Raw genomic sequence first — 230,686 nt, forward strand, 5'->3', positions numbered from 1 at the left:
AACGCGATAAGGCAGGAACCGGACAGCGTGAGAGAACTGGATATTGAAGAGGCGCGGGCCGGGCTGGCCGGGAATTACAGGAATATCGTGTATGTGTATTAACAATATTCCTGGGGATCCCTCAGCCCTACGGGTTGATGTTTTTGGTTGGCATGAATGCCAACCATTAAACAAAAAAGGGAGCCGAGGCTCCCTTTTTCACGTCTGCGGATGATTACGCTGCTTTTACCAGCTCTTCTTCCGGACGTTTCAGAATCGCGTAGCCAAGACCCGCCACCGCAGTACCAATCACAATCGCCAGCAGGTAACCCAGCACTGGGGTAATCGCGCCTGGAATCAGCAGCACGAACAGACCACCGTGTGGTGCCATCAGTTTGGCGCCAATCGCCATCGAAATCGCACCGGTCACCGCACCGCCAATGATGCAGCATGGCAGCACACGCATGGGATCACGCGCGGCAAACGGAATCGCCCCTTCTGAGATGAAGCACAGACCCAATACCAGCGCCGCTTTGCCGCCCTCTTGCTGACCTTTGTTGAACTTACAACGCGCAACCAGCGTCGCCAAGCCCATCGCCAGCGGTGGCACCATGCCGGCGGCCATAATCGCTGCCATCGGCGCGTAGGTTTGCGAACTCAGCAGACCCACACCAAAGGCATAGGCAACTTTGTTCACCGGGCCACCCATATCGGTACACATCATGCCACCGAGGATTGCGCCCAGCAGAACCGCGTTCGCCGTGCCCATGTTGGCCAGCCAGGTTGTCAGGCCCGTCATGATGCCCGCCACCGGCTTACCGACCACGTAAATCATCAGCAGACCGGTGATTAAGCTCGCCACCAGCGGGATGATCAGAATCGGCTTCAACGCTTCCATACTTTGCGGCAGTTTGACTTTACTGCTGAGCATCTTCGCGGCGTAACCGGCAATGAAACCGGCGATGATGCCACCGAGGAAACCGGCGTTAATGCTGGTGGCGATCATGCCGCCAATCAGACCTGGCGTCAGGCCCGGACGGTCCGCAATTGAGAAGGCAATGAAGCCCGCCAGTACCGGAACCATCAGAGCGAAGGCGCTACCGCCGCCAATCTGCATCAACGCAGCGGCCAATGTACCCGGCTCTTTAAATGCGGTAATACCGAAAGCAAACGAGAGCGCGATGCTCAAACCACCAGCAACGACCATCGGCAGCATGTACGACACGCCGGTTAGCAGGTGACGATATGCACCGGCTTTCTCTTTGTTGTCGCCCTGGGCGCTGGCGGACTGATTGCCGCTCGGCTGATAGGTTTTCGCTTCTGCCTGGGCTTTGTCCAACTCCTGCGCGGTTTTCTTCAGCGCCAGACTGGTTGAGGTGCGATACATCGGCTTACCGGCAAACTTCGCCAGATCCACATCAATATCCGCCGCGACGATCACCAGATCGGCCGCCGCCACCTCTTCCGGTGTGATGGCGTTGCCCGCACCGACTGAACCGCGGGTTTCCACTTTCACCCACCAGCCACGCTTAGTGGCTTCGGCCTGAATAGCTTCTGCCGCCATAAAGGTGTGGGCAACGCCGGTTGGGCAGGCGGTGACTGCCACAATACGTTTCTGGCCACCGCTCTGCGCGGTAACCGGTACGGCGCCCGTTGTCGCCGCAGGTTGCCAGGTTTTGGCACTTGCTTTGGCCTGGTTGATCGCCGCCAGCGGATCGCGCAGCACTTGCTGCACATCCACCAGCGCCACAGACTTACCGGCCAACTGCGCATCATTCGGCGCATTATGACCAGCAACCAGCACCAGCTCAGCATCGGCAGCATTGTCGGTCAGCGTCAGTCCGGCCTGTGCGGCCGTGGCGCGTAAACGTTCCAGCGCCAGATGTCCTGATGCCAGCCCCAGTGAAGAATCTTTTATCAGCAGCGTTTTCATTATCGCTCTCCTGCTGTTAGTTAACGGGTTGTAAGTCGACGCGCGCCATCATCGCGGCCAACTGAGTACGATCTTTAACGCCAACATTGCTTTGACTGACGGCCATCGCCGCCACAGCCGTTGCCAGACGCAGCGTATGCTCGCTGGATTCACGCATCAGCAAACCGTAAATCAGGCCGCCGACCATGGAATCTCCGGCACCCACGGTGCTGACCACTTCGCAGGCAGGTGGTTTGGCGAGCCATTCACCGGAAGCATTCACCCACAGCGCACCTTCCGCACCGAGAGAAATCACCACGTGCGCAATGCCCTGCTCGCGCAGTTCATGGGCGGCACCAATGACGTCCTGCAACTCAGGCAGTTTGCGACCGGCCCAAATTTCCAGCTCGCGGCGATTCGGTTTTACCAACCAAGGCGCGGCTTTCAGACCGGCGACCAGCGCTTCGCGGCTGCTGTCGAAGATGATGCAAGGGCACAGCGTACGCAGATCGCTCATCCACTTGGTGAACGCTTCAGGCGCCACGCCGGCAGGCAAGCTGCCGCTGACGCACACCATGTCGAACTGGCCGAGCCAGGTGAGAGAATCCGCCGTGAAGCGATCCCAATCCTGGGCCGTCACTTCAAAGCCGGAGAAGTTCAGATCGGTCACATCGCCGTCTTTTTCTGTCAGCTTAACGTTGATACGTGTGCGGCCCTGCACCACCTGGAAACGGTTGGCAATGCCCAGCTCGCTGAACAGCTGCTGGAAGCCATCCTGGTTCTCTTTACCGAGGAAACCGCCGACCGTGACATCGATCCCCAAATCTTTCAGCACTTTAGCAACGTTGATGCCTTTGCCCGCGGCGTGCAGACCGGTAGTTTTCACCAGATTAACTTCACCATGCTCAATCTCTGGCGTGTAACCCACCAGATCGTAAGCCGGATTTAACGTAATAGTGGCGACACGACGGCTCATGCTACCCCCTCGCCGAGACCGGCATTGATCGCTTCTTCAATGGCGGTAAGCGCTTGCTGGGCATCTTCACCACTGGCAGTAAAGCGCAGGCGATGGCCTTTCTTCACGCCGAGCGCGACCACTTTCATCAGGCTACGGCCGTTGGCGGGCTTGCCGCTGCCGTCGAGGTTGGTCACGGTGATGTCACTGTTGAACTGTTTGATCACGGTAACCAGTGCGGTACCTGGACGCGCATGCAGACCATGCTCATTGCGGATGGTGAATTCAGCGGTCAGCTGTTCGGCAGCTTCATCCACTTCACTGGTCAGCAGCGCCAGAATCCCGGCGGCATCGGTCTTCAGCAGACGTTCAGCTTTGTTGGTCAGCAGCAGATTGCTTAAGTAGCCCAGCACTTCCAGCGGACGCTGATCGTTCGCTGCAACGGTCAGCAGCAGCGCGACGCTTTCGCCCTGATGCTGGAATGGCGCAGCGGCACGGCTTACCGCCACTGCGCTACCGAGGTTGCCGTTAGCGCTGTCGCTCAGCCAGATGCCTTGCCCAAGGCTTAACGGTGCATGGGAAACCACATCAGCAATAAATGCCGCATCGACCGCGCCTGCGGCTTGCAGGCGACCGGCGTTGAGCGCTTGTAAGGTGATTAAGTCGCTGGCTGCTACATCAACGGCAATCAGCGAGGTATCGAATTTGAATTCTGCCGCCTGATTCTCACCCATCAGCAGCGCACGCAGTTCTTCAGCCGATGCGGTTTTCAGCTGTTCAGCAATGCTGTCATCACTTAATACATGAGTGAGCTGACGCAGCAACGCGAGGTGTTCATCCGATTTGGCAGCAATACCGATAGCCACATACGCCGTTTGACCATCGCCCCACTCCACGCCCTGCGGGAACTGATAAACCTGCACGCCGGTTTTCAGTACCAGGTCGCGCGTCTCGGTGGTGCCGTGTGGAATGGCAATGCCGTTACCCAGAAAGGTGGTGGTTTGCTGTTCGCGCGCCAGCATGCCGTTAACGTAGCCTTCGCCGACATTACCCGCAGCGGTTAACGCAGCAGCAACCTGACGAATGGCCTCTTCTTTATTCTGTGCCTGAGCACCCGTATGAATGGCCTGAACTTCGAGCTGGAACATATCTCTCCTCGCTTGCTGTATTGAATCGTTTCAGCTATATGACAAAAAATTACGCTATGCAGCGCGGACTTAGCCGGAAGCACAACGCTGAAACGTTTCAGGGAATATGGTACAGCCGCGTACAGCAGGCAAGAAAATGCGCGATCTGAGTAGCAGATTTTTGATGTTCCGCACACTGCAAGTGGGATTTAGGATTTTTTCCGCCAGGCAGGCTGATGCTTTTGCTGTAACCCAATACCGCGTTAAGCCAAATTCTTCAGCATGGCGTCAGCTAACCGCTTAAGGCGCAGTCTCTGCTTCCAGTTTTAACAGAAAGGTCATGGCGCTTTCACGGCTGTTGCCGCACATTTCCGCGCTGGGCTGTAACCCCGCGCAGACTGCTGGACGCAGCGGAGAACCGAAGATTTTACAGCGCTGCTGCTCATCAAGCTGAACGCAACGCGTATTGGCCGGTTTGCCGTGCGGCATACCAGGAATGGGAGAAGATATTGAGGGGGCTGTGCAACAGGCACCGCACTGGTCACGACAAAACATCATGCGCTCCTGGAGAGAATTCGCGGCGACAATAACAGTCTGACGCCGCGAATGCCATGCATTGGCAACAATTTTACACCGCCTCACTTGCCAGTTTTTCACCGCGCGAGTAACGTGACGCGCATTAACCTTCCGTGAGCGAGAAAACCACTATGCCAAAGGCAAATGAGATAAAAAAAGGGATGGCTGTCACCTGGAACGGCAAACTGTTGCTGGTGAAAGACATTGATGTGCAAAGTCCAAGCGCACGCGGTGCCGCTACGCTCTACAAGATGCGTTTTACCGATGTCCGCACCGGCCTGAAAGTGGAAGAACGCTTCAAGGGCGACGACATTATTGACGCCATTTCGCTCAGCCGCCGTGCCGTTACCTTCTCTTATATAGATGGTGATGAGTATGTGTTTATGGATGACGAAGATTACACGCCGTATAACTTCAAAAAAGATCAAATCGAAGAAGAGCTGCTGTTTATTCCTGAAGGCGGCATTCCCGGTATTCAGGTGCTGACCATGGACGGCCAGGTGCTGGCACTGGAGCTGCCACAAACCGTCGACATGGAGATTGTTGATACTTCGCCCGGCATCAAAGGCGCATCCGCCAGCGCACGCTCTAAACCTGCCGGCATGAGCACCGGTTTGTCGATTCAGGTGCCTGAGTATCTCAGCAATGGCGATCGCATCCGCATTCATATTGCTGAACGTCGCTATATGGGCCGCGCTGACTAAGAAGAGTCTTCCGTCCGGCCGCTGGGGGTTGTTATAGTATAACAACGCCATACGCGCCGGATGTCACCTCCGCGCGTGATTTATCCTCTTTGTAAGGGAGCCCTTTGTGACGCGCGTAAACCTGATTACCGGATTTCTCGGCAGCGGGAAAACCACCACCCTACTGCATCTGTTAGCCAATAAGCCTGCCAACGAAAACTGGGCGATTCTGGTCAATGAATTTGGCGAAATTGGCATCGATGGCGCGCTGCTCGCCGATCGCGGTGCCACGCTCAAAGAGATTCCCGGTGGCTGCATGTGCTGCGTCAACGGCTTGCCGCTGCAAGTGGGCTTAAATATGCTGCTGAAGCAGGCGAAACCCGATCGCCTGATCATTGAACCTACCGGCCTTGGTCATCCCAAACAGCTGCTTAACATGTTGCGTGCCGCGGTTTATCAACCCTGGATTCAGGTGGATGCGACCTTAACGCTGCTCGATCCGCGCCAGTTAGCTGATGAGCGCGTGGTGGCGAATGAGAATTTCCGCGATCAGCTGGTAGCGGCAGATATCATCGTTGCCAATAAAAGCGATCGCTGGAGTGACGAAGATCGTCAGCGCTTACAGGCATGGCAGCAACAATTCCTCGGCGAACGCCAACTGGTGGAAGCGGCGTGGGGACAGATCGATCCCGCTCTGCTGACACAGCCGGCATTGGCGGATCGTGCGGTTCCCGATGCGGCACATCATCATCACTCTCCGCGTCCGCAAGGGTTGGCTGCGCTCAAATTAGAGGGTCAGGCACGCTGGCGCCGTGCGTTAAATGAAGGTCAGGGCTATGCTTCCTGTGGATGGATTTTTGATGGTGATACGGTGTTTGATACCATTGCCGCGCTAGAGTGGGCAAGGCTTGCGCCCGTTGATCGGGTGAAGGGCGTATTGCGCACTGCAGACGGGTTAGTCAACATCAATCGCCAGGGCGAAGATCTGTTTATTGAAACGCGCCCCACTACGCCGCCAGATAGCCGTATCGAATTGATCCATCATCAGCCGGCAGACTGGAATCTTTTGCAGGCGAGCTTGTTGAAGATTCGTTTAAATTAGATGCGTTAGGTTGCCACCGTTGTTTTCACTTTGAGCCTATTTTTTATGCGCGCTTCTCGATTAATCACCATCCTGCTGCTAAATGTGCTGGGAGTGATGCTGTTCCTTTCATGGTACCTGCCGCCGGATCACGGGTTCTGGTTTGGTATCGATAAAGCCATCTTTTATGGCTTTAATGATCAGATGGTTGATCATCACGGCTTCGCACTGTTGGTGGCCATTACTAACTTCCGCGGCTTCGATCTTGTTTCGCTGCTGGCAATGGGATTGCTGTATCTGTGGTTCTGGCGTCGCCAGACACCGCAGGGCCGCCGCCGCATGCTCGCCATTGGCATCACCATGCTGCTGAGCGCCGTAGTGCTGAATCAGCTTGGCCACTTGCTGCCGGTGCAACACTCCAGCCCAACGCTATTCTTTGAAAATGTGCATCGCGTGAGTGAACTGACCGGGATTCCGGCTAAAGATGCCTCCAAAGATAGCTTCCCTGGCGACCACGGCATGATGCTGATTATCTTCACCTGCTTTATGTGGCGCTATTTCGGCTTCCGTGCGTTTCTGGTGGGTTTGGTGATTACCGTGGTGTTCGCTCTGCCGCGCGTGATGGCTGGTGCGCACTGGTTTACTGATATCGCCGTGGGCTCGTTATCGGTGGTGCTGGTTGGCATGAGCTGGTGCCTGTTAACGCCGTTCAGCGACAAACTGGTTAATTGGCTCAATCGTTCGCTGCCGGGTAAATATAAGCCGCGCACGTAATTGTTAAGCGCGAGTGATCATAGAGCAATAACACGATCGCTCGCGCTTATTGAAAACGCCAATATATTATTAGCAGGCTAACATTATTCAGCTAAAAGAAAAGATTATGATACAAAATGCCTGACATTAGCCTTTTTCCTAAGCTGTCCAGCCAGAACCCTCTTAAAATCGGCCTTAACGCCAGAACACCCCCCTTATTGCAGCGCTATTTGGCTATTAAATCACTGCCTATTGTTGATAAACTAGCCATTGTGTTACAGATTGATTTCACATCGAAAAAACCTTTGAAAATTTATATAAAAGCACTCGCCACGCGGTCTGTAATCGGTTAACCTCAAATCCGATTAGTAAGCAACAGCATAAAATGCGGTGCTTAAAGCGACAAAAATGTGTGCATTAACACATTTTAGTAATTAAGGATTTGTCTTAGACGGCCGTACTTATTAATCTCAATCCGTTTTGTCATCTGGCTGACGACATTCTGTCGTAAAGGAACTCGAAGGAAAACACGTACAATGGTCAAGTCTCAACCAATTCTGAGATACCTCAGGCGGATCATTCCCGCAGTAGCTTTAGCAACGCTTTTATCAGCATGTAGCAGTACCCATAACGGTCAGAACGCGAACAACGAGAATCATGAAGTTAACAACCAGAATGGTTTTTTACTTCAAGCGTCTCAGGACGAATTTGAACAGATGGTGCAGAACGTGGACGTTAAGTCCCGCATCATGGAACAGTACAGTGACTGGAAAGGTGTCCGTTATCGCTTAGGCGGTGACACCAAACGCGGCATTGATTGTTCTGCTTTTGTTCAGCGCACCTTTCGCGAGCAGTTTGGTTTAGATTTGCCACGCTCAACGTCACAGCAGCAAGACACCGGCAAAGAGATTTCCCGCAATAAATTGCGCGCAGGTGACTTAGTGCTGTTCCGCGCCGGTTCTACCGGTCGCCACGTTGGCATTTATCTCGGCAACGATAACTTCGTCCACGCATCGACTAGCAGTGGCGTAATGATTTCCAATTTGAACGACAGTTATTGGAAAACACGTTATCGCGAAGCGCGTCGGGTTTTAGCTAAAAACCCAAGCTAACGTATTGCTTTGAAGATCCTCTCAGCCAGAGAATCAAAAAAACGCTGCCCCGGCAGCGTTTTTTTTTGCCTGCTGTTTTAACTCAAATCGAGCCTATAAAAAGTAATTGAGAATCAAAAATATAACGAGACTTTATTCGCGCTCTCGTTATATTCTCGTTGACTTCCTGATGCCCAAACATTGCGCTGCAGACACCGTTGTTAACCGGGCTGCCGGATGAAAGTGGGTAGTGACCAAAACGATAAACATAATAATAAATGGCAAGACAAGGGGAATACACTCCATGCCACTGTCGGGGAAATTAAAACGTCACGCGAGCTATTCACGCCGCATCGCCTGGAGTAGCGTGATTATTGGCGCCGTCTTCTTTCTGCTTTTTGTCATCGTTCTATTAACGCTTACCTGGCAAAAACGCGTACAGCAACATGAACAGCTGCTGGCCCATAGCCGCGACGATTTACAACAGGTGATCACCAGCCTGATGGATACGCTCTATCCACTGCAACAATACCCCCAATTGTCATGTAGCAGCGTCAGTCGTGAGCTCACTTCGCGTGCCGCCTTCGCCGGTAACCTTCGCGCTATCCTGTTAGTACGTAATGGTAATGCCTACTGTTCATCGGCAACCGGCGCTTTTCTGCTGGCTGCCAGCGCTATCTCTCCTGAATCTGAACTGGAACGCGATCGTGATATGCGCCTGCTGGAAGGCACGCCATTGCTGCCAACCAAACCGGCGCTGGCGCTATGGATGAAAACGCCAGGTGCGGCGGAAACCGGTATTCTCGCCACCATGAACATTAGCCTGACGCCTTATCAGTTGCTGGCTTCTTATCATCCAGAAATCACCGGCATGGCGCTGGTCATCGGTAATAAAGCTTTGTTAAGCGGCAGCAATCAGGTAGTTAACGTCCGTGATTTACCGACCCCGCTGCAGGAAATGGCATTCAACAATGGCGCCCTGCACTTTTTGCTGTTTGGCACGACGTTAGCGCCGCGCGATTACTCCCTCACGTTAATGACCGCTGTACTGTTCGCTTTGCTGGTTACTGCGGCTAGCTGGTTATTGCTGACCCGACATCAGCGCCCTGGCAAAGAGATCATGCAGGGCATCAAACGTGGCCAGTTCCATGTTGAATATCAACCCCTTGTCACCGCACACGATGGCCAGCCGTATGGCGTTGAGGCACTATTACGCTGGACGCATCCTACCGAAGGTATGATCCCGCCCGATGTGTTTATCGGTTACGCGGAAGCGCAGAATCTGATTATTCCGCTTACTCAGCATCTGTTTAGGCTGGTCGTGCGCGATGCTCAGTTTCTCTACACCCAGTTGCCGCAAGGTACGCGCATGAGCCTGAATCTTTCACCTCTGCATCTTGCCTCGGAAAGCTTCCGCGATGATGTGCAGCTGTGGATTAACGCCATGCCCGCCGACCACTTCAACTACGTGTTTGAAATTACCGAGCGCACCATGGTTGGCGAGAAGAATGCCGGCGAGATTTTCGCCTGGCTGCATGAAAACAATTTCAAGATTGCGATTGATGACTTTGGCACTGGTCACAGTGCATTAATCTATCTGGAAAAATATCCGTTCGATTACCTGAAAATTGATCGCGGTTTTGTGCAAAGCATTGGCACGGAAACCGTTACGTCACCGGTATTGGATGCGGTGCTGCTGCTGGCAAAGAAGCTCAATTTGAAAACCGTGGCCGAAGGCGTAGAGACCGGCGATCAGGCGGCGTGGCTGGTGAATCGTGGCGTGACTCATTTGCAGGGCTATCTGTTTAGTCGACCGCTACGACCAGAAAGTCTGGTCAGCTATTATCAACGCCAACGTGCGCTGAGTTAACATCACGCGAACCCCATGAAACTGCTACCATAAAGTGCGGAACACCACAGGAGATCGCCCCACTTATGCTGCTGCGTTTTGTCACAGCGTTGTTGCTTTGTAGCGCCATTACGCCGCTGCATGCCGCAACCATCAACGAAAGCTATGCCTTCGCGAAGCTGGGCGAGCCGAAATATGCGGTGAATTTTACCCATTACGATTACGCCAATCCTGCTGCGCCAAAAGGCGGCAAGATGACTTTGGCGGTGGTCGGCACATATGACAACTTCAATCGTTTCGCCTCACGCGGCAATCCCGGCATTGGCACCGATACCTTGTATGACGGCCTGTTTACCACGTCGGATGATGAACCTGGCAGCTACTACCCGCTGATCGCCGAATCGGCGCGCTATCCAGACGACTATCGCTGGATGGAAGTATCGATCAATCCCCATGCTCAGTTTCAGGACGGAACGCCCATCACAGCCCAGGATGTCGCTTTCACCTTCCAGAAATTTATGACTGAAGGCGTGCCGCAGTTTCGCGTGGCATTTCGCGACGTAAAAGTTAAAGCGCTTAATCGCCTTACGGTGCGCATTGACGTGCCGAAAGCGGATAAAGATCGAATTCTCAGCTGGCTGACGCTGCCGGTATTGCCAGAGAAGTTCTGGCAAAACAAGAAGTTTAATGAGCCGATTGGTTATCCACCGCTGGCCAGCGGGCCTTATCGCGTTACGTCGTACAAATCAGGTCAGTTTATTCAGTACAGCCGGGTAAAGGATTACTGGGCCGCCAATCTGCCAGTAAACCGCGGGCGCTTTAATTTCGACACGCTGCGCTACGACTATTACCTCGATGACAATGTGGCGTTCGAGGCCTTCAAAGCAGGCGCTTACGATTTACGCGAAGAGAGTTCGGCAAAGAAATGGGCCACACAATATCGCGGCCGCAACTTTGATAGCCACGCCATCGTCAAATCGACCATCCCCAACACCGTTTCCACCGATACGCGCTGGCTGGCCTTCAACAACGAGAAGCCACTGTTCGCCGATCGTCGCGTGCGGGAAGCCATTACGCTGGCCTTTGATTTTGAATGGATGAACAAAGCCCTGTTCTACGGAGCCTACAAGCGCACCAACAGCTATTTCCAGAATACCGACTATGCGGCGCAAGGCTATCCCAAGGCCGAACAGCTAATCTTACTGGCGCCTTACAAAGCCCAGCTACCGCCTGAAGTGTTCAACAATCAATATGCTCCGCCGCGTTCAGACGGCAGCGGTTTCGATCGTGGCAACTTATTGAAAGCCATGAATTTGCTCAAAGAAGCCGGCTGGCAGATTAAAAATCAGCAGTTAGTCAACGTTAAAACCGGTCAACCATTCCGCTTTGAACTGCTAATGCGCAGCGGCACACAGAATGACTGGGCGCTGCCGTTCCAGCACAGCCTTGAACGACTGGGCATACAAGTTTCGCTGCGCCAGATTGACAGCTCGCAATATTTGCGGCGCTTACGCGAAGGTGACTACGACATGATTCCGTCACTCTATTATGCGATGCCGTGGCCTTCTACCAGCTTGCGCACTATCTGGCAGTCGGAGTTTATTAACTCTTCCTGGAATACGCCGCGGGTGAAAGATCCGATCGTCGACCATTTTGTTCAGCAGATCGTTGAGCATCAGGGCGACGAAAAAGCCTTGCTGCCGCTCGGCCAGGCACTGGATCGCATCCTATTGTGGAATGCCTACATGATCCCGATGTGGTACAGCGCCGAAGATCGCATGGCGTACTGGGATAAATTTTCCCATCCCGAGATTAAACCCGCGTTCGCTACTGGTCTGGAAAACTGGTGGTACGATGTGAACAAAGCCGGACGATTGCCGGCCGATCGACGCTGAGGAGCACGGTTTGGCAGCCTATTTTCTACGCAGGTTACTGCTGATCATCCCCACTTTGTGGGCGATCATCACCCTGAACTTTTTTATTGTGCAGATCGCACCAGGCGGGCCGGTCGATCAGGCGTTAGCCAACGTGCAATTTGGCCACAGCACCGGTATTCCCGGCTCTGGCGGCGGTGACAGCGGCGCGCGCGGAGCCTTGCTGCGTGACAATCCCGGTGATAGTCAATATCGCGGTGCACGCGGCCTCGATCCGGAAGTGATCGCTGAGATTAAACATCGTTACGGCTTCGATAAACCGTTACTGCAGCGTTATGGCGAGATGCTGTGGAATTACATCCGTTTCGATTTTGGCGATAGCCTGTTCCGCAGTGCCTCGGTGCTGCAGCTGATCAAAGAGAGTTTGCCGGTCTCGATAAGTCTTGGATTGTGGAGCACGATAATTATTTATCTGGTATCGATTCCGCTCGGCATTAAAAAGGCGGTACGCAACGGCAGCCCCTTCGATATATGGAGCAGCATCTTTATTATCATCGGTAATTCTATTCCAGCATTTCTGTTCGGCATCATGCTGATTGTCCTGTTCGCGGGCGGCAGCTATTTCGACTGGTTCCCACTGCGCGGCCTGACCTCTCCGCAGTTTGATACGCTGCCCTGGTATAGCAAAATCACCGACTATCTCTGGCACATTACGCTGCCGGTGCTGGCCACGGTGATTGGCGGTTTCGCCACGCTGACCATGCTCACCAAAAACTCGTTTCTCGATGAGATTCGTAAACAATATGTGGTCACCGCGCGTGCAAAAGGGTTGGATGAGAAGCGGGTGCTGTACGGTCACGTGTTCCGTAATGCCATGCTGCTGGTGATTGCCGGCTTCCCCGCCACCTTTATCAGCATGTTTTTCACCAGTTCGGTGTTGATTGAGGTGATGTTCTCACTCAACGGTATGGGCCTGCTCGGCTATGACGCCACCATTCAGCGCGATTATCCGGTGATGTTCGGCACGCTGTATATTTTCACGCTAATTGGTCTGCTCATGAACATTCTCAGCGATCTCACCTACACGCTGGTCGATCCGCGCATTGATTTTGAGGGACGCTGATGCGTTTATCTCCTGTAAACCAGCAGCGCTGGCAGCGTTTTCGTCATAACCGCCGTGGTTACTGGTCGCTGTGGATTTTCCTGATCATTTTTGTCCTATCACTGGGTGCCGAGTTGCTGGCCAACGACAAACCACTGCTGGTGCACTATCAGCAACGCTGGTATATGCCGCTGTTGTTCAACTACAGCGAAAGTGATTACGGCGGCGATTTCGCCACGCCCGCTGACTATCAGGATCCGTGGCTGAAACAGCGCATTGCTCAGCAAGGTTGGGCGATTTGGGCACCGATTCGCTTTGGTGATAGCACCATCAATTTCGCCACCGATGTGCCCTTCCCTTCCCCGCCTTCCATGCAAAACTGGCTGGGTACCGATGCCAACGGCGGTGATGTGCTGGCGCGTTTGCTGTATGGCACGCGCATCTCACTGCTGTTTGGCATTCTGTTAACGCTGTTTTCCAGTGTGATTGGCATCGTGGTGGGGGCAGTACAGGGCTATTTTGGTGGACTCATTGATCTGATCGGCCAGCGCCTGATAGAAGTGTGGTCCGGCATGCCTTCACTGTTCTTGCTGATTCTACTATCCAGCGTGATTCAGCCCAATTTCTGGTGGCTGCTGCTGGTCACGGTGGTGTTTGGCTGGATGAGTCTGGTAAGCGTGGTGCGCGCCGAATTTCTGCGCACGCGTAATTATGATAATATTCGTGCCGCACGTGCGCTTGGCGTTAGCGACAGCCGCATTATGCTGCGTCACATGCTGCCCAACGCCATGGTGGCAACGCTGACGTTTCTACCCTTTATTCTCTGCGCTTCAATCACCACCCTGACATCGCTGGATTTCCTCGGCTTTGGATTGCCGATCGGATCGCCGTCACTGGGTGAGCTGCTGCTGCAGGGGAAAAATAATTTACAGGCACCGTGGTTAGGCCTTGCCGGCTTTTTTGCCCTCGCTCTGCTGCTGTCGCTACTGATTTTTATTGGCGAAGCGGTACGCGATGCCTTTGACCCGAGTCGAGGACGCTAAATGAGCCTGTTAACGGTAAATCATCTGGCGGTGACCTTTCAGGATCGCTGCGTGGTGGAAGACATTTCGCTGCAGATCGATCCCGGTGAAACGCTGGCGCTGGTGGGCGAATCCGGATCCGGTAAGAGCGTGACCGCGCTGTCGATCATGCGCTTATTGCCGCAGCCGCCGGTCAACTATCCGCACGGCGAAATTCTGTTCAACGGCCAGGATATTTTGCAGGCCAGCGAACGCACGATGCGCGGACTGCGTGGCAACCAGATGGCGATGATTTTTCAGGAACCGATGGTATCGCTCAATCCGTTGCATAACGTGGAAAAGCAGCTGTACGAAGTGCTGTCGGTGCATCGCGGTATGCGGCGCGAAGCGGCACGCGGAGAGATGCTGAGCTGCCTCGATCGTGTTGGCATCCGTAATGCGGCATCGCGTCTGCAAGATTTTCCACACCAGCTTTCCGGCGGCGAACGCCAGCGCGTGATGATCGCCATGGCGCTGCTCACCCAGCCAAAGCTGCTGATCGCCGATGAGCCGACCACCGCACTGGATGTCACGGTTCAGGCGCAGATTCTGCAACTGCTGCGCGAACTGCAGCGTGAACTGAACATGGGCATGTTGTTCATCACACATAACCTGAATATTGTGCGTCAGCTGGCGCATAGCGTCACCGTGATGCGCAATGGACGCGGCATCGAACACAACCGCTGTGATTTACTGTTAAGCCAGCCGCAGCAGCCGTACACGCGTGAATTACTGGCCGCCGAGCCGGATGGCCAGCCGGTGCCCCTAAGCGATGCACCACCGCTGCTGCAGGTGAAAAACTTGCAGGTCGGTTTCCCGATCCGTCGTGGATTGCTACGGCGAACCGTGGCGGAAAAGATAGCGCTACAAGATCTCAGCTTTACCCTGCGTCGCGGAGAAAGTCTCGGGCTGGTGGGGGAATCGGGTTCTGGAAAAAGCACCACCGGACTGGCACTGCTGCGTTTGATCGCTGCGCGCGGTGAGATTTGGTTTGAGGATCAGCCGCTGCATCAGCTGTCACCGAAACAATTGTTGCCGCTGCGTCAGCGCATTCAGGTGGTGTTTCAGGATCCAAATTCGTCGCTCAATCCGCGGATGACGGTGCAACAAGTGATTGCCGAAGGGTTGGCGGTACATCGCCCTGAATTGAGCCCTGCCGAGCAGGAAGCCAGAGTAATTGCGGTGATGCAGGAAGTAGGACTTGATGCCGACAGCCGTTCGCGCTATCCGGCAGAATTTTCAGGCGGTCAGCGCCAGCGCATTGCTATCGCCCGTGCGCTGATTCTCGAACCGCAGCTGATCGTGCTGGATGAACCCACATCCTCGCTGGATCGCTCAGTGCAAAAGCAAATTCTCACCCTGCTGCGCCGCTTACAGCAGCAGCACCAGTTAGCTTATCTGTTTATTAGCCATGATTTACAGGTGGTGCGCGCGCTGTGTCACCAGCTGATTGTGCTGCGTGAGGGCGAGGTGGTGGAACAAGGTGACTGCGATACGTTGTTCAACGCACCAATAGCCGACTATACGCGTCAGCTATTGGCGTCCGCTCAGGGGAAAGATCTCAGTCAGTGACCGTCGAAAGTTTCGGCAATGGCGACACCCTGATTTTTCAGGCAGCAGTTAGTCGCGCTTTCATCATCGCGTTGAATCAGCAGACAAGGCTGCCCTTCACACTCAGCGATTTTGCACTCGACCTGAATCTGCGCCAGCGTTTCTTGCAGCTGGTGCAGAATTTCCAGCGCCGGATGACCATCGTGGCTAAGCAGACGCAGCACCACCAGATCTCCAGCATGAACGCCATCCGCAGTTTCCTGACGCTCAATTTCACCCGCATGTTCAACTGACCAGCGATAATGTTGTGGCAAGCGATGCACAACAGAAAGTTGCAGCATAGTTATACGGTCCCCAGAGACGTTAACTTTATTCACGACGACGGCACAACGCAGTGAATCCCAACCTGGTTAGCTCAGAATATGGACGTGGTTTGCCTTATTTTTTTAAACACCAAGCGTGTAGCCAATTGATAATTTGCGAGGCTTCTCACATTTATGCTTATGTTTACCGTGTTCAGCGGCTGTTAACAATCATTTTAGACGCAATCTCGTTACTTTTTTATCTCTAAATTTTCACATTATGGAAACATTAAGCATAACGAATGAATGGGGATTAGCGAGTAGCGGGTAGGAATTTGTTCAGAGGGCGGGTCGCCATAAATGGCGACCCTACGAAAAAGTGTTGGATTTCATCAACGTAGGATCGAATTGTATCTCGACCGGTAGATCTTATGCCGAATGATGCGGGCGTGAAGCGTATGTAAACAGCACAATCGAAACGGTGGCACACAGTGCGATAGTGGCCACCATCGGCCAGGCACTGTTAATGCTCACCAATGACAGCAGTGCGCCGACCAATGCGCCCACGCCAAAGCGCAGCGTGCCAGCCAATGATGAAGCGGTGCCGGCCATATGCGGGAACTCATCAAGAATCACCGCCATCGCATTCGACGATACCGTCGATACGCAACCGATAAACATCGCTACGCCAAACACCAGCGACAGGAAGTCGAGATCCAGCGCACTGGAGATCAGCAGCCAAACGCCCATCACGAACTGGATCACTAATCCAAGACGGAACATTTTCAGCGGACCAAAGCGGCGCACCGCGCGGCTGTTAATCAACGTCATCACGAATAAAAACACCACGTTCAGACCAAAGTAGTAGCCGAAGTTTTGCGGCGAGACGTGATTGACTTCGATATACACGAATGGGCCGGCGTTGAGGAAGGTGAACAAACCCGCAAAGGAGAAACCGCTCGCCAGCATGTAACTAAAGGCGCGCTTATGGCGCACTAACGCCACGAAGTTACCCAAGGTAGTGCGCAAATGGAAACGCTGGCGCTGCTCGGGCTTCAACGTTTCACGTATTTGCGTCACCACCAGCACGGTGGTGATGAGCGCGGCGCCGGCTAGCGTCCAGAAGATGGCGTGCCAGTTCCACAGCAGCAGCAGCCAACCGCCAATGATCGGCGCCAGCAGCGGTGCAATGGTGGTGACCAGCATGACGAATGACATCATGCGCGAGAAGTCCTCTTTCGAGTAGGTATCGCGCATCAGGGCGTTGATCACCACGCTGGCCGCGGCGGCCGACAAGCCGTGCAGGAAGCGCATAAAGATCAGTTGATCGATGGTTTGGGACAGCGCACAAGCGGCGGCGGCACAGGCAAAGATCAGCGTTCCCAGCACAATCACCGGTTTACGTCCGTAGCTATCCGCCAACGGACCGTATACCAACTGGCCAATGGCAAAGCCAAGGATGTAAAGGTTGAGCGTCATCTGCACGCTGCCCGCCGATACCGCGAATTCGCGGGCGATTTGCGGCATAGCTGGCAGATACATATCGATGGAGAGCGGCATCAGCATCGCCAGCAATCCGAGAATAACCACTAAACCGACCGGTGAATTCTTTTCCTTGCGCACCGCGTTCTCCCGCTATTTACGTTGTTTGAGTTCTTCTGGCAGGCCGATGCTGTCGACCTCTTGCTGGGTCAGTTCGCGATATTCACCTTCACCGAGATCGTCGTCCAATTCGATGTCACCAATGCGTTCGCGATGCAGCGCCGATACATGGTTACCCATCGCAGCAAACATGCGTTTAACCTGATGGTAGCGCCCTTCACTGATCGTCAGACGGGCAGCCTTCTCATCCAGAATCTCCAGCACGGCCGGTTTGGTCAGATCTTTTTCATTGTGCAGCTGTACGCCCGCAGCGAACTTCTCAACCAGCGCAGGATCGATTGGCTCTTCCACTTCCACCAGATAGGTTTTTTCCAGATGATGCTTCGGCGAAGTAATGCGGTGCGACCATTGACCATCATCGGTTAGCAGCACTAAACCGGTAGTATCGATATCCAGACGTCCCGCGGCATGCAGCTTGAACGCCGCCGGCTCCTCAATGAAGAACAGCACGGTGGGATGATCGGGATCGTCGGTTGAACAGACGTAACCCTGCGGCTTGTTCAGCATGAAATAGCGCGGGCCTTGCTGCACCACCAGCGGATTGCCGTCGTATTCGACTTCATCATCTGGCAATACTTTGTAAGCCGCATCGCGGACCACTTCGCCATTGATGGTGACTTTTTTGGCGCGGATTTCGCGTCCAGCGATAGCACGGCTGACTTCCAGCTGCTGAGATATGAATTTTTCGAGTCGCATGAATTCGTTTTGCCTGTTACTGCGGGGAAACTGAAACGGTGTTTTGTCCCTGGATAAGGTGTGGGCAGTATAGCTGGAACCCGCTGCGGCTAACAGAGGCGATCCTGCGTTTAGGCGGCTTTCATGCCATAATGCGCGTCCGTTCCAGAAAAAAGTTTGCCCCGATGTCATTCACCTTGCGCCCGTACCAACAAGAGGCGGTTGACGCCACCCTCAACCATTTCCGCCGTCATACCACGCCTGCGGTAATTGTGCTGCCGACCGGTGCCGGAAAAAGCCTGGTGATTGCCGAACTGGCCAGGTTGGCGCGCGGCCGCGTGTTAGTGCTGGCGCATGTCAAAGAGTTGGTGGAGCAGAACCACAGTAAATATCAGGCATATGGTCTGCAGGCGGATATCTTCACCGCCGGTTTGCAGCGCAAACAGAGCGCCAGCAAAGTGGTATTTGGCAGCGTACAGTCGGTGGCGCGTAATCTTGAACGCTTCGACAGCGCCTTTTCATTGGTCATCGTCGATGAATGTCATCGCATTAGCGATAACGAAGAGAGCCAGTATCAGCTGCTGTTTGCCCATTTGCGCCAGCATAATCCACAGCTGCGACTGCTGGGATTGACCGCTACGCCCTTCCGCCTCGGCAAAGGCTGGATTTATCAGTTCCACTACCACGGCATGGTGCGTGGCGATGATAACGCGCTGTTTCGCGACTGCATTTACGAGCTGCCGCTGCGCTACATGATTAAACATGGCTTTCTGGTGCCGCCGGAGCGGCTGGATATGCCGGTAGTGCAGTACGATTTCAGCCGGTTGATCCCACAAAATAACGGTCTGTTTAGCGAGGCCGATCTGAACCGCGAGCTGAAACAACAGCATCGCGTAACGCCACATATTATCCGGCAGATCGTTGAGTTCGCTGAGGATCGCCGCGGCGTGATGGTGTTTGCCTCAACCGTGGAACATGCGCGCGAAATCCTGACGCTGCTGCCAGAGAACAGCGCGCTGGTGTCGGCCGAAACGGCGGTGAAAGATCGCGATCGCTTGATTGGTGCCTTCAAAGCGCAACAGCTGAAGTTTCTGGTCAACGTCGCGGTGCTAACCACCGGTTTTGACGCACCTCACGTTGATTTGATTGCCATTCTGCGTCCGACCGAATCCGTTAGTCTATATCAACAAATTGTTGGGCGCGGCTTACGCCTGTCGCCGGGAAAAACCGATTGTCTGGTGCTGGATTATGCTGGCAATCCGCACGATCTTTTCACGCCGGAAGTGGGCGCACCAAAAGGCGCCAGCGACAATCAGCCGGTGCAGGTTTTCTGTCCTGCCTGCGGTTTCGCCAATACCTTCTGGGGCAAAGCGACGGAAGATGGCCACATCATCGAGCATTTTGGGCGCCGCTGTCAGGGCGTGCTGGAAGATGATGAAGGCCAGCGCGAACAGTGTGATTATCGCTTCCGCTTTAAAAGCTGTACGGATTGCGGCGCCGAGAATGACATCGCCGCACGCCGCTGCCAGCAGTGCGACAAAATTCTTGTCGATCCAGATGACATGCTGAAAGCCGCGTTGAAACTGAAGGATGCACGCGTGCTGCGCTGTGCAGGCATGACGCTGGAACAAGGGCGCGACGACAAAGGCGAGTGGCTGAAAGCGACCTATTTTGATGAAGATGGCACCAGCGTGAGCGAGCGCTTTCGCCTGCAAACGCCGGCGCAGCGCAAAGCCTTCGAGCAGCTGTTTATGCGTCCGCATCAGCGTGCGCCGGGCGTGGAGCTCGGCTGGCAAACCGCTGCTGATGTCATTGCGCTGCAACCTTTACTGCGTCATCCGGACTTTGTGGTGGCGCGCGCAAAAGGGCACTTCTGGCAGATTCGTGAAAAAATGTTTGATTATCAAGGACGTTATCGTCGCGCCAACGAACTGCGCTGAGCGGCGGAATCATTTGCCCCTGACACCCCATTGGCGCTATAATGCCGCCCGCTTTTGCATCCGTAAAAGCAGTTTGAATAACCGTCCTGTTGCTGGGTCGCCTGTAGCAGGAATTATTGAAGAGATATCAAATGTTCACTATTAATGCTGAAGTACGTAAAGACCAGGGTAAGGGTGCGAGCCGCCGCCTGCGTGTAGCAAACAAATTCCCAGCCATCATCTATGGCGGTAATGAAGCACCAGTTGCTATCGAACTGGACCACGACGCTGTGATGAACGTGCAGGTTAAACCTGAGTTCTACAGCGAAGTGCTGACCATCGCTGTTGATGGTAAAGAAATCAAAGTTAAAGCTCAGGCGGTACAGCGTCATCCGTTCAAGCCAAAACTGCACCACATCGACTTCGTTCGCGCTTAATCGCTAAATGAGTTGAAGGTAGAAGGGTCGGTTGCGAAACCGGCCCTTTTATTTTGTCTGCATGATTAAGCGTTAATCCCTGCCTCCGCCCTCACCGCGTTAAAATAATTATCCGCACTTAAATTCTTTGAGACGTTTCTGCGTCAGCTTTCGCTCGATTACATGAAATTATGCCGCCTTTCTTCCTGCTTTTAGGAAATTATCAGAAAGGGAATTCATGTGAAAAAGGCCATCATCATTTCTTACGGCACGCTGTTTATCTGCCTGTCGTCGTCTGCTGGCGTTATGCGCCATGACACTAATGTGCAGGACTATCGCGACTTTGCGGAAAATATGGGCAAATACCGCGTTGGGGTCAGCAATATTCCGGTTTATAAGAAAAATGGTGAGCTAGCCGGCTTGCTTGATTTCCCAATGCCTGATTTTGGCGCTGTTTCGCGGCGCGGTACCTGGACTCTTACCGAGGCTTCCTATGCGCTTGGCGTTCGTCATGCAACAGGACTCAATCCTTTTTATGGTGGAGCATCAGAATACTCGAAACGTTATTGGGTCATTAATCCTAATATAGTGCCAGAACCTATTGATCAGGACTTCAGTGCAGCACGGCTGAACAAAGTAGTAACGGAAACAGCCCCAGCTGCTCGTGTTGAGAGTAGTGAATTAAAGAATGGACACCTCTCACGTTACATTGCCTACACGCGACTCGGTTCTGGGAATATGGTGCAAATTAATGATGATCAAACCAGCACAGATTGGATAGCAGGAGCATATAAGTGGCTAGCAGGAGGAGCTATTAATCCTGAAGGTGTAAGTTTCAGTAATAATTATCTCTACTGGACCCAATATTCTCCCGAACACGTACTTTCTTCCCCTCTGTCAATCGCCCCAATATCGGGTGATAGTGGCAGCCCTTATTACGTTTATGACTCAGTGGATAAGCAATGGAAGCTCGCCGCTGTCTTTTCAGGCTTCTGGAAAAGTGATGCATATGGGTATCGTTCTTTATCAACCCTGATACCTGATAATTTTTTAGCTGACATCATTGCCGCGAATACCTCACCCGACGTTACCGACATTGCTGGTGCAGGAGATGTTTTCTGGAATACCGCCACTATTGACCAGGGCAATAAACAGTGGAGCTGGCAGGGCCTCGCCGAAAAATATCGCCATCTTGCACCCGGAAAAGCCTCGCTGGAAGAACTCGATGCAAGCAAGGATATCCGCTTTAACGGCGCGGGCGGCGACATTATCCTCAGCGATGCCGTTAACCTCGGCGCCGGCAAGCTGCAGTTCTCGAATAACTACAGGGTAAAATCAGCCGCAGGCGCTGACGCCACCTGGGTTGGCGGCGGTATTGAAGTCGACGCGGACAAAAAGGTGCTGTGGCAGGTCAACGGCCTGGCAGACGATGACCTGCATAAAATCGGCGCCGGTACGCTGCACGTTAACGCCACAGGTAAAAACGACGGCGGCCTGAACGTCGGCGATGGCACCGTGATCCTCGATCAGCAGGCCGACGCTCAGGGCAACCAGCAGGCGTTCTCGCGCGTGACGATCGTCAGCGGCCGTCCGACCGTGGTGTTCAATAATGATAATCAGGTGGCAGGCGACGATATCTTCTTCGGCTATCGCGGTGGCAGGCTGGATCTCAACGGCCACGACCTGACGATGAAGCGAATCAACCACACCGACTCCGGCGCCACGCTGCTGAACCAGAGCGCCGATCGCGCCTCGAGCCTGACGCTGACCGGCTTCAGCCCCGCCGATATCACCATCCAGGAGTGGAACTCCGCCACCCACAGCGGCAGCGTCGGCGATATTTACGAAGACTGGAACGACCGCTCGCAGCGCATCGAATACTTCCAGCTGAAAACCGGCACCTACAGCTACTTCCCGACCAATCAGCAGGATAACAGCTACTGGAAATACATCGGCTTTGACGCCGAAGAGGCGAAAACCTATCGCGCCATGCAGTTTAATGACTTGGTGTTTCGCGGCTACCTGGGCTCCGATTCTGCGGATGGCGTCAACGGTAAATTTGATTTCAACTTCTCTCCGGCACTGGCCGCCACGAAACTGGCGCTGACCGGCGGCGGCAATCTCAGCGGCGATATCAACCTGAATAACGGCACGCTGCTGCTCTCCGGCCAGCCGGTGCCGCACGCCGGTGGCCTGATTATTGATGACGACTGGAGCACCTCAACCTTTATCGCCGACAACATTGTTGCTGCCAGCAATACGCGCCTGCAGGTGGGCGAATACGCGCAGGTGAAGGCGAATATTCAAGCCGGGGACAGCAGCCAGGTAATGCTGGGCTATCAGCCCGGCGCGGAGGCTCAGCAACAGATTTTACGCTGCGTCTCACCAGTGCAGAGCACCGCCACCTCCTGTGAAACCGCCTCGCGCGATGCCGCGGCGTTAAGCGCCCTGCCCGCCAGCACCGTGCACGGCGATATCACCCTCGGCGATCAGGCGGAGCTTTACCTCGGCAAGGTCGACTTCCGCGGCCGCATCACCGATCGCAACGCGGCCCGGGTAACGATGTCGGGCGACACCTTCTGGAATCTAACCGGCGACAGCCGCATGCAGCACCTGAACGCGCCGCAGGGCGGCATCATCTCTGCGCTGTCCGACAACCATAAAACCTGGACACCAAAGCAGCTGTGGGTGGAAAACCTTTACGCCAGTAATCTGCAGCTGGGATTTGGTATCGCCCCGCAGACCGGCATCAGCGACAGCCTGTACGTTGATAAATCGGCACAGGGCAGCGGCAACACGCTCGACCTCGGCTTTATGCTCGGCGAAACCTTCCCGGACAAGGTGCCAAACCAGATCGTGCTGCTGGATACGCCAGCTGGCACCGCGCATGACTACTTCACCCTGCCGCCCATCAAACGGGGCTTCTCCGTCTATTCTCCCGACTATCAGGTGATTGAAACCGATGGCCGCGTGAAGTGGGTGATCGCCAAAACGCCGGTGCCGGTGGTTGATCCGGCACCTGAACCGAAGCCTGATCCGATTGTTGACCCGACGCCGGAGCCAAAACCAGAACCGGTTGTCGATCCCGCGCCAGAGCCAAAACCAGAACCGGTTGTCGATCCCGCGCCAGAACCGGGCAAGCCGGAAGACTGGTTTAACATCAGCGATAATGACGGCCTGCTTCACAGCACCCGCGCGCTGCTGGCCTCACGTCAGTATCTGTTCAGCGAGACGGCGGCGTCACTCAATGACCGCGCGCAGACATTGCGCGGCGATGCGCAGATGCACGGCGTCTGGGGCGGCTACAGCTATAACCGTGGCGGCATTGCTGACGTCAGCATCCGCCAGCAGAGCTTTGAACTGGGCGTGGATAAACAGGTCGGCGCATGGCGCGTCGGTCTGATGGCCAGCCACGGCCAGGGCAGCGGTAAAGGGATGGGATCGATCAGCCATCAGCTCAGCACGCTCGGCACTTACGCCAGCTGGCTGGCAGACGGCGGCTGGTTTGCCGATCTGGCAGCGCGCTATATGCATCTGCGCCAGGACCTCAAGCTCGACCCGGCGCTGGAAGTGAAAGGGACGCAGCGTAGCAGCCAGATGCTGGCGGCGAGCGCTAAAGTCGGACGCCAGATGCCGCTGTTCGACGATTCGTTTACTCTGTCATCCTTTGTGGAAACCCGCGTGGGCTATCTGCCGGGCTATCGGTTACAGGGCTACGACGCCAGGATCACGTTGAGCAGCGCCACGCCGTGGTCGGTGTCGCCGGGTTTTGAGCTGAGAAAGCGTGGATTAGGTTCAGTGTTGCCAGGCGTGTCGCTGTTTGCCGGCATCAGCAAACAGTATTCACCAGGCAGCAGCGGCTCAACGCTGACGCTCGCCGACAGCCACGCCAGCCGCACGTACGATGCGTGGAGCGATAACCGCTATCGCCTGCACGCCGGGTTTGAAGGTCAGATTAGCGAGAACTGGTCACTGCAGGTAGGCGCGAAGCACAGTGCTGGCGGGAAGTTTCAGACCGATACCGCATTCAACGGAGCGCTGAACTATTCCTTCTGAGGATCGCGGTTCTGATAAAAAAGCCGGGCAATCTTCTGCCCGGCTTTTTCATTTATTTACTGCTGGTGCGCCGCTGTAGCTGATCGCGCAGATTAGGCGGCGTGCCTTTAATGGTCAGCGTATCGGTAGTGGGATCCCAGAAAATACGTTCGCCAAGCAGCATCGCATCAAAATTCAGGGTTAATCCGCCACCGCTACCGGCAAACTTGGTGAGCTGACGCAGCGTACTGCGGTCGGCAGGGAAGCTCTCTTCCAGCTCGTAACCCTGCTCCTGAGTAAAAGCCTGGAAGGTTTTTTCCCCCAGCGGCGGCAGTTCGCTCGACAGATCTTCCAGCGCGATCTCTTCGCCTGCCTGCAGCTGCTCGTTGCAATAGCTGTAAACCTGCTGGCGATAATTCTGGCGTTCGTTTTTATCCAGCTCCGACTCGGCGCAGTAATCATCCACCGCTTGCAGCAGACCGCGGTTTTGCGCTTTGGTGTCCAAACCTACGCTGGCGCCAAGGAAATCCATAAAAAAGTCAGCCACTTTACGGCCAACGCGACCGCGCAGGAACGTCAGATAACGCGTCGATTCTGGATTGGTTTCCCATTCGGTGAGATCGATACGCGCCACGATATCCGCATGGTTGATGTCGAGATAATGGGTGCTGCTGATATCAAGCTGCTCGTTGACGCGCATGCTCGACTGGCTGTTCAACACCGCAATCAGCAAATATTCGACGGCCAGATAGCGATAGTGCAGGAACAGCACCACGCCACCTTCCGCAAACGTATATTTGCTCAGTTCATCGCGCAAACGACCGGTCGCCGCGCGGCTAAATGCCAGAAAGTCATCTTCCCCTTTGCGGCAGTTACGCAGCGCATCGGCCAGCTCGCTATCCTCGTTAAACAAGCCGTAGGCTTTGCTTTTCGCGCTATAAACCCGGTGCAGCTCTTCCGCCATCTCTTCAACCGCGCGGGTGGCCGGCAGCAAGGTATCGCGCAGCACCAGTTCCAGCTGGTTTTCATCACGTTTAACTAACTGGTGCAGGGCAATCTGGTCGATATCCAGACTCATGGTAGACTCTCCTTTTAGCTCAGGCGCGTATTCAAACACCGCCCGCAGCCGCTTTCAACTGCCAGCACAAACTGATCGCTCTGCTTGCGATAAAATTGCGGAAAAAAGTGCATTGTTACGGTAATATACCGCCTTTTCACCCTTGATTAGACGACGATATGCCACAATCATCCCGTTACAGTGACGAACGCGTGGAAAAGCTCCTCGCAGAGATGGCGCAAATTCTTGAGAAAGACAAAGCGCCAACCGACCTTTCCCTTATGGTATTGGGTAATATGGTAACTAATTTGATCAATACCAGCGTTTCACCGGCTCAGCGCCGCACGCTGGCACGATCTTTCGCGGAAGCGTTGCAGTCTTCCGTCCGCGACGATAACGCTCATTAAAATGCAGATCTGACCTCATAATATGGTAACCAACCGGCAGCGCTACCGCGAAAAAGTCTCCCAGATGATCAGCTGGGGGCATTGGTTTGCCCTGTTTAATATTATCTTCGCGTTTATTTTAGGCAGCCGCTATCTATTGGTTGCCGATTGGCCCGCGTCGCTTGCGGGTCGCATCTATGCCTTTACCAGTTGGATTGGCCACTTCAGCTTCATCGTTTTCGCCGGTTATCTGCTGATCATTTTTCCGCTCACCTTTGTGGTGATGTCTCAACGATTGCTCAGGGTGTTGTCGGCGATTATCGCCACCGCTGGGCTGACGCTGATTATGGTCGACAGCGCAGTGTTCAGCCGCTTCCACCTGCACCTTAATCCGGTGGTGTGGGAGTTGGTGATTAACCCCGATCAAAGTGAGATGGCGCGCGACTGGCAGCTGATGTTTATCAGCGTGCCGCTGATTTTTCTGATGGAGATGTTGTTCGCCACCTGGAGCTGGCAAAAGCTGCGCAGCCTTAACCGACGTTCATTCGGTAAGCCGCTGGCCGCGCTGTTTATCATCGCCTTCTTCGCCAGCCATCTGCTGTATATCTGGGCCGATGCCAACTTCTATCGCCCAATTACCATGCAGCGCGCCAATCTACCGCTCTCTTATCCGATGACCGCGCGTCGCTTCCTGGAGCGCCACGGCCTGTTGGATGCGCAAGAGTATCAGCGCCGTCTGGTACAACAGGGCGATCCGGAAGCGCTATCGGTGCAGTATCCGCTGAGTGACATTACTTTCCGCGATGCGGGTGCACGCCATAATCTGCTGGTGCTGACCGTCGATGGTCTGAATAACGCCACGGTGGACAAAGCGCTGCCGTCGCTCAATCAATTTGCTAGCGAGAACGTGCGCTTCACGCAGCATTACAGCGCCGGACTGCAGCCTGAAAAAGGCTTGTTCGGTCTGTTCTATGGCATCTCCTCCAGCTATATGGATGGCGTGCTGGCATCACGCATGCCTTCCGCCCTGCTCAATGCGCTGAATGCGCAAGGTTATCAGTTCGGTTTATTCTCATCGGATGGCTTTAGTCAGCCGCTGTACCGTCAGGCATTGTTAGCCGATTATTCGCTACCGCAGGCCGATTCACAGCCCAATAGCACCACCGTCACGCAGTGGCAAAACTGGCTCAACGGCCAGAAAGCCAATAGCGCGCCGTGGTTTTCATGGGTGGCGTTGAACGGCGTGACCATCAATGGCGATACGCTGAAGGCGCGTCAACGCAGCTATTTGCGTCAGGCAAGTGATGTTGATGAACAGATCAATACCGTGCTGCAAACGCTGCAGCAGCGCGATTTGCTGAAAAATACCGTGGTGGTGATTACGGCGCAGCGTGCCATCAATCTGGATAGTAATGATGACAATGCTGGCAATCGCGCGACGCTGCAGGTGCCGCTGGTGGTGCATTGGCCGAATACGCCAGCACAAACCATCGATCGCCTGACCAATCAGCAGGATGTGATGACCACGCTGATGCAGCGTCTGCTGCACGTGCGCACCAATCCCGTCAACTACTCGCAGGGTGAAGACCTGTTTGCCGCGCAACGTAGTCACAATTGGGTAGCGAGCAGCGAAGATGGCAAGCTGGTGATCACCACGCCAACCCTGACGCTGGTGCTAAATAATAATGGCAGCTACAGCGCTTATGATGTCCACGGCAAGCCGCTGAAAGATCATAAACCGCAGCTGGCATTGTTGTTGCAGGTGCTGACGGAAGAGAAGCGCTTTGTCGCAAACTGATTAAATATGAGGCAGTTAAATAGCGCTCATCTTGCAATTGCGCGGGGAAACAGTAATATTCCTCCACGTTCGGCACGTAGCGCAGCCTGGTAGCGCACGGTCATGGGGTGTCCGGGGTCGGAGGTTCAAATCCTCTCGTGCCGACCAAATTCCCAAAAAAGCAGCCTTTAAGGCTGCTTTTTTATTGCCTATATCTTTGGCATTAGGATATGCATCTGCCTGAAACTTAGCGGATTAAATTACCAGATTAGTGCCAGAGTATGCCTTATTACCATTTGCAATCAGTCAGTTACCGAAAGAAACTTAAGCAGTTCAAGATCACATTTTCGGATAATTGTGACGGCACTTCATCAAACTGAAACAAAACTGTCACAGACTTCACTTATTCTTAAGCCTCATGTTTTTTCGATGGAAACCGTTATGGTCATCAAAGCAAAAAACCTGCAGGACGCGGAAGAACTGCTGCACTCGGGTATCAATAAAGTTGAACTGGCTTACGATATCGACAGTGACGACTTCTTCCGCCTGGCCAGTCGTTGGTGCGATCGGGGCGCTCGCATTACCAAAGGCCATCAGCACTTTGTGGTGCAGATTAAAGGTATGGCAATTCCCCCGAATAACTAACAGTGAGTGAGCCCCTTTGGCTTGCTCTCCATCCGGCTGACTGGTAAAACTACGTTTTCCGTCGGCCGTGATTTTTTATGTTTGCCTCTCAGACACCGCTTGCTCTGCCCTCTTCTCCCTTTATTCATGCTGCTGGCCTCTCGCTGGACAGCGTGCCGATCGCCTGGTGTGAATTCGATCAGCACCATTGGCATGCCGAACTGCATCATTCGTGGCAACTGCCGCTGCCCACCTCGCTGGAAAGTGCCGTAACGAAGCGCAAAGCCGAGTTTCTGGCCAGCCGCTGGTTGGTACAGCAAAGAGTGGCGCAGCTTGATGAACCCAAGTTTGTCCTGCGTAATGCGCCGGATCGCTCACCGCTATGGCCTGCTGGCATTCAGGCGTCGCTGTCGCACACGCGCAACATTGCGATCTTCGCCGCCACGCGCGATCCATTATGTGTTGGCGTGGATGTAGAGCAAATAATGGCAGAGGAGACTGCCGATGAGACGGCCGAGCTGTTGATGAGCGCTGCGGAAAAGCAGCGCCTGCTGGCGCAACCATTGCCTTTCGCGCAGAGTGCAACGCTGCTGTTTTCGCTGAAAGAGAGTCTGTATAAAGCGCTGTGGCCGCAGCTGCATCAGCCGATGGATTTTCTGCAGGCGGAAGTAGTGGAGTTGGATGTGAAGCAAGGCCATGCACGGCTGCGGCTGTGTCAGGATTTTGCGCCGGATTTTACTGGCAACACGCCGTTGCAGGCGCGTTTCTGGCTGAGCGATGCGCACGTCATAACGTTGCTCACCCATCCGCTGCCGGCAAAATAAAAAACCGGCTCAGAAATAAACCCGAGCCGGTGACAACACAAGACGACAGAAGTGTTCCAGGGACGCAGAAACGAGGATTTCTGCTGTGAGTGACTTTACTTCCTGCGCAACACCTTGCCCAATAAGGCTTTTCGCTAAGCTTTCCCGGCTAGCATCAATGCCCGGTATCGGTGCGATGTACCGCATCCAGCGTGGCCATCTCGCGCTCTTTGCCGGTTAACTCAATCAGCTGTCCTTCACGCATCTCAAGCAGGCGATCGGCATGAATAAAGTAGTGATCGTCGTGACTAATGGCGAAAACGGTTTTACCCGATTGCTGTAACCACGGCAGCAACTCGCGATAGAAGATACGGCGGAAATGGGGATCCTGATCCGCCGCCCACTCGTCGAGCAGCAAAATGTCACGCTCTTCGGCTGCGGCTAACAGCAGCGCCAGGCGTTTGCTCTGCCCTTTCGACAGTTGCAAATTGAGCACTTTGTTGCCTTCGAGCTTGAGCTTATCCTGCATCTTCAGGCGCTCCAGCCACTGCTGCACCAGCGCCGGATTGGCCGGCTGGCCTTGCTGGCCGATTAAACGGTCAAACAGGTGCACATCAGTAAACACCGCCGAGAAGTGTTGGCGATACGCATCGAGATTGTGCCAGTCAACCACCTTGCCATCCAGCAGCAAGCTGCCCGATTGCGGCTGATAAAGCCCGGTGAGCAGCATCGCCAGGGTTGATTTACCGCTGCCGTTGCCGCCAATCAGAAACACCAGTTCTCCACGACGCAGCGTCAGATTGATCGGTCCAACCAGGAAACCCCGTTCGCCATAGTGGAAACTCACATCGCGCAGCTCCAGCGTTTGCCAGTTACTGACGCTCGGTAAGGGTTTAAATGCTTCGTTGTACGGCGCCAGTTCAAAGGTATTGAGTTTGCGGAAGGCGACCTGCGCGCTAAGCAGCGTGGGCAAGGCACCGACCGCCGCCAGCAGCGGCGTGCGCAGGAATAGTAGCGTCAGCGAATAGGTTGCTGCCACCGCAGTATTAGCCCAGCCAAGCCCGTTTGCCATAAAGAACACAATGCCAATCGCGCCCAGCATCATAATATTTGACCAGTTCACTGCGCTGAGGTGGAAAGTATCGGCGCGCACGATGTGGTGGCGATAACTTTTGGCATTCTCCTGATACACGCTGTCGTAAATCAGCTGCGCGCGTTCGCGGTTCAGCTGCAGCTCTTTGCGCCCTTCAATAATGGTCTGGAAGTCGCGATACAGTTCATCTTCTGTCTCGCGCAATTTTGCCATGTGCTGATAAACGCGCGACACCAGCAGCCAGCCACCGACCAGCGTTACCACCAGCCACAAGCTGGTAATCAGCAGCATTTTCGGCGAGAGCCAGGCGAGATAAAGTGCCGAGCCCAGCGTGATGATGATGCCCTGAATCAGCTCGGGTAAACGCACGAAGGCAATGGTGATGGCGCGCACATCGCTGGTAAGACCGGCCAGCAACTGCGCATTGCCAATCTGTTCAAGACGTTCCACCCGCGTATCAAGAATACGTTTGATGAATTCACCGCGCAGACGCCAGACAAAATGGTGGCCGAGCAGGGTCAGCGCCAGCTGTGAACCGAGCGTCACCGCCATCAGCAGAAACAGCTGCCCGAGAAAGCTCGGTAAGACAGAGATCGAGGTGTTCACCGCCACGATCAGCTCATTATTGATATAGGCAATCAGGCCTATACCGAGCACAGCGCTCAGCAGCGTGAGCAGGATGACGCCAATAAAAGGCCAGCGGTACTGGCGATAAACTACATGCAGCAATGCCATCAAAGGGTTCCAGCGGTCAATCAAGCAGCCTGCAGTTTAATGTCGCCCTCGCTGATAGCAAGAATAATTCTCACCCCGCCGCGGCTAAAACGCCCGGCGGAAAGTGAGGTTGTAGCGGAAAGCGCCCGCCTGCGGATGAATGCCCGCTTTAAGCGGCAAAATGCCGTGATAGCGCAGGCGTGAAGGCCCGCCCCACACCACAATGTCGCCATGTTCCAATAGCACACGCTGGGTAGCATCGCCGCGTTCGAAGCCACCGAACTGGAACACCGCCGGCAGCCCTAGCGACACGGAAACAATCGGCTGGCGTAGATCCTTCTCATCCTTATCCTGATGCAGCGTCAGTTTCGCACCGGGTTCATAGCGATTAATCAGACACGCATCGGGATTGTAACCGCTAAAACCGGCTTCGCCTGCCGTCTGCTGCGCCAGCTCGCGGAACAGCGCGGGCATCGGTGGCCAATGCTGCCCGCTGTTGTCGTCCTGTTCGGTGTATTGATAGCCGCGTGAATCGGTTGACCAACCAAAATCGCCGCAGTTAGTCATCGCCACCGACATACGATGGCCGCCGGGCGTGATGCGATGCTCGAAGGGATTCTGTGCGGAAATGTCATGAATCGCGGCCAATAACGCATCGGCCCGATCGCGAGCGCGACGGCGCAGAATGACGGCGCCCTCTGCCAGCGGCTCTTGCCACGGGGCTTCTTCACTGAATAAGTCCAACATCTGCGCCTCCTTTACTGTGATTTCTGATCGATCAGGAAAGATTTGAACTGCGGCGACATCCAGTGGCTAAAACCATCGCCCTGCTTAGTGATCAAATAGACGGCCAAATGCTCTTTCAGCGCTAGCGCCTGCGCACGTTCGCTGCCCAGCACCATCAAGCCGGTATCCCAGCCATCCGCTTCCAGCGCGGTGGTGGCAATCACCGTCGCCGAAACCAGCTTATGCTCAATCGGCCGGCCGGTGCTGGGATCGATGACGTGCGAAATGCGTTTGCCATCCAGTTCATAATAGTTGCGATAGCTGCCCGAGGTGCTGATGCCATGCCCTTGCAAATCGACACGGGCTTCTACCGCGTTTTCGCGATCGGTCGGTTTCTGAATCGCTACGCGCCACGGCTGCTGGTTGGCATTCACGCCACGGCTTAACACCGCGCCGCCCACCGAGACCAGATAGTTGGTGATGCCTTGCTGCTCCATCAGACGCGCCAGGTGATCGGTGGCATAACCTTCGCCCATGGTAGAGAGATCAACATACAAGCCTGGCAGATCTTTCTGCAGCCACTGACCGGCAACGCCCTGAATTACACGCAAGTGCTGTAAACCGCTCAGCGCTTTGGCCGCGGCAATTTCGGCATCGGTTGGCGTATGCAACGGCTGTTGGGTTGGGCCGAATCCCCATAAATTGACCAGCGGCCCGACGGTGATATCCATCGCACCCGCCGTTTTTTTGCCAATACGCAGCGCCAGAGTGACGATATCCGCCATATCCGCGCTCACCGGCTGCGCTGCCGTGCCTTGATACTGATTAAATTGCGATAGCACCGAATCAGGCTTCCACGTCGATAATTCACCGTCATCACGGTCTAGCTGCTGCTGAATCATTTGCTGCAACGTCGCTTTACGTTGCGGCTCAACGCCGGCGACGCTAACGCGCCAAACGGTGCCCATGGTTTTGCCTTCCAGCACCACCGCCTGTTGACTATCATTTTTTTCACAACCGCTCAGGCCGCATGCCATTAAGCCAATTAGCAGAATATTCTTAAGGCACATACTTTCCTCTTATGAAACGCATAACTTCAGCCCATTGCTAAGCATAAAATCTTGTAAATCAGTCTAAAGACCCTTGATGTTTGTTAAGCGCTGGCCCAGGATAATCGGTCCCTGCAACGGTATGTCTTCAGGAGAATGAGATGATTTATATGATAATTGCAGTGACCACCGGGTTATTTATTTTTGGCAGCTTCAAATGCTGGCAGCACTATCGCCATCGTCTGATTCAGCATTATCCCTCACGCAGACGTTAAATTTTTGCACCAGAAAGTCATCATCCTGCACCGCTTCAGCGCTGGCGCAGTGTAGCAAAGTCGCGGCAAGGCGCGTGGCGCTGAGAGCGGTGGAATGGCATGAATTCTGCATTGTTGATGGGGAGTTGAACATCAGCGAGGTGCAGAATGGAAAATATCAAAACGCAGAACAGTAAATGGCAGCACTGGCTTAGCTTCTCCGCTTTTACGCTGGCGGGTGTGGCGATGGAAGGCAGCGTAACGTCCATCACCCAACCACCGCAGCAACCGGCGCCAAAAGCCAAAAAATGGCGCGGTGTGCAGTAAACCGCTACAGCCCCAACTCACTCAAGCCCGGATGATCGTCCGGGCGCGTGCCCTCCGGCCAATGAAACAGACGCGCTTGCGCGCTGATTGGCAGATCGTTAATGCAGGCGAAACGCTGGATCATTAAACCATCGGCGCCAAAGTGCCAGTTTTCATTACCATAGCTGCGGAACCAGTTACCGCTGTCATCATGCCATTCATAGGCAAAACGCACCGCTAGCTTATCTTCATGCCACGCCCACAACTCTTTAATCAGCCGATAATCCAACTCTTTAACCCACTTGCGCTGCAGGAAAGTCACCACTTCCGCGCGTCCATTCACGAATTCGCTGCGATTGCGCCAGCGCGTATCTTCGCTATAAACCAATGAAACACGCTGCGCGTCGCAACTGTTCCAGGCATCTTCCGCCATGCGGACTTTCTGTAACGCCGTTTGTTGATTGAACGGTGGCACCAGCATCTTTTATCTCCTGATAATGTAGACAGGTCTGTCTACTTGATTCATCCTGCCGTATGTAGACAATTCTGTCTACATTTCTTAAAGGATTTTTTGATGCTTGAGCCCCTGGTTTTTGATGCGACGGCTTCCGCACGCGAGCGTATTTTGCTGTGCGCCCAGCAGCTGTTTTACCAACAAGGCATTCGCGCCACCGGCGTGGATAAAGTGATTGCTGAGGCCGGCGTCACCAAGGTGACGTTCTATCGCCACTTTCCGGCGAAGAATGCACTGGTGGTCGCGTTTTTGCAGCAGCGCCATCAGCGCTGGATGGCGGCTTTTCGTGTCGCGCTGGATCAGCAGATGGCACTGATTAATGCCCTGCCCGCCGCCTTACTGAGTTGGTTCAACGATGCCGATTATCGTGGCTGCGCATTTATTAACACCGCTGCCGAATTAGGCACCACGTTGCCGGAAGCCAGTGAACTGATTCGCCAGCATAAGCACGAGATGGCGCAAGCAATAAGCGAAAAGCTGACGCCAGAACAGCAAATAAAAACAGCGCAGATTGTGTTGCTGGTAGAAGGGGCAATTGTGCAGGTGCAGATTGGGGAGGATGCGAAACAGGTGGTCGAGGTGCTACAGGCCGCGCTGGATGCGCTGATAAAAACGGGAGCGTGACCGCTAAGCCACGCTCCATCACGATTAGAACTGGTAAACCAGACCTAATGCTACGACGTCATCGGTGTTGATTCCGGCTGCGTCGGTGAAGTTACTGTCGTCCAGCAGGTTGATCTGATAATCAACATAGGTCGACATGTTTTTGTTGAAGTAGTAAGTCGCACCTACATCAATGTATTTCTTCAGGTTCTGGCTGCCGTATCCTTCGATATCAGAGCCGCGAGAAGAAACGAAGGCCAGAGATGGACGCAGGCCGAAATCGAACTGATACTGTGCGACCAATTCCCAGTTATCCGCTTTGTTGGCGTAACCGTAAATCGAGCCATCATCGCTGGCACCAAAGCGCGTTGCGTTATAAGAACGGCTGTACATCGCGGCCAGGTAGATGTTGTTCGCGTCATACTTCAGCGCGCCGCTGTAAGCTTCGGCTTTATCACCACGACCAAGGATGCCTGCGGTACGTGGGTTGTTGCCATTCTGGTTATTGGTACGATCCGACTGGAACATTGCCGCACCAATACCGAAGCCTGAACCCAAGTCATAGGTGGTGCTCAGACCGTAGCCGTCGCCATTTTCACCCAGTACATCACGACCAGAGCCCGTCGCTTCGGTTGGGTTGTCGTTTTTGCCTTGATACTGAACTGCGAAGTTCCAGCCATCGACTAAACCGAAGAAGTTGGTATTACGATAGGTTGCGAGGCCGTTGCTGCGCTGGAACAGGAAGTTGTCCGCGCCGTAGGTATCGCCACCGAACTCTGGCAACACGTCAGTCCATGCGCCGAGATCGTACATTACGCCGTAGTTACGACCGTAATCGAATGAACCTGCATCACCAAATTTCAGACCGGCGAAGCCAACACGCGTATAGCTGTTAGCGGTGCCTTCGCTTTCAGCGGTGTTGAGTGCCGCCTGATATTCCCACTGGCCGTAACCGGTCAGCTGATCGGTCACCTGAGTTTCACCTTTGAAGCCAAAACGCAGGTAAGACTGGTCACCGTCCGAGCCAGAGTCGTCAGAGAAATAGTGCAGACCATCAACTTTACCGTAGAGGTCTAATTTGTTGCCATCTTTGTTGTAAATTTCAGCTGCGCTTGCTGATCCTGCAACCAGCAATGCAGGAATCATCAGGGAGAGAACGCGACGTTTCATTTTATTACCCTCTTTTAATGTGCCTTTATTTATGCCACTGCAAACTGAACGATTAAAAATTCAGCCGGCAAGCCATTGTTATTTTATGTTGGGCAATAATCTATCACGAAAATGATACTAAATTTCCAAAACTGTTTCATTGTATTAAAAAGTTATTTCAGGATGTAATTTTCGGGGAACTAATAACCAGCACAGATAGGTAAAAAATATAGCACTTAATGACAACATGGATTTAAAACATTACAAAACAGCAAATTACATGAATTACATTTTCGCACTGAATGACAAAACTCATCATCATCCAGAGCATACAATTATCTCGCTATCATCATTTATTTCATTATTACCTTCATTCACCCCGAATGATTTGATTTACCCTAATTTCCCGCCGGACAAGATTGTCCGGCATTTTTTTGCCCAAAATTCAGCCCCAGCGATTATATTGCGTAAAGTTAATTACGCGAGACAAATTAACCCAGACAATTCCGAGGCATTATTTGCCGCTTTCCGCACATTTTGTTCAATGTATAGCCTTAAAATGGCAATGTTAATTTCCGTGCACAACAAAGATTGCTGGAATATTACCCGGTGCATAATATTAGCGCTCGCGCAGCGATTCTTTAGCTTTATTCAGTGGCTTAAGCAAATAATCCATGACGGTTTTCTGACCGGTTTTAATCTCCACATTTGCCACCATGCCGGGCATGATGGCGAACCTGCGGCCGCTTTTATTAGTCAGCTCGGCTTTTTGCGTACGGACATACACGCGATAGTAAAATTCTTCGTGCCGCACCTCATCCTGCAGCGTATCCGGCGAAACGGTTTCGACCTCGCCATGCAGATCGCCATAAATTGAGGCGTCGTAAGCGGTGATCTTCACCACCGCTGGCAAACCTGGGCGAATGTAGCCGATATCTCGCGGGTTGATGCGCGTTTCAATCAGCAGCTGATCTTCGAGCGGAACAATCTCCATCAGCTTGCCACCCGGCTCCAGCACGCCGCCCACGGTGGTGACCCGCACATCTTTCACAATGCCGCGTACCGGTGACAGCAGCGTGGTGCGCGTCAGCAGATCCTGTTTACCTGCCGCCACCTGCAGCTGCGCATCCAGCTCACCATTGTTCTTCACCTGCTCTTCATGGGCGCGCACATAATAGTCGTTGCGCGCTTCGTCGATTTTACCGCGTAGATCGCTAACCTGGCGGCGCAGGCGAATAACATCCACCTTGCCCGCTGCACCGCGCAGCATCAGTGGTTCCGTCACGTTGAGTTCCGCCTGCACCAGCGCCAGCGATTGCTGCAGATTGGCAATGGTCTCAACGAAATTTTGCCGTCTGGCTTGATAGAGCTGCGTTTCGCGCGCGACCAGCTCGGGATGCTGCAGAATATCGGCACTGAAGATCAATGGTCGATCGCTGAGCTCGGCCTGTAAACGCTCAGCCGAGGCGCGCAGCGTGCGCACGCGCGCTATCGCCTCACCAAAATTGGTTTGGAAACGTGTGGGATCGAGCGTTGCCAGCACCTGGCCGCGCTGCACGATATTGCCTTCGTGTACGTCGAGCTGTTTCACAATGCCGCCATCAAGGCTATCAATCATTTGCGCACGGCTGGAGGGCGTGACCTTGCCAATGCCCACCGTGACTTCATCCAGCACAGCGAAGTGCGCCCACAGTAGAAACAGCAGCAGCGCGACGACGCATAGCCAAATGATTGCCGAGGTGCGACGTTCGCGCCGCGCCAGATCTTTATCCAGCATGACCACACTCATGCGGCATCTCCTTTGTGGCTGCTGGCATGACGTAAAATCTCATCGCGCGCACCATCCGCCACAATGCGGCCGTTATCCATCACCACGATGCGGTCCACCATACGCAGCAACGCCGGCCGATGCGTGACCAGCACCAGCGTGCGCCCCGTTACCCACTGCGCCAGTTGGCGAATGACCTGTGCTTCGAGCTGTTCGTCCATCGCCGCTGTCGGTTCATCCAGCAGCACCACCTGCGGCTGACGCAGAATCAGCCGACTCAGCAGCACCATTTGCCGTTGGCCGCCGGATAAACCGCGCCCGCCTTCATGAATAATGCGGTCAAGACTGGCGGCATCCTGCTGCACCAGGGTCAACGCGCCGCTGATGCGCAGCGCCTGCAGCATCTCCTGTTCGCTGGCATGCGGATTACCGAGCAGCAGGTTCTGGCGTAGCGTGCCGAAGAATAGCCGTGAATCCTGCGATAACCAGCCAAGCTGACGACGCAGATCGACCGGATCAATGCAGGTGAGATCCACGCCATCGACCAGCACTTTTCCCTGACTGGCGCGCGCCTGGCCGGCCAGCATTTTTAGCAGCGTGGATTTACCCGCGCCGACTTTCCCCAGAATCGCCACGCGCTCGCCGGGCGTAATCTGCAGCTGTGGAATGTTCAGCACGCTATTGCCGCTCTCGTCGTCATAGCGATAGTGCACATTTTGCAGTTGATAATGCCCGCTAAGCACCGGACAGTGCGCCAGCGTGGCGTGATCGGGCTGATCAAGCGGTTTTTTCAGCAGTTCATCCAGCCCTTTCATGGCCGATTTGGCATGCTGCCAGCGCGAGAACACCATAGTGAGCTGCATCAGCGGCGCAATGGTGCGTGATGAGAGCAAGCTGCATGCCACCAGCGTGCCGGTAGTAATTTGATTGTCGAGCACCAGATAAACGCCAAACACCAGCATGCCGGCGTAGGTCAGCTGCTGCACGCTGGCTGACCAACCGGTGAGCCGCGCGCCCCACAAACGTTGCTGATTGCTGATACCCGCGCTCACTTCATGAGTTTGCTCCCACTGACGCTGAAAGTAGGGCTCGGCTTGCAGCGCCTTGATGTCTTCCACGCCTTCGAGGGTTTCCACCAATACCGCCTGACGCAGCGCGCTCTCACGCAAGCCTTCCTGCGCCAATCGCGCCATCGGAATCTGCACCAGTAACCCCGGAATGACGATCAGCGGTATGGCGAGTAGCGGAATCAGCACCAGCCAACCGCCAATCGACGCCATAATCAGCAGGAACAACAAAACGAACGGCAGATCGGCGGCAGCGTTAACGGTGGTTGAAGTTAGCAGTTCGCGCACCTGATCAATCTCGCGCAGCTGAGCAATAAAGGAGCCGGTCGAGCGCGGCCGCGCTTCGTTACGAATATTCATCGCCCGCGCGAATAACATGGCCGATATTTTCAGGTCGATGCGTTTACCCATCAAATCGGAGACCTGAGTGCGCATCAGGCGGATGAGATATTCCACCGCCGCGGCCAGCAGCACACCCGCAAACAGCACCCATAACGTTGGCTGTGACTGCGCGGGAATGACCCGATCGTAAACCTGCATCGAAAACAGAATGCCAGCCAGTGCCAGCACGTTTCCCACCAGCGAGGCCAGACTGATTTCCGCGATACGTCGCTGCATGCCGCGAAAATTGTGCCAGAACCAGTGTGGCTGATACGGCTGCACAAATTCATCGATACGCGCATCACGCGCCCGCGCCGCCACGCCAATCACACCTACTTCCGTCTGTGCCTGCGCAAGTAAATCACTTAATTGTGCTGCGCGGATCACATCGCCACTTTCACTCAGCCAGTAGCGCGCGCCACCGTCGCTATCAACCTCTTCGATCAGCGCCACGCTGCCGTTTTCCAGCAGCAGTAACACCGGCACAATCTCCTGACGCCAGCGCAGCGTCTGGTGAGGAACCAGCATCAAATGCAGGCCCAGCAGTCCAGCCAAACGGGCTAACTGTTGCGCAGGAGCCAGATGTTGAAACCAACGCATTTGCTGGCGTAGCGTATTGCCCTCAGCCGGCTTACCGAAGCGTGCCGCCACGCGCAGCATCGCCGCGATGCCGTTGTCGCTGTTGAAGGGTTGTGCAGTCATCCCTGGAGTCCCGTAAAAGTAAAGTAGGCAGGCAACCGCTAGCAGGCGCTAGCGGTTGGTATGCGGATTACACCAATGTCTGCACCTGATGTTGCTGTTGCACATGATCGGCGAGGGTGTAACTGCTGTCGCTGGCGCTGTAGTGGCTTTCCACCACGCGGCTGGCGGTGGCATCGCTGTGCTGATCGTGTTGGCTGACGTTGCTATCAGTAACATTCACCAGCAGCGTGTCCAGCTGCTCGCTGCTAACCTGCGCCACCGCTTCGTGGCTATCGACGGTCACCGGTCGCGTCGCCGTCGCGATATTGCCCGCTTTATCTTGCGCGCTGACTTTCATCTGATAGCTGCCATCATCCAGCGGGGCAAGTTGGCCGGCCAGAATGGTCAGCGCCCAGTTGCCATCGGCTTTAACCGTAGCGCTATAACTTTGATCGCCGAGCGTTAACGTGACCAAACTGCCCTGCTCAAGGTGGCTGCTGCTGCCCTGAATCAGATGCCAGTTATTCACCTCGGCCGCATCCAGCACGCCATCGCCAAACGGTTGGTTTAGCGTGATGGTTGGCAATTGATGGGTAGCAACGTTGAACAGATTCTCAATGACCTGGGTGTCATGATTGCCGTACTGATCCCAGCGCGTGGCGATCGGCGATACTTCACCATCCGGCAAGGCCTGAAGATCCTCGGCGCTGATGGTCACCATGCCTGCGACCGGCGTGTAATTTTTACCATTGAGCGTAAGCTGATTTACCCCTTCCAGATAGAAGCTAAGATCGTGCTGAGCTTCCTGCTGGTTGAGCGTGGTATCGCCGCCGATATTAATTTCGTAGTAGATGGCTGGCAGCTGGGTGACCACATTCAGCTCCAGCAGCGCATCGGTGCTGTTACCGGCACCGTCCAGTGCATAAACGCGGACTTCACCCAGAGAGATAAAGCTCGCCACTTCACTGGCCGGAATGGTCACCTGCCAGTGACCATCGCTGCCAATCTGCGCGTGATAAACCGCATCACCGCTGCACAGTAACAACTGCTGGCCCGGCACCACCACCGAGAGCGCGCCGCTAAAGGTGAGATCGTTAAGGCTTTCCTCTTTATTGATGACGTTATCTGCCGTGACCTTGTCGAAGCTGATATGCGGCAAGCTGCTAACGTGGGTAATTAGCGTGATGTCCTGGTACGTGGAGGTGGTTTTGCCGTTGGGATCGGTAGCGCTGATTTTGAGGCTGTACACACCATCCTTGAGTGCCTGCAGATCCTGCTCATGAATAGTGGCGGTCCATTCGCCCTTCTCATTAACGCCACCAAGGTATTTTTTCCCGGCTAAGGTGAGCGTAATGGCGCTATTCACCGGCATATGTGTGACGTTGCCATGTACCTCTACGCCATAAATCCCTTCGGCAACGCTGACGGCATTGTCACCGCTGATGGTATCCACGCTAAGCGTCGGTTTTACGGTTTTATCCACGTACACACCAAAGCCAACCTGAGTATCGGTGCTGTTACCGGCTTTGTCGGTGATGGTGAGCGTAAGTGAGTAAGCCCCGTCGGCCAATCCGTGCAGCACTGAAGGCGGCATGGAGGCATTCCAGTAACCCCACTTATTTACCGTGCTGTGCCAGCTTTCACCGTTGAACGTCAGGGTGACCGTGGCGCCCGGCTCGGACTCCGCGCGGCCGCGCAGATGAATATTTTTACCCGCTTCCCAGGCGGCAATCACGCCATCTTGCGCAATCGGCTCATACGGGCGCAGAGGCGCGGGCGGTGTGGTGTCGACACTGCGGGTTTGCAGACTGGCGGCATCGTCCGTCACCGGATAAAGGCTGACCGCGGATTGCAAAATTGCCGCTAATTGTTGTTCAGATTGATGTGAAGACATTGATAACCTCGTTACAGGAAATGCGTTGCAGCAGTCATTATGCTTATTAATGCTTTAAGCGAACCGGTGCGCCATACAGGCCGTTAATAAACGGCCCGCTTCGCCTGATGAAAACGGGTTACCAGCAGGTAACAAGGATGAAAGTAAACCACAGCAAAATTCTCCCAAAGAGGAGAAATAATATCGATCTCGCTATATTCCGCATCGGGAGCCGATGGGATGACTAACATATCGGTTTTAGGTGGTCGCTGCCTATTGGCGAAAATCCGGAAATAGGCGCTTTGCGACAGCGCCAGGATAATGACGTGTAAGCCGCGTGTGGCGCGGAAACTTCCATCAGTATACTGCATCAATCGTCAGAAAAAATTTTACTTAAGTCACTCTAGTTTTGGTTGGTACATGCCAGGAAAGTTCTGGAAAAGCGTAGCGTCAGGTAAAAAATCGGTAATATGCCTGTTTAAGGCGCTAAACCTCACGCACCATTCGTGTGGGATGCCAGGTTTGACGCCGGCTTTAATGCTAAACTTCGTCGCTTCATCCGCTAATGAAAAACACTCTTTATGACAGCACTGGACGCCGCGCAACAGAATAAATTGCACCACCGTGTCAATGCAGGAACACGTATCGTTTTCCTTATCGCCGGACTGGCTATGTCCGCCTGGGCACCGTTGGTGCCGTTTGCCAGCCAGCGTCTGGCGCTGAGCGGTGCATCGCTCGGAGGATTGCTGCTGTGCCTTGGCATTGGCTCTTTGGCGGCGATGCCAGTTACTGGTGGTTTAATCGCGCGTTTTGGTGGTCGTCGGGTGATGCTGTGCTCCACGCTCGTGGTGTTGGCAGTTCTGCCGCTGCTGGCCACGCTTAATGTGATGTGGCAGATGGCCGCAACGCTGATGGTGTTTGGCGCCGGGCTCGGTATGCTGGACGTCGCCATGAACGTGCAGGCTGTTGAAGTGGAAAAAGCGGCAGATAAACCGATGATGTCGGGTTTCCACGGTTTCTTCAGCCTGGGCGGCATTATTGGCGCGGGCTCCGTCAGCCTGCTGCTTGGCGCGGGGCTGACGCCATTGCAGGCGATTGGCGTGGTGATGGCGCTGATTGTGTTGCTGCTGCTGTGGAGCCTGCCGACGTTGATGACCGAGCGCCTGCATCAGCCCGATCAACCGTGGCTGGTGATCCCGCGCGGCTGGGTCGCCTTCCTCGGCTTGCTGTGCTTTATTCTGTTTCTTGCCGAAGGCGCGGTGCTGGATTGGGGCGCGCTGCTGCTGCTGCAAAGCCCGGAGATGAGCCCTGCGCACGCCGGTTTGGGTTATGCGGTGTTCTCGGTGGCGATGACCATTGGTCGCTTAACCGGCGATAAAGTGATTCAGCGCTTTGGCCGCTATCCGGTGATGTTGACCGGTGCATTGGCTGCGGCTGCGGGGATGACGCTGGCGGTGTTGCTGCCGTGGCCACAAATCGCGCTGCTGGCTTTCCTGCTGGTGGGCTTTGGCCTCGCCAATACGGTGCCGATGTTGTTCAATGCTGCCGGGAATCAACACGATATGCCGTCGAATCTGGCGATTTCGGCCATGACAACGTTAGGCTATGCGGGTATTCTTTCAGGTCCGGCTTTAATCGGATTAATTTCCCAGTGGATCAGCCTGAGTGGCGCATTTTTACTTATCGCTCTGCTGCTGCTGGCCGTCGCGGCCAGTGCCCGACGGGTTGCGCGCTAATTCCATGGTCCTGAGACACTATGCTGCCTTATAAATTTCCTCTGACATCCGGCAATGTAACGCGCTTTTTCGTGGTGTTTAATCTGGTGCTTTTTCTGGCGCTCGGCGCGATGGTGCATAACAGCGTCAATGCCTGGATTACTGAGAAGCGCTATGCGATGACTGATTTGGCGCGCGCCATGCAGAAACGCATCGATGCGTCGCGCTTTGCTACCTGGCAGATCTATGAAAACCTCGCCACCAGCGCCGCCGGATCGTCGCCGAACAGCAATCTTCAGGAAACCCGCCTGCGCCCGGATGTCTACTATCTGGAAAAAACCCGACGCAAAACGGAAGCGCTGATCTTCGGTTCGCACGACGGCAGCACGCTGGATATGACCATGCGCATGTCCAACTATCTGGATACGCTGTGGGGCGCAGAAAATCCGACCTGGTCGATGTACTTCCTTAATGGTCAGGACAATAGCTTGATCATGATCTCAACGTTGCCGCTGAAAGATATGGCAACGCGCTATAAAGAGAGCGCGATCAATACCATGGTTGATAGCCGCCGCGCGGAGATGTTGCAGCAGGCCAATGCGCTGGATGAACGTGAAAGCTTCTCGCCGCTGCGCCATTTTGCCTGGCAAAACGATCACTACTTTACGCTGCGCACCACCTTTAATCAGCCGGGCCATTTAGCCACGGTGGTGGCGTTCGATCTGCCGGTTAACGATTTGATTCCGCGTAATATGCCGCTGGAGAACTTCCAGTTGCGGCAGGACGCCACGCAAACCTCAACCACCACCAATAGCGACGATACCAGCAGTGAAACCACGCACGTAGCGCTGGTTAATCCCAATCTGGAGATCGCCGCTTCGCTGCCGAGCACCTCATTACAGCTGGTGTATCGCGTGCCGCTCACCAGCTTGGCGCTGGATACGCTGCATAACCTGATGTGGCCGCTGCTGATCAACCTTGTGCTGTTTTTACTGTCGATTGCCGGCATTACGCTGCTGCGTCAGCAATCGCTGCGCCCGAATGAGAATCAAAGCGCCGAGCTCGATTCCCTGCGCATGCTGAACGAAGAGATTGTTGCCAGTTTGCCGGTTGGCCTGCTGGTGTATGACTTCGCCACCAACCGCACACTGCTCAGCAATAAGATCGCGGAGCATCTGTTGCCGCACCTCAATCTGCAGAAAATCATCAATATGTCCGATCAGCATCAGGGCGTGCTGCAGGCGACCATCAATAATGAAGTGTATGAGATCCGCCACGCGCGCAGCGTGTTATCGCCGCATACGCAGCTGTTTATGATGCGCGATCAGGACCGCGAATTGCTGGTCAATAAGAAGCTGCAGAAGGCGCAGCAGGTGTTAGATCGCAACCACCAGATGCGCCAGCAGCTGATGCATAACCTTGGACACGCACTGAATCGTCCGCTGCAAAGTATGGTCACGCAGCTGGTGCAACTTAGCCAGCGTGATGATGACGAGAGCGTGCTTGATCTGCTCGACGAAAGCCAGGGCCTGGCGCGCCTGGTCGATGACATCGTGCTGCTCAATCGCCTTGAAGCGCATGATTGGTCGCCGGATGCCAGCGTGTTCAATCTGCAGGATATGCTGGATGAGATCGCGCTGGAAAGCCTGCCGCTGTTGCGCCGCAAAGGCCTGGCGCTGGTGATGAACAACCATTTAGCCAACGACGAAATGCGCTTTGGCGATCGTCGTGCGCTGCGTAAAGTGCTGACCACGCTGATGCATTACTCGCTCACCACCACCCGCTGGGGCAAAATTACGCTGGAGATTAGGTCCAGCGAAGAGAAGCCGAATCAGGTGCTGCTGCAACTGGTGGATACCGGCGCCGGCTTGAGCGTCGACGAGCTGGCGAATGTCGATTTCCCCTATCTGGGCGAAACCACGCAGGACCGCTTCGGTCAGGCATCTGGCATGGCATTTTTCCTGTGTAAGCAGCTGTGTAAACAGATGGGCGGGCTGCTCGAGATCATCGCCAAACCCGATATCGGTACGCGCTACAATATTCAACTGCCGCTGGCATTAGAAGAACAGCAAGGTGAGCAGGAAGAGAAGCTGCTGGAAGGCGTCACCGCGCTGGTGGATATCGCCGTTGAAGACGTACACAAAATTGTGTGTCGCCACCTGGAAAACTGGGGCGCCAAATGCCTGACTTCGGACGAACGTTTGACCGGTCAGGATCATGATGTGCTGGTGACCGACGATCCCGCGCGCCTGAACGGCTGGGCGCTGTTACTGGCCGGTGACGAGATGGGCCATCACGCGTTGAACGATCGGCAATTCCGGGTCAACTTCAATCTCAGTAATGCGCTGCTTGATGCGCTACTGGCCCTGATTGAAAAGCAACTTTCTCATGACTTGATGGAGGAGAGTAGCGAAGATGAAGCAGCCACGCCGCTGATGAGCGGAGGCTATTTCCAGCTGTTTACCGAGACAGTACCGCCAGATGTGAAGAGACTGTATACTGAAGCGGCGGAAAAGGATTATCCCTCGCTTGCTCAGACAGCACATCGCCTGAAAGGCGTGTTTGCCATGCTCAATCTGGTGTCAGGTAAACAGCTTTGTGAAGCGTTAGAACAACACATAAAAGTATGTGACGATTTAACCATTAAAAATACCACCAGTGAAATTGACGCTTACGTCAGCCAACTGCTGCAGCAAGGTAACCAATAAGATGAATAACTTGAACGTAATTATTGCCGATGACCATCCGATCGTTTTGTTCGGTATCCGTAAGTCGCTGGAACAGATCGAATGGGTTAACGTTGTAGGTGAGTTTGAAGACTCAACAGCATTAGTAAACAGCTTGCCCAAACTGGACGCCAACGTCCTGATTACCGACCTCTCGATGCCAGGCGAGAAATACGGTGACGGTATCACCCTGATCAAATACATCAAACGTCACTATCCGGATCTCTCGATTATCGTTCTTACCATGAACAATAACCCAGCGATCCTGAGCGCGGTGTTGGATCTGGATATTGAAGGGATTGTCCTGAAACAAGGCGCACCAACCGATCTGCCTAAAGCACTGGCTGCTTTACAGAAAGGTAAAAAATATACGCCGGAAAGCGTGGCAAAACTGCTGGAGCGCATCAGCGCCGGTGGTTACGGTGACAAGCGTTTGTCGCCGAAAGAGAGTGAAGTGCTGCGTCTGTTCGCCGAAGGTTTCCTGGTAACTGAGATTGCCAAGAAGCTGAACCGCAGTATCAAAACCATCAGTAGCCAGAAGAAATCAGCGATGATGAAACTGGGCGTGGAAAACGATATTGCGCTGCTGAACTATCTCTCTTCTGTTAGCGCTACTCAGGTCGACAAAGAGTAATCCTCAACAGGCGGCGCTTCGGCTCCGCCTGTTTTTCGCTTTACCCTTCCCTGCCTTTCCTGACGCGTTCCGCGTATACCGCCAGCGTGCTTATCAGTACATCTAGCGTCACGGGTTTTGACAAGCAGTTATCCATTCCTGCTTCCATACAGCGCTGCTTCTCTTCCGCCAGTGCATTCGCCGTTACGCCAATCACCGGGAACGTATGTCCTAACTGACGCAGACGTTGTGTCAGGCGATAACCATCCATATTCGGCATATTGACGTCGCTCAGCACAATATCGATGTGGTTGCGGCTCAGCACATTCAGTGCATCCACCCCATCCTGCGCCGTTTTAGTCTGATAACCGACGGTACCCAGCTGCTCTGACAGCAGCATACGGTTGATAGGATGGTCATCCACGATCAGCACGATAATATCTTCAAAGGTTGCCGCCTCTTTTGCTGCCACCAGCTGCAGCGGCGCGGCGGTTTCGCTATTGATGTTGATGCGATAGATGCGGCCCAGTAGCTGTGGCAAATCGTGTAACATCGCGCTGCTTTGAATCCAGCGACCGGGTTCCGTTTCATGCGGCATATCGATGTGCTCACCGCAGATGCGAATACGCGCGCGCCCGCTTGGTGCGGGAAGCTCATCGTGATCGCTGATGATCACATCATCGCTTGCCGCCTGGCCGTGGTAATAAGCCACCTGAATACCCTGCTGCTGCAGCAAGCGCAGCAGGAAGCTGGCGAGATACTCATTACGCATATCCAGCCAGATAGCTTTTTCCTGCAAGCCATCCAGCAGCGGTGGCGCCGCGAGTTGACCGGAATAGATGGGAATCCGCACCACAAACTGGCTGCCCATGCCCGGTTCCGAATCAACTTCGATATCACCATCCATCATGTTGATGAGTTTTTCACAGATCGCCAGGCCCAGCCCGGTTCCCTGGAAATTACGCTGCACGCCCGATCCCACCTGGAAGAACGGATCGAACAGACGCGTCACCTCTTTGGCCGGGATGCCTACGCCAGTGTCACGCACGCGGAACGCCAGATAGCCCTCTTTCACGTATGCATGCAGAATGATGCAGCCGGTGTGCGTGAACTTGATGGCATTGTTTAGCAGGTTAGAAATCACCTGCTGCAGACGCATGGCATCGCCATCCATCGTCAGCGGCACATCGTTCTCGATAAACACATACAGCGTCAGCCGCTTGCGTACCACCAATGAGAGATAGTTGCTGGCGATGTGATTGACCACCTCGCGTGGAGAGAACGGATGCGGTTCGATTTTCAGCTGTTCAGATTCGATTTTTGAGAAGTCGAGAATGTCGCTGATGATTTTTAACAGCAGGCTTGACGAGTTATTCATCGCTGTCACCAGCGAATCCACTCCTTTCGGCAACACTTTGGTCTGCAGCAGATCGAGGTTACCGATGATGCCGTACAGTGGGGTACGCAACTCGTGGCTGACGGTGGCAAGGAACATCGATTTCGACTGGCTTGCCTGCTCGGCAGAGTGCGCCATCTCCTGTAGCGATTGCTCCATGCGTACGCGGGCCGAGACATCCACCAGCACGCAAATCGCTACGTTTTCATTACGGTAGCGTGAATGCACGAAGCTAATTTGCAGGTTGGTGTTGCTGCCGGTCAGCACATCAACAAAGTTGACCTGCTGACCGCCGATAATTTCATTCAGCCGCTGGCGATCTTCCTGCGTTAGCAGCGTCAGATAGTTGTGCGCCAGCTCATTACTCAAAATGTTGGTGCCGTCACTGGTGCGCAGAATGCAAATTCCTACCGGCGCAGAAGCGACTATCTTGCGGTTAAACTGTTCATGCTCTTCCAGCCGATGCGCATTCTCTTCTGCCGGCAGGAACATACGGCGCTCAAATATCCACGCCAGGGTGAATAAAATCACTGCCGTGAAGATGTTAAGCAGCAGCGCGTTAATCAGCATCAGCTTAAGCTGATCCATCAATACGTTGGTCGACAGTGACCACACCACATTGAGATTCGACGGCGGCAACGGTTTTTTCAGCACCAGCTGGCGATAGCTGTCGAGATAGCCAAACCAGGTGTTGTTATCCGGCAGATCGTCCAGCGAATAACCCGGCCCGCCGCGACGCGAGCTGATCAGTGGACGATAGTTTTCATCGGTGATGGTCGCCACCAGCGGTAAACCGCCCGGCTGAATAAACTCATCCAGACGGATATTCTGCTCTACGCCCAACAGCGCCTGCAGCTTGTTGGCCACATACACCGGCATCACCATATAGAAGTTGCCTACGCCCGGCTGCGCACTGCTGGTAATCCAGTACATTGGTTGGCGGCGCTCTTCTTCATTGCCGTTGCGATAGTGCAGCACGCGCTCGCGCAGCGCTTTCAGACTGCGTTCGCGATCGACCGTATTGTTGCTGCCGATGGTGAAATCTGCCAGACACTGATTTTCGCCACCGATGAAGAACACGCGGTTCAATTCATACGCCGAGGCGAAATTGCTTTTCCAGTAATTGATGTAGTAGCTGAGCGAATCCAGCGAATTGCGCCAGGTGTTGCTCATTGAGGTGCAGTCGCCATCGGAAAATAGCGGCGTGAACTGCGGCAGCGTCCCTTTGCCTGGCGGTAAACCGTTGATCACATCCAGACCGTTAGCGCTGCTGCTCAGGCGATTTTCGGTGATATATTTCAGTTCGCGCATCACATCCGCCGAGTGGCGTATATACCACTCCATCTGCCCGTAATTGGTGGCAAACTCCTGACGAACCGCGTTTTCTTTCTCATGCAGCACGTTGATGATGTAGAAAGTGGTCAGCAGCGCACCCAGCGCCCAGAGCAGCAACGCCAGCGCACGAAACAGATAGCGCGAAATACGGAGCGTGGTGCGAAAGGAGACGAGATATTTCAAAAGAGGCTCACTGGCGGCAAGGGGTTATCAGGATGTTGAAAAACTCTCATACACTAGCTTTATCGGCCCTAAAAAGCCAGTTGGCATGCGCCGTTAGCGTAAAACTCAGATAAAAAAACGGCAGGTCAATTTACTGACCTGCCGTTTTCAACAACCTTACGGATTACTCTTCGTCGTCCGCTTCCGGCGCTTCGTCATCGCTGTCCACTTCCGGCGCGATATCTTCTTCGCCTTCCGCTACGCTGCCGTCGATGGCGTCGAGTTCTTCCTCTTCCACCGGCTCAGCAACACGTTGCAGACCCACAACGTTTTCATCTTCCGCGGTACGGATCAGAATCACGCCTTGAGTGTTACGGCCAACCACGCTGACTTCCGACACGCGGGTTCGCACCAGCGTACCGGCATCGGTGATCATCATAATCTGATCGCCGTCCACCACCTGTACCGCGCCGATAACCGGGCCGTTACGTTCGGTGACTTTAATCGAGATGACGCCCTGCGTCGCACGCGACTTGGTTGGATACTCGCTGTTGGCGGTACGTTTACCGTAACCGTTCTGCGTCACGGTGAGGATCGCGCCCTCTTCACGTGGCACAATCAGCGACACCACTTTGTCGTTGGCGGAGAGCTTGATACCGCGTACGCCAGAGGCCGAACGGCCCATCGCACGTACCGCAGTTTCAGCGAAGCGCACCACTTTACCGGCGGCAGAGAACAGCATCGCTTCGTCGCTACCGTTGGTTAACGCCACACCAATCAGCTCATCATCCTCACGCAGGTTGATAGCGATGATGCCCGCGCTACGCGGACGGCTGAACTCCTGCAGCGCCGTTTTCTTCACGGTACCGCTAGCGGTTGCCATGAAGATGTTGAAGCCTTCCGTGTATTCACGCACCGGCAGAATGGCGGTGATACGTTCGTTGGCTTCCAGCGGCAACAGGTTGACGATTGGACGACCGCGCGCACCACGGCTGGCTTCCGGCAGCTGATAGACTTTCATCCAGTAGAGACGGCCACGGCTTGAGAAGCACAGAATGGTGTCATGGGTGTTGGCCACCAGCAGACGATCGATAAAGTCTTCTTCTTTAATACGTGCGGCTGATTTGCCTTTGCCACCGCGGCGCTGGGCTTCGTAGTCGGTCAACGGTTGATATTTGACATAACCCTGATGCGACAGCGTGACCACCACATCTTCCTGATTAATCAGGTCTTCGATGTTGATATCGGCGCTATTAGCGGTGATTTCAGTACGACGTGCGTCGCCGAATTGATCGCGCATCAGCTCCAGCTCTTCACGGATCACTTCCATCAGGCGCTCAGCGCTCTGCAGGATGTAAAGCAGCTCAGCGATCTGATCCAGCAGCTCTTTGTACTCGTCGAGCAGTTTTTCGTGCTCCAGGCCGGTCAGTTTCTGCAAGCGCAGATCCAGAATCGCCTGGGCTTGCTGCTCGGTCAGATAATATTGACCATCGCGGATACCAAACTCGGCTTCCAGCCACTCCGGACGCGCGGCATCGTTCCCGGCACGTTCCAGCATGGCGGCAACGTTACCGAGATCCCACGACTGTGCCAGAAGGCCCAGTTTCGCTTCCGCTGGCGTTGGTGCACGACGAATCAGTTCGATAATCGGATCGATGTTCGCCAGCGCAATTGCCAGGCCTTCAAGGATGTGGGCACGATCGCGCGCTTTGCGCAGTTCGAAAATGGTACGGCGCGTCACGACTTCACGACGATGGCGCACGAAGGCTTCAATGATGCCCTTCAGCGTCATGATCTTCGGCTGGCCCTGATGCAGCGCCACCATGTTGATACCGAAAGAGACCTGCAGCTGCGTCAGTGAGTAAAGGTTGTTGAGAACCACTTCACCGACCGCATCGCGTTTGATCTCAATGACAACACGCATGCCGTCTTTGTCAGATTCATCACGCAGTGCGCTGATGCCTTCAACACGCTTCTCTTTCACCAGCTCCGCAATCTTCTCGATCAGGCGCGCTTTATTCACCTGATACGGCAGTTCGTGAACGATGATGGTTTCACGGCCGGTCTTGGCATCGGTTTCTACTTCGCCACGTGCGCGGATGTAAATCTTGCCGCGCCCGGTGCGATAAGCCTCTTCGATGCCGCGACGACCATTGATAAACGCCGCCGTCGGGAAGTCTGGCCCGGTGATGTGCTCCATTAAGCCTTCAACGGTGATGTCTTCATCTTCGATGAAAGCCAGACAGCCGTTGATCACTTCCGTGAGGTTGTGAGGCGGAATGTTGGTCGCCATACCTACCGCGATACCGGAAGAACCGTTTACCAGCAGGTTAGGAATTTTGGTTGGCAGGACTTCAGGAATCTGCTCGGTGCCGTCATAGTTCGGCACGAAATCGACGGTTTCCTTTTCCAGGTCAGCCAGCAGCTCCGAGGAGATCTTCGCCATACGCACTTCGGTATAACGCATCGCTGCAGCGGAGTCGCCGTCGACCGAACCAAAGTTACCCTGACCGTCAACCAGCATGTAGCGCAGGGAGAACGGCTGGGCCATACGTACAATACTTTCGTATACCGCGGAATCGCCGTGCGGGTGATATTTACCGATGACGTCACCGACCACACGGGCGGATTTTTTATAGGGTTTATTCCAGTCGTTACCCAGTTCGCTCATGGCAAAAAGCACACGGCGGTGTACCGGCTTCAGACCATCACGCACATCGGGTAAGGCTCGGCCAACAATGACCGACATGGCGTAATCGAGGTAGGAGTTTTTTAACTCTTCTTCGATATTGACCGGTGTAATTTCTCTCGCAAGGTCGCTCATGGAGCCGCTATCCCTCTACATAATCCCGGATTTAAAGGTGCGAAAGTATATCACATCGCTTCCCTTCGGTGAACGTAAACCAGGGCTTAATCCCGCTTTTCCTTCGCCGTCAGAGATGCGCTCACAGCGCTTAAGCGTTTATACTGAGGGAATATTTTGTCTGGAGTGATGATTCAATGAGTGAACAACCGCAGGAAAGCCGCCAGAACGTGGACCACGCCGAGATTGCTAAGTTTGAGGCCGTGGCATCCCGCTGGTGGGATTTAGAAGGTGAATTTAAGCCGTTGCACCGTATCAATCCCCTGCGGCTTGGCTGGATTGCCCAGCACAGCCATGGCCTGTTTGGTAAGAAAGTGCTGGATGTCGGCTGCGGCGGCGGCATTCTGGCTGAAAGCATGGCGCGCGAAGGGGCTGAGGTAACCGGCCTGGATATGGGTGCGGAGCCGCTGGAAGTGGCGCGTTTGCACGCGCTGGAGAGCGGCGTTAGCGTCAATTACGTGCAGCAAACCGTGGAAGACCACGCCACAAGTCACGCCGGTCAATATGATGTGGTGACCTGCATGGAGATGCTGGAGCACGTACCGGATCCGCGTTCCGTGGTATTAGCCTGCGCGCAACTGGTAAAACCGGGTGGTGAAGTGTTCTTCTCCACCATAAACCGTAATCCCAAAGCCTGGCTGCTGGCGGTTTTTGGCGCCGAATACGTGCTGCGCATGGTGCCGCGCGGCACCCATGACGTGAAGAAGTTTATCCGCCCTGCAGAATTGCTGAACTGGGTGGATGAGACGCCACTGCGTGAGAGAAATATGATTGGCCTGCACTACAACCCACTTACCAACCAGTTCCGACTCGGTCGTGGCGTTGATGTGAATTATATGATTCATACCCATCGTCAGGATTAACCAACCGGGTGCGCATCAGTGCGTACCCTGCGAAAATTCTCGCAGCTATTGTCAGGTCGTCGTATAGGGCGACCTGCTATCCAGATCAATTTCCTTTTAGACGCGCCCCGGCCTTTTTTATAGGCTGAACAAGTCACAAAAAATTCATAAGCAATTTTAGATAAGTTCGCTGCTGGCGGCCTTGTCAGGGCTTTTTTGGCCTAAGAAAATTCCTGAACCGTAGTTGTTGCACAAGAAACACGCGTCCGATCATAAAGTGAAAAAAAAGTGCTTAACGGTTGACACTAAGTGCAGGCCTTGCGGCACGCGGATCCAGGATTTTAGCCAGCCGCTAAGGACGATTTTTTAGTGAAAATCAACTCTTGTTAAGAAGAGATTGCTGACTAGAATACTCACCATATTGTTGTTCAAACTTCCCGCACCCCCTATATATAGTGTTTATCCACAGGCTTACTCACAACGAGCGGCTTGTGCATAGACCTTGTGCATAGATGGGGGATAAATACGTCATTCATGCATGGACAGGTAAAAACGCGACATGAACCAAAGTCTGCTCGTTACTAAACGCGATGGCCGCCAGGAGCGCATTGATCTCGACAAAATTCACCGTGTACTGGATTGGGCAGCCGAAGGGCTGAACAACGTTTCAGTTTCACAGGTTGAACTGCGCTCACACATTCAGTTCTACGATGGCATCAGAACCTCTGATATTCATGAGACCATCATCAAGGCTGCCGCAGACCTGATCTCCCGTGATGCGCCAGATTACCAGTACCTGGCCGCGCGTCTGGCTATCTTCCACCTGCGTAAAAAAGCTTACGGCCAGTTTGAACCGCCGAAGCTGTACGATCAGGTGGTGAAGATGGTTGAGATGGGCAAATATGACCGTCATCTGCTGGAAGATTACAGCACCGAAGAGTTCGAGCAGATGGACGAGTTCATCGACCATTGGCGCGACATGAATTTCTCCTACGCCGCGGTTAAGCAGCTGGAAGGGAAATATCTGGTGCAGAACCGCGTCAGCGGTGAAATCTACGAAAGCGCCCAGTTCCTCTACATTCTGGTGGCGGCTTGCCTGTTCTCGGGCTACCCGCGCGAAACCCGTATGGATTACGTGAAGCGCTTTTATGATGCGATCTCGACGTTCAAGATCTCGTTGCCGACGCCGATCATGTCCGGCGTGCGCACCCCAACCCGTCAGTTCAGCTCTTGCGTGCTGATCGAGTGCGGCGATAGCCTTGACTCTATCAATGCCACCTCCAGCGCCATTGTGAAATACGTTTCACAGCGTGCCGGTATAGGCATCAACGCTGGCCGCATCCGTGCGCTGGGTAGCCCAATCCGCGGCGGCGAAGCGTTCCACACCGGCTGTATTCCGTTCTATAAGCATTTCCAGACCGCAGTGAAGTCCTGCTCGCAGGGCGGCGTGCGTGGCGGTGCCGCTACGCTGTTCTACCCAATGTGGCATCTGGAAGTGGAAAGCCTGCTGGTGCTGAAAAACAACCGTGGTGTTGAAGGCAACCGCGTGCGTCACATGGATTACGGCGTACAGATCAACAAGCTGATGTACACCCGCTTGCTGAAAGGCGAAGACATCACCCTGTTCAGCCCGTCTGACGTGCCTGGCCTGTACGACGCGTTCTTCGCCGATCAGGACGAGTTCGAGCGTCTGTACACCAAATATGAGAAAGACGACAGCATCCGCAAGCAGCGCGTGAAAGCGGTTGAGCTGTTCTCACTGATGATGCAGGAACGTGCTTCAACTGGCCGTATCTACATTCAGAACGTCGATCACTGCAACACCCACAGCCCGTTTGATCCGAGCATCGCGCCGGTTCGTCAGTCGAACCTGTGCCTGGAAATCGCGCTGCCGACCAAACCGCTCAACGATGTGAATGACGAAAGCGGCGAAATCGCCTTGTGTACGCTGTCGGCCTTCAACCTGGGCGCGATTAACAGCCTTGACGATCTGGAAGAGCTGGCGACCCTCGCAGTGCGTGCCCTTGATGCGCTGCTGGATTATCAGGATTACCCCATCCCGGCAGCCCAACGCGGCGCCATGGGCCGTCGTACGCTGGGCATCGGCGTGATCAACTACGCCTACTACCTGGCGAAAAACGGCGTGCGTTATTCTGATGGCAGCGCCAACAACCTGACGCACAAAACCTTCGAAGCGATTCAGTATTACTTGCTGAAAGCCTCGAACGAACTGGCGAAAGAGCAAGGTGCTTGCCCGTGGTTCAAAGAGACCACTTATTCGCAGGGCATTCTGCCAATCGATACCTATAAAAAGGATCTCGATGTGGTGTGCAACGAGCCGCTGCATCTGGATTGGGAAGGTCTACGTGAGTCGATCACCACGCACGGGCTGCGCAACTCTACGCTCTCTGCGCTGATGCCATCCGAAACCTCTTCACAGATTTCGAACGCGACTAACGGTATCGAACCACCGCGCGGACACATCAGCATCAAAGCATCAAAAGACGGCATTCTGCGTCAGGTGGTGCCAGAGTATGAGCGTCTGAAAGATCAGTACGAACTGCTGTGGGAAATGCCGTCCAACGACGGTTATCTGCAGCTGGTTGGCGTGATGCAGAAATTTATCGATCAGGCGATTTCGTCGAATACCAACTACGATCCGAGCCGTTTTGCCAATGGCAAAGTGCCGATGAAACAGCTGCTGAAAGATCTGCTGACCGCCTACAAATTTGGCGTGAAAACCCTGTACTACCAAAACACCCGTGATGGTGCGGAAGATGCACAGGACGATCTGGCCCCTTCCATTCAGGATGATGGCTGCGAAAGCGGCGCATGTAAGATCTAATCTCATCTTGTCAGGGCCGGCAACGGTCGGCCCTCTTCACATTTGGACTCAAAATGGCTTACACCACATTCTCCCAGAACAAAAATGACCAGCTAAAAGAGCCGATGTTCTTTGGCCAGTCCGTCAACGTTGCCCGTTTCGATCAGCAGAAATATGACATCTTTGAAAAGCTGATTGAGAAGCAGCTCTCCTTCTTCTGGCGTCCGGAAGAAGTCGACGTGTCGCGCGATCGTATCGATTATCAGGCGCTGCCAGAGCATGAAAAGCACATCTTTATCAGCAACCTGAAGTATCAAACGCTGCTGGATTCGATTCAGGGCCGTAGCCCGAACGTGGCGCTGCTGCCGCTGATTTCCATCCCTGAGCTGGAAACCTGGATTGAAACCTGGGCGTTCTCCGAGACCATTCACTCGCGCTCTTACACCCACATCATCCGTAATATCGTGAACGATCCGGCGGTGGTGTTTGACGATATCGTCACCAATGAACAGATTCTGGCGCGCGCGGAAGATATCTCGAAGTACTACGATGACCTGATCGAGATGACCAGCTACTGGCATCTGCTGGGCGAAGGCACGCATCAGGTGAACGGTAAAACCGTCACCGTTAATCTGCGCGATCTGAAAAAACAGCTCTATATCTGCCTGATGAGCGTCAATGCGCTGGAAGCGATTCGCTTCTATGTGAGCTTCGCCTGTTCATTTGCTTTCGCCGAGCGTGAGCTGATGGAAGGTAACGCCAAAATCATTAAGCTGATTGCTCGCGACGAAGCGCTGCATCTGACTGGCACCCAGCATATGTTGAACCTGCTGCGTACCGGTGAAGATGATCCAGAGATGAAAGCGATTGCCGCCGAGTGCCGCGACGAATGTTACGACCTGTTCAAGAAAGCAGCCGAGCAGGAAAAAGAGTGGGCAGAGTATCTTTTCAGCGGCGGTTCAATGATCGGCCTGAATAAAGACATTCTGTGCCAGTACATCGAGTACATCACTAACATCCGTATGCAGGCCGTTGGCCTGGACCTGCCGTTCCAGACGCGTTCGAACCCCATTCCATGGATCAATTCATGGCTGGTATCGGACAACGTGCAGGTTGCACCGCAGGAAGTCGAAGTGAGCTCGTATTTGGTCGGTCAGATTGATTCTGAAGTAGGCGAAGACGATTTCGACGGTTTCCAGCTGTAATTATGAGTCGTTCTGTTGTTATTCTGCGTAGCTCCGGCTCCCGGCTGGAGTGCGCAGAAGATCACCCTAATCTGCTGGCCACGCTGGAAGCTAATAATCTTTGCGTGGAGTTTCAGTGTCGTGAAGGCTATTGCGGTTCTTGCCGCCTGCGCTTACTGAAAGGCGAAGTGGATTATGCGGAGACCCCGTTGGCGTTTGTGCAGCAAGGCGAGATTTTGCCGTGCTGCTGTCGCGCTAAAGGGGAGATTGAGATCGAGTTTTGAGTTGTTGGTCGCCATGAATGGCGACCCTTCGAATCAACGTTTCACTGTTTCCAGCACATCAATCCAGCCGTGTCCGGTGCTGACCTCGCTGCCGTGCAGCCAGCGACGCAGCATATTCATCGCCATCATCGCCACCACTTTTTGTCGCGTCTCTGCGTTATGACGACCATGCATGAACTTGACGCGTTGGCCCCAGCTCGCTTCCGGCGTGTGCAGTGCGATTGACATTTCACCCTCTTCCAGATTTCCGACAGATAACGCCAGCGCGCAACCCTGTTGCTGCGCCCAATCACGCGTGCGCGCAACCTGCGATTCCAGATCTTCATCCTGAGCTGGCAGGATCTCCGCCTTGCTGAGCGCTACGTCCGCGGCCGCCAATTGCCAGTGAAGTAAACCTGCGGTGAACTGCTCGCTCAGCGCCAGACGGAAGCCACGATCCTGCAGTTCGCGCGCCAGTAGCGCCGGCAAACCTTCGGTGCCTTCAAAGATAGTGCATTCAGCCAGCAAAAGTTTTACCTGCTGCCACACCTGCTCCATCGCCACGCGCTGATCGGCTGGCCCGGTGAGTTTGATCTCGATAATCGGCATTGATGAGCGATACCCCATCACCACACCTTCCGGCAGCGGTAATGGCTCGAGCTCGGCGGCAATATCACTTTCTCCACGCCCAAAAGTGGTGAGGCGTAAACACAGCGGCGGCTCAGGCAACGCAAAGCGCGCTTTGAGACGCGGAATGATCTCCTGCTCGACCATCACCTTAAATTCCGACGGTACACCCGGCGTGAAGAAAATCCAGCAGCGATTGAGCTGCAATGCAAAGCCACATGCGGTGCCGACCGGGTTATCCAGCATCTCAGCATTTGCCGGAATTTCTGCCTGCTTGCGATTGCTCGGCGCCATAACGCGTCCGCGACTGGCAAACCAGGCTTCCATTTTCTCCAGCCAGGCTTGCTGAATCACTAATTCACTACCGCTGGCGGCGGCGGCGGCCTGTGCGCTGAGATCGTCGCTGGTCGGCCCTAAACCGCCATTGACAATCAGCACGTCGGCAATCTGGCTGCGGCTTTGCAGCGCTTCGATCAGCGACGTCATCGCATCACCGACGGTGCTGCGGCTGGTCATCGGTAATCCGTGCTGGAACAGCACATCGGCTAACCATGCGGCGTTGGTATCAACTATTTGCCCATGTAACACTTCATCGCCCGTTGAGAGCATTTCTACACGTATCACGTTGCGTTCTCCTTATCCCTGTCGCTTTACTGTAGGAAGCGCGTAGGCGAAACACAATCGCGGATGATGCGAAAAGAGGATTTGGTAGGGAATGGGGTCAGGAAGAGCAGAAATCGGGCGCGAAGCGAGTCGCGCCCGGCAGAGCTTAGCGTCGTGCCAGCAGTAAACCGACAAACAGGCCAGCGGCGGCACCGATGCCAATCCCCTGCCATGGTTTTTCATGCACATAATCATCGGCGCGATAGGCCGCATTTTTGGCACGATAGTAATAGCTGTCTGACGCCTGGCTAACGCGTGATTTCACATCTTCCAGCGCTTGTTCAGCTTTGAGTTTCAGTTCGATGTATTTCTGATCGGCCGGGTCACCCGAAGCGCGTAATACTTCTTCCAGCGTTTCGGTTAGCAGCGCCAGATCGTCGTCAAGGCGGGTTTCAAATTGGTCTGATGATGACACTATGTAGTTCCTCCATGTTCCTAACTCGTTGTGGTTTAACTATAGTCCTAAATTCCATTTTTGCTGGCGGCAAGCCTCCAGGAATTTACCGAGTTTCACCGCTCTCAATGCAAAGTTATGTTATCAGCGGCGTAGCGGCGCGAAATCTGCTTCGCTTATTTGATTAATCTGATAAATTTTCCGCAGACTGAATTTTTTAATTTCGCGACTGTCGTAACCCCCTGTAGCCTGACGCTCAGCGTCACACATGTGTGAAGCACGCACGACAGTCACAATACACCCGAGCAGCTAAGGATTAGATTTCCGGCATGAATCGTAGAAAATTTATGAAAGCGTCCATGGCCCTCTCCGCCGTTAGCGGCATGACGGGCCTCTCCACGCTGTTTGCACAATCCGCCTGGGCCGATGAGGGTATCGCCGACGGTACCGCAGTTCGCTTCGATTTCGATTCCTTGAAAAAGAAAGCCTCCGCTTTGGCAAAACAGCCCTGGGGCGGCGCACCCGGCCCCCTGCCCGACACGCTGGCCAATCTGACTCCTCAGGCCTATAACGAAATTCAGTACGACGCCAATCACTCATTGTGGAACAACATCGCCGATCGCGAGCTTGATGTGCAGTTCTTCCACGTGGGGATGGGTTTCAAACGCCGCATCCGCATGTTCTCGGTGGATGCTGACAGCCGTGAAGCGCGCGAGATTCACTTCCGCCCGGAGCTGTTCAACTATCACAATGCCAACGTTGATACCAAACAGCTGGTCGGTAAAACCGATCTCGGCTTCGCCGGTTTCCGTGCGTTCAAAAAACCAGAGCTGGCACGTCGCGATATCGTCTCGTTCCTGGGCGCCAGCTATTTCCGTGCGGTAGATGAGACGTTCCAGTACGGCTTGTCTGCACGCGGCGTGGCGGTCAACACCTTCAGCAACGGCAAAGAGGAGTTCCCGGACTTCACCGCCTTCTGGTTCGAAACGCCAAAAGCCGATGACACCACATTTGTCGTGTATGCGCTGCTGGACGGCGCCAGCATCACCGGTGCCTACAAGTTCACCATTCACTGCGAAGAGAAACGCGTGGTAATGGATGTAGAAAACCACCTGTTTGCCCGTAATGAAATCCGCCAGCTCGGCATCGCGCCAATGACCAGCATGTTCAGCTGCGGCACCAATGAGCGCCGCATGTGCAACACTTACCATCCGCAAATTCACGACTCCGATCGTTTGGCGATGTGGACCGGTGAAGGTGAATGGATTGCGCGCCCGCTCAATAACCCGCAGCGCTTGCAGTTCAACGCCTATCAAGACGAGAACCCGCGTGGATTCGGCCTGCTGCAGCTCGATCATGACTTCAAGAATTATCAGGACGTGATTGGCTGGTACGACAAACGTCCAAGTCTGTGGGTGGAACCGATTGGCAAATGGGGCAAAGGCGCCATTAATGTGATGGAGATTCCTACCACCGGTGAAACGCTGGATAACATCGTCTGCTTCTGGCAGCCGTCAGAACCGGTGAAAGCCGGCAGCGAGTTCAACTTCCAGTACAAACTCTACTGGAGCCAGTTGCCGCCAGTGCGCAGTGGTTTAGCACGTGTCGATGCAACACGCACCGGAATTGGTGGCTTCCCGGAAGGTTGGGCGCCTGGCGAACACTTCCCGGATACGTGGTGCCGTCGCTTTGCCATTGATTTTGTCGGTGGCGATCTGAAAGCCGCTGCACCGAAAGGTATTGAGCCGGTGATTACCGTTTCTGACGGCACCTTCAAGCAGGTGGAGATTCTCTACGTTGAGCCGCTGAACGGTTACCGCATCCTGTTTGACTGGTATCCAAACAGCGATTCAACTAAACCGGTTGATATGCGCCTGTTCCTGCGTACTAAAGATGAGACGCTGAGTGAAACCTGGCTTTATCAGTACTTCCCGCCACCGCCGGATCAACGTAAGTATGTTGACGACCGGCAGATGACGCCGGGCTGATGATAACGGCGAGGAGCGATCCTCGCCGTTATGCTTTCTGCATGCCGATGTGCGGAATATCATCTTCCATGTACACTTCAGTTACCGCTTTAAAGCCCAACCGACCGTAAAAACCTTCCAGATGCGCCTGCGCTGAGAGATAAATCGCGCGCTGTGGCCAATTCTTTTCGCAGCTCTCCAGCGCCTTCTCCATCAAACGGTATCCCAGCTTTAAACCGCGAGCCTCTTCAGAGACGATGACGCGTCCTATCAGCACAGGCGCAGACTCTAACGCTGGCGTCAGTACGCGCGCATAGGCCAGCAGTTTGCCGTCGAGAAATCCGAGAATATGGCGGTTATCGGCAGCCAAATCCTGTCCATCAATATCCTGATAGGGACAGTTTTGCTCAACGATGAACACGTGATTGCGCAGCGCCAATAGGGTATAGAGTTGTTGTGCCGTCAGTTCACTGTGATGGCAATCAAGCCAAAGCATTTCCATGGTGCTTCCTTGTCTGAGCGAAAAAAGTGAATTCCGCCAGCGTATCACAGCAGCCTAAGTAAACGCAGTGCCTGCCGCGAGTTCGTACGACCAACGTGACGCACCCTGCACTGTTATTTCACAATGCTGCGTGATGGCGTCCGCTTTTGCTGCCAAAGCTCATGGCGCAATTTAACACCTTGCCATAACCGGAGCGGCCACAGCTGGCTCGACTGGGGTTCAATCACGCGTTTTAACAACCAGACATAATCCAGCGCCAATCCTGGCGTCCACGTCATCTCTTCTGCCCTGCCGCGAATGACGCCAAGTAACCAGAAATTCGGATCGATAAACAAGCGCAGACCGGCAAAAGGTTGCTGCGCCAGAATCCCTTCCATCGCCACATCCAACGCCTGAATCATGGTGGATGAACAGTTACGTGCCGTGAGGTTATAAGTGCTGTCAGTTCGATAGCTGCGCCAGTAATTTTCCAGCGCTACCCGATTGTAGCGTGGAAAAATGATCTGCTTATCAGGCGCACACCAATCCGCCACTTCCTCCGCCAGCGACGGCAAGAAGCGCCCGGCAACATCATTACTTTCCCCCGAACGGAGAATGGCGCGGAAATTCCCCGAATCGCGATCGATGTTGTCCAGTGGATAGTGACTGATATAGAGATCGCTGCCGACTTCGAGCGCCGCGTGCCCGGTCGACACCACGCCATTGTTATCGACCGCTGCAATATAGCGATTGATCAACGGATAGCGTTCGCGCACCACACAGGCGCCAACCGGCGTCCAGATATACACGGTCAACGGGGCCGCGGCCAACTCCGCCGGAAAGGGGGGATGCGCATAGCGGCTACTGTGCCAGCGGCGTAATCCTGCCGCCTTGAACAGCGGCAACGCGGTTACCGAGCTATTGTCGGTTAATAGATGCGCCTGACGCGCCATGAGGAGCAGATTGGTGCCGATACTCAGTAGCAACAGTGCGAAACAGAGCGGCACCGCAATGTGATGATGAAACGGCCAGTTGCTGATGATCACAATACTCAGACCGAGCTCGACGATGCCGGTGAAGCAGTGCTTGCGCCAACGTACGCCGCGTAATACCCACGCCGCCGAGATGCGAAACAGGCCATCGAACAGGAACATCATTCCAAATAACACCGCTGATACGTCGTTATTGTCTGCAGGAATATTGAATATCAGGAAGGCGATGAAGAGGAAACCCAGCGCTTTCAGCAGCGTTAACCAGTCAATGCGTAGCTCTTTGCTGATGGCGAAGAACAGTTGCACCGCACCTTCCACGACGAACAGGATGGCGAGCATATCCAGCGGTACCGACAACACGCCATCGCTGCCTATATCATAAAGAATCATTGCGGAGAGCAGGATTAACGCGATGCCACCCAGCGCGAGCCAATACCAGCGTCGACGCAATATCTGCGCGCCGGTAAGCAGGAAGATCAATTTGATCATGTCGCCTCTGCGGAGGAATTAACACTGCTTAAAAATTAGCAACGTCGGAAGGGATTGTCAGATTTCAGGCAAAAAAAATCAGGCCCGCAGGCCTGATTCAGTGATGACATGGGTTTGGCTTACATCAATGGCTGAGCCATCTGCACCAGCGTGATCAGCGGCTGTGGATAAACACCGAGCAGCAGTACCAGAATCGCAGAGATCAGCACCACAACACCACCCGCAGTAAACGCCCAGTTGGCTTGGGTGTCGCGGTTATGCAGTTCTGGCGGACTCAGATACAAGCTCACCGTTACGCGCAGATAGTAGTAAAGACCAATCGCACTACCGGCTACCACGGCACCACTCAACCACCACAGATGTGCGTTCACACTTGAAGCGATCACGTAGAATTTACCGATGAAGCCGAGCGTCATCGGGATACCCGCCAGTGACAACATCATCACCGTCATTACTGCTGACAGAATCGGACGATGCCAGAACAGGCCACGATAAGAGTAGAGCGTATCGGCATCCGGACCACGATATGGGCTCGACATCAGGCTAACCACACCGAACGCACCAAGGCTGCTGAACAGATAACCAGCCAGATAAACACCGGCGGTTTCCAGCGACAGTTGATGCGTTTTCACCGCAATCAGCGCTACCAGTAAATACCCCAGATGCGCAATGGAGGAGTAACCCAGCAGACGCTTGATGTTGCTCTGAGAAATCGCCATCAGGTTACCGAACAGAATCGACGCGAAGGCAATGATACCCAGCACGGTTCGAACGGCTTCGCTGTCAGTGACTGGCGCGTACATGAATAGACGCATAATCACGGCGAAAATCGCAATCTTACTGGCGGTGGCGAGGAAGGTTGAAACCGGCGCAGGCGCACCCTGATAAACGTCTGGCGTCCACAGATGGAACGGCACCAGCGACAGTTTAAAGCCCAGACCGATAATCATCATGCCCAGACCCAGCAGCAACAGCGGCTCCTGAATCATGCTATCGCTCAGGCTTTTGCCCAACTGCACAAAGCTCAGGCTACCGGAGTCTGCATAAATCAGGGCGATACCGAACAGCAGGAAGGATGACGCTGCAGCTGACAGAATGGTGTATTTCAGTGACGCTTCCAGCGAACGTTTCTGGCGGAAGGCGTAACCAATCAAACCAAACAGCGGCAGAGAGAGCAGTTCGATGCCGATGAACAACGCCGCCAGATGGTTAGCGCTCGCCAGCACAATACCACCGAGAGCCGCAATCAGCACCAGCAGATAGAACTCATCTTTGTTGTCTGGGAAACCGGCCAACCAGGGATAAGCAAAGGTGCAGGTGGCCAGGCTCGCTAACACCACCAGCGCGGTGTAGAACATCGAATAGCCATCAACACGCAGCAGCGGCGTGACATCCATCGCCCCCGCCTGGCCGACAAACCACAGAGAAAACAGCGCAATGTTAAGTCCGATCACGGTCAGCGTGGCATTAACAAAGTGATTGCGTCGCCACGCAATGGATAGCATCACCACCACCACCGTCAATCCGACGATCAACAGCGGCAGTAACGCGATCAGATGTTGAGGAGTTATTGTCATGGCGAATTACGGCCTTGTAGTTGAAATTGAAGCGGTAAACCACTGCTGAATATTGCTCATCGCAGCATGGGATGTGTCGAGGATTGGCTGCGGATAAATCCCCAGCAACACCAGCAACACCACCAATACGCCGATAGTCATGAACTCACGCGGTGACATGCCTGGCAGCGGATCTTTTGACTTCGCTTCGCCGAAGTAAGCGCGCTGCATCATGATCAGCGAGTAAACCGACGCAAACACCAGACCAAAAGTCGCAATGACGATAATCACCGGCACCACCTGGAAACTGCCGGTCAGAATCATAAATTCGCCGACAAAGTTACCGGTGCCCGGCATACCGAGGTTTGCAACCGCGAAGAACAGCGACAGACCCGGAATCCATTTAATCCGCGACCACAAACCGCCCATCTGACGCAGGTCGCGCGTATGCAGACGCTCATACAGCTGACCACACAGAATGAACAGTGCCGCCGCCGAAAGGCCGTGCGCAATCATCTGAATTACCGCGCCCTGGAAGGCCAGCTGGCTGCCGGTGTAGATGGCGATCAGCACGAAGCCCATGTGCGAAACGGAGGTGTAAGCAATCAGGCGTTTGATATCGGTTTGCGAGAAAGCCATCCACGCACCGTAGAAGATGCCGAGGATACCGAGCCACATCGCAATCGGAGCAAACTCCGCAGACGCATTTGGGAACAGCGGTAAGCTGAAGCGCAGCAGACCATAGGCCGCGGTTTTCAACAGAATACCGGCGAGGTCAACCGAACCCGCGGTAGGTGCCTGGCTGTGGGCGTCGGGCAACCAACCGTGCAGGGGCACCACCGGCATTTTCACCGCAAAGGCGATGAAGAAGCCCAGCATCAGCAGATACTCAACGGTGTGCGACATCGGGGTTTTCAGCAGCTCTTCATAGCTGAAGGTCCACACGCCGGTTGCGTTGTAGTGCACAAAGACCAGCGCCAGAATCGACACCAACATAATCAGACCGGAAGCCTGGGTATAGATGAAGAACTTGGTCGCCGCACTGATGCGCGTTTTACCGTCTGATGCTTTATGACCCCAAAGTGCGATGAGGAAGTACATCGGCACCAGCATCATTTCCCAGAAGAAGAAGAACAGGAACATGTCGATGGAGAGGAACACGCCAATCACACCACCAAGAATCCACATCAGGTTGAGGTGGAAGAAGCCCTGATACTTCTCAATTTCATTCCAGGAACATAGCACCGCCATCAGGCCGAGCAGACCGGTTAGCACCACCATCAGCAGCGACAGACCATCAATCGCCAGATGGAAGTTGATACCAAAACGCGGAATCCACGGTACCGAGAACGTCGATTGCCATTGCGGAATGCCCGCAGCCTGCGTCAGTGAATAGCCTCCCTGCAACCACAGTTGCAGGCCAAGCGCCAGCGTCAGGCCCATGGTGATCATGGCAATCCATCGCGGAACTTTTGCGCCAAGACGCTCCGCAAGCCAGCAGAGCAAGCCACCGACAAAAGGTATGATTATTAGCCAAGGTAATAACACGGCATACTTCCCTTTTTTCAGCCTGATTTCGAGCTATCTTACTTGCCATTTTCGTTCCCGGCAGTGCCCGCAATCCTCACGTACCTAAGTACGCTCCGGTTGCTGTGCGCTGGCGGTAACGAAACTGGCTGCGCCGATTACGCTTCGTCATTCAGGCAACTTTTACATTCGCTACTGGGGCGAGAAAATTTACCCGCCCCGCTCATCAATCTTTAAATCACCAGCAGCAGCGCCAGCACCACCACGGCGCCAACGCTCATCGAGGCCACGTACCAGCGCAGATAACCGTTCTCACTCACTACCAACCCTTTATTACCAATACGCGACAGCAGCGCCGGCAGGTTCATCAGTGAATTAAGCGGATCGCGCTTCAGCAGCCAGGCGATGCCGAGATAAGGTTTCACGAACACCTTGTCATACAGCCAATCGAAGCCCCAGGCCGCGAACCACCAGGTGCCGAAGAAACGACCCGGCGCGCTGTTGGCGATGCTGGTAACCAGCTGACGTTTACCCAGCCACAGCGCTGCAGCAATCAGGATTCCGACGATTGCCACTACGCCTGAGGTGATTTCCAGCATCACTTTGCCGCCTTCACCAAATTCGTTCTGCGGCAAGACGCCCGCCAGCGGGGGAGTAATCAGCGCACCAATAAAGGTGGAGAGCACCATCAGCACAATCAGCGGCAGATGATGAGTAATGCCTTTGCCAGCGTGAGCATGAATTTTTTCTTCACCGTGGAACACGATGAAGATCATGCGGAAGGTGTAGATTGAGGTGAGGAATGCACCCACCAGACCCGCAACCATCAGATTGATGTGACCATTCGCCAGCGCACCAAACAGGATTTCATCTTTACTGTAGAAACCTGCGGTAATCAGCGGCAGTGCCGCTAGCGCAGCACCACCCACCAGGAAGCAGACATAAACCAGTGGGATGCTCTTACGCAGGCCGCCCATCTTGAAGATGTTTTGCTCATGATGGCAGGCAAGAATGACCGAGCCTGAAGAGAGGAACAGCAAGGCTTTAAAGAATGCATGCGTCATCAGATGGAAAATCGCCGCGTCCCATGCCTGCACGCCAAGCGCGAGGAACATGTAGCCGATCTGACTCATGGTGGAGTAAGCCAGCACGCGTTTGATGTCGGTTTGCACCAGCGCAGCAAAACCTGCCAGCACCAAGGTAATCGCACCAATGATCCCGACCAGATGCAACACTTCCGGCGTTAACAGGAACAGACCGTGGGTACGTGCAATCAGGTAGACACCGGCGGTTACCATGGTGGCGGCGTGAATCAGTGCCGAAACCGGGGTTGGACCCGCCATCGCATCCGCCAGCCAGGTTTGTAACGGCAGCTGTGCAGATTTACCCACCGCGCCACCCAACAGCATCAGGGTTGCCCACTGCAGCATATGGTTGTCAGCAGCGAAGTGCGCTGGTGCCAGCTCAACCAGTTCGCGGAAGTTCAGCGTACCCAGTTCGTTGTAAAGGATGAACAAGGCGAAAGCGAGGAACACATCACCGACACGGGTGATGATAAAGGCTTTCATCGCCGCTTTGCCGTTCTCTGGATTGCTGTAGTAGAAGCCAATCAGCAGATAAGAACACAGGCCCACACCTTCCCAACCGAGATACATCAGCATCAGGTTATCGGCCAGTACTAACACCACCATGCTCGCGATAAACAGGTTGGTGTAAGCGAAGAAGCGCGAATAACCTTCTTCACCACGCATGTACCATGAAGCGAACATGTGGATGAAGAATCCGACACCGGTAACGACTGACAGCATGGTCAGCGATAAGCCGTCCAGCACCAGATTTACTTTGATGTCAAAATTGCCAACGTGAATCCAGGTCCACAGCGCTTGTGTAAACGGCTGCTGTCCCTGATTGAAGAAGTCAAAACCGGCATAAATAGTGGTCAATGCTGCCAGACCAACCGATCCCATTCCGATTGCAGCCGACAGGTTCTCCGACCAGCGACCGCGTGAAAACGCTAATAGCAGAAAGCCAATCAGCGGAAATAATACGGTTAAATAGAGAAGATTCATCCGCGCATCTCGCTCACTGTGTCAATGTTCAGCGTCTGACGACGACGATAAAGCTGGAGCAACAGCGCCAGACCAATACTCGCTTCCGCCGCCGCAAGGCTGATTGCCAGAATGTACATCACCTGGCCGTCAGCTTGTCCCCAATAGCTGCCTGCAACCACCAGCGCTAACGCCGAGGCATTGATCATAATTTCCAGACCAATCAGCATAAACAGGATGTTACGACGCAGCACCACCGAGGTCAGGCCGAGAACAAACAGCACAGCGGCCAGCATTAGACCGTGTTGTAACGGGATCATGCGTGATCCTCCTTATTTGCTTGCGCATCCGCTTGACGATTGCTCAGCACTTCGCCGTGACGCTCTTCACGTCCAATATGGAAGGCCACTACCAGACCGGCGAGCAGCAGCATTGATGCCAGCTCAACAGCCAGAACATAAGGACCAAACAAGCTGATACCGACCGCTTTGGCGTCGATGACGGTGCCATCAATGCCCTGATCCTGTGCAGTGCTAATGGCATAAATCATTACCGCCAGCAGCAGTAATGAGACGATGCCCGGACCAATCCACAGTGAAGGCTTCAGCCACTCGCGCTCTTGATCCTGCTGGGTTTTGCCCAGGTTCAGCATCATCACTACGAAGACGAACAGCACCATGATAGCGCCGGCGTAAACGATGATTTCCAGGGCACCCGCAAAGTAGGCGCCCATTGAGAAGAACACGCCGGCAATCGACAGCAGCGAAACAATCAGGTACAGCAGCGCATGTACCGGATTGGTGTGAGTGATGACCCGCAACGTCGTCAACACCGCGACCAGTCCGCAAAGATAAAACGCAAATTCCATACCTGGCTCCTTAAGGTAACAACCCTTTGACGTCGATCGGCTTGGCTTCGTTTTCCGCTTCGCCCTTCTCTTTTCCGTCGATCGCCATACCAGCCATACGATAGAAGTTGTATTCCGGGTACTTACCCGGACCGGAAATCAGCAGGTCTTCCTTCTCATACACCAGATCCTGACGCTTAAACTCACCCAATTCAAAATCGGGCGTCAGCTGGATCGCGGTGGTTGGGCACGCTTCTTCGCACAGACCACAGAAGATGCAGCGTGAGAAGTTGATGCGGAAAAACTCTGGATACCAGCGTCCATCCTGCGTTTCAGCTTTCTGCAGCGAGATACAGCCGACAGGGCACGCTACCGCACACAAGTTACAGGCAACGCAGCGCTCTGCACCGTCCGGATCGCGCGTCAGCACAATACGTCCACGGTAACGCGGCGGCAGATAAACCGGCTCTTCCGGATACATTTGGGTTTCGCGCTTGGCGAAGGCATGCATGCCTATCATCCAGATACTGCGCACTGTCGTGCCGAAGCCAACGACAATATCTTTTAAAGTCATTTCATTGTCCCTTACTGCGCGGTGGACAGAATCACTGCGGCGGTCGCCAGCAGGTTCAACAGCGTCAACGGCAGACACACTTTCCAGCCGAACGACAGCACCTGGTCATAGCGTGGACGCGGCAGCGCAGCACGAATCAGGATAAACATCACCATAAAGAACGCTGTTTTCAGAGCGAACCAGATGAATGGTGGCAGGAACGGACCGTGCCAGCCACCGAAGAACAGCGTGACAATCAGCGCTGATACAGTGGTGATCGCCACGTATTCACCGACGAAGAACAGGCCGAATTTCATACCGGCATATTCAATGTGGTAACCATCCGCCAACTCCTGCTCCGCTTCTGGCTGGTCAAACGGGTGGCGGTGGCAGACCGCAACGCCGGCGATGCAGAAAGTGAGGAAGCCGAAGAACTGCGGAATGATGTTCCACAGATGCGCCTGACTTTCGACGATGGCATTCATATTGAATGAACCGGCTTGCGCCACTACACCCATCAGCGACAGACCAAGGAACACTTCGTAGCTCAGCGTCTGCGCCGAGGCACGCATCGCACCCAGCAGCGAGTATTTGTTATTACTCGACCAACCGGCGAACAGCACCGCATAGACCGCCAGACCCGCCATCATCAGGAAGAACAGCAAACCGATGTTCAGGTCAGTGACCATCCACGTTGGCGAAACCGGTACAATGGCAAAGGCCAGCAGCAGCGATACAAAGGCGATAACCGGTGCCAGAGTAAAGATGAAGCGGTCGGTAAACGGCGGAACCCAGTCCTCTTTAAAGAACATTTTGATCATATCTGCAGCCAGCTGCAGCGATCCGCCCCAACCTACACGGTTCGGACCGTAGCGGTTTTGCCACAAGCCGAGCAGACGACGCTCGGCGAAACTCATGAAAGCACCGCAACCCACCACTACCAACAGGATGACCAGCGCTTTGCCAATGTTGATCAGGATTTCAATAACGTCCGGTGTCAGCCAACTCATTGCGCGGCCTCCTGCAGTTTGTCAATTTGCGCACCTGAGAGGAACGGCGGCACACCTGGCATACCGAGCGGTAAACCCACCTGCCCCGCTTGCAGCGACGCAGAGAAACGTACCGGCAAACGTAACGTTTCTCCGGCACAGACCAGCTCGACAGAGGAACCGTTGTTAACGCCCAGTTTCTCAGCATCAGCCGGGTTAATCACCAGCGTGGCCGGTGACATGCGTTTCTGGAAGGTGGTTGAGCGCTGCGTCATCTCTTCACTGCCAAACAGCTGGTAGTAAGGAGCGACACGCCACTGGCTGCCCTCAACGAAGCTTTCCGGAATCGCAGTAAACCACGGCAGAGAGCGATCGCTGGCTTCAAACAGACGTACGCCTGGATCGCCATGACGCAATTTGCCGCCGACTTCCGCCTGGAACTTGTTCCATGCTTGCGGTGAGTTCCAGCCCGGCGCCCAGGCAAATGGAATCTGCGAACGAGGTGCGCTTGGTTGGTTGTTACCTTCCATCGAGAAGGCAAACATGGTGTCTTTATCCTGCGGCTGGCGCGGTTCATGCACGCTGATGTTGGCACGCATCGCGGTACGGCCACTGTTACGATGCGGGGAACGCGCCAGTTTTTGACCACGGATACGGAAGCTTGCGTCTGGCGCGGCATCTTTAATGCCTTTCAGCTGTGGCAGCGCCGCAACGGTGGCATCAATCACGTGATCGAGCTGTGTCCAGTCAATGTGACGGCTTTCAACCGCGCTGTGCAGCGAGCGCAACCAGCGCCAGCTTTCCAGCATCACGACGCTGTCATCGTAATAAGACGGATCGTAAACCTGGAAGAAGCGCTGAGCACGACCTTCATGGTTGATAGATGTACCATCGCTTTCGGCGAAGCTGGCGGTAGAGAGCACCAAACCGGCTTTTTCCAGCGTTGCGGTACGCTGATGATCAACCACAATCACGTTAGCGGTGGTATCTAGCGCCGCATCTACGTCGGCCTTTGGCGCATGACGATAGAGATCGTTTTCCAGCACCACCAGCGCATCGGCTTCGCCTTTGCTCAGCTGTTCCAGTGCGCTATCCAGCGACTGACCGCCCATCAGGCCCAGGCCGAAGCTGTTCGCCGCACCGGCTAGCAAAGTAATGCCGACATCGACTCCGCGCGCTTTCAAGGCTTTCGCCACGTTCGCGGCGGCTTCAATCATCGCGATGCTACCGGAATGCGTACCGGAGATGATCAGCGGTTTTTTCGCCCCCGCCAGCGCCTGAACCACGACATCTAATTTGCCGTTCAGTTTGCTGTCGAAACCGCTTACCGCTGGTGCGCTCTCATCCAACGCATTGGCGATGGCAAAGCCGAGACGCGCCTGATCTTCAACCGGTGCGCGATAGCTCCATGCCGCGATATCATCCAGTCGGGTTTCGTCAACGTTGGTCACGAACAGCGGATGTTTCGCATGCTGACCAATATTGAGGATTGCCGCGATTTGCCAGTCAGCCACTTTCTGTGCGGCTGCCATCTCACGTGCTTTACCTTTTACCGCCTGACGTACAGACAGCGCTACGCGCGCGCCAACCTGAGTCAAATCTTCACCCAGCACCAGCACCGCATCATAGCTTTCGATTTCGCGCAGTGATGGCGTGTAAACGCCGCCGTCCTGCAGCACTTTCAGCATCAGTTCCACGCGCGCCTGTTCACTTGCTGGCATACCGGTGGAGAAGTTTTCTGCGCCAACCAGCTCACGCAACGCGAAGTTGCTTTCAATGCTGGCGCGCGGAGAGCCGATACCGATCACTTTTTTCGCCCGACGCAGCACATCCGCCGCCGCATTCACCGCTTGTTCAGCATTCAGGCTGACCCAATCGTTACCGCGTTGCTGTACCGGATGACGTGGACGATCTTTGCGATTGACGTAGCCGTAACCAAAACGACCGCGATCGCAGAGAAAATAGTGGTTTACGCTGCCGTTGTAACGGTTTTCAATCCGACGCAATTCACCATAACGCTCGCCTGGGCTGGTGTTACAACCCACGCTGCACTGCTGACAGATGCTTGGCGCGAACTGCATATCCCATTTACGGTTATAGCGTTCAGAGTGCGTTTTATCGGTGAATACGCCGGTCGGACAGATTTCCACCAGGTTGCCGGAGAATTCGCTTTCCAGCGTGCCATCTTCCGGACGACCAAAGTAGACGTTGTCATGAGCGCCATAGACGCCGAGATCTTTGCCGTCAGCATAATCTTTGTAGTAACGCACGCAACGATAACAGGCGATGCAGCGGTTCATTTCGTGTGAAATGAACGGGCCGAGATCCTGATTCTGGTGGGTGCGCTTGGTGAAGCGGTAGCGACGGAAGCTGTGTCCGGTCATTACCGTCATATCTTGCAGATGGCAGTTACCGCCCTCTTCGCACACTGGACAGTCGTGCGGATGGTTGGTCATCAGCCATTCCACCACGCTTTCACGAAACTCTTTCGCTTCGCCATCGTCGATGGAAATAAAGGTGCCGTCTGACGCTGGCGTCATGCAGGACATGACGAGGCGACCGCGGGTATCTTCGGCATTCTGGAATTGCTTCACCGCGCACTGGCGGCAGGCCCCTACGCTTCCCAGCGCCGGATGCCAGCAAAAATAAGGAATATCAAGGCCCAGAGAAAGACATGCCTGTAGCAGGTTGTCCGCTCCGTTCACATCATATTCTTTACCGTCTACATGGATTGTAGCCATAGTGAACATGCTTCCGTAAGGCTCGCCCTAAGACGAGCGTTAAACATCTAATTCTTTCCTCACGCTATTACAGCGCGAGGCGAGTTCCGTGTACGGCGGCCGATTACCAGCGCGCTTTCAGCAGGTTCGGCTGAATACCACCGATGGCTCGGGTATTACCAAACACCTGCGGCGCAATGCCGGCTTCAAACTCTTCACGGAAATATTTAATCGCGCTCTGCAATGGCTCGACGGCACCCGGTGCGTGGGCACAGAAGGTTTTACCTGGGCCAAGCTGGCGGCAGAGTTGCTGCAGGGTTTCGATATCACCCGGCTGGCCTTTCTTCTGCTCCAGCGCACGCAGGATCTTCACGCTCCACGGCAATCCATCACGGCACGGCGTACACCAGCCGCAAGATTCACGCGCAAAGAACTCTTCCAGATTACGTACCAGCGAAACCATATTGATTTCGTGATCGACCGCCATCGCCAGCGCGGTACCTAAACGGCTGCCGGCTTTACCAATGCTGGCAAATTCCATTGGCAGATCGAGGTGCTGATCGGTAAGGAAGTCGGTTCCTGCGCCGCCGGGCTGCCAGGCTTTGAATTTCAAGCCATCGCGCATGCCGCCTGCGTAATCTTCCAGGATTTCACGTGCGGTCGTACCGAACGGCAGTTCCCAGACGCCGGGATTTTTCACGCGGCCTGAGAAGCCCATCATTTTGGTGCCGGTATCTTCACTGGTAGAGATGTTTTTGTACCAATCGACGCCGTTAAGGAAGATGGCCGGCACGTTCGACAACGTTTCCACGTTGTTGACGCAGGTTGGCTTGCCCCATACGCCAGCACTTGCCGGGAACGGTGGCTTAGAGCGCGGATTGGCGCGGCGACCTTCCAGCGAGTTGATCAGCGCCGTCTCTTCACCACAGATATAACGCCCTGCGCCGGTGTGAACGATCAGCTCGAAATCAAAACCGGTGCCGAGAATATTTTTACCGAGATAGCCCGCTTCGGTGGCTTCAGCAATCGCGCGACGCAGATTGACTGCCGCTTCGATGTATTCACCGCGTAAGAAGATGTAGCCACGATAGGCTTTCAGCGCGAACGCGCTGATCAACATGCCTTCCACCAATTGGTGCGGCAGTTGCTCCATCAGCAAGCGGTCTTTATAGGTGCCCGGCTCCATTTCATCGGCGTTACACAGCAGGTAACGGATGTTCATGGATTCGTCTTTCGGCATCAGGCTCCACTTCAGGCCGGTATTAAAGCCGGCGCCACCGCGGCCTTTCAGGCCAGAGTCTTTTACCGCCGCGACAATTTCGTCCTGACTGAAATCTTTCAGCGCTTTTTCAGCACCGACGTAACCGTTTTTACTGCGGTATTCATCAATCCAAATTGGCTGCTTGTCGTCGCGCAGACGCCAGGTCAGTGGATGCGTTTCGGCAGTACGAATGATCTGTTTAATGGTCATTGATACTGCTCCAGCAAGTTGGCGATGCCTTCAGGCGTCAGATGAACATGCGTATCTTCGTCCACCATCATGGTTGGCCCTTTATCGCAATTACCGAGGCAGCAGGTAGGCAAGAGCGTAAAGCGACCATCCGCCGTGGTTTGACCAGGCTTAATATTCAGCTTCTGCTCAAGCGCGTCCTGAATGCCCTGATACCCGGTGATATGGCACACTACGCTGTCGCAGTAGCGAATCACGTGACGGCCAACCGGCGTGCGGTAGATCTGGCTATAGAAAGTGGCAACACCTTCCACATCACTGGCGGGAATTCCGAGTACTTCTGCGATAGCGTTAATCGCGCCATCCGGCACCCAACCGCGCTGTTTCTGCACGATCTTCAACGCTTCAATCGAAGCCGCACGCGCATCTTCGTAATGGTGTTTTTCGTGCTCGATAGCGTGGTGCTCGGCCTCACTCAGCACGAAGACCTCAGTCGGGTCGATGGTGTGAATAGCAATCTTTTGATCGTGCATAATTAGCGGTCCACGTCTGACATAACAAAATCGATACTACCGAGGTAAACGATCAAGTCGGATACCAGGCTGCCGCGGATCACCGATGGGATCTGCTGCAGGTGCGGGAAGCTCGGCGTACGCACGCGGGTGCGATAGCTCATGGTGCTACCATCGCTGGTCAGGTAGTAACTGTTGATCCCTTTGGTCGCCTCAATCATCTGGAAGGATTCGTTGGCCGGCATCACCGGGCCCCACGAAACCTGCAGGAAGTGGGTGATCAGGGTTTCAATGTGCTGCAGCGTGCGCTCTTTCGGTGGCGGTGTGGTCAGCGGATGATCCGCTTTGAACGGGCCTTCAGGCATGTTGTTCAAACACTGTTCCAGGATACGCAGTGACTGCCACATCTCTTCCATTTTCAGCTGAACGCGGGTGTACGCATCACTGATGCCTGCGCCAACGGGAATTTCGAAATCGAAGTTTTCGTAGCCTGAATACGGACGCCATTTACGCACGTCAAAATCCAAACCGGTAGCGCGCAGACCGGCACCGGTGGTGCCCCATGCCAGCGCTTCATCCATGTTGTACGCCGCAACGCCCTGCGAACGGCCCATCAACACGGTATTGCGCAGCGCAGCTTTGTCGTACTCTTTCAGACGTTTCGGCATCCAGTCGAGGAAGTCGCGCAACAGGCGCTCCCAGCCTTTCGGCAGATCATGCGCGACGCCGCCAATACGGAACCACGCTGGGTGCATACGGAAACCGGTGATCGCTTCAACCACGTCATAGATTTTCTGACGATCGGTGAAGGCGAAGAACACTGGCGTCATGGCGCCGACGTCCTGAATAAAGGTGGAGATATAGAGCAGATGGCTGTTGATGCGGAACAGCTCGGACAGCATCACGCGAATCACATTGACGCGATCCGGTACGGTGATGCCCGCCAGTTTTTCTACTGCCAGCACATACGGCATTTCGTTGACACAGCCGCCGAGATACTCGATACGGTCGGTGTAAGGAATGTAACTGTGCCAGGATTGGCGCTCGCCCATCTTTTCAGCGCCACGATGGTGGTAGCCAACATCGGGAACGCAATCGACAATCTCTTCACCATCGAGTTGCAGAATGATGCGGAAGGCACCGTGCGCAGACGGGTGGTTTGGGCCGAGGTTGAGGAACATGAAGTCCTCGTTGGTGGTGCTACGCTTCATGCCCCAATCTTCAGGCTTGAAGGTCAGCGCCTCCATCTCCAGATCTTCTTTCTGTTTGGTCAGTTCGAAGGGATCGAACTCGGTGGCACGCGCCGGATAATCTTTACGCAGCGGATGGCCTTCCCAGGTCTGCGGCATCATGATGCGCGTCAGGTGCGGGTGACCATTGAAGGTAATGCCGAACATCTCCCATGTTTCTCGCTCATACCAGTTGGCGTTGGCGAAAATTTTGGTGATGGTTGGCACATTCAGATCGTTTTCAGACAGCGCCACCTTGAGCATGATGTCGCGGTTGCGTTCAATCGACAGCAGGTGATAGAAAACGGAAAAATCCGCGGCGGGCAATCCGGCGCGGTTAGTGCGTAAACGTTCATCAAAACCATGTAAGTCATAGAGCATGACATACGGCTTTGGCAGCTTGCGCAGGAATTCAACGATTTCCAATAGCTGTTCACGCTTCACCCAAACTACCGGAATGCCGGTGCGGGTGGCCTGAACGGTAAAGGCATCCGGCCCAAAACGGTTACGCAGCTCGCCGACCACTGGATCATCCAGATGATCGCGGGTTTGCCATGAAGGCTGTGCGAGATCTTGCGTGGTTAAATCAGTCATACGTTACTCACCATTCCGGCCTGTAATCAGGCGCTCAAAAGAAGGCGTCAGGATGGCGGCGCACATTAAATTGTGATGTTCTGCTGCGGCCGTGGCTCCATCCGTGAACGGGAAGCTTAAACTTCGTCTGGCGTTCTCAGGTTGGTGACGGCAATACGCTCACCACGTTTCCTTTCACGCTCTGGCTGCATATTGGCGCGGTAAACACCTTGATCGCCAACCACCCACGACAGTGGACGACGCTCTTTACCAATCGACTCACGCAGCAGCAACAGCGCTTGCATATACGCTTCAGGACGCGGTGGGCAGCCTGGGATGTACACATCCACCGGCAGGAATTTGTCTACGCCCTGCACTACCGAGTAGATGTCGTACATACCACCGGAGTTAGCGCACGCGCCCATGGAGATCACCCATTTCGGCTCCAGCATTTGGTCATACAAACGCTGAATAACCGGCGCCATTTTGGTAAATGGCGTTCCGGCAATCACCATGAAGTCAGCCTGACGTGGTGAGGCGCGCATAACTTCCGCACCAAAACGTGCCACATCATGCACCGCAGTGAATGACGTGGTCATCTCCACGTAGCAGCAGGAGAGACCGAAGTTATATGGCCACAGAGAGTTTTTACGTCCCCAGTTCACCATGTCATGCAGAGCGTGTTCGAGCTTGCCCATATAGACGCTGCGGTGAACGTGCTGCTCCAGCGGATCGGTAACAATTTCCTGTTTCTGTAGAGGATAACGATCGTTATCGCCGCTCCCGTTCGGGTCTACGCGTGTCAGCGTGTAGTCCATCTTATTGCCTCTCTTTTACTGCTTATGAGGGTTGGTGTGGCTGTGACTGACCGGGACAGATTTGACTACTACGCGACGACGCGCAGGAGCCCAATCCAGCGCACCGATGCGCACCAGATAAACCAGGCCTGCCAAGAGCACCAAAATGAAAATTGCGGCTTCGACAAAGCCGACCCAACCGCTTTCGCGGATAGAAGTCGACCATGCGTATAAATAGAGGGCTTCGACGTCGAAGATGACGAAGAACATCGCAACCAAATAGAATTTTGCAGAGAGGCGAATATGAGTGTCACCGACCGACTCAATACCCGATTCGAACGGGGTGTCTTTGTGTCGCGCACGCGCACGTCCACCCAACAACCAGCCACCGGTCAACATGAAGGCACACAGGCCAAATGCGATAACGATAAAAACAATAAATGCCCAGTGATGAGCGATCACTTCTGTAGTTGTCGACATACTCTTTGCTTACTCATCAAAAGTGGTGATGGCATCCTGCACTGTTGCAGCAAACACACCACATCGATTCAAGGGAAGGATAAAAAACCTTATAAAGTTTGCTGTCATTAGCAATAAAGCAGCAATTTTATAGGGGTTTTTACTCCTTTCTATAACCTTTTGTCAACTTTGACAAAAGTATCCAAACATTATTTTACAGCTGCAGCATATTATTAACATTCACCTCTGCGATCGCCAGCTAAATCGCTTCAGTTTGTGAGGTTAATTTTAGTGTAGCGGGTATTCACATGCATGGATCGTGCATTTAACAATCATATTTTGACAGGTCTTGTCGAAGATTCCCCCCCCTTATCAGGGGTATTTTTTTGATCCAAAGCACATAAATGGGTTTTATGATGCAAAAACCAGCGTTACAGGCGGGCAAATGCCCTGGGAAAGAGGGCACGAATTGATAAAATCATTCCATCCTGAAGAAGAATGGAACGCATTCCATATTTTAAGATGATGGGGAAATCTTCGGCAGGAAAATTGGTCAAAAAAGGTCAACAAACGGGCATTAAAAAAGCCTTAGCGGGTAATTAATTCGCTAAGGCTCATTTATCTAAGTTTTAACAATTAACCGGTATTCCATTTAGGAGGAATTATCAGTTACTGCAGTACTTACTCTTCATCATCCAACAACAACGTACCGTCTGGATTAGCACTCAAATTGTACGGATCGTTGGTGGACTGCATGGCATTGAAAATAGCCAGCGCCAGTTCGTTATCGCTGTCTGGATTACGGCACAGCAAATACTGGGTATCAGGCAGCACTGGTAAACCTTCCGCCGCTCCCATCACTCGCAGCTCTGGGCTCATCATTTCAACTGGACGCGCTGTCACACCCAAACCGGCCTTAACAGCTGCACGTACCGCAGCTAACGTAGACGCGACATACGAGATGCGCCACGGAATTCCAGCTTCGTTGAGGTGATCAATCGCCATATCGCGATAAGGGCTTGGCTCATCCAACAGAACTAAAGGAATGGCTTCACCGCGCTGGAAGATATAATCCGCCGCGCAGTACCACAACGTGGGTGAAGTTCGCAGTACCTGATGGGTAAAATTGCCTGGGCTGGACGTGGTCACAACCAGATCAACTTCACCTTGGTTTAGCATTTCCATCATGAACGGGTTGCGTTTGACACGAACATCAATGGCCAGCTTCGGATAAACCGACGTTACGCGATTAAGCAGGAACGGCAGAATGGTATCTGAGGTATCATCTGAAGCGCCAATGGTCAGAACGCCCTGGATGTTGCTGTACATTAAAGAGGTGCAAGCTTCGTCGTTAAAACGAAGGATTTTCCTGGCGTAACCCAGCAGTTGAATGCCATGCTCCGTCAGCAATTTATTACGTCCATGTCTGGCAAACAGCTCTTTACCTACCAATTGTTCCAGACGTTGCATCTGCTGGCTCACTGCTGACTGCGTTCTGCATACCGCGGCAGCGGCCGCTGCAAAAGTATTCAGATCGGCAACGGCAACAAATGTACGCAGCAGATCGAGGTCGAGATTCAGTATCGGACGATTTGCATTAGTCATGTTTTTTTCTTCACTTATAAGATTTTTTAAAACTACTACCCTGGTGTATTACCCGACTTATCAAGGAGATAAGAGGCAATGGTGCTTAATGACAGCCCTGTGTTGAGGCTGCCACGAAAAAATTTTGTTATGCGGATGCCGACGATCGCACCACTCTGAGATCAGAGCAGCGTCGTCATTATAGACAGCAGAACTTCTGGGCCGGAAACGTATGTCGTACAGGTGCTGGAAGCTGCGTAGTTGTCTATGTATCCCGCGTAAAGTCCCTGCGGGTAAAAAAGAAATAACATCATGTTAAGCAGATGCGAAGCGATAAAGTGCATCAAATAATAAATTATACTTAATCATTTTTACGCTATAAATGGAAATGTTTTTGTTCAAAACATTGCAATTTTTGACCAAAAGCCTTTTCGCACACATCCTGCCATAACGCTGCTCTTATTTTAAGCCCCCCAGGTTCTGAATCTTAAACACTTGCGTTAAAGTTACAGCACAAATGCTATTTTACCCGTGTTTTACACCACATTTGTCTCATTGCTGGAGCTTAATCCTATCCCTGAAAACTGAATGAGAATGAACTGCATTTTGTAACACCAGTTAGAGCTTAACCATTAACCGACGTTTTTTCGCCATCTAACAAGAATCACTTAACTATTTCATTAGGTCGCTAATGTTTTTATAAGCCAATTGTGACTGAAAAATTTCTGAATAGTCCGCGATGCCGATGGAAGAAGGCATTTACACGTCTGCCATAGCTAAGCAGTGTTTAATCTTACCAATTCCTGCATCCCTGAATTAATGAACCAGATTAATAGAATTCCAATGACTTTTACGCCATGCGGCGCGGGAAAAAATGGCAAATGCGCCAAAACCAAGCGCTGCCCTTCTTTTGTTAAGGTGAGAAGAGTAAATTGGGCAAGTTTGATTTTTGGTGGCAGGTTAAAGGACTCTGCCCTTAAAGGCGGTAATGATGAATTTTCAAATTGATAAATCCGGCAAGCTGGAAAATGTCTGTTATGACATCCGTGGTCCGGTACTGAAAGAGGCTAAACGTCTCGAAGAAGAAGGCAACAAAGTTCTCAAACTGAACATCGGTAACCCCGCCCCGTTTGGTTTTGAAGCGCCTGATGAAATTTTGGTGGATGTCATTCGTAATCTGCCGAGCTCGCAAGGTTACTGCGACTCAAAAGGTCTGTATTCGGCGCGTAAAGCGATCATGCAACACTATCAGGCGCGCGATATGCGCGACGTTACTGTCGAAGACATTTATATCGGTAACGGTGTATCGGAACTGATTGTGCAAGCCATGCAGGCATTGCTTAACAGTGGCGACGAAATGTTAGTGCCCGCACCCGACTATCCGCTGTGGACGGCTGCAGTTTCGCTGTCGAGCGGTAAAGCGGTGCATTACCTGTGTGATGAATCGGCTGGCTGGTTCCCAGACCTGGATGATATTCGCAGCAAGATTACGCCGCGCACGCGTGGCATTGTCATCATCAATCCCAATAATCCGACCGGCGCGGTTTATAGCAAAGAGCTATTGCTGGAGGTTGTTGAGATTGCACGCCAGCACAACCTGATTATTTTCGCCGACGAAATCTACGACAAAATTTTGTACGACGAAGCTCAACATCATTCGATTGCAGCACTGGCGCCAGACTTGCTGACCGTAACGTTTAACGGCTTGTCCAAAACCTATCGCGTGGCGGGTTTCCGTCAGGGCTGGATGGTATTGAATGGGCCGAAGAAACATGCCAAAGGTTATATTGAAGGGCTGGAAATGCTGGCCTCGATGCGTCTGTGTGCCAACGTTCCGGCACAGCACGCAATTCAAACGGCGCTCGGCGGCTATCAGAGCATCAGCGAATTCATCGCCCCAGGCGGTCGTTTGTATGAGCAGCGTCAGCGAGCGTGGGAGTTAATCAACGATATTCCAGGCGTCAGCTGCGTTAAACCGCAGGGAGCGCTGTACATGTTCCCGCGTATTGATGCCAAGAAATTCAACATCTTCGACGATCAAAAGATGGTACTGGATTTCCTGTTGCAAGAGAAAGTGCTGCTGGTTCAGGGCACCGCTTTCAACTGGCCGTGGCCGGATCACGTGCGCATTGTTACGCTGCCGCGCGTGGACGATTTGGAGATGGCCGTAAGTAAGTTTGGTCGCTTCCTGCAAGGGTATCGCCAGTAATCGGTGACACGTCTGTATCCGTGGATATTCAAGTCCTCTCATGGGGACTTGAATTATTTAGGGTATAGTGATCGTATTTCGGGGAGAGCGTTCGCTTCGCTCTCCCCGCCATGCGAACAGGAACCGTCCATGACTCGTAGCCATTTTTTTGCCCATCTCTCTCGCCTCAAACTGATCAATCGCTGGCCGCTGATGCGCAATGTGCGCACCGAAAACGTCTCCGAACATAGCTTGCAGGTGGCGATGGTCGCTCATGCACTCGCCATCATTAAAAACAAAAAGTTTAACGGCAACCTTAATGCTGAGCGTATCGCGATGCTGGCGCTGTATCATGATGCCAGCGAGGTGCTTACCGGTGATTTACCTACGCCAGTGAAGTATTACAACGCGCAGATCGCGCACGAATACAAAAAAATTGAGAAGATCGCCCAGCAGAAGCTAATAGATATGTTGCCAGCTGAACTACAGGACGCCTATCGCCCGTTGATCGATGAACACTTGCATACTGAAAGTGAGCAATCGGTGGTGAAGCAAGCGGATGCACTTTGCGCCTACGTAAAATGTCTGGAAGAGTTGTCGGCGGGCAATAACGAGTTTCTGCTGGCGAAAGCGCGCCTGGAAAAAACGCTCTCACAGCGTCGTTCGCCGGAGATGGACTATTTCGTTGAGGTGTTTATCCCCAGCTTTAGCCTGTCATTGGATGAGATTTCGCAAGATACCCCATTATAAAAAACGGGCCGTTCAGGCCCGTTTCATTATGCATTAACTGAGAGCGTAAACTCGCCGCTACTCTCTTTCGTCACCTTTACAGGTTCCAGCGTCGTAACGCGAAACGCCACGTCGTTGAGACGCGGCGAATCTGCTGGTGCATTCACAGCAACGACCGCGCTGCCCGCCTCTAAACCTGAAATGATGCCCGCTGGCGCATCCTCAACTACAACGCAGTGTGTCGCCGAAAGCCCTAAACGTTCCGCGCCCAGCAAATAAGGCTCTGGATTCGGCTTGCCATGCTTAATATTCTCAGCAGTGATAAAGACTTCTGGCATCGGTAGATTTGCCGCTTTATGGCGCGCGTGCGCTACCGGAATCGAACCGGACGTCACAATTGCCCAGGGAATCTGTAACTCGTTCAGCGTAGCGAGTAACGCTAACGCACCCGGAATGGCTTGCACCCCTTGCGTATCCTCAGCCTCTAAGCGTTCAAGCCAGAGGAACTCCGCCTGGATTGCCTCTTCCGATTGTCCCGCCATGAAATGGCGCAGCGAATTGATAGCAGGCTTTCCATGTATGTAGCTCAGGACCTCATCCGCCGATAAGCCGTGGCGCTCGCCCCACAGTGACCATGCGCGAATGACTGCAGGCAGTGAATCCACCAGCGTGCCGTCTAAATCAAACAGAAAACCCCTGTACTTCACACATCGCTCCTTATTCAGGCATTGATAATCTGCGCGATCTCATTCGCGCTGAGATGATACTGACGTGGACAAGTTTGCCACACCGTTAGCATGCGTTGGTATTTTTCCCACATCGGTGTTTGCGCATTGAAACCGTGCGTGCCGGAATCAAAGTGGGTGTAGCGTCCCTCAATGTTCACCATAAACCGTACATAACCGAGGTAACGCGCTTCCGTGGCGGCATCAAATCCAAGAAACGCCAGGCGACGCTCGTCAATAGAACTGCCATCTTTCAGGTTCGACCAGGAAACATGCAGCGCATGGTGCATTTCCATAATATCGATGAGCTGGCGACAAGTGGCTTCCGTTAACTCGCCGAACTCCTTGTCCAGTTCGCGTAACTGCAGGCCGTAGCCGCGCTCAATAATGGTTTGATAGCGGCGATAGCGCTCGGCGTTATCGGGCTCGAGCATTGCCATCATTTTATATTGGTTGGAAAGGATGAGTCGTTGCGCGTGGGTCATTTCCATAGTTTGCTCCCGGGCCGGTAAGGCCGCTTAAGATTTAAACAATGAAGAAATGATTACACAAGGAGAGTGATGCGTGTGTGTCCGCATCACTTTTCTTTGATTTGAACCGGGATTTGGCTCAAATTCTCTGCCCGGTAAAAGCGTCAGCAGATCAAAGATCGTCGAGGAAAGTGCGATCAAGCTGTTTAAAAGCGCGCTTTAATACGTCAGCGAGCGATTGGTAAGTCGGCTTACCGTCCACAGGCGCAATCGCCTGACCCGCTTCTTCCAGCTTAGTGCGCACCTCATGAAACCACTGCAGCAGGGTTGGCGGCAAAGGCGTCACAGAGCGTTTACCCAACCACCACAAACCTTGCATCGGCAGGCTACAGGCAAAAAGCGCCGTTGCAATCGCTGGGCCGAGCTGTCCACCAAGGGCGATTTGCCACGTCAGCGTGAAAATTGCCAGCGGCGGCATGAATCGGATAGCAAAGCGGGTGGTATTCACAACACGATTCTCGGGAAACACCGGCGCCAGGCGTTTATCGGCAGGCCAGGTCTTCATGTATCGCTGTCCGCGCTGGAACAAGCTGAACCAGCCGGGATTGTCTGTCTCATTCGCCATGATAGACCTCAACAAAATCTGCAATATTTAAAATAAACCGATAACTACACAACTTTACGTGACATCCTTCAAAAGTTTTTGTCTTTGTGGGTGACAGTGAGTATTCTGACGCCGTTTAAGCAACATTACCGGAAGCTTTAGCTCAATAAAAGAGCGGCCAGAGCCATGTTTCACTAAACGCTTATCAAAAATAAGCGTAAAATCACCAAAATTTTTTGCATGTCACTCAATTTTTGACTAGCACATGATGTTTATCATTAACCTACCAGCTTTCATGGGCTACGCTGTTAGTCTGATTGCGTTATTTTTAGCCACTATTTAACAAAATAGGTACTTCCATGTCGACGAAGTTAGTACTGGTTCTAAACTGCGGCAGCTCCTCTCTTAAGTTTGCCATCCTCAACCCAGCCACTGGCGACGAATATCTGTCGGGTCTGGCTGAATGTTTCCATTTACCTGAAGCGCGTATCAAATGGAAGCTGGAAGGCAGCAAACAAGAAGCCCCATTGGGTGCAGGCGCTGCTCATAGCGAAGCGCTCAACTTCATCGTTAAATCTATTCTGGCACAAAAACCAGAGCTTTCGGCACAAATCGCTGCAATCGGCCACCGCATTGTTCATGGCGGCGAGCAGCTGACGAAATCCGTCATTATCGACGAGTCTGTCATTCAGGGCATCAAAGATGCGTCTTCATTTGCACCGCTGCACAATCCCGCGCATCTGATCGGTATTGATGAAGCGCTGAAAAACTTCCCGCATCTTTCCGATAAAAATGTGGCGGTTTTTGACACGGCATTCCATCAGACAATGCCGGAAGAGTCCTATCTCTATGCTCTGCCCTACAAACTGTACAAAGAGCACGGCGTTCGCCGCTACGGCGCACACGGCACCAGCCACTACTATGTGACGCAGGAAGCCGCAAAAATGCTGAACAAGCCGGTGACTGAATTGAATATCATCACTTGCCACCTTGGCAACGGCGGTTCAGTTTCCGCAATCCGCAACGGTCAGTGTGTTGACACCTCAATGGGTTTGACCCCGCTGGAAGGCTTAGTGATGGGTACCCGTAGCGGTGATATCGATCCTGCCATCATCTTCTTCCTGCATGATGCACTGGGCATGAGCGTTGATGCCATTAACAAACTACTGACCAAAGAGTCTGGCCTGTTAGGTTTGACCGAAGTCACCAGCGACTGCCGCTATGTTGAAGATAACTACGCGACCAAAGAGGATGCCAAACGTGCGATGGATGTATTCTGCCATCGTCTGGCGAAGTACATCGGCAGCTACACTGCGCTGATGGAAGGTCGTCTGGATGCGGTGATCTTCACCGGTGGCATCGGTGAGAATGCAGCAATGGTACGTGAACTGGCGCTGCAGAAACTGGGCCTGCTCGGCTTCGAGGTCGATCACGAGCGCAACCTGGCAGCCCGCTTCGGTAAATCTGGCTTCATCAATAAAGAAGGCACTCGCCCAGCCGTGGTGATCCCAACCAACGAAGAGTTGGTGATTGCTCAAGATGCCGCGCGTCTCACCGCATAAAAACACTTCTCTCCGTCAGCTTAGGCTGACGGAGTTGTTTTAGACAGTCTGCAACACCTGAGAGGTTTCTATCGTGTCACGTACAATCATGCTCATTCCTACCGGCACCAGCGTCGGCCTGACCAGCGTCAGCCTCGGCGTGATCCGTGCTATGGAGCGCAAAGGCGTGCGCCTGAGCGTATTCAAGCCCATTGCCCAGCCACGTGCGGGCGGCGATGCGCCAGACCAGACCACCAGCATTATCCGTAAAAGCTCCGCGATTCCTGCTGCTGAACCGCTGCAGATGTCACGCGTTGAGTCGCTGCTGGGTTCTAACCAGCAAGACGTGCTGATGGAAGAGATCATTGCCAACTACCACGCGAACGCCAAAGATGCCGAAGTCGTGCTGGTTGAAGGTCTGGTCCCCACGCGTAAACATCAGTTCGCCTCGGCGCTGAACTATGAAATCGCCAAAACCCTGAACGCGGAAATCGTCTTTGTGATGGCGTTGGGTAACGATTCGCCGGCCCAGCTGAAAGAGCGTATCGAACTGACGCAAAGCAGCTTCGGCGGCAGCAAAAACAAAAACATCACTGGCGTTATCATCAACAAACTGAATGCGCCAGTGGATGAACAAGGCCGCACGCGCCCGGATCTGTCAGAGATTTTTGATGACTCTTCCAAAGCGAGCATCGCCAACATCGATCCTAAGCAGCTGTTTGCCAACAGCCCGCTGCCGGTGCTGGGCTGTGTGCCGTGGAGCTTTGATCTGATCGCTACCCGCGCCATCGACATGTGCCGTCACCTGAATGCCGATATCATTAACGAAGGTGAAATCCAGACGCGTCGTGTTAAATCAGTGACCTTCTGCGCGCGCAGTATTCCGCACATGCTGGAGCACTTCCGTCCGGGCTCACTGCTGGTCACTTCTGCCGATCGTCCTGATGTGCTGGTGGCTGCATGTTTGGCCGCGATGAACGGCGTGGAAATCGGTGCGGTGTTGCTGACCGGCGGTTATCAGATTGAAGCGCCGATCGCGCGCCTGTGCGAGCGTGCGTTCCAGACTGGCCTGCCGGTATTTATGGTGAAAACCAATACCTGGCAAACCTCACTCAGCCTGCAGAGCTTCAACCTGGAAGTTCCTACTGATGATATTCAGCGTATTGAGAAAGTGCAGGAATACGTAGCCAGCTTCATCAATGCCGATTGGGTTGAATCGCTGACCGCCACCTCTGAGCGCAGTCGTCGTCTGTCACCGCCGGCATTCCGTTATCAGCTTACCGAATTGGCGCGTAAAGCCGGCAAACGCATCGTACTGCCAGAAGGCGACGAGCCGCGCACGGTTAAAGCGGCGGCTATTTGTGCCGAACGCGGCATCGCTACCTGCGTGTTGCTGGGTAATCCGGAAGAGATTCAGCGCGTTGCTGCCGCTCAGGGTGTTGAACTGGGCAAAGGCATCGTCATCGTCGATCCAGAAGTGGTACGCGAAAACTATGTGCCGCGTTTGGTTGAGCTGCGTAAGAGCAAAGGCATGACCGAAGTGGTGGCGCAAGAGCAGCTGGAAGACAACGTGGTGCTGGGCACCATGATGCTGGAGAGTGGCGAAGTTGATGGCCTGGTATCAGGTGCGGTTCATACCACCGCGAACACCATTCGCCCACCGCTGCAGCTGATCAAGACTGCGCCAAACAGCTCGCTGGTCTCTTCCGTGTTCTTCATGCTGCTGCCGGAACAGGTTCTGGTGTATGGCGATTGCGCCATCAACCCGGATCCGAACCCAGAACAGCTGGCGGAAATCGCCATTCAGTCTGCCGATTCAGCCAAAGCTTTCGGTATCGATCCACGCGTTGCGATGATCTCTTACTCCACCGGCAACTCCGGTGCCGGTAGCGACGTAGAGAAAGTACGTGAAGCAACGCGCATTGCGCAGGAAAAACGCCCGGATCTGGTGATTGATGGTCCGCTGCAGTATGACGCCGCGATTATGGAAGATGTTGCCAAATCCAAAGCGCCAAACTCAGCGGTTGCTGGTCGCGCTACGGTGTTCATCTTCCCGGATCTGAACACCGGTAATACCACTTACAAAGCGGTACAGCGTTCTGCCGACCTGATCTCAATCGGACCGATGCTGCAAGGCATGCGTAAGCCGGTAAACGATTTGTCGCGTGGCGCACTGGTGGATGACATCGTCTATACCATCGCACTGACGGCGATTCAGTCACAGCAAGCCGAAGGCTAATCGCTTTCCTGCTCGCTTAAAAAGCAAAAAGGCGCCCGATGGGCGCCTTTTTTATCGCAGCGTAATTATGCTTCACTGCTCTGCTTGCGGCGTGCGGCATCACTGTTGCGGCTCAGCCACAGTGACAGTGCTTTCAGCGAATCATCAGTGAACTCATCACAGCGCGCGGTGATCTCTTCAGGCGTCATCCAGAAAATCTCATCCACTTCTTCCTCTTGCATCGCAAACGGACCATGCGAGACGCAGCTAAACAGCCCGCCCCACACGCGACAATGCTGATCTTCGAAGTAAAATTGTCCGTGCTCAGCAAACGGAACGGCCGCGATACCTAATTCCTCTTCCGCTTCACGACGAGCAGATTCCAGCAGGTCTTCACCGCTCTGCACCACGCCGCCGGCGGTGGCATCAAGCATACCCGGCATAAAGTCTTTAATTTCAGTACGACGCTGCACCAGAATTTTGCCCATGCCATCATGCACCACGATATAGGTGGCGCGATGACGTAGACACTGCGCACGCATCTGCGCACGGCTGGCCTGCGCAATGACTTCGTTCTCTTCGTTAACGATATCAACCCACTCGATACCATCACCTGCCGTTTGATCCACCATCCATAACCCTTTTCTGTTTTCGGCGTGCCCAGCACGCGCCTGATTGCCACGCTTTATTAGAATCTGCGGTAAGGTAATGCGTTCTTTTCGCCATCGCAAGGCGCATCGTGCTTAGCGTGTTTTACCGGATTCAGCCAACCACAACTGCACCGAAGCACGCTGCCACTGGAACTCGGCATAGTGCTGCAACTTCACCGGCAGCGCGTCACCGTGCAGCGCCAGACGATTAATCATCACCGCTAAATCAGTATCCGCAATCGACCATTCACCAAACAGGTTTTGCTGTCCCTCCGGCAGCAGACGCTGCACCGCAGCAATCAGTTTATTTGCGGCCTGCTCACCCGCTGGCGTGAGCGGTGCAAAGCGCTCACCGGCAAACAGCACTTCGGTGGGACGTTCCGATCGCAGCGGCATCAGATCGCTGCGCAGCCACGCCTGCACTTCACGTGCATGCGCCCGTTTTTCGCGGTCGCGTGGATAGAGTCGCTCGAACTCTGGCGCTGGAAAACGCTCCTCCAGATACTCAGCAATCGCTGAAGACTCCGTCAGAACCACCTCATCGATTTGCAACGTGGGTACGCGGCAGGTAAGAGAGAGTGCACGATAATCATCATCCCACTGCGCGTTCTGTGATAAATCGACGCGCTTGAGGGTAAAGGGAATCCCCTTCTCGGTTAGCGCAACATAAACCGACATGGCGTAAGGGCTGAAAAAGGAAGAATCGGACCACAAGGTAATGGTTGGATAATTCATTGGCTGCCTCAGGTAAGCGTCAGGTGTGCATCATGTTTACCGATTTTTATTTGTTAAGGCAATGGTGCGCTGGTCGGATGTTTAGGTGCTAAGGCCAGCGCTGACTACGCCTTTTTATTCATAAGCGTAAGCCCAGTCACGCCGCACGGGCGCTTCTCTTCTATGCTGAATCTGAGCAGAGAAAAAATTACAAGGAGGCTCAACATGCATTTACTTATCACCGGCGGCACCGGCCTGATTGGCCGTCATCTGATCCCGCGCTTATTGCAGCTGGGGCATCAGGTCAGCGTTGTCACCCGCGATGTCGCCGCCGCGCGAGAGAAACTCAATCCCAACGTGGCGCTGTGGTCCGGCATTAATCAGCAATCCGATTTAAACGGCATTGATGGCGTGATCAATCTGGCAGGCGAACCGATAGCGGATAAACGCTGGACCGAGCAACAGAAACAGCGGCTTTGCGAAAGTCGCTGGCAGATTACCGAACAGCTGGTCTCGCTGATCCACGCCAGCAGCCATCCTCCCCAATTTTTGATCTCTGGCTCGGCCACCGGTTTTTATGGCGATACCGGCGATCTGGTATTGACTGAAGACGATCCGGGCCACGATGAATTTACCCATGCACTGTGTGCGCGCTGGGAGCAACTGGCGTTAACCGCGCAAAGTGACCGCACCCGCGTCTGTTTGCTGCGTACCGGCGTGGTGCTGGCAAAAGAAGGCGGCGCACTGGCGAAGATGAAGCTGCCGTTCAAACTGGGTGTGGGCGGTCCGATTGGCAGCGGCAAACAGTATTTACCGTGGATTCATATCGACGATCTAGTGAACGCGCTGTTGTGGCTGATCGATCACCCGGAACTGCGCGGGCCTTTCAACATGGTTGCACCTTATGCGGTGCGTAATGAGCAGTTCGCCGCCACGCTGGGGCATGTGATGCATCGTCCGGCCTTTATGCGCACGCCGGCCAGCGCCATCAAGCTGATGATGGGGGAATCGGCGGTGCTGGTGCTGGGCGGGCAACATGTTTTGCCAAAGCGGCTGGAAGAGTCGGGATTTGGTTTCCGCTGGTACGATTTAGAGCAAGCGCTGCAGGATGTCGCCGGTTGAATAATCAGGGCGGCACGTCGGCCGCCCTGAGGTATTAACTGCGCTGTTGCGCGACGCGAGATTTCAACGCCACAGGTTCACGTGTATGACCCGGCTGCGGTACGCGAATGATAAAGGTCAGCACGCCGGCAAACACATACAATCCGGTATACGCCCACACCACGCCCACGATGTCGAAGAACGGTAGCATCACCGAAGCAATCGCGGGTGCCACGAAGTTACTCAATCCCGCCGACAGGTTGTAAATCGATACGGCAGCCCCTTTGTGATGCGGCTCCAGCGTCGGGAACACGGCCGTCATTGGCACAAAAGCCGCGACAAAAATCCCCAACATCACCGCCGGAATCAGCGCCACCCAGAAGTTATGCCCGGCATACACTGGCAGGTAATAGAATGCCAGGCTGGAAATTGCCATGCCGACACAGCCAAACCAGCGCACCTGACGAATCCATCCCAGTTTCTCGCCGGTGATGCCCCAGAAGATGTTAGTAAAGATGGTGACAAAGAAGAACACCGCCCAGATCTGCAGCCATTCGGAAATGGTAAAGCCAAGGCGATCAACGAACAGCAGCGGCATGATAATGGCGAAGCCAAACAGCGACAGCGTGTTAATGATGCGAATCAGACAGGCATAAAACACGTGCTGATTGGTGAACAGAATGGTGACGGCCCGCGACATTTCGGTCATTTTGTCGCGCATCGGCAGATTGACGCGCGAACGGTCAACAGGTACGTGGCGCAAGCTAAAGTAAGCCAGCACACCGCCACACGCCACCCATACGATCGCCAGCCACAGCGTACCGGTTTCGCCCAGCATGGGAATGGTGAGGCTCGGTAAATAGCTGCCAACCACACCGATGCCAACCGAGTACATCGCCCAGAACCAACCGGTCGCGGCCGCCAGTTTTTCCCGCGGCAGCACCTGCACCAGCATCATCATGAACGAGTAGATGAATAACGGATACGCCAGGCCGCGAATGCCATAGAACAGCACCATCAGCGGATAGTTACGCATCCCCAGACCAAGCGACATAAACAGCGTGTGCATCACGATCCACAATACGAAGCCAATCATCATGGCGCGCTGCGGGGTAATCAGCTCCGCCACCACGCCCGAGGCCCACGCAGCCAGCGCAGCGGCAAGTCCATAAAAGGTAAACACCACCGCCGACTGCGCAGGGGTGAAGCCCATATCGGTGATATGACGCGATAAAAACGCCATCTCAAAGCCGTCACCTGCCATAAAGATGGCGATGGCGAGGAAGCCCCAGAACATCTTTTTCGGTAAGCCAAACCAGTATTCATTCGATTGCATCTCATTCATCCTCTGTCTGGAGTTAGGCAGGCAACAGCGCCCGCGCCTGCTGTTGCTGTTCGTAGAGTGTGCGGAACAGATGCAATCGCTGGTGCAGCACCTTGCCGCGCCCGGCATCCGGCTGATAGCGCGCCTGCACCGGCGGCTTAAGACAGACATCGCGCTCGGCACCACCATCGGCCAACCACGCCAGACGTGCTGCGCCCAAAGCGCCGGAGGCGCTGGCGGGATGCGTGACGATGGGCAGTTGCAGCACATCCGCAATCAGCTGGGCCCACAGCGTGCTGCGTGCCCCGCCGCCGGTCAGGCTGCATTGACGAATCTGCTGCTGCGCATCACCCAGCACCGCCAATCCATCGGCCAGACCAAAAGCCACGCCTTCAATCACCGCGTAACCCAGCAGCGCACGTGGTGTTTCATGGCGCAGATTGAAGAAGGAGCCGCAGGCATCAGGATCGTTGTGCGGCGTGCGTTCGCCAGAAAGATAGGGCAGGAACAGCGGCGCATGACGCCGTTGTTCCTCGCTGAGCGGTGCCATCTCGTCCATCAGCTGGCTTTCCGTGACCGACAACAGATTGCATAGCCAGCGCAGACAGCTGGCGGCGCTGAGCATTACGCTCATCTGGTGCCAGCGCCCAGGCAAGGCGTGGCAAAAGGCATGCACGCCAGATTGTGGATCGGCCAGCAGACGATCGTTAACCACGAAAATCACGCCGGAAGTACCCAGAGAGATAAAGGCATCTCCCGGATTGACCGCGCCGACTCCCACCGCCGATGCCGCGTTATCGCCGCCGCCGCCCGCCACGCTAACCGAGGCCGATATGCCCCACTGGCTTGCCAGTTCGGCTTTCAGCGTGGCGCTAACTGCACTGCCTTCCACCAGTTCGGGCATGTGGGTGCGCGTCAATCCGCTAATGGCTAACAGTTCGTCGGACCAGTCGCGTTTGGCGACATCAAGCCACAGCGTACCCGCCGCGTCCGAAGGTTCGCTGACAAAGCGTCCGGTCAAACGCCAGCGCAGATAATCTTTTGGCAGCAGCACCTTATCGATGCGCTGAAAAATCTCCGGCTCATGTTCCGCTACCCAACGCAGCTTTGGTGCGGTAAAGCCCGGCATGATCATGTTGCCGCTCAGCTGCATCATTTCCGGATGTTGCGCGCTGAGTGCTGCACATTGCGCTGCGCTACGCGTGTCATTCCACAGGATGCAAGGACGCAACACCTCGCCCTGGTTATCCAGCAGCACCGCGCCGTGCATTTGTCCCGACAAGCCAATAGCACGAATCTCGCTCCACGCCGCTGCGGCCTGTTGGCGCAATCCGGCCAACACCTCACCGCAGGCCTGCCACCAGCATTCAGGATCCTGCTCGGCCCAGTGGGCATGCGAACGCTGCACGCTAAGCGCGGCGTGATGAGTCGCGACGATGTCGCCCTGCGCATTGATGAGCAGCGCTTTGAGTTCAGAAGTACCAATATCGATTCCGAGATACATGACGCGCTCCTTACCCTTCAGCCAGCGCAGGTTGCGGCTGTTTCAGCCACTTCTGCAGGTCAGCAACGGTGCGGGTCACCAGCGCATGGAACGCTTTGTCCTGCGCCAGTTCGCCAAACAACGCGCTGTCGCTGAGGAATGCAGTAAGGGCATCGGACCGGCTAAACTGCTGACGCAGCGCATCGGCCTGCAGCACGCCATCCTGATAGGTGTAAGGCAGATCATCATCAGCCCAACGTTGCAGGAACAGGAAGAACAGCGCAGGCAGCACGGCGGTGGCAGCCGGTTCTGCGCCGCGCTGATAGCATTCGCGCAGCGTTGGCGTCACCATGCCAGGGATTTTCGACAGACCATCGGCGCCAACGCGCTGATTGGTGTCTTTGATGAAGGGATTACTGAAGCGCGCCAGAACCACATCGCGATAATCCGCCAAATTCAACGGGCTCGGCGACAGCGAAGGCATCACGTCCTGCGTCACATAGTCATACGCCAATTGATAAATCGCCGGCTGACGCGTGCTGTCGTCAATGTAATTGAGGCCAATCAGCGTGCCTGCCCAGGCAATTGCGGCATGCGTCGCGTTGAGGATGCGGATTTTTGCCTCTTCCCACGGCAATACTGACTCCACCAGCTCAACGCCCACCTTTTCCAACGGCGGACGACCGGCAATGAAATCATCCTCAATCACCCACTGAATAAAGGATTCGGCCATTACCGCCGCGCCATCGTCTTTGCCGGTGGCAGCATTTACCCGCTCAGCCACATCTGGCGTCGGGCGTGGCGTGATGCGATCGACCATCGTGTTGGGTGACGTTGTGCTGGTGCGTACCCAATCTGCCAATGCCCGATCGCCCTGCGCTGCGAGAAACGCGAGGAAGCCGTGACGGAAACGTTCGCCGTTATGGCGCAGGTTATCGCAGTTGAGCAGCGTGACGGGCGCGCCGCCCTTTGCCAGTCGTTGGGAGAGAATACGCGCCAGAGCGCCATAAATGGTGCGGATATCGCCTTTCACATCGGCCTGCACATCCGCCTGTTCAAGATCAAGTTCATGTTCCGGCGTCAAATAGTAACCGGCTTCGGTAACGGTGAAGCTGATTACGCGGGTTTCTGTTTTAGCACCCTGCTCAACTAACGCGCTGATGTCGCTGTCCCAAGGCAGAATTTTGCGCAGTGAAGTGATGGTTTCGTAGGCGCGTTCGCCTTCAGGAGTAACGGTTTCCAGTACGTACTCGCCACTCTGCGCGGCGAGTTGCTGTAGCAGCGGCGCAGCGTCGCTGCGGATATTACCGAGTGCAATGCCCCAGCACTCATCGCCCTGCTCGCGTAATTTATGCAGATACCACGCCTGATGTGCACGGTGAAATGAACCTGCGCCAATGTGCATCCACACTGAATTATTTGTCATAGCCGCCTCAAAATAAACATTTGCCACGATTAAGGGCATTTGCCCGATATCGTGTAGCATAGTGTGTGCGGTAAGCCAGGTTCTGCGAACTGAATCACAATTAATACTTTTGCTCTTTTTTAGGGCTTTTGCTCAGTTAACACTTAGCGGCCTTCTCGCGTTAACATGGCGCACCGGTTTTGACGGAACAGCGCGATGAGCAGAGAAGAGAAAAAACAAGAACTGGCAGCACGTGCGGCCTGGATGTATTACGTCGCTGGGGTGACACAGCAGGAGATTGCGCGTGCGTTGGGACTGTCGCGTCAGGTGGCGCAGCGTTTAGTGTCCAACGCACGGGAAATGGGCATGGTGAGCGTGAAGATTGAGCATCCCGTCACCCATTGTTTGCAACTGGCGCGCGAAGTGCAGCAGAGGTTTGCTCTGCAGCTGTGCCGTGTCGTGCCTTCAGCCAACCTTGATGATGAGGCCATCCAGCAGATGTTGGCCGTGGAAGGCGCAGCGGTGATGGCGCAATATATCAGCGAAGAGCAACCGCAGGTATTTGGCATCGGTTCGGGCAAGACATTGCGTTCAATGATCGATGCGCTTCCCTGGGTTGAACGACCACAGCATCAGTGCGTTTCGATGATTGGCGCGATTGCGCGAGACGATTCAGGTACGCGCTATGACGTGCCGCTGAAGATGGCGGAGAAGATGCAGGGTAAGTATTTTTTCATCCCTGCACCGCTGTATGCCGATACACCCGAAGACAAGGCGATGTGGATTCAGCATCAGGTCTATCAACGCGTCACGCTACGCGCGTTGCAGGCAGATGTAGCCTTCGTCGGCATTGGCGAAGTACAGCCAGGTTGCCCGCTACATGCCGAAGGCTTTATTACCGATGCGCAAGTGGCTGCACTCAACGCACGCGGCGTGGTTGGCGAAATGCTCGGGCACTTTTTCAATCAGCAAGGCGAACGCGTGTTGGGTGAAACCGATGAGCTGCTCACCAGCGTCTTGCTGGAAAGCCAGACGCAGCGCCAGATTATCGGCTTTGCCGGCAGTGAACGTAAGTATCCAGCGATTCGCGCCGCGCTGCAGGGCGGCTGGGTGTCAGGTTTGGTGACCGATGAGGATACGGCGCTGAGATTGTTGCGGGATTAGAACGTGCTGGCTGTCCCCCATCCCGGCCTTCCCCCGCTAGCGGGGGAAGGAGACGCTGCCACATGCTGCATCAGTACGCACATATTGCAGCATCTTCCTTCCCCATTTATGGGGGAGGACCGAGGTGGGGGGCAGCGAGCACAGACCAGCCAGCACTATTCCAAAACTACTTTAACGATCCCTTCAAAAACTGCTGCAGGCGCGGGCTTTTCGGGTTACCAAACAGCTCATCCGGCGTGCCCTGCTCTTCGATTTTGCCCTGATGCAGGAAGATCACATGATTAGAGACGTGACGAGCAAACTCCATCTCGTGCGTCACCACCACCATGGTTTTCCCCTCTTCGGCCAGCTTCTGCATAATGCGCAGCACTTCACCGACTAACTCTGGATCGAGCGCCGAGGTCGGTTCGTCAAACAGCAACACTTCAGGCTCCATCGCCAGAGCACGCGCAATCGACACGCGCTGCTGCTGACCGCCAGAGAGATGCACCGGATATTTGGCGCGCGCACGCGCATCAATACCAACCTTATCCAGATACTTAATCGCCCGTTCGCGCGCTTCGGCCTTGCTCAGCCCCAGCACCTGAATCGGCGCTTCGGTGACGTTATCCAGCACCGTCATGTGGCTCCACAGGTTGAAGTGCTGAAACACCATCGTCAGACGGGTACGCAGCATACGCAGCTGCTCTTTGTTCGCAACTTTGAGCTGACCATCGGTGTCGCGCACCAGGTTGATCTGCTGATTGTTAACGGTAATGGTGCCTTCGCTCGGTTTCTCGAGGAAGTTAATGCAGCGTAAAAAGGTACTTTTCCCGGAACCGGACGAGCCAATAATGCTGATCACATCGCCGGCGTTGGCTTGCAGTGATACGCCTTTTAGAACTTCATGCTCACCGTAACGTTTGTGCAGTTCGGTAACGCTTAATTTATTGTCAGCCATAGTGATACTCAGTGCGATGAAGAAGGTTTTACGTGTGCCAGGAAGCGTTGTTCGGCTTTGCGGAACAAGCTAATCAACCCGTAAGAGATTATCAGATACAGCACCGCTGCAATGCCAAACGCGGTAAACGGCTGATAGGTGGCCGAGTTGATATCGCGCGCAATTTTTAACAGATCCGGCACCGTGGCAGTGAACGCCAGCGCAGTGGAGTGCAGCATCAGGATCACTTCATTGCTGTACGCCGGCAGCGCCGTGCGCAGTGCCGAAGGCAGAATGATGCAGCGATAGAGTTTAAACGGGGAGAAGCCATAGGCGCGTGCCGCTTCAATTTCACCGTGCGGCACCGAACGAATCGCGCCAGCAAAGATTTCGGTGGTATAGGCGCAGGTATTGAGCGTAAACGCCAGCAGCGTACAGTTCAGTCCGCTGCGGAAGAAGGCATTCAGCAACTCAGTGCCTTTCACCACTTCCAGCGTGTACATGCCGGAGTAGAACACCAGCAGCTGCACATACAGCGGCGTGCCGCGAAACACGTAAGTGAATAGCCACACCGGTGTAGAGATAAAGCGGTTGGAGGAGACGCGCGCAATCGCCAGCAACACCGCCAAAGAACCGCCGATCACCACAGAAAGGATCAACAACCACAAGGTAATCGCGATACCGGTAAAACGATAACCATCGGTCCAGAGCAGCTGTTTCCAGTACTCCTGAATAATCTCAATCATAGCTCTGCCCTTTTCACACCCACCGTGTAGCGACGTTCAAGCCACCACAGCACGCCGTTCGACAGCGTGGTAAATACCAGATAAATCACACCTGCCACAATGGCGAAGTAGAACGGCTGCCAGGTACTTTTACCTGCCAGCTGCGTGGCTTTCACCACATCTTCCAGCCCCAGCAGCGACACCAGCGCAGTCGCTTTCAGAATGACCTGCCAGTTGTTGCCGATGCCCGGCAGCGCAAAGCGCATCATCGCCGGGAATAGAATACGCCGGAAGGTCTGCGAGCCAGTAAAACCGAAGGCGGTTGCCGCTTCGATCTGTCCTCGAGGCACGGCGAGAAAGGCACCCCGGAAGGTTTCGGTAAAGTAGGCGCCGTAGATAAAGCCAAGCGTAATGATACCGGCGACCATCGGGTCGATATCAAACTGGGCCAGTCCCAGCGCATCGGTGAGGGTATTCAGGGCGATCTGCAGACCGTAGAAGATCAGCAGCATCAATACTAAGTCGGGAACACCACGAATTAAGGTGGTGTAGCCTTCGAACAGCATCGCCAGCGGGCGATTGCGGGAGAGTTTGGCGCCCGCGCCAACCAGGCCGAGCACCACCGCCAGCAGCACCGAGCTGAGCGCCAGCTCCAGCGTCACAAGGGTGCCCTTGAGGATTACTTCGGAATAGCCATACAACATGAGTTCAATCCTGTCGTGAGGGTAAATTACAAACGCTGCCCAACTGACGGACAGTCCTAACCAGGAAATTTGAATCGCAGGATGGATGGCGGCAAGCGTATGAAGCCGGGCAGTTTACATAAGTAAGCGCCCGGAGTGAATACTTATGACCAACCTTCCTGCAACTCAAAGAACAGGGTCAGGAACAGAATTGTTAGTCGCCGTACACGTTAAAGTCGAAATACTTTTTCGCAATCTTGTCGTAAGTACCGTCTTTACGCATTTCGCCAAAGGCTTTATCGATCGCTGCCTTCAGATCCGCGTCATCTTTACGCAAGCCCATACCGGTACCGACGCCAAAGATTTTATCGTCTTTAACCGCTGGACCAGCAAATGCATATTTTGCGCCGACCGGCTGCTTGAGGAAGCCTTCGCTCGCTTGAACTTCATCCTGGAACGCGGCATCGATACGACCCGCATTCAGGTCCTGATATACCAGGTCCTGGTTAGCGTATGGCGTAACGGTGACGCCTTTCGGCTGCCAGTACTCTTTTGCATAGGTTTCCTGGGTGGTGCCCTGCAGCAGACCGATGTTTTTGCCTTTCAGTGATTCAATGGTTGGCTGCAGCGTTGAGCCTTTCGGCGCCACTAAGCGAGCATTTGCCGCGTACAGTTTTTCAGAGAAGTTGATCTCTTCCTGGCGCTTCTCGGTAATAGAGAGAGAAGAGATGATGGCGTCAATTTTCTTCGCCTTTAGCGAAGGAATCAGCGCATCGAAATCACTTTCTACATAAGTACATTTTGTCTTGATACGCTTACAAATTTCGTTGGCCAGATCGATATCAAAGCCAACCAGCTGGCCCTGCGCGTTCTTGGATTCGAATGGCGGATAAGTCGGGTCAGTTCCGATACGCAGCGACTGCGGCACAGCGGCGAAGACACTCGCGCTACTTGCCATTGCCAGCATCAGAGAAAGAGCCAAAACTCGCTTTTTCATAGGTAACCCTCAAGTGAAGTGCTTATTGTTATGTAGTGCGTGATGTGTTGGTTTGCGCAGTAAGATGTGCACGTTTCATGCCAGTTATGCGAATCGGCTAAACGCTGCACAGGCGCACTAAATACCGCGCCGATAAGCGGCGCAAGCACTTAGTTTGTGAGGGAAATATAACAGTGGTGTGAGGAAGAAAAAGCGACATTGTTAACTTTTGGTGCACAAGATGCACGAACAGTGATCGCGCCCCCGAATTTGCACACAGTCAGTGCATCACTGCACCATTATGCGCCGCTCCAGCGAGTGAAAAGGTCTTCCGGCAGTTCGATATCAAACTGATCGAGTACGCGATTGACGGTTTGATCGACCAAATCGCCAATTGATTGGGGACGGTGATAAAACGCCGGTACCGGCGGCATAATCAGCGCACCGAGTTCAGCTGCCGTGGTCATCATGCGCAGATGCCCCAGATGCAGCGGCGTTTCGCGCACGCACAGCACCAGCTTACGCTGCTCTTTCAGCACCACATCCGCGGCACGCGTCAGCAGGCTATCGCTGTAGCTATGCACAATACCGGAGAGCGTTTTCATCGAACACGGCGCAATCGCCATGCCGAGGGTTTTGTAGGAGCCGGAAGAGATGCTTGCGGCAATATCGCGCACGTCGTGCACCACATCGGCCATCGCTTGCACCTCACGCAGGCTGAAATCGGTTTCCAGCGCCAGGGTTTGGCGTGCGGCGGGACTGATCACCAAATGGGTTTCCACTTCCGTCAGCGGTTGCAGTACCTGCAACATCCGCACGCCGTAAATTGCGCCGCTGGCGCCGGAAATGCCAATGATCAGTCGTTTCATAATTTAGCCTTGCTGGTTCAGATTGCGGCAATGATAGCGGCTCGCTGAACAAAAATACAAAAACAAACAGGGCGGGATTGCGCCCGCCCTGCTTTTCATTCTGCCACAACGTTGAGCTTAGCCTTCGTTGTGCAGTTCCAGACCTTCAACTTCTGTCTGACGTGCAATGGCTTTAGAGTCGTCATTACGCAGCGACTGCAGATACTCAAGGTACTGCTGGTCGACATCCTTGGTGACGTAAATGCCGTTGAATACCGAACACTCGAACTGCGCGATATCCGGATTCTCTTCACGCACCGCTTCGATCAGATCGTTCAGGTCCTGGAAAATTAACGCATCGGCTTTAATCAGCTGACGAATCTCTTCCACTTCACGACCGTGCGCGATCAGCTCAGTAGCGCTAGGCATATCAATGCCGTACACGTTCGGGAAACGAATTTCCGGCGCTGCAGAAGCCAGGTAAACCCGCTTCGCACCCGCTTCACGCGCCATCTCGATAATCTGCTCCGAGGTGGTGCCACGGACGATGGAGTCATCCACCAACAGTACGTTTTTATCGCGGAACTCGGCACGGTTGGCGTTCAGCTTGCGGCGAACCGCGCTGCGACGCAGCTGCTGGCCCGGCATGATAAAGGTGCGGCCAACATAGCGGTTTTTCACGAATCCCTGACGATAAGGTTTATCGAGGATACGGGCAATTTCCAGCGCAATATCGGTTGAGGTTTCCGGAATCGGAATCACCACGTCGATATCCAGATCTTCCCACTCGCGGGCAATTTTATCACCCAGCTTGGTGCCCATACGCACACGGGCGCTGTACACCGAGATTTTGTCGAGGAATGAGTCCGGACGCGCAAAATAGACGTACTCGAACAGGCATGGATTGGTTTTCGGGTTTTCCGCACACTGACGGGTAGAGAGCTGGCCCTGCTCGGTGATATACACCGCTTCGCCCGGCGCTACGTCACGAATGAACTCGAAGCCCAGCGTGTCCAGCGCAACGCTTTCAGACGCAACCATGTATTCCGTGCGGCCGTCGGCAATGACGCGTTTGCCCAGCACCAGCGGACGAATACCGTTGGGATCGCGGAAAGCGACCATACCGTGGCCGATAATCATAGAAACGACCGCGTAAGCGCCGCGCACCTGCTGATGCACCGCCGCCACCGCAGCAAAAATGTTGTCAGCTTCCAGCGGATAGTGCTGAAAACGGTCCAGCTCCTGCGCAAAAATGTTCAGCAGGATTTCGGAATCTGAGGTGGTATTAACGTGACGGCGGCCCGTTTCGAACAGCTGCTTACGCAGTTCGTGCGCGTTGGTCAGGTTACCGTTATGCGCCAGGGTGATGCCATAAGGGGAGTTCACGTAGAAAGGTTGCGCTTCAGAGGCGCTGGAGCTGCCTGCCGTTGGGTAGCGCACATGACCAATCCCGATGTTGCCCTGTAAACGCTGCATGTGACGCGCTTCGAACACATCGCTTACCAGACCGTTGGCTTTACGCAAACGGAAGCAGTTAATAGCATCGATGGTACAAATGCCGGCGGCATCCTGCCCGCGGTGCTGAAGCACCGTTAACGCGTCATAGATTGACTGGTTTACTGGCATAAAACCGGTGATACCAACAATACCGCACATATTGTCATTTCCTCATTAGCCGCACTCCCGATGGTGTCACCGGGGTAAAAAACTCGACGTGCTTTTCAGGTAATCGAAAAACCACCTGATGATGTAACTGAACTCGGGAATAAGTTGCGACTGTTGCCAGTCGGGGCTTTTGGAAAAGCCGGTGAATGTATCGAGGAAGAACAGCATAGCAGACACGATCAGTACGCCACGCAACGCCCCAAAACAGACCCCCAACACCCTGTCGGTTCCTGACAAGCCGGTTTTTTCAACCAGCGAGCCGATCACATAGTTCACGATGGCACCCACAATCAGAGTGGCAACGAATAACACCGCGATGGCGATGCCGTTGCGAACCAGTTCGTCGTCAAAACCTGTAAACCAGACTGCAAGGTAGGCGTAATAATGACTGGCGACAAAAAACGCACATCCCCAGGTAACGAGAGATAAGGCTTCCCGGACAAACCCACGAATCAGGCTGACCAGAGCCGAAAAACCAACTACCGCAATAATGACGTAATCAATCCAGATCATGAACTCTTCCAGCCCAGTGCTATCGCACCCCTGCATCCAGTTCGGGGCGCATTCTAACAGAAAAAGAAAACGTTTGCGTAGGGTTTTCCGGTTCTGTTTCCGTAAAAAGGGCGATGAAAAAAACTTTCCTCGCCCTGTGTATTACCAGCGATTTAATCCACTGATATTTAATGATTTTATGGCCGCGCTTCGCTACAAAAATTTTATAAAGCCGCGCCTTTTACTGCCATCGGCGCGGCTTATCAACGCTTTATCGCGCGCTATACGGTTTCACCACACCACCGAGGCCGGAGATGCTTTGCAGCTCACTCAATGAACCTTGTAGCTTGGCCTTATTCGCATCCGGACCGACATAAATGCGAGTGATTTGCCCCTGCACCGGCGTTGACGGCACGGTAAAGGCGCGATAGCCCGAGAGACGCAGTTGCGCCACAATCTCACTCACTTTCGCCGCGTTCTTCAGGGCACCGAGCTGTACCACAAACGCCTGACCGGCTGGCGCTGCGGGCTCATTTTGCTTCGGCGTTTCTACCGGTTTTGGCTGCTCAACCGGCTTCGGCTGTTCGACTGGCTTCGGCTTCGGTTGCTCAACCGGTTTAGGCTTCGACTGTTCCACCGGTTTCGGTTTCGGCTGCTCAACCGGTTTTGGCTTCGGCTGTTCCACCGGTTTCGGCTGCACCTGTTGATGCACCGGCGGCGGCGTGACGACGCTGGGCTCGCTGTTCTGCGTCGGCTGTGCGCTCCCGTTGGTGGCGGTTTTACCGCTCTCCGGGTTCTGCGCCGCGCCAGCCCCTTCCGGTGGCTGCGAAGGCAGCGGTTGCGTCACCGGCGGCACCATTTCGCTATCCTGCTGATCGTCCGGTTTTGGCACCAGCGGGATGGCGGCGAACTCCTCTTTATAATGCTTTTTCTGGCCGTCCAGCAGGCCCGGCAAAACGATGACGCCAATCGCCACCAGAATAACCGTGCCGACTAAGCGATTTTGAAACTTACTTGCCACTGCCGTTCTCCGCTGCCATCGATTCCATAACCTGCGCTACGGTGTGGAAAGAACCACACACCAGAATCACATCTTCGGGACGCGCCTGCTGACGCGCTGCCTGCCACGCCGCCTCAACGTTGCGGTAAGCATCGCCGCTTTCCAGATGAGCCAACAGTTCGTCGGCCGAGGCACCTCGCGGCCCTTCGAGCGGCGCGCAGTACCAGCAATCCACCTGAGGTGCCAACGCGGCCAGCGTACCGGCAATATCCTTATCATGCAGCATGCCTACCACCGCATGCACCTGACCACTTAACGGCTCAGCGGCCAGACGTGAAGCCAGATAATAAGCGGCATGAGGATTGTGTGCCACATCCAGAATCACGCGCGGCGCTTCGCTCACCGTTTGGAAACGCCCTGGCAGAATCGCCAGCGGCAGATGCTGACGGATAATCGCTTCGCTGACCTTCAAGCCCGATGCACGTAACGCGGTAAGTGCGGTTGCAGCATTGGGTAGAGGTACCTGCGGTAACGGTAAATCACGCAGTTCACCCTTTGCATCCTGCAACATCCAGCTATTGCCGGTTTGCTGCCACTGCCAGTCGCGATTGCGCTGCAGCAGCAATGCGCCCTTCGCGGCCGCGACATCCGCAATAGTGCCCGGCATATCGTCTTCACCGACTATCGCCGGTTTGCCTGCACGGAACACGCCGGCTTTTTCACGACCGATGCTTTCGCGATCCGGACCCAGCCAATCGGTGTGATCCAGCGCGATGCTGGTGATCACCGAAACATCGGCATCGACAATGTTGGTGGCATCAAGACGTCCGCCAAGGCCAACTTCGAGAATCACCACATCGAGATTCGCCGCGCGGAACAGATTGAAAGCCGACAACGTGCCGAACTCAAAATAAGTGAGAGAAATGTCACCGCGCCCGTCTTCAATCGCGGCAAAACTGGCGCTGTGCTGCGCTTCATCCAGTTCTGCGCCCTGCACACGTACGCGTTCGGTGTAACGCACCAGATGCGGCGAGCTGTAGACGCCCACGCGATAACCGGCAGCGATTAGCAGCGTTTCCAGGGTGCGACAGGTGGTGCCTTTGCCGTTAGTACCGGCAACGGTGAAGACAAACGGAGCAGGTTTGAGCAGGTCGAGGCGTTCAGCAACGCGTTGAATACGATCCAGACCGAGTTCAATGGCCTGCGAGTGCAGATGCTCAAGATAATGAAGCCACGTGGCCAAAGGCGACGTGGCTTGAGGAAGAGAAGTATCCATGTGTCCCGTTCAAAATCAATACATCGAATAACTTAAGGTAGCTGACCATGTTGGATGCAACCTTAAGTATTCAATGTAGACGGTGCATTGGAGGAAAGAAACATCGCTGCACCTTTCCGTTGCCTGTCAGGCTTCGTTGCTCTCCGGCTCAGCCACATCAGGCTGATTACCATCCTGCAGCGGCGCTGGCAGGTTCATCATTTTCGCCAGCAGGCTTGCCAGCTTAAAGCGCATTTCCGGACGACGGATGATCATGTCGATCGCGCCTTTCTCAATCAGGAACTCACTGCGCTGGAAGCCCGGCGGCAGCTTTTCGCGCACGGTCTGCTCGATAACGCGTGGACCGGCAAAGCCAATCAGCGCTTTCGGTTCCGCCACGTTGAGATCGCCCAGCATCGCGAAGCTGGCAGAAACGCCGCCCATCGTTGGGTCGGTCAGCACGGAGATGTACGGCAAGCCGCGCTCCTGCATTTTCGCCAGTGCAGCACTGGTTTTTGCCATCTGCATCAGCGACTGCAGCGCTTCCTGCATACGTGCACCGCCTGACGCAGAGAAGCAGATCAGTGGGCAGTTGTCTTCCAACGCCTGCTCAACGCCACGCACAAAGCGCGCACCAACCACAGAGCCCATTGAGCCGCCCATAAAGGAGAACTCAAACGCGACCGCGACAATCGGCATACCGTGCAGCGTGCCTTTCATCGCCACCAGCGCATCTTTCTCGCCAGTGTCTTTTTGCGCGGCAACCAAACGGTCTTTGTACTTCTTGGAATCGCGGAACTTCAGCAGATCCTTCGGTTCCAGCTCGCTACCCAGCTCAACCAGCGAACCTTCATCCAGCATGCTATGCAGACGCTCACGGGCGTGCATGCGCATGTGATGGTCGCACTTCGGGCAGACCTCGAGGTTACGCTCCAGCTCGGCGCGGTATAGCACCTGTCCACAGCTATCGCACTTGGTCCACACCCCTTCCGGGATGCTGGCTTTGCGCGTTGGCGTGGCAGTGCTTTTATTCAGTATGCGTTCAATCCAGCTCATTGATGACCTTTCTATTTAATGCTGACCTGGTCCAGTCTTCTCATTGCTGCTGAAATCACCTTCAGCAGGCCGTAAATGTCGCTCATTAAACCACAACCCGTTCACGCTGTGGATAAAAATCTGGTAACGAGCTTACTGTGACTTCTGCTGGCGGCGATGACGCCACACTTCAATTACGCCTGGCAGTATTGAAACCACGATGATGCCGACAATCAGTAGCTTCAGGTTCTCCTGCACAATCGGCAAGTCGCCAAACAGGTAACCGGCGTAAGAGAAGAGCAGTACCCACAGCAGTGCACCCGTTACGTTATAGAGCGCGAAGTGGCGATAAGACATATGTCCCATCCCCGCCACAAAGGGGGCAAAGGTTCGCACGATTGGTACAAAGCGCGCAAGTATAATGGTTTTGCCGCCGTGGCGATCGTAGAACGCATGGGTTTTATCGAGGTAGCTGCGACGGAAAATTTTCGAGTTCGGGTTACTGAACAGCTTCTCACCAAACAGACGCCCAATAGTGTAGTTCACCGCATCACCGAGGATGGCGGCGATCACCAGCAGCGTTACCATCAGATGCACGTTGAGATCGTTACCCGGCAAGGCCGCCAGTGCACCTGCCACGAACAGCAGCGAATCGCCGGGCAGGAATGGCGTGACCACCAAACCGGTTTCACAGAACAGAATCAGGAACAGAATGGCGTAAATCCACACGCCGTACTGCGCCACCAGCTCGGCCAAATGCACATCAATATGCAGAATAAAATCGACCAAAAAGTGGATAAACTCCATATAACGACAACTCCCCGATACCCGTCATACTTCAAGCCGCAGCTTCGTTAGCTGCGGGCGCTCACCTCGATCACTTACTGGAGTAAGCGCCCGAGGATTCACCCACTTGCCGCCTTGCTGCCGCTCGAATTATTTAGGGTATACATCCTAGATTAATGGTTAATCCGCGAGGAACAACGGTCCCAACGCAGGCTGAGGTAATGCAAAGTGGGATGGATAATCCACCGCCACCAGATAAAGTCCCTCGGCTTTGGCCGTCGCCGCCGCCAGCTTACGATCTTTGGCTGCCAGCAAGGTCGCCATCCACTCTTCCGGCTGATTGCCCGTGCCGATTTCCATCAGGCTGCCCACAATATTGCGTACCATATGGTGCACAAACGCATTGGCTTTGATGTCGACCACCACGTACGGTCCATGACGCGAAACGTTGAGATGCATCACGTTGCGCCACGGGGTGCGTGACTGGCACTGCACCGCACGGAACGAGGTGAAATCGTTCTCACCAATCAGCGCCTGGCCAGCGCGCTGCATCTTCTCCACATCCAGCGGGTGGTAATAATGGGTGATGCCATTACCTAAAATCGCCGGACGCAGCCGATGGTTATAAATCACGTAGCGATAGCGACGCGCGGTAGCGCTAAAGCGCGCATGGAAATCGTCCGGCACCCCTTTCACCCAACGTACCGCGATGTCATCGGGCAGATTGGCGTTAACACCGAGCGTCCAGGCTGCATCAGCGCGCGGCGAGGTGGTTTCGAAATGCACCACCTGCCCGGTACCGTGCACACCCGCATCGGTGCGGCCGGCGCAGAACACCACTACCGGATGATCCGCCACCTTCGACAGCGCCTTTTCGAGCTTTTCCTGCACGCTGCGCACTTCATTTTGTCGCTGCCAGCCGTAGTAACGGCTGCCATCGTACTCAATACCCAACGCCAGCTTAAGCGTCTTACCTTCAGGCAACATTAATAGAAATACTCCTGCACCAGCTTCTCGGCCGTTTTCACCGCCATCAGTGCGCCGCCAAAGCGGATGTTGTCTGCCACAGACCAGAACTGCAGCAGCTCCGGAATGCCGTAATCATTGCGCACGCAGCCAATGCTCAGCACGTCGCTGCCAGATGCATCGCCCACTTGCGTTGGATAATCGCTCTCTTCACTCAGGTTGATATCACCAGAGCGGCCGAGTTCATCGCGCGCTTCTTCTGCCGACAGCGGACGCAGATTCTCCACATGCACAATCTGCGCATTGCCGTAGAACACCGGTGCCTGCACGCTGCTGACCGCAATCGGCAAACCTTCGTCCTGCAGCACCTTACGCACCTGCTCAACCACGCGACGCTCACTCTCCACGCTGCCGTTGTTGTCAGCCAGCAGCGGCAGAATGTTGAACGCCAGTTGGCGACCAAAATAGTGCTGCTCGGCAGGCACGCCGTTCAGCAAGCGCGCACTTTCACCGGCCAGACCATCAACCGCCGCTTTACCGTGGCTGGAAGCGGCAATCAGGTTGGTCACCTGCAAACGGCTCAGACCAGCCAGATCCACCAGCGGTTTAATGGAGCACAGCAGCTGGCTCACCAGGCTGTCGGCCACGGTAATGATGTTACGGTTGCGATAATCCGCCAGCACCTGTGGGTTCACATCTGGCACCACCAGCGGCACATCCGGTTCAAGCGCGAACAGATCGCTGCTATCAATCACCAGACAACCCTGGCTCGCTGCTTCTTCGGCATAGCGAGCCGAAGCTTCACGTCCGGCGGTGAAAAACGCCAGCTGCACCTGCGTCCAGTCAAACTCGGCCGCATCCTGCACCAGCACGGTACGCCCCTCAAAACGTTTGTTCTCACCGGCACCGTTTTCACTCGCCAGTAAATACAACTCACCAACCGGGAACTGGCGTTCCGCCAGCAGTTCCAGTACAGCGTTCCCTACTGCGCCTGTTGCGCCCAGTAGCGCGATATTCCAGCCGTCAGACATGTTGGTTTACTCCAGACAATGACACAAAAACAGAAGGCGATGAAAACATCGCCCGAGATTTAGGAATTATCCCCCGCATTTTTGCAGGTGATTGAAATATCTTTACAAACTGGCGCGAAAGCCCAGTTGATTGAGCATCGCCGCCGTTTCGGCATCATCGCAATTCACCTGCAGCGATGACCACTCGCGACGCTCTTCATACTGCTTGCGCAGGCGATCAAACTCGCCCGGCTTTGCTGCCACTTTGCGCAGTGGCGCATCGTCGCGGCGCACATCATACACCAGATGCACTAAGCGTTTTAGCGTTGACTGATCGAGCTTACCGCGCAGGGTAATCGCGCCAAATTCGGGCGCAGGCAGCAGACTCTCAAGTGCAACTTGCTGCGGCTGACCGATAAAGTCGCACCAGGCTTCAAACACCTGCGTGGTACCGCGCGCTTTACCTTCCAGCGTGTAACCGGCGATATGTGCAGTGGCGATATCGACTTTATCCAGCAGGTCGAGCGACAAGTCCGGCTCCGGCTCCCACACATCCAGCACCACGCTAAGATCGTGACGCATCTTCAACACTTCCAGCAGCGCGGCGTTATCTACCACCGGACCGCGACAGGCGTTGATTAAAATAGTGTTGGGTTTAAGCGCCATCAGCAGTGCCGCATCGGCCAGATGCCAGCTCTTATACGGGCCATCTTTAAACAGCGGCGTGTGGAAGGTCAGGATATCGGCCTGCGCCACCAGCTCATCGAGAGAATGGAAGGTTTCCTCATCGCCGCGATCGGCGCGCGGAGGATCGCACAGCAAGGTTTTCACACCCCACGCCGCAAGACGCTTTTGCAGACGACCACCCACATTACCCACGCCAACAATACCCACCGTGCGATCGCGCAGTTCAAAGCCATCGCGCTCCGCCAGCAGCAGCAGCGAGGAGAAAACATATTCCACCACTGCAATGGCGTTACACCCTGGCGCAGCAGAGAAACTGATACCCGCCGCCGCCAGCGATGCATCATCAATATGATCGGTTCCCGCGGTCGCGGTGCCGACAAACTTCACCGGCGTGCCAGCCAGCAGCGCCGCGTTCACTTTGGTAACCGAACGTACCATCAATCCGCTGGCATCCTGCAGCTCCGCTTCCGGCAACGGACGTCCCGGCACCGCTAACACATCGCCGGTGCGGCTGAACAGTTCACGGGCATAAGGCATATTTTCATCGACGAGAATTTTCACTGCGGCGGTCCTGTCTGGTTGAAATCAACGGGGCATATTTTGGCATAAAGCCGGGGATTAACCTAACCGACTGCGATAACGATCGGGCGTGGTTCCGGCCTGCTGCTGGAACATCACAATCAGCGCCGAAGCCGAGCTGTAACCCAGCTCATGGGCGATGCCCTGCACGCTGCAGCCCTGCTCAAGCAGCGCAATTGCGCGCAGAAAGCGTAAACGCTGCCGCCACTCGCTGAACGACATATTCAGCTGCTGCTGACAGCGTCGCGCTAACGTACGCTCGGTGGTAAACACGCGCTTCGCCCATTGTGCCAGCGTGGTGTTATCGCCGGGATGGGCTTCCAGCGCGCGCAAAATTGGCGCAAGAAATTTGTCATCCGTCATCGGTAAATAGCTGTTATGCACCGGCGCCTGCCGCAGGCGATCAATCAACACCTCGCACAAACGCCAGTCGGCCTGCGTTTGCGGCTGCGCCAATTCACGATGGGCAAAATCATTCATGATGGCGTGCGCGATGGCATCGACATGCAACAAGCAGGCTTTTTCCGGCAGGCCTGCGCAGAGATCGGCGGCAAGATTGAAGGTGCGAAAACGCGCATCGTTGTGGTTATAGCTGCTGTGGCGATGACCGGCCGGGATCCAGATCGGGATATCTGCGGGCGTCAGCAGACGATCCCCCTCCACTTCCATCTCCAGCACGTGGCTAGTGACGAAAATTACCTGCCCCCAATCGTGCGCGTGCGCCAGGTATTCGGTCTTCGCGTTGACTTCGTCGTAACGCATAAAGTAGCGCAGTAAAGGCGCATCAATCGGCGGCTGGTATTCAACTTGAAGATTCATTCTGTCCGGTCACTAACGAATATTGTCCGATTTTAACTATCTACTTTAAACCGGTCAAACGTAAACTATTCGCGATTATTTGAGGAGCTGTATCATGAATTTACTGTTTCCGCTGATCGCGGTGCTGATCTGGTCGATCAACACTATCGTCAGCAAACTCTCGGCAGGAAGTATCGATCCTGCGGCGATCTCCTTTTATCGCTGGTTATTGGCGCTGGTGGTGCTGGCGCCGTTTTGCCTGCCGGGCGTATGGCGCCATCGTCACACGATTAAAGCCAACGGCTGGCGCTTGCTGATCCTCGGGCTGCTCGGCATGGTGCTGTATCAAAGTCTCGCCTATTATGCGGCGCACAGCGTTTCGGCGGTGATGATGGGAATTCTCGGCGCGACCATTCCGCTGTTGACCATTCTGCTCAGCCTGGTGGTGCTGCGCCTCGCGCCAACCCGCGGTATTTTGATTGGCGGCCTGCTGTCGTTCGCCGGTTTAGTGTGGCTGGTGAGCGAAGGCAATCCGGCGCAGCTGCTCAATCAGCGTCTCGGCAATGGCGAACTGATGATGCTGGCGGCATCAACTTCCTACGCCTTGTACGGCGTGCTGACCAAGCGCTGGGCCATTCCGCTGCCGACCTGGCAAAGCCTGTACGTGCAGATTTTCTTCGGCGTGCTGCTGCTGCTGCCCGGTTTCCTGCGCGCGCCGGACGTGACGCTTAATATGCATAATGTGCCGCTGGTGCTGTATGCCGGACTGTTTGCGTCGATTATTGCGCCGTTCCTGTGGATTCTGGGCGTGCAACGTCTGGGTGCCAGCACCACCAGCATTTTTATGAATTTCGTACCGGCGTTTACGGCGATTATTGCGGTGATGTTCCTGCATGAGCAGCTGCATGCCTATCACTGGATTGGTGGTGGCATGACGTTAGTGGGCGTAATTCTGGCGCAACGTCTGAAAACCCCGTTACGCAAGCCGCGCATGAATGAAGCGCAGATCAGTGAAAGCTAATGGTGACGCGCAGCCCACCCAATTGCGGGCTGCGCGCCAGCTGTAGCTGTGCATCGTGCCAGCCGCAAATATCTTTGACCAGCGCAAGCCCGATGCCTGCCCCCGTTTGATAAGCAGAATGGAGGCGACCAAAAGGCTACAGTGCTTGCGAATGCAACTCCTTAGCAATACCTGGCCCACTGTCTTCAATTTCAAGCCCCTTTTTCAGCAAACGCACCGTGATTGTGCCGCAGGCTGGGGTGTATTTAATGGCGTTATCCAGCAGGTTGGCACATAACTCTGCCAGCAACAGCGCATCACCTTGTACATGACAGGGACTTTCGCATTCAAAGCCTAGATCAATCTGTTTATGGCGTGCCGAAGCATAGCTACTCAGGCAAGCCTGTTGGGCGATTTCGCTAAGATTTACGCTCGAAAACAGTTTGTCTTCGCCGTGGCGTGCTTTAATTTGCGCCAGCTGCAATAGTCTGTCGGTAAGCAGCACAGTATCATTAAGTGTATGCCGCATGCCCTCTAAGCTCTCACGCCATTGCTGTGGCTCATCACTATTGAGCGCTACCCCGACTTGGGTTTTCAGAATAGTTAGCGGCGTACGCAGCTGGTGCGAAACATCGGCGCTAAAACGTTCCTGACGAGCCAGCAGACCGCGCAGCCGATCCAGATGGCGATTGAAGGCCGTGATCAACGGCTGTAGTTCAGACCATGGCAATAATGAGGGCAACGGCGTCAGCTCACCGGGGGAGCGGCGCAACATGATTCGAGAGAGACGGCGCAGCGGACGTAACACTTTTTGCAAAAGTAAACTCGCCAGCACCAGCGCGATCAGCACCAGAAAACTTTGGCTGACCAACGCCGTTTTAAGTAGCCTTTCGGCGAAAGCATGCCGGGAATTGAGAGTCTCCGCGACCAGCACCAACGCCATGCCTTCAACGCCAGCTTCATTAACAGGCTGCCATAATGCGGCAGCCCGAATCGGCTGTTTGCGGTAATTCGCATCATAAAAATGCACCAAAGCGGGATATGCATCCGACAAAGGAGCATTGTGTGGTAAGGGTGGTAAATCCTCATAACCCGACAGCGTCTTACCTTCTGGTGAAATCACCTGATAAAACAGTTGGTCGTTCATGTTGCGCTCAAAGCTATCCAACACGACCCAAGGTACATCAACCTGAAGGCGCTGCTGGCGCACGGTTAACCGTTCAGCAACGGTACGTGCGGAAGCCAGTAATGAACGATCGTAAGCCTGATCGGCCGCCTGCAATGCACTATGGTAGTGGGTATAAACGGATAAACACCATAGCAAAAGCAAAGGTGCTCCCAGCCAAAGTAATAACTCTCCGCGCAGCGAACGTTTTAGTCGCACGTTTGGCATTCCAGGCTGTAACCCAGACCTCGCAGCGTAACAATCACCACATCACTACCGGCTAGTTTTTTGCGAACCCGATGTACATAGAGTTCAATGCTCTCCGGACTCGCATCGTCTGCCAGCGTGAACGTTTGTTCATAAAGATACTGCCGTGATACGGGCCGGCCTGGCCTTTGCATCAGCGTGGTTAACACGCTCGACTCACGCGGTGTGAGTAATAGCGGCTTATGATTCAACTGAAAATAGCCCTCGCTATCGCGTTCCAACTGCCCCACCATTTTCGACGGCTCTGTCTGCCTCTGGCTACGCCGAAGCAATGCACGTAAACGGGCCTCAAGCTCATCTAATTCAAACGGTTTACTAAGATAGTCATCTGCACCGGCGTTGAGTCCCTGTACCCGCTGCTCTAGCGCACTTTGCGCCGTAAGTAACAGTACCGGCAGCGTTTGCCCCCGTTTACGCAGGCGCGCCAGCACCGCTAAACCGTCCAATCGCGGCAGCGAAACATCTAATACCATCACGGCGTAGCTTTCACTTAGTAATACATGATCCGCTGCCACGCCATCAGCGACCCAATCCACCACGAAGCCTTTCTGCGTCAATGCCTTTTTCAGCCAGCTCGCCAGGTCCACCGTATCTTCTACCAGTAAGAGACGCATATCACATCCTGTTACTTTTCCCTGTGAGTGAAAGGTAAATGAAAGGTTGCCGTCTTAACAATTCAGTAACCACAAATCTTTAGCACTAATCACACTCTCTGGATATAAATGGAGCTAACGATGAAAAAAATGATACGTACCATCTGCTGCGCAACGTTACTTTCCCTCACTATTTCGGCGGCTTCAGCTGCAGCACCTGATCGAACAGAGTGCATCGCCCCGGCTAAACCTGGTGGAGGTTTTGATCTCACCTGCAAATTGATTCAGGTTTCGCTGCAAGAAACCGGACAGATCGCCAAACCCATGCGCGTTACCTATATGCCCGGTGGCGTAGGCGCGGTGGCCTACAATGCCATTATCGCGCAGCGCCCTGCCGAAGCTGGCACGCTGGTCGCTTTTTCCGGCGGTTCACTGCTGAATTTGTCACAGGGCAAATTTGGTCGTTATTCAGAAAACGATGTGAGATGGCTGGCATCGGTTGGTACGGATTACGGCATCATTGCGGTACGAAATGATGCTCCCTGGCAAAATCTCGCGGAGCTAATGGAGGCAATGAAGAGTGATCCTACCAAAGTGGTGGTAGGAGCCGGTGCCTCAATTGGCAGCCAGGACTGGATGAAAACGGCGATCCTGGCGCGGGAAGCGGGTATCGATCCGCGCAAAATGCGTTATGTCGCTTTTGAAGGCGGCGGCGAGCCGGTTACAGCCCTGCTTGGCAAGCATATTCAGGTTGTCTCCGGCGACATGAGCGAAATGGTGCCACATCTGCAGGGCGGTAAACTGCGCGTACTCGCGGTGATGGCCGATAAGCGACTTCCCGGCGAACTCGGCAACATCCCTACAGCTAAAGAGCAAGGGTTCAACGTGGAGTGGCCGATCATTCGCGGCTACTACCTTGGCCCAAAAGTCAGCGATGCCGCTTATCAGTGGTGGGCAGACGCCTTTAAAAAGCTGGTAACGACCAACGAGTTTCAGCAACAGCGCGAAATGCGTGGGCTCTTTGAATTCAATATGTTTGGGAGCGAATTAGATGCCTACGTCAAGAAAAGTGTGGCTGACTACCGTGAAACAGCCAAATCCTTCGGCTTAGCAAAATAACGGAGGTTGAGATGAGTGATCGTATCTTCGCGGTCGTCTGGTTGGTGCTGTGCATTATCGGGTTGTTTATCGCCTGGCAGCTCCAAAGTGAATACAGCTATGAACCAGTTGGCCCCCGTCCGTTCCCCATGTTACTGCTCGGTCTCATGGTCATCTGCGCCGTAATGATGCTGTTGCGTAAACCCGATCTGGTGCAGTGGCCCACACCTGCAACGCTGCTGAAATTAGTACTGATGTGCGCCATGCTGATGACCTATGGCATGTTGTTTGAGCGTTTAGGCTTTGCCCTCTCGACCACCTTGCTGGCGTTTGGCATCGGTATGTTGTTCGGTGCACGCTGGTGGGCGGCGGCGTTATCTGGCGTGGTGATGGGCATTGCCCTGTTTTACGCCTTTGATCAACTGCTCGATGTCACGCTGCCCGTAGGCAGTTGGCTTAGCTAACAGGAGTCAACTATGGATACCTGGTCTTTCCTGATGCAGGGTTTTGCCGTCGCCATGACGCCGGGGAACCTGATGATTGCCTTAACTGGCTGCTTTATCGGCACCATCGTTGGCCTGCTGCCGGGTCTGGGCCCGATTAATGGCGTGGCGATATTGATGCCGCTGGCATTTGCGCTGCATTTACCTCCGGAATCTGCCTTAATCTTACTGGCAACGGTGTACATCGGCTGTGAGTATGGTGGACGTATCTCGTCGATTTTGCTCAACGTACCGGGCGACGCTGGCGCGATTATGACTGCGCTGGATGGCTATCCGATGGCGCAGCAGGGCAAAGCCGGCGTAGCGCTCTCTATCTCGGCGGTCAGTTCCTTCATCGGTTCCACCGTCGCTATTCTTGGCATCATCCTGTTTGCGCCCATGCTGGCTAACTGGTCACTGGCATTTGGTCCAGCGGAGTACTTTGCCTTGATGGTGTTCGCCATCGCCTGTCTCGGCAGTATGATGAGCCATAACCCATTGAAATCGTTTCTCGCGGCGTTAATGGGTCTGGGCTTAGCGACAATTGGAGTTGATGCCAATACCGGCGTCTATCGTTTTACCTTTGACAGTGTTCACCTCTCCGATGGTATCCAATTTGTGGTGGTAGTGATTGGCTTGTTCTCGGTGAGCGAAATCCTGCTGATGTTAGAATCCACGAGCACTGGGCAGAAAGCAGTGCGCGCCAGCGGCCGCATGATGTTTAACATGAAGGAAGCCACGCAAGCGGCGGGGGCAACTTTCCGCTCATCTTTCACCGGTTTCTTCGTGGGCGTGCTGCCTGGTGCAGGAGCCACTATTGCCAGTGCCATCGCCTATATGAGCGAGAAAAAGATCAGTGGTAGCAATCAATTTGGTAAAGGGGATATCCGCGGAGTGGCCGCACCGGAAGCGGCTAACAACGCCTCCGCCTGCGGGTCCTTCATCCCAATGTTAACACTCGGCATACCGGGTTCAGGTACCACGGCAGTGATGGTAGGGGCACTCACGCTGTATAATATTACACCGGGTCCAGCCATGTTCACCGAGCAACCAGATATTGTTTGGGGCCTGATCGCCGCGCTGCTGATTGGCAACGTCATGCTGTTGATTATGAATATTCCAATGATCAATATCTTCGCGCGCATGCTGACCATCCCGCTCTGGTTTTTAGTACCGACGATCGCTGCCATTTCTGCCGTTGGCGTCTATGCGGTACACAGCACCACATTTGACCTGCTACTGATGGTCGGCTTAGGTATTTTTGGCTATATTTTGCGCAAAATGGATTTCCCCATGTCGCCGCTCATCTTAGGTTTTGTCTTAGGGGAGATGCTGGAGCAAAACCTGCGCCGCGCATTGTCAATCAGCAATGGCAACCTACCCTTTCTATGGGAAAGTCTCATTAGCAAAGTGCTGCTACTGCTAGCCATTGCCGTATTAGTGATACCTCCACTGTGGAAACGCTGGCGACGTCAGCGTGGAGCGCTAGTTGAGACAAAATAAATCTGTATCCGTTGTGCATTAAACCTATAGCCCCCGTGGATTTCCTGGGGGCTTTTGCTATCATGTGGCCTCTTTTTTCCGGCGCACCCGGATCTGACCCGTTTTCAAGGATTCCGCCATGCAACCTCTCAGCGGTCCCGGTGTGCCCGCGGGCGATCGTTCCCCTTTATCTCAAGCAACTGGCCCGACACGTCCGGGTGGTCCAGCCGGTGAACAGCCCTTGTCTCCTGCCCAGCGCACCACGCTGGAGCGCCTGATTGTGCGCATCATGTCGCTGAGCACGCTTAAAGCGCCAGAGTTGTGGGCCGGTGTCCGCCACGAAGTCGGCGTAAAGAGTGAAGCCGAGCTGCAATCACGCCACTTCCCGGCGGCGGAACAGCATCTCAATGGTCGCTTAACCCAGGTGCAAAATAGCCTCGCCACGCGCCAGTTATTGCAGCAGCTGCTGGAAAAACTGCCGCAGGGCAACAATCGCCAGGCGGTCAGCGACTTTATTCGTCAGCAGTTTAACCAAACGGTATTGAGTGCGCTGTCGCAGGATCAGCTGCGTCAGGTGCTGACCATGCTGCAAAATGGCCAGATGGCGATTCCGCAGCCGCAGCAGACGCGCGTTTCCGACCGCAGCCTGCTTCCGGCAGAGCAGCAATCGCTGAATCAGCAGGTGACACGCCTTGCGGCTACCACCGGCGAATCGCCGGTGAAGCTGCTGGCCGATACGCTGAAGCTGGTGAATCTGAAAAGTGGCGACCCAATCCCTTCACGCCACTTCCCGCTGCTCACGCAGTATTTGCAGGTACGTCAAACGCTGGCGCAGCATAGCGCGCCGACCTTGCAGATGCTGGAAACCTCATTGAAGCAGCCGCTCACCCATGATGAACAGCGACTGCTGGAGGATTACAGCCAGCAGCGTTTCCAGGCGCTGCCGAATACCGTGTTAACGCCGGCGCAGACGCAGGATCTGCTGAATCTGCTGTTTAGCCGCCGCGCTGAAAAACTGCATGAACAGCCGCTGGCGGATAATGAAATTCGCCCGCAGCCCATTTGGTCGCCGTTTATTCAGATGCTGCCGCAGCCGCTGGCTCAGCGCCCCGCCCTGACGTTGATTGTTGCGATTTTCGTGTTCATCTTCCTGTTGTGGCTGTTTATCTAGCAGCCGCAGTTGGCAGCGGGCGTGGCGTGCGGCCATTCGCCCGCTGCCGCACCCCACGCCAGCGGATGACCATCGCGCTTCCAGAAATCCAGCCCACCAATTAACTCTTTCACCTGAAAACCCAGCGATGCCAGTTTAAGTGCGGCTTTGGTTGAGCCGTTACAGCCAATGCCGTCGCAATAGGTGACATACACTTTGCTGCGATCGAGATGCGCCGTGGATTGCGCATTCATGGTGCGATGCGGAAACGATATCGCGCCACAAAGGTGTCCCGCCTGATAAACCTCGCTGGAGCGCGCGTCGATCACCACAATCGCTGTGATACCCAGCGCCAGATCTTCCGCCAAATCCCACGCATCGGTGTAGTACGCCAGTTTATGTTGCAAATAAGCCACGCTTTCATTCGCGCTGGCTGGCGCAACGTTCAATACCGCTGACATCGCATTCTCCTGTTGTGATTTTCCCTCAGTTTACGGCAAAGTGGTCTGCATCCTGATACCACTTTTAGCGATGCGATAAGACCGCGATGAACACGTCATTTTTGGCCCTGTTTAGCCATCAGCCACAAGGTGGTTTACGTCAGCGCTTGTGCAATACCTTGCGCCAGGCGATTGCCAGCGGACATTTGCGACACGCGCAGAGACTGCCTTCCAGCCGCCAGCTGGCGCACGATTTATCGCTGTCGCGCGTGACGGTGGAAGCCGCTTACGCGCAGCTGGAAAGCGAAGGCTATCTGCAGCGCCACGGCGGGCGCGGCACGTTTGTCTCCATTAAGATGGCGCCGCCCGCAGTGAAAGCATCTATCGACCGCTCACCGCACTTTTCCCAGCGCGGCCAGCAGGTGCTGGCAACCGGTGGCTGTCAGGATCCGCCGTTTCCACATGCGTTTGCCGCGGGTTCGCCAGAGTTACGCGCCTTCCCGCACGCGCAGTGGCGTCGCATTAGCAATCAGGTGCAGCGTTCGCTGGGCAGCAAAGTGATGGGCTATGGCGATCCGCTCGGGCTGCCATCGCTGCGGCGGGCGGTGGCCGACTATCTGGCACTTTCACGCGGCGTACGCTGCTCGGCAGAACAGGTGGTGATGCTCACCAGTTCACAGCAGGCGCTGCAGTTGCTGGCGCTGATGTTCCTCGATGCAGGCGATGAAGTGTGGCTGGAGGAGCCGGGTTATCCCGGCGCACGCAACGCGTTTCTCGCCGCCGGGGCGAACTGTCGCGCTATGCCGCTGGATGCAGAAGGTGCCGTTCCCCTCAACGGCAGCGCGAAGTTGGTGTATCTGACGCCCGCGCACCACTATCCAACCGGCACGCCAATGAGCCTGGCGCGCCGGTTACAGTGGCTGGCGTGGGCGCAGCAGCATGATAGCTGGTTGATTGAGGATGATTACGACAGCGAATTTCACTATGAGGATCGCCCAGCCCCGGCGTTGCAAGGATTAGAAGCGGATGGTCGGGTGATTTGCCTCGGCACCTTTTCCAAAACGCTGTTCCCCTCGCTGCGGCTGGCGTGGATGGTCGTGCCACCGCAGTTGGTTGAGGCGCTGGGCCGCGCGCGCAGCGTGATGGATGGCCACAGCGCACTGCTGCCTCAGGCGATCACCGCAGAGTTTCTGCAACAAGGCCATTTTGCCAGCCATCTGCGCCTGATGCGCCAGCTGTATCGCAGTCGACGTGACTGCTTGCTCGAACAAATCGAAACGCGTCTGCAACCCTGGCTACAACCACTACCGGCGGCGGGAGGCTTACAGTTGACGGTGGAGCTAATCCAGGGGAATGAAGCGCACTTAACCGCACAGGCTAAAGAGACGGGATTGTTGCTGCCGCGCCTGTCACCGCTTTATGCCAATGATGCAAGGCAATCAGGTTGGTTGCTGGGGTTTGCGGCGCTGACGCCCGGAGAAATTGTCAGCGCCTGCGATAAATTGGTTACGCTGTTGTCGCTCCACGCGCAAACGTCCAGGTAACCAAAATTCCCAGTGCGGCGCAGCAGGCACCGGCAACATACACCGAACCGTAACCCAGCGCCGTCGCCAGTAAACCGGTTAAGGGGCCGCTGGCACCGTAAGCGATATCCTGAAAAGCGGAGAAGCCACCGAGCGCAGTACCGCGAATCTGCGGCGATACGCGCTTAATTACTTCGACGCCCAGCGCGGGGAAGATCAGCGAGCAACCGCAGCCGGTCAACGCCGCGCCAATCAGCGCCATCCAGCCGGAACTGGCAAACGCCAGCAGCAGTAAGCCGGCAGTTTCTACCAGCAATGACACCATCGCCACTTTTACGCCACCGTGCCGATCCGGCAAGCCGCCAAAGAACACGCGCACCAATACAAATGCGCAGCCAAAGGCGGTGAGTGCGAAACCGGCATTGCCCCAGTTTTCCGCCGCAAAATAGAGTGAAGTGAAAGTACCGATGACGGCAAAACCGGTGCCCTGCAGCGCCAGCGCCAGTCCCGGCTGGAAGATGGTTTTTACCACGCTAAACAGCGAGGGCCGCTCGCCGCCAACAACCGGCACCTTGCGAATCCAGCAATTGATCGCCAGTGACAACAATGGCAACAGCAGCGCAACCGCGCCGAGTGCGGCAAAACCGCCATGCTGATTAATCAGCAAGCCCAGTGGAGCGCCAGCCGCCAGCGATCCGTAAATCGCCATGCCGTTCCACGACATCACCAGGCCAGAGCGTTTACTGCCCACCAGCCCCATCCCCCAGGTGAGATTACCGGTCAGCAGTAAGCTTTCACCAAACCCCAACATCAGGCGCCCCAGCGCCAGTAATCCAAATTTCGCCCAGGGTGAAACCGGCAACAGCGCGGCAGCCAGATAAGCCACGCCCACCAATGCAATGGCAATCATGCCGTGCTGCGTAGTCAGCTTCGCGCCGTGCTGATCGGCACGACGGCCGGCAAAGCTACGCGTCAACAGCGTGGCAAAGAACTGAATGCCCACCGCTACGCCGACCATCAGATTGCTCATGCCGAGTTCCTGGTGGACATACAGCGGGATCACCGGCAGCGCCAGGCCGGCGGTCAGATAAGTCAGAAACACCGCAAAGGAGGTGCAGGCTAAGGGCAAAACGGATTGCGCCTGCGCGTCAGCAGTCGTGGTCATGATCGGTCGAACTCCTTGTAATAACCAGACTCACGCTTGCTGCCATAACAGAAACGGGATATTTGGTTCACATTTAGCAGGAAGTGATAATTTTGTTTCGGATGGAAAGAGAGTGTAGGCAAGCAGGAGGTGAGTTGTCAAAAACAACAAGGGCCGGATTAGCCGGCCCTTAGGTATATTCTGGAAGATAACCCTAAATAATTCGAGTTGTGGGAAGGCGGCAAGTATGTAAATCCCCAGGAGCTTACTGAAGTAAGTGACTGGGGTGAGCATACGCAGCCAACGCACCCACGGCTCGAAGTATGACGGGTTATAGTTTGCGCATAGTCAGCGTGGCGTTGGTGCCACCGAAACCGAAGCTGTTCGACATCACGGTAGTCAACGCTTTTTCGGTCGGCTTGGTCACAATGTTCAGACCTTTACCGGCTTCATCCAGCTCTTCAATGTTAATGCTTGGCGCGATAAAACCGTGCTCCAGCATCAGCAAGGTGTAGATCGCTTCCTGCACGCCCGCCGCACCCAGAGAGTGACCGGTCATGGCTTTGGTGGCAGAGATGGACGGTGAGTTGTCGCCGAACACTTCGCGAATTGCACCCAGCTCTTTCACATCACCCACTGGCGTTGAGGTGCCGTGCGTGTTGAGGTAATCAATTGGGGTATCCAGGCCTTGCATTGCCATTTTCATGCAGCGCACGGCGCCTTCGCCTGAAGGAGCAACCATATCTGCGCCATCTGAAGTGGCGCCGTAGCCCACGATTTCAGCGTAGATGTGTGCACCACGTGCCAGAGCGTGTTCCAGCTCTTCCACTACCACCATACCGCCGCCGCCTGCAATGACGAAACCGTCGCGGTTGGCATCGTAAGTACGTGACGCTTTTTCAGGTGATTCGTTGTATTTGGTCGACAGCGCGCCCATCGCATCGAACTCACAAGCCATTTCCCAGCTCAGCTCTTCGCCGCCGCCAGCAAATACGATGTCCTGTTTGCCCAGCTGAATCTGCTCAACGGCGTTACCGATGCAGTGTGCAGAAGTCGCACAAGCTGAACTGATTGAGTAGTTAACGCCGTGGATTTTAAACGGGGTTGCCAGGCAAGCCGAAACACCTGAACCCATCGCTTTGGTTACCACATAAGGACCCACCGCTTTCAGGCCGCGTGGGCTACGCATCGCGTCCGCACCAAACACCTGATAACGCGGAGAACCGCCGCCAGAACCGGCAATCAGGCCAACGCGTGGATTTTGCTGATACTGTTCGTCAGTCAGGCCAGAATCTTTGATAGCTTCAGCCATAGACAGATAAGCGTAGATCGAAGCATCACTCATAAAACGCACGATTTTGCGATCGATGAGCCCGTTGGTATCCAGTTTGACGTTGCCCCATACGTGGCTGCGCATTCCGGCATCTCTCATCTCTTCAGAGAAAGTAATACCCGAACGGCCTTCACGCAGAGAAGCCAGCACTTCTTGCTGGTTATTACCAATGCTGGAAACAATACCCAGGCCAGTAATCACTGCACGTTTCATTCAATAGTCCTCGTTCCACTCTTTTGGATTGACGTGCACTCTAGCGTACAGTTGTAAGCCGAACAAGTCCGATCAGCCATTTCATTTTGTAAATTTGCGTCATGTGACGTCTGTCGCTAAACTCGCGCCACTGCCTGAAATATGAGCCTTTCCCCGTGAAAATAACCCCGGTTGAACATGCCCAAATAAACTGGAATGAACAGGGTACACCTGTGTCTCGAGTGTTTGGTGACGTCTATTTCTCCAATGATAATGGACTGGAGGAAACGCGCTATGTGTTCCTCGATGGCAACCAGATTCCGCAACGTTTTACCGACCATGCGCGCGATTTATTTATTGTTGCCGAGAGCGGTTTTGGGACTGGTCTGAACTTTCTCACCCTGTGGCAAGCCTTCGATCGCTTCCGCGCCGCGCATCCTAATGCCCCGCTAAAGCGCCTGCACTTTATCAGCTGTGAAAAATTCCCGCTGACGCACGCGGATTTGATCGCCGCCCATGCGCATTGGCCAGAGCTGCAGCCGTGGGCCGCACAGCTGCAACAGCAGTGGCCACAGGCGTTACCGGGCTGTCAGCGCCTGCTGTTTAACGGCGGCGAAGTGACGCTTGATCTCTGGTTTGGTGATATTAACGCGCTAATTCACACCTTTGATGACAGTCTGCATCGTCAGGTGGATGCCTGGTTCCTTGATGGCTTCGCACCGGCGAAAAATCCGGAGATGTGGACGCCCGAGCTGTTCGCCGCGATGGCACGCCTGGCGCGTCCGGGCGGCACGCTGGCAACCTTTACCGCGTCTGGCTTTGTACGCCGCGGCTTGCAGGACGCGGGTTTCAGCATGCAGAAACGCAAAGGATTCGGCCACAAGCGTGAAATGCTAATCGGCTCACTGCAGCACGCGGTTGCATTGCCCCACAGCCAGCCGTGGTACGCGCGACAGCAAGCAGCCAGCCAGGATGTGGCGTTGATTGGCGGCGGCGTCGCCAGCGCGGTGCTGGCATTGGCATTGCTGCGTCGTGGTTGGCGCGTCACCTTATATTGCGCTGATGATGCGCCAGCATTGGGCGCATCCGGCAATCGTCAGGGCGCACTCTATCCGCTGCTGAATCAGCACGATCCGGCGCTGGCCACCTTTTTCCCGGCCGCCTTTGGTTTCGCCCGTCGTCTTTACGATCGCCTGCCGGTGATGTTTGAACATGACTGGAGCGGCGTGCTGCAGCTCGGCTGGGATGCAAAAAGCGCCGAGAAAATCGCGCAGATGCTCAGTATGGATCTGCCGCACGAAATCGCCTGCGGCGTTAATAAAGAAGAAGCGGAGCAGCTGGCGGGCGTCGAACTCGCTTTCGGCGGCATTTTCTATCCGCAAGGTGGCTGGCTTTCACCTTCGCAGCTGACCAGCAATCTGCTGGAACATGCGCAATCGCTGGGGTTACGCCTTCACTGGCAGCATCGTCTTACTCAGTTAACACCTGATGGAGAGCGCTGGACGTTGCACTTTAGCCAGCAGCCGCCGGTGCAGCATCAGCAGGTGGTGCTGGCGAATGGACATGCGCTGCTGGAGATTGAGCAGAGTAAAGCGCTGCCGGTCTATGCTGTCGCGGGTCAGGTGAGTCACGTACCCACTAATCCGTCGCTCGGCGAACTGCGCACCGTGCTGTGTTATGACGGCTATCTCACGCCGGTCAGCCCCACTTTCGCTACCCATTGTATGGGTGCCAGCTATCACCGTGGCGATACCGCGACTGATTTTCGCGCCGACGACCAGCAAGAAAATCGTCAGCGGCTAATCAACTGCCTACCAGAAAGCGCATGGCCACAGCAGGTAGATATCAGTGACCATCAGGCGCGCTGCGGCGTGCGTTGCGCCACGCGCGATCATCTGCCGATGAGCGGCAGCGCGCCGGATTACGACGCCACTTTGGCGCAGTATGCGGATCTTCCGGAGCAGCGAGCGCACGGTGCAACCGTGGCCGAGGCGCCAGTGCATGCAGGGTTATTTGTGCTGGGGGCGTTGGGATCGCGCGGCTTGTGCAGCGCACCTTTAGCAGCCGAAGTGCTGGCGGCACAGATGAGCGGTGAACCGCAGCCGCTGGATGCAGCGACGCTGGCGGCCATGCATCCAAATCGCTACTGGGTACGTAAACTGCTGAAGGGCAAAAAGGCGGGTCGATAATCTGCGGGGCGAGCGATCGCCCCGAAAGGTTAAGCGCTCTGGCGCGCCTGCAGGAACAGATTGTCCCACATGCCAGTGACTAAGGCCTGATCGCGTGGCGACAACTCACCAGCTGCAATGGCTTTTTGCAGGCTGTTGGTGACATGAGTTTGCAGCGCTTCCGGCGTGTGTTCGCCACTCAGCTCAATCTCCGCCACTGCCAGGGTCAGATGACCACGCAGATAGCCGCCAGCAAACAGCTCATCATCGCTGGCGTGATCGACCATGTCATCAATCAGGGCCAGAATGCGGGTCTCAAATTCTACGATCATCTCTTCCTCTCTTCTTATATCCTTTGCGGATTATAGATCTTCCGGCCAAGGGAATTGTGCCGCCGTCAGTGCCGGCGTGCCGTAATACTGGATTAACGCCTCGATAAAACGTGCCGGTCGCGGCGGAATGCCCTGCTCCAGATAAGTCATCACCTGTGCATGAACCTTGCGCTGAAACGCTATGCGATCTGGCTCACAATCGCCTTCGAGATTGTCACAACTTACATTGAAGGGAAAGCCCGCCGCAACGCAGAACAACCACTCCAGCGCCTGCGGTTTAACTTCCACCGCTTCAAACTGGCTCTGCGTTTGCGCATCGCGGCCGTCCGGGCAGTACCAATAGCCAAAATCCACCAGTTTGCGGCGTGCTTCACCGGCAATGCACCAGTGGGAAATTTCGTGCAGCCCGCTGGCATAGTAGCCGTGCGCGAATACCACGCGATTCCACGGTGAGGTTTCATCCGCTGGAAGATAAATAGGTTCGTCGTCGCCTTTAATTAGACGGGTCTGAAAATCGTCAACAAAGCAGCCATCAAAGATGGCAATCAGCTGATCGTAATGGTGTGTTGTACTCATAATTTTTAATCTTTAAAAAAAACCGGCGCCATTGTCGCATTGGCAGCCGGTCTTGACGAGTATTGGATTACAGCGTTGCCAGCCAGGCCATCACTTCGCTGCCGTGGCTATCCCACAATAATTTGGCGCTCATCACCGCAGAAACCGTCACCACCATCGGGCGGATCAGCTTCTGGCCGCGGCTCAGCACCAGCCTGGCGCCGAGGCGCGCGCCGATAAAGGCCCCAAGCAGCATAATCGCGCCGGTGCCCCACACTACTTTTCCGCCGAACATAAAGAACAGCAAACTGCCAAAATTCGAAGTGAAATTTAGGATTTTGGCGTGGGCGGTGGCTTTGGCCAGATTAAAGCCGCACAGCGTGACAAAGGCCAGCGCGTAAAAGGAACCTGCGCCTGGACCAAAGAATCCGTCGTAGAAACCGACGCAGCCGCCGCCGACCAGCGCATAGGGCAAACCCTGCAGGCGACGTTCGCGATCCGCTTCTCCCAAACGTGGCATCAGCAGGAACCACAAACCAATGCAGATCAGCAGCAGCGGCAAGATTTGGCGCAGCACATCCGCTTGCAAATGCTGAATCAGAACGGTGCCAGCTATCGCGCCGAGAAAGGTCATGACGATATTCAGCCACTGCTCATTCAGCTTCACCGCACCGCGACGGATGAAATAGAGGCTGGCGGAGAAGGATCCGCCGACCGACTGCAGTTTATTGGTGGCTAGCGCCTGCGCGGGAGAAAGCCCGGCTGCCAGCAACGACGGCACGGTGAGCAAACCACCGCCACCGGCGATGGAGTCGATAAATGCCGCCAGCATCGCCACAAAAAACAGCACGCCGATGATCAGCGGGCTGACAACAAACCAATCCATTTTATTCCTCAAATAACCGCGATCCTTTGAGCTGCAGCTGCGTTGGCTGCGCTCGCTCACTCCAGTCACTTACTCAAGTAAGCTCCTGGAGTTGAACGAACTTGCCGCCTTGCTGCAACTCAAATTCTCACGGTTATAGTAAGTGATGGTCTAATAAAGACTGACATGACGGCGGCAATGGCGGCGGCGTCTTTTTCACCGGCGGCGTGCTGCCAGGTTTTTTCGGCAGGAACCAGCTATCCAGCTCGGCACCACAGCCATCGCCTGGCGGCTGTGCGGCTTGATCCTCGCACTCCAGACTGCCGGCCGGACAGCGCAGACGCACGTGCATATGCGCGCGATGGGCAAACCACGGACGCACCTTATTTAACCACGCGCGATCGCTACCCGCATCGGCACACAGCTGCCGTTTAATCGCCGGGTTGACGAAGATACGTGTGACTTCCTCATCTTTCGCTGCCAGTTTAATCAGGCTATCAATTTGGGGTTGCCAGTGACGCGCAATGACCTGCTTATCATCCGCAGAGACCAGATCGAGCGGCTGCGGCTTCAGCAATTGCTGCGCTGTCCAGCGGGTTTTCGGTAGCTGCAGCCAGATATCAACGTCGAGACCGGTTTGATGGCTGGCGTGGCCGCTGCTGAAACGTCCACCTGCTGCCATACCCATATCACCAATCAGCACTTGTCCCAGCTGCAGCTGATGAACCTGGGTACTGAGGCGCTGGATAAAGGCGATGAGATCGGGATGACCGAAATAGCGGCGCTGATCCTGGCGCATCACCTGATAATTTGCTGAGTTAAGCGGCAGCTGTTGCGCACCCACAATACAGCCGTTGGCGAAACCACCAATCGACTGGGGAGTGCCGGCAATCGGCTGATGGATTTGCTGCCACGGCGTCGCGGCAACGGCGGCCGCACTGCACAACAGCGCGACACAGGTGATGAGCAGACAGCGCATCATCGGGCTTACCAGCGCGGAACGCTGCTGTTGACGTCACCGTTTTGCGCGCGCTGGCGCAGCAGGTGATCCATCAACACGATCGCCATCATCGCTTCGGCAATCGGTACCGCACGGATGCCGACGCAAGGATCGTGACGACCTTTAGTGATCATCTCCACTTCTTCGCCGTCACGTGTGATGGTGTTGCCTGGCACGGTAATGCTCGACGTTGGTTTCATCGCCAGATTGGCACTGATGGTTTGGCCGCTGCTGATGCCGCCTAAAATGCCGCCCGCGTGGTTGCTCTGGAAACCGTTCGCACGAATTTCATCGCGATGCTGGCTGCCACGCTGGTTGATCACCGCGAAACCGTCGCCGATCTCCACGCCTTTCACCGCGTTGATGCTCATCAGCGCATGCGCCAGATCCGCATCCAGACGATCAAACACCGGCTCGCCTAAGCCCGGCGGCACGTTTTCGGCCAGCACGGTGACTTTGGCGCCAATGGAATCGCCCTCTTTTTTTAGGCCGCGCATCAGTTCATCCAGCGCCTCCAGCTTGGATGCATCCGGGCAGAAGAACGGGTTCTCTTCCACGATGCTCCAGTCTTTCAACTCGCAGGCCACGTCGCCAATCTGTGCCAGATAGCCGCGCACCACAATGCCGTGCTTCATCTGCAGATACTTCTTGGCAATTGCACCTGCCGCTACGCGCATCGCGGTTTCACGTGCGGAAGAGCGTCCGCCGCCGCGATAGTCGCGCAGGCCATATTTCTGCTCGTAGGTGTAATCGGCATGACCCGGACGGAACAGATCTTTGATGGTGCCGTAATCCTGCGAACGCTGATCGGTGTTTTCAATTAGCAGGCCGATCGAGGTGCCGGTGGTGACGCCCTCAAACACGCCGGACAAAATTTTCACCTGATCCGGCTCGCGGCGCTGGGTGGTGTAGCGCGAGGTGCCAGGACGACGGCGATCGAGATCGTGCTGAATATCGGCTTCGGTGAGCGGAATGCCGGGTGGCACGCCATCAACGATGCAGCCCAGCGCAATACCATGCGACTCGCCAAAAGTGGTTACGCGAAAAACTTGTCCGATGCTGTTTCCGGCCATGCTGGTTCCTTGTTGCAATGTTGCGGGCGAGCACTCGCCCGCGTATTTAGTCTTTAAAGAATGAGAAGTGATGCTGTGCTGCGACAATTTGCTCACGCGTCAGCATAAACACGCCGTCACCGCCGTTATCGAACTCCAGCCAGGTAAACGGCACATCTGGATATTGATCGATCATGTGCACCATGCTGTTGCCGACTTCGCAAATCAGCACGCCCTGCTCGGTGAGGTATTCTGGCGCACAGGCCAGAATGCGACGCACCAGTTTCAGGCCATCGCTACCCGCAGCCAGACCAAGCTCCGGCTCGTGGCGGTATTCGTTCGGCAGATCGTCCATATCTTCCGCATCCACGTAAGGTGGATTGGTGACGATCAGATCGTATTTTACCGGCGGCAAGTTGCGGAACAGATCGGCACGAATCGGCGTGACGTGGTTCAGCAAGCCATGCTCTTCAATGTTCTGCTCGGCGACGGCCAGCGCATCGGTGGAGATATCCACTGCATCCACTTCCGCTTCCGGGAAAGCATAAGCACAGGCAATGGCGATGCAGCCGCTGCCGGTACACATATCAAGGATGTGATTGGGCGAATCACTGATCAAACCGGCAAAACGGTTCTCAATCAGCTCACCAATCGGCGAACGCGGCACTAATACGCGCTCATCAACGTAAAATTCGTGGCCACAGAACCAGGCTTTATTGGTGAGATAAGCCACCGGAATGCGCTCGTTAACGCGGCGAATTACGCGCTCGACAATGCGATGCCGCTCGCTAGCGGTCAGGCGCGCGTTGCGCATATCTTCTGGAATATCCAGCGGCAGCCACAGCGTCGGCAGAACCAGTTGGACTGCTTCGTCCCAGGGATTATCCGTGCCGTGACCGTACCAAATGCCAGCCGCCGAAAAACGGCTGACAGCCCAGCGCAGCATGTCCTGAATGGTGTGCAGTTCATTCACTGCCTCATCGACGAATATCTTGTCCACGTAGCCCTCCGCAGGCCATAAAATCAATCGGCCGATAGTGTGCCACGAAGCCGGGCAGAATTCAGCGCGGCGAGGTGAAAAAGCTGACATTTGTTAACGCTAACGGTTAAGGTATGCCACCGGCTGTTAACCAGCCTTTTCTGAACCCATAACCGAGCCATGAGTAAGAAAACGCCGCTAAGCCAGGACGACCAGGAGATGTTCCGCCAGTTGATGAGTGGAACCCGCAAATTGAAACAGGACACTATCGTACATAAACCGGTGGTGAAAACGCGCGAACGGCCGTTGAAACGTCTGATTTCAGAACAAGCAGATAATAGCCATTACTTCTCTGACGAGTTTCAGCCGCTGTTATCCAGCGAAGGACCGGTGCGTTATGTGCGTGCTGACGTCAGCCATTACGAGCAGAAAAAATTGCGTCGCGGCGATTACACGCCGGAAATTTTTCTCGATTTACATGGCTTAACGCAAATGCAGGCTAAACAGGAACTCGGCGCGTTGATCGCCGCCTGTCGCCGTGAGCATCTGTTCTGCGCCAGCGTGATGACCGGGCACGGCAAACACATTCTCAAGCAGCAAACGCCGCTATGGCTGGCGCAGCATCCGCACGTGATGGCATTTCATCAGGCACCGAAAATGTTCGGCGGCGACGCGGCGCTGCTGGTACTGATAGAAGTGGAAGAGTGGCAACCGCCAGAACTGCCGTAAAGGCTGCGGTATATCAGGATAGGGCCGCATTGGCGGCCCACAGAGAGATTAAATTGCTTTGGCCAATTTTGACGGACTGACCTGCCACTCCAGCTTACCTTCGCAGGCATCTGCATCAAAGTTTACGCAGGCTATCGCTGAGGTGGCGAACATTGGCGGCGCTTCCTGCGGGCAAAGTTCAGACACCAGATAACCCACCAGCGGCAGATGCGAAATCACCAATGCTGACTTAACGCCTTTCTGCGCCAGCGCCTGCAGATAACAGGCCACCATGCCTGGATCGCCACCCGGCGTCAGTTCCGGCAACACATCCTGCCCTTCCGGCAACTTCAGCGTTTCACGTACCGTTGCGAGCGTTTGCTCGGCACGCAAATAGGGACTGACTAAAACCCGATCGATTTCTGGCGTTTTGCCGTTGAGCCAGCTCGCCATTTGACGCGATTCGTCACAGCCACAGAGGGTGAGAGGACGAACTGAATCACTCGCTGCTTCCAGAGCTGCGTCGCCATGACGCATGATAAAAACTTGCATAAAGCACCGCTGTTGTTTGTCGATATCGCCCGGTACCACAGCACCAGACGCTTCATTCTGCGAATGAACGGTGTGTTTTACCCCAATGGCTTCAGTATAGTCAACCGGTTGTTTATTAAATAAGCATATCTCAGAATGGTGCCGCGCAAGCCGCTGCGCGTCCACCATACTAACCCGCTGAATCTGTGCGCCTATTCATGATTGTGCAGAAGTGTAAAAATTCGTTTGTTCTTCTGACAATGCAATCAGCGCCTCACAAGGCGTAAAACGTTCGCCGTATTGCTGCATTAATGACCTTAATGCTTTAACGATATCGCCAACTCCGCGCTGATCCATATAGCGGAACGGCCCACCGAGAAATGGCGGGAAACCGATGCCAAACACGGCAGCGATATCCCCGTCACGCGCGTTGCGGATCACCGCTTCATCCAGGCAACGTGCCGCCTCATTTAGCAGCATCATGACGCAGCGTTCGGCAATTTGCGTTTCGCTCTGCCTCGCCTGCGGCTTGGTGTTCAACAAGCTGTAGATGGACGCATCCGCTTTGCGTTTACCCGGCCAGCGCGAGCGTTGATAGAGATAGAAACCTTTGTGGTTTTTGCGCCCTTTCCTGCCGTCAGCGAGAATCGCGTTCGCAGCGGCGGGCGCGCTAAAACGTGCGCCATAAGCCTGCTCAAGAATCGGGCTGATTTTACTGCCGACATCAATTCCCACTTCATCCAGCAGCTGCAGCGGCCCAACCGGGAAACCGAATTTGACCAGCGCACGGTCGATATGCTCGATCGGCTCACCTTCCTGCAAACAGTGCAGTGCTTCATTTATATACGGCGTAAGGATGCGGTTGACGTAAAAGCCAGGACGATCGGCTACAACCACCGCAGTTTTTCCCTGCTGCCGTGCCAGCTGCACCGTATTCGCCAGCGTTTGTGCCGAGGTGTTGGCATGCGGAATCACCTCAACCAGCGGCATTTTGTCTACCGGACTAAAGTAATGCAGGCCGATAACATTTTCGGGACGCTGCGCATTGGCAGCGATATCGCCAATCGGTAATGACGAGGTGTTGGAGGCAAAAATCGTATGCGGCTGGCAATGACTTTCAATTTCGCTAACCATCTGCTGCTTAAGCGCTAAATCCTCAAACACCGCTTCAATCACCACATCGCGCTGACTAAAACCCTGGTAATCAATACCGCCGCTAATGCGCGCCATGTGCTGCTGACGTTCGGCTGCTTTCAGCTGGCGCCGTTTCACCTTTTTACTCAGCAGATCCCAGCTGTACTCAAGAGCATGATTCACGCCGCTGAGATTGATGTCTTTAATACGCACCGGTAATCCGGCTTTCAACGCCGTAACGCTGGCAATGCCGCCGCCCATCAACCCGCCGCCCAGTACGCCAATCTGTTTTAGCGTTTGCGGTTCGACACTCGCCATCGCCTCTTTCTTTAAAGCGGTTGAGGCGAAAAACAGGCTGCGCAGCGCCGCCGATTCAGGCGTCATCGCCAACTGGCCAAAGGCGCGTGCTTCTGCTTCATGCCCGGCGGCGCTGCCCTGCTCCACACCGATGCGTACCACCTGCAGAATGCGCTCGGCTGCCGGATAGTTACCCTGGGTTTTGCTGTGGGTTTGACGCTGGGCTAGGGAAAACAGCACCTGACGCGCAATCGGTCCCTGCAGCAGGCGATCGCGGCGCGATAGCTCCCGGCGTGTGCCTTTTCCTTTATGTACGCATGCAATCGCTGTATCCAGCAGAATCGATTGCGGCACCGCATCGTCAACAATGCCGAGCTTGAGTGCCTGTTTAGCCCGCAGCTGTTTGCCCGTAAGGATTAACGGCAGCGCCTGCTGCACGCCAATCAGCCGTGGCAAACGCTGCGTGCCGCCGGAACCTGGCAATAAACCGAGCTGTACTTCCGGCAAACCGAGACGCGTTTTGTCATCCAGTGAACAGATGCGCGCATCGCAGGCTAACGCCAGTTCCAGGCCGCCGCCAAGGCAGGCACCGTGAATCGCCGCCACCACCGGAAACGGCAACGCGGCGATCATCGCCATCACATCCTGGCCCTGCCTCGCCAGCGCTTCAGCTTCTTCCGCCGTTTTGCAGCTGGCAATCATGCTGATATCCGCACCGGCAACAAAGTTATCGCGCTTGCCGGAGATCAACACCAAACCCGCCAAATCCTTATGGCTGCGTGCTTCATCCAGCACCGCTTTAATCTGTGGCACAAACTCGGCCTTCAGCGTGTTCATCTTCTCGCCCGGCACATCGATGGTAATCACACCGACGTGGTCAAGCCGCATCTGTAAATGAAAAGCAGATTCACTCATTATTCAGCCTCCAGACCCATTGCCGTGCCTAAGCCACCCGCCGCACAGGCGGTGACTAATCCTAAACCACCGCCGCGCCGCTGCAGTTCATGCAGCGTTTGCGTGATCATGCGCGCGCCGGTCGCGGCAAAGGGATGGCCATAAGCAATTGATCCGCCGAGCACATTAAAACGCTCTTCATTCACTTCGCCTAACGCATGGGAGCGATTCAACACCTCGCGCGCAAAACGTTCATCGCGGAACATCTTCAGGTTCGCCAGCGTCTGCGCAGCAAAGGCTTCGTGCATATCAATCAGCGTCAGATCATTTAGCGTGACACCGGCACGATCCAGCGCCAGCGGTGAGGCATACGCCGGACCAAGCAGCATATCCTGCCAGACATCAATGGCGGTGAAAGCGTAGCTGCGCAGATAGCCCAGCGGTTTGATGCCAAGCTCGCGCGCCCGGCCTTCACGCATCAGAATCACCGCCGCCGCGCCATCGGTCAGCGGCGTGCTGTTAGCAGCCGTAACCGACCCGTGGCGACGATCAAACGCCGGGCGCAGTTTGGCGTAATCTGCAGCGCTAGCGTTAAAACGAATATTGTTGTCTTGCTCGATAGGGGCTTTCCACGGTGGCACAAAAGCGGGCATCACCTCCTGCGCCAGCACACCGGATTGCCAGGCGCGTGCCGCATGCTGGTGCGAACGCAGCGCTAATGCGTCCTGCTGTTGGCGCGTGATGCCGTGGCTTTTCGCCATCTGCTCGGCGGTATCGCCCATACGCAGCCCGGTGGAGTACTCCGCCACCGCCGGTGGCACCGGCAACAAATCGCGCGGACGTAAACGACGAAGAATACTGAGTTTCTGGCTAAAGCTGCGCGCTTTATTAAGATCGACCAAGGCACGCGCCAGAGTTTTGCTGACGCCAATCGGTAACACTGAAGAAGAGTCCGCGCCACCGGCAATCGCGGCATCAATGGTGCCTGCCATCAGGCTCTCCGCCACGTTTGCCACCGCCTGGAAGCTGGTGGCGCAGGCACGACTGACGCTATAAGCATCGGTGTGTACGCTTAATCCGCTGCTCAGGACAATTTCACGCGCGATATTAGGCGCTTCCGGCATCTGCACCACCTGGCCAAACACCAATTGATCGATCACCTCCACCGGCAATTCACTGCGCGCCATCAGTTCACTCACCACCATGCGCCCTAACTCCAGCGCGGGAATACCGTGAAAATCTGTCGCCTGGCGGACAAAAGGCGTGCGCAATCCATGGGTTATGGCGATACGTTCACCCTGACGCGTCAGCAGCGGCTGCGCTTTGCTCATTGCAATCACCTGTAATTTTCGACCAAGGCATCATTGCCAAACAGGTCTGACCTGATCATCAGTGTTAACCAGGTGTTGCTAAGTAGCCAATAACCAGAGGAAAAAAGTGCGAGGGAATACACGAAAAAGAGTTAACGCTGCCGAAGGGGGTTCCGGCAGCGGTGGAATTAGCGTAAGCCGAGCTGGAAAATCAGGGTTTCGGCCTGGCAGGCAAAGGTGAAGTCGATGGTCAGACGTACTGCATCGCCTTCTTCAGCAAACTCAGCGTGAATGTCACAAGGATCGGATTCTACCTGACGCGCGCGTTCAGTCAGGTGCGCGAGCATCGCATCCGCCGCATGGCGATCGGCAAATACGCCAGACCAGCTGGCGGTGCAATCGGTGTTATCCATCACGGTACCGACATCTACGCAGCAGCAGGCGGCCGTTTCATTCGCACTACATTTATTAATGGCATCAGTCATGGTTCTCTCCTGACGGTAAATTCAACACAATCGGATCATTTTCTGTCGCAAAGTGTACGCCTGCTGCGTTTTCACATCCACGATCACGCCGCTAAGTGACGAATATCACACTAAAAATTGATCCATAACAAAATTGAAAGCTATGTTGAAGGCGAACCGCTAAGATTTTGTTAAGCAGATCTGATTTTGTCGATCAAATTAGAAATATCTAAAAAACATTATTGCAACAAATACACAGGTCAGACCTATACTCGTCGCACTGGTCTGATATGTGGTTTTGCCATCAGTCCCTACAATTCGCCGCTCTTTGTTACGCGACGTAACAACGTTAAATAATAAATCTAGATGAGGTTGTGGTCATGAACCATAAAAACCTGTTTGCAAAGTCAGCTGTGGCAGCTGCAGTTACGCTCGTCTGTTCCCATGTTTACGCCGCAGGCTTTCAGCTTAATGAATTTTCAGCAATTGGTTTAGGTCGTGCTTATTCGGGTGAAGGTGCGATGGGTGATACCGCCGCCTCTGCCAGCCGTAACCCGGCAACCATGGCATTAATGGATCGCCCCTCTTTCTCCATCGGCGCGGTTTATATTGATCCCGAAGTAGACATCACCGGTCAGAGCCCATCTGGTCGCAGCCTTGATTCAAAAAATATTGCCCCAAACCAGTGGATTCCCAATATCCACTATGTTCAGCCAATTAACGATCAGTGGTGGATTGGCGCTTCGGCCACTTCCAATTATGGTCTGGCAACCGAATTTAATGATGGCTATACCGCGGGCGGTTACGGCGGTAAAACCGACCTAATGACCGGCAATTTTAATATCAGCACCGCTTATCGACTGAATGAACACTTCAGCTTCGGTATTGGATTTGATGCGGTGTATGCAAAAGCCAAAATTGAGCGTTATGCCGGTGAATCAGGTGCCGCGCTGGGCATTCCCGCCAATACCCAAATTGCCCACTTAAAGGGTGATGAATGGGGCTACGGTTGGAACGCCGGTATTCTGTATGAAGTGGATAAAGACAACCGCTTCGGCTTCACCTATCGCTCAGAAGTTAAAATCGACTTTGATGGTGATTACAAAAGCAGCCTGCCAACCTACGTGAACTCTCTGCCGCAGGCGCAGCTGCTCGGCCTGCCTTACGGCACTGGCGGCTCAACCATCCCAGGCTCTCTGACGCTGAATCTGCCAGAGATGTGGGAAGTCTCCGGCTACCACAAAGTCGCACCGCAGTGGGCGGTTCACTACAGCCTGGCGTACACCAGCTGGAGCCAATTCCAGGAGCTGAAAGCCACCGGCAGCAACGGTCAGACGTTGTTCTATAAAGATGAAGGGTTCCACGATGCCTATCGTATCGCATTGGGTACCTCTTACTTCTATGACGACAACTGGACCTTCCGTACCGGTATCGCCTTCGATGACAGCCCGGTTCCTGCCGATAAGCGTTCTATCTCCATCCCGGATCAGGATCGTCTATGGCTGAGCGCCGGTGCATCTTACGCATTTAATGAAGATGCCTCGGTAGACGTGGGTGTTTCTTACATGCACGGACAGAAAGTCACCGTCAAAGAGGGCCCCTATACCTTTAACTCTGAAGGTAAGGCCTGGCTGTACGGCGCGAACTTTAACTACAAGTTCTGATGTCTAAATAGATATGAAAAAAAACGGCGACTATCATGTCGCCGTTTTTTATTAAGAATCGATTATTGAGAATCGATGTCCTTAAGATCATCCTGAATCGCGCTGGCGTTCGGATTATCTTCCGGCTTCAGCTTACCGCCGTTGGCGATAAAGTCATGCCGCTGGAAGTAGGCATTACGAATAAAGGCGTAAGGATCTTGTTGCTGGCGCAGGATGGCATCGGAATCCAACAATTGCGCGCGCGTTTCAATACCTTCCAGCGTCCATTTACCCACCGAAATCGGCCAGCTGAGCCAGCTCAGTACCGGATAGAGTGTATCGACGAAGTCACCACCATCTTCACGAATGGTAAAACTGCCGTACGCAGGCAATTCAACATACGGGCCGTAACCCACGCCATAACGACCGAGCGTGCTACCAAAGCGGTGTGGCACTTCACGTGCCAGTTCCGGATTGGCTTTACCTGCCACGTCAATGAAGCCACCCAGCCCTAAAACAGTGTTAAGGAAGAAGCGGGTGAAGTGGATGCCCGCCTGGCGCGGTTCCCCAACCAAAATGGCGTTGACCATGCTGGCAGGTTCTTCCAGGTTACCGAGCACATTGCTCAGGCCGCTACGTGCCGGTACCGGCACATAATCACGCCAGGCGACCGCCACCGGGCGCAGCACATACGGATCCAGCACGTTGTAGTTGAAGTTAAACATCGTGCGGTTGAAGCCTTCCAACGGATCGCTGCGCTGAGCAGGCTCCGTGTTGTCGGCCGGTTTAGAACTGGCGCAACCTACCAACAATAAACTGGCCAACGCCAAACCGGTCAGGCGGTTATTCATTCTTCTCTCCCTGTGCGGATCAGTAAGGTATCGCTTCAGGGCTGCTGTTGATTAATTTCCACAGCCAATTGCTGATGACCATCCCAGGGTGTGACCGCGCTTAAACCAAACCAGTCGCCAGACTGGGGATTGGCACTGCCGTCGCGCGAAATGCGCACCCTGACCTGCACCTGATGCTGCGCCGAAAGCAGGCGATCGGGCATCATGGCATTGCTGTCATCTAGCGTAAGCGATAACGGGAAGTGGCTCAGCGGTAAACGCTTCACAGCCACAGGCACCGGTGAAACACCGTCAGACACAGAAATATACATCACTCCGCCTTGCGGTAACATTTTTTCTGCCTGCGGCGTCAAACTCACCGTCAATGCCAGCTGGCTATTTTGCTGCCCCGCATCGGTTTTCGCTTGTTCAATGCTGCGTTCGATCATAGTGATGCGCCGATCGCCCGGCGGTAATAGTTTCAACATCACCTGCCAGGCGCCAATCGCTTCATTGTACTGCTGCTGCTCAAAGGCGTTAAATGCCAGCAGACTCAACGTGCGCACATCGCTGTGATCGCGTTTCAGCAGCTCTTTAAGCATCACGTTGGCCTGGCGGTTGTCCTGCGGATCGCTGGAGCGCGTCAGCACTTCGGCGTAATCCTGCTGCAACTCCAGATTGTCTGGCGCCAGCTGGAGCGCGTGTTCAAAAGCCTGGCTGGCATCGGTAGCATTATTCAGCACCATGCCAAGACGACCGAGCATCGCCCAGTCATTGAGATTATTTGCGTCGTTCTGCAGCGAGTTGCGCAGCCCGAGCTGCAAGCGCGCCAGCTCTTCCATGGTTAACGGCTGGGCTTTAGGATCCATGACGCGCGCACGCAAGGCAGGATACTCCTGCTGTACGCTGACAAATGCCGTCTGCTGCGTTAAGCCACCGGTTTTCAAATACATCCCCACCGACACCACCAACAGCACGATGACGCCCGGGAGCAATACCCAACGGCTGCTGTGATGAATAGTGGCAGCATCCTGCTGAGGAACGTCGGTTAACAGCGTTTGTTGCAGTTCACGCACCATTTCCGGGCGCTCAGCCACCACGCCCTCTTCTTCATCATGCTCCAGCTCGCGCAGACGCTGTTGATAGAAATCGGTATTAAGGCGATCGCGATCGCCGGTTACGGCTTCGCGCTGACGCCAGCCTGCACGCAGAAACAGCGCGATGGCCGCCAGCAGCAAAATAATCAGGGTAATCCAGAATCCAGTCATTACGGCTTCCCGTCACGCTTGAGTAACGCCGCAAGGCGCTGTTGTTCATTGTCGTCTAATTCGTTCCGCGCTTTGCCGCGCCGATTGCGCAGGATAATAATCAGCGCGCCCAGTACCACGAACAGCGCCGGACCGACCCACAAAATCAACGTGGACGGTGTGACCGGCGGCTCATAGGTGACGAAGTTGCCGTAACGCGCCACCATGTAGTCGATGATCTGCTGACGGTTTTCGCCCTGCTTCATCAATTCGTAGACTTTGAGACGCATATCTGCGGCGATCATGGCATTGGAGTCGGCAATGCTGTTGTTCTGGCATTTCGGACAACGTAAGGATGCGGTGAGCTCGCGGTATTGCTCTTCCTGCTGTACCGAATCGAACTGATAGGTATCAATCGCTGCCCACAGGCTGGTACTGAGCAGAATGCCCGCCAATAAAAGAAGCAGTCGTTTCACGCACCCGCCTCCTTGTTGTATTTGTCCCACAGCGGTTTCACTTCTTCCAGCCAGACGCGATCGTTCATGTCGCCGGCGTGGCGATAGCGGATAATGCCTTTGCCATCGATGAGGAAGGTTTCGGGTGCACCGTAAACACCCAGATCCAGGCCCAGCATACCGTTGCCATCATACAGGCTGAGCGCGTAAGGATTGCCCAGCGTGTTTAGCCAGGTCACCGCTTTGCTGCGGTCGTCCTTGTAGTTCAGCCCCACCACGCGAATGCCTTTTTCCGCCAGCGTATTGAGGTATTGATGCTCCGCGCGGCAGGTGGGACACCACGTCGCCCAGACATTCAGCAGAATCGGTTTGCCGTCATTCAGCACCTGTTGATCGTAGATTTTGCCCGGTTGATCGAGCGCTTCAAGTTTAAACACCGGCACAGGTTTGCCGATCAGCGCTGATTCGAGACGCGTTGGATCATCGCCGTTAGCATTGCGCGACAGCTGCCACAGCAGCGCCGTCGCCAGCACCAGAAACAGAACTAACGGGATAAACAGGATTTTTTTGTTCATGCCAGCTCCTCGCGTTGCGCTTTTTTACGCGATCGATAGCGCGGATCGAACAAACAGAACAAGCCGCCGACCGCCATAAACACGCCGCCGTACCAGATCCAGCGCACAAAAGGTTTGTAGTAAATGCGTACTGCCCACGAGCCGTCATCCAGCTCTTCGCCGAGTGCAGCATAGAGATCGCGCGTGAAACCTCCGCTGATCGCCGCTTCGGTCATCATGGTACGCGCGGCTGCATAGAAGCGTTTCTCCGCCTGCATCACCGCTTCCGGCTTGCCGTTGCGCGTCACTTCAATAATCGCCTCACCGCCGCTGTAGTTCGGGCCCTGCAGGTTACGAACGCCATGGAAAATGAAGTGATAACTGTGAATATCGACGCTATCACCCGCCTTCATGCGTACATCACGCTCAACGCTGTATTGGGTGCTAAACGCGATACCCACCACCGTCACCGCCACGCCAAGATGGCCCAGCACCATGCCCCAATGGCTGCGCGTCAGATGGCGCAGGCCTTTGAAGAAGGAGTGACGGTGGGTGGCGCGCTCGTGCAGCTCCATCAATGTCAGCATGATCACCCAGATAGACATCAGCAGCCCGATCACCGTCATTGCTTCGATACGATCCTGCAGCAGCCACGGCAGCGCGATTGAAAGAATCAGCGTGACCAACAAGCCAACGCCAAGACGTTTCCACAATTTTTGCGGCTGATCGCGACGCCAACGCACCAGCGGGCCAATGCCGAGCATCAGGGCAAACGGCGCCATCAACCAGGTGAACATGGTATTGAAGAACGGCTCGCCCACCGAGATACTGCCCAGACCGAGCTGCTTGTGCACCAGCGGTAACAGCGTACCCAGCAACACCACCAGCATCGCCGCAATCAGCAGCACGTTGTTGCCCAGCAGGAAGGATTCGCGTGACCAGATTTCACTCTGCACGCGGCTGCGCACCTGACCACCTTTCAGCGCGTACAGCAGCAGCGAACTGCCAATCACGATCACCAGGAACGCGAGAATAAACATGCCGCGCGCCGGGTCCGACGCAAACGAGTGCACCGAAACCAGCACGCCAGAACGCACGAGGAAAGTGCCGAGCAGACTTAACGAGAACGCGGTAATCGCCAGCAGCACCGTCCACGACTTAAAGCTGCCGCGTTTTTCCGTCACCGCCAGCGAGTGCATCAGCGCCGTGCCGGCCAGCCACGGCATAAAGGAGGCGTTTTCGACCGGATCCCAGAACCACCAGCCGCCCCAGCCGAGTTCGTAATAGGCCCATGCGGAACCGAGCACGATGCCAATGGTCAGAAACACCCATGCAGCGGTGGTCCACGGACGTGACCAGCGCGCCCATGCGGTATCCAGTCGACCCGCCATCAGAGAAGCGATAGCAAAAGCGAACGCCACCGAGAAACCAACGTATCCCATATACAGCAGCGGTGGATGGAAGATCAGCCCGATATCCTGCAACATCGGGTTGAGATCGCGCCCATCAATCGGGAAGTTTGGCAAAGTACGGGTAAAGGGATTCGAGGTGAGGATGATAAACAGCAGGAAACCGAGGTTAATCATGCCCATCACCGCCAGCACGCGTGCCAGCGCATCCTGCGGCATACCGCGACTGAAAATCGCGACTGCCAGCGTCCAGGTACTTAGCAGCAGCACCCACAGCAGCAGTGAACCTTCATGCGCGCCCCAGGTTGCAGCGATGCGATAGTAAACCGGCAACAAGGTATTGGAGTTAGTGGCGACATAGCCGACGGTGAAATCATTTACGATAAAAGCGTGAACCAGTACCAGGAAGGCGGCAGCGACGCAGGCGAACATGCCCCACGTCAGCGGACGCGCCATCGCCATCAATCGCGCATCCTGACGCGCGGCGCCCCACAGCGGATAAACACTCAGCAGTAGCGCCAGTCCCAGCGCCAGGCACAGCAAGAAGCTGCCAATTTCCGGCATCATGATTGCGCTCCCGCCTGCTGATAGGCTGCTGCTGGTCCGGTGTGATTTTTCTTCATCGCGTCTTCAATTTCCGGCGGCGTGTATTTCTCATCGTGCTTGGCCAGCACCTCTTTGGCGTTCACCAGGTTGCCCTCTGCCAGCACACCTTGCGCGACGACGCCCTGCCCTTCACGGAACAGATCCGGCAGGATGCCTTCGTAGCTGACGCTGACCACGCCATTGGCATCATACAATTTGAAAGAGACCGCCAGCGTGTTGGGATCGCGCTTGACGCTGCCCGGCATCACCATGCCGCCGATGCGCAGACGCTGGCCCGGCTCAGGCTTCTGATGATCTTCGCCCTTGCCGTAAAGAATTTCACTCGGGGTATAAAACAGGTCGATGTTGGAACGCAGCGCATACATTACCAGCGATGTCGCCAGGCCAAGGCCAATCAACACCGCTAGCGCGACATACAGGCGGTTACGACGACGGATATTCACACGGATTCTCCCGCTGCTTCACTGGCAGCTTTTTTCGATTTCGCCGCGCGAATGCGGCGCTCCCTGGCCTGGCGCTGGCGAATATCGGCCAGCAGTCGGCGACGGAACAGCACGGTGTGCAGTACCAGACCGCATAAAGGAATCAAGGTGAGGATGACGGCGAGCCAGACGTAAAAGGCATAGCCGCCCATGGCAAAGAAATCACTCCATGATGCGAAAGCTGGCGTCATGATTGGCGTCCTCCCTGTGCGACGTCAATCGCCCACGGACGATGGCGCTCGGTAAACAGAATCAGGTTACGCAGGCGCATCAAGGTGAGCGCGCCGAACACCAGCAAATAGCCGAGAATCGACCAGCGCAGCGGGGTGCGCATGCTCGGGTCAATCGCCTGCTGCAGAAGGCCCGAAGAGCCCTGATGCAAGGTGTTCCACCACTGCACCGAAAAGTGAATGATTGGCAGATTAACCACGCCAACCAGGATCAAGATCCCCGCAGCACGACCGGCAGTGCGACGATCTTCAAACGAGTGGTAGAGCGCGATGACGCCCATATACAGGAACAGCAGCACCAACTCCGATGTCAGACGCGCATCCCAGATCCACCAGGTGCCCCACATCGGTTTACCCCAGGCGGAACCCGTGACGAGCGCGATAAAGGTAAACACGGCACCGATGGGCGCCATGGCCGCCGACACCAGATCGGCCATCTTCATCTGCCACACCAGGCCGATAAACGCGGCGATTGCCATCGACGCATAGACGCCCATCGACCACATCGCCGCGGGCACGTGAATGTACATAATTCGGAAGCTGTTGCCTTGCTGATAATCCGCTGGCGCAAAGCCGAAGCCCCACACCCAACCGAGCAGCAGCGAAGCAACGCCCAGCACCGCGAACCAGGGAATCAAGCGCCCGCATAGCTGGTAAAGCCGTTCAGGCTTCGCCCACTGATGTAACCATTTCCACATTTTTGCATCGCTCACAATAAACAGAATTCAGGTTTCGGCCGCTCTGGGGCGACACGAATTAATGCAGACTAATACGCAAGGCCGCCGCCGTCGCAAAGGGCGCTAGCGTGGCGCTTAGCGCCAGCATCGCGCCCAGAATCGCCAGATAACCACCAATCGGCAATCCCATGCCGGCGGCATCAATCGCAGCGCTGGCAAAAATTAAAACCGGTATCGATAAGGGCAACACCAGCAAACTGAGTAGTACACCGCCGCGGCGCAGCCCAACGGTCAATCCGGTGCCGATTGCACCAAGGAAACTCAGCGTTGGCGTACCGAGTAATAGCGTCAGCGCCATGGCGCGCCAACCGGCAAAATCGAGCGACAGCAGTAATGCAGCCAGCGGCGATAATAAAATCAACGGCAGACCGGTAATCAGCCAGTGAGCAATCACTTTGCCCAGCACGGTGACCGGTAGCGGCGTCGGCAACAGAAGTAGTTGCTCAAGCGAACCATCAAGAAAATCATCACGAAACAGCCGTTCCAGCGCCAACAAGGAGGCCAATAGCGCGGCAACCCACGCGATGCCCGGCGCAATGCGCGCCAGCTGTTGCGGTTCCGGCCCGATACCTAACGGAAACAGTGTGATAACAATCAGGAAAAACCACAGCGGATTGATCACTTCTGCGCCACTGCGAAAAGCGATTTTTAATTCACGCTGAATAACCCGGCCAAGCATCAAGCCCACTCCGCAGTAAGTCGAATTTTACGCACCCGAGCGTGGCTTGCGGGCAGATCCTGATGCGTAGTCAGAATCACCGCCCCACCGTTATCGGCATGTGCGGCGAATCGCGTCATCAATTTTTCTACGCCGCCTTTATCAATGGCGGTCAACGGCTCGTCGAGGATCCACACAGACACCGGGCTGAGCCACAGTCGCGCCAGTGCCACGCGCCGCTGCTGTCCGGCGGAAAGTTGCGCCACCGGCACCTCTTCAAACCCCAGTAAATCCACCTGCTCAAGGGCGTCGAAAATCGCGTTTTCATCGCTGCTACCATGCCAGAAGCGCAGATTCTCAAGCGGAGAGAGTACTGATTTCACCCCCGGGTGATGACCGAGATAGAGCAGATTTTGTTGCCATATTTCACGCTGTTGCCGAATTGGCCGTGCCCGCCATAAAACTTCGCCCTCTTCTGCGCGGCTTAATCCGGCCAGCAGGCGCAGTAACGAGGTCTTTCCAGCCCCGTTCGGCCCTTCGATTTGCACAATGTCACCCGGTTGCACACGGAAGCTCAATCCATGAAAAAGCGTTCGCTCATCACGAACACATGAAAGATTAATGACTTCGAGCATAGAAGGGAGAATCACAGCAATGAATGAGGCGGCGATAATACCACATTGAATCTGTGGGCCGAAGTCTGTGAGCTGGCTCCCACTTACCCCAAATGGGGTATTCGTGCGCATCAGATCAATAAATCGCTCAAAAAACCACCTTCGTTAAAACTTCGTTACTCTTAATTTGAATCTTCGTAACAAATCGCCCTTGATAAAACCGGCTACGCTTATTACGCATTGGCATTATCACCAGGGGAAAACATGAAACATTCACCATCGATTTCAAACAGTGACAACGATGTAGAGAGCGACGAAAAAGATCAGGGCAAGGAGATTGAAGTCGATGAAGATGCCCTGCCCTCGCAGGCGGCGGCGATTCATGAGGAGATTCGCCACGACGGTGAAAAGGAGTTAGAGCGCGATGGCATGGCGCTGCTTTGGTCTGCGGTGGCGGCGGGACTATCGATGAGCGCCTCGCTGATGGCGAAAGGCATTTTTCAGGTCCATTTAAAAGGCGTGCCCGGCGCGTTTTTATTGGAGAACCTGGGTTATACCTTTGGTTTTGTCATTGTGATTATGGCGCGCCAGCAGCTGTTTACCGAGAATACCGTCACCGCCGTTTTGCCGGTGATGCACAAACCTACTGGCAGCAATTTTGCACTGCTGTTGCGTTTATGGTGTGTGGTGCTGCTCGGCAATCTGATTGGTACTGCGCTCGGCGCATTGGCCTTCAATCATATGCCGATATTTGACGATGCTACCCGTCAGGCTTTTACCGCTATCAGCGAAAAAGTGATGGTTAATCCACCGAGCGAAATGTTTGCTAATGCAGTGATCTCCGGCTGGATTATCGCCACCATGGTGTGGATGTTCCCGTATGCCGGCGCGGCTAAAATTGTGGTGATCGTGATGATGACCTGGCTGGTGGCGTTAGGCGATTTGGCGCATATCGTGGTGGGTTCAGTGGAAGTGCTGTATCTGGTGTTTGCAGGAACGCTGCCGTGGTATGAATTCTTCTGGCCATTTGCTCTGCCAACGCTGCTCGGCAATATCACCGGCGGTACGCTGATTTTTGCGCTGATCAGCCATGCACAGATTCGTAATGACATGAGCGAAGCGGCGAAAGCCAAAGCACGAGCGGAGCAGAAGCGTAAAGAGAAGCAAAAACAGGCGTGAGTTTGGTCTTAAATTGCTGATAGATTAAGCAAACAAGCTCGGCATAGTTAAAATCAGGCGCGCGGTGCGCTATACTGCGCGCCCGGCGTCTCCTTAGTTAAATGGATATAACGAGCCCCTCCTAAGGGCTAGTTGCAGGTTCGATTCCTGCAGGGGACACCAGATTTTAATCATTATCCCGCTTAAAATAGCCATCTTGCCAAAGCAAGCGTCATACCAGCGGTACTCATCATGCCCGCCACAATCCATTTGGTCTGTTTGCTCAGCTCCTGATGAATTTTTCCGATCTCCTGATGAATCTTGCCAACCTCCTGATGAAGATCGCTTTTGGTGGCGTAATTGGATTTAATGACTGCAATATCCACTTTCATCGCCGACATATCAGTTTTGATGTTGTCGATGTCAGCTTCCAGCTTTGAAACGCGGTTTTCCATAATTACGCTTTCCTCTAATATTTCAACTTAATCAATGCAATGCATGATCTTCCTGCCAGGCATCCTACTCCAAAACCTTTGAATATTTCACGTTGCAGAGTGGCGAAGATAGTTTTATGAGAGAGAAGTTCAGAAAAGAATTGGCTTGCTTGCAGTGGATTACAGCACTTTAGGGCCAGCTCGTTATTTTTTCAGGTCTCGCCGCCATGTGGAAGGCGTGACGCCATGCAATTGACGGAAGCGGTTGCTGAAGTGGCTGGAGGAGTGAAAACCGCAGCGCAATGCGATTTCGGTTAGCGGTAAAGAGCTGAATTTCAGTAACTGTAATGCGGCGTCCATGCGGCGGCGCATCACATATTGATGCGGAGCTTCCCCGACACTGCTTCGGAACATGCGTGCAAAATGATATTCGCTCAACGCCGCTTCGCCAGCTAAATGTGCCAGCGTTAACGGTTGATCTAATTGCGCATCAATATAGGCCATGACTCGTCGCAAAACCGCCGGTGCCAGTCCGCCGCGTACTTGTGGCGCATGCCATTGCACGTCGCTATAACGTTGCAAAAGATGCGTCATCAATAAGGTTGATGCGCTACTGAGCATCAGTTGGTTGGCTGGTTGTTGCCAGTCGGTGCTGAGCAGGAAATGGCGATAAAGCTGCGTAATGCGATCGTCCGCGGCAAAGATCTTTTCATGCAGATTGAGCTGCGACGGGCTGCGATCCCAGATCTGTTCGCCAAGATGGCGCAAATGTTCGTCAGTGCAATAGAGATGCACAAACGACAAATCAGCGCGAATATCCCACACCGATTCCACGCCACTGGGCATCAGGCAAAAGCGATCCGGCCCGCCGCCGTTGCGCCAGCCATGCTGGGTTTTATGCCAGGTTTCGTAGCCGTCAGCGGTATACAGGCTAAGCGTGTGATGATTGCTAAGATTGGTGACGCGATCGCCGCTGTTAAACCAAGCCGCCAGCTTAATGCCGCCCGACAGCTGCACGCTGTCGCGCAATTGCGCTTTGTGGCGCTGTAGCATGTTGAAGGTCTGGTAATCGGCCATGGTAGCTATCACTCGCAGTTCATTAGCGCACAGTGTACGGATCTCGGCGGACAGAAAACAGGTCACAGCAGGACGCGAGAAGAAAAAGCGCAAGATTTTGCAATTGCCGCGCAAAAGCGTGCAAGTTGCGCTGTGCTTTTCACGCCACACTGCGAGCCGGATTCTGTTGGAGATCGCGTTATGAATGTGATGTTGTACCTTGCCGTGGTCATGATTTGGGGCACCACCTGGATAGCCATTTTCCTGCAGCAGGAAGCCGCTGAGACGCCGGTGCTGGTGGCGGTATTTTGGCGCTTTTTACTGGCTTCGCTGGTGATGCTGGCAATCCTTAAAGTGCTGCGTCGCCTGAGAACGCTGGACAAACGCGATCATCTATTCTGTTTGCTTCAAGGCTGCTGCGTATTTGGCTTCAACTTCGTCTGCTTCTATCACGCCGCCGCCTGGATCAGCAGTGGATTGGAGTCGGTCATTTTTTCCATGGCCGTGCTCTACAACGCGCTGAATAGCTGGATTTTCTTCCGCCAACGACCGTCATTTCGCCTGCTGCCCGCTACGGTACTGGGCCTTGGCGGCATCGTCGCGCTGTTCTGGAATGATCTTCAGGCGGCACATCCGGCGCCGCAATTATTATGGGGCGTTGGCCTGAGCGCGCTCGGCACTTTAGGTTTCTCGTTCGGCAATATGATCTCTTTACGCCATCAGCGGCGTCAACGTGATGTGCTCACCACCAACAGCTATGCCATGTTTTATGGCGCCATCATCATGGCCGCGCTGGCTTTGCTAAACGGCGATTCACTTGCGCCCGCGCTAAACGTCCAGTGGTTGGGTGCCATGAGTTATTTGGCGATTTTTGGATCGGTGCTGGGATTTGGTGCTTACTTCACGCTGGTGGGTCGGATTGGCGCTAGCCAGGCCGCTTACAGCACCTTGCTGTTCCCGCTGGTGGCGCTAACGCTCTCAACGCTTTATGAGGGTTATCACTGGCACAGCAATGCGATTGTGGGATTGGTAATGATACTGGCGGGGAATATGGTGATGTTTGTACGCTGGCCGACTCTGGGACGCTTGCGCACCGCCTGACATAACGAGAGCGGGCATTGCGCCCGCTCTTTTGTTCCTCTAGCGCCAGCCCTGAACGCCGATATTGAGCTGGTGAGGTTTAGTTATGGCTTTTCTGGCAATCCAGTAAAGCAGGACGCGTTCATCATCTTTGTCGCGGTCGGCCATTGCCAGTAATTTCAGCGACAATGTGGATTTATTCACTGGTTGATGCTCATCACTTAACTCGATCACCGCCTGACCGATAATGCAGCAAACCTCATCCTCGCTTGACGCGGATTCATATGCTCGGTCTTTCATATTTCCTCCTCTTGAATGAACTCTAAGCCTGGCAAACATCCCGAGCTTTGCAGGCATAAAGGCGCCATAGATACACCTGGTTACACATGGTTACCCGTAGTAACCGCTACGCTTATGCTGAAATCCCGCGTTGTCATCATTATGTCATTCATACCCGCTTCGCTGCATTTCATTCCGTCATTCGGTGCTTTCACGCCCGCACTTCACTCGCCCGTACGCGAGGCGCTTATTATCTCCACAGATTCCGCTTTCTCGCATGAGAGATAAAAAATGAAAACAGCTTTGACCGCGAATTATCAACGTACCCGCACGCTGACGCTTATCGGCACCATTATCACGCAGTTTGCTTTGGGATCGGTTTATACCTGGAGCCTGTTTAATGGACCGCTGGCCAACAAGCTGGATGCGCCAATCAGCGAGGTGGCATTCTCGTTCGGTTTACTCAGCCTGGGCCTGGCGATCGCTTCATCGCTGGCCGGAAAACTGCAGGAGCGCTTTGGCGTGCGCAACGTGACCATCGGCGCGGGCATTTTAATGGCAGTGGGATTCTGGCTAACCGCTCATGCCGATAATCTGATGATGCTTTACCTCAGCGCCGGTATTTTGGTCGGCCTTGCGGATGGAGCCGGTTATCTAATGACGCTCTCCAACTGTGTGAAGTGGTTCCCGGAGCGCAAAGGATTAATTTCCGCCTGTTCCATTGGCGCTTACGGTTTGGGCAGTCTTGGTTTTAAATTTATCTGTGGTGCACTGCTAAGCGCGCAAGGTCTGGAGAATACCTTCATGATTTGGGGCGTGCTGGCGATGAGCATGATCATTCTCGGCGCTTTGCTGATGCGTGATGCCCCGATGCAAAAGAGCAGTGGTAATAGCCAGTTGGAGGCGAAGGATTACACATTAGCGCAATCGGTACGTTTGCCGCAGTACTGGATGCTGGCGCTGATGTTTCTGACCGCTTGCATGAGCGGCTTGTATGTCATTGGTGTGGCGAAAGATATCGGCGAAGGCATGGTTCATCTTAGTGCGCAAACGGCAGCGAATGCAGTTACGGTAATTGCGATTGCCAATCTCAGTGGCCGCCTCATTCTCGGTGTACTGTCGGATAAAATGGCGCGTATTCGTGTCATCACTCTGGCGCAGATTGTCTCGCTGGCCGGCATGAGCATTCTGCTCTTTACCCATATGAGTGAATCCACCTTCTTCCTGTCCCTGGCCTGCGTTGCCTTCAGCTTTGGCGGTACGATTACCGTGTTCCCATCGCTGGTGAGTGATTTCTTTGGTCTGAACAATCTCACTAAGAATTATGGCCTGATTTACCTTGGCTTCGGGATTGGTAGCGTACTGGGTTCATTGGTTGCCTCAGCCTTTGGTGGCTTTACCGTCACCTTCAGCCTGATTATGACCTTGCTGGTGATCTCGCTGGTGCTGTCGCTCAGCATCCGTCTGCCAAATCGTCAAAACGTAGCAGAACCTTTACTGCATAATTGACCTCTCTGGATGCCGCATTTATTTGCGGCATCCTCTCTACACAATTCCTCCATAAAAGGTATTTAATTGAGAGCCACTATTATCAAGCCTTGTCTTTCAGAGTATTCGCGTTATTATAATCAGGCATTCAGCTTATTCTGATTGGCTTATTTTACTCGCCGATTTTTTTAGCATTTAATTGAAATACTCCGTAATACATCCAGTAATAAATCTACATTTCCTGCATCTTCACTCCACTATTCCAATGTAATCTGGCTGCATTGGAACAGAGGAGGACTCTCCATGAAGAAGCTTATTAAGGTCGCATCGGTTGTCGCCATTATGACGATGTTGAGTGGCTGTATTATCGATCATCATCGTGGAGGCGGCCCAGGTTGGGGCCATCATGGTGGAGGAGGTTGGCACCATGGGCATGGCGGTTATGGACACCGCAGATAGTTGGGCAAAGAACACACACAGCACATAATAAGAAAATATAAAAAGGGCGGGAATATATCCCGCCCTATTTTTTTAGCTTTTTACCGCGTAATTACATTGATACCAGGCTTTCTTTAATCCAGGCAAATTACTGTTTTGCGACGGCAATGATTCCACCTTATCGAACCCACGCTGACTACAATAATTCGCCAGGTCGATATCCAACGCATCTTTATTGAGCGTTTGTGGATCGTAACGGTACTGCACGGTATTTGAACTGGTGTCTTCATCCACGCGTTCAAATCCCCCGGGTTTACTGACGCTACAACCGGCCAGCATAAAAAGCGCGACTGCGCTAATAAGCATTTTATTCATTAGGGTGTCCTCTTCAGCGTCGCAGTTTAAATGGCAACGCAGCGCTCTTCTATAAGAATAAAGCGCGAAATGTCTGCTTTAAGCAAGTTTTTGCCGATTAAATCGATAAAACCAAACGGCTTCTCTTATCAAACCATCAATGACATGATGCTTTCAGACAAAACGAAGTCTGCACCACACCAGGTGAATTACATAAAAACATACTGATAGTGACCTTCATGCCCGCGCTGAGCGGGCTTTTTTTTGCCCGCTAACCGGTGAGGCTGACCATCTTACGTAAAAGATTGGCCGCTTGTTTGTCAGGCAATGCGAGAATACCGTTGTAGAGATCAATCGACATGGCGCACATCGCGCCGCGATCGACGGCGGTATCCGCGGGCATATTCAGCTGTTGCAGCCGATCGCCCCACTTTCCATACAGTTTTTCCACTACGCTTTGCAAATCACGCTGCGCTGCCGCGTGATCCAGTGGCTGCTCATTTCCTGTACTCAGCTGAAGCAAGGCTTCAAGCACTTGGGCATCACGCTGATTTAACTCAGGTGACAACACCCGTTGCAGATTGATGCCGCCATTCACCTGCGGATAGAGAAAGCGGAAGCAGCGCTGCGGCTCCTGCTGCTGCAGCGCCTGCATTTCCTGTACCGACACGCGCACATAGTTGAGGATCGCCTCATCGGTGGCACGCGTTAAGCGTTGATTGATCAAATCCATCAACCAGCCACGCATGTCGCCCAGCGCCTGATCGGCCGGCATCCCTTCCAGCCGCTTATGCAGCAGTTCGCGATTTAACAGCTGCCATAACGCAGGCTCCTGAATCTTCAGCAAGCGGTACCCTGGCGCAAGGCTAAGCTGGGTTGATACTTCCGCCGCCAGCGCCTGCCGCTCCTGACGCGGATGCAGCCAGCTGAACCACACCAGATTTGCCACCAGCAGCGGCAGCAGAAACAGCAGCACGCCTTGCCAAAGTCGCAGAGAAGTGGTGCGCAGCAGCAGAATAATAAGCAGCGCCAGCAGCGCAAACGCCGCTAGCGTAATGGGAACAAGCGAGAGCATCGAACGCGATTAATCCTTACGTACATCAATCAAAACGGGGCAGTTAGCACGTTCAATGACCGCAGCACTGACCGACCCTTTTAACAGTCGGTTAAACGGCGACAAATGACGGCGCCCCATGATGATCATACTGACCTGCAGCTGAGTGGATTGCGCGACAATGGTTTCCGCCGCTTCACCTGCCAGAATCAATCCTTTCGCAGCCACGCCAGCGCGTAGCAGCGGCGCCAGCGCATGACGCACCACCATTTCCGCGGTGTTCTGCTCATCTTTGGCCGCGACAAAATCATCGGGATCTTCACCCGCATCAATTTCAATCGGTTGATTGCAGGAGGAGTAAGCCGGATCGACGCAGCACAGCACCGTAACCTGCGCCTGATGCGCCAGCGCTTGTTCAATGGTTAGCGCAATCACTTTTTCCGCCACCGGGGAGTTATCGATGGCCATCAGCAAGGTTTTCATCAGTTGTTATCCTTCCACAGCGGTCATTTTGCCAATTTCACGAATCAATGCGTCTTTGCATTTGATGATTTGCTCACGATAGTGCGTTTCCTGCTTATGAAAACGCGCCGTCGGCACCAGTAACGAGATGGAGAAGCGGCCAAACAGCGTATCGATGGCCACCGCCATGGTCGAAATGCCCTCCAGCGTTTCACCGCGATCGATTGCCAATCCGCTGACGCGAACCTCAGCGATCAATTCCAGTAATTGTGGCAGCGTTTTCACCGTCATCTCGGTCAACTCTTTATAGGCTTCGCCTACCATCACGCGCACATCTTCATCGCTCTCCAGCGCCAGCAGCGCGCGGCCGCCAGACGTGCTGTAAAGCGGCAGATTTAATCCGATGCGCGGCACCACGCGCAGTTCGCGCGATGCCACCACATAATGCACGATGGCGAGCTGCGTTCCACTGGCACGCGACAGCGACACCGTTTCATTGATCTCTGCAGAGAGCTGCTCGAGGAAGGGACGCACGATCTCCACCACATCGCTGTGCACGCTGGAGATCAGCTTAAGCAACGCCGGACCAAGGCGTAAACCGCCTGCCCCGCTGCTGCGTACCAGTTGCGCATTGTCCAACGCGGCGACAATACGCTGCACCGTGGATCGTGGCAGATCCACCACCTGCGCAATTTCACCCAAACTCATGCCGCCGGGATGTTCACCCAACGCATTCAGAATTTTTGCCGCACGCGCGATGACCTGAATGCCACCCACTTTTTCATCCTCACGGCTTGAGGGGAGTTCAACCATGATGCGTTCCTTTTTGGCCTGCCCTACTTTAGCGCGAATGATCGCACTTTTACACCCTGTATCACATTGCAATACAGCATATCGATATGTAATATGCTACCTGTATCACATTGCAATACACTGCATCAACAATATAACGAGAAGCCTGCTATGAACGCCCAGCCCACTGCGGCCCCGGCGCCCCACCCGTTTACTCTGCGCCTGGCGTTGGGACTGGTTGGCGTGCTGATTGCCGCGCTCACGTCGGGATTAAACGATCGCGTCACCGACCTTGCGTTAGCGGATATCCGCGCCGCCATCGGCATCAGTTACGATCAAGGCAGCTGGATCATTTCCGCCTATCAGGCCGCTGAAGTGGCGGCAATGATGATTGCGCCGTGGTTCGCCGTCACCTTTTCCCTGCGCCGTTTTGCGCTCTGCGTCTCTGCGGGCTTTATGCTGAGCGGCCTGCTGTTACCGCTGATGCCAAACGCCACCTTGTTTATCGCCCTGCGCGTGCTGCAGGGCGTGTTTGGCGGCGCGCTGCCGCCAATGCTGATGACCGTCGCGCTGCGTTTTCTGCCACCGCCGATAAAATTGTACGGCCTGGCGGGCTACGCGCTGACCGCCACCTTTGGCCCGAATATGGCCGCTTCACTGGCGGCATTCTGGACCGACGATGTCAGCTGGCTGTTTGTATTCTGGCAAGTGGTTCCCGCCATGTTGATTGCCATGCTGCTGATTAGCTGGGGCTTGCCACAGGACCCGCTGCGCCTCGAACGATTTAAGCAGATAGACCTATTTGGCATGCTCACAGGATGCTCCGGTATGGCGCTGTTAATTCTGGCGCTAACCCAGGGCGAGCGGCTCGACTGGCTCGAATCACCGTTATTTGCCGGCCTATTATTCAGCGCGCTGGCGTTGCTGACTGTGTTCTTTATTAATGAATGGTTTCATCCGCTGCCGCTGTTCAAATTGCAGATGCTAAGCAGGCGCAACCTGGCGCATGGATTGCTGGTGCTGGCGGGCGTGTTGATTCTGTCGCTGTCGGGTTCGGCGCTGCCTTCGGCCTATCTGGCGCAGGTGCAGGGCTTCCGCACCCTGCAATTCGCGCCGCTGGCGTTAACCGTCGGCTTACCGCAGTTATTGATCGCACCTCTTATCGCCGCACTGCTGAATATTCGTTGGATCGATTGCCGCTGGATGTTGACGGCGGGCGTCGCGCTGCTGGTAACGTCCTGCCTGATGGGCATGCATATCACCACCGATTGGGCGCGCCAGAATTTCTGGCTGATGCAAATCCTGCAGGCTTTCGGCCAGCCGATGGTGATTTTACCGGTGTTGATGAGCGCCACCAGCGTGGTCGCACCGCCGGAAGGGCCGTTCGCTTCAGCGATGTTTAACACCGTGCGCGGCTTCTCCAGCATCACCGCCAGCACGCTGGTGGAGTGGTTTATTAGCCACCGCGAAAAATTTCACTCCAACGTGCTGGTCGATAACGCGGCCAGCCGTTCGTGGTTGATGACGGCTCCCAACAGCGCCCAGTCCAGCAGCAGTTTGCCATTGCTGCCCGATGGCAGCGCCAGCAGCACGGAAAACCTCAGCGGCTTTGCCACCTTATTGAAACATCAGGCGATGGTGCTGAGCCTGAGTGATTGCTATCAGATGCTGATTGCGTTCGCCGCCCTGCTTTTACTGTTAACCGCCTGGCTGCCGAAACGCGTGTGGCCGCCACAAACTCTGATTCAACCTGTTACGACGACGTCGAGATAATTGATATGCAAGCTTCTGCTATGAAAAGAACGGTGCTGCTGAGTGCCCTATTACTGGTATTGCTGGCGATAGCCTTTTTTGTCTGGTCCACCATGACCGGCAACGATGGCCGCACCACCGATGCTTATGTAAATGCCGATTACACGCTGGTGGCGCCGAAAGTTTCCGGTTATATCGCCAGCGTCGAGGTGCAGGATAACCAGCGCGTTAAGGCCGGAGAACTGCTGGCGACGCTCGATGACCGCGATTACCGCGTTGCGCTGGAAACCGCGCAGGCCAATTTGCAGGTCAGCGAAGCCAAACGCCTGAGCAGCCAGGCGCAGTTGGAACAGCAACAATCCACCATTGACCAGGCGAAAGCGACCGTGGCGGCAAACCAGGCTTCCGCGCAGTACGCCGGGCAAAGTGCCGCACGTTACAACCAGCTGTATAAAAATGGCACCATTGCGGCAGACGATCAGCAAAAAGCCAGCTCGACGCAGCGTTCGGCTTCGGCCACCGTGCGTCAAAGCGAAGCGGCGCTGGCTGCGGCGATCAAGCAAGTTGGTGTGTTACAGGCTGCTGTGCGTCAGGCCGCTGCCGATGTGGCCGCCGCGCAGGCCAGCGTCGACCAGGCGCAGCTTAATCTTTCCTATACGCGCATCGTGGCGCCGGTCGATGGCATGGTCGGTCAGCGTTCGGTGCGCCTTGGTGCCTATGTCAGTGCCGGCACACGTTTACTGGCGGTGGTGCCACTGCAGCAAACCTATATCACCGCTAACTATCTGGAAACGCAGCTGGCAGATGTGCAGCAAGGGCAGAGAGTCAGCGTGAAGGTAGATGCGTTGCCGGGCAAGGTGTTTACCGGTCGCGTTGACAGCATTGCGCCAGCTACCGGCGCGACGTTCTCCGCTATTTCACCGGACAACGCCACCGGCAATTACACCAAAGTAGTACAGCGTTTACCGGTGAAAATTGTGCTGGATGCCAACCAGCCGGATCTGGCAAAACTGCGGGTAGGCATGTCGGCGATACCGGAAATTGAGACCCGCTGAAAATGTGAGCAATATCTCAGTTGTGGCCTATTTATTTTTGAGACAAATCCGCGTAAATTAGCGCTCGATCCTGTTCTGGGCTTGCCTGGAGCGACCTGAGAAGAAAGCGTGTAGCGAAGATGAACTCCACCTTTCTCTTATTCTGTTCGGGTTACGCGGGTTTGGGATCGCCCGCCGGGTAACCGCTCAGAGGAGTTGTTTTGTGAGATACGCCTTGATGGGAATTTCTTTCTTCCTGTTGCTTTGGGTCGGTACCTTCGTACTGATGCTGTAGAATCGCCAGGCGGGGCGACCGTTTGTCGCCCCACTTAATCCTTACTCCTCTTCTTCCAGCGCCTTAACCGTTCCCGGCAAGATACCATCGGCACGGAACATCGCCTTAATCCCCCGCACCGCCTGACGAATACGATCGCTATTTTCAATCAGCGCAAAGCGCACATGGGTATCACCGTAATCACCAAAACCAATGCCCGGCGAGACGCACACTTTGGCTTCCTGCAGCAGTAGCTTGGCGAACTCCAGCGAGCCGAGATGCGCGTAGTGATCGGGAATTTTCGCCCAGACGTACATCGATGCCTTCGGCAAATCGACCATCCAGCCCGCTTCGTGCAGGCCTTTCACCAGCACGTTGCGACGACGTTTATACTGCTCGGCGATATCGCGCACGCACTGTTGATCGCCTTCCAGCGCGGCAATCGCCGCCACCTGCAGCGGGGTGAAGGTACCGTAATCGTGGTAGCTCTTGATGCGCGCCAGCGCGGCCACCAGCTCTTTGTTGCCCACCATAAAGCCGATGCGCCAGCCCGCCATGTTGTAACTTTTCGACAGGGTAAAGAATTCAACCGCCACATCGCGCGCGCCCGGCACCTGCATAATTGACGGTGCTTTCCAGCCGTCATAGGTAATGTCAGCGTAGGCGAGATCGTGGATTACCAGCACGTTGTACTGCTTCGCCAGCGCAATCACGCGCTCGAAAAAGTCCAGCTCAACGCATTGTGCCGTAGGGTTTGACGGGAAGCCGAGGATCATCATTTTCGGCTTCGGATAGCTTTCACGGATCGCGCGTTCCAGTTCGTTAAAGAAATCCACGCCCGCCACCAGCGGTACTGAACGCACCTGCGCCCCGGCAATCACCGCGCCGTAAATGTGAATGGGGTAGCTTGGATTAGGCACCAGTACGGTGTCGCCGTGATCGAGCGTGGCGAGCATTAAGTGCGCCAAACCCTCTTTGGAACCAATAGTGACGATCGCTTCCGATTCCGGATCGATTTCCACCTGATAACGATCTGCGTACCAGCGTGAAATAGCGCGACGCAAACGGGGAATGCCTTTCGAGGTTGAGTAACCGTGCGTGTCTTCGCGCTGCGCCACCTGGCAGAGTTTTTCTACGATGTGCGGCGGCGTAGGACCATCTGGATTTCCCATCGAAAAATCGATGATGTCTTCGCCGCGCCGACGCGCAGCCATCTTCAATTCAGCGGTAATGTTAAAAACATACGGGGGAAGGCGTTCAATACGCGAGAAACGACGGGGTGTGCTGTTATCAGCCATGATGTCCTCTGGATTACGTAAGCGCCCGGACCGTCCGAGCGACGTGGGTCACATGAGGTGACCGCACCAAGAACATAACGTGCTGATAACAAGATTGTCGAGAGCGGAATAAAATAATTTTAATTATTTGGATTCAGGCGGCCAAACACCCAATCGCTTACCCATTGGCCATTTAGCAGATAATTATCCCGCAGCGTGCCCTCAAGCGCGAAACCATTCTTCTCCAGAATGCGGCGCGACGGCCAATTTCCCTCAATCACCATCGCTTTTAGCTTATGAAACTCTACCTGTAGCAAAAAATCACAGAGCGCATTAAGCGCTTCGCTGCCATAACCCAGACCGGTAAACGCATCGCGCAACATGTATCCCACTTCCGCCTGGCGATACGGATGCCATTCGGCGCTGCAGCCAAATAGACCAATCGGCTCGCCGGTTTCGCGGATACGCGCCACCAGACACAGCATGTGAAAACTGCTCGCCTGCCATGGCGCCAGACGCTCGGTAAAGCGCTGGCGGATATCATTTTCGTCCGGAATTTCACTCACCCACGTCATTGTCGCGGCATCCTGATGCACCGCTTTGAAAATCTGCCAGTCTTCCGGCTGTAAGCGACTGAGGGACAAACGGGGGGTGAGTAATTGCATTGCCGGGCTCCGCTATTTTGCATACGGCAACATAGCAAACCGACAGAGTGACAACCAGCGATCGGCGCACGGTTTCGCTAATCCTCTTTTTGTTACTCAAGCTTTCCTCTTTTAGCCAGGATGGCTCGGTCGCCATGATGAAAATTGATCCTGGCTATAAGAAACAGCTGCAGACTGTTATGGCGCTGGCGGATCGCGATCACATTTTTTATCATGGCTTCCCGAGCATGACCTGAGAGATGCCCTTGCCTTCCCACTTCGACATGCTGCTGGCGGTATTTGACCGCGCGGCGCTAATGCTGATTTGCCTGTTTTTCCTCACTCGCATGCGGGTGTTCCGTCAGCTGTTGCAAAAAGATGAGCATTCAGTGCGTGAAAAAGTGGCCGTGACCGCGATTTTCTCGCTGTTTGCGCTATTCAGCACCTGGTCCGGCATTAACGTTGACGGCTCGCTGCTCAATGTACGCGTGATTGCAGTGATGTCTGGCGGCATCCTGTTTGGCCCGTGGGTGGGTATTGTCACCGGCGTGATTGCAGGTTTGCATCGCTATCTGATTGATATCGATGGCGTCACGGCGGTGCCCTGTCTGATCACCAGCATCATCGCTGGCATCGCTTCTGGCGTCATTAACCGCCGCGTCACGAAAGAGCAGCGCTGGCGCGCCGGTATTCTCGGCGGCATGCTGTGCGAAAGCCTGACCATGCTACTGATTGTGCTGTGGGCCAAGCCGATGGCGCTGGGCATGTCGATTGTGTACGAAATTGCACTCCCGATGATCCTCGGCGCATCGAGCATTGGGTTAATCGTGCTGCTGGTGCAGAGCGTGGAAGGTGAAAAAGAGGCGATTGCGGCGCGTCAGGCCAAGCTGGCGCTGGAGATCGCCAACAAGACCTTGCCGCTGTTCCGCCAGATTGATAGCCAGTCGCTGCATAAAGTGTGTGACATCATTCGTACTGATATCCATGCCGATGCGGTCGCCATCACCAACAACAAACAGATCCTCGCTTATGTTGGCTACGGCGAGCAAAACTATCACAACGGTGATGACGCCATTAGCCCGACCACCGCGCAGGCTATCGCTAGCGGCAAAATCATTATCAAGAATAACGATGAGGCGCATCGCACCAAAGATATTCACTCGATGCTGGTTATTCCCCTTTGGGAAAAAGGGGAAGTCACCGGCACGCTAAAAATCTATTATCGCCGCGCGCATCGCATCACCGGATCGCTCAAAGAGATGGCCATTGGTCTGTCGCAAATCATCTCAACGCAGCTGGAAGTGTCACGCGCTGAGCAGCTTCGCGAGATGGCCAACAAGGCTGAGCTGCGCGCACTGCAAAGTAAAATCAACCCCCACTTCCTGTTTAATGCGCTGAATGCTATCTCGGCCTCAATTCGCCTCAATCCGGACACCGCGCGCCAGCTGGTGATCAACCTGTCGCGCTATCTGCGTTACAACCTGGAACTCAACGATGACGAGTTGATCGATATTAAGAAAGAGCTGTGGCAGGTGAAAGATTACATCGCGATTGAGCAAGCGCGCTTCGGCGATAAGCTGACAATGATTTATGACGTGGATGAGGATCTGCATTTTACGCTGCCCAGCCTGCTGATTCAGCCGCTGGTGGAGAATGCCATCGTGCACGGTATTCAACCCTGTCGCGGCAAAGGCGTGGTCACTTTGAGCGTGAAAGATTTAGGCGATCGTGTGCGCGTTGCAGTACGTGATACTGGCGACGGCATCAGTGAGGATGTGATGAACCGCGTGGCGCGTAATGAGATGCCAGGTAACAAGATTGGCCTGTTAAATGTGCATCATCGGGTGAAATTGCTCTCCGGCCAAGGCCTGAACATCACCCGCCATTATCCGGGCACCGAAATCGCCTTTACTCTTAGCAAGAATGGTCAGCAACTGCCTGTGCCGCTGCGCCACACCACGGAAACCTCTGCGTGAAAGCCATCATCGTTGAAGACGAGTTTCTCGCCCAGCAAGAGTTGAGCTGGATGATCCAGCAGCACAGCCAAATCAGCGTTGAGGCCTGTTTTGATGATGGGCTGGAGGTGCTGAAATATCTGCAAAACCATCGGGTGGACGTCATTTTTCTCGACATCAACATTCCTTCGCTGGATGGCATGCTGCTGGCCCAAAACATCAATCAATTTGCCCATAAGCCATTGATCGTATTTATTACCGCGTGGAAAGAGCATGCGGTTGAGGCGTTTGAACTGGACGCGTTTGACTACATCCTTAAGCCGTATCATGAATCTCGCATCGTCACCATGTTGCGTAAACTGGAAGCCAGCGCCCAGCAACAATCGCAACCGCAGAACGCGCCTGCCAGCTCACCCCAAACCGTTAATTTGCTGAAAGATGAGCGCATTATCGTCACCGATATCAACGAGATCTACTATGTTGAAGCGCACGAGAAGCTGACGTTTGTCTATACGCGGCGCGAAGCCTATGTGATGTCGATGGTGATCAGTGAGTTTTGCAGCCGCTTGCCGGAACAGCAGTTCTTCCGCTGCCATCGATCTTACTGCGTCAATCTGAGCAAAATTCGTGAAATCGAGCCGTGGTTTAACAATACCTATTTGCTGAAGCTGCGCGATTTGGATGCGCAGGTGCCGGTGAGTCGCAGCAAGGTGAAAGCCTTTCGGCAGTTGATGAGGTTATAAGGCGAACGGCGCAAGCCGCTCGCCTGCAAAGATTACAGCTCGCGGCCCAGCACCTGGCGCAGATGTGCACCGGCACCCAGCAAGCCCGGTTGATCGTGGGTAATCATATACACCGGAATATCCACCAGATAGTCGCGGAAGCGGCCTTTATCTTCAAACGCCGCGCGGAAACCGGAGGCTTTGAAGAAGTCGAGGAAGCGCGGCACGATGCCACCGGCAATGTACACGCCGCCAAAGGTGCCGAGGTTGAGCGCCAGGTTACCGCCAAAGCGACCCATGATGACGCAGAACAGCGACAGCGCACGGCGGCAATCGATGCAGCTGTCTTTCAACGCGCGCTCGGTGACATCTTTTGGCTTGAGGTTTTCTGGCTCACGCTCATCAGATTTGACGATGGCGCGATACAGATTGACTAATCCAGCACCTGACAACACGCGCTCAGCCGAGACGTGACCGATCTCCGCGCGCAGCACCTCGAGAATCTCACCCTCTTCTTCGCTGTTAGGCGCGAAGTCTACGTGTCCGCCTTCGCCCGGCAAGCTAATCCAACGCTTGTCCACGTGGACCAAGTGGCTAACGCCAAGGCCGGTGCCAGCGCCATAAATCGCAATAGGTTTGCCTTCAACCGGCACTTTGCCGCCAAACTGAATCACTTCGTTTTCGCTCAGCATCGGAATCGCCATGGAAACGGCGGTGAAATCGTTAATGATCTCCAGGCTTTCCAGCGCCAGATTCTGTTTCATCGCTTTAGTGGAAAATGCCCAATCGTGGTTGGTCATCTCCACCCAATCGCCGGTGATCGGACAGGCAATGGCGATACAGGCGTGCTTGATGTCCTGCTTTTGCTCGTCGAGATAGTGGCGAATCACCGCTTCGAGATTGTCGTAGTCTGATGTTGAGAAGGTTTGGGCTTGCGAGATGGCGCCATTTTCCACCTCACACAATGCGAGACGGGCATTGGTACCGCCCACATCGCCGACCAGGGCGTATGTTGTCATTCTTCTGCTGCTCCGCTTGGGTCATAAACAATTGCAGGACACTATAAAAGCCTGCCAATAAAACAACAACGCCCACCTGCACGATGGGCGTAATCCATTCAAAGATGCTGCACAGCCTACCGATCGCCTGCCTCACTGCACAGCGGCAACTATCCGAAATTTAGCGGCTATTACGCTGATGCAGCGCAGCGGTAACCTTACGCAGCAGCGGCGGCAAGTCCTGTTTGTCCATCACCACTTCCACCAGCGACAGGTGACGATTACGCATTAATTGTGCCATTACCGCGTCCAGCTGTACCGTTTCGCTGATGCGCCAACTCTGCGCCGCGCACTGCAGGCTCATCGCCTGCGGCAGCGCAGTCCAGTTCCACTGGGCGATATCATTGTAACGTTGCTCAGCGCCGTGAATCGCGCGCTCAACCGTGTAGCCATCATTATTCAGTAAGAAGATGATCGGCTGCTGCCCATCGCGCTGCATGGAGCCCAGCTCCTGAATCGTAAGCTGAGCGGAGCCATCACCAATAATCAGGATCACGCGGCGATCGGGCTGCGCCGTTTGCGCACCAAAGGTGGCGGGTAAAGTATAGCCAATCGATCCCCACAGCGGTTGTACCAGCAGTTGTGCATCCTGCGGTAAACGCAGCGCTGCGGCACCAAAGGCGGCGGTGCCTTGATCGGCAAGGATAATATCACCCGGCTGCAGGAAGCGCTGCATCGCCTGCCAGAATGCGTGCTGACTGATTACCGCCGCATCGATTTGCTCATTTTCCTCGCACTCTATCTCTGCCGCGAGCTGCCAATGCGCGCAGTGACGCTGGTAAATGGGCAGCAGTGCATCCAGCGCCTGCTCCATGCTCAGCGGGGCGAACACCTCGCCGCCAACCGTCGCCTGAAACGGCTGTAGATCGATGACCCGCGCTTCCGGCAAGTTTTGCGTGAAACCGGCGGTTAAGGTATCGGTGAAACGTACGCCGACGCACAGCGTGACATCGGTATCTTCAATAGCCTGGCGTACGGCATCGCTGCTGCCTTCAGCCGCATAGGTGCCGACATAACCTGGCTGCTGCTCGTTCAGCACCCCTTTTCCCATCAATAATGTGGCGGCAGGAATCGCGCGCAGTTGGCGCAGCGTCTCCAACTGCGGCTGCAATTGCCAGCGCGAGGCGAGGAAATCTGCTAATAGCGCGACTCGCTGCGCCGGTGCCAGCAAGCGTTCTGCCGCGTCGGCAAACGCAGCGGCAATCTGATGATGACGGGGTTGCGCATCGGATTTAACCGCGGGCATCGCCACTTCTGCGGCGGCCACATCCACCGCCAGCAAGAGATAGCCCGGACGATGTTGCTGCAACGCCTCGTCAATCACCCGATCAATCTCCGCCACCGCATTGTCCGCCGTCAGCACCGCAGAAGCGGCACTCACTTCCTGCGCCATACGCAAAAAGTGGCCAAAATCGCCGTCTCCCAACGAATGATGTACGCAGTCGCCCTGCTGCTGCACTTTGCTCGCCGGCGCGCCCACGATATGAATCACTGGTACATACTCGGCATAACTGCCGGCAATGCCATTAATGGCGCTGAGCTCGCCGACGCCAAAGGTGGTTAGCAGCGCGGCTGCGCCGTTACAGCGCCCGTAACCATCTGCCGCATAGGCGGCATTGAGTTCATTGGCACAACCAACCCAGGCGATTTCCGGATGCGCAATGACGCTGTCGAGAAATTGCAGGTTGTAATCGCCGGGTACGCCGAACAGATGGCGGATGCCGCTTTGGTGTAAACGGTGCAGTAAGTACTCGCCAACATTGAGGGTTTTCATCGACAACTCCTTGTTAAGGGGATGATCAGGAGTATTAGCGATGTGGCTGAATTGGCGAGATTTCCACCGTCGTGAAACGGGGATTTGTGGCAAGCTATCGTTACGACGACAGATAATTCTGTAAGTTGCGATCTTCGGCGCGTTTCGCCTTAGTGTAAACGCATACACTGCTATGCTGATGTCACTTTCTCCCCTTTGAGACAGGAACGCTGCATGACTGCTTTTCCCCATCCCGAACGTTACCAACAAATGCAATATCGTCGTAGTGGCCGTAGCGGCCTGAAGTTACCGGCTATTTCGCTGGGCTTGTGGCACAACTTTGGCGACAGTACGCGCGTGGATAACAGCCGTGAATTGCTGCGTCACGCCTTTGATCGCGGCATTACCCATTTCGACCTCGCCAATAACTACGGCCCACCGCCGGGATCGGCAGAATCCAACTTTGGTCGTATCCTGCGCGAGGATTTTCATGGGCTACGCGATGAGTTGGTGATCTCGACAAAAGCCGGTTACACCATGTGGGACGGGCCTTACGGCGATTGGGGTTCACGCAAATATCTGATTTCCAGTCTCGATCAAAGCCTGAAACGCATGGGGTTGGAGTACGTGGATATCTTCTATCATCACCGACCGGATCCCGAAACGCCGCTGGAAGAAACCATGCGCGCGTTGGACCAAGTGGTGCGTCAGGGTAAAGCGCTGTATGCCGCCATCTCCAACTATCCAGCTGATAAAGCCGCCGAAGCGATTGCGATTCTACGCGATCTCGGCACGCCGTGCCTGATCCATCAGCCGCGTTATTCGATGTTTGAACGCGCGCCAGAGCAGGGTTTGCTGGATGTGCTGGGCGATAACGGCGTCGGCTGCATCGCCTTCTCTCCGCTGGCAGGTGGCGTGTTAACCGACCGCTATTTGCAGGGCATTCCAGAAGATTCACGCATCGCCAGCGGCAGTAAGTTCCTCAATGAGAACCAGCTGACGCAAGAGAAGATGGAAAAAGTGCGTCAGCTGCAGGCGATTGCTCAACAGCGCGGTCAGAAGCTGGCGCAAATGGCGCTGAGCTGGGTGTTGCGCGATGCGCGCGTCACTTCGGTATTAATTGGTGCCAGTAAAACTGCGCAGATTGATGATGCCGTTGAGATGTTGAGCCAGCCAGAGCTAAGCACAGACGAAATTAGCGCCATCCATAATATCTTGGTGTAAACGTTTACCCGCCCGGCATTTGTCGGGCGTTCTCTGCAGCAGAAAATTCTCAATTCAGATTTCCCTCAGCGTTTTCAGACTGATTCTCAAGGCTTACCTGGTCCGATGTGGCAAACTAGCGCAACGGTGGCAGAGATAAGCTACTGAAAAGGAGAAGTTATGAAACGTGCAATTTTGTTTGCCGCCTTGCTGGCAACTTTATCCCCATTAGCCATACACACAGCAGAAGCTAATAGCGCCACCATCAATTTGGGTCCCGGCGTCACGCTGCATCTTGGCGATCGCGATCGTCACGGTAATTACTGGGATGGCGGCCGCTGGCGCGAGCCGCGCTGGTGGAACGATCGCTACCAGTACAATGATAATCGCTGGTGGCGTCATGAAGAGTGGAAACGTCATCGCGCCTATGAACGTGAGCGCGAACGTCGCTGGCATGACCGTGAACGTCGTGAACATCATCGTCACGATCACCGCCATGACGATCGTCGTGGCCACCACGATCATCATCATCACTAAACAAAAAATCCCGCTTGATAGCGGGATTTTTCTTTTATCGCGCGCTTACCAACCGAGCGCTTCGCCGACCAGCAGGTAGAGATTGAGGGCGATCACCAGCACCACAATCAAGCGCCCGGCATTCTGCATCAGACGCGAGTTCACCATCTCATCGCCCATCAATTCACGGTTGCCGGTGAACGACAGCAGCGGAATCAGCGCCAGTGCAATACCAAAACTCAACAGCACCTGGCTCATCACCAGAATACGCGTTGGATCCCAACCAGCCCAAATCACAATAAAGGACGGCAACATGGTGATGGTACGGCGGAACCACAGCGGGATGTGGAAGCGGATAAAGCCTTGCATAACCACTTGTCCTGCCAGCGTTCCCACCACCGTAGAAGAGAGACCGGCGGCAACCAGGCTTAAACCAAACACAATGGCGGCAGCCTGACCCAGCAGCGGTTGCAGCGTTAAGTACGCCTGGTCGAGATCGACAATTTTAGAGTGGCCGCTAAAGTGGAACGCCGCCGCTGCGGTGGCCATCATCGCCAGATTGACAAAGCCCGCGATGGTCATCGCAATCGCCACATCCAGCTTTGTCGAGGAGTAGCGCTCAGCTTTGCTGCCTTTATTACCATGCTGCGTCAGCGCCGAGTGCAGATAAATCACGTGCGGCATAATGGTGGCGCCTAACACGCCGGCAGCCAGGAAAACCGCATCGGAAGTCGGCAGCGAAGGAAGCGCCATGCCAACCACCAGCTCGCTGACGTTCGGCTGGGAGAAAAACAGCTCGACAATATAGGCCGCCGCAACAAACAGCAGCAGGCCGCCAATCACCAGCTCCAGCGGCTTCTGCCCGCGACTTTGCAGCATCAGAATCAGATAGGTTGCGATCCCCGTCAGCACCGCGCCCTGCAGCAGCGAAATACCGAGTAATAGTTTAAAGCCGAGCGCTGCGCCGATAAACTCGGCGAGATCGGTGGCCATGGCGATGATTTCCGCCTGCACCCAATAGAACCATACCGCCGGGCGCGGAAAGCGATCGCGGATGTGCTCCGCTAAATTTTTGCCGGTGGCAATGCCGAGTTTGGCTGACATCAGCTGAATCAGCATCGCCATCACGTTGGCCCACACCACCACCCATAACAGCTTGTAGCCGTAGGCGGCGCCGGCCTGAATATTGGTAGCAAAATTGCCGGGATCGATATAACCAATCGCCGCGATAAAGGCGGGGCCCAGCAACGCAAGCTTAATCTTTCTGGCTCCGCGAGTGGCGCGCTCAGCGGTGCGGCTTTCTAGCATAGTTTTACCCTGTCTTAATGCTTGTTGACCTGAGCAGCTTAAGAGGTGAACAAGGCAGATGAAATATGGTTATAGTTATCGTATTAATAGATGGTGCTATGAAGTATAGCCATTGCTATACATTTTGGTAAAGGTGGTTCTTGCCAAAACCAGGACAACGGAATTGACTCTACGCCTGGGTCATTTTATAGACAATGTTTTTGTGGATATTTCTTGTGAGAGAATTGTAACGGGGTTGTGAGCGGTCAGACTTATCTGAGAAAAATCGCGATAGCGAATACTTATAATGTGGTTTTGATCTCGTTTTTAAGTAACGCGTTACATAGAATACGCAACAAAATACAACCCTCCTCAAATTTGGAGCCGACATGTCCCATGTTTTGCATTTTATTTTAGCACTGGTGGTGGTAGCCGTGCTGGCCTTGCTGGTCAGTCACGATCGTAAAAGCATTCGCATTCGCTATATCGTCCAACTTTTGGTGATCGAAGTACTGCTGGCGTGGTTCTTCCTCAACTCATCAGTCGGCCTCGGTTTCGTACAGGGTTTCGCCGGCGTCTTTGATCATCTGCTCAAGTATGCGGCTGAAGGGACCAACTTCGTGTTCGGCAACATGAACGAAAAAGGCCTCGCCTTCTTCTTCCTGAATGTTCTGTGCCCGATTGTGTTCATCTCCGCATTAATCGGTATTCTGCAACATTTCCGCATCTTACCGTGGGTGATTCGTGGCATCGGTACCGTGCTGTCTAAAGTTAACGGTATGGGCAAACTGGAATCCTTTAACGCCGTTAGCTCTCTGATTTTGGGACAGTCAGAAAACTTTATCGCCTATAAGGATATCCTCGGCAAGATGTCGCAGCGCCGTATGTACACCATGGCAGCGACCGCGATGTCGACCGTTTCCATGTCGATTGTCGGTGCCTACATGACCATGCTCCAGCCAAAATATGTGGTGGCTGCGCTGGTACTGAATATGTTCAGCACCTTTATTGTGCTGTCGCTGATTAACCCGTACCGCGTTGATAGCGAAGAAGACCTGCAGCTGCAGGATCTGCATAAAGGTCAGAGCTTCTTCGAAATGCTGGGCGAATACATTCTCGCCGGTTTCAAAGTGGCGATTATCGTGGCGGCGATGCTGATTGGTTTTATCGCGCTGATTTCTGGTCTGAACGCCTTGTTCGATTTGATCTTCGGTATCAGCTTCCAGGGCGTGCTGGGTTATGTGTTCTATCCGTTTGCCTGGGTGATGGGCGTTCCTTCACACGAAGCGCTGCAGGTTGGCAGCATCATGGCGACCAAACTGGTGTCCAACGAATTCGTGGCGATGATGGATCTGCAGAAAATCGCCGGTCAGCTTTCGCCACATGCGGAAGGTATTCTGTCTGTATTCCTCGTCTCCTTTGCTAACTTCTCTTCTATCGGGATTGTGGCGGGTGCGATTAAAGGTTTGCACGAAGAGCAAGGTAACGTGGTTTCGCGCTTCGGCCTGAAACTGCTGTACGGCTCAACCCTGGTGAGCGTGCTGTCTGCCGCCATCGCCGGTTTAGTGCTGGCCTTCTGATAGTCTGGGCGAGCTGCGGCTCGCCCTTCTCTTCTTAATTATTTCAATCGGTTCTATCTCGTCGCTCCGCAGCTTTCCCCGCGCTATCACCCGCTTCACCGTTAAATGCAAAACCTTTGCACAATATTGAATTTCCGTTCATACCGCCTGCGCCCGTAGTTTTTCTCCATGACGTCACTTCAGGAGAACCGCATGAGCATTCAATTCCTTGGCATGATTGGCCACCGCCTCGCTTCCGAAATCATCCCGGCCAGCGGCCCGCTGTTCGATAAAGATTACATTGCCCGTTTTGCGCGCGCGCATGAAGAAGCCGGCTTTGATCGCATTCTGGTCGGCTATTGGTCAGATCAACCGGATGGTTTTCTGGTTACTGCCCACGCCGCTGCGCATACCTCGACGCTGAAGTTTCTGCTGGCGCATCGTCCAGGCTTTGTCGCGCCAACCCTGGCAGCACGCAAACTGGCCTCGCTCGACCACTTAACCGACGGCCGTTTAGCCGTGCACATCATCAGCGGCGGCAGCGATGTCGAGCAGCGGCGCGATGGTGACTTCCTGAATAAAGCCGAGCGCTATGCGCGCAGCGATGAGTTCCTCACCGTGCTGAAGCAGAGCCTGGAGTCCTCGCAGCCTTACGATCATCAAGGTGCGTTTTATCAGGCTGAACAGGCGTTCTCCGCCATCAAACCACTGCAGAAAAAACTGCCGGTCTATTTTGGCGGATCGTCGCAGGAGGCGATTGAGGTGGCGGCACGCCATGCCGATGTGTTCGCGCTATGGGGTGAACCGTTGAAAGGAGCCGAAGAAACCGTGCGCAACGTGCGTGCCGCGGCCGCCAAACAGGGCCGCGAGATTAACTTTAATATCTCGTTCCGCCCGATTCTTGGCAAAACGGAAAAAGAAGCCTGGGAACGTGCTGAACATATCCGCGCCACCGCCGAGAAGCAGCTTACGGAAAGCGGCTTTGCTTTTGGTAAGGCCAAGCCGCAGAGCGTCGGGGCGCAGCGTTTACTCGCTGCCGCCAACGAAGGCGATCGCCTGGATAAAGTGTTGTGGACTGGCGTGGCGAAGCTGGTTCAGGGCGGCTACAACTCCACCGCATTGGTGGGAACGCCAGAGCAAGTGTCCGATGCGCTGCTGGAATACTATCGCCTTGGCATTCATAGCGTGCTGATTCGCGGCTTCGACCCGCTTAACGATGCGGTGGAGTATGGGCGCGAGCTGATTCCTTTGACGCGCGAGAAAGTCGCTGCGCTCTCTGCCGCTGATAAAAGGAGCGCCTGAGCCTCATGAGCCATTATCAGCTTCACCGCCTGCGCGACTTCGTCGCTAATCTGGCCAATTTGTTAGATACCCAGCCCGCGGAAACCACGATTTTGCAGCGTGGCAGCGAATGGCTCGGCGAGTTGATTCGTCATGACGACTGGCTGGACGACGCCTTCACACAGCCCCATCCGGAACACTATCAACAATATCTGCTGCACGCTGATGCCCAGCAGCGCTTCTCGGTGGTGAGCTTCGTCTGGGGACCGGGCCAGCAAACGCCCATTCACGACCATCGCGTGTGGGGATTAATTGGCATGCTGCGCGGCGCGGAAATTTCACATTCGTGGCAGCCTGGACCCAACGGTTTACAGCCGGAAGGTGCTCCCGTGCGACTCGATCCCGGCAGCGTCGAAGCGGTATCGCCGACGGTTGGCGATATTCATCGCGTCAGCAATGCCTATGACGACCGCGTCTCCATTAGCATTCACGTTTATGGCGCCAACATTGGTGCAGTAAAACGCGCGGTCTATCGCGAAGACGGCAGCGAAAAAACGTTTATCTCCGGTTACAGCAACCGTTACTTACCGAACATTTGGGACCTTTCACATGACTAAAGCCGTTTTTCCTTTACGCCAGGCGGCGGAAATTATTGATGCCCTGCGTCAGCAGCAGGAAGTGGCGCTGATTGATGTGCGTGATGAAGCGCTGTTTGCCACCGCGCATCCGCTGTTTGCGGTGAATATTCCGCTTTCCAAGCTGGAGCTTGAGCTGCTGGATCGTATTCCGCAGCGCACCACCGCTATCACGCTATATGACAATGGCGAAGGCCTGGCGCAAACCGCCGCTGAACGCATTGCCGCGCAGGGTTACAGCAACGTTGCTCTGCTGGCCGATGATTTAGCCGGTTGGCAGGCGGCAGGCGGTGAACTGTTTATCGATGTGAACTCACCCAGCAAAGCATTTGGCGAGCTGGTTGAGCACCACAATCACACCCCTTCCCTGTCAGCGGACGAAGTACATCAGCTGATTAATAGCGAAGCCAACGTGGTAGTGCTGGATGCGCGTCGCTTCGACGAGTACCAAACCATGAGTATCCCTGGCGCCACTAGCGTGCCTGGCGGAGAGTTGGTGCTGCGCGTACGTGATATCGCGCCGTCACCGGAAACCACGGTAATTGTGAACTGCGCTGGTCGCACCCGCAGCATCATCGGCACGCAATCGCTGGTGAATGCCGGCGTGCGTAATCCGGTATTCGCGCTGCGTAATGGCACTATTGGCTGGACGCTGGCTGGACATGCGCTGGATAAGGGTCAGGCGCGCCGCTATGGCGAGGCCAGCGAAACGGCACAGCGTCAGGCGGCGAATAGTGCGCGCAGCATCGCTGACCGTGCGGGTGTGGAACGTATTCCACTGGCCACGCTTAAACGCTGGCAGCAGGAAACGCGCACCACCTATCTGTTTGATGTGCGTGATGCCGAAGAGTATGCCGCCGGGCATCTGCCCGGCAGCCGCCACGTGCCTGGTGGCCAGCTGGTACAGGAAACCGACCATTATGCTAGTGTGCGTGGCGCACGGATTGTGCTGATTGATGATGATGGCGTCCGCGCCAATATGACCGCCTCCTGGCTGGCACAGCTTGGCTGGCAGGTTTCGGTACTGGAAGAACTGCAGGCCAGTGATTTCAGTGAAACCGGTAACTGGAAGGCACAGGTGCCGCCAGTCGCTCAACCCGAATTCGTGTCACCGCAACAGTTAGCGGCATGGCTGGAAGAGGGCCAGACGCAGGTGCTGGACTTCACTACCCGCGCCAATCACCTTAACAGCCATATTCCGGGAGCGGCCTGGTTACTGCGCTCTACCCTGCAGCAGCAAGGTAAAGCGCTGCTGCCTGAGGCGCGTCGTTATGTGCTGACCTGCGGCAGCAGTCTGCTGGCCGGTTACGCGGTGGAACAAGTGGCAGAGTTAACCGGCAAGCCGGTGTTCGTGCTGGAAGGGGGTAACGCCGCATGGCGCGCTGCAGAACTGCCGACGCAGCAAGGTGAGCAGCAGCTACTTTCACCCGCGATCGATCGCTATCGCCGCCCGTATGAAGGCACCGATATTGAACCCGGCGTGATGCAGGCCTATCTGGATTGGGAGTATGGCCTGGTGGCGCAGCTGGATCGCGATGGTACACACGGTTTCCGTGTGCTGCAATTGCAGCCGCAGGCCGCAACCGCCTGATAAAAAAGCGCTGCTTACAACATGTGTAGCGGCGCATTTTAGTGCGCATTTGAATTTGAAATAGCAAAACCGCGCAATAAATTGCGTCGCTATAGGTTCTTCGTGGTTATTTAATAATGCGTTCAGAACGAACAGAGATTTGGTGGAGATAAGCGGGATCGAACCGCTGACCTCTTGCATGCCATGCAAGCGCTCTCCCAGCTGAGCTATACCCCCACATCTGGAAATCATTTTTCGGTCAAACCGTTGGGAGCGGTTTGGTGGAGATAAGCGGGATCGAACCGCTGACCTCTTGCATGCCATGCAAGCGCTCTCCCAGCTGAGCTATACCCCCGAACCGAAAAACTGCCGAGTAAACTCGACGGACGGGATAATATGAAACCGCCTGTTGAGTGTCAACGTCAAATTCTCGTTCTGTGTTTGATCGCTGAAAAAGGCGTCAACCCCATGCCTGCATGGCTTTTATTTCAGCACCTCATTGCCGTTTGCGCAGAGTTATATGCATTTAATCGCATGGCTTCTCAAACCCGGCCTCAACATAGCGTTAACTTCAGGTTAAAGATGTTAGTAACAGTCTTGTTTTCGTTAATAGTGCGTGTAAAACTTAGCGCGCTAATTAACCGGTCATCCTTCCAGGGATTTCTCTCAATGACCGGACAGCAACGTCCCCCTTTGTTTAATAAAAGAAAAGTGAACTATGTCGCTGCATACACCTAAAGAAATCGCTCAGCTGGCGATTCAAGCTGGCGTGGCTAAAAGCCGCCTTCCTATCTCAACCTTATTAATTTTGGGCTTTATGGCCGGAGCCTTTATCGCCACAGGCTTCCTGCTCGATCTGCATGTGATTAACCAACTGCCTGCTGAATGGGGTTCATTCGGCGTGCTACTGGGTGCCGCCGTCTTCCCGGTAGGTTTAATCATGACGGTGCTGGCGGGCGGTGAACTGCTAACCGGCAATATGATGACCATGCCCATCGCCTGGTTCGCGCGTCGCATCAGTGGCTTTAGCGTGCTGCGTAACTGGTTTTGGGTGACCGTCGCCAATTTTATTGGCAGCGTTGCGGTAGCATGGTTTTTTGGTCACATGTTGGGCATGACCGAAGGTGACTATCTGAAGAAAACCGTAGCGATTGCACACGCCAAAGTGAATGCTGATTTCCTGCATGCGTTTATTTCCGGTGTGGGCTGCAACTGGCTGGTGTGTTTGGCGGTGTGGCTCGCCTTTGCCAGCAAAGATGTGGTGGGCAAAATTTTCGGCATGTGGTTCCCGGTAATGGCTTTCGTAGCAATTGGCTTCCAGCACGTTGTCGCCAACATGTTTATTGTCCCGGCAGCGATTTTTGCCGGACAGATGAGCTGGGCGGAGTTTGCGCCAAACGTGATTGCAGTATTCCTGGGTAATGGTGTGGGGGGAGCAATTTTCGTTGGTCTCACCTATTTCATCGCCTTCCGCCCGGAACAACCCGTCGTCAACGAAGCGCAATAACCGAATTTTGCCTTTTGTTGGAGCGCAGAAGGCATTTTCTACCCAGGTTACTTTTCCCCGTTACGTTTTGTTGTAATATGTAGAACTAATGTATTTAACAGGGACAGCATCGTGAAAAAGGAATGGCTTACCCCCGAGGAGCTCGCGCTGGAAACGGGCTACAGTCGGCAAACGGTGAATAAATGGATTAAGCGTGAAAACTGGACAACCACGCCAAAGCCCGGTGTTCAGGGCGGTAAAGCGCGATTAATCCATATTGATGAGCGCGTAAAGAGCTTTGTTCAATCCACCCGCCACGCGAACGAACCGGCGGCTAATTACGGTGCACAGCAAAATACGTTACCTGCGTTATTAATAAATTCTGTCCAGCAAATGACCGCGGCGGAGCAAGAGCAATTTGCCGCGTTGTTGTTGCGGGAAGGAATTCGCGGCGTACTGGAACGGTTAGGGATTCAGGAAGAATAAAAAAGCCGGAAGCAGATGCTTCCGGCTTTTTAACGCTCCAACGTCACATTATGCGTTAGCTTCACGCTCAGCGATGAAAGCCAGCGCCTTCTCAATGCGCGCCACGCTGCGGCTGCGGCCAATGGCTTCGACTGTGACATCCAATGCCGGTGACTGGCCTGAACCGGTCACGGCGACACGCAGCGGCATACCTACTTTGCCCATCCCCAGCGCCAGCTCATCAGCTGCAGACTGGATAGCATGGTGCACATTCTCGGCATTCCAGTCGCTATCACCGATCGCTGCCAGTTTATCGCGTACCACTTCCAGCGGCTGACGGGCTACCGGACGCAGATGCTTCTTCGCCGCGTCAGCATCAAAGGCGTCAAACTCTTCATAGAAGTAACGGCACGACGCGGCGATCTCTACCAGCGTTTTGCAGCGTTCGCCGAGCAGAGTCACCAGCTTCGCTAGCTCCGGGCCGGTGCGGGTATCGATCTTCTGCTGCTCAATGTGCCACTGCAGCTGCGTAGCGACGTATTCCGGCGGCAGCGTATTAATGTAGTGATGGTTCAGCCACTGCAGTTTTTCCGTATTGAAAGCACTGGCTGATTTGCTGACCGCATCAAGAGTGAACAGCTCTGCCATTTCCGGCACGCTGAAAATTTCCTGATCGCCGTGTGACCAACCGAGACGCACCAGATAGTTGAGCAGCGCTTCCGGCAGGTAGCCATCATCGCGATACTGCATTACGCCGACCGCACCATGACGCTTAGAGAGTTTCTTGCTGTCATCGCCAAGGATCATCGAGACGTGCGCATAGGTGGGGACTTCTGCACCGATGGCTTTAAGGATGTTGATCTGGCGCGGCGTGTTGTTGATATGGTCTTCACCACGGATCACGTGAGTGATGCCCATATCCCAGTCATCCACCACCACACAGAAGTTGTAGGTTGGCGAACCATCGGTACGACGAATGATCAGGTCATCCAGTTCCTGGTTGCTGAATTCAATTGGACCACGAATCTGGTCGTCAAAGATGACGGAACCGTCCTGCGGGTTGCGGAAGCGCACCACGCACGGCTCATCGGCAGCATGATGATCATGGCTGTCGCGGCAGCGGCCGTCGTAACGTGGCTTTTCACCTTTTTCCATCTGCTCTTCACGCAGCGCGTCCAGACGCTCTTTGCTGCAATAGCATTTATAAGCCGTACCCGCTTCCAGCATGTCGTCGATGACCGCGTTGTAGCGATCAAAACGTTTGGTCTGATAATACGGACCTTCATCCCAGTTGAGGCTCAGCCAGTTCATACCATCCATAATGGCTTCGATGGCTTCCGGTGTGGAGCGCTCCAGATCGGTATCTTCGATACGCAGCACAAATTCGCCGTGGTTATGGCGAGCATAAAGCCAGGAGTAAAGAGCAGTACGAGCACCGCCTACGTGAAGATAGCCCGTTGGGCTGGGTGCGAAGCGAGTTTTGATTTTCATTCAGCATTGCCTTAAATGCGCAGGTTTCATTGTCTGGATGACAAAAAACGGGTTAACGCGAAAAAACAGTGCGCACATTCTAGCAGGTGAGGCTGATTCCTCAATGATTGTCGCGGTGGCATCCCGGTTTGTCGTGCGCTTTTCTGCTAATAAAACCAGCACATTGGCTAAAACCACCCCACGATGATTATTTTTAAAGCGAACGCACATTTAAGTTTTAAAAACCGTTGACTCACTTTGAAGGATCCCTATAATGCGACTCCACACAGCGGGGGTGATTAGCTCAGTTGGTAGAGCATCTCCCTTACAAGGAGGGGGTCGGCGGTTCGAGCCCGTCATCACCCACCACTCTTAAATGAATGTTTTAGAGTTGGCCCGCAGTGAACAAGAGATAAGATATGGGTGATTAGCTCAGTTGGTAGAGCATCTCCCTTACAAGGAGGGGGTCGGCGGTTCGAGCCCGTCATCACCCACCATATCTTAGTCAGATGACACTCTTGTTAAGCAGTACGAAGTGGGTGATTAGCTCAGTTGGTAGAGCATCTCCCTTACAAGGAGGGGGTCGGCGGTTCGAGCCCGTCATCACCCACCACTTCGGGTCGTTAGCTCAGTTGGTAGAGCAGTTGACTTTTAATCAATTGGTCGCAGGTTCGAATCCTGCACGACCCACCAATTCAGAGAAAAGCGCCTTTTAGGCGCTTTTTTCGTTTCTGCGCTCCTAAGGTTAACGTGCAGGGTGAGAACCTGCAGCAGGTTCGACTGAATCGCCGGGAGCGATTCAGGCTGATGCGTAAGCATCACCCGAAGGGCGAGGCCCAGGATGGGCCGAGGCATATCCTGCACGACCCACCAATTCAGAGAAAAGCGCCTTTTAGGCGCTTTTTTCGTTTCTGCGCTCCAAAGGTTAACGTCCTCTCAAGCACTCAATCCCTACAAAACCTTTTCGCAAGCTTAACACTCCCTGCCCTCAAGCCTCCTGAGCCTTTGACCGATAACGATAATGGTCTATTGCAAGGAGAAAACCATGTCTACCATCTCAAGCGTTAGTAGTTTCAGCACGGCAAGTAGCGGTGGCGGTTCTACCTCAGAAATCGCGAGCCTTAATAAACAGATTCAAACCATTACCAAGCAGCTGAAAGATCTTTCCAGCGACGATACCCTGACAGATGAACAAAAATCTGAGCAGGAGCAGATGCTGCAATCACAGATTCAAATGATTGAAGCGCAAATCGCGCAGATTGAGCAGCAGCAAGCAGAGAAAGCCCAGCAGAAGCAGGAAGCACAGCAACCTGCTGCACCCCAGGCTGATGGCATTAACCGTCCAACGGATACCAATCAGATCAACGTTTACGTTTAAAACGCAGGTTTTAGCATGCGTTGTTGCGTCAGCAGGGTTGCCTGCTGACGCACTTCATGCCAGATGGCTTCCGCCGCGGGCGTTAGCGAGCGGTTTTTCCGCTTTATCAGCATCAAACTACGATTAATTTCCGGATAGAGACGGCGCACCGTAAGTTTGCGTCCTGATGGCAACGGCAGCGCCAGCGCCGGCAAAATGCTGATACCAATCCCCGCTTCCACCATCGGATAAAGCGTGGCGGGATGACCGATTTCCTGCACCACATTCACACTGAGCGCCAACTGTTGCAGCGCGGCATCGACCAAAACGCGGCTGCCAGAAGCATAATCCTGCAGCACCATATTACGTCCTGCCAGCATTGACCATTGCGCCTGTTCTATGCGCGCCAGCTCATCATCTGCATGGCACAGCAGTAAAAAAGGCTCCTGCAAAATCTCTTCGCTATCGAAATCGGTATCATTGAGTGGGCCGATGACAATCCCAAAATCGACCTCGGCGTTGCGTACGCTTTGCAGCACCCATTGCTGAACTCTATCGTGCAGGATCACCCGGATATCGGGATAGCGCTGCTGGCTGCTGGCGAGACATTGCGGCATTAAATGTGCAGAAGGCGTTTGGCTGGCAGCCACGCGCACCGTGCCGCTACGCTGTTCGCCATAGCTGCGCACATCCAAAACCGCGGTATTGAGATCGTCCAGCAGGCGATTAAGCCGCGTGGCCAGCTGTTGTCCCGCTTCGGTGAGCATCACTTCACGCGTAGTACGATCCAGCAAACGGACGCCCATTTCTGCTTCCAACTCTTTAATGCTGTGGCTGACCGCCGACTGACTCAAACCAATCGCTTGTCCTGCCAGACTGAAGCTGCCGTGATGTGCGACTGCCACAAAGGTGCGTAGCTGACGTAAGGTATAATTCATCGATAATGCTCATAGATTGATGCAATAAATCAATTTTATTTCTAAACCCAGCGGGCGCACAATCTGCACCATCATTTTTTTAAATTTAACCGGATTTTAACAATGGGATTTTTACGCCTCGATCCAATGATGATTAAACTCATCATCACCGTGCTGCTGGCCAGCTTCATTCCTGCTAAAGGTGTCTTTGTCGACATTTTCGAATATCTGACCACCGCCGCCATCGCCCTGCTGTTCTTTATGCATGGCGCAAAATTGTCGCGTGAAAAGATCATTGCCGGGAGCAGCCACTGGCGTTTGCACCTATGGATTATGTGCAGCACCTTTGTCATTTTCCCGATTATTGGCTTGCTGATCGTTTGGTGGCATCCGGTGAACGTGAGCCCGGAGATCTACACCGGCTTTATCTATCTGTGTATTCTGCCAGCGACCGTGCAGTCATCCATCGCTTTCACCTCAATGGCGGGTGGCAACGTGGCCGCTGCGGTATGTGCCGCTTCGGCCTCCAGCCTGCTGGGCGTATTTATTTCGCCACTGCTGGTGAATCTGGTGATGAATGTGCACAGCGAAATGCCAGGCAATGGTCTGGAGCAAATTGGCAAAATCATGCTGCAACTGCTGGTGCCGTTTGTTTTAGGGCATTTGTCGCGCCGCTGGATTGGTGCCTGGGTTGAGAAACATCGCAGCCTGATTGGCAAAACTGACCAAACCTCAATTCTGCTGGTGGTCTACTCCGCCTTTAGCGAAGCGGTGGTGAACGGTATCTGGCATCGCGTTGGCGTTGATACCTTGCTGTGGATTTTAGTGGGCAGCGTGCTGGTACTGTTTATCGCGTTGGCGATTAACCTGGCTGCATCGCGTTTGTTTGGCTTTAGCCGCGCAGATGAAATTGTGGTGCTGTTCTGTGGCTCGAAAAAGAGCCTGGCGAATGGGGTACCCATGGCCAACATTCTGTTCCCGGCCAGTTCCGTGGGGATTATCGTCTTACCGCTGATGATCTTCCATCAGGTGCAATTAATGGTGTGCTCTTTCATTGCCCAACGCTATAAGGCCGGCAATGAGAAGCGACTGGCGCAGCAGCAGTCAGTTGAAATTCAGAAATCTTAAGGAAAACGGCCCGCAAATGCGGGCCGTTTTGTTATTCGCTACGTTTGAGCGGTTTGACCAGACCTTCCAGCCCCTCACTCTTGATCACCAACGTTAACTGCATTAATTCACCTAGCTTACCGGCCGGAAATTCATCTTTGCGCGCGAACCACAACAGATACTCTTCCGGCACATCAATCAGTACCCGGCCTTTATATTTGCCGAACGGCATCACGGTATTGGCAATTTCAACCAGCTGCTGTTTATCCACGTTAGGCTCCGAGCAGACGAATCATTTCCGCTTCATCGATCACCGGAATACCCAGCTCCTGCGCTTTCGCCAGCTTGGAACCGGCCGCTTCACCGGCGATCAGTAAGTCGGTTTTCTTCGACACGCTGCCGCTGACTTTAGCCCCCAGCGCTACCAGACGCTCTTTGGCATCATCACGATTCATCTGCGACAGTGAGCCCGTCAGGACCACGGTTTTACCGGAAAACGGACTATCAATCTCTTCTGCATTCACCACTTCAACCGGCGGCCAATGCACGCCAATCTCTTCCGTAAGATCGCGAATAACGGCGCGGTTGCTCTCTTCGTCCATAAAGTTACGCACATGCGTCGCTACCACTTTGCCCACGTCCTGCACCTCAATCAGCGCATCAAGATCGGCATTCATTACCTTTTCCAGTTCGCCAAAGTGGTTGGCGAGGTTGGCGGCAGTGGCTTCACCGACTTCACGAATGCCCAGCGCGTACAGGAAACGCGGCAAGGTAGTGAGTTTGGCCTTTTCCAGCGCATCGACGACATTCTGCGCCGATTTTGGCCCCATACGATCCAGTCCGGTTAGCTTACCGGCAGTCAGACGGAACAGATCGGCTGGCGTTAACACGTACTCTTTTTCCACCAGCTGATCGATGATTTTGTCGCCCATGCCATCAACATCCATCGCACGACGTGAGACGAAATGCTTGAGCGCCTCTTTGCGCTGCGCGCCACATATGAGGCCGCCGGTACAACGCGTTACCACTTCGCCTTCAACGCGTTCTACGTCAGAACCACAAACCGGACAATGACTGGGGAAGACAATTTCGCGCGTCTCTTGCGGGCGCTCAGACTCCACCACGTTGACCACTTGCGGAATGACATCGCCCGCACGGCGGATCACCACCTTGTCGCCAATGCGCAGCCCAAGTCGCGCGATTTCATCGGCGTTATGCAGCGTGGCGTTGCTTACTATCACGCCAGCCACTTGCACCGGCTCCAGGCGCGCCACTGGCGTTATCGCGCCGGTACGACCTACCTGGAACTCGACATCGCGCACAAACGTCATCTGTTCCTGCGCCGGGAATTTAAACGCTACCGCCCAACGCGGCGCACGAGCCACAAAGCCAAGCTGCTCCTGCAGCGCTTGTGAATCGACTTTTATTACCACACCATCGATGTCAAATCCGAGCGATGGACGCTCCTGCTCAACCTGACGATAAAATGCCAGCACTTCTTCGGCGCTATGCGCCAGACGAATACGATCGGTAACCGGCAATCCCCACGCCTTAAACTGCTGCAGACGTTGCCAATGGCTGGCGGGCATTTCACCGCCTTCTAACAGACCAAAACCGTAGCAGAAGAAGGTCAGAGGACGTTTAGCTGTGATACGAGGGTCAAGCTGACGCAATGAACCCGCCGCTGCATTACGTGGGTTAGCAAAGACTTTAGCGCCGGTACGACGCGCTTCCTCGTTGAGCTTTTCAAAGCCGCTTTCAGTGATAAATACTTCGCCACGCACTTCTACGCGCGCGGGAATGTTGTCGCCATGCAGGCGCAGGGGAATAGCATGAATGGTACGCACGTTCGCCGTAATGTTCTCGCCGGTAGTGCCATCGCCGCGCGTTGCTGCACGAACCAGCAAGCCATCTTCGTAGAGCAAACTTACCGCTAAACCATCAAGCTTGAGCTCACAGCAGTAAGTCAGGTCGTCGGTGCTTTTAAGGCGATCCTGCACGCGTTTGTTGAAGGCAAGAAAGCCCGCTTCGTCAAAGGTGTTATCCAGCGACAACATCGGTACTTCATGGCGCACCTGTTCAAAAGCGGCCAGCGGTGCCGCGCCCACGCGTTGCGTAGGTGAATCAGGCGTAATCAAATCAGGATGAGCACTTTCCAGCTCGCGCAACTGCAGCATTAATCGGTCATATTCTGCATCCGGAATTTCCGGCGTATCCATCACGTGATAGAGATATTCGTGGTGACGTAACGTGGTGCGCAGCGCGGTGATCTGCTCCTGAACCGATTTCATAGTCTCTTATCCGATAAAAAACCCCCGACATGCGGGGGTTATATTTAGTTTGATTCAGTTAGCGGCGATTAACCGATAACTTCGCGAATACGCGTTTTGTAGGTTTCCAGCTTCTGTGGCGTCATCATGCGACGCTCATCATCCAGCACCACACCGCCAACATCATCAGCGATACGTTGGGCGGATTGCAGCATCAGTTTGAAATTCTGATTCGCATCACCGTATGACGGCACCATCATAAAGATGGAGATGCCCGGCGTGGAGAAATTGCCCATTTCATCCGGATCGAAAGAACCTGGTTTCACCATATTCGCCAAACTGAACAGCACTGGGCCGCTGCCTGCCGGGCTGAGATGACGATGGAAAATGTTCATTTCACCAAACTGGAAGCCGGCCTGCAGAATGCCCTGCAACAGCGCTTCACCGTTCAGTTCACCACCTGCATGTGCAGCGACGTGCAGCACTAACACCGCTTCTTTTTTACTGCCCGGCGCTGCAGCTTGCTGCGGCGCTTCATTGTGATGCGCGACAGGCGCTTCATGTTCCAACTTAGGCTCTTCTGCCGCCTGGAACTCTGGCGCAGGCTGAGTGGCTGAAAGCGGCTCATTATCCAATAAAGGATCAGCCTGAATCGGCTGTGCTACAGGTGCTGGGGTTGGCTTGACCGGTGGCGCCTGGACCGGGGCAGCAGGTTTCCGGGCTTCCGGCTCATCATCAAGTAGCGGATCACCTAATAAGGGAGCGGATTGGCGTGATACTGGCTGACGCGCAGGCTCAGGTGCACGTGACGGATTAACCGGACGTGGCGTAAATTCAGGCTCTTCATCAGCATCACGATGACGGCGCACGCGGACTTCGCCGACGCCATCATCATCTTCTTCGCTCAGCAGATCTTCATCGGCTTCTTCGCGCTGTTTCAGACGTTTGTGCGGGCGATCACGAAACACGGAGGAGCGCTCTTTACGGCTGGTCCACAGTCCATGAAGTAGCAGCGCTATTATGGCGATCGCGCCAACAACGATTAATATCAGACGCAAATCCTGCATCATTGTATTCTCTGTTGTTCCAATACCTTGCCACCACGGCAAACTTTATCCTCTAACTGTATTTGCCCAGCTAAACAAGTGCAAGTCTGTGCAGTATTTTCTGACAAATTAGATAGCTGCCCCACGCTTTTTTGCTGTTTTTTCGCGCAAAGCATGCCTGTAGCCGATAAAAAGCCAGGTTATGATGTTCGCGCCGCTATTTTTAGGAGAAAGGCTCGCTATGCCCGCCGTGAATTCAGTCTCAACATTTAATGGTGTTCACTACTTTGCCGAAGGATGGAAACTGGTGCGCCTGCCAGGCATTCGTCGCTATGTCATCATGCCGCTACTGATCAACATCCTGCTGCTTGGCGGAGCCTTTATCTGGCTGTTCCAGCGTCTTGGTTTGTGGATCCCTGCCATGATGTCGTATATCCCTGACTGGCTGCAGTGGTTGAGCTATCTGCTGTGGCCACTCTCGGTAATCACGATTGTGTTGGTGTTCAGCTATTTCTTTTCAACCATCGCTAACTTACTTGCCGCACCGTTTTGCGGCTTACTTGCTGAACAGCTGGAAGGTCGTTTGACGGGTACACCGCTGCCCGATAGCGGCTGGATGGGGCTGGTTAAAGATGTTCCACGCATCATGAAACGAGAATTACAGAAGCTCGGCTACTACTTGCCGCGTGCGCTCGGTTTATTACTGCTTCACTTCATCCCCGGATTTGGACAAACCGTTGCCCCCATTCTATGGTTTTTATTCAGTGCGTGGATGCTGTCGGTGCAATATTGCGACTATCCGTTTGATAATCACAAGGTGAGCTTCCATCAGATGCGCCGGGCTTTACGCCAGCATAAAACGGCAAATATGCAGTTTGGTGCGCTGGTAAGCCTGTTCACCATGATTCCCATTATCAATCTGGCCATTTTGCCTGTCGCCGTGTGCGGCGCAACGGCAATGTGGGTGGATCGTTACCGCCCGCAGCATGCGCGTCATTAAAGCGTTAAATTGCCTTATGCATTTTTGCATAAGGCTTATGGTTGTGCGCTATATAGATATGCGATTTCTTTCCTTCCGCACATCGGCAGAAAAGGTATGCTCTGAGGGTTCCCAATATTTCATACAGTTAAGGACGAGCTATGAGTAAGATCTATGAAGACAACTCTCTGACAATTGGTCATACGCCGCTGGTTCGACTGAACCGCATCGGTAACGGCCGCATTCTGGCTAAGGTCGAGTCGCGCAACCCGAGCTTCAGCATCAAATGCCGTATCGGTGCCAATATGATTTGGGACGCGGAAAAACGCGGTATTCTAAAACCGGGTGTTGAACTGGTTGAACCCACCAGCGGTAACACCGGTATTGCCCTGGCTTATGTGGCCGCAGCGCGCGGTTACAAGCTGACGCTGACCATGCCAGAAACCATGTCGATTGAACGCCGTAAGTTGCTCAAAGCGTTGGGCGCGAACCTGGTGCTGACCGAAGGTCCAAAAGGCATGAAAGGTGCCATCGCCAAAGCGGAAGAGATTGTTGCCAGCGATCCCGATAAATATGTCCTGCTGCAGCAGTTCAGCAATCCGGCAAACCCTGAAATCCACGAGAAAACCACCGGCCCAGAAATCTGGGAAGATACCGATGGCGAAGTGGATGTATTCATCGCTGGCGTCGGCACGGGCGGTACGCTGACTGGCGTGAGCCGCTACATCAAAAATACCAAAGGTAAGAAAGAGCTTATTACCGTTGCGGTTGAACCGACTGATTCCCCTGTTATCGCCCAAGCGTTGGCTGGCGAAGAGATTAAGCCAGGCCCGCACAAAATTCAGGGCATCGGTGCCGGCTTCATTCCGGGTAACCTTGATCTGAAACTGATTGACCGTGTTGTGGCGATCACTAACGAAGAAGCTATCAGCACCGCACGCCAGCTGATGGAAGAGGAAGGCATTCTGGCAGGGATCTCCTCGGGCGCCGCAGTTGCCGCAGCGTTGAAGTTGCAGGAAGATGAAGCCTTTGCAAATAAGAATATTGTGGTGATTCTGCCCTCCTCCGGCGAGCGCTATTTAAGTACTGCACTGTTTGCCGATCTTTTCACTGAGAAAGAACTGCAGCAGTGATGCCAGAATTCTGAAACTGACGAAAAAAGCACCCAAATGGGTGCTTTTTTGTGGTGCAGATCTCACTTTTATCACCAGACAGATTGCTTTCAGTGATGGGGCTCTGGTATTTAAGCTTCCAATTATTTCGGTGCCTGAAATTAATCTCCCTTTGAAGTGGATCAAGCTGAATCGATTTACTGATTTGGCGAAACGGCGAATCACGGCATAATGAGAAGAGTGACGTATTCGTGCAGTTTTTGATCTGTCACTGTTAATGACGTACTCATTCGAGCGCATTTTTTGGTGAGCTTAATGCCATACCAGCGCACCTACACAGGCTAAAGTTACGGCTCCAGGCTAGACTTTAGATCCATAACACCAAACCTGATAAAGTTGGGGAAATAGAATGTTCCAGCAAGAAGTTACCATTACCGCACCTAACGGCCTTCATACCCGTCCTGCAGCTCAGTTCGTGAAAGAAGCAAAGGCTTTCCAGTCAGAAATCACTGTGACTTCCAATGGCAAATCCGCCAGCGCGAAAAGCCTGTTCAAACTGCAGACTTTGGGTCTGACTCAGGGTACGGTTGTTACGCTGTCTGCTGAAGGTGAAGATGAGCAGCAAGCGGTTGAGCACCTGGTCAAGCTGATGGCTGAGCTGGAGTAACCGGCTCAGTTCGCAACTAAACCGACCCCTTTGCCCCATTGAGTGCAAATATCTTGATCGCGGACAACCTGTCCGCGTTATTGCATCTTTAGAGTACTGCTCCGCGACAGTGGCGACGCATTGGGTCAATGAGCCATCGTGATTAAAAGGTAGGGTTATGATTTCAGGCATTTTAGCATCACCGGGTATCGCTTTCGGCAACGCACTGCTGCTGAAGGAAGATGAGATCGTCATTAGCCGTAAAAAAATTACCGACGATCAGGTTGAGCAGGAAGTTCAGCGCTTCCTCGATGGACGCAGCAGCGCTGCTTCACAGCTCGAAGCCATTCGCATTAAAGCCGGTGAAACCTTCGGTGAAGAGAAAGCTGCGATCTTTGAAGGTCACATCATGCTGCTCGAAGACGAAGAGCTTGAGCAGGAAATCATCGACCTGATTAAAAAAGATCACGCCACTGCTGATGCTGCCGCTCACTCTGTGATCGAAGGCCAGGCCGTTGCGCTGGAAGAGTTGGACGACGAATACCTGAAAGAGCGTGCGGCTGATGTACGTGATATCGGTAAGCGTCTGCTGCAGAACATCCTGGGTCTGCACATTGTCGACCTGAGCGCGATTGCTGAAGAATCTATTCTGGTGGCCAAAGATTTAACGCCTTCAGAAACCGCACAGCTGAACCTGAAAAAGGTGCTGGGCTTTATTACCGATCTGGGTGGCCGTACTTCTCACACCTCGATCATGGCGCGTTCGCTTGAGCTGCCTGCCATTGTCGGCACCGGCAACGTCACCGCAACCGTGAAAAACGGTGATTTCCTGATCATTGATGGCGTGAATAACAAAATTTACGTTAATCCATCAGAAGATGTGCTGGAAGAGCTGAAAGCCATTCAGACACAATACCTGTCTGAGAAGCATGAGCTGGCAAAACTGAAAGATCTGCCGGCGATTACGCTGGACGGACATCAGGTTGAAGTCTGCGCCAACATCGGTACCGTGCGCGACGTCGCGGGTGCTGAACGTAACGGCGCTGAAGGCGTTGGCTTGTATCGTACCGAATTCCTGTTTATGGACCGTGATTCACTGCCAACTGAAGAAGAGCAGTTCCAGGCTTACAAAGCCGTGGCGGAAGCTGTGGGTTCACAGGCGGTCATCGTGCGTACCATGGATATCGGTGGCGACAAAGATCTGCCTTACATGAACCTGCCGAAAGAGGACAACCCGTTCCTCGGCTGGCGCGCGATCCGTATCGCGATGGACCGTAAAGAGATTCTGCATGCGCAGCTGCGCGCAATTCTGCGTGCCTCCTCTTTCGGTAAATTACGCATCATGTTCCCAATGATTATTTCAGTAGAAGAAGTTCGCATCCTGAAAGGCGAGCTGGAGCTGCTGAAAGCGCAACTGCGCGAAGAGGGCAAATCCTTTGATGAGACCATTGAAGTGGGCATCATGGTGGAAACGCCAGCTTCCGCAGTGATTGCTCGCCATCTGGCGAAAGAAGTCGACTTCTTTAGTATTGGGACAAATGACCTGACGCAGTATACTCTGGCGGTCGATCGTGGTAATGATTTGATTTCACACCTCTATAACCCAATGACGCCGTCTGTTCTTGGCCTCATTAAGCAAGTGATCGATGCATCACATGCCGAAGGGAAATGGACCGGCATGTGTGGTGAGCTGGCTGGTGATGAACGTGCTACACTACTGTTACTGGGAATGGGGCTGGATGAATTCAGCATGAGCGCCATTTCAATCCCAAGCATCAAGAAGATCATTCGTAATACTAATTTCGAAGATGCGAAGGCATTGGCGGAGCAGGCTCTGGATCAACCGACAGCGGATGATTTGATGAATTTGGTCAACAAGTTCATTAAAGAAAAAACGCTCTGCTGATCCACGGACGCTAGCCTCAAATTACTGCTTAGGAGAAGATCATGGGTTTGTTTTCTAAACTTTTTGGCGAAAAATCAGAGAGCGCGTCAGGCACTATTGATATCGTTGCGCCTCTGTCAGGCGAAATCGTAAATATCGAAGACGTACCTGATGTGGTATTCGCTGAGAAAATTGTTGGCGACGGTATCGCAATCAAACCAACCGGCAACAAAATGGTTGCACCAGTTGATGGTACTATCGGCAAGATTTTCGAAACTAACCACGCATTTTCAATCGAGTCTGATAACGGCATTGAGCTATTTGTTCACTTCGGTATCGATACGGTTGAGCTTAAAGGTGAAGGTTTCAAACGCATCGCTGAAGAAGGCCAGAAGGTTAAGAAAGGCGACGTGGTGATCGAGTTTGATCTGGCATTGCTGGAAGAGAAAGCTAAATCCACGCTGACGCCGGTTGTAATCTCGAACATGGACGAGATTAAAGACCTGATCAAACTCTCCGGTCAGGTAACGGTAGGCGAAACGCCGGTTATCCGTATCAGGAAGTAAGCTTCGGCTGATTCGTGAGAATTAAAAACGGCGCCCATTGGGTGCCGTTTTTGTTTGAGAGAATGGTTGAACCTACCGGCTTCCTGCCTTTATCAGCAAACAAAATGCCTGAAGAGGTTGAACACCCACGTAAAATATTAATCCTGCTTCCAGCGCGGCAGCCTTAACGTCAACTCTAATCCCCCTTCCGGGCGATTTACCGCCTGTACTTCACCGTGATGCGCCAGAATCACTTTGCGTACGATGGAAAGCCCCAATCCATAGCCTTTACCCATCAGCGGTGAATTGACGCGGACAAAGGGATCAAAAATGCTCGAGAGCTTCTCATCATCCACGCCCGGTCCTTGATCGCGCACGCTAATCGCCAGCCACTGATTTTCCGCTTGTAAGCTCACGTTGATGTGTTGCCCTTTATGCGAGAAACGCAGCGCATTACGCAGCACATTCTCTACGCCACGGCGGATCAGCTCGGCGTTGCCATGAACGGTATAATCCGCATTTTCATCAACATGAAAATCGACTTTCACACCCGGAATCTGCGCTTCGTAGCGCACATCTGTTACCACCGCATGCAGCAGCCCAGTCAGGTCGAAATATTGCTCGCCCGGCATACTCTCGTGCTCAGCACGCGAAAGTGTTAGCAGCTCACCAATCATCTTATCGAGGCGGCGCGCTTCCTCATCAATACGATTGAGTGAAGATGCTACCGATTCTGGTGTCTGGCGCGCCAGTCCGGTCGCCAGCTGCAAACGCGCCAGCGGTGAACGTAGCTCGTGCGAAATATCATGCAGCAGCTCCTCACGCGCTTTTACCAGCGTATCAAGGCGCTCTACCATTGCGTCAAAGTCCTGCGCAACGTTCGAGAGCTCATCATGGCGTTTACGCATCACCGGATAGAGTCGCACCGATAAGTCGCCGCTGGAGACGCGCGCAAAGCCTTCGCGCAGTTGACGCATCGGACGCGTCAGGTTCCACGCCAGTAGCAGGCTGAACAGCAGCCCGAGCGCACCGGCGAAGGTGAACATCGGTTCAGGAATATTGAGGATACGGCGCGGCCCGCCACCGCCCATCGAACTGTCTTGCCGCAAGCCTTTAACGTCGTAGCGCAGTTCATACTGTTTACCGTCCTGCCCTTTCACCCAACGCACAATGACTTCGGGAAAAGGTCCATGGAAGGGTGCACTAAAGGTTTCAGGCGGAGCATTACCTGACATGGCAGCAGGTTTATCGTGCTGAATAACAGAAAAAAATTGACGGTCGTTCGGTTCCCAATCCGCCATCATGTCATCCAGCGAACTGAGTCCACCGCGTTCCAGAACCGAAACCGCCGATGCCATTTGCAGATTAACGATGCGGCGAATGGCGACGATCTCCGGCGGCTCATGACGATTACCCGATAGCGTAAAGCCAAGCCACAACAGTTGGCTGATGATGACAAACACAATCCAGAAGCCCAGCAAAATCTTCCAAAACATGCGGCCGCGGTAGCTGTGTTTCATCGAATGCGGTAACCAATACTGCGCACTGTTTCAATGTTGATGCTATCGGCGGTTAAGGCTGCCAACTTTTGGCGGATGTTACTGATATGCACGTCAACGCTGCGATCGTAGGCTTCGCGCGGACGGCCAAGCCCCTTTTCCGACAGTTCATCCTTTGACACCACGCGATCCGGCGCGCGCAGCAGCAGATCCAGCAAGTTAAACTCAGATGCCGTCAGATCGAACGCTTTACCCTGCCATTCGGTAATGCGTGTCGCGGGATTAAGGCTAAGATCGCCCCAGCGCAGTAGCTCTTTCTTGTCCGGAACCGGCGCCTGATCTTCAAAGCGACGCAGGACGGCACGCAGACGGGCCACCAGCTCACGCGGGTAGCACGGTTTTGGCATGTAATCGTCAGCACCCATCTCCAGACCAATCACGCGATCGATGTTGTCACCTTTAGCCGTGAGCATAATCACCGGCAAACGGCTGTTCTGCCGCACCTGGCGCAGCACATCAATACCGCTCATATCGGGCAGCATGATGTCGAGAATCATAGCGGTATAGTTGCCCGATAACGCGCCTTCCACACCGGCGCTACCGGTTAAAACCAGCTGCGTTTCAAAGCCTTCAGCAATCAGGTATTGGCTCAGCATGGTACCAAGTTCTACATCATCATCAACAAGCAGAATTTTCATCTTTATCTCTCGCCTAAATTGCCGCTATTTTGTCCTGAGTCCGCAACGAACGCAGCCGATTTTACGCGATCCTTACGTTGCTAACGTCAAATGATTATTACGAAGACTATAGACAAAAATGGCCTGGACGCACCATGACAGTACGTGCAGGCCAGATAACAGGCGGGAAAGAGGAATCAGTGGAAAACCCCAGTGGAGAGATAGCGGTCGCCACGATCGCAAATAATCGCCACCACCACGCTGCCAGGCTGCGCTAGCGCAATACGTAATGCGCCAGCAACGGCGCCGCCTGAGCTAACGCCACAGAAAATGCCTTCACGCTGCGCTAGCGCTCGCATGGTTTCTTCCGCTTCTTGCTGCGCCATGTCGATCACGTCATCGACTAAATCAGGACGATAAATGCCGGGCAAATAAGCCTCAGGCCAGCGACGAATGCCAGGAATGCTACTGCCCTCTTGCGGCTGCAGGCCAATCACCTGCACCGCTGGCGCGAACTCTTTCAAGTAGCGACCCACGCCGCTTATGGTGCCGGTGGTGCCCATGCTGGAGACAAAATGCGTCATGCGACCGCGGGTTTGCTGCCAGATTTCCGGGCCGGTAGTGAGATAGTGACCCAGCGGATTATCGGGATTGTTGAACTGATCCAACACCCGTCCTTCGCCGCGATCGGCCATTGCCTGAGCCAGATCTCGCGCGCCCTCCATGCCCTGCTCACGCGTCACCAACAGCAATTCAGCACCGTAGGCGCGCATCGCGTCCTGACGCTCCTGGCTCATGTTATCAGGCATCAGCAAACGCAGTTTGTAGCCTTTCATTGCGGCGATCATCGCCAGCGCAATGCCGGTATTACCGCTGGTCGCTTCAATCAAGGTATCGCCCGGTTTAATCTCACCGCGGAGCTCTGCCTGATGAATCATCGACCAGGCGGCGCGATCCTTTACCGAGCCGGCTGGATTGTTGCCTTCCAGCTTTAGCCAGATTTCGCTGCCGTTGTCAGGCGTCAGACGCTGCAACTTTATCAACGGCGTATTGCCGATGGTATTTTCCAGTGTGGTCACGGTTTGATTCCAGACGAAAGAGAGGCAAATAAAACGGGCGGGAAAGTCCCGCCCGAAGGAGTGTCAAAAATATCAGGCGCTTTCGGCAAAGGCAACCGGGCGCAGCGGCGTAGTACCATGGTAAATTCGCGCCTGTTGCAGGCCGATAAACAGACGTTCGCCACGTATTGGCGCGGTATGGTCGCCGTCGAACACTACGGCGAACGCTTCACCTTGCCAGCCACTCGGCTGTACCACCAGCTGCCAGAAGTGGCCGCGCGGGCTAATTTCCAGCACCTGCACCGGCAGCGGAGTTTCCAGGCTGCTCTGGCGCGATACATCAATTTCCCATGGACGCAGGAACAGCTCTACCTCGCCCTGATGCGCTGGCGTATAGCCTAGCGGCCAGCGATGCGCGGCAACATGGAACTGCGAGCCGTGCACTTCGCCGTCAAAGCGATTCACTTCGCCGAGGAACTCAAGCACAAAGCGGGTAGCCGGATCGCGCCATACGTCATCTGGCGTGCCAACCTGTTCAATATTGCCCTGGCTCATCACTACCACCGTATCGGCCACTTCCATCGCCTCTTCCTGGTCGTGGGTGACGAACACGCTGGTAAACTTCAACTCTTCATGCAGCTGACGCAGCCAGCGACGCAGCTCTTTACGCACCTGCGCATCAAGCGCACCAAACGGCTCATCCAGCAGCAGGATTTGCGGTTCGACGGCCAGCGCACGCGCCAGCGCCACGCGCTGCTTCTGTCCGCCTGAAAGCTGGGCCGGGAAGCGATTGGCCAGATGGGCTAGCTGCACCATCTCCAGCAGACGCGTTACGCGCTTTTTGATCTCTGCCGCATTCGGCCGCTCACGGCGCGGCAGCACGGTCAGACCAAAGGCGATGTTGTCGAACACCGTCATATGGCGGAACAGCGCATAGTGCTGGAACACAAAGCCGACCTGACGATCGCGCGCATGGATGCGGCTCACATCTTTACCATTAAAATGGATCTGCCCGCTATTCTGATGTTCCAGTCCGGCGATAATGCGCAGCAGCGTGGTTTTCCCGGAACCGGACGGTCCCAGCAGCGCCACCATCTTGCCGGAAGGAATATCCAGAGAGATGTCGTTCAGTACCGACGTGCGGTCAAACGCTTTGTTAATCTGTTTAATCTCAATGCTCATGATTTTCCTCCTGTAGGCGCTTCTGCTGATGCTCTAATCGCCACTGCACCACGCTTTTCAGAAACAGCGTTACAATTGCCATCAGGGTCAGCAGCGCGGCGGCGGTAAAAGCGCCTACGGTGTTGTAATCCTGATGCAGTAATTCAACCTGAAGCGGCAAGGTATAGGTTTCGCCGCGAATCGATCCCGAAACTACCGAGACCGCACCAAATTCACCAATGGCACGTGCGTTGGTCAGCACCACGCCATACATCAGTGCCCAGCGGATATTCGGCAGCGTGACGCGACGGAACATCTGCCAGCCGGAGGCGCCAAGCAGCACCGCGGCCTCATCTTCATGACTGCCCTGGCTCAGCATCACCGGCACCAGCTCACGCACCACAAACGGACAGGTAACGAAGATGGTTGCCAGCACCATGCCCGGCCAGGAGAACATAATCTGAATATTGTGCGCATCCAGCCAGCCGCCTGCGGGACCGTTAACACCCCAGAACAGCAGATACATCAAACCGGCGACCACCGGTGATACGGCAAAAGGGATATCAAACAGCGTTAACAGCAGCTGGCGTCCCGGGAAGGTAAAGCGCGTTACTAACCACGCCAGCAGCGTGCCGAATACCAGATTGACCGGCACGGTAATCAGCGCCACCAGGATGGTCAGCCAGATAGCGTGCAACATATCGCCATCTTTCAGGTTATTCAGCGAGGCAACCAAACCCTGGTTGAGCGCTTCCCAAAAGATCGACACCATTGGCACCACCAGCAGCAGGATGGAAACCAGCGCACCGATACCAATCAGCAGCCACTTGCCCCAGTTGATGGGCTGGCGTTCGGCCTGATTGATGTGTGAAATCTCCGCCATCAGTGACCTCCTAAGCGACGGCCAAAGCGGCTCTGCAAGGTGTTAATAGCGAACAGCAACAGCAGCGACGCTGCCATGATCACGGAAGCAATCGCGCTCGCCGCCGGGTAATCGAACTCCTGCAGGCGGACAAAAATCATCAACGAGGTCACTTCCGTTTTCCAGGCAATGTTGCCGGCGATAAAGATCACCGCGCCAAACTCACCAATGCTGCGGGTAAACGACAGCGCGGTACCGGCTAGCAACGCTGGCGCCACTTCTGGCAGCACCACGCGACGGAAACTCTGCCAGCGGGTTGCTCCCAGGGTTTCTGCCGCCTCTTCATATTCCGGACCAAGCTCTTCCAGTACCGGCTGCACGGTGCGCACTACAAACGGGATACTGGTGAACGCCATGGCGACGGCGATGCCAAGCCAGGTGTAAGAAACTTTGATATCAAAATGCGCCAGCCATTGACCGTACCAACCGTTGACCGAAAACAGGCCCGCCAGCGTTAAACCCGCGACTGCGGTGGGCAATGCAAACGGCAGATCCATCAAACCATCCAGCAGCGTGCGGCCTGGGAAGCGATAACGCGTCAGAATCCACGCCATCAACATACCGAACACCGCATTGAACAGCGATGCGACGCCCGCCGCCAGAATCGTCACTTTATACGCGGCAATCAGCTGCGGATGGGTAATCACATCCCAATACTGCGCCAGCGTCATCTGCGACAGCTGCATCAGCAACGCGCTGATCGGCAGCAGCAGAATCAGGCAGGTGAACAGCAAGCTGGTACCAAGGCTCAGTCCAAAGCCTGGCAAGACACGTTTTTGCGTCAGCGCGAACATTAACCGCGCCCCGCTGCCAGCAATTTATCCAGCTCACCGTCGCTGGCAAAATGCGTTTTCATCACGTTATCCCAACCACCAAACGCATCGTTAACATTGAACAGTTCGGTCTGCGGGAAACGATCTTTTTGCTCGGCCATCAGCTGCGGATTGTTCACGCGATAGTAGTAACGGGTGATAATTTTCTGCGCTTCAGGCGAGTAGAGATAATTAAGATAGGCTTTGGCGGCGTCAGTGGTGCCGTTGTGCTCGACGTTCTTGTCGATCCACGCCACCGGGAACTCCGCCAGAATGTTGTTTTTCGGTACGATGACTTCGTATTCGTCTTTGCCGTACTGATTACGGATGTTATTCACTTCCGATTCAAAGCTGATCAGCACATCCCCCAAACCACGCTCGGCAAAGGTGGTGGTAGCGCCGCGACCGCCGGTATCAAACACCTCGACGTTTTTGAGGAACTTCGCCATAAAAGCTTCGGTTTTGGCTTTATCTTTGCCATCAGCCTGATCGGCAGCACCCCACGCGGCAAGATAGGTATAGCGCCCGTTACCTGAGGTTTTGGGATTAGGGAAGATCAGCTTCACGTTGTCGCGCGCCAGATCGGCCCAGCTATGGATCTGCTTCGGATTCCCTTTACGCACCAGGAACGCCATGGTGGAGTAAAACGGTGAACTGCTGTTGGGCAAGCGTTGTTGCCAGTCCGCCGGAATCAGCTGACCTTTGTCATGCAGCACCTGCACATCCGTCACCTGATTGTAGGTCACCACATCGGCGCGCAGGCCTTGCAGAATCGCCAACGCCTGCTTGGAAGAACCGGCGTGCGACTGTTTGATAGTCAGCTTGTCGGTGGGATGCGCGGCGTCCCACTGCTTCTCAAAAGGTGCATTCAGGGCGACGAACAGTTCGCGTGAAACATCATAAGAACTGTTGAGCAATTCGGTCGCTTGCGCCGCACTCGCGATACTCAGCGAGAGCGCGATACCGCCAAGCCATTTTTTCGAAATCGGAAGTGTCATGCAGCACCCTGAAAGACGGCGATTAAGCCAATGTCATTAGATGCTGTCAGTGTATTTATAACTCAGGTGAAAGCTGTAACGGTTTTATATATCGTTTAGGGATTTCAAAGTCTAAAAAGGCATAAGACGGCGGGAGAGTTTATGCAGGAAGTGGAAATATTAGGGACGACCGGGTAGCCGTCCACGTGTCGCCTAGCGCTGCCAGACGAGTTTAGTGATTTTCCAGCTTTTCAAAGTATCGTCCGACGGCATCAAGGCTTCGGGACCATGCCATTCACCGCTATAAATGTAGGAAATGTGCTGGCTGCCCGGCGCACGGCACTCCACATCACGCGCATCCAGACCACTGACCATTTTGCAGTTATTAAAGGCTTTGCTGAACTTAGCGCTGAACAGATCGCCGATTTTGCTGCCGTCCGCCGCTGTAGCATCGGCATCCTGCACCTCAATACGCTCAACGCGGGTGCTGCCGTTAATCACTAATTTAACCTTGTCGCCATCCAGCGCCTGCCAGAAATCGACCACCTGACCATTCTGCGTGCGCATACCCTGACGCAGTTTGTAGTCGCCGTTCAGCGCTTTATTGATGGCCTCTTCCGACATCGAGGTGGTGCTCGTCAGCCCCGCGACGCCTTGTTCGGTCACTTCCAGCGATCCGCCAAACCAGCCCAGCGGGTTGAGCGCTGACCAGTGATAGCTGAGCGGATTATACCAATGGCTTTCGTTGGCGCTAGTTGAGGAACCTGAACTGGCGCAGCCAGCCAGAACCATGCTGCTAACCAGCAATGCGTGACGAACAACTTTCATGAAAACTCCTTGATCTGCTAAGCCGATTGGCGTGCCTGTTGGAGTCGCAAACCGGCAAAAAGTTTACTCGATGTGCTGATGCTCCGGCAGAAAGCAGTCGCGCAGCCGCTGCTGGGTTTGCAGCCAGAACAGAGCGAGCAAATCGAATAGCGTCAATAACAGTGGCAGCGGGGAATCCGGGAAGGCGCCTTGCAGCAAACTGGAACCCTGCCACAGCAGGCTAATCAGCAACGATGCACTCAATACGTGACGCCAACGCTGCCACAGGCGCGGCCAGCGCTGACGATAGCCGGTCAGCAGCAAACCCATAGCGGCCGGAATGCCTAGCGCCAGTCCCAGCCAGAAGCTTTGGCGATCGGGATAGAACAGCGCCAGCAGATCATTACCCTGCTGACGTGATGCGCCCGCCATCACCAGCAGCAGCCAGGTGCGCGCCTGCAATAATAGAATCAGCCAGAAAAGAAACGGCAGCCGCAGCTGCCCTTTTGCATCGTACTCTTCAGGAAGGTATTTTAAACCGATCATTAATACTCACGATCTTCGATCAAACGTTTGCCCAGCAGCAGCGAATCTACCGGCTCGTACTCAAGCTTTTCATAAAACGCCACCACCTGATCGTTCTCTTCGCGCACCATCAAATTGATTTTTGGACAGCCGCGCGCAATCAACTTCTTTTCCAGACGATTCATCAGCGCATTGGCAAAACCACGGCCCTGATAATCGGGGTGCACCGCCAGATAGTAGACGGAACCGCGGTGGCCGTCGTAGCCGCCCATTACCGTGCCGACCACTTCGCCGCCGACTTCCGCCACCAGAAACAGTTCCGGGTCGTGGTTCATTTTACGTTCGATGTCCAACTCTGGATCGTTCCAGGGGCGCAACAAATCGCAACGCTCCCAGAGCGTAATCACTTCTTCAAAATCTTCCTGGCGGAAAGAACGGATTTCCATCGACGTTACCCTGCTGTTAGGCACAATTCGCTGATTATCACGCATTCTTTGTTAGGCGCAACCCTCACGCGTAACAACGGCGCAAAAAAAGCGCGACATGGCTGTTCGTTAGTTGCAATAGAAAGTAAACAGTTGAAATAGTTACGAGGTCGCCGCCTGGCCATTGTTACGCTATAACACTGGGCAGGATTTACCTGCCATGGACCCATTAATGAAGAAGATTTCACTGCTTAAGCGCCTTACCAATCGCCGCCAACTGATTCTTTCCGGTTTAGCGCTGGCGGTGTTATCGCCGCGCGCCGTGCAGGCAACGGAAGAGAACAGCACTCTGCGCGTCAACTCGCGCCACACGCCACCAAAACCGGCGAGCAGCGGCAAACGCATCGTAATGATTGATCCCGGCCACGGCGGCATTGATTCTGGCGCGGTAGGCGAAGAGGGTTCGGAAGAGAAACACATCGTACTGGCCATCGCTAATACCGTGAAGACGCTGCTGCAGTCGCATCCGCGCATTGAAGTGCGCCTGACGCGCGACAGCGACCACTTTATTCCGCTCTATCAGCGCGTCGAAATTGCCCACCAGCACGGCGCTAACCTGTTTATGTCGATTCACGCCGACGGCTACACCAGCCCGGATGCCAACGGTGCTTCCGTGTTTGCCCTCTCCAATCGCGGTGCCAGCAGCGCAATGGCGCGGTATTTGTCGCAGCGTGAAAACGATGCCGACAAAGTGGGCGGCGCCGAGGTGCAGGACAAAGATCATTACCTTAACCAGATCCTGTTCGATCTGGTGCAGACCGATACCATCCGCAACAGCTTAACGCTCGGCAAACACGTGCTGGATCAGATTCGTCCGGTGCATCATCTGCACAGCCAGCACACCGAACAGGCCGCCTTTGCGGTGCTTAAATCGCCGTCGATTCCGTCAGTGCTGGTGGAAACCTCGTTCATTACTAACCCGCGCGAAGAGCAGTTGCTTGGCACTCAGGCGTTCCGCCAGAAAATCGCCAGCGCGATTGCCGATGGTATCGCCCGTTACTTTGATGAGGTCGATCGCCGCGAAGCGTAGCGTTTATCCTGTGGTAGAATCACGGCAAATTTCCGGAACGAGTGACTGATGAGCAATCCCGATATTTCCCGCGTCAAAGCCTTTTTGCTGGCGCTGCAGGATGATATTTGCGCCCAATTAGCGGCGGAAGATGGCAAGGCGAGCTTTGCCGAAGATGCGTGGCAGCGTCCCGGCGGCGGCGGCGGACGCAGCCGCGTGTTGCGCGATGGCGCAGTCTTCGAGCAAGCGGGCGTTAACTTCTCTCACGTGCATGGCGACCAAATGCCGGCTTCTGCCACCGCGCATCGCCCCGAACTGGCGGGCCGCAGCTTTGAAGCGATGGGCGTGTCACTGGTAGTCCATCCCTCCAACCCGTACGTGCCCACCAGCCACGCCAACGTGCGCTTCTTTATTGCGGAAAAGCCGGGTGCCGATCCGGTGTGGTGGTTTGGCGGCGGTTTCGATCTCACGCCCTATTACGGTTTCGAAGAGGATGCGCTGCACTGGCATCAAACCGCGCACGATCTATGCCAGCCGTTTGGCGAAGATATCTATCCACGCTACAAAAAGTGGTGCGACGATTACTTTTACCTCAAGCATCGTGACGAGCAGCGCGGCATTGGCGGGCTGTTTTATGACGATCTCAACACCCCCGATTTTGACTACTGCTTCGATTTCATGCAGGCGGTCGGCAACGGTTTCGCCCAAGCCTATCTCCCGATTGTGGCGAAGCGCAAAGCGCTACCGTGGGGCGAACGTGAGCGCCAGTTCCAGCTCTATCGTCGCGGTCGCTACGTTGAGTTCAATCTGGTGTGGGACCGCGGCACGCTGTTTGGCCTGCAAACCGGCGGCCGCACCGAATCCATTTTAATGTCGATGCCGCCGCTGGTGCGCTGGGAATATGATTATCAACCGGAAGCCGATTCGCCCGAAGCCGCGTTATACCGCGATTTCCTACCGGTGAAGGCGTGGTTGAAATAATCCGTGGGTCGCCATTTATGGCGTAATGTCGTGCAGTTAAGCGCTGAGCGACTTTCGTTCGCATGGAGCAAGTTTCGTTCGCCATTGGCTGAGGCAGTTGCAGCTATGTCGTGCGGCGACCGAGAAGAGGGCGTCTGGCCACGCCCTCTTCACTCCGGGCCCTGCGCCAGCCCATCCCGCCGCTTCGCGGTACCTTCACTCCCTCACGATTCCTGACGGACCGGCGGCGATTCGCTCCTGCTCAGCGCCGCCTCTCGCCGCATCCCTGCGGCTCGCCCTGGAATCCCTCACTCGCTCAGCGGGCTGGGATGTCGCCTCAACACCCGCGCTGCAGCAGCAATGCATGTTCCTGAATCATCATCGCTGTTGCGCTTGTAGGGTCGCCATTCATGGCGACCAGGTTACCCCCGCGGAGCCAGTGCCTTGCTTAACTGACGAGCATTATGCCATTCATGGCTACCTGGTTTTACAATGGCTCGGTCTGCGCCTCCACTACCGCTAATGCCACCATATTCACAATGCGCCGCACCGAGGCGATGCGCGTCAACACATGTACCGGCTTGCTAATCCCCATTAACACCGGCCCCACTGTTACGCCTTCGGAACAGGAGACGCGCAGCAGGTTATAGCTGATGCGCGCCGCCTCCACGTTTGGCATGATCAGCAAATTAGCCGTGCCTTTCAGCGGGCTATCCGGCATCAGCTCGCGGCGAATAGTCTCCACCAGCGCAGCATCGCCGTGCATCTCACCATCAATCTCTAAATTCGGCGCACGTTGCTGGATCAGCGCCAGCACTTCGCGCATCTTACGCGCGCCCGGCGCGTTTGAGGTACCAAAGCTGGAGTGAGACAGCAGCGCCACGCGCGGCTCAATACCAAAGCGGCGCACGGTTTCCGCCGCCAGCAGCGTAATATCCGCCAATTGCTCCGCGCTGGGGTCTTCATTGACGTACGTATCAGCGATAAAGGTATTGCCGCTCGGCAGTAACAGCGCATTCATCGCACCCGCCACTTTCACGTCATCGCGCAGGCCAAACACTTTCTCCACCACGTCGTAATGTTCCTGATAATCGCCAATGGTGCCGCAGATCAGCGCGTCCGCTTCTCCGCGATGCACCATGATCGCGCCAATCAGCGTCGGATTGCCAATCACCGCACGCTGCGCGGTTTCCGGCGTGACGCCGCGCCGTTTCATGATCTGGTAATACTCGCTCCAGTACGCTTTGAAACGCGGATCGGATTCGTTATTAACGATCTCAAAATCCTTCCCCGCTTCGATTTTCAATCCCTGCTTTTGCAGGCGCATAGCGATCACGTTGGGACGACCAATCAAAATCGGCTTCGCCAGCCCGAGCGTTACCAGCTCCTGGGTGGCATGCAGCACGCGCACCTCCTCACCTTCTGCCATTACCACGCGTTTCGGATCTTTACGCGCCTGCGAAAAAATCGGCTTCATAAACAGGTTAGTTTTGTAGACGAACTCGGTGAGCTGCTCGCGATAGGCATCAAAATCACTGATGGGCCGCGTGGCGACGCCCGACTCCATCGCCGCTTTCGCTACCGCTGGCGCAATCTGCACAATTAATCGCGGATCAAAGGGTTTAGGAATCAGATATTCCGGGCCGAAGCTTAAATCCTGATCGTCATACGCTGAGGCCACCACATCGCTCTGTTCCGCCTGCGCCAACGCGGCAATGGCGTGCACCGCCGCCAGCTTCATCTGTTCGTTAATGGCGGTGGCGCCCACGTCCAGCGCGCCACGGAAGATAAACGGGAAGCACAGCACGTTGTTCACCTGATTGGGAAAATCAGAGCGCCCGGTGCAGATAATGGCGTCGGGCCGCACCTGCTTCGCCAGCGGCGGCATGATTTCCGGCTCAGGATTGGCCAGCGCCAGAATCAGCGGATCCTGCGCCATCTTCTGCACCATCTCCGGCGTCAGCGCTTTCGGGCCGGAACAGCCAAGGAAAATATCTGCGCCGCCAATCACCTCATCCAGCGCGCGCGCGCCGCTATCGGCAACCGCATATTCGGCTTTGGTCGGTGTCATATTCGGTTCGCGATCGCGATAGATCACCCCTTTGGAATCGCATACCACAATGTTGTGCTTCTGCATACCGAGCGCCACCAGCAGATTCAGGCAGGCGATGGCCGAGGCGCCCGCGCCCGATACCACCAGCCGCACATCGCTAATGGCTTTTTTGACGATGGTTAAACCGTTGAGTACCGCGGCGGTGCAGATGATTGCCGTGCCGTGCTGATCGTCATGAAACACCGGAATCTGCATGCGCTGGCGCAGCTGCTGTTCAATGTAAAAACACTCCGGTGCCTTAATATCTTCAAGATTAATGCCACCGAAGGTGGGCTCCAGCGCAGCAATCACCTCAATGAGCTTATCGGGATCGTGCTCATCAATTTCGATATCAAACACGTCAATACCGGCGAACTTCTTAAACAGCACGCCCTTGCCTTCCATCACCGGCTTGCTGGCCAGTGCACCAATGTTGCCGAGCCCCAGCACCGCGGTGCCGTTGGTGATCACCGCCACCAGATTGCCGCGCGCGGTGTATTTCCGCGCCGCCAGCGGGTCGGCAGCAATTTCCAGACAAGGCGCGGCCACGCCGGGCGAATAGGCCAGCGCCAAATCGCGCTGCGTAGCTAACGGCTTGGTGGGTGAAACCTGAATTTTTCCGGGGGTGGGAAATTGGTGAAAATCGAGAGCGCTTTGCTTGAGTTGATCGTCCATTAGGCATCCTGTGGCGCAGCTAAATGAGCGTTCAGTATAGGAATCTACGCCACAAAGAAGGGTGAAGGCGCTCAAAGAACCCGCAGTCTTAAAGGCACGGATTGCTACCGCTTCGCCTGCGGCTTTGCCACAGCCTGCTATCCTTATTGATGGCAAAAAGCGTAGCTGAACCGATTAAGGCCCGTCCTCCTTTCACTATCGCACCTCTTAAGCGCCACGACGGCACAATCAGAGAAAACGCATTTTCTTCGTGCAACGTCTGTAGCACTGTGTTGGACCACGACTTAACAGGAATGGGTGCAACACCTTTGCCCACATTATTGCTAATCAAGGAGTTAAGCGATGAACCAGCTAGACGCACTAAAACAGTACACCACCGTGGTGGCCGACAGCGGTGATATTGAATCTATTCGTAATTATCACCCGCAAGACGCGACCACTAACCCATCACTGATCCTAAAAGCCGCCGGTCTCGAGGGTTACAAACATCTGATTGATGACGCCATCGACTACGCGAAAAAACAGGGCGGCAGCAAAGAGACGCAAATCATCAACGCCAGCGACAAAGTGGCGATCAACCTCGGTATGGAAATTCTGAAAAGCATACCGGGCCGTGTTTCGACCGAAGTGGATGCGCGCCTCTCCTTCGATCGTGGCATGTGTGTCACCAAAGCTGAGAAACTGGTGCGCCTGTACGAAGAGTACGGCATCGACCGCTCACGCATTCTGATCAAACTGGCTTCCACCTGGGAAGGCATCAAAGCCGCTGAGGAGCTGGAGAAGAACGGCATTCAGTGCAACCTGACGCTGCTGTTCTCCTTCGCGCAGGCCCGCGCCTGTGCCGAAGCCGGTGTATTCCTGATTTCACCGTTTGTTGGCCGTATTTATGACTGGTACAACTCACGCAAGCCGATCGACCCGTATGTGGTCGACGAAGATCCAGGCGTGAAATCTGTGCGTCGTATCTACGATTACTACAAAAAGCACCGTTACAGCACCGTCATCATGGGTGCCAGCTTCCGTAAAGTAGAGCAAATTCAGGCGCTGGCCGGCTGCGACCGCCTGACCATTTCGCCTAACCTGCTGGAAGAGCTGGCCAACAGCGATGCGCCGCTGGAACGCAAGCTGGAGCCATCAACTGAAGGCTTCCATCAGCCGGCTTCACTGTCAGAAGCGGAATTCCGCTGGGAACATAATCAGGATCCGATGGCGGTTGAGAAGCTGTCAGACGGCATCCGCCAGTTCGCCATCGACCAGCAGAAGCTGGAAGACGTCCTCTCGTCACGTCTGTAACCCGCAATCACTCTTATGGCGGATGAGCAACGGCTTGTCCGCTATCGCCAAATCACAAGGGAGAACCTTATGTCTTCACGCAGAGAGTTGGCTAACGCCATTCGTGCACTCAGCATGGATGCGGTACAAAAAGCAAATTCCGGCCACCCCGGCATGCCGATGGGTATGGCTGATATCGCCGAAGTGTTGTGGCGCGATGTGCTGAAACACAATCCGAATAACCCGGCATGGGCTGACCGTGACCGCTTTATTCTTTCCAACGGTCACGGTTCGATGCTGCTTTACAGTTTGCTGCATCTCACCGGTTACGATCTGCCGATGGAAGAGCTGAAGAACTTCCGTCAGCTGCACTCAAAAACGCCGGGCCACCCGGAAATTGGCTATACGCCGGGCGTAGAAACCACCACCGGTCCGCTGGGCCAGGGCTTAGCTAACGCGGTGGGTTTGGCAATTGCCGAACGTACGCTGGCGGCGCAGTTCAACCGTCCCGGTCACGACATTGTTGACCATCACACCTACGTGTTTATGGGCGATGGCTGTTTGATGGAAGGCATCTCGCACGAAGTGAGTTCGCTGGCGGGTACGCTGGGCCTCGGTAAACTGATTGGTTTCTACGATCACAACGGCATCTCAATTGATGGTGAAACCGAAGGCTGGTTCACCGATGACACCCACAAACGCTTCGAAGCCTATAACTGGCATGTTGTGGGCAGCGCCGAAGGCATTGACGGCCACGACTCGGCAGCGATCGCCGCCGCCATCAAAGAAGCGCAAAGCGTCACCGATAAGCCTTCACTGATTATTTGCCGCACCACCATTGGCTTCGGCTCGCCGAATAAAGCCGGTAAAGAGGAGTCGCACGGCGCAGCGCTGGGCGAAGAGGAAGTGGCGCTGACGCGGCAGAAACTGGGCTGGCACTATCCGCCGTTTGAGATCCCAAAAGAGATTTACCAGCAATGGGATGCCAAAGAAGCAGGTGCGCAGCGTGAGAAATCCTGGGATGAGAAATTTGCCGCGTATAAATCGGCGCATCCTGAGCTGGCGCAAGAGTTCTCGCGTCGCCTAAACGGTGAAATGCCGGCGAACTGGGAGAGCGAAGCGCAGAAGTTTGTTGAACAGCTGCAGGCTAACCCGCAAAAAATCGCCAGCCGCAAAGCCTCACAAAACACGCTGGAAGTGTTCGGTAAACTGCTGCCGGAATTCCTTGGCGGTTCAGCCGATCTGGCGCCAAGTAACCTCACCATCTGGTCGGGCTCGAAATCGATCAAAGAGGATACCGCGGGTAACTACATTCACTACGGCGTGCGTGAGTTTGGCATGACGGCGATTGGCAACGGTATCGCCCATCACGGCGGTTTTGTGCCTTATACCGCTACCTTCCTGATGTTCGTTGAGTACGCGCGTAATGCGGTGCGCATGGCGGCGTTGATGAAAGCGCGTCAGGTATTGGTGTATACGCATGACTCGATCGGCCTTGGCGAAGATGGCCCAACCCACCAGCCGGTTGAGCAGATCGCCAGCCTGCGCGTGACGCCAAATCTTAGCCTGTGGCGTCCATGTGACCAGGTAGAAACTGCGGTGGCGTGGAAAGCCGCCGTTGAGCGCCATCATGGCCCAACCGCGCTGATCCTGTCGCGTCAGAATCTGCTGCAGCCGGAACGCAGCCAGGAGCAGGTAGCGAATATCGCACGCGGTGGCTATGTGCTGAAAGACAGCGCAGGCACGCCGGACGCAATCATTATCGCCACCGGTTCGGAGATCGAGATTGCGCTTGGCGCGGCGGAGAAACTGACCGCGGGCGGCCACAACATCCGCGTCGTTTCACTGCCGAGCACCGACGTGTTTGATAAGCAGGATGCGGCGTATCGCGAATCGGTGCTGCCATCCGGCGTGAAGGCGCGCGTGGCGGTGGAAGCCGGCATTGCCGATTACTGGTACAAGTATGTCGGTCTGGACGGCGCGATTGTCGGCATGACCACCTTCGGTGAGTCAGCACCGGCCGGCAAACTGTTCCCGGAATTCGGTTTCACCGTCGAGAACATCGTTAGCCACACTGAAGCCTTACTCAAGCCGCACTAATCGATCTGGCCCTGCGTCTTTTTGGCGTAAGGGCCATTTTTTGATCACAGCCTGATACAGAAAAAAATCCGCTCTGCCCCCTTCACGCCTCGCTCAAACTGATTACTATAAGCTTTCCTCCGATTCTCATAGCGGACGCTTTCCCGTTGAAAAAACGTACTCCTTTTTTACTGGCCTTAATGGTTTCAGTGCTTCCATTAAAAAGCATGGCGCAGTCGTCACCCGATCCGCTGCTGGCATCGCAGATTGTTGATCGCTATGCCGAGCACATTTTCTATGGCAGCGGCGCAACCGGCATGGCGCTGGTCGCGATTGATGGCAATCAGCGTGTCTTCGCCAGCTTTGGTGATACGCGTCCTGGCAATAACGTGCGTCCGCAGCAAGACTCGGTGATCCGTATCGCCTCGCTAAGCAAGCTAATGACCAGCGAAGTGATGGTGAAGATGGCCGAGCGCGGTCAAATCCGTCTTGACGATCCGCTGAGCAAATACGCGCCGCCCGGAGCACGCGTGCCGAGCTATAACGGCCAACCGATTCGCCTGATTAACCTGTCAACCCACACCAGCGGCCTGCCGCGCGAGCAGCCTGGCGGCAAACCGCACCGTCCGGTGTTTGTCTGGCCGACCAAATCCGATCGCTGGCAGTGGCTCAGCGGTGCTGAACTGAAAGCAACGCCCGGCTCGCGCGCGGCTTATTCTAATCTGGGATTTGATCTGCTGAGCGATGCTTTAGCCAAAGCGGCGGGCACGCCTTATCCAGCGCTGCTGCAGCAGCTGGTGACGCGTCCGCTCGGTATGAAAGACACCACTTTCACGCCGTCACCGGATCAGTGTCAGCGTTTGATGGTGGCGGAAAAAGGTGCCAGCCCGTGTAACAACACGCTGGCCGCGATTGGCAGCGGTGGCGTTTACTCGACACCAGACGATATGGGACGCTGGATGCAGCAGTTCCTCAATTCGGCGGTTAATCACCGCACGCCGCAGATCGATCGCCTGCAAACCCTGATTTACCGTCGCGACCAACTAACGAAAGTTGAAGGTATGGATGTACCGGGCCGCGCCGACGCGCTGGGCATGGGTTGGGTGTATATGGGGCCGAAGGAGGGTCGTCCGGGGATTATTCAGAAAACCGGCGGCGGCGGCGGTTTCATCACCTATATGGCGATGGTGCCACAGCACAACGTTGGTGTATTTGTGGTGGTGACGCGTTCGCCACTCACGCGTTTCACCCCGATGAGCGATGGCGTAAACAACATGCTAACCGAACTGGTGGGCAATCAGTCCGGTTCACCGATGACGGTGCAGGCGATTCGCTAATGGGTGAGTGGCGGTCGCCATAAATGGCGACCCTACAAAACATTCGTAGGGTGCGCATTAATGCGCACCTGGTTAACGCGATTGCACCGGATTCTGCGGTTCGCTGATCCATAACGTAGGCCAATCCTCACTGCTGTGCCAGGCATCGCAGGTTTTCTCTTCTGCATATTCTGCCAGCACAAACTCACTGCCGTCATACTGCCAGCGCGTCGCCACACCGCAATCGCCCAATCCCCGCCCTTTACTGAAGGTATAAAGCAGCCCATTGCTGGCATCGAATTCCGCATTCACCAGCTCCAGCTGCGTGTCGCTACGGGAAGGCGGGGTAAACGGCAGCGTTAAACTCAAACCTCGCGATACATACGGCGCGCTGCGCGTCACTTCAAATGCCAGATCGATAACGTTGTAAGCGCCGGTTTCGCAACTGACCAGCAGCAGCGCTTTGCTGTCAGTGAGCGGCGATACGCTCACTTCGCGCCGCAGCGGATCGAGCGAGCAGTTATCGGTATTCACGCGCCAGGTACCGTAATCAATCAATCCACTGGTCTCTTCCTGGGTTAACGGCGCTGGCGATGGCAACGGTGCAGGGAGCTGCGGCAGCATCGGCTGTGGCGGCACATCCCATTGCACACGGTCGCCACGTTTCACCCAGGCACTGGCACCGTTTACCCTGCCCTGCACGTCATCCATGAGCAACAGCGCTGCCTTCATCCCGCTGAGGGGAACGGTAGCGCTCGCTTTGTAGGTTAATTGCAGATTCTGCGCATCCAGCGTCTGCGCCAGGAACTCATCGATGGCGATAGCATTGCTGGTTGCAAGATGATGCGGTTCCACCGTCCAGTGTTTGAGATCGGGTGTCAGCCGGCGCTGATCGAGCAGCAGGTTATCTTTCAGCGGACCGCCCGACAGATCGCCGCTGTAGGCGCTGCCGTAATCGATGCGCAGCAGCGGGCGATCGTTGACGCCAGCATGACGTGAGAGAGTCATCACCAGGCCATTATCCCCGGGGAAACTGCGAGCCACGCAAAAAGCCGCATTGTTGCAGGTCAGCTGCCAGTCAGAAAATGACTTTTGCAGTGGCTGAGCCTGCACGCACGCGACAAAGAGAAAAGGCAATAAAAGCAGTAATTTCATCCAATACGACATCAAAAAAATCGGTCCCCAAATTCCTGGAAAGAAAATGATAGCGCAACGGGAACGCTGTCAGCAGGCCTAAACTGTGAGCCGGCCCTAATAGTGAGGTTAACTGCTGGAAAAGCAGGCACCTTGTGGCGATCGGGTACTGGATGACGCAATGCCTTCATCATCCGTTTTGACCGATTACTGCTCAATCGGATTCGTCGCACTCTTGGTGCGCAATCACAAAACGGTCAAATACACACAAACGGTCATAACCGGTCATGTCGGCTTAATTGTATGCTGGCAGCGTTCAACGCGCATAGCGCATTACTCCCGGCGCTTTAGCGGTATTTTTGTGATGAATATCACTTAATTTTGATAACCAGACATCTCATTTACATTAATTACAGATCCAAATCACTCTAATCAGCTCAGGCATTTTCACCTCCACGGACTCGTGTGCAGTCCACACTTTCCTGCGGCGCAATCCAGTAATTTATAACCATCGGAGGGCAGTTATGTTGCCGATTGAAAGACAGCAGAGAATTATTGACGAATTAAATTTAAATGGTCGGGTCATTGTCGCTGAATTAGTCACGTTATGTCAGGTTTCACAAGAAACCATTCGTCGTGATTTAACTCAGCTGGAGAAACGTGGGCTGCTGCAACGCAGCCACGGCGGTGCGGTACCAGCAAAACGACAGGCTGCCAACATTCAGGGGAATACACGTGGTGTTAACGAGTTTGAATTATCTTTCCGCCAGAGAATAAATGAACATGTTGATGCCAAGATGGCGATTGCCAAACGTGCACTCGATTTCATTAGCCCCGGCGATTGTATATTACTCGATAGCAGCACCACATGCTGGTATTTAGCGCGACAGCTACCGGATATTGAATTAACGGTATTAACCAATTCCATCAGAATTGTGCAAACCCTTGCGGCGCGCGGCAGTATCCGCACCATCTGTCTGGGGGGAGAATATTCTGACCGTTATGAAGATTTCCACGGCGTAGTCGCCGAGCAACCGCTCAGGGAATTTCAGATTAATAAGATCTTTTTTTCCTGTAGCAGTTTAGGCAATGACGGTTATTTACGTGAAGGTAACGAAAACAACGCACATTTAAAACAGCAAATGTTATTAGCAGCAGAAAGAAAACATCTGCTGCTGGATGGAAGTAAATTCCTGCGGCCCTCATTCGCGCGTATTTGCCACTATCGCGATGTGGACTTTCTCATTACTGACCAATTAAAAGACAAAGAGCTGGAACAAGAATTAGCGTGGAACGGCGTCAATGTTATTGATTGCTCCCAGCGCAGCCATTCTATGCAGCTAATAAAAAATTAAATCGGAGTCTTTATGAAAAAACATCTTATCGCCTGTTCTCTCCTCGCACTGTTTGCCGCCACCGGGGCGCACGCTGCTGACAAATTACGTATGGGCATCGTGGTGAAGATTGGCGGTATCCCGTGGTTCAACGCCATGGAGGCGGGCATCAAGAGTGAAGCGGCCAAGCGCGGTATTGACGCGTGGATGGTGGGTCCAACCGCAGCCGACCCCGCTTTGCAGGTGCGTGCTATCGAAGATTTGATTGCGCAGAAAGTCGACATCATTGGCGTGGTGCCGAATGACCCGAAAGTGCTGGAGCCGGTGCTGAAACGCGCGCGTGATGCCGGCATTGAAGTCATTACCCACGAATCACCGGATCAGAAAGGTGCCAACTGGGACTTTGAACTGGTAGATGCGCCAACGCACGGCATCAACCACATGAAAGCGCTGGCGAAGTGCATGCATGAAGAGGGCAAATATGCCATGTACGTCGGCAGCCTGACCGTGCCGCTGCATCAGCAGTGGACCGACGCCGCGCTGAACTACCAGAAAGAACACTACCCGAAAATGCAGATGGTGACTGACAAGTTCGGCGTGGGCGAATCGCTGGATGACTCGATTCGCACCACCAACGAACTGATGTCTAAGTACCCGGATCTGAAAGGCATTATGGCCTTCGGTTCACAAGGCCCGATTGGCGCCGGCCGCGCGGTAATGAACCGTAACAAGATTGACCAGGTTTGCGTAATTGGCGCCTTCAGCCCGGGCCAGGGCGCATCGCTGGTGCAGCGCGGTGCCATTAAAGGCGGCTATATCTGGAATCCGCAGACCGCTGGCGAAGTGTTTGTGCGCATCGCCGACATGATGCAGAAAAAAGAGCCAATCACCGACGGAATGACCATCGAGGGTTTGGGCAAAGTGAAGGTAGACGAGGCGACGCACACCATCCTCGGCAATAACACCGAAAGCCTGGACAAAGAGAATCTGCCAAAACTGGTGAAAATGGGGCTGTAATGATGAATGAGGTGATCCCACAGACGCTAATTGCGCTCGACAACCTGTCGAAAACATTTGGTGGCAATCGCGCACTGAGCGATATCTCGCTGACCCTACTGGCTGGCGAAGTGCACTGTCTCGCTGGCACCAACGGCTGTGGCAAAAGCACCTTAATCAAAGTCATTTCCGGGGTGCACGCCCCGGATAGCGGCAGCCGTATTACGCTGGGTGAAGGCCCCAGCTTCCCGCGTCTGACCACCCGTCAGGCGCGTGACTTCGGCATCCAGGTGATTTACCAGGATCTGTCGCTGTTCCCCAATCTCAGCGTGGCGGAAAACATCGCCTTTGAGCACAACCTGAATAGCCTGCTCGGCTGGCATCGCCAGGGCAAACTGCGTGCAACGGCACAGCGCATCATTGATGAACTGAAGTTCGAACTCAATCTGGATGAAAAAGTATCGTCGCTGTCGATTGCGCAGCGCCAGCAGGTGGCGATTTGTCGTGCGCTGGTCGCCGATGCGCGGCTGGTGATTATGGATGAGCCAACGGCATCATTAACGCGTACCGAAGTGAATCAGCTGCTGCGCACCGTACGTTACCTGAAAGACAAAAACATCTGCGTGGTGTTTGTTAGTCATCGCCTGGATGAAGTGCTGGAGATCTCCGACCGCGTTACGGTAATCCGCGATGGGCGCAAAATGGGCTGCTGGCCCGCCAAAGAGATGACGCCGCACCATCTCACCGAACTGATGACCGGGCTGAAGCTCGACTATCAGCTAAAAACGCCGACCCGCAATGACGATCGCTTGATTCTCCAAGTCGAGAAACTGACGCGTGCCGGCCAATATCACGACGTCAATTTCAAACTCTATCAGGGCGAAGTACTCGGCCTGTGCGGCCTGCTTGGCTCCGGCCGCACCGAACTGGCATTGTCGCTGTTTGGCATGACCAAACCGGACAGCGGCAAGATCTGGCTCGATAGCAAACCGGTGCGCTTTCGTGGTCATGAAGATGCCATTAAAGCCGGGATCGGTTATGTCTCCGAAGATCGCCTCACCCTCGGTTTGGTGCAGCAGCAATCGGTGGCCGACAACATGGTGCTGCCGATCCTCGACAAGCTGCAAAACCGTTTTCACATTATTGATGAGTACCGCAAGAACAAGCTGATCCTGCAGTGGATTCAGCAGCTCGGCGTGCGCGTCGCCGATCCCAATCTGGCGATCTCCACGCTCTCCGGCGGTAATCAGCAGAAAATCGTGCTGGCGAAGTGGGTGCTGACGCAGCCACGTATTTTGATTCTTGATTCGCCGACGGTCGGCGTAGATGTCGGCGCTAAAGCCAGTATCTATCAGCTGATTCATGCGCTGGCGAAGGAGGGTCTGTCGATCATTCTGATTTCCGATGAAGTGCCCGAAGTTTGGTACAACTGCGACCGCATCCTGCACTTCCGTGATGGCACCGTTCATGCCGAATACCAACCCGATACCGTTGAGCAACACCAGCTGGCGGAGGTGATCAATGCCTGATTTTTCTCGTTTACGCCCGCACTCCAGCCAGGGCTGGCTCGCCTGGGTACTGCTGGCTTTTATCCTGTTCTTCTCCGCCGCCAGCGACCAGTTCCTGACGGTGCAAAACCTGCTCGATTTGGCGGAAAGCTACGCCGTCACCGGCATCTTCGCGCTCGGCCTGTTTGTGGTGTTGGTGACCGGTGGCATCGACATCTCCTTCGCGGCGGTGGCGTCGGTGGTGCAATACCTGATCGCCTCGCTGTTTGTGCAGTTCCAGTTTGATAACGCCGTGCTCAGCATCTTGCTGGCGGTGGTGTGCGGCACGCTGTTTGGCGTGATTAACGCCCTGCTGATTACCACGCTGCGCGTGGTGTCGATCATCATCACCATCAGCATGCAATCGCTGCTGTTTGGTCTGCTGATGTGGGTGACCGGCGGCAAAAGTCTCTATTCATTGCCGGATTGGTGGATCACCCTGCGCAGCGTGCTGCCGTTTACGTGGCAAGGCAACAGCTTCCAGCTTGGCTTGCCGCTGGTGACCATGTTGGTGATTGCCGGATTGACCGCGCTGCTGCTGAACAAAACCAATCTGGGTCGCCAGCTGTATGCGGTAGGCGGCGATGCCGAATCAGCGCGCCGTATCGGTATTCGCGTGGGTCTGATTCATCTGTTCGCCTACGGCTGGCTGGGTGCGATGGCGGCGATTGGCGGGCTGGTGCAGGTCTATCGCATGGGTGAAGTGGTGCCGAATGCGCTGGTCGGCGGCGAGCTGGATGTGCTGGCGGCCACCGTACTCGGCGGTGCCAGCCTGATGGGCGGCAAAGGCACGGTGAGCGGCACGCTAATGGGCGTCTTCCTTATCGCCATTCTGAAGAACGGCCTCAACCTGATTGGCGTCTCCAACTACTTCATGAACATCGTGGTGGGCGGCGTGATCATGGTGGCCATCGCTGTGACTCACTACAAAAAACGTAAAGAAACTGACGTCAGTTTCGTCTGACCACAGGAGCAAAAAATATGAAATCACTCTCTGCTCTGCGTCCGGACGGCACCAATATCGGCCTGATGCTGCTGATTGCGCTGGCGCTGGCGATCTTCACCGTCATGCTGCCAGGCCGCTTTCTCACCGACTCCACCTTTATGAGCATGGCGTTTCAGCTGCCCGAACTCGGTTTGCTGACGCTGGCGATGTTTATCGCCATTCTCAGCGGCGGCCTCAATCTGGCGATTATTGCCACCGCCAACCTGACGGCGCTGTTTATCGCCTGGACGCTGATGAGCGCCCTGCCCGCCGATGCCGGCACCGGCATGCAGCTGCTGTGGTTACTGATGGCAATTATTGGCGCAATGCTGATTGCCACGGTGATTGGCGTGATTACCGGCGTGATGGTCACGCGCATCGGCGCGCACCCGATTCTGGTGACGCTGGCCACCATGATGACGCTCAACGGTATCGGCATCTGGCTGACCAAAGGCGCGGCGGTGAGCGGCATGCCGTCGGGGGGGCAGGCGCTCGGTTCCGATACGCTGCTCGGCGTCCCGCTGCCGCTGTGGGTATTTCTGATTGCCGCCGCGCTGCTGGCGCTGTTCCTCGGCAAAACCCGCGCCGGTAAATGCATCTACATGGGCGGCAGCAACATCAATGCCACCTGGTTCAGCGGTATTAATACCCATCGTATGGTGATTCTGGTGTACGTCATCTCCAGCCTGCTGTGCGTGTTAGCCGGATTGATCATGATGGCGCGCTTTAACTCGGCGCGTATGGGCTACGGCGACGCTTACCTGCTGTTAACGGTGCTGGCGATCATCCTCGGCGGTACCGATCCCAACGGCGGTTTTGGGCGCGTCACCGGCGTGGTGCTGGCGCTGATCGCGCTGCAAGTGCTCTCCACCGGTTTCAACCTGATGAACATCAGCCAGCACGTCAGCCTGGCGATGTGGGGCGCGGTGCTGATTGTGGTGCTGGCCTTCAAACAATTTAAAACCCGCTTTAACGAACATCGTGCCGTCAAGCTCAGCAAACTGGCTGCGGCGCTTAACCCTTTGACCGAAAAAAAGGAAGTATGATGCGTATTCAAGTCTCCCCGTCGTTGATGTGTATGAATCTGATGGAGATCAAGCACCAGCTCGCCGTGCTGGACTCCCGCGCCGACTTCCTTCACATCGATATTATGGATGGTCACTACGTGAAAAATATCACGCTGTCGCCGTTCTTCATTGAGCAGATTCGCCCGTTTACCAAGGTGGCGCTGGATGTCCATTTGATGGTCGAGCAACCCACCGATTTCATTGAAGTGATTGCGAAAGCCGGTGCGGATTACATCTGCCCGCACGCCGAAACCATCAACCGCGACGCGTTCCGTGTGATCAATATGATCCGCAGCTTCGGCAAAAAAGTCGGCGTAGTGCTGAACCCGGCCACGCCGGTCTCGTTTATCCATCACTACATTCATTTGGTGGATAAGATCACCGTGATGACGGTCGATCCGGGCTATGCCGGACAGCCGTTTATTCCGGAAATGGTGCAGAAGGTGCAAGAGCTGAAAACGCTAAAGCAGACCAACGGCTATCACTATCTGATTGAGATTGACGGCTCCTGCAATACTCGTACTTACAACACGCTGGTTGGCGCTGGCGCAGAAGTGCTGATTGTCGGCACCTCCGGTTTGTTCAATATTCACGACGATCTGGAAACCGCCTGGAACATGATGCGCGAAAGCATTGATGAGGCTCAGGGATTGGCGCAGGTATCCGCATGAAAAAATGCTGGCTCGGTATCGACATTGGCGGCACCGGCACACGTCTGCAGCTGATGGAAGCAGGCCGTATCTGGTCGAGCTTCCGTAAAGTGCCGACGGCCAGCTGGGCGCAGCAGCCCGATGCCTTAAGCGCATTGGGGCAGTTGATCAGTGAAACGCTGGAGCAGCAGCCGGTCAGCGGCGTGATGCTTGGCTTGCCCGGCATTCTCAGCCGCGACCGCCAGCAGGTGATTTCGCTGCCGTTTATCCAGGCGCTGGATCAGCAACCGGTTGCCGCGCTGCTCACCGAGCGGCTTGGCGTACCGGTGGCGATGGACAAAGATGTTAACCACCTGATGCTGTGGGATTTACTGCAGCTGGAGCAGCTGCCGGACAGTGCCGTGGGCTTGTATCCCGGCACTGGCATGGGCAACAGCTTGTGGCTTAACGGCCAGTTTTATCACGGTCAGCATGGCGGTGCCGGTGAACTCGGCCACGTGCCGATTGCCGGTAACCATCTGCCCTGCCCGTGCGGCAATCACGGCTGTGCGGAAACGGTGACTTCCGGCCACTGGCTGAGCCGCTGGGCAGCCGTCAACGTGCCAGAAACCGGCATGTCAGCGCTGTTTAGCCAACATCGCGAACATGCGGAGTTGCAGGCTTTTGTACAGCGGCTGGCGCAGCTGATTGCCACCGAAATGAACATCCTCGATCCGGAATACCTGATTCTCGGCGGCGGCGTGCTGGCCATGGCCGACTTCCCGCTGGCGCAGCTGCGCAGCCAGATTCAGCAGCATTTACGTCCACCCGCTACGCGTGACGGCCTGAAGATCGTGTTTAGCCAATCCACCGATCACACCGGGTGCCGCGGTGCCTGTTTAGCCGCCGAACGTCTGTTCAGGAGTGCATGATGAAAGGAAAAGTGTGTGTGTTTGGCTCGTTCAACCTCGACGTGGTGGCGGTGATGAACCGTTTCCCGATGCCCGGCGAATCGCTCACCGCCCATACCAGCATGATGGGGCCGGGCGGCAAAGGCGCCAACCAGGCGACGGCGGCGCTGCGTGCCGGGGCGCGCGTGCACTACATCGGCAAAATAGGTAATGATGACTTCGGCATGTTTGCGCGTCGCCATCTGGAAAAGACCGGTTTCGATGCCATTACCTTGTTTACCTGCAAAGAAAAACCGACTGGCAATGCGCTGATTTACGTGGCGGGCGACGATGCCGAGAACATGATTTCGGTCTATCCTGGCGCCAACACCACCGTGACCGCTGCGGAAGTGGCGCGCTGCCAACCCACGGTGGCTGCCGCCGATATTCTGCTGGTTCAGCTGGAGAATAACCTCAGCGCTATTCAGCGCATGATCGACAATGCGCGCGCCGGCGGCACCTTTGTGATCATGAATCCGGCGCCGTGGCAGAAAGTCACGGATGCGCTGCTGGCGAAGGTGGATTTGCTGACGCCTAACAGCACCGAAGCGATGCAGCTGACTGGCGTGAAGGTAACCGACTTCACCAGCGCGCAGCAGGCCGCAGAAGTGCTGCACCGCAAAGGCGCACGTCAGGTCATCATTACGCTGGGGATTGCGGGTGCCTTGCTCTCTGTTGCCGGACAACAGGCATTACGTATTCCGCTGTTTCCGGCTCAGCCGCTGGATAGCACCGGCGCGGGCGATGCCTTCAATGGCGCATTGGCGGCGCGTCTCGCTTCCGGCGATGAGCTGCCGCAGGCGGCGCTGTTTGCCGCGGCTTATGCTTCGCTGTGTGTGGAGCGTTCTGGTGCGGCACACTCGATGCCCTCTTACGCAGAAGCGCTGGCCAGGTTGCAGGCGTATCCGGATTGCATCCTGGAAGCGTTGGGCGAGTGTGTTTGATGTCGTGCGGTGAATGACCAGGTCGCCATGAATGGCGACCCTACGATTAAAACGTGCACGCTGTAGGGGCGCCATTCATGGCGCGAAGTTTACGCCTGCAACCAGCCGGCGATCTGCGCATGCTGCAGCAGCATAATGGCTTTGCCATCGCGAATGCGGCCATCTTTTACCATCATCAGCGCTTCCGGGAAACTCAGCTCCAGCACGGTAATCTCTTCATCTTCGACGCCGCCGCCCTTGTTGGCACGCTGCGCATCGCTGTATTCCGCCGCGAAGAAGTGGATCAGTTCGGTTACGCCGCCCGGCGACATATAGGCTTCAAAAATTTTCTCCACTTTTCCCACTTGATAGCCGGTCTCTTCAATCGCCTCTTTACGAATGCAATCTTCAGGCGAATCGTCATCCAGCAATCCGGCACAGGTTTCAATCAGCTCGCCGCTGGTATTGCCATTAACATAGGTGGCGATGCGGAACTGACGAACCAGCAGAACAGTATTTTTTTCAGTGTTATACAGCAGGATAGTTGCGCCGTTGCCGCGATCGTAGACTTCGCGTTTATGACGCACGACTTCGCCGTTGTTGCGGGTGAGTTCGTAGGTGAAGTTGCGCAGCACAAACCAGTTTTCTGACAACAACTTATCTTTGATGATGTTGATCTTTAACGACATAGCCGCTCCACTGCAGATTTGAGGGAGCCTGAGATAATAGGCCGAAGCGGTACGGAAAACTATCTGAATTGTGAGGTTGGACGTTTGATAAAAACCAGGTCGCCATAAATGGCGACCCTACGGTTGAAGCTTGCACGGTTTACCTATTAAAAACCGTTGGGCTGATCTTTCATATCCGGCAAATGGTGGGCAATGCCTTTATGGCAATCGATACAGGTTTTCCCTTCCTCAATGGCTTTGGTATGCATCTTCGCCGCCACGGTTTTCTGCGCGGTTAAATCCATATAATCGAAGTTGTGGCAGTTACGACACTCCTGCGAGTTGTTGTTTTGCATCCTGCGCCATTCGTTTCTCGCCAGCTCAATGCGATGATCCTCGAACTTTTGCGGCGTATCAATGATGCCGAAAATCTTGGCGTACACCTCTTTGCTCGCCTGAATTTTACGCAGCATCTTCGGGCCCCACTCGTGCGGCACGTGACAATCCGGACAGGTGGCACGCACGCCGCTGCGGTTGTTGTAGTGCACCGTCTGCATATACTCCTGGTAGACGTTATTACGCATCTCATGGCAGCCAATACAGAACTGCTCGCGGTTGGTCATCTCCATCGCGGTGTTGAAGCCGCCCCAGAAAATAATCCCGCCGGCAAAGCCCAGAATCAGCAGCGTGCCCAGCGCCAGACGGCTTGGACGTCGCCACCAGCGCCAGATGCGCAGAAGTTTCTCTTTCATCATTTCCTCACTTACCGAAGCCATCAGCCGGTTTGAAGGTGTTCTCCACCACCGGCTTAGCATCGGTTTGCGGCACGTGACACTGCAGGCAGAAGTAGCGACGCGGCGATACGGTGCTGCTCACCAAACCATCGCGATCGGTGAAGTGCGTTGGGCTAACGCGCGGCGCGCCGGTGGTGAGGTAGCTCTGCGTGCCGTGGCACTGCAGGCAGCGGTTAACGTTTTTCGTCACCTGATAGCCATCCACGCTATGCGGGATCACCGGCGGCTGATTCACGTAGTTGAGCGGCTTACGGCTCTGCTCTTTGGGCTGATGAATGGTGCCCTGCTGCGTAGCGGTCACTTCCGGTGACTGATTGAGATCGACGCCGTTATTAGCGTAGACCGTGCCGCCGAGCATCAGGGCGGCCAACGTAACGAGTGTGATTAAGGGTTTCATTGCATCCTGCCTTAAATTTTAACCAGCTTAACGGCGCATTTTTTGTAATCGGTCTGCTTCGATAGCGGATCGGTAGCATCCAGGGTGACGTTATTCGCCAGCACGCCGGCATCGAAGAACGGCATAAACACCAGGCCTTTTGGCGGCTGATTACGACCGCGCGTTTCGACGGTGGCGATGGTTTCACCACGGCGTGACACCACGCGAACCTTTTCACCGCGACGGAAATTGCGATCTTTGGCATCAAGCGGATGGATATAGAGTAGCGCCTGCGGCACCGCACGGTGCAGTTCAGGTACGCGACGCGTCATGGTGCCGGTGTGCCAATGTTCCAGCACGCGGCCGGTACAGAACCACAGATCGAACTCGTCATCCGGTGATTCCGCTGGCGCTTCGTACGGCAGGGCGAAAATGGTCGCTTTGCCATCCGGCTTGCCGTAGAAACGCACACCTTCACCGGCTTTAACGTAGCTGTCGTAACCTTCGCGATAGCGCCAGCGCGTCTCTTTGCCGTCAACCACCGGCCAGCGCAGACCACGCGCTTCGTGGTAAGCATCAAACGGGGCGAGATCGTGGCCGTGACCCCGACCAAAGCTGGCGTACTCTTCGAACAAGCCTTTCTGGATATAGAAGCCGAACTCGCGGGCTTCGTCATTCAGTCGATCATCCGCCACTTCGCTCAGCGGGAACTGGTTGACCTGGCCGTTGGCGTAGAGCACGTCAAACAGCGTTTTGTCGCGCAGTTCCGGATGCTGCTCAATCAGCGCTTGCGGCCAGACTTCAGAGACGTTGAAACGTTTGGAGAAGTTCACCAGCTGCCACAGATCGGATTTCGCCTCGCCCGGCGCCTTCACCTGCTGATGCCAGAACTGGGTACGACGCTCGGCGTTGCCATAGGCGCCCTCTTTCTCCACCCACATGGCGGTAGGCAGAATCAGATCGGCTGACAGCGCGCTCACGGTTGGATAGGGATCGGACACGACAATGAAGTTGCGCTCATCGCGCCAGCCCGGCATACGCTCCTGCGTCAGGTTCGGACCGGCCTGCATGTTGTTGTTGCACATCACCCAGTAAGCGTTGAGCTTGCCATCTTTCAGCGCGCGATCCTGCGCTACGGCGTGCAAACCAATTTTGGCGGGCACGGTGCCCTGCGGCAGCTTCCACAGCTTCTCGGCAGTGGCGCGGTGTTTGTCATTATTGACCACCATGTCAGCTGGCAAGCGGTGCGAGAAAGTACCGACTTCACGCGCCGTGCCGCACGCCGACGGCTGACCGGTGAGCGAGAATGGACCGGTGCCCGGACGCGAGATTTTGCCGGTTAATAAGTGCAGGTTGTAGCACAGATTATTGGCCCACACGCCGCGCGTATGCTGGTTGAAGCCCATGGTCCAGTACGACACCACGTTAACTTTTGGATCGGCATACAGTTGCGCCAGCGCGATCAGCTGATCCTGCTCGACGCCGCTCATTTCGCTGGCTTTTTCGACCGTGTACTCCGAGACAAATTTGGCAAATTCATCAAAGCTCATTGGCGTCGATTCGCCGCTGTCGGGGTTCTTCGCCGCAGCCTGACGTGGATCGGTTGGACGTAAGCCGTAGCCGATGTCAGTCACGCCTTTGCGCAGCGTCACGTGATTCTGCATGAAGGCTTTATCGACCTTGTTGTTCTGAATAATGTAGTTGGCGATAAAGTTGAGGATCGCCAGATCGCTCTGTGGCGTGAACACCATGCCATTATCGGCCAGCTCAAAGCTGCGATGACGATAGGTGGAAAGCACCGCGACTTTGACATTGTCACTGCTGAGACGACGCGCCGTAATGCGTGACCAGAGGATCGGATGCATCTCGGCCATGTTGGAGCCCCACAGCACAAAGGCGTCGGCCTGCTCGATATCGTCATAGCAGCCCATCGGCTCATCCATGCCGAAGGTGCGCATAAAGCCCACCACCGCCGAAGCCATGCAGTGACGCGCATTCGGATCGAGGTTGTTGGTGCGGAAACCGGCTTTCATCAGCTTGGATGCGGCGTAGCCTTCCCACACCGTCCACTGGCCAGAACCGAACATGCCAACCGAATCCGGGCCGTTGGCTTTCAGCGCGGCTTTAAACTTCTCTTCCATAATATCGAAGGCTTGATCCCAGCTCACCGGGGTGAATTCGCCATCTTTAGCAAATTTACCGTCGGTCATGCGCAACAACGGCTGAGTCAGACGATCTTTTCCATACATGATCTTCGGCAGGAAATAGCCTTTGATGCAGTTCAGACCCCGGTTCACTTCTGCTTGCGGGTCGCCCTGCGAGGCCACCACGCGGCCATCCTGGGTACCAACCAGCACGCCGCAGCCGGTGCCGCAGAATCGGCATGGCGCTTTTTCCCAGCGAATCGGTGCAGCCAACGACGTAGCGGCTTTGGTGACGGTGGGAATGGTGAGTCCTGCAGCCGTGGCAGCAGCCGCCGCCGCATTGGCCTTCATAAAATCACGACGACTTATGCTCATGATGCTTCCTTACAAGGTTCTTCAATTTCGTCCTGCTGGTGATACACCAGCGATACCGCTAACACGCCAGCGATGTTGCGGCTCTCTTCAATATTGCGCAGCAGCGCGGCGCTATCTGCCGCACCCAGTGTCACCGCCAGCGTGCCGCGTGCGGCGTCTTCGGCCGCAATGTCGCAATCGGCAAAGGCCAGCAGCGCACCTTTTACGCTGGGAATCGACGTTGGTCGCGCCTGAATTACCAGGCCGCAAACGTGCCAACTGTTTTCATGGTTCATGATGTAATCCTGTGGCTGAAACCGGACATGGCGCGATACACGCGCCGCAACCGGTGCAGTGCTGCGGTAAGGTTTCAGGCTGTGCGATGCCGTTGGGCATCAGTTGGAAACGAATAGCTTGCTGCTCACAACTCTCCTGACAGCTGCGGCAATTCACGCCGAGGAGAGTGATGCAGCGATTGTCGATGCGAATACGCTGGGAAAAGGGTGCGCTATCACGCGCGTTGAACAGCGGCTGTGGACAGATTTCCACGCAGGCCGCGCAGAAGGTGCATTCGCCCTGCATAAAATCGAGGTGCGGCTCTTCTGCGCGATTAAGGCGGATAATGTGGGTTTCGCAGGCAGCCACGCATTTACCGCAGCCGTCACACCCTTTCTCTCCCCGCCACCACGGCAAAGCAATGCCGTCAGCAGACGCTACGCGCTGCCCGGTAAAGAGTTCACGTCGCGACAGCGCCATCGGTTCACCTTAATCGGGGGAATGAGAGATGGTGCGTAAAATAACCTGACGCTAATGAGGGCTATATCACCCCAAAGGGTTAAATCCCGATGTGGGATCAAGGGAAGGTGAATTGAAATAAAAACGGGGGCCAAAAGGCCCCCGCAGATGAGAATGGCTACGATTAACGCGCGTTATCGTCCGCCAGCGTTGGCGCTGCATCATCCTGATCGTCAGCATGATGTTCATGCTCTTTCATCGCTTCAGCATTGACGCGTTTACGTACGCCAAACCAACCCAGTACCAGCACCACGGCAATCAGCGGGATCGATGCAATGGTATAAGTGCCGTTCGGATAATCGAACGCCATCAGCACCAATACGCTCACCAGGAACAGCAGCGTTAGCCACGAAGTGAACGGTGCCCACGGCAGCTTGAAGCTGACATCTTCCGCCTTACCCTCTTTAATCGCCTTGCGCAGACGCATCTGGCACACCACGATAAAGCCCCACGACGAGATGATGCCGAGTGATGCTACGTTCAGTACGATTTCAAATACCTGCGACGGCACGTAGTAGTTCAGCACCACGCCGATAACGTAAACGGCAATGGTCACCAGGATACCGGCAAACGGCACCTGCTGTTTGCTCATCTTAGACATGAATTGTGGCGCAGATCCGCCCATCGACATCGAACGCAGAATACGCCCGGTAGAATAGAGGCCTGAGTTGAGGCTCGATAGCGCGGCGCTCAGCACCACGATGTTCATCACGCTACCAATATAAGGCACGCCGAGTTTGGAGAAGAAAGTCACGAACGGACTTTGTCCCGCCTGATAAGCATTCCACGGCAGCAGCAGCACCAGCAGCACTACGGAGCCAACGTAGAACAGACCGATACGCCAGATCACGCTGTTAATGGCTTTCGGCAGCATGGTTTTGGGATCTTTACACTCCCCCGCCGCCGTCCCTACCAGCTCAATCGAGGCAAAGGCGAATACGACGCCCTGCACCAGCACCAGCGCGGGCAGCAAGCCATGCGGGAAGAAACCGCCGTTATCGGTGATCAGATGGAAGCCGGTGGTGTTGCCGTCCAGCGGTTTACCGGTACCGAGGAACACCACACCCACGATCAGGAACACCACGATAGCCAGCACTTTCACCAGGGCGAACCAGAACTCCATTTCGGCAAACCACTTCACGCCAATCATGTTCATGGTGCCGACAATCGCCAGCGCGCCGAGGGCAAACACCCACTGCGGTACATCGCCAAATGCGCCCCAATAGTGCATGTAGAGCGCGACCGCGGTGATATCAACGATACCGGTCATCGCCCAGTTAACGAAGTACATCCAGCCCGCAACGTATGACGCTTTTTCCCCAAGGAATTCACGCGCATAAGAGACAAAGCTGCCGCTGGAAGGACGGTGTAACACCAGTTCGCCCAGCGCACGGAGGATAAAGAAGGAGAAGATACCGCACACCAGATAAACCAGTGCCAGTGCCGGACCGGCCATTTGCAGGCGCGCGCCAGCACCGAGGAACAGACCGGTACCGATAGCACCGCCGATGGCGATCATTTGTACCTGACGATTACCCATAGCTTTGTGGTAACCGCTGTCGTGAGAGTTGAGCCAGCGTCTTTTCGCAGCGCGTTGTTCGGCTGCGGTTTTTTTAGTTGATTTCATAGCTATCCTGTTTGTCCTGACCATCAATCACCGCCTAACCAAACGATTGCGTATGGCGGTGCGAAATGGGGTAAAACCCGGTGCCAGCGCGGCGGAACGATGTCGCGAGACGGGGCGGGAATTTACGGCGATGAATCCTACCCGTTCTGCATGAACGAAGCAAAAAATACCGCCAGGCTGCACGAGTTGAATTGTAATAATCCGTCGCGGTGCACAAAAAAACCGGCCAGAGGGCTGGCCGGAAAAGGGATTGCTACAGGGATAACTACTGGAGGGAATTAACGGTAAATCTCTGCGGTGCCGCTCCACAGGCTGGAATCGCCTGGGTTTTGCACACCGATAACGCGATAATGGCTGGCGCCTTGCTCTTCTGCTTTTTGCGACAGATGGCGTGTTGCATCATCCAGCGAACCGCGCACGCCGCTTATGGAAACGGTGCCCGCGCTTTGCAGGTTTTGTGCCTGAGTGGCGCTCAGTGGATCGGCTGCCAGCGTCGAGAAACTTGCGGTGGCAAGCAGTGCAGCAGTCAGAACGGCATAACGTGTCTTCATGAGATGCTCCTGTTGTCTTCCGTAGGGTTTAAGCGTGACAGGACTGATTATCACGCACGCAATGAAAACCAGGTTGAGCATGCGGTAAAGCCGTTCAATAATTCGCCAGCTAACCGCGAGTTTTCCAGGGAAAGGTAAAGAGAACTGGTTTTCTCTGCTAAAAGTAACCTGATGTGACGAGATCTGACTCGCCGTCACCGCGCAGCTGCCCTATAATCCCCCGCTCTTAAAAGGGTTATTACCGTGATTGTGAAACGTCCCGTTACTCGCACCATTGCGCGTGCGCTCAGCATTATTGTGCTGCTATCGCTGCTGACCACCGGGCTGGCGCTGATGACGCTCTCCAGCAGCCTGCGCGATGCCGAAGCCGTCAACGTTGCCGGCTCGCTGCGCATGCAGATTTACCGCCTGGCGTGGGATAGCGCGCGCGATCCACAGCAATTGGCACTTCACACGCAACTCTATCGGCAAACGCTAGACTCTCCAGCCTTACGGCATCTTGAGCGCCCGTGGGTGCCGCTGGAAGTCAGCAGCCGTTATCGCTACCTACGCGACAGCTGGCCAATGCTCCAGCAGACATTGCAACCCGAACGGGCGCAGATTTATCAGCAACGCGTTGCCAGCTATGTCAGCGAAATCGACCGCTTTGTGCTGGCTTTACAGCACTATGCTGAGCTGAAAATGCATCTGGTGGCCGCCAGCAGCCTGTTTGGCTTTTTGGCGATTGTCGCGCTGGCGCTGTGGACGATTCGCTTCATCCGCCGCAACGTGGTACGACCGCTTAATTCGCTGGTTACCGCCAGCCAATATGTCGAGCAGGCGAATTTCAGTTTTCCGGCGTTGCAGGTGGAACAGCCAAACGAGCTCGGCGTATTGGCGCAGGCCTTCACCACCATGGCGGAGCGGCTGCATTCACACTATCGCCTGCTGGAGTGCGCGGTACGGGAAAAAACTGAAGATCTTACCGCCGCTAATCGCACGCTTTCCCTGCTGTATGAGAGCTCACAAATTCTCACCAGCAGCCCCCCCAATCCGGAACTTTTCCAGGGCCTGCTGCGCCTGGTGCAACGCCGTGAAGCGTTAACGGTGCTGAAAATCTCCAGCGAGGGCATTGAGTTTCAGGCCGGTGTGGCGGCGGATGATGTGAGCTGGCAGCGTTTGCCGCTGCTGCAGGAAGAGCAGCGGTTGGGCGAGCTCTGCTGGCAAACCCGCCGGGCACCGCCTGCCGATGAACTGATGCAGAGCCTGGCGAACATGCTGGCGCGCGCTCTGTGGATTTGGCAGACGCAGAAACAGTATCAGCAGATGCTATTAATAGAAGAGCGCGCCACCATTGCGCGTGAACTACATGATTCGCTGGCGCAATCCCTCTCCTTCCTGCGCATCCAATTGGCCCTGCTGCGTCGTAATGTTGATGACACGCAGCCGCAGGCCCAGGCGATTATTGCCGATTTTGATCGCGCGCTGTCGGAAGCCTATCAGCAGCTGCGCGAGTTGCTGACCACTTTCCGCCTGACGATCGAGCAAGCAGATTTGGTACAGGCGATGCAGGCGATGATTGCGCCGTTACAAGAGCAGTCGCAGGCGGCGATCGATTTTGATTATCAACCCGGCCTGCAGATGCTGGATGCCCAGCAGCAGGTGCATGTGCTGCAGATTGCGCGCGAAGCGCTGCTCAATGCGATTCGCCATGCCCAGTCGCAGCACATTCAGATTCACTATCAGCGTGTCGCTGAAGAGGACCACTTGCTCACCATTGAAGATGACGGCTGCGGCATTAGCAGCCTCGAAGAGCCGCCGGGACATTATGGTTTGACCATTATGGCGGAACGCGCCGCGCGGCTCTCTGGCACGCTGATGATTACCCCGCAGCCGCAAGGCACGCGGGTTACGCTGCGTTTTCCGCCACGCCCCGCGCACCGGCTGAGTTAACATTGCGCATCAGGTCGCCATGCTTGGCGACCCTACGAAATTTGATACTGGAGACCTTATGGCTAACCCTTCCCTGACAATAATGATTGTTGACGATCATCCGCTGATGCGCCGAGGTATTCGCCAGCTGCTGGCGCTGGAGCCACGCCTGGAAGTGGTGGCCGAAGCCAACAACGGTACCGAAGCGCTGGCTGAAGCGCGCCGTTTGTCGCCGGATGTCATCCTGCTGGATCTCAACATGAAAGGCATGTCCGGGTTGGATACGCTGAAAGCACTGCGTAATGAAGGCATTGCCGCACGCATTCTGGTGTTGACCGTATCTGATGCGCGCAATGATATTTATGCCATGGTAGATGCGGGCGCCGACGGCTATCTGCTGAAAGACAGCGAACCCGAATTGCTGCTGGCGCAGGTGATGCGCGGCGCGAAAGGTGAGAATGTGTTTAGCGCAGCGGTGGCGGACTATCTCGCTACGCGTCAGCCGACGTCGAATCCGTTTAAACAGCTTACCGAACGTGAACTGGATGTGCTGCAGGAAGTGGCGCGTGGCTTATCCAATAAGGAGATCGCCGCCACGTTGCATATCTCGGAAGAAACGGTAAAAGTGCACATTCGCAATCTGCTGCGCAAACTGGATGTGCGTTCGCGCGTTGCCGCGACAGTACTGTGGCTGGAGAGCCGCCATGTGTAGCTGCGTACAAAAATCCGTCATTGCATTTACACTTTCTCCATAATTTACTCACGATTCTCTAATTTACGCCGCGTAAAGTAACTGCAGCAGGCGTTTTCGAGAGAGCACCTTGCACTCCGCCAGCGTGAAGCCTTCCGCGCATCACGCTCATCATAATAAAAGTAAAAATACGCAGTTGAGGAGTGTCGGTTCCATGTCGAATTTTTTTATCGACCGCCCCATTTTTGCCTGGGTTCTGTCTATTTTACTCTGCCTGTGCGGCACGCTGGCGATTATCTCGCTACCGATTGAGCAATATCCCGATCTCGCGCCGCCCAACGTGCGCATCACCGCTAACTATCCCGGCGCATCAGCGGAAACGCTGGAGAATACCGTTACGCAGGTTATCGAACAGAACATGACCGGTATCGATAATTTGATGTACATGTCCTCGAACAGCAGCAATACCGGCCAGGCACAAATCACCCTCACCTTTACCGCCGGCACCAATCCCGACGAAGCGCGTCAGCAGGTGCAAAACCAACTGCAAAGTGCGCTACGCAAACTGCCCGCGGCGGTACAGTCACAGGGCGTTACGGTTAATAAAACCGGTGATAGCAATATCCTGATGATTGCCTTTGTCTCTACCGATGGCAGTATGGACAAACAGGATATTTCAGATTATGTCGCCAGTAACATTCAGGATCCGCTCAGCCGTATCGATGGCGTCGGCCAGGTAGATGCCTACGGCTCACAATATGCGATGCGTATCTGGCTCGATCCTAACAAGCTGATTGCCTACGCGCTGACCACCGAAGATGTGGTGAGCGCCATTGAATCGCAGAATGCGCAGGTTGCGGTCGGCCAGGTCGGTGGCTTGCCGTCGGTGGATAAGCAGGCGCTTAACGCCACCGTGAATGCGCAGTCGATGCTACAAACCCCCGAACAGTTCAAAGCGGTCACGCTGAAGACCAATAGCGACGGCTCGGTGGTGACGCTCGGCGATGTGGCGGAGGTGGCGATGGGCGCGGAGAAATATGACTTCCTCAGCCGCTACAACGGCCAGGCAGCATCCGGACTCGGCATCAAGCTGGCTTCCGGCGCCAATGAGATGAACACTGACAAACTGGTGCGTGCGCGTATTGCCGAGCTGTCGAACTATTTCCCGCACGGGCTGGAAGCCAAAGTCGCCTACGAAACCACCCCGTTTGTTAAAGCCTCGATTAAAGACGTGGTGAAAACCCTGCTGGAAGCGATCCTGCTGGTTTTCCTGGTGATGTATTTGTTCCTGCAAAACTTCCGCGCCACGCTGATTCCCACCATTGCGGTGCCGGTGGTGCTGCTCGGCACCTTTGCGGTGCTCTACGCCTTTGGCTACAGCATCAACACCTTGACCATGTTCGCGATGGTGCTGGCGATCGGATTATTGGTGGATGATGCCATCGTGGTGGTGGAGAACGTCGAGCGCATCATGAGCGAGGAGGGCCTGTCGCCGCGCGCTGCGACGCGCAAATCGATGGGGCAGATTCAGGGCGCGCTGGTCGGCATTGCGCTGGTGCTGTCGGCGGTGTTTGTGCCGATGGCGTTCTTCGGCGGCACCGTTGGCGCCATCTATCGCCAGTTCTCGATCACCATCGTGTCGGCCATGGTGCTGTCGGTGTTGGTGGCAATGATTCTGACGCCCGCGCTCTGTTCGACGCTGCTGAAACCGCTGCAGCAAGGCCATCATCACGGTCGTCGCGGTTTCTTCGGCTGGTTCAACCGTACCTTCAACGCCAGCGCAGAGCGCTACGAGCGCGGCGTGGCCAAAATCCTGCGCAAAGGCGGCCGCTGGCTGCTGCTCTATCTCGCGATTATCGGCGTAATGGCCTTTCTGTTTATCCGCCTGCCAACCTCGTTCCTGCCGCTGGAAGATCGCGGTGTGTTCCTGACGCAGGTGCAACTGCCCGCCGGGTCAACGCTGCAGCAAACCTCGGACGTGGTTGCCAAGGTCGAAAATTACTACATGACCGCCGAGAAAGATAACGTGGTTTCGGTGTTCTCCACCATCGGTGCCGGCCCTGGCGGTAACGGCCAGAACGTGGCACGCCTGTTCGTCCGTTTGAAAGATTGGGAAGAGCGTCCAGGTAGCGATCGCACTTCTTTCGCTATCATCGAGCGAGCCACCAAAGCCTTCCACAAAATTAAAGAGGGTCGCGTCATCGCCAGCAGTCCACCGGCGATTACCGGCATGGGCAGCTCGTCCGGCTTCGATATGGAGTTGCAGGATCACGGCGGCATCGGCCACACCCAGCTGATGGCAATGCGCGATAAGCTGCTGGAAATGGCTGACAGCAATCCGGCGCTGTCGCGCGTGCGTCACAACGGCCTCGATGACAGCCCACAGCTGCAGATCGATGTCGATCAGCGCAAAGCGCAGGCGCTTGGCGTGTCGCTGGATACCATCAATGACACCTTAACCACCGCGTGGGGCTCAACGTACGTCAATGATTTCCTCGATCGTGGACGCGTGAAAAAAGTCTACGTGCAGGCTGCCGCAGAGTTTCGCATGCTGCCGGAAGACGTGAATAAATGGTACGTGCGCAACAATAGCGGCGGCATGGTGCCCTTCTCCGCGTTCGCCACCAGCCACTGGCAAACCGGTTCGCCGCGTCTGGAGCGTTACAACGGTTACTCGGCGCTGGAAATTGTGGGCGAAGCGGCTAACGGCGTCAGCAGCGGTACGGCGATGGACGTGATGGAAAAACTGGTGGGCCAGCTGCCGCTCGGGGTTGGCTTCCAGTGGACCGGCGCCTCCTATCAGGAACGTTTGTCCGGCTCGCAGGCACCGGCGCTGTATGCAATTTCGCTGCTGGTGGTGTTCCTGTGCCTGGCGGCGCTGTATGAGAGCTGGTCAATTCCCTTCTCGGTGATGCTGGTGGTGCCGCTCGGCGTGGTCGGTGCGCTGGTGGCGACCTGGATGCGCGGGCTGGAAAACGACGTCTATTTCCAGGTCGGTTTGCTGACGGTCATCGGCTTGTCGGCGAAGAATGCCATTTTGATCGTTGAGTTCGCTAATGAGATCAACAGCAAGGGCCGCGAACTGCTGGAATCGACGCTGGAAGCCTCGCGTCAGCGCCTGCGCCCGATTCTGATGACCTCGCTGGCGTTTATCTTCGGCGTGCTGCCGATGGCGATCAGCAGCGGCGCGGGTTCCGGCAGCCAGCATGCGGTCGGCACCGGCGTGATGGGTGGGATGATTTCGGCCACCGTGCTGGCCATTTTCTTCGTACCGCTGTTCTTTGTGGTAGTACGTCGTCGCTTCCCGCTGAAAGAGAAGCCGCACGATTAATTCTATTAGGTCGTCATAAATGACGCCCCTACGTCCGTGCATACCCCAACCGTAGGGTCGCCATTTATGGCGACCGTTTTAAAGGCCCGTGACGACGCAATAAAAAAGCCGCCATTGCATACATGGCGGCTTTATTGTTGTGTGTGGTAAGAATTACAGCAAGTTGGGAAATGCCCTGCTTTTCTCTTCACGCGTTACTTACGTAACATCGCTTCGATAAATTCTTTCCAGTTTCCCATTTCGGTGTCGACCATAAAATCCTCTCTTATTGTAGTGGCGATTCTACGCCGTTTTTTTCTACAGGTGAATACGCTTCCACCTCTCATCACTATCGGCAAACGCGCGCAAAAGCTGTAATTTTCTGAAATTGCGTAGTGACGCACATTTCAGCAACTGCATAATGCGTCAGGAAAAAAGCCCAACTTAAATCGCGTAGCACAAATTGCCGTTTAGGATAATCCTTAGTGGCCTGATGATGCCGTGGGCAATTACGGATGGGATAGATGAAAGCGTTTTCTGGATCTAAGTAATAAAATTTATAACGGCAAAAGTGTCATGAAAAAAAGCGGCAATCGCCGTCAGCGCTCACGACACTTAGATCGCTGTGGTAAACTCGCGCTTTATTTTTAACAAAATGGGAATAAGCGATGACAGCGCAGTGGGTGATGTACGGAATTAAAAATTGCGACACGATTAAAAAAGCACGCAACTCTTTAGAGGCTTCCGGCATCGACTATCGTTTTCATGATTATCGCGTGGATGGCATTGACGACGCGCTGCTGCAATCGTTCATTGACCAGCTTGGTTATGAAGTGCTGTTAAACACGCGCGGAACCACGTGGCGCAAGCTGCCGGAAGCCGATCGCGCCGCGGTTAACGATGCGGCCAGCGCCAAAGCGGTGATGCTCGCGCAGCCTGCCATCATCAAGCGCCCCGTGTTAGCTGCACCCAATGGCGATCTGCTGGTCGGCTTCAACGATTCCCTTTATTCCGCGTTTATCCAGGAGAAGTCATAACATGTTCTGTCCGGTCATTGAGCTGGCTCAGCAGCTTATCCGTCGCCCCTCTCTCAGCCCAGATGATGCCGGTTGCCAGGCGCTGCTGATTGCGCGTCTGGAAGCCATCGGCTTTAACATTGAGCCGATGCACATTGGCGATACGCTCAACTTTTGGGCGACGCGCGGCCAGGGCGAAACGCTGGCATTTGCCGGACATACCGATGTGGTGCCGCCGGGCGACGCCAATCGCTGGATCAGCCCGCCGTTCGAGCCGAGCATCCGCGACGGCATGCTGTTTGGTCGCGGTGCGGCTGACATGAAGGGCTCGCTGGCCGCAATGGTAGTGGCAGCGGAGCGCTTTGTTGCCGCCAATCCACAGCATAAAGGTCGTCTGGCGTTTCTGATTACCTCCGATGAGGAAGCCAGCGCGGTTAACGGTACGGTAAAAGTGGTTGAGCGTTTGATGGCGCGCAACGAGCGCATGGATTACTGCCTGGTCGGCGAACCGTCGAGCACCGAAATCGTTGGCGACGTGGTGAAGAATGGTCGTCGCGGCTCAATGACCGCCAATCTTACCCTTCACGGCGTGCAGGGCCACGTGGCTTATCCGCATCTGGCGGACAATCCGGTGCATCGCGCCATGCCTGCGCTGAATGAGCTGGTGGACACCGTGTGGGATGAAGGCAATGAATTCTTCCCGCCAACCAGTATGCAGATCGCCAACGTGCAGGCCGGCACTGGCAGCAATAACGTGATCCCCGGTGAATTCTTTGTGCAGTTCAACTTCCGCTTCAGCACCCAGCTCACCGATCAGATGATCAAAGATCGCGTGGCGGAACTGCTGGATCGTCATCAGCTGCGTTATACGCTGGAGTGGAATGTTTCCGGTCAACCGTTCCTGACTTCACGCGGCAAGCTGGTTGATGCCGTGGTAAACGCCGTAGCGCACTATAATGAGATTAAGCCACAGTTGCTGACCACCGGCGGCACTTCGGATGGGCGCTTCATCGCGCGCATGGGGGCGCAAGTGGTGGAACTGGGCCCGGTGAACGCCACCATTCATAAGATTAATGAGTGCGTGAAAGCGTCAGATTTGCAGATGCTGAGCCGTATGTATCAGCGCATCATGGAACAACTGATCGCCTAAACGCGCCGAAGGAGCAAGGGATGGAATTCTTTAAAGAGTACTGGTGGATCCTGGTGATCCTGCTGATGGTCGGTATTTTGATGAATGTTTACAAAGACCTAAAACGTATCGACCATAAAAAGTTCATGGATAACAAACCGTCTTTGCCGCCGCATCGAGATTTTAACGATAAGTGGGACGATGAAGAGGATTGGCCGAAGAAGAAATAACCCCAGTTAAATCAGTCTCCTTACCCGTAGCGGCGCGATTTATCGCGCGTGTTTAGCAGCAGTCTCGCTGTAACAATGCGCGATAAATCGCGCCGCTACGAAGTGTGCAGATATAAATTTAGATCATCATCACCACATCATCATCGCCGGGCTTAGCGCCGCTCAGCGCTTCATCGAAGTAACGACGCGGCACGGTATAACGCAGATGATTGAGCGCCAGCTCCATGCTGCGATCGTCAATGGCGTGCGGCAGATCCTCAACCACATCCAGCGTTACATCGCCACCTAGCAACATAAGGCGTTGCTTCGCCTCCTCTGCGTGCTTGAGCGGAATCTGCTCATCGTAATCGCCATGAATCAGATGGATAGTGTTGCGGGTAGATGCGCGCTGCGGCAGCGTGGCATAGCGGCCGCTAAACACAATTGCTCGCCCGGCCAAATCTGGCTGCGCCTTAACGCCTTCCAGCACCATGGTGCCTCCCTGTGAAAAACCGACCAGCGCAGTTGCTTCGGCGCGTACCCCGCTTTGCTGCTGCCAGTGACGCACCGATTCCACGAATTCCGGCATCACCGCATCCACGCCCTGCTGCTCCGAGCGATCGTGCGCCGGAATATCGGCAAACCACAG

207 protein-coding genes, 8 tRNA genes, 1 other RNA gene and 1 pseudogene (1 of these 217 cut by a window edge) are annotated in these 230,686 nt (G+C 54.7%); 91 read left to right on the plus strand and 126 right to left on the minus strand.

Annotated features, from left to right (window positions below):
- Positions 1 to 214: 214 nt before the first annotated feature.
- The 4 genes from fruA to AC790_RS19300 all read right to left on the minus strand — a co-directional run bounded on the left by fruA (position 215) and on the right by AC790_RS19300 (position 4,528).
- Positions 215 to 1,912: a PTS fructose transporter subunit IIBC gene (fruA, locus tag AC790_RS19285; protein ID WP_049852856.1), complete on the minus strand. Its 1,698-nt coding sequence runs from the start codon at positions 1,910 to 1,912 to the stop codon at positions 215 to 217.
- Between the two features lie 16 nt (positions 1,913 to 1,928).
- Positions 1,929 to 2,867, minus strand: coding sequence for a 1-phosphofructokinase (gene fruK, locus AC790_RS19290; RefSeq protein WP_049852857.1), 939 nt, complete (start codon positions 2,865 to 2,867; stop codon positions 1,929 to 1,931).
- Entirely contained in the window at positions 2,864 to 3,994 is a 1,131-nt protein-coding gene (fruB, locus tag AC790_RS19295) for a fused PTS fructose transporter subunit IIA/HPr protein (RefSeq protein ID WP_049852858.1), read from the minus strand. The genes fruK and fruB overlap by 4 nt, the downstream gene beginning before the upstream one ends.
- Before the next feature lie 279 nt (positions 3,995 to 4,273).
- Positions 4,274 to 4,528 (minus strand): zinc/iron-chelating domain-containing protein, encoded by a 255-nt coding sequence (locus AC790_RS19300; protein WP_049852859.1) that lies wholly within the window; start codon positions 4,526 to 4,528, stop codon positions 4,274 to 4,276.
- 152 nt (positions 4,529 to 4,680) lie between these two features.
- On the opposite strand from AC790_RS19300, the gene yeiP reads away from it, so the two are divergent.
- From yeiP to yejF, 9 genes are all read left to right on the plus strand, one after another.
- Complete coding sequence (gene yeiP, locus AC790_RS19305; RefSeq protein WP_007889466.1) at positions 4,681 to 5,253, plus strand: elongation factor P-like protein YeiP; 573 nt, start codon at positions 4,681 to 4,683, stop codon at positions 5,251 to 5,253.
- A gap of 106 nt (positions 5,254 to 5,359) precedes the next feature.
- The gene (locus tag AC790_RS19310; RefSeq protein ID WP_007889464.1) at positions 5,360 to 6,334 is read left to right on the plus strand and encodes a GTP-binding protein; all 975 of its coding nucleotides are present in this window, start codon (positions 5,360 to 5,362) and stop codon (positions 6,332 to 6,334) included.
- A gap of 45 nt (positions 6,335 to 6,379) precedes the next feature.
- The gene (locus tag AC790_RS19315; RefSeq protein ID WP_049852860.1) at positions 6,380 to 7,087 is read left to right on the plus strand and encodes a phosphatase PAP2 family protein; all 708 of its coding nucleotides are present in this window, start codon (positions 6,380 to 6,382) and stop codon (positions 7,085 to 7,087) included.
- A 515-nt stretch (positions 7,088 to 7,602) separates the two neighbouring features.
- Positions 7,603 to 8,178 (plus strand): bifunctional murein DD-endopeptidase/murein LD-carboxypeptidase, encoded by a 576-nt coding sequence (gene mepS / locus AC790_RS19320; RefSeq protein WP_007889459.1) that lies wholly within the window; start codon positions 7,603 to 7,605, stop codon positions 8,176 to 8,178.
- Between the two features lie 283 nt (positions 8,179 to 8,461).
- A complete protein-coding gene (locus AC790_RS19325; RefSeq protein WP_049852861.1) occupies positions 8,462 to 10,027 on the plus strand; it encodes a cyclic di-GMP phosphodiesterase in 1,566 nt (521 codons plus the stop codon).
- Positions 10,028 to 10,092: 65 nt separating this feature from the next.
- Positions 10,093 to 11,901 carry an extracellular solute-binding protein gene (locus tag AC790_RS19330; RefSeq protein ID WP_049852862.1) on the plus strand — a complete coding sequence of 603 codons (1,809 nt, stop codon included), beginning with the start codon at positions 10,093 to 10,095 and terminating at the stop codon, positions 11,899 to 11,901.
- A gap of 10 nt (positions 11,902 to 11,911) precedes the next feature.
- Positions 11,912 to 13,003, plus strand: a complete 1,092-nt coding sequence (locus AC790_RS19335; RefSeq protein ID WP_049852863.1) for a microcin C ABC transporter permease YejB — start codon at positions 11,912 to 11,914, stop codon at positions 13,001 to 13,003.
- Positions 13,003 to 14,025: an ABC transporter permease gene (locus AC790_RS19340; protein WP_049852864.1), complete on the plus strand. Its 1,023-nt coding sequence runs from the start codon at positions 13,003 to 13,005 to the stop codon at positions 14,023 to 14,025. The genes AC790_RS19335 and AC790_RS19340 overlap by 1 nt, the downstream gene beginning before the upstream one ends.
- A complete protein-coding gene (gene yejF / locus AC790_RS19345; protein ID WP_049852865.1) occupies positions 14,026 to 15,615 on the plus strand; it encodes a microcin C ABC transporter ATP-binding protein YejF in 1,590 nt (529 codons plus the stop codon). It abuts the gene before it with no gap.
- Here the strand turns inward: yejF and AC790_RS19350 are convergent.
- From AC790_RS19350 to rsuA, 3 genes are all read right to left on the minus strand, one after another.
- Complete coding sequence (locus tag AC790_RS19350) at positions 15,609 to 15,935, minus strand: hypothetical protein (protein ID WP_036620898.1); 327 nt, start codon at positions 15,933 to 15,935, stop codon at positions 15,609 to 15,611. The genes yejF and AC790_RS19350 overlap by 7 nt on opposite strands.
- Positions 15,936 to 16,325: 390 nt before the next feature.
- On the minus strand, positions 16,326 to 17,519 hold the full coding sequence (locus tag AC790_RS19355; RefSeq protein ID WP_049852866.1) for a Bcr/CflA family multidrug efflux MFS transporter: 1,194 nt from the start codon (positions 17,517 to 17,519) through the stop codon (positions 16,326 to 16,328).
- Positions 17,520 to 17,531: 12 nt separating this feature from the next.
- Positions 17,532 to 18,254, minus strand: a complete 723-nt coding sequence (gene rsuA, locus AC790_RS19360; RefSeq protein WP_007889439.1) for a 16S rRNA pseudouridine(516) synthase RsuA — start codon at positions 18,252 to 18,254, stop codon at positions 17,532 to 17,534.
- A 164-nt stretch (positions 18,255 to 18,418) separates the two neighbouring features.
- Here rsuA and AC790_RS19365 point away from each other — a divergent pair, with 164 nt between their 5' ends.
- From AC790_RS19365 to AC790_RS19375, 3 genes are all read left to right on the plus strand, one after another.
- Entirely contained in the window at positions 18,419 to 20,173 is a 1,755-nt protein-coding gene (locus tag AC790_RS19365; protein WP_049852867.1) for a DEAD/DEAH box helicase, read from the plus strand.
- Positions 20,174 to 20,304: 131 nt separating this feature from the next.
- Positions 20,305 to 20,589 carry a 50S ribosomal protein L25 gene (rplY, locus tag AC790_RS19370; protein ID WP_049852868.1) on the plus strand — a complete coding sequence of 95 codons (285 nt, stop codon included), beginning with the start codon at positions 20,305 to 20,307 and terminating at the stop codon, positions 20,587 to 20,589.
- Between the two features lie 219 nt (positions 20,590 to 20,808).
- Positions 20,809 to 24,624 carry a S6 family peptidase gene (locus AC790_RS19375; protein ID WP_072093458.1) on the plus strand — a complete coding sequence of 1,272 codons (3,816 nt, stop codon included), beginning with the start codon at positions 20,809 to 20,811 and terminating at the stop codon, positions 24,622 to 24,624.
- 52 nt (positions 24,625 to 24,676) lie between these two features.
- Here the strand turns inward: AC790_RS19375 and yejK are convergent, their stop codons facing one another.
- Positions 24,677 to 25,681 carry a nucleoid-associated protein YejK gene (gene yejK, locus AC790_RS19380; RefSeq protein ID WP_049852870.1) on the minus strand — a complete coding sequence of 335 codons (1,005 nt, stop codon included), beginning with the start codon at positions 25,679 to 25,681 and terminating at the stop codon, positions 24,677 to 24,679.
- A 158-nt stretch (positions 25,682 to 25,839) separates the two neighbouring features.
- Here yejK and AC790_RS19385 point away from each other — a divergent pair, with 158 nt between their 5' ends.
- From AC790_RS19385 to AC790_RS19405, 5 genes are all read left to right on the plus strand, one after another.
- On the plus strand, positions 25,840 to 26,067 hold the full coding sequence (locus AC790_RS19385) for a YejL family protein (protein WP_007889427.1): 228 nt from the start codon (positions 25,840 to 25,842) through the stop codon (positions 26,065 to 26,067).
- Positions 26,068 to 26,089: 22 nt separating this feature from the next.
- A complete protein-coding gene (yejM, locus tag AC790_RS19390) occupies positions 26,090 to 27,844 on the plus strand; it encodes an LPS biosynthesis-modulating metalloenzyme YejM (protein ID WP_049852871.1) in 1,755 nt (584 codons plus the stop codon).
- 70 nt (positions 27,845 to 27,914) lie between these two features.
- Positions 27,915 to 27,991 (plus strand) — tRNA-Pro (locus AC790_RS19395).
- 273 nt (positions 27,992 to 28,264) lie between these two features.
- Positions 28,265 to 28,468, plus strand: a complete 204-nt coding sequence (locus AC790_RS19400) for a hypothetical protein (RefSeq protein ID WP_007889416.1) — start codon at positions 28,265 to 28,267, stop codon at positions 28,466 to 28,468.
- Positions 28,469 to 28,545: 77 nt separating this feature from the next.
- Entirely contained in the window at positions 28,546 to 29,271 is a 726-nt protein-coding gene (locus AC790_RS19405) for a 4'-phosphopantetheinyl transferase (RefSeq protein ID WP_049852872.1), read from the plus strand.
- Positions 29,272 to 29,425: 154 nt separating this feature from the next.
- On the opposite strand, the gene AC790_RS19410 is transcribed toward AC790_RS19405, so the two are convergent.
- From AC790_RS19410 to apbE, 3 genes are all read right to left on the minus strand, one after another.
- Positions 29,426 to 31,078 carry a multidrug ABC transporter permease/ATP-binding protein gene (locus tag AC790_RS19410; RefSeq protein WP_049852873.1) on the minus strand — a complete coding sequence of 551 codons (1,653 nt, stop codon included), beginning with the start codon at positions 31,076 to 31,078 and terminating at the stop codon, positions 29,426 to 29,428.
- 84 nt (positions 31,079 to 31,162) lie between these two features.
- Positions 31,163 to 31,804 carry a DNA oxidative demethylase AlkB gene (gene alkB / locus AC790_RS19415; protein ID WP_049852874.1) on the minus strand — a complete coding sequence of 214 codons (642 nt, stop codon included), beginning with the start codon at positions 31,802 to 31,804 and terminating at the stop codon, positions 31,163 to 31,165.
- An 11-nt stretch (positions 31,805 to 31,815) separates the two neighbouring features.
- Entirely contained in the window at positions 31,816 to 32,853 is a 1,038-nt protein-coding gene (apbE, locus tag AC790_RS19420) for an FAD:protein FMN transferase ApbE (RefSeq protein WP_049852875.1), read from the minus strand.
- A gap of 140 nt (positions 32,854 to 32,993) precedes the next feature.
- On the opposite strand from apbE, the gene AC790_RS25060 reads away from it, so the two are divergent.
- Together AC790_RS25060 and AC790_RS25040 are read left to right on the plus strand one after the other, a co-directional pair.
- Complete coding sequence (locus tag AC790_RS25060; protein WP_007889408.1) at positions 32,994 to 33,107, plus strand: hypothetical protein; 114 nt, start codon at positions 32,994 to 32,996, stop codon at positions 33,105 to 33,107.
- 147 nt (positions 33,108 to 33,254) lie between these two features.
- On the plus strand, positions 33,255 to 33,413 hold the full coding sequence (locus tag AC790_RS25040; protein WP_007889407.1) for a hypothetical protein: 159 nt from the start codon (positions 33,255 to 33,257) through the stop codon (positions 33,411 to 33,413).
- 4 nt (positions 33,414 to 33,417) lie between these two features.
- Here the strand turns inward: AC790_RS25040 and AC790_RS19425 are convergent, their stop codons facing one another.
- The gene (locus AC790_RS19425) at positions 33,418 to 33,873 is read right to left on the minus strand and encodes a nuclear transport factor 2 family protein (RefSeq protein WP_049852876.1); all 456 of its coding nucleotides are present in this window, start codon (positions 33,871 to 33,873) and stop codon (positions 33,418 to 33,420) included.
- A 93-nt stretch (positions 33,874 to 33,966) separates the two neighbouring features.
- Between AC790_RS19425 and AC790_RS19430 the strand changes: the two genes are divergently transcribed.
- Positions 33,967 to 34,530, plus strand: coding sequence for a TetR/AcrR family transcriptional regulator (locus AC790_RS19430; RefSeq protein ID WP_049852877.1), 564 nt, complete (start codon positions 33,967 to 33,969; stop codon positions 34,528 to 34,530).
- Between the two features lie 24 nt (positions 34,531 to 34,554).
- Here AC790_RS19430 and ompC read toward each other — a convergent pair whose 3' ends face one another.
- The 5 genes from ompC to AC790_RS24815 all read right to left on the minus strand — a co-directional run bounded on the left by ompC (position 34,555) and on the right by AC790_RS24815 (position 41,799).
- Positions 34,555 to 35,679, minus strand: a complete 1,125-nt coding sequence (gene ompC / locus AC790_RS19435) for a porin OmpC (protein ID WP_007889400.1) — start codon at positions 35,677 to 35,679, stop codon at positions 34,555 to 34,557.
- A 598-nt stretch (positions 35,680 to 36,277) separates the two neighbouring features.
- Positions 36,278 to 37,447, minus strand: coding sequence for an HlyD family efflux transporter periplasmic adaptor subunit (locus tag AC790_RS19440; protein WP_007889398.1), 1,170 nt, complete (start codon positions 37,445 to 37,447; stop codon positions 36,278 to 36,280).
- On the minus strand, positions 37,444 to 39,576 hold the full coding sequence (locus tag AC790_RS19445; protein WP_049852878.1) for a type I secretion system permease/ATPase: 2,133 nt from the start codon (positions 39,574 to 39,576) through the stop codon (positions 37,444 to 37,446). The genes AC790_RS19440 and AC790_RS19445 overlap by 4 nt, the downstream gene beginning before the upstream one ends.
- A gap of 67 nt (positions 39,577 to 39,643) precedes the next feature.
- On the minus strand, positions 39,644 to 41,449 hold the full coding sequence (locus tag AC790_RS19450; protein WP_049852879.1) for an Ig-like domain-containing protein: 1,806 nt from the start codon (positions 41,447 to 41,449) through the stop codon (positions 39,644 to 39,646).
- Positions 41,450 to 41,532: 83 nt separating this feature from the next.
- Entirely contained in the window at positions 41,533 to 41,799 is a 267-nt protein-coding gene (locus tag AC790_RS24815; protein ID WP_152929148.1) for a hypothetical protein, read from the minus strand.
- Between the two features lie 210 nt (positions 41,800 to 42,009).
- Between AC790_RS24815 and AC790_RS19455 the strand changes: the two genes are divergently transcribed.
- Genes AC790_RS19455 through rcsB form a run of 3 tightly spaced genes read left to right on the plus strand, consistent with a single transcriptional unit; the run spans position 42,010 to position 46,503 of the window.
- Positions 42,010 to 43,164, plus strand: coding sequence for an MFS transporter (locus AC790_RS19455; protein ID WP_049852880.1), 1,155 nt, complete (start codon positions 42,010 to 42,012; stop codon positions 43,162 to 43,164).
- A gap of 23 nt (positions 43,165 to 43,187) precedes the next feature.
- On the plus strand, positions 43,188 to 45,851 hold the full coding sequence (rcsD, locus tag AC790_RS19460) for a phosphotransferase RcsD (RefSeq protein ID WP_049853029.1): 2,664 nt from the start codon (positions 43,188 to 43,190) through the stop codon (positions 45,849 to 45,851).
- A gap of 1 nt (position 45,852) precedes the next feature.
- Complete coding sequence (gene rcsB / locus AC790_RS19465) at positions 45,853 to 46,503, plus strand: response regulator transcription factor RcsB (RefSeq protein WP_007889370.1); 651 nt, start codon at positions 45,853 to 45,855, stop codon at positions 46,501 to 46,503.
- A 40-nt stretch (positions 46,504 to 46,543) separates the two neighbouring features.
- On the opposite strand, the gene rcsC is transcribed toward rcsB, so the two are convergent.
- Both rcsC and gyrA read right to left on the minus strand, forming a co-directional pair.
- Positions 46,544 to 49,396 carry a two-component system sensor histidine kinase RcsC gene (gene rcsC, locus AC790_RS19470; RefSeq protein ID WP_007889368.1) on the minus strand — a complete coding sequence of 951 codons (2,853 nt, stop codon included), beginning with the start codon at positions 49,394 to 49,396 and terminating at the stop codon, positions 46,544 to 46,546.
- Positions 49,397 to 49,559: 163 nt separating this feature from the next.
- On the minus strand, positions 49,560 to 52,199 hold the full coding sequence (gene gyrA, locus AC790_RS19475) for a DNA topoisomerase (ATP-hydrolyzing) subunit A (protein ID WP_049852881.1): 2,640 nt from the start codon (positions 52,197 to 52,199) through the stop codon (positions 49,560 to 49,562).
- Between the two features lie 176 nt (positions 52,200 to 52,375).
- Between gyrA and ubiG the strand changes: the two genes are divergently transcribed.
- The 4 genes from ubiG to yfaE all read left to right on the plus strand — a co-directional run bounded on the left by ubiG (position 52,376) and on the right by yfaE (position 57,372).
- Positions 52,376 to 53,101: a bifunctional 2-polyprenyl-6-hydroxyphenol methylase/3-demethylubiquinol 3-O-methyltransferase UbiG gene (ubiG, locus tag AC790_RS19480; protein ID WP_049852882.1), complete on the plus strand. Its 726-nt coding sequence runs from the start codon at positions 52,376 to 52,378 to the stop codon at positions 53,099 to 53,101.
- A gap of 538 nt (positions 53,102 to 53,639) precedes the next feature.
- Positions 53,640 to 55,925: a class 1a ribonucleoside-diphosphate reductase subunit alpha gene (gene nrdA / locus AC790_RS19485; RefSeq protein ID WP_007889359.1), complete on the plus strand. Its 2,286-nt coding sequence runs from the start codon at positions 53,640 to 53,642 to the stop codon at positions 55,923 to 55,925.
- A 53-nt stretch (positions 55,926 to 55,978) separates the two neighbouring features.
- A complete protein-coding gene (gene nrdB / locus AC790_RS19490; RefSeq protein WP_007889356.1) occupies positions 55,979 to 57,109 on the plus strand; it encodes a class Ia ribonucleoside-diphosphate reductase subunit beta in 1,131 nt (376 codons plus the stop codon).
- A 2-nt stretch (positions 57,110 to 57,111) separates the two neighbouring features.
- On the plus strand, positions 57,112 to 57,372 hold the full coding sequence (gene yfaE, locus AC790_RS19495; protein ID WP_007889353.1) for a class I ribonucleotide reductase maintenance protein YfaE: 261 nt from the start codon (positions 57,112 to 57,114) through the stop codon (positions 57,370 to 57,372).
- Between the two features lie 33 nt (positions 57,373 to 57,405).
- Here the strand turns inward: yfaE and AC790_RS19500 are convergent, their stop codons facing one another.
- Together AC790_RS19500 and elaB are read right to left on the minus strand one after the other, a co-directional pair.
- Positions 57,406 to 58,602, minus strand: coding sequence for a nicotinamide mononucleotide deamidase-related protein YfaY (locus tag AC790_RS19500; protein WP_049852883.1), 1,197 nt, complete (start codon positions 58,600 to 58,602; stop codon positions 57,406 to 57,408).
- Between the two features lie 145 nt (positions 58,603 to 58,747).
- On the minus strand, positions 58,748 to 59,056 hold the full coding sequence (gene elaB / locus AC790_RS19505) for a stress response protein ElaB (protein ID WP_007889349.1): 309 nt from the start codon (positions 59,054 to 59,056) through the stop codon (positions 58,748 to 58,750).
- A 308-nt stretch (positions 59,057 to 59,364) separates the two neighbouring features.
- Here elaB and AC790_RS19510 point away from each other — a divergent pair, with 308 nt between their 5' ends.
- Positions 59,365 to 61,023 carry a glucan biosynthesis protein D gene (locus tag AC790_RS19510; protein WP_049852884.1) on the plus strand — a complete coding sequence of 553 codons (1,659 nt, stop codon included), beginning with the start codon at positions 59,365 to 59,367 and terminating at the stop codon, positions 61,021 to 61,023.
- Positions 61,024 to 61,051: 28 nt separating this feature from the next.
- Here the strand turns inward: AC790_RS19510 and AC790_RS19515 are convergent, their stop codons facing one another.
- The 16 genes from AC790_RS19515 to lrhA all read right to left on the minus strand — a co-directional run bounded on the left by AC790_RS19515 (position 61,052) and on the right by lrhA (position 79,829).
- Positions 61,052 to 61,504: a GNAT family N-acetyltransferase gene (locus AC790_RS19515; RefSeq protein ID WP_049852885.1), complete on the minus strand. Its 453-nt coding sequence runs from the start codon at positions 61,502 to 61,504 to the stop codon at positions 61,052 to 61,054.
- Positions 61,505 to 61,617: 113 nt separating this feature from the next.
- Positions 61,618 to 62,964 (minus strand): HdeD family acid-resistance protein, encoded by a 1,347-nt coding sequence (locus AC790_RS19520; RefSeq protein ID WP_049852886.1) that lies wholly within the window; start codon positions 62,962 to 62,964, stop codon positions 61,618 to 61,620.
- 119 nt (positions 62,965 to 63,083) lie between these two features.
- Entirely contained in the window at positions 63,084 to 64,541 is a 1,458-nt protein-coding gene (nuoN, locus tag AC790_RS19525) for an NADH-quinone oxidoreductase subunit NuoN (RefSeq protein ID WP_007889340.1), read from the minus strand.
- A 6-nt stretch (positions 64,542 to 64,547) separates the two neighbouring features.
- Positions 64,548 to 66,068 carry an NADH-quinone oxidoreductase subunit M gene (gene nuoM / locus AC790_RS19530; protein WP_036620887.1) on the minus strand — a complete coding sequence of 507 codons (1,521 nt, stop codon included), beginning with the start codon at positions 66,066 to 66,068 and terminating at the stop codon, positions 64,548 to 64,550.
- Positions 66,069 to 66,280: 212 nt separating this feature from the next.
- Complete coding sequence (gene nuoL, locus AC790_RS19535; protein ID WP_049852887.1) at positions 66,281 to 68,116, minus strand: NADH-quinone oxidoreductase subunit L; 1,836 nt, start codon at positions 68,114 to 68,116, stop codon at positions 66,281 to 66,283.
- Complete coding sequence (gene nuoK, locus AC790_RS19540) at positions 68,113 to 68,415, minus strand: NADH-quinone oxidoreductase subunit NuoK (protein ID WP_007889334.1); 303 nt, start codon at positions 68,413 to 68,415, stop codon at positions 68,113 to 68,115. The genes nuoL and nuoK overlap by 4 nt, the downstream gene beginning before the upstream one ends.
- Positions 68,412 to 68,963: an NADH-quinone oxidoreductase subunit J gene (nuoJ, locus tag AC790_RS19545; protein ID WP_007889333.1), complete on the minus strand. Its 552-nt coding sequence runs from the start codon at positions 68,961 to 68,963 to the stop codon at positions 68,412 to 68,414. Before nuoJ ends, nuoK begins: the two co-directional genes overlap by 4 nt.
- A 10-nt stretch (positions 68,964 to 68,973) precedes the next feature.
- Positions 68,974 to 69,516, minus strand: coding sequence for an NADH-quinone oxidoreductase subunit NuoI (gene nuoI / locus AC790_RS19550; RefSeq protein ID WP_007889332.1), 543 nt, complete (start codon positions 69,514 to 69,516; stop codon positions 68,974 to 68,976).
- 11 nt (positions 69,517 to 69,527) lie between these two features.
- Positions 69,528 to 70,505 (minus strand): NADH-quinone oxidoreductase subunit NuoH, encoded by a 978-nt coding sequence (nuoH, locus tag AC790_RS19555; protein WP_007889331.1) that lies wholly within the window; start codon positions 70,503 to 70,505, stop codon positions 69,528 to 69,530.
- Positions 70,502 to 73,225 carry an NADH-quinone oxidoreductase subunit NuoG gene (nuoG, locus tag AC790_RS19560; RefSeq protein WP_049852888.1) on the minus strand — a complete coding sequence of 908 codons (2,724 nt, stop codon included), beginning with the start codon at positions 73,223 to 73,225 and terminating at the stop codon, positions 70,502 to 70,504. The genes nuoH and nuoG overlap by 4 nt, the downstream gene beginning before the upstream one ends.
- A 103-nt stretch (positions 73,226 to 73,328) precedes the next feature.
- Complete coding sequence (gene nuoF, locus AC790_RS19565; protein ID WP_176519213.1) at positions 73,329 to 74,669, minus strand: NADH-quinone oxidoreductase subunit NuoF; 1,341 nt, start codon at positions 74,667 to 74,669, stop codon at positions 73,329 to 73,331.
- A gap of 2 nt (positions 74,670 to 74,671) precedes the next feature.
- Complete coding sequence (gene nuoE / locus AC790_RS19570; RefSeq protein ID WP_007889323.1) at positions 74,672 to 75,187, minus strand: NADH-quinone oxidoreductase subunit NuoE; 516 nt, start codon at positions 75,185 to 75,187, stop codon at positions 74,672 to 74,674.
- Between the two features lie 2 nt (positions 75,188 to 75,189).
- Positions 75,190 to 76,989 carry an NADH-quinone oxidoreductase subunit C/D gene (gene nuoC / locus AC790_RS19575; protein ID WP_007889320.1) on the minus strand — a complete coding sequence of 600 codons (1,800 nt, stop codon included), beginning with the start codon at positions 76,987 to 76,989 and terminating at the stop codon, positions 75,190 to 75,192.
- Positions 76,990 to 77,105: 116 nt separating this feature from the next.
- Positions 77,106 to 77,786 carry an NADH-quinone oxidoreductase subunit B family protein gene (locus AC790_RS19580; protein WP_049852889.1) on the minus strand — a complete coding sequence of 227 codons (681 nt, stop codon included), beginning with the start codon at positions 77,784 to 77,786 and terminating at the stop codon, positions 77,106 to 77,108.
- Between the two features lie 15 nt (positions 77,787 to 77,801).
- Positions 77,802 to 78,245 carry an NADH-quinone oxidoreductase subunit A gene (locus tag AC790_RS19585; RefSeq protein WP_007889316.1) on the minus strand — a complete coding sequence of 148 codons (444 nt, stop codon included), beginning with the start codon at positions 78,243 to 78,245 and terminating at the stop codon, positions 77,802 to 77,804.
- 660 nt (positions 78,246 to 78,905) lie between these two features.
- Positions 78,906 to 79,829 (minus strand): transcriptional regulator LrhA, encoded by a 924-nt coding sequence (gene lrhA / locus AC790_RS19590; RefSeq protein ID WP_007889314.1) that lies wholly within the window; start codon positions 79,827 to 79,829, stop codon positions 78,906 to 78,908.
- Positions 79,830 to 80,799: 970 nt separating this feature from the next.
- Here lrhA and AC790_RS19595 point away from each other — a divergent pair.
- Positions 80,800 to 82,017, plus strand: coding sequence for a pyridoxal phosphate-dependent aminotransferase (locus AC790_RS19595; RefSeq protein WP_036620879.1), 1,218 nt, complete (start codon positions 80,800 to 80,802; stop codon positions 82,015 to 82,017).
- A gap of 129 nt (positions 82,018 to 82,146) precedes the next feature.
- The gene (gene yfbR, locus AC790_RS19600; RefSeq protein WP_007889310.1) at positions 82,147 to 82,746 is read left to right on the plus strand and encodes a 5'-deoxynucleotidase; all 600 of its coding nucleotides are present in this window, start codon (positions 82,147 to 82,149) and stop codon (positions 82,744 to 82,746) included.
- 26 nt (positions 82,747 to 82,772) lie between these two features.
- Here the strand turns inward: yfbR and AC790_RS19605 are convergent, their stop codons facing one another.
- The 3 genes from AC790_RS19605 to yfbV form a co-directional block, all read right to left on the minus strand.
- Entirely contained in the window at positions 82,773 to 83,432 is a 660-nt protein-coding gene (locus AC790_RS19605; protein WP_049852890.1) for a sugar phosphatase, read from the minus strand.
- Between the two features lie 14 nt (positions 83,433 to 83,446).
- The gene (locus AC790_RS19610; protein WP_049852891.1) at positions 83,447 to 83,941 is read right to left on the minus strand and encodes a YfbU family protein; all 495 of its coding nucleotides are present in this window, start codon (positions 83,939 to 83,941) and stop codon (positions 83,447 to 83,449) included.
- Positions 83,942 to 84,092: 151 nt separating this feature from the next.
- A complete protein-coding gene (yfbV, locus tag AC790_RS19615; RefSeq protein WP_007889303.1) occupies positions 84,093 to 84,545 on the minus strand; it encodes a terminus macrodomain insulation protein YfbV in 453 nt (150 codons plus the stop codon).
- A 338-nt stretch (positions 84,546 to 84,883) separates the two neighbouring features.
- Between yfbV and ackA the strand changes: the two genes are divergently transcribed.
- Together ackA and pta are read left to right on the plus strand one after the other, a co-directional pair.
- Positions 84,884 to 86,086: an acetate kinase gene (ackA, locus tag AC790_RS19620; RefSeq protein ID WP_007889300.1), complete on the plus strand. Its 1,203-nt coding sequence runs from the start codon at positions 84,884 to 84,886 to the stop codon at positions 86,084 to 86,086.
- A 73-nt stretch (positions 86,087 to 86,159) separates the two neighbouring features.
- The gene (gene pta / locus AC790_RS19625) at positions 86,160 to 88,304 is read left to right on the plus strand and encodes a phosphate acetyltransferase (protein WP_007889297.1); all 2,145 of its coding nucleotides are present in this window, start codon (positions 86,160 to 86,162) and stop codon (positions 88,302 to 88,304) included.
- A gap of 65 nt (positions 88,305 to 88,369) precedes the next feature.
- On the opposite strand, the gene yfcD is transcribed toward pta, so the two are convergent.
- Positions 88,370 to 88,915 (minus strand): NUDIX hydrolase YfcD, encoded by a 546-nt coding sequence (yfcD, locus tag AC790_RS19630; RefSeq protein ID WP_007889295.1) that lies wholly within the window; start codon positions 88,913 to 88,915, stop codon positions 88,370 to 88,372.
- 111 nt (positions 88,916 to 89,026) lie between these two features.
- A complete protein-coding gene (gene yfcF, locus AC790_RS19635; protein WP_049852892.1) occupies positions 89,027 to 89,668 on the minus strand; it encodes a glutathione transferase in 642 nt (213 codons plus the stop codon).
- Positions 89,669 to 89,872: 204 nt separating this feature from the next.
- Here yfcF and AC790_RS19640 point away from each other — a divergent pair, with 204 nt between their 5' ends.
- On the plus strand, positions 89,873 to 90,769 hold the full coding sequence (locus AC790_RS19640) for a TIGR01777 family oxidoreductase (protein ID WP_049852893.1): 897 nt from the start codon (positions 89,873 to 89,875) through the stop codon (positions 90,767 to 90,769).
- Between the two features lie 34 nt (positions 90,770 to 90,803).
- Here AC790_RS19640 and AC790_RS19645 read toward each other — a convergent pair whose 3' ends face one another.
- The 3 genes from AC790_RS19645 to dalD are packed head-to-tail and all read right to left on the minus strand — an operon-like array spanning position 90,804 to position 94,981.
- On the minus strand, positions 90,804 to 92,084 hold the full coding sequence (locus tag AC790_RS19645) for an MFS transporter (protein ID WP_049852894.1): 1,281 nt from the start codon (positions 92,082 to 92,084) through the stop codon (positions 90,804 to 90,806).
- 22 nt (positions 92,085 to 92,106) lie between these two features.
- Positions 92,107 to 93,576, minus strand: coding sequence for a xylulokinase (gene xylB / locus AC790_RS19650; protein ID WP_049852895.1), 1,470 nt, complete (start codon positions 93,574 to 93,576; stop codon positions 92,107 to 92,109).
- A gap of 10 nt (positions 93,577 to 93,586) precedes the next feature.
- Entirely contained in the window at positions 93,587 to 94,981 is a 1,395-nt protein-coding gene (gene dalD / locus AC790_RS19655) for a D-arabinitol 4-dehydrogenase (protein WP_049852896.1), read from the minus strand.
- A gap of 195 nt (positions 94,982 to 95,176) precedes the next feature.
- Between dalD and AC790_RS19660 the strand changes: the two genes are divergently transcribed.
- Positions 95,177 to 96,124, plus strand: coding sequence for a sugar-binding transcriptional regulator (locus tag AC790_RS19660; protein WP_049852897.1), 948 nt, complete (start codon positions 95,177 to 95,179; stop codon positions 96,122 to 96,124).
- A gap of 166 nt (positions 96,125 to 96,290) precedes the next feature.
- Here AC790_RS19660 and hisP read toward each other — a convergent pair whose 3' ends face one another.
- The 15 genes from hisP to AC790_RS19735 form a co-directional block, all read right to left on the minus strand.
- Entirely contained in the window at positions 96,291 to 97,064 is a 774-nt protein-coding gene (gene hisP / locus AC790_RS19665) for a histidine ABC transporter ATP-binding protein HisP (protein WP_007889285.1), read from the minus strand.
- Between the two features lie 8 nt (positions 97,065 to 97,072).
- Entirely contained in the window at positions 97,073 to 97,789 is a 717-nt protein-coding gene (locus AC790_RS19670) for an ABC transporter permease (protein ID WP_049852898.1), read from the minus strand.
- Positions 97,786 to 98,472, minus strand: coding sequence for a histidine ABC transporter permease HisQ (locus AC790_RS19675; protein ID WP_007889283.1), 687 nt, complete (start codon positions 98,470 to 98,472; stop codon positions 97,786 to 97,788). Before AC790_RS19675 ends, AC790_RS19670 begins: the two co-directional genes overlap by 4 nt.
- Positions 98,473 to 98,665: 193 nt before the next feature.
- Positions 98,666 to 99,448, minus strand: coding sequence for a lysine/arginine/ornithine ABC transporter substrate-binding protein ArgT (gene argT, locus AC790_RS19680; protein ID WP_007889282.1), 783 nt, complete (start codon positions 99,446 to 99,448; stop codon positions 98,666 to 98,668).
- Positions 99,449 to 99,726: 278 nt separating this feature from the next.
- Positions 99,727 to 100,296 (minus strand): UbiX family flavin prenyltransferase, encoded by a 570-nt coding sequence (locus AC790_RS19685; RefSeq protein ID WP_007889281.1) that lies wholly within the window; start codon positions 100,294 to 100,296, stop codon positions 99,727 to 99,729.
- A gap of 117 nt (positions 100,297 to 100,413) precedes the next feature.
- The gene (gene purF / locus AC790_RS19690; protein ID WP_007889277.1) at positions 100,414 to 101,931 is read right to left on the minus strand and encodes an amidophosphoribosyltransferase; all 1,518 of its coding nucleotides are present in this window, start codon (positions 101,929 to 101,931) and stop codon (positions 100,414 to 100,416) included.
- Between the two features lie 36 nt (positions 101,932 to 101,967).
- Complete coding sequence (cvpA, locus tag AC790_RS19695) at positions 101,968 to 102,453, minus strand: colicin V production protein (RefSeq protein WP_007889274.1); 486 nt, start codon at positions 102,451 to 102,453, stop codon at positions 101,968 to 101,970.
- Between the two features lie 250 nt (positions 102,454 to 102,703).
- Entirely contained in the window at positions 102,704 to 103,453 is a 750-nt protein-coding gene (gene dedD / locus AC790_RS19700) for a cell division protein DedD (RefSeq protein WP_049852899.1), read from the minus strand.
- The gene (folC, locus tag AC790_RS19705; RefSeq protein ID WP_049852900.1) at positions 103,443 to 104,708 is read right to left on the minus strand and encodes a bifunctional tetrahydrofolate synthase/dihydrofolate synthase; all 1,266 of its coding nucleotides are present in this window, start codon (positions 104,706 to 104,708) and stop codon (positions 103,443 to 103,445) included. The genes dedD and folC overlap by 11 nt, the downstream gene beginning before the upstream one ends.
- 126 nt (positions 104,709 to 104,834) lie before the next feature.
- The gene (gene accD / locus AC790_RS19710) at positions 104,835 to 105,743 is read right to left on the minus strand and encodes an acetyl-CoA carboxylase, carboxyltransferase subunit beta (protein ID WP_007889268.1); all 909 of its coding nucleotides are present in this window, start codon (positions 105,741 to 105,743) and stop codon (positions 104,835 to 104,837) included.
- 132 nt (positions 105,744 to 105,875) lie between these two features.
- Entirely contained in the window at positions 105,876 to 106,529 is a 654-nt protein-coding gene (locus AC790_RS19715) for a DedA family protein (RefSeq protein ID WP_007889266.1), read from the minus strand.
- Positions 106,530 to 106,688: 159 nt separating this feature from the next.
- Positions 106,689 to 107,495 carry a tRNA pseudouridine(38-40) synthase TruA gene (truA, locus tag AC790_RS19720; RefSeq protein WP_369817632.1) on the minus strand — a complete coding sequence of 269 codons (807 nt, stop codon included), beginning with the start codon at positions 107,493 to 107,495 and terminating at the stop codon, positions 106,689 to 106,691.
- Positions 107,495 to 108,505 (minus strand): aspartate-semialdehyde dehydrogenase, encoded by a 1,011-nt coding sequence (locus AC790_RS19725; protein WP_007889262.1) that lies wholly within the window; start codon positions 108,503 to 108,505, stop codon positions 107,495 to 107,497. Before AC790_RS19725 ends, truA begins: the two co-directional genes overlap by 1 nt.
- 102 nt (positions 108,506 to 108,607) lie before the next feature.
- Positions 108,608 to 109,732, minus strand: a complete 1,125-nt coding sequence (gene pdxB, locus AC790_RS19730) for a 4-phosphoerythronate dehydrogenase PdxB (protein WP_049852901.1) — start codon at positions 109,730 to 109,732, stop codon at positions 108,608 to 108,610.
- Between the two features lie 57 nt (positions 109,733 to 109,789).
- The gene (locus tag AC790_RS19735) at positions 109,790 to 110,569 is read right to left on the minus strand and encodes a helix-turn-helix domain-containing protein (RefSeq protein ID WP_049852902.1); all 780 of its coding nucleotides are present in this window, start codon (positions 110,567 to 110,569) and stop codon (positions 109,790 to 109,792) included.
- Positions 110,570 to 110,663: 94 nt separating this feature from the next.
- Here AC790_RS19735 and AC790_RS19740 point away from each other — a divergent pair, with 94 nt between their 5' ends.
- A complete protein-coding gene (locus AC790_RS19740; protein WP_049852903.1) occupies positions 110,664 to 111,569 on the plus strand; it encodes a DMT family transporter in 906 nt (301 codons plus the stop codon).
- On the opposite strand, the pseudogene AC790_RS19745 reads toward AC790_RS19740, so the two are convergent.
- Together AC790_RS19745 and tctD are read right to left on the minus strand one after the other, a co-directional pair.
- A pseudogene (locus tag AC790_RS19745) lies at positions 111,556 to 112,932 on the minus strand (sensor histidine kinase N-terminal domain-containing protein). The gene AC790_RS19740 and the pseudogene AC790_RS19745 overlap by 14 nt on opposite strands.
- Complete coding sequence (gene tctD / locus AC790_RS19750; RefSeq protein WP_049852904.1) at positions 112,923 to 113,594, minus strand: transcriptional regulator TctD; 672 nt, start codon at positions 113,592 to 113,594, stop codon at positions 112,923 to 112,925. Before tctD ends, AC790_RS19745 begins: the two are co-directional and overlap by 10 nt.
- 108 nt (positions 113,595 to 113,702) lie before the next feature.
- On the opposite strand from tctD, the gene AC790_RS19755 reads away from it, so the two are divergent.
- From AC790_RS19755 to flk, 4 genes are all read left to right on the plus strand, one after another.
- Positions 113,703 to 114,692 carry a tripartite tricarboxylate transporter substrate binding protein gene (locus AC790_RS19755; RefSeq protein ID WP_152929149.1) on the plus strand — a complete coding sequence of 330 codons (990 nt, stop codon included), beginning with the start codon at positions 113,703 to 113,705 and terminating at the stop codon, positions 114,690 to 114,692.
- A gap of 11 nt (positions 114,693 to 114,703) precedes the next feature.
- The gene (locus AC790_RS19760; protein ID WP_049852906.1) at positions 114,704 to 115,135 is read left to right on the plus strand and encodes a tripartite tricarboxylate transporter TctB family protein; all 432 of its coding nucleotides are present in this window, start codon (positions 114,704 to 114,706) and stop codon (positions 115,133 to 115,135) included.
- 12 nt (positions 115,136 to 115,147) lie between these two features.
- Complete coding sequence (locus AC790_RS19765; RefSeq protein WP_049852907.1) at positions 115,148 to 116,656, plus strand: tripartite tricarboxylate transporter permease; 1,509 nt, start codon at positions 115,148 to 115,150, stop codon at positions 116,654 to 116,656.
- Between the two features lie 118 nt (positions 116,657 to 116,774).
- On the plus strand, positions 116,775 to 117,806 hold the full coding sequence (gene flk / locus AC790_RS19770; protein WP_007889255.1) for a flagella biosynthesis regulator Flk: 1,032 nt from the start codon (positions 116,775 to 116,777) through the stop codon (positions 117,804 to 117,806).
- Here flk and AC790_RS19775 read toward each other — a convergent pair.
- A complete protein-coding gene (locus AC790_RS19775; protein WP_049852908.1) occupies positions 117,803 to 118,246 on the minus strand; it encodes a rhodanese-like domain-containing protein in 444 nt (147 codons plus the stop codon). The two genes, flk and AC790_RS19775, sit on opposite strands and share 4 nt — an antisense overlap.
- 86 nt (positions 118,247 to 118,332) lie before the next feature.
- On the opposite strand from AC790_RS19775, the gene AC790_RS19780 reads away from it, so the two are divergent.
- Positions 118,333 to 119,769 carry a PLP-dependent aminotransferase family protein gene (locus AC790_RS19780; RefSeq protein WP_049852909.1) on the plus strand — a complete coding sequence of 479 codons (1,437 nt, stop codon included), beginning with the start codon at positions 118,333 to 118,335 and terminating at the stop codon, positions 119,767 to 119,769.
- Here the strand turns inward: AC790_RS19780 and AC790_RS19785 are convergent.
- Both AC790_RS19785 and fabB read right to left on the minus strand, forming a co-directional pair.
- Positions 119,732 to 120,913, minus strand: a complete 1,182-nt coding sequence (locus AC790_RS19785; RefSeq protein ID WP_007889236.1) for an MFS transporter — start codon at positions 120,911 to 120,913, stop codon at positions 119,732 to 119,734. The genes AC790_RS19780 and AC790_RS19785 overlap by 38 nt on opposite strands.
- A gap of 310 nt (positions 120,914 to 121,223) precedes the next feature.
- On the minus strand, positions 121,224 to 122,438 hold the full coding sequence (gene fabB, locus AC790_RS19790; RefSeq protein WP_049852910.1) for a beta-ketoacyl-ACP synthase I: 1,215 nt from the start codon (positions 122,436 to 122,438) through the stop codon (positions 121,224 to 121,226).
- Between the two features lie 155 nt (positions 122,439 to 122,593).
- Here fabB and mnmC point away from each other — a divergent pair, with 155 nt between their 5' ends.
- Positions 122,594 to 124,606, plus strand: a complete 2,013-nt coding sequence (gene mnmC, locus AC790_RS19795) for a bifunctional tRNA (5-methylaminomethyl-2-thiouridine)(34)-methyltransferase MnmD/FAD-dependent 5-carboxymethylaminomethyl-2-thiouridine(34) oxidoreductase MnmC (RefSeq protein ID WP_049852911.1) — start codon at positions 122,594 to 122,596, stop codon at positions 124,604 to 124,606.
- A 29-nt stretch (positions 124,607 to 124,635) separates the two neighbouring features.
- Here mnmC and AC790_RS19800 read toward each other — a convergent pair whose 3' ends face one another.
- The 6 genes from AC790_RS19800 to prmB form a co-directional block, all read right to left on the minus strand.
- Positions 124,636 to 124,917 carry a YfcL family protein gene (locus AC790_RS19800; protein WP_007889229.1) on the minus strand — a complete coding sequence of 94 codons (282 nt, stop codon included), beginning with the start codon at positions 124,915 to 124,917 and terminating at the stop codon, positions 124,636 to 124,638.
- Between the two features lie 30 nt (positions 124,918 to 124,947).
- Complete coding sequence (locus AC790_RS19805; RefSeq protein WP_007889222.1) at positions 124,948 to 125,493, minus strand: elongation factor P hydroxylase; 546 nt, start codon at positions 125,491 to 125,493, stop codon at positions 124,948 to 124,950.
- A gap of 67 nt (positions 125,494 to 125,560) precedes the next feature.
- Positions 125,561 to 126,358 (minus strand): sulfite exporter TauE/SafE family protein, encoded by a 798-nt coding sequence (locus AC790_RS19810; protein WP_049852912.1) that lies wholly within the window; start codon positions 126,356 to 126,358, stop codon positions 125,561 to 125,563.
- Between the two features lie 133 nt (positions 126,359 to 126,491).
- Positions 126,492 to 127,316, minus strand: coding sequence for a penicillin-insensitive murein endopeptidase (mepA, locus tag AC790_RS19815; RefSeq protein WP_049853031.1), 825 nt, complete (start codon positions 127,314 to 127,316; stop codon positions 126,492 to 126,494).
- Positions 127,317 to 127,324: 8 nt separating this feature from the next.
- The gene (gene aroC, locus AC790_RS19820; RefSeq protein WP_007889217.1) at positions 127,325 to 128,410 is read right to left on the minus strand and encodes a chorismate synthase; all 1,086 of its coding nucleotides are present in this window, start codon (positions 128,408 to 128,410) and stop codon (positions 127,325 to 127,327) included.
- Positions 128,411 to 128,456: 46 nt separating this feature from the next.
- On the minus strand, positions 128,457 to 129,389 hold the full coding sequence (gene prmB / locus AC790_RS19825) for a 50S ribosomal protein L3 N(5)-glutamine methyltransferase (RefSeq protein ID WP_049852913.1): 933 nt from the start codon (positions 129,387 to 129,389) through the stop codon (positions 128,457 to 128,459).
- A gap of 159 nt (positions 129,390 to 129,548) precedes the next feature.
- Between prmB and smrB the strand changes: the two genes are divergently transcribed.
- Complete coding sequence (gene smrB / locus AC790_RS19830; RefSeq protein WP_036620857.1) at positions 129,549 to 130,097, plus strand: endonuclease SmrB; 549 nt, start codon at positions 129,549 to 129,551, stop codon at positions 130,095 to 130,097.
- A 48-nt stretch (positions 130,098 to 130,145) separates the two neighbouring features.
- On the opposite strand, the gene sixA is transcribed toward smrB, so the two are convergent.
- From sixA to AC790_RS19850, 4 genes are all read right to left on the minus strand, one after another.
- Positions 130,146 to 130,628, minus strand: coding sequence for a phosphohistidine phosphatase SixA (gene sixA, locus AC790_RS19835; RefSeq protein WP_036620918.1), 483 nt, complete (start codon positions 130,626 to 130,628; stop codon positions 130,146 to 130,148).
- A 195-nt stretch (positions 130,629 to 130,823) separates the two neighbouring features.
- A complete protein-coding gene (gene fadJ / locus AC790_RS19840) occupies positions 130,824 to 132,953 on the minus strand; it encodes a fatty acid oxidation complex subunit alpha FadJ (protein WP_049852914.1) in 2,130 nt (709 codons plus the stop codon).
- Positions 132,953 to 134,263: an acetyl-CoA C-acyltransferase FadI gene (fadI, locus tag AC790_RS19845; RefSeq protein ID WP_049852915.1), complete on the minus strand. Its 1,311-nt coding sequence runs from the start codon at positions 134,261 to 134,263 to the stop codon at positions 132,953 to 132,955. Before fadI ends, fadJ begins: the two co-directional genes overlap by 1 nt.
- 167 nt (positions 134,264 to 134,430) lie before the next feature.
- Positions 134,431 to 134,727 carry a YfcZ/YiiS family protein gene (locus AC790_RS19850; RefSeq protein WP_007889205.1) on the minus strand — a complete coding sequence of 99 codons (297 nt, stop codon included), beginning with the start codon at positions 134,725 to 134,727 and terminating at the stop codon, positions 134,431 to 134,433.
- Between the two features lie 359 nt (positions 134,728 to 135,086).
- Here AC790_RS19850 and fadL point away from each other — a divergent pair, with 359 nt between their 5' ends.
- Positions 135,087 to 136,370, plus strand: coding sequence for a long-chain fatty acid transporter FadL (gene fadL, locus AC790_RS19855; RefSeq protein ID WP_007889200.1), 1,284 nt, complete (start codon positions 135,087 to 135,089; stop codon positions 136,368 to 136,370).
- A 62-nt stretch (positions 136,371 to 136,432) separates the two neighbouring features.
- Here fadL and mlaA read toward each other — a convergent pair whose 3' ends face one another.
- The 10 genes from mlaA to ccmA are packed head-to-tail and all read right to left on the minus strand — an operon-like array spanning position 136,433 to position 144,192.
- A complete protein-coding gene (mlaA, locus tag AC790_RS19860; protein ID WP_007889197.1) occupies positions 136,433 to 137,200 on the minus strand; it encodes a phospholipid-binding lipoprotein MlaA in 768 nt (255 codons plus the stop codon).
- Positions 137,201 to 137,235: 35 nt separating this feature from the next.
- Positions 137,236 to 138,447 carry a c-type cytochrome biogenesis protein CcmI gene (ccmI, locus tag AC790_RS19865; RefSeq protein WP_007889196.1) on the minus strand — a complete coding sequence of 404 codons (1,212 nt, stop codon included), beginning with the start codon at positions 138,445 to 138,447 and terminating at the stop codon, positions 137,236 to 137,238.
- On the minus strand, positions 138,447 to 138,902 hold the full coding sequence (locus AC790_RS19870; protein WP_007889195.1) for a cytochrome c-type biogenesis protein: 456 nt from the start codon (positions 138,900 to 138,902) through the stop codon (positions 138,447 to 138,449). Before AC790_RS19870 ends, ccmI begins: the two co-directional genes overlap by 1 nt.
- Positions 138,899 to 139,456, minus strand: a complete 558-nt coding sequence (locus tag AC790_RS19875) for a DsbE family thiol:disulfide interchange protein (RefSeq protein WP_049852916.1) — start codon at positions 139,454 to 139,456, stop codon at positions 138,899 to 138,901. The genes AC790_RS19870 and AC790_RS19875 overlap by 4 nt, the downstream gene beginning before the upstream one ends.
- Positions 139,453 to 141,411 carry a heme lyase CcmF/NrfE family subunit gene (locus tag AC790_RS19880; RefSeq protein ID WP_007889193.1) on the minus strand — a complete coding sequence of 653 codons (1,959 nt, stop codon included), beginning with the start codon at positions 141,409 to 141,411 and terminating at the stop codon, positions 139,453 to 139,455. The genes AC790_RS19875 and AC790_RS19880 overlap by 4 nt, the downstream gene beginning before the upstream one ends.
- Complete coding sequence (ccmE, locus tag AC790_RS19885) at positions 141,408 to 141,893, minus strand: cytochrome c maturation protein CcmE (RefSeq protein WP_049852917.1); 486 nt, start codon at positions 141,891 to 141,893, stop codon at positions 141,408 to 141,410. The genes AC790_RS19880 and ccmE overlap by 4 nt, the downstream gene beginning before the upstream one ends.
- The gene (gene ccmD, locus AC790_RS19890; RefSeq protein WP_007889184.1) at positions 141,890 to 142,123 is read right to left on the minus strand and encodes a heme exporter protein CcmD; all 234 of its coding nucleotides are present in this window, start codon (positions 142,121 to 142,123) and stop codon (positions 141,890 to 141,892) included. The genes ccmE and ccmD overlap by 4 nt, the downstream gene beginning before the upstream one ends.
- Entirely contained in the window at positions 142,120 to 142,860 is a 741-nt protein-coding gene (locus AC790_RS19895) for a heme ABC transporter permease (RefSeq protein WP_049852918.1), read from the minus strand. The genes ccmD and AC790_RS19895 overlap by 4 nt, the downstream gene beginning before the upstream one ends.
- Before the next feature lie 58 nt (positions 142,861 to 142,918).
- Positions 142,919 to 143,578, minus strand: a complete 660-nt coding sequence (ccmB, locus tag AC790_RS19900) for a heme exporter protein CcmB (protein ID WP_007889178.1) — start codon at positions 143,576 to 143,578, stop codon at positions 142,919 to 142,921.
- Positions 143,578 to 144,192: a cytochrome c biogenesis heme-transporting ATPase CcmA gene (gene ccmA / locus AC790_RS19905; protein WP_049853032.1), complete on the minus strand. Its 615-nt coding sequence runs from the start codon at positions 144,190 to 144,192 to the stop codon at positions 143,578 to 143,580. The genes ccmB and ccmA overlap by 1 nt, the downstream gene beginning before the upstream one ends.
- 243 nt (positions 144,193 to 144,435) lie before the next feature.
- Here ccmA and AC790_RS19910 point away from each other — a divergent pair, with 243 nt between their 5' ends.
- Together AC790_RS19910 and AC790_RS19915 are read left to right on the plus strand one after the other, a co-directional pair.
- Positions 144,436 to 145,350, plus strand: coding sequence for a formate/nitrite transporter family protein (locus AC790_RS19910; protein ID WP_007889169.1), 915 nt, complete (start codon positions 144,436 to 144,438; stop codon positions 145,348 to 145,350).
- Between the two features lie 87 nt (positions 145,351 to 145,437).
- Positions 145,438 to 145,512, plus strand: a tRNA-Arg gene (locus AC790_RS19915).
- A 20-nt stretch (positions 145,513 to 145,532) separates the two neighbouring features.
- Here the strand turns inward: AC790_RS19915 and AC790_RS19920 are convergent.
- Together AC790_RS19920 and AC790_RS19925 are read right to left on the minus strand one after the other, a co-directional pair.
- Positions 145,533 to 145,784, minus strand: a complete 252-nt coding sequence (locus tag AC790_RS19920; RefSeq protein ID WP_049852919.1) for a hypothetical protein — start codon at positions 145,782 to 145,784, stop codon at positions 145,533 to 145,535.
- Positions 145,785 to 145,967: 183 nt separating this feature from the next.
- Positions 145,968 to 146,840, minus strand: coding sequence for a helix-turn-helix domain-containing protein (locus tag AC790_RS19925; RefSeq protein WP_049852920.1), 873 nt, complete (start codon positions 146,838 to 146,840; stop codon positions 145,968 to 145,970).
- 180 nt (positions 146,841 to 147,020) lie between these two features.
- On the opposite strand from AC790_RS19925, the gene AC790_RS19935 reads away from it, so the two are divergent.
- Entirely contained in the window at positions 147,021 to 147,920 is a 900-nt protein-coding gene (locus tag AC790_RS19935) for a DMT family transporter (RefSeq protein WP_049852922.1), read from the plus strand.
- A 39-nt stretch (positions 147,921 to 147,959) separates the two neighbouring features.
- Here AC790_RS19935 and AC790_RS19940 read toward each other — a convergent pair whose 3' ends face one another.
- The gene (locus AC790_RS19940) at positions 147,960 to 148,199 is read right to left on the minus strand and encodes a hypothetical protein (RefSeq protein WP_007889156.1); all 240 of its coding nucleotides are present in this window, start codon (positions 148,197 to 148,199) and stop codon (positions 147,960 to 147,962) included.
- Positions 148,200 to 148,469: 270 nt separating this feature from the next.
- Here AC790_RS19940 and AC790_RS19945 point away from each other — a divergent pair, with 270 nt between their 5' ends.
- A complete protein-coding gene (locus tag AC790_RS19945) occupies positions 148,470 to 149,687 on the plus strand; it encodes an MFS transporter (protein ID WP_049852923.1) in 1,218 nt (405 codons plus the stop codon).
- A 510-nt stretch (positions 149,688 to 150,197) separates the two neighbouring features.
- Here the strand turns inward: AC790_RS19945 and AC790_RS19950 are convergent.
- The 4 genes from AC790_RS19950 to AC790_RS19965 form a co-directional block, all read right to left on the minus strand.
- Positions 150,198 to 150,479, minus strand: a complete 282-nt coding sequence (locus AC790_RS19950; RefSeq protein ID WP_049852924.1) for a membrane lipoprotein lipid attachment site-containing protein — start codon at positions 150,477 to 150,479, stop codon at positions 150,198 to 150,200.
- A gap of 250 nt (positions 150,480 to 150,729) precedes the next feature.
- Positions 150,730 to 151,533, minus strand: a complete 804-nt coding sequence (locus AC790_RS19955) for a hypothetical protein (protein WP_049852925.1) — start codon at positions 151,531 to 151,533, stop codon at positions 150,730 to 150,732.
- A 9-nt stretch (positions 151,534 to 151,542) separates the two neighbouring features.
- Positions 151,543 to 151,995 (minus strand): universal stress protein, encoded by a 453-nt coding sequence (locus AC790_RS19960; protein ID WP_007889137.1) that lies wholly within the window; start codon positions 151,993 to 151,995, stop codon positions 151,543 to 151,545.
- A 6-nt stretch (positions 151,996 to 152,001) separates the two neighbouring features.
- Positions 152,002 to 152,787, minus strand: a complete 786-nt coding sequence (locus tag AC790_RS19965) for an IclR family transcriptional regulator (RefSeq protein ID WP_049852926.1) — start codon at positions 152,785 to 152,787, stop codon at positions 152,002 to 152,004.
- A gap of 150 nt (positions 152,788 to 152,937) precedes the next feature.
- On the opposite strand from AC790_RS19965, the gene AC790_RS19970 reads away from it, so the two are divergent.
- The 3 genes from AC790_RS19970 (at position 152,938) to ypdK (ending at position 155,847) form a co-directional block, all read left to right on the plus strand.
- A complete protein-coding gene (locus AC790_RS19970) occupies positions 152,938 to 154,539 on the plus strand; it encodes an MFS transporter (RefSeq protein ID WP_049852927.1) in 1,602 nt (533 codons plus the stop codon).
- Between the two features lie 5 nt (positions 154,540 to 154,544).
- Positions 154,545 to 155,573 (plus strand): HlyD family secretion protein, encoded by a 1,029-nt coding sequence (locus tag AC790_RS19975; protein ID WP_049852928.1) that lies wholly within the window; start codon positions 154,545 to 154,547, stop codon positions 155,571 to 155,573.
- A gap of 202 nt (positions 155,574 to 155,775) precedes the next feature.
- Positions 155,776 to 155,847 carry a membrane protein YpdK gene (gene ypdK / locus AC790_RS24820; protein ID WP_099686956.1) on the plus strand — a complete coding sequence of 24 codons (72 nt, stop codon included), beginning with the start codon at positions 155,776 to 155,778 and terminating at the stop codon, positions 155,845 to 155,847.
- Positions 155,848 to 155,888: 41 nt separating this feature from the next.
- Here the strand turns inward: ypdK and alaC are convergent, their stop codons facing one another.
- Both alaC and AC790_RS19985 read right to left on the minus strand, forming a co-directional pair.
- On the minus strand, positions 155,889 to 157,124 hold the full coding sequence (gene alaC, locus AC790_RS19980) for an alanine transaminase (RefSeq protein ID WP_007889129.1): 1,236 nt from the start codon (positions 157,122 to 157,124) through the stop codon (positions 155,889 to 155,891).
- 119 nt (positions 157,125 to 157,243) lie between these two features.
- Entirely contained in the window at positions 157,244 to 157,768 is a 525-nt protein-coding gene (locus AC790_RS19985; RefSeq protein WP_049852929.1) for a GNAT family N-acetyltransferase, read from the minus strand.
- Between the two features lie 263 nt (positions 157,769 to 158,031).
- On the opposite strand from AC790_RS19985, the gene AC790_RS19990 reads away from it, so the two are divergent.
- Both AC790_RS19990 and AC790_RS19995 read left to right on the plus strand, forming a co-directional pair.
- On the plus strand, positions 158,032 to 159,723 hold the full coding sequence (locus tag AC790_RS19990) for a sensor histidine kinase (RefSeq protein ID WP_049852930.1): 1,692 nt from the start codon (positions 158,032 to 158,034) through the stop codon (positions 159,721 to 159,723).
- Entirely contained in the window at positions 159,720 to 160,445 is a 726-nt protein-coding gene (locus AC790_RS19995) for a LytTR family DNA-binding domain-containing protein (RefSeq protein WP_007889122.1), read from the plus strand. Before AC790_RS19990 ends, AC790_RS19995 begins: the two co-directional genes overlap by 4 nt.
- Before the next feature lie 32 nt (positions 160,446 to 160,477).
- On the opposite strand, the gene glk is transcribed toward AC790_RS19995, so the two are convergent.
- Together glk and AC790_RS20005 are read right to left on the minus strand one after the other, a co-directional pair.
- On the minus strand, positions 160,478 to 161,443 hold the full coding sequence (gene glk, locus AC790_RS20000; protein ID WP_049852931.1) for a glucokinase: 966 nt from the start codon (positions 161,441 to 161,443) through the stop codon (positions 160,478 to 160,480).
- A 160-nt stretch (positions 161,444 to 161,603) separates the two neighbouring features.
- The gene (locus AC790_RS20005) at positions 161,604 to 163,256 is read right to left on the minus strand and encodes an alpha-keto acid decarboxylase family protein (RefSeq protein ID WP_049852932.1); all 1,653 of its coding nucleotides are present in this window, start codon (positions 163,254 to 163,256) and stop codon (positions 161,604 to 161,606) included.
- 213 nt (positions 163,257 to 163,469) lie between these two features.
- On the opposite strand from AC790_RS20005, the gene mgrA reads away from it, so the two are divergent.
- The gene (mgrA, locus tag AC790_RS20010) at positions 163,470 to 164,459 is read left to right on the plus strand and encodes an L-glyceraldehyde 3-phosphate reductase (RefSeq protein ID WP_049852933.1); all 990 of its coding nucleotides are present in this window, start codon (positions 163,470 to 163,472) and stop codon (positions 164,457 to 164,459) included.
- Between the two features lie 159 nt (positions 164,460 to 164,618).
- Complete coding sequence (locus tag AC790_RS20015) at positions 164,619 to 164,975, plus strand: DUF2502 domain-containing protein (RefSeq protein ID WP_049852934.1); 357 nt, start codon at positions 164,619 to 164,621, stop codon at positions 164,973 to 164,975.
- Positions 164,976 to 165,020: 45 nt separating this feature from the next.
- Here the strand turns inward: AC790_RS20015 and AC790_RS20020 are convergent, their stop codons facing one another.
- A complete protein-coding gene (locus AC790_RS20020; RefSeq protein ID WP_049852935.1) occupies positions 165,021 to 166,262 on the minus strand; it encodes an Nramp family divalent metal transporter in 1,242 nt (413 codons plus the stop codon).
- A 368-nt stretch (positions 166,263 to 166,630) separates the two neighbouring features.
- Here AC790_RS20020 and AC790_RS20025 point away from each other — a divergent pair, with 368 nt between their 5' ends.
- From AC790_RS20025 to AC790_RS20040, 4 genes are all read left to right on the plus strand, one after another.
- Positions 166,631 to 167,821 carry a NupC/NupG family nucleoside CNT transporter gene (locus tag AC790_RS20025; protein WP_007889107.1) on the plus strand — a complete coding sequence of 397 codons (1,191 nt, stop codon included), beginning with the start codon at positions 166,631 to 166,633 and terminating at the stop codon, positions 167,819 to 167,821.
- Between the two features lie 192 nt (positions 167,822 to 168,013).
- Positions 168,014 to 169,102, plus strand: coding sequence for an LLM class flavin-dependent oxidoreductase (locus tag AC790_RS20030; protein ID WP_049852936.1), 1,089 nt, complete (start codon positions 168,014 to 168,016; stop codon positions 169,100 to 169,102).
- A gap of 5 nt (positions 169,103 to 169,107) precedes the next feature.
- Entirely contained in the window at positions 169,108 to 169,698 is a 591-nt protein-coding gene (locus AC790_RS20035) for a cysteine dioxygenase (protein ID WP_049852937.1), read from the plus strand.
- Positions 169,691 to 171,307, plus strand: coding sequence for a rhodanese homology domain-containing protein (locus tag AC790_RS20040; RefSeq protein WP_049852938.1), 1,617 nt, complete (start codon positions 169,691 to 169,693; stop codon positions 171,305 to 171,307). Before AC790_RS20035 ends, AC790_RS20040 begins: the two co-directional genes overlap by 8 nt.
- Before the next feature lie 140 nt (positions 171,308 to 171,447).
- On the opposite strand, the gene AC790_RS20045 is transcribed toward AC790_RS20040, so the two are convergent.
- A tRNA-Ala gene (locus tag AC790_RS20045) sits at positions 171,448 to 171,523 on the minus strand.
- Positions 171,524 to 171,565: 42 nt separating this feature from the next.
- A tRNA-Ala gene (locus AC790_RS20050) sits at positions 171,566 to 171,641 on the minus strand.
- A gap of 363 nt (positions 171,642 to 172,004) precedes the next feature.
- On the opposite strand from AC790_RS20050, the gene AC790_RS20055 reads away from it, so the two are divergent.
- Positions 172,005 to 172,793, plus strand: coding sequence for a formate/nitrite transporter family protein (locus AC790_RS20055; RefSeq protein WP_007889100.1), 789 nt, complete (start codon positions 172,005 to 172,007; stop codon positions 172,791 to 172,793).
- 111 nt (positions 172,794 to 172,904) lie between these two features.
- Positions 172,905 to 173,258 (plus strand): YfeC-like transcriptional regulator, encoded by a 354-nt coding sequence (locus tag AC790_RS20060; RefSeq protein WP_008102134.1) that lies wholly within the window; start codon positions 172,905 to 172,907, stop codon positions 173,256 to 173,258.
- Between the two features lie 48 nt (positions 173,259 to 173,306).
- Here AC790_RS20060 and gltX read toward each other — a convergent pair whose 3' ends face one another.
- The gene (gene gltX, locus AC790_RS20065) at positions 173,307 to 174,728 is read right to left on the minus strand and encodes a glutamate--tRNA ligase (RefSeq protein ID WP_007889096.1); all 1,422 of its coding nucleotides are present in this window, start codon (positions 174,726 to 174,728) and stop codon (positions 173,307 to 173,309) included.
- Positions 174,729 to 175,000: 272 nt separating this feature from the next.
- Here gltX and AC790_RS20070 point away from each other — a divergent pair.
- From AC790_RS20070 to AC790_RS20090, 6 genes are all read left to right on the plus strand, one after another.
- Positions 175,001 to 175,076, plus strand: a tRNA-Val gene (locus tag AC790_RS20070).
- Positions 175,077 to 175,128: 52 nt separating this feature from the next.
- A tRNA-Val gene (locus AC790_RS20075) sits at positions 175,129 to 175,204 on the plus strand.
- Positions 175,205 to 175,244: 40 nt separating this feature from the next.
- A tRNA-Val gene (locus AC790_RS20080) sits at positions 175,245 to 175,320 on the plus strand.
- Positions 175,321 to 175,324: 4 nt separating this feature from the next.
- Positions 175,325 to 175,400, plus strand: a tRNA-Lys gene (locus AC790_RS20085).
- Positions 175,401 to 175,443: 43 nt separating this feature from the next.
- A non-coding RNA gene (locus AC790_RS24420) (RtT sRNA) lies at positions 175,444 to 175,580 on the plus strand.
- Between the two features lie 172 nt (positions 175,581 to 175,752).
- On the plus strand, positions 175,753 to 176,085 hold the full coding sequence (locus tag AC790_RS20090) for a FlxA-like family protein (RefSeq protein WP_049852939.1): 333 nt from the start codon (positions 175,753 to 175,755) through the stop codon (positions 176,083 to 176,085).
- On the opposite strand, the gene AC790_RS20095 is transcribed toward AC790_RS20090, so the two are convergent.
- A complete protein-coding gene (locus tag AC790_RS20095) occupies positions 176,082 to 177,002 on the minus strand; it encodes a LysR family transcriptional regulator (RefSeq protein ID WP_049852940.1) in 921 nt (306 codons plus the stop codon). The genes AC790_RS20090 and AC790_RS20095 overlap by 4 nt on opposite strands.
- A gap of 102 nt (positions 177,003 to 177,104) precedes the next feature.
- Here AC790_RS20095 and AC790_RS20100 point away from each other — a divergent pair, with 102 nt between their 5' ends.
- Positions 177,105 to 178,109: a bile acid:sodium symporter family protein gene (locus AC790_RS20100; protein ID WP_049852941.1), complete on the plus strand. Its 1,005-nt coding sequence runs from the start codon at positions 177,105 to 177,107 to the stop codon at positions 178,107 to 178,109.
- 31 nt (positions 178,110 to 178,140) lie between these two features.
- Here AC790_RS20100 and AC790_RS20105 read toward each other — a convergent pair whose 3' ends face one another.
- The 3 genes from AC790_RS20105 to zipA form a co-directional block, all read right to left on the minus strand.
- Positions 178,141 to 178,359 carry a DUF3820 family protein gene (locus AC790_RS20105; RefSeq protein ID WP_007889085.1) on the minus strand — a complete coding sequence of 73 codons (219 nt, stop codon included), beginning with the start codon at positions 178,357 to 178,359 and terminating at the stop codon, positions 178,141 to 178,143.
- A gap of 1 nt (position 178,360) precedes the next feature.
- On the minus strand, positions 178,361 to 180,379 hold the full coding sequence (ligA, locus tag AC790_RS20110; RefSeq protein WP_049852942.1) for an NAD-dependent DNA ligase LigA: 2,019 nt from the start codon (positions 180,377 to 180,379) through the stop codon (positions 178,361 to 178,363).
- A 68-nt stretch (positions 180,380 to 180,447) separates the two neighbouring features.
- The gene (zipA, locus tag AC790_RS20115; protein ID WP_049852943.1) at positions 180,448 to 181,428 is read right to left on the minus strand and encodes a cell division protein ZipA; all 981 of its coding nucleotides are present in this window, start codon (positions 181,426 to 181,428) and stop codon (positions 180,448 to 180,450) included.
- 217 nt (positions 181,429 to 181,645) lie between these two features.
- Here zipA and cysZ point away from each other — a divergent pair, with 217 nt between their 5' ends.
- From cysZ to crr, 5 genes are all read left to right on the plus strand, one after another.
- Positions 181,646 to 182,404, plus strand: a complete 759-nt coding sequence (cysZ, locus tag AC790_RS20120; protein ID WP_049852944.1) for a sulfate transporter CysZ — start codon at positions 181,646 to 181,648, stop codon at positions 182,402 to 182,404.
- A gap of 140 nt (positions 182,405 to 182,544) precedes the next feature.
- A complete protein-coding gene (gene cysK, locus AC790_RS20125) occupies positions 182,545 to 183,516 on the plus strand; it encodes a cysteine synthase A (protein ID WP_007889072.1) in 972 nt (323 codons plus the stop codon).
- A gap of 388 nt (positions 183,517 to 183,904) precedes the next feature.
- Positions 183,905 to 184,162 carry a phosphocarrier protein Hpr gene (gene ptsH / locus AC790_RS20130; RefSeq protein WP_007889063.1) on the plus strand — a complete coding sequence of 86 codons (258 nt, stop codon included), beginning with the start codon at positions 183,905 to 183,907 and terminating at the stop codon, positions 184,160 to 184,162.
- Positions 184,163 to 184,319: 157 nt separating this feature from the next.
- On the plus strand, positions 184,320 to 186,047 hold the full coding sequence (gene ptsI / locus AC790_RS20135; protein WP_007889058.1) for a phosphoenolpyruvate-protein phosphotransferase PtsI: 1,728 nt from the start codon (positions 184,320 to 184,322) through the stop codon (positions 186,045 to 186,047).
- Between the two features lie 41 nt (positions 186,048 to 186,088).
- Complete coding sequence (gene crr, locus AC790_RS20140; protein WP_007889056.1) at positions 186,089 to 186,592, plus strand: PTS glucose transporter subunit IIA; 504 nt, start codon at positions 186,089 to 186,091, stop codon at positions 186,590 to 186,592.
- Between the two features lie 137 nt (positions 186,593 to 186,729).
- Here the strand turns inward: crr and AC790_RS20145 are convergent, their stop codons facing one another.
- The 10 genes from AC790_RS20145 to AC790_RS20190 all read right to left on the minus strand — a co-directional run bounded on the left by AC790_RS20145 (position 186,730) and on the right by AC790_RS20190 (position 195,455).
- Entirely contained in the window at positions 186,730 to 188,091 is a 1,362-nt protein-coding gene (locus AC790_RS20145) for an ATP-binding protein (protein WP_049852945.1), read from the minus strand.
- Positions 188,088 to 188,768, minus strand: a complete 681-nt coding sequence (locus AC790_RS20150; protein WP_007889049.1) for a response regulator transcription factor — start codon at positions 188,766 to 188,768, stop codon at positions 188,088 to 188,090. The genes AC790_RS20145 and AC790_RS20150 overlap by 4 nt, the downstream gene beginning before the upstream one ends.
- A 176-nt stretch (positions 188,769 to 188,944) precedes the next feature.
- Positions 188,945 to 189,826 carry a cysteine synthase CysM gene (gene cysM, locus AC790_RS20155; RefSeq protein WP_007889046.1) on the minus strand — a complete coding sequence of 294 codons (882 nt, stop codon included), beginning with the start codon at positions 189,824 to 189,826 and terminating at the stop codon, positions 188,945 to 188,947.
- A 72-nt stretch (positions 189,827 to 189,898) separates the two neighbouring features.
- On the minus strand, positions 189,899 to 190,987 hold the full coding sequence (gene cysA, locus AC790_RS20160; protein ID WP_049852946.1) for a sulfate/thiosulfate ABC transporter ATP-binding protein CysA: 1,089 nt from the start codon (positions 190,985 to 190,987) through the stop codon (positions 189,899 to 189,901).
- Positions 190,977 to 191,849: a sulfate/thiosulfate ABC transporter permease CysW gene (cysW, locus tag AC790_RS20165; protein WP_049852947.1), complete on the minus strand. Its 873-nt coding sequence runs from the start codon at positions 191,847 to 191,849 to the stop codon at positions 190,977 to 190,979. Before cysW ends, cysA begins: the two co-directional genes overlap by 11 nt.
- Positions 191,849 to 192,682, minus strand: a complete 834-nt coding sequence (gene cysT, locus AC790_RS20170; protein WP_007889038.1) for a sulfate/thiosulfate ABC transporter permease CysT — start codon at positions 192,680 to 192,682, stop codon at positions 191,849 to 191,851. The genes cysW and cysT overlap by 1 nt, the downstream gene beginning before the upstream one ends.
- A complete protein-coding gene (locus AC790_RS20175; protein ID WP_007889036.1) occupies positions 192,682 to 193,698 on the minus strand; it encodes a sulfate ABC transporter substrate-binding protein in 1,017 nt (338 codons plus the stop codon). The genes cysT and AC790_RS20175 overlap by 1 nt, the downstream gene beginning before the upstream one ends.
- Before the next feature lie 192 nt (positions 193,699 to 193,890).
- Positions 193,891 to 194,505: an RpoE-regulated lipoprotein gene (locus AC790_RS20180; RefSeq protein ID WP_049852948.1), complete on the minus strand. Its 615-nt coding sequence runs from the start codon at positions 194,503 to 194,505 to the stop codon at positions 193,891 to 193,893.
- Positions 194,506 to 194,568: 63 nt separating this feature from the next.
- On the minus strand, positions 194,569 to 195,030 hold the full coding sequence (locus AC790_RS20185) for a DUF2919 domain-containing protein (RefSeq protein WP_007889034.1): 462 nt from the start codon (positions 195,028 to 195,030) through the stop codon (positions 194,569 to 194,571).
- A complete protein-coding gene (locus tag AC790_RS20190) occupies positions 195,030 to 195,455 on the minus strand; it encodes a GNAT family acetyltransferase (protein ID WP_007889032.1) in 426 nt (141 codons plus the stop codon). Before AC790_RS20190 ends, AC790_RS20185 begins: the two co-directional genes overlap by 1 nt.
- Positions 195,456 to 195,666: 211 nt before the next feature.
- On the opposite strand from AC790_RS20190, the gene amiA reads away from it, so the two are divergent.
- Both amiA and hemF read left to right on the plus strand, forming a co-directional pair.
- Positions 195,667 to 196,524, plus strand: coding sequence for an N-acetylmuramoyl-L-alanine amidase AmiA (gene amiA / locus AC790_RS20195; protein WP_049853033.1), 858 nt, complete (start codon positions 195,667 to 195,669; stop codon positions 196,522 to 196,524).
- Positions 196,525 to 196,572: 48 nt separating this feature from the next.
- Positions 196,573 to 197,484 (plus strand): oxygen-dependent coproporphyrinogen oxidase, encoded by a 912-nt coding sequence (gene hemF, locus AC790_RS20200; protein ID WP_049852949.1) that lies wholly within the window; start codon positions 196,573 to 196,575, stop codon positions 197,482 to 197,484.
- Between the two features lie 466 nt (positions 197,485 to 197,950).
- Here hemF and maeB read toward each other — a convergent pair whose 3' ends face one another.
- The gene (maeB, locus tag AC790_RS20205; protein ID WP_049852950.1) at positions 197,951 to 200,230 is read right to left on the minus strand and encodes an NADP-dependent oxaloacetate-decarboxylating malate dehydrogenase; all 2,280 of its coding nucleotides are present in this window, start codon (positions 200,228 to 200,230) and stop codon (positions 197,951 to 197,953) included.
- Positions 200,231 to 200,572: 342 nt separating this feature from the next.
- Here maeB and tal point away from each other — a divergent pair, with 342 nt between their 5' ends.
- From tal to ampH, 3 genes are all read left to right on the plus strand, one after another.
- Complete coding sequence (gene tal, locus AC790_RS20210; RefSeq protein ID WP_007890880.1) at positions 200,573 to 201,523, plus strand: transaldolase; 951 nt, start codon at positions 200,573 to 200,575, stop codon at positions 201,521 to 201,523.
- A 69-nt stretch (positions 201,524 to 201,592) separates the two neighbouring features.
- Positions 201,593 to 203,602: a transketolase gene (gene tkt, locus AC790_RS20215; protein ID WP_007890876.1), complete on the plus strand. Its 2,010-nt coding sequence runs from the start codon at positions 201,593 to 201,595 to the stop codon at positions 203,600 to 203,602.
- Between the two features lie 146 nt (positions 203,603 to 203,748).
- Entirely contained in the window at positions 203,749 to 204,918 is a 1,170-nt protein-coding gene (gene ampH, locus AC790_RS20220; RefSeq protein ID WP_007890873.1) for a D-alanyl-D-alanine-carboxypeptidase/endopeptidase AmpH, read from the plus strand.
- 72 nt (positions 204,919 to 204,990) lie between these two features.
- On the opposite strand, the gene AC790_RS20225 is transcribed toward ampH, so the two are convergent.
- Positions 204,991 to 206,064: a DUF1176 domain-containing protein gene (locus AC790_RS20225; protein WP_049852951.1), complete on the minus strand. Its 1,074-nt coding sequence runs from the start codon at positions 206,062 to 206,064 to the stop codon at positions 204,991 to 204,993.
- Between the two features lie 491 nt (positions 206,065 to 206,555).
- On the opposite strand from AC790_RS20225, the gene AC790_RS20230 reads away from it, so the two are divergent.
- From AC790_RS20230 to AC790_RS20265, 8 genes are read left to right on the plus strand one after another with little or no spacing between them, the layout of a single operon-like run.
- Positions 206,556 to 207,386: a DeoR/GlpR family DNA-binding transcription regulator gene (locus AC790_RS20230; protein WP_007890868.1), complete on the plus strand. Its 831-nt coding sequence runs from the start codon at positions 206,556 to 206,558 to the stop codon at positions 207,384 to 207,386.
- A 12-nt stretch (positions 207,387 to 207,398) separates the two neighbouring features.
- Entirely contained in the window at positions 207,399 to 208,382 is a 984-nt protein-coding gene (locus AC790_RS20235; protein ID WP_049852952.1) for a substrate-binding domain-containing protein, read from the plus strand.
- Positions 208,383 to 208,384: 2 nt separating this feature from the next.
- Positions 208,385 to 209,890: a sugar ABC transporter ATP-binding protein gene (locus tag AC790_RS20240; RefSeq protein ID WP_049853034.1), complete on the plus strand. Its 1,506-nt coding sequence runs from the start codon at positions 208,385 to 208,387 to the stop codon at positions 209,888 to 209,890.
- Positions 209,883 to 210,872: an ABC transporter permease gene (locus tag AC790_RS20245; RefSeq protein WP_007890860.1), complete on the plus strand. Its 990-nt coding sequence runs from the start codon at positions 209,883 to 209,885 to the stop codon at positions 210,870 to 210,872. The genes AC790_RS20240 and AC790_RS20245 overlap by 8 nt, the downstream gene beginning before the upstream one ends.
- A 17-nt stretch (positions 210,873 to 210,889) precedes the next feature.
- Complete coding sequence (locus AC790_RS20250; protein ID WP_049852953.1) at positions 210,890 to 211,939, plus strand: ABC transporter permease; 1,050 nt, start codon at positions 210,890 to 210,892, stop codon at positions 211,937 to 211,939.
- Complete coding sequence (gene alsE, locus AC790_RS20255; RefSeq protein WP_007890856.1) at positions 211,939 to 212,631, plus strand: D-allulose 6-phosphate 3-epimerase; 693 nt, start codon at positions 211,939 to 211,941, stop codon at positions 212,629 to 212,631. Before AC790_RS20250 ends, alsE begins: the two co-directional genes overlap by 1 nt.
- Positions 212,628 to 213,521 (plus strand): allose kinase, encoded by an 894-nt coding sequence (gene alsK / locus AC790_RS20260; protein WP_049852954.1) that lies wholly within the window; start codon positions 212,628 to 212,630, stop codon positions 213,519 to 213,521. The genes alsE and alsK overlap by 4 nt, the downstream gene beginning before the upstream one ends.
- Entirely contained in the window at positions 213,521 to 214,483 is a 963-nt protein-coding gene (locus AC790_RS20265; protein ID WP_007890853.1) for a ribokinase, read from the plus strand. Before alsK ends, AC790_RS20265 begins: the two co-directional genes overlap by 1 nt.
- An 89-nt stretch (positions 214,484 to 214,572) precedes the next feature.
- On the opposite strand, the gene nudK is transcribed toward AC790_RS20265, so the two are convergent.
- The 8 genes from nudK to AC790_RS20305 all read right to left on the minus strand — a co-directional run bounded on the left by nudK (position 214,573) and on the right by AC790_RS20305 (position 221,771).
- Positions 214,573 to 215,151: a GDP-mannose pyrophosphatase NudK gene (gene nudK, locus AC790_RS20270; RefSeq protein ID WP_007890851.1), complete on the minus strand. Its 579-nt coding sequence runs from the start codon at positions 215,149 to 215,151 to the stop codon at positions 214,573 to 214,575.
- A 146-nt stretch (positions 215,152 to 215,297) separates the two neighbouring features.
- Entirely contained in the window at positions 215,298 to 215,882 is a 585-nt protein-coding gene (gene napC, locus AC790_RS20275; RefSeq protein WP_007890847.1) for a cytochrome c-type protein NapC, read from the minus strand.
- Positions 215,883 to 215,889: 7 nt separating this feature from the next.
- Positions 215,890 to 216,321, minus strand: coding sequence for a nitrate reductase cytochrome c-type subunit (napB, locus tag AC790_RS20280; protein WP_007890846.1), 432 nt, complete (start codon positions 216,319 to 216,321; stop codon positions 215,890 to 215,892).
- Positions 216,322 to 216,332: 11 nt separating this feature from the next.
- A complete protein-coding gene (gene napA / locus AC790_RS20285) occupies positions 216,333 to 218,819 on the minus strand; it encodes a nitrate reductase catalytic subunit NapA (protein ID WP_049852955.1) in 2,487 nt (828 codons plus the stop codon).
- On the minus strand, positions 218,816 to 219,094 hold the full coding sequence (locus tag AC790_RS20290; RefSeq protein ID WP_049852956.1) for a chaperone NapD: 279 nt from the start codon (positions 219,092 to 219,094) through the stop codon (positions 218,816 to 218,818). Before AC790_RS20290 ends, napA begins: the two co-directional genes overlap by 4 nt.
- Positions 219,084 to 219,554, minus strand: coding sequence for a ferredoxin-type protein NapF (gene napF / locus AC790_RS20295; RefSeq protein WP_007890840.1), 471 nt, complete (start codon positions 219,552 to 219,554; stop codon positions 219,084 to 219,086). Before napF ends, AC790_RS20290 begins: the two co-directional genes overlap by 11 nt.
- A 163-nt stretch (positions 219,555 to 219,717) precedes the next feature.
- A complete protein-coding gene (gene ansP, locus AC790_RS20300; protein WP_049852957.1) occupies positions 219,718 to 221,220 on the minus strand; it encodes an L-asparagine permease in 1,503 nt (500 codons plus the stop codon).
- Positions 221,221 to 221,498: 278 nt separating this feature from the next.
- Positions 221,499 to 221,771 carry a YdgH/BhsA/McbA-like domain containing protein gene (locus AC790_RS20305; RefSeq protein WP_049852958.1) on the minus strand — a complete coding sequence of 91 codons (273 nt, stop codon included), beginning with the start codon at positions 221,769 to 221,771 and terminating at the stop codon, positions 221,499 to 221,501.
- Between the two features lie 243 nt (positions 221,772 to 222,014).
- Here AC790_RS20305 and narQ point away from each other — a divergent pair, with 243 nt between their 5' ends.
- From narQ to acrD, 3 genes are all read left to right on the plus strand, one after another.
- A complete protein-coding gene (narQ, locus tag AC790_RS20310; protein WP_049852959.1) occupies positions 222,015 to 223,703 on the plus strand; it encodes a nitrate/nitrite two-component system sensor histidine kinase NarQ in 1,689 nt (562 codons plus the stop codon).
- A gap of 58 nt (positions 223,704 to 223,761) precedes the next feature.
- Positions 223,762 to 224,394 (plus strand): response regulator, encoded by a 633-nt coding sequence (locus tag AC790_RS20315; protein ID WP_049852960.1) that lies wholly within the window; start codon positions 223,762 to 223,764, stop codon positions 224,392 to 224,394.
- A gap of 193 nt (positions 224,395 to 224,587) precedes the next feature.
- Positions 224,588 to 227,704, plus strand: coding sequence for a multidrug efflux RND transporter permease AcrD (acrD, locus tag AC790_RS20320; protein WP_049852961.1), 3,117 nt, complete (start codon positions 224,588 to 224,590; stop codon positions 227,702 to 227,704).
- A 194-nt stretch (positions 227,705 to 227,898) separates the two neighbouring features.
- Here acrD and ypfM read toward each other — a convergent pair whose 3' ends face one another.
- Positions 227,899 to 228,030 (minus strand): protein YpfM, encoded by a 132-nt coding sequence (ypfM, locus tag AC790_RS25315; protein WP_369751400.1) that lies wholly within the window; start codon positions 228,028 to 228,030, stop codon positions 227,899 to 227,901.
- 321 nt (positions 228,031 to 228,351) lie between these two features.
- On the opposite strand from ypfM, the gene AC790_RS20325 reads away from it, so the two are divergent.
- Genes AC790_RS20325 through AC790_RS20335 form a run of 3 tightly spaced genes read left to right on the plus strand, consistent with a single transcriptional unit; the run spans position 228,352 to position 230,058 of the window.
- Positions 228,352 to 228,720, plus strand: coding sequence for an ArsC family reductase (locus AC790_RS20325; RefSeq protein WP_007884815.1), 369 nt, complete (start codon positions 228,352 to 228,354; stop codon positions 228,718 to 228,720).
- 1 nt (position 228,721) lies between these two features.
- Positions 228,722 to 229,849 (plus strand): succinyl-diaminopimelate desuccinylase, encoded by a 1,128-nt coding sequence (gene dapE, locus AC790_RS20330; RefSeq protein WP_049852962.1) that lies wholly within the window; start codon positions 228,722 to 228,724, stop codon positions 229,847 to 229,849.
- Between the two features lie 20 nt (positions 229,850 to 229,869).
- Entirely contained in the window at positions 229,870 to 230,058 is a 189-nt protein-coding gene (locus tag AC790_RS20335; RefSeq protein WP_049852963.1) for a YpfN family protein, read from the plus strand.
- A gap of 118 nt (positions 230,059 to 230,176) precedes the next feature.
- On the opposite strand, the gene ypfH is transcribed toward AC790_RS20335, so the two are convergent.
- Positions 230,177 to 230,686 carry the 3' portion of an esterase gene (gene ypfH / locus AC790_RS20340; protein WP_049852964.1) on the minus strand. 189 nt of this gene lie beyond the right edge of the window, so only the last 510 of its 699 coding nucleotides appear in the window; its start codon lies off the right edge, out of view; its stop codon occupies positions 230,177 to 230,179.

The organism is Pantoea sp. RIT-PI-b (assembly GCF_001187905.1).
Classification (GTDB): domain Bacteria; phylum Pseudomonadota; class Gammaproteobacteria; order Enterobacterales; family Enterobacteriaceae; genus Pantoea; species Pantoea nemavictus.

Coding starts and splice junctions, on each gene's coding strand:
- nrdA (WP_007889359.1), top strand. CDS start 53,640: ATGAACCAAAGTCTGCTCGTTACTAAACGCGATGGCCGCCAGGAGCGC.
- AC790_RS19990 (WP_049852930.1), top strand. CDS start 158,032: ATGCTGCTGGCGGTATTTGACCGCGCGGCGCTAATGCTGATTTGCCTG.
- AC790_RS19510 (WP_049852884.1), top strand. CDS start 59,365: ATGAATCGTAGAAAATTTATGAAAGCGTCCATGGCCCTCTCCGCCGTT.
- AC790_RS19610 (WP_049852891.1), bottom strand. CDS start 83,941: ATGGAAATGACCCACGCGCAACGACTCATCCTTTCCAACCAATATAAA.
- nuoJ (WP_007889333.1), bottom strand. CDS start 68,963: ATGGAATTTGCGTTTTATCTTTGCGGACTGGTCGCGGTGTTGACGACG.
- fadI (WP_049852915.1), bottom strand. CDS start 134,263: ATGAGCAAAGCGCAGCCGCTGCTGACGCGTCAGGGTGAACGTATCGCC.
- AC790_RS19660 (WP_049852897.1), top strand. CDS start 95,177: ATGAGCAGAGAAGAGAAAAAACAAGAACTGGCAGCACGTGCGGCCTGG.
- yfcD (WP_007889295.1), bottom strand. CDS start 88,915: ATGGTGGATCAAACGGCAGGTGATGGTATCGAGTGGGTTGATATCGTT.
- AC790_RS20225 (WP_049852951.1), bottom strand. CDS start 206,064: ATGTCGTATTGGATGAAATTACTGCTTTTATTGCCTTTTCTCTTTGTC.
- AC790_RS19455 (WP_049852880.1), top strand. CDS start 42,010: ATGACAGCACTGGACGCCGCGCAACAGAATAAATTGCACCACCGTGTC.
- cysA (WP_049852946.1), bottom strand. CDS start 190,987: ATGAGCATTGAGATTAAACAGATTAACAAAGCGTTTGACCGCACGTCG.
- rsuA (WP_007889439.1), bottom strand. CDS start 18,254: ATGCGACTCGAAAAATTCATATCTCAGCAGCTGGAAGTCAGCCGTGCT.
- AC790_RS19895 (WP_049852918.1), bottom strand. CDS start 142,860: ATGTGGAAATGGTTACATCAGTGGGCGAAGCCTGAACGGCTTTACCAG.
- mlaA (WP_007889197.1), bottom strand. CDS start 137,200: ATGAATAACCGCCTGACCGGTTTGGCGTTGGCCAGTTTATTGTTGGTA.
- AC790_RS20185 (WP_007889034.1), bottom strand. CDS start 195,030: ATGATCGGTTTAAAATACCTTCCTGAAGAGTACGATGCAAAAGGGCAG.
- AC790_RS19645 (WP_049852894.1), bottom strand. CDS start 92,084: ATGCAATCGAATGAATACTGGTTTGGCTTACCGAAAAAGATGTTCTGG.
- crr (WP_007889056.1), top strand. CDS start 186,089: ATGGGTTTGTTTTCTAAACTTTTTGGCGAAAAATCAGAGAGCGCGTCA.
- yfaE (WP_007889353.1), top strand. CDS start 57,112: ATGAGTCGTTCTGTTGTTATTCTGCGTAGCTCCGGCTCCCGGCTGGAG.
- ansP (WP_049852957.1), bottom strand. CDS start 221,220: ATGAAATCAACTAAAAAAACCGCAGCCGAACAACGCGCTGCGAAAAGA.
- AC790_RS19430 (WP_049852877.1), top strand. CDS start 33,967: ATGCTTGAGCCCCTGGTTTTTGATGCGACGGCTTCCGCACGCGAGCGT.
- AC790_RS19425 (WP_049852876.1), bottom strand. CDS start 33,873: ATGCTGGTGCCACCGTTCAATCAACAAACGGCGTTACAGAAAGTCCGC.
- ccmD (WP_007889184.1), bottom strand. CDS start 142,123: ATGACGCCAGCTTTCGCATCATGGAGTGATTTCTTTGCCATGGGCGGC.
- fadL (WP_007889200.1), top strand. CDS start 135,087: ATGAACCATAAAAACCTGTTTGCAAAGTCAGCTGTGGCAGCTGCAGTT.
- cysW (WP_049852947.1), bottom strand. CDS start 191,849: ATGGCGGAGATTTCACACATCAATCAGGCCGAACGCCAGCCCATCAAC.
- AC790_RS19315 (WP_049852860.1), top strand. CDS start 6,380: ATGCGCGCTTCTCGATTAATCACCATCCTGCTGCTAAATGTGCTGGGA.
- acrD (WP_049852961.1), top strand. CDS start 224,588: ATGTCGAATTTTTTTATCGACCGCCCCATTTTTGCCTGGGTTCTGTCT.
- AC790_RS19970 (WP_049852927.1), top strand. CDS start 152,938: ATGAACGCCCAGCCCACTGCGGCCCCGGCGCCCCACCCGTTTACTCTG.
- AC790_RS20025 (WP_007889107.1), top strand. CDS start 166,631: ATGTCCCATGTTTTGCATTTTATTTTAGCACTGGTGGTGGTAGCCGTG.
- smrB (WP_036620857.1), top strand. CDS start 129,549: ATGAGTAAGAAAACGCCGCTAAGCCAGGACGACCAGGAGATGTTCCGC.
- AC790_RS19960 (WP_007889137.1), bottom strand. CDS start 151,995: ATGAAAACCTTGCTGATGGCCATCGATAACTCCCCGGTGGCGGAAAAA.
- AC790_RS19765 (WP_049852907.1), top strand. CDS start 115,148: ATGGATACCTGGTCTTTCCTGATGCAGGGTTTTGCCGTCGCCATGACG.
- napF (WP_007890840.1), bottom strand. CDS start 219,554: ATGGCGCTGTCGCGACGTGAACTCTTTACCGGGCAGCGCGTAGCGTCT.
- tkt (WP_007890876.1), top strand. CDS start 201,593: ATGTCTTCACGCAGAGAGTTGGCTAACGCCATTCGTGCACTCAGCATG.
- AC790_RS19805 (WP_007889222.1), bottom strand. CDS start 125,493: ATGAGTACAACACACCATTACGATCAGCTGATTGCCATCTTTGATGGC.
- purF (WP_007889277.1), bottom strand. CDS start 101,931: ATGTGCGGTATTGTTGGTATCACCGGTTTTATGCCAGTAAACCAGTCA.
- AC790_RS20290 (WP_049852956.1), bottom strand. CDS start 219,094: ATGAACCATGAAAACAGTTGGCACGTTTGCGGCCTGGTAATTCAGGCG.
- glk (WP_049852931.1), bottom strand. CDS start 161,443: ATGACAACATACGCCCTGGTCGGCGATGTGGGCGGTACCAATGCCCGT.
- fruK (WP_049852857.1), bottom strand. CDS start 2,867: ATGAGCCGTCGTGTCGCCACTATTACGTTAAATCCGGCTTACGATCTG.
- lrhA (WP_007889314.1), bottom strand. CDS start 79,829: ATGACTAATGCAAATCGTCCGATACTGAATCTCGACCTCGATCTGCTG.
- AC790_RS20150 (WP_007889049.1), bottom strand. CDS start 188,768: ATGAAAATTCTGCTTGTTGATGATGATGTAGAACTTGGTACCATGCTG.
- yfbV (WP_007889303.1), bottom strand. CDS start 84,545: ATGGCGAATGAGACAGACAATCCCGGCTGGTTCAGCTTGTTCCAGCGC.
- mepS (WP_007889459.1), top strand. CDS start 7,603: ATGGTCAAGTCTCAACCAATTCTGAGATACCTCAGGCGGATCATTCCC.
- AC790_RS19325 (WP_049852861.1), top strand. CDS start 8,462: ATGCCACTGTCGGGGAAATTAAAACGTCACGCGAGCTATTCACGCCGC.
- AC790_RS20090 (WP_049852939.1), top strand. CDS start 175,753: ATGTCTACCATCTCAAGCGTTAGTAGTTTCAGCACGGCAAGTAGCGGT.
- yfbR (WP_007889310.1), top strand. CDS start 82,147: ATGACTCGTAGCCATTTTTTTGCCCATCTCTCTCGCCTCAAACTGATC.
- fruB (WP_049852858.1), bottom strand. CDS start 3,994: ATGTTCCAGCTCGAAGTTCAGGCCATTCATACGGGTGCTCAGGCACAG.
- nuoK (WP_007889334.1), bottom strand. CDS start 68,415: ATGATCCCGTTACAACACGGTCTAATGCTGGCCGCTGTGCTGTTTGTT.
- AC790_RS19450 (WP_049852879.1), bottom strand. CDS start 41,449: ATGTCTTCACATCAATCTGAACAACAATTAGCGGCAATTTTGCAATCC.
- AC790_RS19445 (WP_049852878.1), bottom strand. CDS start 39,576: ATGACTGCACAACCCTTCAACAGCGACAACGGCATCGCGGCGATGCTG.
- AC790_RS20020 (WP_049852935.1), bottom strand. CDS start 166,262: ATGCTAGAAAGCCGCACCGCTGAGCGCGCCACTCGCGGAGCCAGAAAG.
- mepA (WP_049853031.1), bottom strand. CDS start 127,316: ATGCGCTGTCTGCTCATCACCTGTGTCGCGCTGTTGTGCAGTGCGGCC.
- ypfM (WP_369751400.1), bottom strand. CDS start 228,030: ATGAGAGGTGGAAGCGTATTCACCTGTAGAAAAAAACGGCGTAGAATC.
- AC790_RS19955 (WP_049852925.1), bottom strand. CDS start 151,533: ATGCTCTCGCTTGTTCCCATTACGCTAGCGGCGTTTGCGCTGCTGGCG.
- AC790_RS19365 (WP_049852867.1), top strand. CDS start 18,419: ATGTCATTCACCTTGCGCCCGTACCAACAAGAGGCGGTTGACGCCACC.
- nuoL (WP_049852887.1), bottom strand. CDS start 68,116: ATGAATCTTCTCTATTTAACCGTATTATTTCCGCTGATTGGCTTTCTG.
- AC790_RS20145 (WP_049852945.1), bottom strand. CDS start 188,091: ATGAAACACAGCTACCGCGGCCGCATGTTTTGGAAGATTTTGCTGGGC.
- AC790_RS19350 (WP_036620898.1), bottom strand. CDS start 15,935: ATGCTGCAACTTTCTGTTGTGCATCGCTTGCCACAACATTATCGCTGG.
- AC790_RS19775 (WP_049852908.1), bottom strand. CDS start 118,246: ATGTCAGCGGTATTGAACGTTGCGCCAGCCAGCGCGAATGAAAGCGTG.
- AC790_RS19880 (WP_007889193.1), bottom strand. CDS start 141,411: ATGATGCCGGAAATTGGCAGCTTCTTGCTGTGCCTGGCGCTGGGACTG.
- accD (WP_007889268.1), bottom strand. CDS start 105,743: ATGAGCTGGATTGAACGCATACTGAATAAAAGCACTGCCACGCCAACG.
- AC790_RS19965 (WP_049852926.1), bottom strand. CDS start 152,787: ATGGTTGAACTCCCCTCAAGCCGTGAGGATGAAAAAGTGGGTGGCATT.
- argT (WP_007889282.1), bottom strand. CDS start 99,448: ATGAAAAAGCGAGTTTTGGCTCTTTCTCTGATGCTGGCAATGGCAAGT.
- mgrA (WP_049852933.1), top strand. CDS start 163,470: ATGACTGCTTTTCCCCATCCCGAACGTTACCAACAAATGCAATATCGT.
- AC790_RS19975 (WP_049852928.1), top strand. CDS start 154,545: ATGCAAGCTTCTGCTATGAAAAGAACGGTGCTGCTGAGTGCCCTATTA.
- folC (WP_049852900.1), bottom strand. CDS start 104,708: ATGGATACTTCTCTTCCTCAAGCCACGTCGCCTTTGGCCACGTGGCTT.
- AC790_RS19675 (WP_007889283.1), bottom strand. CDS start 98,472: ATGTTGTATGGCTATTCCGAAGTAATCCTCAAGGGCACCCTTGTGACG.
- AC790_RS19725 (WP_007889262.1), bottom strand. CDS start 108,505: ATGTCTGACGGCTGGAATATCGCGCTACTGGGCGCAACAGGCGCAGTA.
- AC790_RS20035 (WP_049852937.1), top strand. CDS start 169,108: ATGAGCCATTATCAGCTTCACCGCCTGCGCGACTTCGTCGCTAATCTG.
- AC790_RS19515 (WP_049852885.1), bottom strand. CDS start 61,504: ATGGAAATGCTTTGGCTTGATTGCCATCACAGTGAACTGACGGCACAA.
- dapE (WP_049852962.1), top strand. CDS start 228,722: ATGTTCTGTCCGGTCATTGAGCTGGCTCAGCAGCTTATCCGTCGCCCC.
- AC790_RS19595 (WP_036620879.1), top strand. CDS start 80,800: ATGAATTTTCAAATTGATAAATCCGGCAAGCTGGAAAATGTCTGTTAT.
- AC790_RS19585 (WP_007889316.1), bottom strand. CDS start 78,245: ATGTCGACAACTACAGAAGTGATCGCTCATCACTGGGCATTTATTGTT.
- nuoI (WP_007889332.1), bottom strand. CDS start 69,516: ATGACTTTAAAAGATATTGTCGTTGGCTTCGGCACGACAGTGCGCAGT.
- cysK (WP_007889072.1), top strand. CDS start 182,545: ATGAGTAAGATCTATGAAGACAACTCTCTGACAATTGGTCATACGCCG.
- AC790_RS19340 (WP_049852864.1), top strand. CDS start 13,003: ATGCGTTTATCTCCTGTAAACCAGCAGCGCTGGCAGCGTTTTCGTCAT.
- AC790_RS19780 (WP_049852909.1), top strand. CDS start 118,333: ATGAACACGTCATTTTTGGCCCTGTTTAGCCATCAGCCACAAGGTGGT.
- alsE (WP_007890856.1), top strand. CDS start 211,939: ATGCGTATTCAAGTCTCCCCGTCGTTGATGTGTATGAATCTGATGGAG.
- alaC (WP_007889129.1), bottom strand. CDS start 157,124: ATGGCTGATAACAGCACACCCCGTCGTTTCTCGCGTATTGAACGCCTT.
- napB (WP_007890846.1), bottom strand. CDS start 216,321: ATGAAACCCTTAATCACACTCGTTACGTTGGCCGCCCTGATGCTCGGC.
- gltX (WP_007889096.1), bottom strand. CDS start 174,728: ATGAAAATCAAAACTCGCTTCGCACCCAGCCCAACGGGCTATCTTCAC.
- cysT (WP_007889038.1), bottom strand. CDS start 192,682: ATGTTCGCGCTGACGCAAAAACGTGTCTTGCCAGGCTTTGGACTGAGC.
- AC790_RS19685 (WP_007889281.1), bottom strand. CDS start 100,296: ATGAAACGACTGATCATTGGCATTTCCGGCGCCAGCGGCGCAATTTAC.
- AC790_RS20325 (WP_007884815.1), top strand. CDS start 228,352: ATGACAGCGCAGTGGGTGATGTACGGAATTAAAAATTGCGACACGATT.
- AC790_RS19850 (WP_007889205.1), bottom strand. CDS start 134,727: ATGACTGATGCCATTAATAAATGTAGTGCGAATGAAACGGCCGCCTGC.
- yfcF (WP_049852892.1), bottom strand. CDS start 89,668: ATGAATTATCCAACCATTACCTTGTGGTCCGATTCTTCCTTTTTCAGC.
- yeiP (WP_007889466.1), top strand. CDS start 4,681: ATGCCAAAGGCAAATGAGATAAAAAAAGGGATGGCTGTCACCTGGAAC.
- AC790_RS20015 (WP_049852934.1), top strand. CDS start 164,619: ATGAAACGTGCAATTTTGTTTGCCGCCTTGCTGGCAACTTTATCCCCA.
- AC790_RS19330 (WP_049852862.1), top strand. CDS start 10,093: ATGCTGCTGCGTTTTGTCACAGCGTTGTTGCTTTGTAGCGCCATTACG.
- aroC (WP_007889217.1), bottom strand. CDS start 128,410: ATGGCCGGAAACAGCATCGGACAAGTTTTTCGCGTAACCACTTTTGGC.
- cvpA (WP_007889274.1), bottom strand. CDS start 102,453: ATGATCTGGATTGATTACGTCATTATTGCGGTAGTTGGTTTTTCGGCT.
- AC790_RS20245 (WP_007890860.1), top strand. CDS start 209,883: ATGCCTGATTTTTCTCGTTTACGCCCGCACTCCAGCCAGGGCTGGCTC.
- fadJ (WP_049852914.1), bottom strand. CDS start 132,953: ATGAGTGAATCTGCTTTTCATTTACAGATGCGGCTTGACCACGTCGGT.
- ompC (WP_007889400.1), bottom strand. CDS start 35,679: ATGAAACGTCGCGTTCTCTCCCTGATGATTCCTGCATTGCTGGTTGCA.
- maeB (WP_049852950.1), bottom strand. CDS start 200,230: ATGGACGATCAACTCAAGCAAAGCGCTCTCGATTTTCACCAATTTCCC.
- AC790_RS19875 (WP_049852916.1), bottom strand. CDS start 139,456: ATGAACAAAAAAATCCTGTTTATCCCGTTAGTTCTGTTTCTGGTGCTG.
- AC790_RS19950 (WP_049852924.1), bottom strand. CDS start 150,479: ATGAATAAAATGCTTATTAGCGCAGTCGCGCTTTTTATGCTGGCCGGT.
- ubiG (WP_049852882.1), top strand. CDS start 52,376: ATGAGTGAACAACCGCAGGAAAGCCGCCAGAACGTGGACCACGCCGAG.
- AC790_RS20265 (WP_007890853.1), top strand. CDS start 213,521: ATGAAAGGAAAAGTGTGTGTGTTTGGCTCGTTCAACCTCGACGTGGTG.
- AC790_RS19520 (WP_049852886.1), bottom strand. CDS start 62,964: ATGATCAAATTGATCTTCCTGCTTACCGGCGCGCAGATATTGCGTCGA.
- alsK (WP_049852954.1), top strand. CDS start 212,628: ATGAAAAAATGCTGGCTCGGTATCGACATTGGCGGCACCGGCACACGT.
- AC790_RS20235 (WP_049852952.1), top strand. CDS start 207,399: ATGAAAAAACATCTTATCGCCTGTTCTCTCCTCGCACTGTTTGCCGCC.
- ccmI (WP_007889196.1), bottom strand. CDS start 138,447: ATGACTGGATTCTGGATTACCCTGATTATTTTGCTGCTGGCGGCCATC.
- hisP (WP_007889285.1), bottom strand. CDS start 97,064: ATGGCTGACAATAAATTAAGCGTTACCGAACTGCACAAACGTTACGGT.
- apbE (WP_049852875.1), bottom strand. CDS start 32,853: ATGTGCCTTAAGAATATTCTGCTAATTGGCTTAATGGCATGCGGCCTG.
- amiA (WP_049853033.1), top strand. CDS start 195,667: ATGAAGAAGATTTCACTGCTTAAGCGCCTTACCAATCGCCGCCAACTG.
- napA (WP_049852955.1), bottom strand. CDS start 218,819: ATGAGCATAAGTCGTCGTGATTTTATGAAGGCCAATGCGGCGGCGGCT.
- AC790_RS19940 (WP_007889156.1), bottom strand. CDS start 148,199: ATGAAAGACCGAGCATATGAATCCGCGTCAAGCGAGGATGAGGTTTGC.
- AC790_RS19925 (WP_049852920.1), bottom strand. CDS start 146,840: ATGGCCGATTACCAGACCTTCAACATGCTACAGCGCCACAAAGCGCAA.
- fruA (WP_049852856.1), bottom strand. CDS start 1,912: ATGAAAACGCTGCTGATAAAAGATTCTTCACTGGGGCTGGCATCAGGA.
- gyrA (WP_049852881.1), bottom strand. CDS start 52,199: ATGAGCGACCTTGCGAGAGAAATTACACCGGTCAATATCGAAGAAGAG.
- alkB (WP_049852874.1), bottom strand. CDS start 31,804: ATGTTGGACTTATTCAGTGAAGAAGCCCCGTGGCAAGAGCCGCTGGCA.
- AC790_RS20315 (WP_049852960.1), top strand. CDS start 223,762: ATGGCTAACCCTTCCCTGACAATAATGATTGTTGACGATCATCCGCTG.
- zipA (WP_049852943.1), bottom strand. CDS start 181,428: ATGATGCAGGATTTGCGTCTGATATTAATCGTTGTTGGCGCGATCGCC.
- yejM (WP_049852871.1), top strand. CDS start 26,090: ATGGTAACCAACCGGCAGCGCTACCGCGAAAAAGTCTCCCAGATGATC.
- yejF (WP_049852865.1), top strand. CDS start 14,026: ATGAGCCTGTTAACGGTAAATCATCTGGCGGTGACCTTTCAGGATCGC.
- AC790_RS20250 (WP_049852953.1), top strand. CDS start 210,890: ATGAAATCACTCTCTGCTCTGCGTCCGGACGGCACCAATATCGGCCTG.
- AC790_RS19785 (WP_007889236.1), bottom strand. CDS start 120,913: ATGACCACGACTGCTGACGCGCAGGCGCAATCCGTTTTGCCCTTAGCC.
- AC790_RS20305 (WP_049852958.1), bottom strand. CDS start 221,771: ATGAAGACACGTTATGCCGTTCTGACTGCTGCACTGCTTGCCACCGCA.
- sixA (WP_036620918.1), bottom strand. CDS start 130,628: ATGCAAGTTTTTATCATGCGTCATGGCGACGCAGCTCTGGAAGCAGCG.
- AC790_RS19580 (WP_049852889.1), bottom strand. CDS start 77,786: ATGGACTACACGCTGACACGCGTAGACCCGAACGGGAGCGGCGATAAC.
- AC790_RS19410 (WP_049852873.1), bottom strand. CDS start 31,078: ATGGCATTGCTGCATGTAGTTTATCGCCAGTACCGCTGGCCTTTTATT.
- AC790_RS20335 (WP_049852963.1), top strand. CDS start 229,870: ATGGAATTCTTTAAAGAGTACTGGTGGATCCTGGTGATCCTGCTGATG.
- rcsB (WP_007889370.1), top strand. CDS start 45,853: ATGAATAACTTGAACGTAATTATTGCCGATGACCATCCGATCGTTTTG.
- fabB (WP_049852910.1), bottom strand. CDS start 122,438: ATGAAACGTGCAGTGATTACTGGCCTGGGTATTGTTTCCAGCATTGGT.
- nuoG (WP_049852888.1), bottom strand. CDS start 73,225: ATGGCTACAATCCATGTAGACGGTAAAGAATATGATGTGAACGGAGCG.
- AC790_RS20100 (WP_049852941.1), top strand. CDS start 177,105: ATGGGATTTTTACGCCTCGATCCAATGATGATTAAACTCATCATCACC.
- xylB (WP_049852895.1), bottom strand. CDS start 93,576: ATGTATCTCGGAATCGATATTGGTACTTCTGAACTCAAAGCGCTGCTC.
- ligA (WP_049852942.1), bottom strand. CDS start 180,379: ATGAAATCGGTTCAGGAGCAGATCACCGCGCTGCGCACCACGTTACGT.
- ccmB (WP_007889178.1), bottom strand. CDS start 143,578: ATGCTTGGCCGGGTTATTCAGCGTGAATTAAAAATCGCTTTTCGCAGT.
- AC790_RS24815 (WP_152929148.1), bottom strand. CDS start 41,799: ATGCAGTATACTGATGGAAGTTTCCGCGCCACACGCGGCTTACACGTC.
- AC790_RS19670 (WP_049852898.1), bottom strand. CDS start 97,789: ATGATTGAGATTATTCAGGAGTACTGGAAACAGCTGCTCTGGACCGAT.
- AC790_RS19405 (WP_049852872.1), top strand. CDS start 28,546: ATGTTTGCCTCTCAGACACCGCTTGCTCTGCCCTCTTCTCCCTTTATT.
- AC790_RS19385 (WP_007889427.1), top strand. CDS start 25,840: ATGCCACAATCATCCCGTTACAGTGACGAACGCGTGGAAAAGCTCCTC.
- tctD (WP_049852904.1), bottom strand. CDS start 113,594: ATGCGTCTCTTACTGGTAGAAGATACGGTGGACCTGGCGAGCTGGCTG.
- hemF (WP_049852949.1), top strand. CDS start 196,573: ATGAGCAATCCCGATATTTCCCGCGTCAAAGCCTTTTTGCTGGCGCTG.
- AC790_RS19735 (WP_049852902.1), bottom strand. CDS start 110,569: ATGAATCTTCAAGTTGAATACCAGCCGCCGATTGATGCGCCTTTACTG.
- AC790_RS19755 (WP_152929149.1), top strand. CDS start 113,703: ATGGAGCTAACGATGAAAAAAATGATACGTACCATCTGCTGCGCAACG.
- nuoC (WP_007889320.1), bottom strand. CDS start 76,989: ATGACTGATTTAACCACGCAAGATCTCGCACAGCCTTCATGGCAAACC.
- AC790_RS19910 (WP_007889169.1), top strand. CDS start 144,436: ATGAAACATTCACCATCGATTTCAAACAGTGACAACGATGTAGAGAGC.
- AC790_RS20230 (WP_007890868.1), top strand. CDS start 206,556: ATGTTGCCGATTGAAAGACAGCAGAGAATTATTGACGAATTAAATTTA.
- AC790_RS20095 (WP_049852940.1), bottom strand. CDS start 177,002: ATGAATTATACCTTACGTCAGCTACGCACCTTTGTGGCAGTCGCACAT.
- AC790_RS19935 (WP_049852922.1), top strand. CDS start 147,021: ATGAATGTGATGTTGTACCTTGCCGTGGTCATGATTTGGGGCACCACC.
- AC790_RS20180 (WP_049852948.1), bottom strand. CDS start 194,505: ATGAAAGTTGTTCGTCACGCATTGCTGGTTAGCAGCATGGTTCTGGCT.
- ackA (WP_007889300.1), top strand. CDS start 84,884: ATGTCGACGAAGTTAGTACTGGTTCTAAACTGCGGCAGCTCCTCTCTT.
- rplY (WP_049852868.1), top strand. CDS start 20,305: ATGTTCACTATTAATGCTGAAGTACGTAAAGACCAGGGTAAGGGTGCG.
- AC790_RS19760 (WP_049852906.1), top strand. CDS start 114,704: ATGAGTGATCGTATCTTCGCGGTCGTCTGGTTGGTGCTGTGCATTATC.
- tal (WP_007890880.1), top strand. CDS start 200,573: ATGAACCAGCTAGACGCACTAAAACAGTACACCACCGTGGTGGCCGAC.
- yejK (WP_049852870.1), bottom strand. CDS start 25,681: ATGAGTCTGGATATCGACCAGATTGCCCTGCACCAGTTAGTTAAACGT.
- AC790_RS20175 (WP_007889036.1), bottom strand. CDS start 193,698: ATGACACTTCCGATTTCGAAAAAATGGCTTGGCGGTATCGCGCTCTCG.
- nuoE (WP_007889323.1), bottom strand. CDS start 75,187: ATGCACGATCAAAAGATTGCTATTCACACCATCGACCCGACTGAGGTC.
- AC790_RS20190 (WP_007889032.1), bottom strand. CDS start 195,455: ATGGAAATCCGTTCTTTCCGCCAGGAAGATTTTGAAGAAGTGATTACG.
- AC790_RS25060 (WP_007889408.1), top strand. CDS start 32,994: ATGATTTATATGATAATTGCAGTGACCACCGGGTTATTTATTTTTGGC.
- flk (WP_007889255.1), top strand. CDS start 116,775: ATGCAACCTCTCAGCGGTCCCGGTGTGCCCGCGGGCGATCGTTCCCCT.
- AC790_RS19810 (WP_049852912.1), bottom strand. CDS start 126,358: ATGGATTGGTTTGTTGTCAGCCCGCTGATCATCGGCGTGCTGTTTTTT.
- nuoH (WP_007889331.1), bottom strand. CDS start 70,505: ATGAGTTGGCTGACACCGGACGTTATTGAAATCCTGATCAACATTGGC.
- nrdB (WP_007889356.1), top strand. CDS start 55,979: ATGGCTTACACCACATTCTCCCAGAACAAAAATGACCAGCTAAAAGAG.
- AC790_RS19740 (WP_049852903.1), top strand. CDS start 110,664: ATGAATTTACTGTTTCCGCTGATCGCGGTGCTGATCTGGTCGATCAAC.
- AC790_RS19400 (WP_007889416.1), top strand. CDS start 28,265: ATGGTCATCAAAGCAAAAAACCTGCAGGACGCGGAAGAACTGCTGCAC.
- nuoN (WP_007889340.1), bottom strand. CDS start 64,541: ATGACAATAACTCCTCAACATCTGATCGCGTTACTGCCGCTGTTGATC.
- AC790_RS19640 (WP_049852893.1), top strand. CDS start 89,873: ATGCATTTACTTATCACCGGCGGCACCGGCCTGATTGGCCGTCATCTG.
- ptsI (WP_007889058.1), top strand. CDS start 184,320: ATGATTTCAGGCATTTTAGCATCACCGGGTATCGCTTTCGGCAACGCA.
- AC790_RS20240 (WP_049853034.1), top strand. CDS start 208,385: ATGAATGAGGTGATCCCACAGACGCTAATTGCGCTCGACAACCTGTCG.
- AC790_RS20055 (WP_007889100.1), top strand. CDS start 172,005: ATGTCGCTGCATACACCTAAAGAAATCGCTCAGCTGGCGATTCAAGCT.
- AC790_RS19715 (WP_007889266.1), bottom strand. CDS start 106,529: ATGGAGTTTATCCACTTTTTGGTCGATTTTATTCTGCATATTGATGTG.
- cysZ (WP_049852944.1), top strand. CDS start 181,646: ATGCCCGCCGTGAATTCAGTCTCAACATTTAATGGTGTTCACTACTTT.
- ptsH (WP_007889063.1), top strand. CDS start 183,905: ATGTTCCAGCAAGAAGTTACCATTACCGCACCTAACGGCCTTCATACC.
- nudK (WP_007890851.1), bottom strand. CDS start 215,151: ATGTCGTTAAAGATCAACATCATCAAAGATAAGTTGTTGTCAGAAAAC.
- truA (WP_369817632.1), bottom strand. CDS start 107,495: ATGTTGCCTGAAGGTAAGACGCTTAAGCTGGCGTTGGGTATTGAGTAC.
- AC790_RS19945 (WP_049852923.1), top strand. CDS start 148,470: ATGAAAACAGCTTTGACCGCGAATTATCAACGTACCCGCACGCTGACG.
- AC790_RS19985 (WP_049852929.1), bottom strand. CDS start 157,768: ATGCAATTACTCACCCCCCGTTTGTCCCTCAGTCGCTTACAGCCGGAA.
- AC790_RS19300 (WP_049852859.1), bottom strand. CDS start 4,528: ATGTTTTGTCGTGACCAGTGCGGTGCCTGTTGCACAGCCCCCTCAATA.
- napC (WP_007890847.1), bottom strand. CDS start 215,882: ATGAAAGAGAAACTTCTGCGCATCTGGCGCTGGTGGCGACGTCCAAGC.
- AC790_RS19440 (WP_007889398.1), bottom strand. CDS start 37,447: ATGAGTGTGGTCATGCTGGATAAAGATCTGGCGCGGCGCGAACGTCGC.
- AC790_RS20040 (WP_049852938.1), top strand. CDS start 169,691: ATGACTAAAGCCGTTTTTCCTTTACGCCAGGCGGCGGAAATTATTGAT.
- AC790_RS25040 (WP_007889407.1), top strand. CDS start 33,255: ATGGAAAATATCAAAACGCAGAACAGTAAATGGCAGCACTGGCTTAGC.
- AC790_RS19800 (WP_007889229.1), bottom strand. CDS start 124,917: ATGATCGTAGAATTTGAGACCCGCATTCTGGCCCTGATTGATGACATG.
- ccmA (WP_049853032.1), bottom strand. CDS start 144,192: ATGCTCGAAGTCATTAATCTTTCATGTGTTCGTGATGAGCGAACGCTT.
- AC790_RS20030 (WP_049852936.1), top strand. CDS start 168,014: ATGAGCATTCAATTCCTTGGCATGATTGGCCACCGCCTCGCTTCCGAA.
- AC790_RS20005 (WP_049852932.1), bottom strand. CDS start 163,256: ATGAAAACCCTCAATGTTGGCGAGTACTTACTGCACCGTTTACACCAA.
- AC790_RS19920 (WP_049852919.1), bottom strand. CDS start 145,784: ATGGAAAACCGCGTTTCAAAGCTGGAAGCTGACATCGACAACATCAAA.
- dalD (WP_049852896.1), bottom strand. CDS start 94,981: ATGACAAATAATTCAGTGTGGATGCACATTGGCGCAGGTTCATTTCAC.